This is a genomic window from Mucilaginibacter sp. P5_A4 (assembly GCF_056400605.1).
In genome coordinates this window covers 1-230,686 of the sequence record NZ_JBFUKX010000002.1, presented here as the reverse complement: position 1 = coordinate 230,686, position 230,686 = coordinate 1, and the positions used below count along the sequence as shown (strand labels likewise).

Here is a 230,686-nt window from a genome sequence, read left to right as displayed (position 1 = left end):
ATCGATGGTTATCCGGTTAAGATCACCTATCAATTGGCTGAATATGCCGATACACTGACACCAATCATTTATTCCCTGAAAGACTGGGGTTTAAATCACCGTAAAAAGGTCACGAACCGGGAATAATGATTTGCTTGGTCATCCCGTTCCCTTGGATGACGAACTGCAAGTGTCTGAACTTCATAAGTCAGGTTCTGAATTTTTGAGCATGTCATGGCCGACCAGATAAACAGAACTGCAAAGACGGTGGCTATTCCCATACTTAACTATCGTAAAAACGTTTCATTATTGCCTACTTTTGTATCAGAATAGCTGTATTAGTTAGCCGAACTTTGTCCTTATAAATATTAAAAATAAAATAATGGCAAAAACAATTTTTATAACAGGCGCATCCCGCGGATTCGGCAGAATCTGGGCAGAGGCGTTCCTAAAACGCGGCGACAATGTGGTAGCCGCAGTTCGAAACCCTGATGCGTTAACGGAACTTTCAAAAGAATTTACCAAAAATCTTTTGGTGCTTAAACTTGATGTAACTGATAAAAAAGCAAGTTTTGAAGCAATTGAAACTGCAAAATCTCACTTTGGCCGCATCGATGTACTCATCAATAATGCCGGCTACGGACATATCGGAGCTGTAGAGGAATTAAATGAGCAAGATGTAAGGACGCAGTTTGAAACTAATGTACTGGGTTCATTATGGACTATACAAGCGGTTGTGCCCATCATGCGTCAGCAAAAATCAGGACAAATCATTCAACTGTCAAGCGCTTTGGGTTTGAATACGGTATCATTAATGGGATTGTATAGTGCATCTAAGTTTGCAATTGAAGGTCTTACCGAAACACTGGCTGGCGAAGTAAGTGGTTTTGGTATTAAAGTAACCATACTGGAACCGGCTGGTTTCTCCACAGATTTCTTCGGTACTAACTCTCTTGCATTGAGTGAATCCATGCCGGCTTACGATGGTATAAGAAAAGATTTTTATGAGCACGCTGGTGATCAAGATTCCGGTAACCCTGCAGCAACTGCCAATGCGCTACTTACCCTGGTGGATTCGGAAAATCCGCCATTAAGATTGCTATTGGGTAAAACTGTTTACCCTTGGGTAAAATACACTTACGAAGAACGCCTGAAAACATGGGAATCATGGCAGGATGTTTCTGTGGCAGCACATGGTTAAGGGAAGTAACATTAGCGGGATCCGGATTTTCCGGGTCCTGTTTTTATAATAGCGAACAATATGAAGCATTTCAAAAAAATCAGCGAACTGCATGAAGTTCTTGGTGTAAAGCCGCCTGAGCACCCTCTTTTTAGTGTGGCTTACGGCGAACGGGATAATTGCACCGGCATCAGCGAACTTGAATTTACTTCAGCATTTTACATCATTGGATTCAAAAAGCTGAAATCAGGGCAAATGCTATACGGAAAAACCAAGTACGACCATGATCTTGGCTCTATGTCATTTATCAAACCGCAGCAGAAAGTATTTTTCCAAAATATGGAGCTAGAGGAAAAGGGGTTTCTGATCATTATCCACGAGGACTTTTTACCTGGAACGCCCCTCTACAGTGAAATTAAAAAATACAGCTATTTTGACTACGAGGTAAATGAGGCACTGCACCTTTCACCGGCAGAAGAAAATATTATCTGGAACCTGTATTTCACCATAGAAAAGGAGTATAACAATAATACAGATGAACATAGCAAAATGATCATCATCAGTCATATTGATTCGATGCTGAAATATGCGCAGCGTTTTTATAAACGACAGTTTATTCACCGGACAGAATTAACCGGTTCAACCGTTACCAAGTTCAATACATTGCTCGCTGCTAATTTTGAAGAAAGAAAAACGAAAAATATGGGGCTACCCACGGTGTCTTTCATGGCAGAAAAGCTGCATATATCTCCCCGCTATTTAACCGATTTACTAAAGGAAGAAACAGGAAAGACGGCGTTAGAGCTTATTCATCTTTTTTTGATTGGTGAAGCAAAAAATTTATTGACAGAAGGCGAACTGAATATATCGGAAATTTCGCATTTACTTGGCTTTGAAAATACAACTTATTTTTCMCGTCTTTTTAAAAAAGAAGTAGGCACTACTCCAAATAAATTCAAAGACCGCTTCTTAAATTAAGGGGGAGGAATCTGATAACATATTTAGATAGACTCTTTAGGTTCTTGTTGTAAAAAGCCGGGTCGCCATGCAGCGTCAATTATGAATTTTAATTAATATTAAAAATAGTGACACTAAAACTCATAACTAAGCCCACCCTGGAATATAAAGGAATTCTGACGATAAGCGACATTGGCTACCCGATCGTTTAATTTGCTGAATCCGTCGAATGGTACTTTTTGATCCATATTAAATGTTTCCAGCCTTTGCGAAAAAGTATGACCGGCAATCATGTTCAATTTCCATCGCCTGCTAAGTTTAAGGTCATAAATGAGTCCAGCGCTATTTTGCCGCAAATGTATATATTGATCTTTCGCATCCCCGTTCAGGCGGTACATGCTGCCGTTGAGTGACGCTGTAATACCCAGTGATTGCATTGCCGACAGCTTATACTTTAAAGAAGCCCTGGCAGGTATAATGCCAGTGAGGCTTAGCCTGTTGCTGATCGTCCAGTCGATATCAGGTAACGGCAGCAGGAATTTACCGGTGTAGTTGCTGGTATAAACGAGCGTGATGCCATATTTAAAAGCCTTGCGCTGACGAAAGCCTATCCGCACACCGGCAGTATAAAGAATATCCTCTGCGCCAATACTTCGTTTAAAGTCGGAGCCAATGGTTGCCAAACCCACAAAAGTGATACTGGTGGAGCGCGAAAGCGAATAATTTACCAGCAAGGGAACGGTGATGGAATGAAATTCGTTGCCGCTTATATTTTGCCCGTCTGAAAGAAAAAGGCCCTGGTAGCGGATGCCTGCTTTTATTAGAATGGGATGAGGTGCCGAAAAATCCTTAAACACAGGGAAACCGACGTCTACAATAGGTTGCTGTATGGTAAACGTATTTCCGCCGGCATCAACCGGGGCTACACTATTGGTTACGGTGACACCGCCCAGCAGGGGCGCGGTAGTAGTCAGTTTTTTGCGCATGCTACTGCTGTCAACACTTTGGCAATAGCCGAGTACGGGCAATAGCATGCCCATAAGAAAAAAGTTTCTTTTCATTTTTTGTTGATATGTTTTTTGGATGAAAGAGTAGTTACGTTAGCCGGGTGTAACCATTCCGATTAATTTCTGCATTGTTTTGTCAAATTCTTTTCTTTCCTGTTCTGTTAGTTCCGAAGACAGCACTGCGTCGAATCTCCGCACGATAGCGTCAGCCTGTTTTGCCACACTTTCGCCGCTTGTTGTCAATTTTACATGGGTTTTGCGCTTATCAACGGTATCAGGGATTACCTTCACAAAATCTTTCTTGAATAAAACTGATATTGTTCTGTTAACTGATGCTTTATCGCGCCCAAGGTCTGTACAGATAGTTTTTTGAGATACCCCGCCTGAGTAATAAAGGACCATCAAAACTGGTATCTGGTCCATCTGAAGGGGGAAGTTGTGTTCCCGGAAAATTTTATCACATTCTTTATATATCCTGTTATAAAGAGCGCCTATTTGTGCCACCAGCGAAGGCGGGGCAGGATGTTCAACTTTGTGATTCATAAAGCAAAGGTATTAATATTGGTTGATATATCAACTAATATTAAAAAAATCCCAAAGATGCCAGAGTGATAATTACGATTTCAGACAAACGAACCGATGTAAAAACCACAAGGCATCATTGCTTCGATATTTCCTTAAAAACCGGTATTTGATAGAATAGTTACTGTTAATGGCAAAGAAAAATTAAGTAAATCACTTTGCGTCTCTGCGTCTTTGCGTGAAAAACAGCTTAACTTAATAGCATTGAGGGGGAGGAACCCGACGCATCAGGCGGCTAAAATCAACGTAAACTCTTTTAGATTTACCAGGTTAGGGAATAACTGACGAAAAGATCATAAGTTAAATCAGGCTATTCTTTATGTTGACGATTGTAAGCCATGAGCCGATTAGCTAATTTATTCGGCTCATAGTAACGCAACCGGGGTGGTTATATACAGGTGGAAGCATTCGTTTTGTGGTTATACATCATGCTGTTCGCCATTTAAACGAGGTGTTGTCAATAGCTTTCATGGTACATAAAATGCCGTTTAAATGGTCGTACTCGTGCTGCAATAACTCCGAAAGGTCGCCTTCCATAATCCATTGCTGTGACTGCCATTGCTCATCAAGATAGTTTACAGTTATCTTTTGATGCCTTTTTACTTTAACCAGCAGGTTTGGAAAACTCATGCAATCATCCCATAGTTCAAAAAACTCCACACTTTGGTCGCTTATTTCGGGATTTATAAAAACTATGGGCCTGTCTATATTCATATAAACAAGCCTTTTCATGATGCCCAATTGCGGGGCCGCGATAGCCCGGCCAAAATGATATTTATTCCTGATCTGCTCCATCACGTTGTGCATATCAGCTACCCAATCCTTTAAAAGATGGAGCTCTGTTTTTAAAACCGGCGCCGAAGTTTGATATAAGCGCTCATCTCCAAGCATTAACAGATCATCGAGTGTTTTCATTTTTATGAAGAGCTTTGTTACTTACAGAATATCCTAAGTACAATTTTACTTATTTTTACTGGGATCAGGTGTGCCTGTAATAGCTATTATATGCCCTTTAAAAAGCTTTTGTTTACCTCAGGCCTTTCTCTTTCAAAAACTTTGCCAGTGCAGCCGGATGGTCTGTCTGCAGGCCCTTCAAACCTTTATCCAGCGCCTTATTCCAATCAGCCGCACCTTCGCCCGCGCTCTGGATATCGGGCCAAACCGGGATATGGTATTTTTGGGCAAATACAACCATGCCATTAGTGTATTGGCTATATGACCCGTCAAGGATATCGGGATGATATTTGTCGATAAAATCGGCCATGCCTGCTGTGGTTTTAACACTATCGGGCAGGCTAAACATTAATGGTATCCGGGGCGCAGCTTTGCGCCAGCCGGTATATTGCGGGGCACTGTTTATGTAAACCAATACCTGCTTTTCCATCCCGTATTCCTTTATCATTTGGTAAGCCAGCTCCGGATCGGCTGCTTTAAAATCAAGGTAGATATTGATCCGGTTTTTGCAGAGGGAAAGGATCTGTTTAAAGGTCGGGATCCTGAAAATCTCTTTTATGGTTGTATCCTTACATTTTACTTTTAGGTTAAGCAATTCGGCAAGGGAAAGGTCTTTAACATTTCCTTTACCATCGGTCATGCGGTTTACGGTGCCATCGTGCATGCTCACCAGTTCGCCATCATTAGTGGTGCGCAGGTCAATCTCCACGTAATCGGCTTCATTTTTTATAGCTTCCCGGTAGGCGGCTAAGGTGTTTTCGGGGTAAATTACATGGTCGCCGCGGTGGGCCGCTATTATAAATTTATGTTTTGCTTTGGGAGCAGGGTTGGGCTGCCAGCTATCTTTTGGCGATAACAAAGAAAGTATCAGTGTTATTTGTAATAAGCGCATGGTTTTAGATTTAATTTTTGTGCCAAAAACAAAGGCGGAACCGAAATTCCGCCTTGTTCAAACTAATTAAAAACAAATTTTATTTAAGCATCCACATAATGCCATTAATGTCATCATTGCCGCTAAACTGATCGGCTAACGCTTTGTTGTAATTGGTTGTATTTGATGTACGCTCGGCAGCAGGGTATTGGAACCGTGAAGCTATACGTCCACCATTTCCTGTACCCGGACCGGTTGTAAACGTTGGCAGGCCGGTACGGCGATAGGTAAAGTATGATTCCAGCCCGGAGTGGCGAAACAATGCTAGGTACTTTTGCTGTAATATTTTGGTCAGGCCGGCTGCGTCAGCGGTGTATTTAACACCTGCCTGGGCGTAATAGGCATCCCAGTTAACACTAATAGGATAAGTATCATAGTTGCCTATATCGGCAGTGCTTTTTGATCCGGGACGATAAAAGTAAGCGGTAAAAGTACCCGTGCCTGTTGGGATGCCATAGTAATCAAATGAAGCCTGGATCCCTTTTTTGTAGTAGCTCTCCGCATCTCCGGTTGCCCAACCGCGATTAATACCTTCGGCAATATTAAACATCAGTTCGGGGTAACCTATTTGTATGCTTGGCTCGCCGGTATAAGTAGAATAATAACGTTTCCTGTTCAGAAACGAATATTTCTGCAAACCGGCATTGTTATACATCACACCCAGATCCAGACCCGGATCGGCGCCGATGAACGAAGAAAATGCAGTTGGGCTTTGATGTAAATTATCAACATTATCGCGGGCAGGCTCGGCTGTTACATAAACACGCGGGTCTTTTAAGCCGGTTAGCAAACCTATATAGGTAGCAGATGTGTTTTGTCTTGATCCGCTTTGACCAAAGTTATCTGGTGTTTGCGGGTAATAATTAGTTGGGCTAAGAAAATTAAACTGAAGGTTATCAGCAGCGCTTTCCATAACCGGATATTTGGTTGGGTTGCCAACTACCGCGGCAAACTGTGCAACAACATCAATATCAGTTGTTTTTTTGCTTAGTTGTATCAATAGCCTTATCCTGAAGGCGTTTACAACTTTTTGCCATTTTGTAAGATCGCCGCTAAAGTAAATATCGCCGGTAAGTACATTTCCTTTGGCTGCAATAAGTGTAGCCAGATCGCTGTTGGCGCTCTCTAACCAGGCCAGCGATTGTACCATAACCGCTTTTTGGGTATCATAAGCAGGGGTAAGGTTTTTTAATCCCTGTAAAGCCTGGGTCATCGGGATATCGCCTTCTTCCATGCTCATTTTACTGAAAAAATAAGCTTTAAAAAATTTAGCGATGGCGCTATATGGGTTAAGCGCAGGCTGACCTGCTTTTAAAGCCTGGTCTTCCATTGCCAGCACATTTTTAAGTGCGGTATAATAGTTATCGCCGCTGCCAAAATCATAACGGTTATTGCCATAATAATCGTAGTTGTAAATGTAATACTGGCAATAAATTTCCTTTGAGTTATCCGGGTATTCCACCATGCTATTTAATACGCCATTGAAAAGCAGCGAAGCAGGTACTGCGTTGGGTACGTTGTTATTTACCGTTAAATCCTGGAAACTCTTTTTACAACCGGTTACTGTTAGTATCATAAATACCGGCAGTAGGTAAATTCTAAATATCTTTTTCATATTCATCTGTTAATTAGAATGATAAATTTAAGTTGAAGCCGTAGCTGCGTACTGTTGGCGATTGCAACCCTGTTTGTGCAACAGCGCCATTGTACTGATCCAGATCTACATCTTTAAAGCGTTTATCTTTATAGAAGTACAATAAGTTACGGCCATAAAGTGATGCCGAGATTTTCTGAATAAAGCTTTTTTGTAACCACGCCTTAGGGAAATCATATGAGAAAGTAACCTCACGCAGTTTAGAAAAAGTTTTGCTCATCAGGTTTGATTCATCCACGCCATAATATTTACTGGCATAATCCTGTACAAAAGCAGTTTGCTTGTTGGCCGCAAATTGCAGGGAGTTATAGTTTAATACTGCACCTGTTTTTGAATCGTAGTTAATAGCTGTATTGTTTGATACCACAACACCTTCGCCTACGTAGCTGCCGTTATAGCCGGTTTTACCAAAGTTTTGCCAGTCTTTGTAACGCGCGTCACCAAGGGCGCCGGTAGCCGTTTCAATATTGGCGCCGCCACGCATGGTTTTATTGTGCATGTAATCAACAATAACACCACCAACAGCACCGTCAAACTGGAAACCCATACTTAGGTTTTTGTAACGGATCTTGTTGTAAATGCTCCAGGTGTATTTGGCATTTTCGTTGCCCAGGTATTGTGCAACAGGTAATGCTAATGGTTTACCTGCAGCATCATTAACTATTTGTCCTTGTGGCGAACGTACAAAGGCGCTGCCATATAATTTATCTACACGGTCGCCTACTTTAAAAAATGTATTGTAGATATCCTGGCCTTTAGGTAATTCGGTATAAATTTCCTTAAAGGTTGCTACGTTAACCAAAACATTCCAGGTAAAGCCGCCTAAGTTTTTAATTGGTGTACCCTCTAATGAACCTTCATAACCTGTTTTTTTGGTTTTCAAAGCATTAAGGAATTCATAAGCGTACCCGGTTGATGGTGAAATACCGTTTTGTAATATTTGCGGACCATCTATGTATTGAAACGCTGTACCGCTAAACCCTAAACGGTTCTGTAAAAATTTGATATCAAAGCCTTCCTCGTAGTTGATACGGGTAAGCGTTTTGATGTTTTCCTGGTACAGGTAGTCAGATGCATAACCTGCCGCCTGGTTGTTATAAGGTTTATTGATGCTATACGATGTGTTTAGCGCATAAGTAGGGCCATTATATGGCGATCTATAAGTAGAGCCATAACCCAGCGGGTTGTTAAATAATGATGCACCTGTGCTGCCACCAAACGCGGTGATAGAGCTGTAAGGAGCCGGACCTATGGTTGAGCTTGAAGCATCTGTTTTAATGCTTGCAAATGAACCGCGGGCTTTTAAGAACGAAATAAATTCGGGCAGTTTAATGTAATCAGAAATTACTGTAGCTGCCGATACGCTTGGATAACCATAGGTAGTAACATTCTGGAACGCGCTTGATTTATCGCGGCGAAAAGTGCCCGATAAAGTAGCATATTTACCAAACGAGGCATCTAATGATGCATAGTAGCTAAATACCCTTTCGGCCGAGTTAAAGCTGGTTGACTGGATTGGGTTTTTTGAGTTACTGAAAGCGTAAACTTCTGGTACGTTCAGGTAATCGGTAGATGTCCAGCTTGAGTTATAATTTAAGCTGCGAAGGTTTGAACCAACAACGCCCGATAGGTTTAAAAACTTTTTAACGGTAAAGTTATAGTTCACCATTAACTCGGTATTGTTATCAAACAGGTCGCGGCGGTCTTCGCGGTAATCGCCCTGGTTACCTTCACGGCCGTACGGGTGGGCCGAAAACGGAAGATCCTCTGTACGTAAAATGTTATAGGTATCAATTTGCGAACGCAGGGTTACGTTTACATGATCGTTAAACTTATAGTTTCCAGACAGGTAACCGTAGGTGTCATTTTTATAATGGCCGCGGGTCCATTTCTGGGTTAACAAATAAGGGTTATGGTAACGCTGATACTCGGCAAACTGCGATTGAACGCCAACTTTGCCTGGCTGCCAGATGGCTTTAATATCAGGTGCGTTTACATCCCAGTCGGCGCCTGTCCAAACAGCAATGTTATAGATGATACTGTTAGGGCCGTATTGAACGTCCGGGAAATTATCTGTTGACTGCCTGTTATAATTAACATTGGCTTCAAATTTTAATTTTGGGATAGGGTTAAACGAAGCGTAAAAGTTAGCATTAGCTATATTGAGGTATTGTGAAGGGATATAGCTGGTTTGATGTTGCTGCGAAACCGAAAAACGGGTTACATAAGTATCGCCAACTGCCCCTAAGGATACGTTATTGTTGGTTTGCGTACCTATCTGTAAAAAGTTTTTGAGGTTGTTTTTACCACGGGCTGTCCATGGGGTAGCCTGGCGAACACCGTTAATAACGGGGCTATCATACTGTGGTATTAGCTGGCCTGCAAAGTACGGGCCCCAAACATCATAGTCACCGTCCACGCCGCCTGGTGCGCCGCCTTTACCATCAACAAAAGTATAAAAGGTATTTTCGCCCGGACCAAATGTGCTTTGCGTACGCGGGAAGGCTAAAAAGCCGGTGTTAAGTACAGTACTGCTGTTAATATCAACAGTTAAGCCTTTTTTATTCTTCTCACCTTTTTTTGTGGTGATTAAAATAGCGCCAAATGATGCGCGGTTACCGTACAGTGCCGCCGCGGCAGGACCTTTTAGTACGGTATAAGTTTCAATATCATCGGGGCTGATGTTATAGGTATCCGTATTAATAGGGAAACCATCAACTACATATAAGGATACCTGGTTACCTCTTATTAAAACATTTGGATTGCCCAATAACTCGGCAGATGGACCTACACTTACACCGGCAACCTTACCTATTAAACCTGTAATAGGGTTGGGGTCGCGGGCTGTGGTTAATGCATCGCCGTTTACGGCTTGTATGGCGTAACCAATTCGCCTGGTTTCCTTTTTTACACCAAGCGCGGTAACAACTACCTCGTTTAATGTTTTGTTATCACCGGTAAGGCTAATGTTAATTACCGCCTTATCACTTACCACAACAGATTGTGGTGTGTAGCCGATAAATGAAAAAGAAAGTGTTTGACCCGCGCTTGCCGAAATAATGTAACGGCCTTCAATATCGGTTACTGTTCCTTTGTTTTGATCTTTAATTCTTACACTTACACCTGGTAGTGGTAAGTGATTTTCGTCGGTAACTGTACCGCTTATTTTGCTTTGGGCTAATAATATAGACGGCGCAATACAAAATAACAAAACCGTAATAACGGTTGTTAATCGTTGGTAAAACTTATTCATCTGCTAAAATTTAAGGGTGAGAATTTTGCTTTTTTCATGCAGCAATACTAAACTTTGTTTATTATTAGTAAACCAATTTAGCATTAAGCAATACTTAAGCTTTTGTTCACCCTGTGTTAAGCAGGTGGTTTTTGTAACGGTAATATCACAAGCCCGTTACAAAAAATTAACATGAATGTTTTATGAGTTAACCTGTTGTAAATGACTAAGCGCGATAGTTTTTAAATATTGTATGTTATCTACCGGCACATTCATTTCTTTGGCCATATCATCCCAGTAACGCAGCCTGATAATCAGTTCGGCATCGGGATGAAGCTCAAAATCAGCGGCTTCGTCAGCCGTCATCACACCTCCCTGGAAATTGAGGGTTGTCTTACTTGCTTCAGATAAACAGTTATAGTATTCGGGATATTTATAGGTAAGGTATCTTTTGGCAATTACATGTCCCTGTACCAGGTTAGCTACTCTTTCAGAAAAACCGCGTTCCAGCAAAAAATCGGCACCAATTTGCTCGTGATCAACATTGCCCATACCATCCATACTTTCTGCTTCACCGGCTTCGGCACATAAATGGCCAATGTCATGAAAAAAAGCAGCCAGAATTACTTCATCATCATGTCCCTCGGCCTGTGCCAAAGCTGCAGCCTGCGACATATGCTCCAACTGCGAAACCGGCTCACCTATGTAGTCTTCGTCGCCAAATTTTTCATAAAGTGAAAATACTTCTTTTACTACAGCCCGCGGGTCGTATAAGGAAAATGTCATGTTGGTAGATTTTATTGCAAATTAAGGCGATTGAGGTTATGTTATTATTAAATGTTTATGAATAATAACGGCAGGCCCCTTTATCCCCTAAAAACGGGGCTTTTTGATTAGTATAGTTATTTATTATATAAAAATATGGTTTAGAGTCGTTTAGCAATTATAAATGCAGCAGATTAAAAGCATGCAATTCAAAAGCTCTCCCTTTAGGGGGTTGGGGGGCTTGACAATTTTTTTTTATTTTGCGCATGTTTACCAATACTAAACATTATGGAAGAGGATATACTGATACAGATCAGTAACAGCATTAAGGAACGCCGGAGAGAAAAAAATATAACCGTTCAGGAATTAGCTATCAGGGCCAATGTAAGTAAAGGACTAATATCGCAGATAGAAAACAGCCGTACTATACCATCGCTTATTGTATTGATAGATATTATCAAAGCTCTTGAAATAGATATGAACGAGTTTTTTAAGGGTATCCGGTCAAAAGATAATCCTGTGCCGGTATTGGTAAAGCGCAAAGCCGAGTATGAGCATTTTGAAAAGGAACATGCTGCGGGCTTCCATTATCAAAGAATCTTTACCCAGTTAATAACACAATCAACTGTCGACATCGTAATACTTGAGCTGGAACCTGATGCATCGCGCCCGATGGCGGAAACCGAAGCGTTTGAGTACAAGTACATTTTAAGCGGTGAAATTGAATACCAGTTTAATGATGACAAGGTAAAACTTTACCAGGGCGATTCGATGTTGTTTGATGGCCGCATCCCCCATACACCCAAAAACCTGGGTACAACAACCGCAAGTATGCTGGTTGTTTATTTTTTTGAAGAGAAGAAATGATGGGGTGAGTGGTGAGTGGTGCGTGGTCAGTGGTGAATGATGAGTAATAGTTGAATAGGTGAATATTCTTTTTTGTCTGAAACCGGATTTGTGGAATAGGGATTAGCAAATCCGATAATCTGAAGTATCTGCACAATCTGGCTGCAGATAAACTTACCCCAATCAGCCACTCACCATTCACTACTCACCACTGACTACCTTAACCAAACCTTAACACAAAATTAGTTTGCTGGTAATAAATTAAGTTTAGTATTGCTAAACATTTTATATTTGTTTATGAGTATTAAATTAGTTGTTTTTGATATAGCCGGCACCACGGTTAAGGATGATCATGAAGTAAGCAAAGCCTTCCAGGCTGCCATGAAAAAATCGGGGTATGTGGTTGAGTTATCAAAGATAGACACCTTAATGGGTTACGAAAAGACCCTTGCCATTAGCAAAATGCTGCATGAGCATGAAGCAAACACAGCTGTTATAACTTATGAACTGGTAAGCACCATTCACAAAGAGTTTGTGCAGCAAATGATTAATTTTTACCAATACGAACCAGGTATTGAGCCCCTTCCAAATGTAGAAGAAACATTTGCTGCATTGCATGCAAAAGGCGTATTAGTAGGCATAAATACCGGTTTTTCGCGCGATATTGCCGATACAATTGTTAACCGTTTACAATGGCGCGAAAAGGGTTTGATAGACTACGTTGTTGGGTCGGATGAGGTAGAACTTGGTCGCCCGCATCCGTATATGATCCAAAAAATGATGATGGAGGGGAGCATAACAGATCCGCTGGAAGTTGTCAAAGTAGGGGATACCGAGGTTGACGTACGTGAGGGACAAAATGCCGGCTGTAAATATGTAATTGGCGTAACCACCGGCATATTTACCCGCGCCCAGCTGGAAACCTACAATCCCACCCATATTATTGACGATATAGCACAGGTTATTGATATTATAAACCAGTAAGCAATGAGCCTGATTGACGGTTTACGTGCAAAAGTTGCCAAATGGCCATATTCGCTGCTATCGGTTATGGCGGCGGTTTCGGCATTTGGTTTATATACTTCCATGTATGCTTTCCGTAAAGCTTTTGCAGCCGGGACCTTTTCCGGACAGCAATACCTGCATGTTGATTATAAGGTGTGGCTGGTAATAGCCCAGGTAATAGGTTATACCTTAAGCAAATTTTACGGTATTCGCTTTATTGCCGAAGTGAACAGCAAAACCAGGGGGCGTTATATTTTAGCACTTATCGGCTTTGCCTGGGCAGCTTTGCTTGCCTTCGCTTTTGTACCGGCACCGTGGAATATTATTTTCCTATTCCTTAACGGCTTCCCGTTGGGGCTCATCTGGGGTTTGGTTTTTGGTTACCTTGAAGGCCGTCGCTCAACCGAGTTTATGGCAGCAGTACTATCTATCAGCCTGATATTTGCATCGGGTTTTGTAAAAACCGTTGGCCGCACATTGCTCACGGTTTTCCATGTGAACGAATATCATATGCCTTTTTTAACAGGCGCTTTATTTGTTTTACCCCTGTTACTTTTTGTTTTTTGTATGGAACTGATGCCTGCCCCAACTGCCCGGGATAAGCAGTTGCGTGCAGAGCGCAGCCCTATGAACGCAACCGAACGTAAGCAGTTTTTGGTTCGGTTTTTACCTGGCATTATCCTCACCATTATCATATATGTGCTGCTTACCATTATGCGCGATGTACGGGACAATTTTGAAGTAGAGATCTGGGCCGACCTGGGCGTAAAAAGTAATAGCATTTACACCAATATAGATTCCATTATTTCCGTTATAGTTTTGGTTGGCATGAGCCTGCTTATCCTTGTAAAAAAGAATTTAAGGGCTTTCAGCATCATTCACCTGTTTATTATAGGTGGCTGTGTATTGGTAGGTGTATCAACCCTGTTATTCTCGTTTAAAATGATTAGCCCGGTAAGCTGGATGACCATGGCCGGCCTTGGCCTTTATATGGGCTACGTGCCTTACAATGCTATATTTTTTGATAGGATGATAGCTACCTTTAATTACCGCAGCAACGTAGGCTTCATTATGTACATAGCCGATTCTATGGGTTACCTGGGCAGCGTAAGCATTTTGTTTATCAAAGAGTTAGGTCGCCCAAACATTAGCTGGGGCACATTTTTTAAAGAGGGCGTAATGGTTGTAGCAGTGGTAGGCGGCATTTGCAGCGCATTATCGCTCATTTACTTTTTGCAAAGCGCTAAAACAAGTCAAAATTCAAAAGGCAAAATTCAAAACGCCGATTTAACGAACAACGACTTAATGACAACAACAAAATGAAAGAAAATAGTAATTCAAAAAGCTCCCCCTTCAGGGGGCCGGGGGGCTCTGCGATAGTCATAGGCGCGGGCATAGTAGGCCTGGCAACCGCCCGGGCCCTTGCCATACGCGGCTACAAAGTAACCGTGTTTGAACGTAATGAACGTGCGGTTGGCGCATCAATCCGCAATTTCGGGATGATTTGGCCAATAGGGCAGGCTACCGGACCAATGTTTGAGCGTGCTATGCTCTCGCGCAGCATCTGGAAAACCATTTGTACCGAAGCCAATATCTGGCATAATGAAGTAGGCTCATTACACCTGGCTTATCATGATGATGAGCTACAAGTGATAAAGGAATATGTAGAGGCTAATCACCTGCACCGCGATTGTGCACTATTAACACCTGGCGAAGCTATCTCAAAATCACCGGCTATAAATACCGAAGGATTAAAAGGCGCCTTATGGAGCGGCGAGGAAATGATCATCGAATCGCGGGAGGCAGTGGGGCAGGTAGCAAAATACCTGGCCGATAAATTTGGGGTGGAGTTTCACTGGAACACGGCCATCAGCCGGATTGAGCACCCTAAAGTATCCTCGGGTACCCAAAGCTGGCAGGCCGATGAAATATTTGTTTGCAGCGGTGCCGACTTTGAAACCTTATACCCCGAACTTTTTGCCCAAACCGAAATTACCAAGTGTAAGTTACAAATGATGCGTTTGGTTAGCCAGCCGGATGAATGGCGCATTGGTCCATCGTTATGCGGTGGTTTATCCATGATCCATTATCCTGGTTTCCAGGCGGCGGCTTCATTGCCCGCATTGCGCAAACGTTATGAAGAGCAATATGCTGTACACCTTAACTGGGGTATTCACGTTATGGTATCGCAAAATGGCAACGGAGAGCTTACCATAGGCGATTCGCATGAGTACGGCATGGTGCACGACCCTTTTGACAAAGCATTTATTAATAATTTAATAACCGGATACTTACACACCTTTGCTAATTTTAAGGACTGGAATCTCCTGCAATCATGGCACGGCATCTACCCAAAAATGACCAACGGGGCAACCGAATTAATTGTGGATGTTGAGCTTGGTGTAACCATCATAAATGGTCTTGGCGGTAACGGGATGACGCTTTCGTTAGGTTTGTGCGAACAGGTAATTGCTAAAAGATGATTAGTCCATGGACGATAGTCGATAGTCCATGGTCGGATAAGATATTGTATTCAAACAACAACCATGGTCTATGGACTATTGACCATGGTCTAAATGGTCTAAATAAAAAAACATGCGTGACTCAAGGAGAGATTTTCTTAAAAAGGCGGCTTTACTAACCGGCGCGGCGGGGCTTGCCGGCGTTTTACCCGAATCTATTCAAAAAGCGATGGCTATAAACCCGGCCCCGGGCAGCACCTTTATGGATGCGGAGCACATAGTGATCCTGATGCAGGAAAACCGCTCGTTTGACCATACTTATGGTATGTTAAAGGGGGTGCGCGGATATAATGATCCGCGGGCTATCGATCTGCCAAATAAAAACAAGGTTTGGCTGCAAACCAATAATAAAGGCGAAACTTATGCGCCTTTCCGTTTGGATATTAAGGGGACCAAAGCTACATGGATGTCGTCGTTACCGCACTCATGGGCCAACCAGGTTAATGCCCGTAATGATGGTAAATTCGATCAGTGGCTTAATGTAAAACAAAACGGCATAAAGGAGTATAGCCACATGCCTTTAACGCTGGGCTACTATAACCGCGAGGATCTCCCTTTTTATTATGCTTTAGCTGATGCCTTTACTGTATGCGACCAGAATTTTTGCTCGTCGCTTACCGGCACCAACCCCAACAGGTTATACTTTTGGAGCGGAACTATCCGCGCCGAACAGCATGAAAATTCCCGTGCCCATGTTTGGAATGATGATATGGATTATGGCACGCTCAACTGGGCTACTTTCCCCGAGCGTTTGGAAGATCACAGTATTTCATGGAAACATTACCAGAACGAAATAGCTATTGATACCGGTTTTGTGGGTGAGGAAGATCCCTGGTTATCAAATTTCCAGGATAACCCCTTAGAGTTTTTTGGTCAGTACAATATCAAGCTTTACGATAAGCATATAGCGCACCTGCAAAAAAGATTTACCCTTTTGCCGGATGAGATAGCTGATGTTGAAAAACAAATTGCTGCCTTACCTGCCGGTGATGCGCATATCGATCATCTTAAAAAACAGCTTAAACAAAAAAAACGCGACCTGGATAATATCAAAAAAGATATGGCCAGCCTTGATCCGGGTAAGTTTGCCAAACTATCGCAACGCGAAAAAAATCTGCATCAAAAAGGTTTTGTAACCAATACCAATGATCCGCATTACCGCACACTGGTTAACCTGAAATATGATGATAACGGTACCGAACGCGAATTACTGGTGCCCAAAGGCGATGTGCTGCACCAGTTTAGGGAGGATGTAAAAACCGGGGCCTTGCCAACTGTATCCTGGTTATCGGCACCCGAAAACTTTTCTGATCACCCCAGCTCGGCCTGGTATGGCGCCTGGTATGTATCCGAGGTGATGGATATCCTCACTAAAAACCCCGAAGTTTGGAAAAAAACTATTTTTATATTGGCTTACGACGAGAACGACGGTTATTTTGATCACGTGCCGCCGTTTGTAGCGCCTCATCCGCATAAAGAGGGAACAGGCAAAGTTTCAAAAGGAATTGATACCAGCGTTGAATTTGTAACCTTTGAACAGGAAAAAGCCCGCGACAATTTTCCCGAAGTTTATGATCGTGAAAGCGCTATTGGTTTAGGCTATCGTGTTCCTTTGGTAATTGCTTCGCCATGGAGCAAGGGGGGCTGGGTAAACTCCGAAGTTTTTGACCATACTTCAACCCTACAATTCCTGGAGAATTTTTTAAGCAAAAAAACAGGTAAAAAAGTAGTTGAACCAAATATCAGCAACTGGCGCCGCACAGTTTGCGGTGACCTAACCTCTGTTTTTCGCCCATACAACGGCGAAAAAATAGCCAACCCTGAGTTTGTTGTTAAAGATGCTTTTTACGAAAGTATCCACATGGCCAAATTTAAAAAACTGCCCACCTATAAACTGCTCACTGCCGATGAAATAGCCGGGATCAACAAAGATCCGTACGCTTCGCCTTATATGGCCCAACAGGAAAAGGGCATAAAACCGTCATCGGCCCTGCCATACCAGTTGTACGCAGATGGTAAATTAAGTGCTGATAAAAAATCTTTCGAAATAAGATTTAATGCAAGTAAACAGGCATTTGGTGATAAAGCTTTAGGCTCGGCATTTAATGTTTATGCGCCCGGTAAATATGCAAGCTTTAATGATCCGCAGCAAATGGAGCCTTTGCGCACCTGGGCCTACGCGCTTACTGCAGGCGATAGCGTAGCCGATACATGGCCAATACACGAATTTGAGAACGGTGAATACCACCTGCGTGTTTATGGGCCAAACGGCTTTTTCCGTGAGTATAAAGGCACTGAAGCCGATCCATTAGCTGATGTGGCCTGCGAATACCAGGAACTGGCCGGAAAACTAACCGGCAATATCGCTCTGAAACTATCTAATTTAAGTCCCGATAAAGCTTATACTGTTGAAGTTATCGATCATGGTTATAAAACCAACAATCATAAAACATTATTAAATAAAAAGGGTACAAACGCATTGGCGCTTGATCTGGCTAAAAGCCATGGCTGGTACGATTTTAGTGTGAAAGTAACCGGTGGTCACACTTTCGAAAAAAGGTACGCCGGCCGCGTTGAAACCGGTAAACATAGCTTTAGCGACCCGTTGATGGGAAGAGTGGTATAGTAAAATAGGCGGATAAACACTGGATAAGTTTTTTTTGTTAGATTGGTTTCTTAAACCAAATCACGATGATAATTAGTGTTATTCAGCAATTGCAGGGCGATTCAGTAATATCAACCGGGCTTTATATCAATTATACTGTTAAGTGGTGGCATGTTGCTATCTTAATTATTTTAATAGCAGCGATAATTTATCGTATAAAAAGAAAGAAGACGGCGAAATAAGCTTTTGTACTATTGCCCCAAATATTAATGCCCCGGCAGTTTTAATAAAGCTGCCGGTTTGTTTTTTGTCCGCTCAGGGGCCGCGATTTGCTTTTTTTCTTTGCGCCTTAGCGTCTTTGCGAGAAATTATCTTCCGCTGTTTTTCTTAACTTAATGGCATCAGGGAGCCCCCTGAGGGAGCAAAATTTGCCTGAAACAAAAAAAGTTTTTTATTTAAAAATAATCTTGTAATTATGCCTATCCAATTCAGAAACCGTTTTACAGTCCATTTATGCTTCCAGGTAAGGAATATCAAATGTGGCCCGATGCTAAATTGTTAGATTTACTAAGGCTGGATGACCGTGAGGCATTTGAATTGCTGTATAAAAGATATTCGGCCAAACTTTTTCATGCTGCCTATAATCTATTCAGAGACCGCGATGTTTGCGAAGACCTGGTGCAGGAATTGTTTATCGATTTGTGGACAAAAAGAAACCAGCTAAACATCACTTCGGTGGAAGCGTACCTCAAAGTAGCTATCAGGCATCGGGTTATCTATTATATCCGCACCAAAAAAGCCACGCTTAACCTGGAAGTTATTGAAGAGCTGATAGAAAAATACACCGCCGATAGCAAACTCCTTCAAAATGACATAAGCCAGCTGCTGGAAAGCAATGTTGCCCGGCTGCCCGAAAAATGCCGCCAGATCTTTACCCTCAGTCGTAAGGAATACCTATCTAACAAAGAGATCGCTTCCCGCTTAAATATCTCCATAAAAACTGTCGAAAACCAGATCACGATAGCCTTGCGTTACCTGCGTACCGGGCTTACAGATTATTTGCCAGCTGTGATTGCCTTGCTGCTGGTGCATATGATAATTTAGGAGATAATTCTATCCTATGATTATTTAAAAAACTATTGTTTAAATTTGTTAAACCAATGTAGGCTTGTAGTTTTCATCCAACTCCAGTTAAAAATATTGCCGGTTGCCTGTTTATCGTTAAATCTGTTTAAAAAGCTGAAAATGAAAAAGGTATCGCTTTTTTTCGCACTCCCTGTTCTTTTGTTAGGAACATATTTGTTTGCATTTCAAATCAAAAAGTTACCCGGCAAAAAAGAGGTTAAAAGAACCAATGTGGTCACTTGCGGCTCACCTTCGGCCATTGGTGATGCGGATACTACCGCTCAGGGAAAATTCATTGTAAAATTACCGGGCTGGGGGCATTATAGCTACGCTATTTCAACCCATAATGACAGCGCCCGGTTTTATTTTAACCAGGGTTTAACCATGTATTATAGTTACCATATGAAAGAGGCATTAGCCTCGTTCAAAGAAGCGGCCCGATTTGCCCCCTCTTCGCCCATGACCTATTGGGGGCAGGCATTAAGCATGGGCCCTTACTATAATGCTAACGTGTATATTGTGCCAAAAGGATTGCCCGCGGTTTTAAAAAAATTAAACGCGAATGCTAATAATGCAACCGAAAAAGAAAAAGCACTCATCAGGGTTATGAAGCTACGGTATCCGGTGGGACAGGAACAAACTACCCATGATGAAAATGCCTATGCGCAAGGTATGAAGAAGCTGATATCGGTGTATCCCGAAGACGTGGACATAAAAATGCTGTATATAGATGCGATAATGCTGATACATCCCTGGGATTTTTGGAATACCGATGGATCGTCAAAAGAATGGACACCAGAACTGGTTGACCTGTGTAAAAGTGTTTTGAAAGCAAACCCCGAGCATCCTGCTGCCTTGCATTATTATATTCACCTGGTAGAGGCATCCCGTAACCCCGGTGCGGTTATGGCAAATGCCGAACCTTTAAAAAGGCTGTTTCCTGGTGTAGGGCATATGGTTCATATGGCGAGCCATGTTTACCAAAGAAACGGATTGTATTTTCAGGGGGTAGATGCCAATGACAAGGCCAATAAAAGTGTCCTTGCGTATTATTCAATTGCAAAAAATATTTCTCTTGCCAAAGCCATACCGCACCTGTATGCGGTGCAAACTTATTGTGCTTTTAGTGGGGGGATGTATGCAAAAGGCATGGATGCTGCTTTACATTGCAGGAATAGCGTTTCGCCTGCGCCGGATGATAATTATTCACAGTATTTGTATATGATGCCGGTGCTTACCATGGTGCGCCTTGGTAAATGGGACGAAATACTGAAGGACAATGTTGAACCAGACCCAGGTTGGGCTTATGCCCAGGTACTGAAAAATTTTGCAAAAGGATTGGCCTTTATTTATAGCGGTAAGCCAGATTCTGCCAGCAGGCAGCTAATGTTGTTGCGGAGTAATATTAATAACCCTGTTTTAAACGGCAGGCGTATTCCTTTTAATACAGCTTTAGAAGGAGCCACTATAGCAGAAAATATACTGGCCGGGGCGATTTTATTGGCACAAAACAAATATGAAAGCGGTATTGCATACCTTAACAAGGCGGTAAAAGTGGAAGATAATATGATTTATGCTGAGCCTGCCGAATGGCCTATTCCCGCACGGCAATTTTTGGGCGCCTACCTTTTAAAAAACGATGATAATACCTTGGCAGAACAGGTTTACCGGGAAGACCTGGTACACAATCCTGGTAACGGATGGTCGTTATTAGGATTGTATCAAAGCCTGAAGGCACAAAACCAGAAAGAGAAACTGGCTGAATATAAATCGGGCTTTCTCCGTTCGTTTTCGCATGCGGATGTTGTGCCGGCAAGCTCAGTTTTTATGAATTGAATTGAATTTTCTCCAATTGGGCAGAGTTTAGGAAGAATCAAAAAAAAACTTTAAACTTCTTTGGGGGGTAGGGCGTGTTGAATGCATCCTGCATATATAAACCATGAGAAAGTTTAATTTCAGGAAAAAGCAGATCACCGCGAAGGACCAATCTTTGCAGGAAGAAATCGTAAATCAATATTTTGATGAGCTTGATTTGGGCAATACGCCCGAAGTTAACAACCATGGCGTTGAATTTAACAGCGATGAGGTATACAACCGAATCACTGCGCAAATTGATGGATCGGACAAAATTAAAACCTTTAAAAAGCAATGGCTTGTTGCTGCTTCCCTGTTTGCCGGTTTATGTTTCTCGGCATATATTTATCGTAATAACATTCTTGATTATGTATCTCCCATCGCTAATAAACAAATTGCCGCAGCTAACGGGAAAATAATAAACGTAACGCTGGCAGATGGCACAAAGGTTTGGCTTAATGGTGGCAGCAAGCTAATCTATCCCGAAAAATTTCGCGGCGATAAAAGAGAGATCACTTTGGTAGGTGAGGCATTTTTAGATGTGGCCCATAACGCCGAAAGATCGTTCATTGTGCATACCGGCGCCATCCGTACCCAGGTGCTGGGTACAAGCTTTAATGTAAAAGCCTACCCCGAAGACCATTTTGTAAAAGTTGATGTTTTAAGCGGTAAAGTAGGTGTTATCGGCACGGCCAATAACGCAAAAAGATCGCAAACCGTTTTTTTAACCCCCGCCCAGGAGGTTGTGTTTAACAGAGATAACAACCAGGCGGTTAAAAAAGAGATGGTGGATGTGCAGGTGCTCACAGCCTGGAAAAACGGCGACCTGGTATTTAAAAACATGCCGCTGCCCGAAGTTTTAAACACTATTGAGCACCGTTTCAATGTGAAAGTTAATGCCGATATCAATTTAGTGAAGTGTTCTATCTCGGCCAATTTTACCAATGTATCCTTAGTAAATATCATGAAGATCATATCCAAGCTGGTGAAAGGTAAAGCCATACAGGAGGGTTCCGGATATCGTTTGAAGGGTAAAGGCTGTTAAATTAAACCGATTAGTAAAAAATATAACCAATTATTAGCTAACCTAAATTAAAAAAAGAATGATGACATAAATACATAAAAAAAACCCTGATCAAAGGGATTTGAACAGGGTTGCTTAAAATGCCAGGTTAATAATAAGTGCAACGTTTCGAGGTCCAATTCAGAACAAAGCACTTCAATTTCAAACACTTTAATTATCTCAAATCTATGAATATATCTCTATTTTCAAATGGAGTAGTTCGTTATGTAATAATATTAATGAAATTTACCTCGCTCGCCTGCTTTGTTGTTTGCTTTACGTGCCTCTCGGCCGTTGCAAATGATTCATTTGGCCAGAAATTTTTAGAGGTATCAGTTACGCTTAAGCTTAAAAACTCAAAGCTTACTGATGCTCTTGATAAAATTTCGGCCGACAAACATATAAAATTTGCTTACGCAGATAATGTACTGAAGCCGGAATACAGGGTGACTTTAAACGCCAAAAATAAAAGCATCAAACAGGTGCTTAATGAGGTGTTAACTCCATTTAACCTCAGCTACAAAATTATTGATGATGTAGTTGTTATCGACGAAAAAACCGAGCTGGAAAATAATCCGGGAGGTATACAGCAGGCCCCGCCGGTCCCCATTAAAATAACGGGTAAGGTAACCGACGAAAATAACCTGCCATTCCCTGGTGTTGGTGTAAAAATAAAAGGCACCACAACAGGTACCATTACCAATACCGACGGAACCTTTACGTTAAACAATGTAGGCAGCGACGAGATCCTGGTATTCAGTTTTATTGGCTATACGCCCAAAGAAGTATTTGTAAATAATCAAACTACCATAAACGTGCAGCTATCGCCTGAACGTACTTCGTTAAACGAGGTTGTTGTGGTTGGTTATGGCACACAAAAACGCGCCAATATTATCGGCGCCGTCGATCAGATCTCGTCAAAAGCTATCGAGGGTAAGCCATCGATAAATTTAACTCAGGCTTTGCAGGGTACGTCGCCAAATCTTATCATTCAGCAAACCAATTCAGAGCCCGGGGCTTATGCCAATATTAATATTCGCGGTGTGAGCACGTTGGGTAATAACAGTCCGCTGGTGGTTATAGATGGTATAACCGGTGGCGATATCAATTTGCTTAACCCACAGGACATTGAAAGCGTTTCTGTATTAAAAGATGCGGGTAGCGCCGCCATTTACGGTTCAAGATCGGCAAACGGTGTGATATTAGTTACTACTAAAAAGGGGAAGAAAAATTCAAATACGCAATTAAGCTACAATGGGCAGGCTGGTGTGCAGGAGCCGCACGTAGGGTACAAGCCGGTGCACAGCTATGAAAATGCCATCCTTAGGAATGAGGCCGTTGTGAATGCTGGTTTGCAACCCATCTATAGTCCGCAGGATATCCGCAATTTTCAGCAGCAGGGCGATCAGCAATGGTTCCTGGATGCTATTTTAAAGAATGCTGTACTGCAAAATCATAACCTGGCTTTAACAGGAGGTAATGCAACCTCATCATATCTTGTATCGGCAGGGGTAACAGATCAGCACAGCAATTTAGTTGGGCCAAATTATGGCTTGCGCCGTTACAATTACCGGATAAATTTAAGCAGTGAGTACGGTAAGTTAAAGCTTACAAGTATCCTGTCGTACTCACGCACCGAAATAAAAGAACATTCCTACAATACATCAACCCTTATAGTTGACGCGGGCAGAACACCCACTTATTATAAAATAAAAGACGACCAGGGCAGGTATCTGACCAATGACGTATTAACAGAGTTTAACCCGCTGGGAATATTAGAAGCAGGTGGTTACCGCAAACGCGATAACGATAACATATTTGGTAATTTAAACGCCGAGCTGGCCATCACCAAAGATTTTAGACTGAAAGGTGTTTTTGGCGGAACACTTTTAGCAAACCACATGTTTGGCCGGGTGATAGAGGTTGATTATTTCCCGAAGGGGACTTACGGTGCCGACAGGAACACCAATGACGATAATAACAAAAACCTTTTCCTGAACACACAGGTAATAGCGGAGTATACTAAAATATTCCACAAATCGCATAATGTTAATGTGTTGATAGGGGTGGCTAATGAATCATCAACCAATCAAAGCAATTATCTGCGTCTTAAATATACCGACCCGGAACTTGGTACTCCTGTTACAGGAACCATCATCGATCCATCGTCATCGGCAACCAATAACAATACTACCGAAAGCAGTCTGAACTCTGCTTTTGGTCGTGCCAGTTATAATTTCCAGAATAAAATTTATGGAGAGTTTAATTTCAGGTTAGATGCTTCATCAAAGTTTAATACGCAAAACCGTAATGCGTTCTTCCCTTCCGGATCTGTGGGTTACAGGATTACTGAAGAGAATTTCATGCAGCATTACCGGGATAATTATGGCGATCTGAAACTAAGGGCATCATATGGTATTTTGGGCAACCAGAATGTGGGCGATTACCAATACCAGCGTACCTATGGTCCGTTCCAAAATGCGTATGGTTTTAATAATGCAGGCGTTGGCGGCGCTTCTTTATTAATTGCAAACCCTGATATCCGCTGGGAACGCGCGGCCACATTTAATGCCGGTATTGATGCGGGGTTTTTAAAAAACACCCTGACGATTTCAGCCGATTATTTCAACAAAGTGACCAGGGATATTTTGCTTCCTCCAGTTATACCAGGAGTATATGGCGTAAGCGGGAACCAGGTACCAGACTATAATGCCGGTAAAGTACAAAACCGTGGATGGGAACTAACCGTTAACTACCGTTTATCAGGCAAAAACTTCAATCACTCTTTCTCCTTCAACGTAGCCGATACCAAAAACAAAGTATTATATCTTGAAGGCGGCGACCAGATAAAAACGTATGATGAATTGCAGTTGATTAATAAAGTTGGTTTGCCAATTGGCTCATATGTTGGGTTAAAACGCGATGGCTATTTCCAAAATCTGAATGATATTGTTAACGGGCCAAAACCTGCCGGTTTAACTGTTTCGCCAGGTGATAACCGTTATGTGGATGTTAATAAAGATGGGATTATTGATGATAACGACAGGTTTGTTTTAGGGAACGGTTTTCCTCGTTTAACTTTTGGGTTTACCTACAATGTTACCTTTAAAAACTTCGATTTTAACCTGTTTATGCAGGGGGTAGGCAAACGCAGCATGTTTGTACGTGGCGAACAGGTTGAGCCATTCCACTTTAACTACTCACAGGTGATCTATCAGCACCAGTTGGACTACTGGACACCTCAAAATCCTGATGCCCGTTATCCGCGCCTTGCCGCCGCCGGCAGCCAGTCAAATACCAACAACTTCAGGCGGGGATCTGATATGTACATTTTCGACGGTTCATACCTGCGCGTTAAAAACGTGACTTTGGGATATTCATTACCGCAAAGTGTTGCCAAAGCCATAGGTATGCATAAGGTTAGGGCTTATGTGTCTGGTCAAAATATGCTCACTTTCTCAGGTATGAAATTCCTTGATCCCGAATCAACCGAGCTTACCAGTAACGCCAATGTACCACAAGGTGGCGGGGCAAATAGTGGCAGGTCTTACCCTACGCCGATATATTATGGGTTTGGTATTGATGTAACATTATAATTTATTATACATGAAGAAATTAACAACATATAGAACCTTGTTTTTTATGGCCCTGGTAACTGTTATAGTTTCGGCCTGTAAAAAACTCGATCTGGCGCCGGTAAATAAATTTACCGATGCCAATTTCTGGACAACTGCAGAAAAAGCAAAGAGCGTATTAAATACTGCCTATTCACAAATGTTCCGCAGCGATTATTTTTTTTATAACGAAGGAATGAGCGACAATGCGTATAACGGCCGCGGCGATGCCAATGGGGTGGCGTCGCTTGCAGCCGGAACTTATGATCCTTCGCTGGGACGTATTAAAGAGGAGTGGGGATACCACTATGCAGGCATCAAAACCTGTAATATATTTTTGGAAAATGCGGATAGGGTAACAGCTTTGGATGCCGGCCTTAAAAACAGGATGAAGGCCGAAGCCCGGTTTATTCGTGCTTATCATTATTTTCAACTGGCTACCTGGTTTGGTGATGTGCCTTTGTTTGATAAAGACGTCACTATTGATGATTCAAAAACAATTGCCCGCACGCCAAAAGCCCAGGTAATTGATTTTGTACTGAAAGAACTTGATGAAGCGGCAGCGGCATTGCCGGTTAACACAGCGTATGCTGTAGCCGATAGGGGCCGAATTACCAAAGGAGCCGCCATTGCGCTCAAAGCAAGGGTTTACCTTTACGACAGCCGCTGGCAGGATGTTGCAACTACCTGCGAAAAACTGATCAACGATAATACCAATGGTACCTACAGCTTATTCCCATCATACGAGGGATTGTTTTTACCGCAAAACGAGTATAACAGCGAGGTGATATTTGATCTGGAGTTTGTACCTAACGACAGAACATACAGCCAGTTTTTTGATTTTGCGCCATTGGCCGTGGGTGCCCGTTTAAACGCCCTTGCCCCAACCCAGGAACTGGTTGACAGTTACCTGATGGATAATGGCAAAAAGATTAGCGAGGCCGGATCTGGCTATAACGAGGATAATCCGTATGTAAACCGTGATCCAAGGATGACTAATACCGTTGTATACAATTTATATAAATGGAAAAAGCCTGATAACAGTATCCAAACCATTTATACCAAACCCGGATCAGATCCTGGTGCGGATAAACTGGATGAATATGCACCAGGCAAAGTAAGCTCACCAACAGGTTACTACATCCGCAAATATTACGACCCTACATCTGCCGTAAATTTCCAGTCGGGTTTAAATCTGATCCTGATCCGCTATGCTGATGTACTGCTCATGTATGCCGAAGCTAAAAATGAACTTGGCCAGATGGATGCCGGTGTTTGGGATAAAACTATAAAAGCCATCCGCTCGCGTGCCGGGTTTACTGATGCGCCTGCACTTAACTTTAGTGGCGCGGCACAGGCCGATCTGCGTAATATCATTCGTAACGAACGCCGTAGTGAATTGGCCATGGAAGGTCTGCGGATATTCGATATCCGCAGGTGGAAAACAGCCGAGGTGGTACTAAACGGCTGGGCGCATGGAGCCAAATTTGGTCCGCTATCTGTTGATAACGGGTACATCAGGGCTAATCTGCGCAGCTTCGATAAAAGTAAGGCTTACTTATGGCCGGTGCCGCGCGATGAGCGTGCTGTTGATCCAAATCTTACGCAAAACCCAGGTTGGTAGTTCAATAATTATTTATAAAAAATTATAATCAATTAAGATCATGAAAAAAATTACTTTCTGCCTTATGGCAGGCATATTGGCATTAATAATTGTATCCGGCTGTAAAAAAGATAAAACCCTTAACCACACAAAGGTATCGGCAGTAAATAACTTTTTTGCCCCGGCCGATAACAAATTTATAAAGCTTGAACCCGCATCAGGTTCAGCATCATTTGAGTKGGAGCAAGCACAAGCCGAAGATAACGGCCTTGTAGTATATGAGGTTGCTTTTGATAAAGCTACCGGCGATTTCTCAAAACCTTTATATACTATGCCATCAGATGGTAACGGCTTATACAACAAACTAACCATCTCATTTAAAGACCTGAACAAAATTGCCGACCTGGCAGGAATCCAGCCACAGGAAACAGGTAAATTAAAATGGACGGTAATGTCATCAAAAGGTATCAATGTACAAAAAAGCAGCTTGTCGCGTACAATTGAGGTTGAGCGTGCTGCCGGGTTCAGTGAAATTCCTGCCGACCTTTATTTAACCGGAACTGCTACCGAAGGCGGTGATGACCTGGGTAAAGCCGTGCACTTAAAGCAAACATCTACCGGTGTATTTGAAGCTTACACCTCTTTAAAAGCCGGGACATATCATTTTGCTGAGCGCAACACAGGCACACCTGCAACTTATTCAATTGACGGTGTAAAGTTATTAAAGGATGGCAGCACTACAGTTACAAGCGATACCAAAATAGAAAAAGTAGTAGTAGATTTTACGACAGCGTCGGCAACTATAACACAGGTAGTATCTGTAGGTTTATGGTTTGCCGCGGATAACAAGATCTGGTTTGATCTGCCTTATAAAAGTAATGGTCAATGGGAAATTGATAATGCATCCATCGTGTTTCACCAGGAATCATGGGGAAGGGATGAGCGTTATAAATTCCGTTTTACTTTAAAGGATGCCGCGGGCACAACTACCACACAGTTTTACGGAAGTACAAATTCTGATAATAACCGCCCGGATGCCAATACAGCTGCATCATTTTATTATATGGTACCTGTTAACAGTTCGCAATACGATTACTGTTTCAAATTTACAGGGGCAGCCGATAATAAAACGGCTGATATCGTGGTGGATTTTAGCGCCGATGCTAAAGCCTATACCCACAAGGTTACTGTTAAGTAATAAAAATTATATGTTGTGCACCTGCGATTATATGCAGTTGCACAACAATAAAACATTTAACTATAGTTTATGAAGATCATAATTCACAATATAAAACGGGTAGTATTGGCTGGCATGGTTCCGTTAATGCTTACCTCGTGTTTTAAGGATAAACCCTTTCCGCTTTATGGCAACAAGCCAACTGTTACGGTAGATTATAAGTTTGCAGCCACAGCCGATTCTTTACAAGATAAAACCTATAGCACCTATTTATCGGCCAACGGAAATTATTTTATACAGAATAATGCGGGAAACACCAATTACAATTATTGGCCACAGGCGCATACGCTTGATATTTTTACCGATGCTTTTTTACGAACTAAAAATGAGGTTTACAAACAGCGGATGAAATCATTACTAAACGGTACGCGCGCCACCAACGGTAATAAATATCAAAACGAATACTATGATGATATGGAATGGCTGGCCCTGGCAAGTCTGCGTGCTTATGAAGCCACCAGTGACAATGATTACCTGGATGCTGCCAACACCTTATGGACGGATATAAAAACCGGCAACAATGATAACCAGGGAGGGGGAATAGCCTGGCGCAAATCGCAACCTGATTATAAAAATACGCCAGCCAACGCACCGGCTATTATATTTGCCTGCCGCCTGTATCGCTTAAAAAACAATGCCGCCGATCTTACATTAGCCAAAGAACTTTACACATGGCTAAAGGCAACATTGGTTGATCCGGCAAGCGGCATCATCTGGGATGGTATAAACGGTAACCATGACGGGCAAATCAGCAAAAATAAATTTACCTATAACCAGGGAGTTTATATGGGCGCAGCTCTGGAACTTTATAAGGCAACCAATAATGCCGATTACCTGGCCGATGCAGTACACAATGCTACAGCTACTATAAATGACACCGATATCTCTCCCGGCGGATTGTTGAAATCAGAAGGGCAGGGCGATGGAGGCTTGTTTAAAGGGATTTTGGTTAGATACCTTACCTTGCTGATCCAGGAACCCGCGGTAGGTGCCACAGATCGTGATGCCTATGTGAAGTTTTTGAAATATAACGCGCAAACCCTGTATACAAAAGGCATCAGTCGCCCGGCGCTTTTTGTGAGTCCCGACTGGAAGAGCCAGCCATCTGCAACTACCGATCTGACTACCCAATTAAGTGGCGTAATGATGATAGAAGCCGCCGCCGTATTAAAGGCCGATGGTAAGTTTTAAATTTGAAATATCTTCCGGGTATTAAACCCCGGAAGATATTTTTTACCGATCCTACCCATATTTATGAAAAACATTATATCAATAATCTCTTTTTGCCTGGCAATAGTTTTAAATACAACCGCCCAAACTACTGCCGATTATAAAAGCCGGATTGCCATCATCAATAAAAATATTTATGATAAGTTTTATGATAAAAAGGCAAACCTGTATTTTGAAACAAATGATCCGGTAACCAATAAGGGTAATCATTCGTTCTTGTGGCCATTGTGTGCCCTGGTTCAGGCTGCTAACGAAATGGAAGCAGGTCAGCCATCAAAAACATACATAGCCCCGGTTATGAAAGCTATTGATCAGTATTACTCAGCCAAACCACCGGTGCCGGGTTACCAGGCTATGGTGGTAAAGGAAAAAGCAGATTCCCGTTTTTATGATGATAACGAGTGGGTGGCCATTGCTTTGATGGATGCATATGCCCGTAACCACAAAAAGGAATACCTTCATACTTCCGAAATGATCTTCCGTTTCCTGCTATCTGGCCATGACATGGTTGGCGGCGGCGGTTTTTACTGGGTTGAAGGGAATAAAAAGGGAAAGAACACCTGTTCAAATGGTCCGGCTATTCTTGTTGCCCTACAGCTTTACCAGGCAACCCATAAAAAGGCTTACCTGGATACTGCCATTGTAACTTACAACTGGACAAAGCAACACCTGTTATCGCCCAAGGGCATTTATTATGATGCGATAAGAGTACCATCGATGAAAGTTGATTCGGCTTATTATACGTATAACGCGGGTACCATGCTGCAGTCGGGTGTGATATTGTACAATATCACTAAAGACAAAAATTATTTAGATGACGCGCAGAGTGTAGCCAAAGCCGCCGAAAAACATTTTTATAAAAATGGCAGATTACCCGGTAACTATTGGTTTAACGCGGTATTGCTTCGGGGATATATTGAGTTGTATAAGGTTGATAAAAACAAAGCTCAATTAAAATTCCTGGTAGATGATGCCAACCGCACCTGGACCGAAGAAAAAGACAATCAAAATCTTTTAGGTCCTAAAAAAGTAAAAACATTAATTGAACAGGCTGCCATGCTGGAGATCTATTCAAGGCTGGATAACCTGAAGATGGATTAGCAGGTAAGGACATGTTCATTTTTTGTTGAAAAATGAACATGTCTTAATTTTATGTCCATTTTATTTTTTTTCAGGATTTTTTGTTGTCTTTCAGTTCCCGTACTTCCTGTTGCAATATGGCCACTTCACCCTCGAGGACTTTTAGTCTTATCTCGTTGACGCGGTTTTGAGTTTCCTGGGTTGCTCGTACATCTTTTATATCACCTTTTAGCTGGAAATAAGTTGTCATAACCGATACAACAATACTTATTGTGCTAATGATAGTTACTGAGATGTTCTTAAGGGTAATGCCCCTTATTTCGTGTTGTTCAAGCGTTGTCATAGCTGTTTAAATAAATTAATTTCTTTTGCCCTGCGTTTTGTTAAAGTATCGCAAACCACTTTTTTTCCGGTATGCGGATCTGTGATCTTATTCCAGGCCGAAAAGCATTCGGCTGCGGCTGCATAATCTTTAAGGTTAAGTTTTTTTAACAGGGTTGATTGTTTTAGGGCCCCGGTACCTTCATTGTAAGTGAAGGAAACCAGTGCGTCAAACTGGTTTTGGGTAAGCGGCACATGCACAGATTTGTTTACGGCGTTTTCGTACTGCTCAAGCGTTTTACCAAAAAGCTCATCTGCCTGTGCTTTGGTAATTGGTTTGTCGGCTGCTTTTACAACACGGCCATCAGGATAACTGGTTGAACCGTATCCGATGGTCCATACACCGGCTACATCTTTGTATGGATGTAATACTAAACCTTCAAACGCTTTAATCAGTTTAGTTCCGTTATTACTTAGTTTCATTATTAATTGTATTACCAGGTACGGATTGTTTTACTGCAAACTGGGCAACAGCAGCTATAGTGGTACCAACTGTGGCCATTATGGCGGTAATGATTGGTGGTATAATTCCAATTCCGTTTAACGAAACCGAAAGGGTTACCAACCCCGCACCCAAAATCTGTGCTTTTTTAAAAAATAAGGGCGTATCACCGGTGATACGTTGCCAGAACGTGTATTTTTTTTCCATGGTTGAGGGGGGTAATATTTTTTATAAGTAGTATGGTTAAATTTATTAACCATATAAAATCGTCAAAACGACGTGACCGAAAAATATAAAACCATTTGTCCTGTTTTGCGCATTTTTTTAATGCTATAAAAAAATGCTAACGTGCGCTCTCATCTTTATGAAAGTTGATGCTTTTTGAAAGTTTTAATGCCGGTTGCTCAATTAACACATAAAATAGATAGGCAATTAAAATAGAAAAGGACAGGCAAGCGATAGCGATTATACCTGAATTTTTTAATGAAGGGCTTAATAATCTAATTGTTATTAAGCTGGCGGGTATGTGAATAAGATAAAGTGAGTAAGATATGTTACCTAAGAAACTCAGTATAGCAACCTTAGTACTTCTCTTGTAAAGAATTAAAAAAGTTACAGTCAAGGCTGGAACCACGCCGCTTATAATCGACTTTGCCAAAATTATATAAATGCTAAACAAAATAAACACAATCCAAAACCACCTCCGATTTAATAAGTTAGTATACGCCAAAAAAGCGATATAGCCAAAAGCAAATTGATAGACATTGCCAATTATTATACCTCTTACGGTATACTTAATACACAAAGCACTAAGTAGTAAAATAATTAATATAGACAGCGAAATATGTAAACGACTTAATACTGGATAAAGTAAACCAAGTATAATATAAAATTGAAACTCTATCGAAAGTGTCCAAAAAATATCACTATACCAATGTGCTGATTTGACAAACGGAACAAGGTAGGTTACATGTAAGAAAACGGATTTTATATCAAAATCGGAAAGCGGTAAAGGGACAAAAATAAACAAAACCAAGATGCAACACCAGTACGGTGGGTCTACCCTCACACTCCTCTTTAATATGAAGTTGAAGAAGTCATTAATTCTATAATTTTTTTTAAATAGAGAATAAGGCAAAACGAAACCCGATATGACAAAGAAAACGGCTACACCTTGTTGACCATTGATAACTATATAGTCAAAAAAAGGATTAATATTAAGCCCGGTTGCCAGTTGTATGTGTACAAAACAAACACCTATAGCGGCAATAGCCCTAAGTAAAATTATACTGTTGATTTTTGTTTTTTTTTCTGACATTATGAGCGCAATATAAAATTATAAAGCGATTTACAACCTGGTTTCCATTATCTCGAACGAATAAAATGGATAATCAATTAGTTCAATGGCAAACCCTTGTATTTTGGTTACTTCATTTACAATCTTTTCCGCATCGTTTAGAGCAAATTCAACTGCCATACCTTTTAACAAGGTATTATCTGCAAAAGACGAGTTATCTATCGAGGTTTCCACATATTCAATTGCACCTCCAAAAAGTTGAAGAACTTCATTTACATCCTGGGTGCCGGTGCCTGAATACGTAAATGTTTTTATGGTTCTTATACCTTTAAACTGTTGACCAGTTGAATAACTTATGAAATTGTAAGTTACTGATTGCGTACCAACAACCTCGTATAAAACATCTGGTTGAATTTCACCGCTTAAAATCTGATAAGCCATTATGGTTTTAAATTATTGAATCTAATAATATATCTTATCTGAATGAACTTTGCGTTTATCGGAAATTCCTGTATACCTATACCGCCTCTAACATAAGCGGGGTCGCCGTTACCTCGAATAATTGAACCAGTGCGCAAGTCGCCAGTGTTGTTGGATGTTGGCCGAATCCCTGGTTCGTAATGCTGGTAGCTTTCATTGCTAAATGCTACTATAACCATATCGGAACCGGAAAAAGCATTTGTGTCAATTGCTTTAAATACATCACCGGCGTTGTAATTAACCGCATTATAAGTAATCGACCCGGATACAATGTAATAATAATTGCCGACCGTCAAGGCCATACCGGGAGTGATGTTTGCGCCGCCATCGCTAAACCTTGCCATAATTGTATGTCGTTGTGGTGCTTCAAGAATTTCACGAACCACGCCGGAAGCAAAGGAAGTAAACGACGTTTGTCCGGTTACTGTTGTAAACCTTTGTCCGGGTTGATAAGTTGCACCATTGTAAACTATAGCCCCAACCTCAACTATATAAGGCATGCCGACGGTTAACGCATCCGAAGTGCTTTTAGTAGTAGCGTCTAAATCGGCTATGCTATCAATATATTGGCCGTTTCTATCAGCGTTAAAACCGTAAGACGGAAAGTTCGCCAATTCCCTACCCAATGTATTTACTATAACATTAGTGTCAATTTGAGCATCTAATACCGGGTTGGTTAATGTTATACTATCATCAGCTACCGTAATATTAATCGCACTTGCAAACTCAAAAGCACCTACACTTTCAGTTGCACGGGCTTTTATTGGATATGCGATTGATTTTGCACCAACATAGGTTCCGAAGTAAGAAAGGTTTTTTGCTGGACTTGCGAAATTTAAGCTAAGGTCGCCTATAGCCGCGTTATTAAACAGAGGGTCGCCCATGGCAGAACCGTTAAACGTGTTAAATATAGAAAGTGAATTCAGCGTGGAAACTAAAGAGGCAATATTTGAGAAGTATGTAAATCCACTCGGTACGCTCGGATAAAGAGCACCGCCGGTACTTGATATACCAGCTGTCATTTTAAAGTTACATTGATAAAACAAGCTGTATCTTAGCAAATCCATATTGGTAAGATTGTTAGCAGATATATTGCATTGATAAAATAGGTTAGAAAATGCCGTTTGCAATGTATTGCCGAAGGAAACTGATATGCATTTATAAAACGTGCAATTCGATAAGGTTAGATTACCACTTTCTAAGTTTATAGGCACGTTGCAATTCAAGAAAATAGAGTTGGCTATGATAGTGGTATAGCCTTGATAAATAGCAATATTATCAAAAATACAGTCGTAAACTAATGTTGTACGTGTACCCGGTTGTTGCACATATCCCCCGGCACCTCTGTGTGTTATATTATAAAATGAATTGTCTCCGTTATCCGTTTGAAAAAATCCATGGAAACTACTATCAAACACAACATCGCCATCGCCTATCCAACTTTTATTGAGATTATTGAAATAGGGAATTTGCTCCCTATAAACGCCGCTACCAACTATAATTACTCCACCCTGCGAAGTTAGACTTTGCGCCTTAGTTAACGTCCTAAAAGGAAGTTGTCTACTACCATTACCTGTTATGTCGTTTCCTGACATTGCTACGTAACAAAAATTTGCGGCTTTAACATTGTCAGCCGAATTCGGTATTGCAAATCCGTATTTATTAGCCACTCCAGGCTTATACGCCCAATTATATGTTGCACTCATTTTAGTTATCTCTACAAGTTAAAATTATATTACAACTTGCGTTGTTAAGGTCTGAATAGTTATATGTTGCAAAAACACGATCGCCGACCGAATAAGCAAAAGGGAAGGTCTGCGTTGTGATCGGATATGTTCCGGATGAGCCAATTTTAAGTTTTGCATTAGTAGCTCCCGCAATCGTTAATGCTACTACATTTCCTGTATTTTTCATTAAAAATGAGACTTCATTAACTCCTATAGGCGCTATTTGCCTGTCTACATTTTTCTTTTCATCCAGTATTAAGCTAATAGTTTTTAAAGCAGTCATTGCCTTTGTATCATCGGTGCGTGCCAGGGCTTGCGCAACGGTAGCTAATGCAACAATGCCGGGATTATTTTCGGTAGCATCGGGAATTATATCGCCGGAACTTAGCACCCAAGCATTATCATTACCGTCCCAAATGTACATTTTAGAGTTATATGTAGCCCCGGTATCAACAAAAGCGTAATCGCCTAAATTACCGGTAGGATTGGCGGTAGTTAACGCTGGAAAACTTGTATAAGTACCCTTATAATGTTCCGATAAATTGGCAAGCTTTGTTTTTTCAAAAGTTGTATAATTTTCCTGGCTTAATCCATAACCTTCAACTGCATCAACTTTATCATCTATCTGCCCCTGCAACCCCTCATCCGCTGCGCTCCTTAAACTTGCTTCATTAGCAATAGCTTCGGCATCAGAGTTATCCAGGGAAAACCCTTCAGGCCATACACCGCCCGCTTTCGGGCCAAAAAAGTGAGAAGTTGTTGTGTTGATATAATAATCACCGTTGGTACCGGTGTACAAATTGGACGGGTTACCCGTGCCGCTTAGGATAGTTTTGCCATTTACTCCTGCGGCACCGGTTGCTCCTTGCGGTCCGGCAGGCCCGGCCGGACCGGTTTGCATCGAGAATACCTGGCTCCATGTGCCTGCCGATTTTTTGTAAAAAATGCCACTGAGGGTGTTGATGTAGGTATCGTTGTTTTTACCTGTGGAACTGCCGGGATTACTGGTGCCGTATAAAACGGTTCCGTCGGTGGCATTGCCTGTGGGGAAGGTGTAAACTACAGTCCAAACATTAGCTATTTTTTGCGCTATAGAACCTGTAGCTGTATTGATGAAAACGTCGCCAGGTTTACCGGTAATGTTTTGGGGCAGGGTATCTCCAAAAGAAATATTCGCGCCTACCGGCAATTCCGACCCGATAAACTGCAGCAGCGTGTTAAAAGCAAACTGGTAATCGGTGCCGCTTTTTATCAGGATGGAATTGTCGGCCGCGCTAATAACGGATGCTACGGGCAGATCGCTTATTTTTTTATCAGTTGCCATCAGTTTAAAAATTCGGTAATGGTTAAATTATAGTTGTTGTAGCTGCCCGGATAATTGAAATCTGTTTTATCAACGCCCCTGATGCGCGGACCAGCCTGCCTGCTGCTTTTGTTTTTGGCATTATATCGCCAAAGCAGAAAGTCGGCCTTATTGTCCCACAAAAACTTTTCAACGTCGTTGGCATAGGCATTGGCTATGCTGCGCTGCTGTTGTACCAGCTTTACAACTTCGGGCGATGTAAGCGGATCGCCATTTTCGTGGCGTTTAATTACCGGGCCGGTGGCCGTATAATGCACCGCATCATTTTCAATAAAGCGGGCAAAAGTGAAATAAACCATGGTTGGCGCCAGGCCCTCGTATAAAACAATATGTCCGTACTGATCCAGGTATTCGCTGCCATTTAACAGGTCTTTATAATGTTGCGGTGCATCCTCATTTAAGGTGCCGTCTTCATTAAAATGGGTTAAAAAATCGTAGTATAAAGCATGCCCCAAAAATGGTTTCAAGTCCAGTTCCTGGGCTTTTTTGATGAATACCTTCAGGCGTTCGGGTTTTATATTTACAGTAATATCCTCGTATTGCTGAAATGTGGTTTGATTGATGAGATAGATCATAAGCCCCCTCTAAATCTCCCCCTGAAGGGGGAGACTTTTTGATTATGTTAATGGATAAGTTAATTGTAGGCCCCCTCTAAATCTCCCACGGTAGGGGAGACTTTTGGCCGATGGATTAATAATTGTTTTTAAGTCCTCCCTACCGTACTGCCGTGTACCCATATCTTTTGGATCTCATCAATTAATAAAACCAGTTGTCATTTCGAACGAACCGGGTGGGTTGTGCGTAGGAGGGGTGAGGAGAAATCTTATGCGACAGGCAGTCAGCCATGCATGCTTTAGTGCGGGGCGTTCAAGATTTCTCTTTCGCGCTCCCGCTCTCTGCCTCCTCTTGCTCCATCGAAATGACAATTTTCTTTTATTAAAAGATGCTGACACACGGTAGCTTCCGGGGAGATTTAGAGGGGGCTTGCTGGATTACACATTGCCTCCGCCTCCGCCTGTTTAAAGCCGTAGGCATAAACCAGGGTAGCTATTTTATTTTGCAACGGAATGGCCGATGCAAGCAACTCATTGATGCTTTTACCTGCTTTTATACCTGCATTATCGTCGGCAGCTATAGCCGGTACGGTTATAATATTCCAGTTTCCTGATGGGTTAATATCGGTGTAAAAGTGACTAAATACTTCGGCCAGTGTTTCGGCAAGCTCCAGCCTGTCCGGCGTGGTGTTGTCATTAAACTCGATGATGGCCTGCTTTTTTTCACCGCCATTGCTCAGGCCTGATGATTTTTCGGCATTGATGAGTTCCCTCGGTACAGAAAACCCTTTGATAATACGCGCCCCGACTGATCTTTCCGTTGTTTCAAAAAGCTTATCATTGTTCTGGATAGGGTAGGCCTTAAACTCCGGTTTGGAGTTTTCGTCTTCGTACTCAATCACAATGATTTTTTGTGCGCTTTTGGTTCCCTGGAAAGCTCCAAGATCTTGCTCCAATTGCGATGCTGTATTTACACCGGCAAACTCATCGGCATCGGGCCTGCTGTTATCGGCTTCTTCCCTGCGGGCCCGCATAAACAACATGGTTGAAGGTAAAAAGCCGGTTGTTACCTCGCGGTTATTAAAAATCTTGATGCCCGCCTCGGTCTCAAAATCTTCCCAAACCGAATCAGCTTCAATTAAAGGATAATCATCAACTTCGGGGTTAAAATAAAGCAGCTGGCCTTTGTATTTGTCCCACCCGCCGGCATCGGTAGCCTGTTGTTGAATCACTGCAGGATCCGGGTTGTAGCCGTCAAGGAAAGTGATCTTACTGCGCATAATATTCTTCCAGGTTTTACGGCCCCAATCGTTGTAGATAGCGTATTTACCGGCAGTTTCCGGGCAATCGGTATCGCCCATGCGGATGTCTTCAAACTTTACATAGTTAACCGAAGCTATTTTAAAATTGGCATTGTAATTTACATGGAGCCCAAAGCCGGTGAACAAGGCTTTGTCGGTTGCTAAAGCTTTAAATAACTTTGCCAATGTTAAACCTTTGGCATTAATCACCTGTTTGCCCAGACCCTCTGCTTCAAATCCGTTACCGGCTATAAATTTTGCCCTCTTATTCCAGCAGTCTTTGGCAGTAGGTGATCCCGCTACCAGCTCCAGCATGCGCTGCGGGTAGGCATTATCAAGGTCGTAATTAAGGATGCCATACGTTTGATTGGGCCTTACCAGTATTCTTCGCTCAATTTGGGGAAGGTATGTTTTCATATGCCCCCCTTACCCCCTAAAGGGGGAGTTAGCGTACTAACCTCTTTTAATTTTCTTTCAGTTTTATTTTCCATTTTTTTCTTCTTGATTTTAAAAACGCCCTCTTCGGGGGGCTGGGGGGCAAACAGTGATGCTATATGCGGATATCTGTCCAGGTACCATTTGGCTTCCTCGTCGCTCAGGTTATCATTGCTATGCACTGCCGGCGAGCCCGGGGCGAACTGATGCTTGCCGGGCTTCAGAATGTATTTCTTAGAGTTCATAGTTTTGAGTTTTAAATGTTGAGTTTGGCTTTAAGCAGTGTAAACTCCCTACTCAAAACTTATTACTCCAAACTGCAGCTATGCGGCCACAAGCGCCTCAATGGCAGCAATAGTACTTGCATATGTTGCCGAACCAGATCCGGGCGCTATAGAGATGGCGCGTGGAGGATAAGGTTCTTTCAGCTTATCCGGGTTGGTTAATTTTAGTTTGTAACCACCATCCAGTGTTTCGTCAGCAGCGTTGCGTTCTGCATCTGTAAGGATCAATCCATTCACGGCGCCAAACAGTTCAACTGCCGAATCGCTTGATTTGTAGTTGTTAACCGCTATGGCACGTAATCTGCCGTAACCCATCGCCATTAATTGCGCTTTAATATCCACAGATAAGCCTGCAATGTTAAAATCGATCTCTTCGGTATAGCGTGGCCCCACCTGCGTTTTGGTGAGTTTACTCATGGTATTGAAACTGTTATTGGTGCCCTCAAACTTGTAGATTTTTGCAGTACCTACTGCTGTTAAACCGGTTATGATAAGCGGGTTGGCCACGTCATAAGTTAGTGTAATATCATCCTGGTTAAAAATGTAGATCACATCTTCTATACCCGATGTTACAGGCTCGTCTGCACCCAGCTTAAAGCCCGCGTTTATTTTATTGTAAATTGACATTGATTGTTTTGTTGATTAGCCCCCTAACCCCCTAAAGGGGGAACTGAGGCATCTTGTAAATGGAATTGATTGTTAATTATTGCTCCCCCTTTAGGGGGCGGGGGGGGCGCTTACGCGCTTAAGTAAAACAGCTCGTTGGCAAACTTGAAGTTTACGGCTGCTTTCATGCGGGCTTTCATGCGTACTACGTTATCGTTGGTGTAGGGCTTCATGTAAACGGTTGATAGTTCTGAAGCATCACCCAGCAGATCGACTCCTAAAAACAGGTTTGATGAACGGGCCCCCAGTATGGTATTGGCCTGCCAGTGGTTCATGATCTGTAATGGGATTCCCAGGTAATCCATTTTTTTCATATCCGTAAAGGCGTTGATAACGTTCAGGGCTTTATTGGCCTGTGCCTGTGCGTAAGCGTAACCTACGTGTAAAGGGATCTGGAGGTTAAAATCTTCCTGGATGCGGTCGGCCGGGTCAAGCTGGGCGTAAACGCTGCCCAAAACCTGCAATACATTGCTTACGTTAATGTAGCTGATGGTTGCCGCAGACGATGTATTTAAAAAGGTTGCCGGTTTGCGGCTGTTAACCTCGTTGTAGTTGCGTACCAGCCTGAACGTAGTGGGGGTTAATACCTGGATAAAGTATGATTGACCTGTCAAGTCAATGCCAGGCGCACCGTTGGTAGTATCCTTGCTGGTGCCTGTAACCTGGGTAACAGTTACTACATCGCCATCAGCTAAAGTTGATGTATCTGCTACGGTTACTACGCCCGATGCATTAATTGCGGTAGCGCTCATAGCTGTTGTTGGTTTGCCCAGGCCTACTTTGTATACGCCCGATGCTGCCGCTATGGTTGGCAATAAGCCGGGGAATGCGGCGCTAAAGGTTGCTTCTTTGGTTGAGCCTTTACCCAGCCAATACAGGCGCTCGTTGGCTACCTGTATCTTGGTTAAATAACGTTGAACCATAAAGTCGGATAGGTCCACAATGCCTTCATAGTCCATAAAGGCGCCAGGTTTAAGGGATTGGGCTTCCCAGCTTTGGGCCAGTTTGTCCCATTGTTCCTGTTTCATAAATTCGTACACTACCGGGTCAAGGTAGCTCTCGGTTTGCAGTGTGGTTGTACCCTGATCGTGGAAAATGCCTGAGGGATCTTGTAGTACCACATCGTCGTCAACATCAAGAATAACCTTGCGTGCTTTAACGTCGTTAATAACGGTGAGCAGTCCACGCTTTACAGAATCGGCTTCCAGCAGCGTGCTTGCCATGAACCCGGCCAGCGCTTCGCCGGCATAGGTGTTGTTGGTGAATGTAAATTGAGCCATAAAAAGGTTTGCCCCCCAGCCCCCTAAAGGGGGAGCTTTTTGATTAGTGTGATTGAATTATAGGGATTAGCCCCCCCAACCCCTAAAGGGGGAGCTTTTGATTGGAATAGTTTTAACTTTTGGGGATAGCTTTATTAAAAAGGACTAAAATGAATTTGCGAAGTATCGTTCCCCCTTCAGGGGGTTAGGGGGCGACTGCTTTTTTCACCGCATTCTTTGCCAGCTCGCTTTGCGGGGCGAAGAAGGGGGTGGTTTCGGTTTTTGCTTTGTTGCTGCGTTTGGAGCCTTCGGGGCTGTAGGTTGACTTTATGTCGTTTTTAACTTCGGTACGGGTTTTTTGCAGGCGGTTACTTGCCTCTTCAAGGGCTGTGCGGGCTTCGGTTAGTAAAGCGTTTTGGGCATGTAGGCGTGCTTTCAGTTGCTGCAGGCGGTTTTGAATTTCGGTAGCTTTTTTTGCCGGGTTTATCTTGCTTGTTGGTACATCATCGTCCTCATCTTCGGCCTCCGGGTCGGCTTCGGGCGCAGGGGCCACTTTTTGTACCTGGCCTTCTTTAACGTCAATCTTTTTACCATCGGCGGTGGTGTAAGTGTCGGTTGTTGCCGGGGCGCTCATGTCTTCGTCGTTGTACACTTCGGTGCCTTCGCCCAACTCACCAGCGTGGTGCAGGGTGCCTTTGTCGGTAATGGTTTGCTTGTTGACCACTTTTTTGAAGAAGTTCATAATCTTATCCAAAACCGAGGTGGTTTTTTCGATAAGTTCTTTGTTTTCGATGTTCATGTTGTTTTTATTGTTTAAGATTTTGTTAATGCATCGCTGGTAAACCGCAGGAGCGGTACTGGTGTATTTTTTAATAAGGGCGCTGTTGGTAATATCCAGGCTGTAATCCTCAACCTGGTCAATAAAACCCATATCAAGGGCCTGGTCGGCAGTCATCCAGGTGACGGAGTTTATTAAACTGTTTACTGTTACTCCGTCCAACCCGGACTTGTCCATGTAGATTTGCGCCAGGCGCGATTGTACTACATTCAACATCTGCACATCTTTTAAAAGCTCATCGGCATTGCCGCCGCTGCCAACCATTGGTTTGTGGATCATGAGCAACGCATATTTGCTCATGATAATGGTTTTGCCACCCATGGCCACTATAGAGGCGGCCGAGGCAGCCAGGGCATCAATGCAGGTAGTTACTTTGCCCGGATATTTTTTAAACAGATCATATATGGCAATGGCATCAAACGCGCTGCCGCCTACCGAGCTGATGTGCACTTCCAGATCCTGCCCGGCGGCTTCCTGCAACTGCGTTTGTATGTATGCCGATGATAAACTGCCCGACCCGATGCAATCGGTTTCGGTATCGTATAAGTAGATTTTGTAACTCATTAGTTTTAGATATGAGATGTTAGATATGAGATTTGAGATTTTTTTCTGAATCAGAATTTTCAGGATTTTAGAATTTCCAGAATGAAATCCGATTGATGTTTTTAATGCCGATTGGCATAATTCAAAGGTCGTAATTAGTTTTTGTTTTAGTGGTGACAGTAGTTTGTCAGTGGTTTTTTATCTGAATCCGGAATTAAACGAATTAGTTGAATTTTTAAAATTCTGTTAATTCCTTAATTCGATGAATTTCGGTTCAGATGATTGAACTATACAAATATCGGTACAGTTTTTCAATGCAATGGTGACACTACTTTGTCAGTAAGCTGATTTTATTTCTGAACCCGAATTAAACGAATTAGTTAAATTTTTCGAATTCTTTAAAATTCTATTAATTTCTTAATTCTATAAATTTCGGTTCAGACAACTGAACTATACAAATATCGGTACAATAGTTTAATGCGATGGTGACAGTAGTTTGTCAGTAAGCTGATTTTTTTGTCTGAACTCGAATTAAACGAATTGGATGAATTTTTCGAATTTTTAAAATTCTGTTAATTCCTTATTTCGATGAACTTCGGTTCAGACAACTGAACTATACAAATATCGGAACGAGAGTTTAATTTGATGGTGACAGTAGTTTGTCAGTAAATCAGGTTTGGTTTTTTGAGCAAATAGTAATCTAAATGGAATTCTTTGTCGAAGTTCAAATTAAGTAAAGTATTGCCTATAAGCATACTTTACTTAACGTATTATCTTTAGTAATTAAAGAGCACTAAATTTAACTTGCTTTAAATATTTTTTGGCGCTTTTTACTTTTTCAGGAAATAGCGTTTTATCCTTTAATTTATTTGCAACTAAAGATAATAAGACTGATTCTGGTACCTCGACCAGTTTTTCTTGTTTTAGTTTTGTATCCATCACTGATAAAAAAATGTTTGATGCTGTTTTTTGATATTGTTTCTTCTGTATGATAACCTGTAGTAGCCATGAAATAAATTGTAGCGTAAATATAGCTAACAGAAGCCTTAGTTTACAGTTTGATATAAGTTAATTATGGGTATCTGCGTCGTCTGTAAAACAATTCAACGCCCGCCATATCGTACGCTCATCCTTGCCAAATTTTACCTCGGCTTCCAACACAGCCTGGTTTTTAGTGATATTGCGAATCTGCATCTGGGCGTGGATCCAAAGGTAAATTTCACGGTAAGTGAAAATTTTAGTGGTAATAAACCCCGCCTTGTACATGGCCGAAAATACGCCATCGTCAAATAGAGTGTTTGCTGTTTTAATGTTCATGAGCCCCTCCCGTCCCCTAAAGGGGATGCTTTTTATTGTAGATAAATTGAATAATAAGATTTTGTAACTCCCCCTTCAGGGGGTTGGGGGGCTTCGCCTACAAGTTAACCCTATCCACCGTTTGCGCCAGTATATTCTGCTGGTTGTTAACATCTTTCACGTCCACATAAATAGGGGGGAAGTTGTTGATCATCTGGTAGGCTACCGTGTTGGCCAGTTCTTTTACATCATTTACCGGTTGGTTATAGTAGCGGTTGGCATTGCCGCCATCGGTAAATATGCCGCCTATGGCGTAGCCATTGCCGGTATTGGGTGCCGAAAAATCGCGACCGCCGTGGGCCACGTTAATGGCGCTTACCAGGTTACGGGCCCAGGGGTTGCGCATGGCTTCGGATACCACAACCGCCTCGCCCGAACGTAGGTAGGCATTGGTATTATCGGTACGACTGTAGCCTGGCAATAAGGCACCCCGGCCATCAGAAATAAACTGGCCGCCTCGTGCAAATTTTGGTGGTTTTTGCGATGCTATGGTGGCTATTTGCATGGCCGTCATGGCTACATCTGCCGCTATAAACGGAATGGCAGCTGGCAGGGCCATGGTCGACAATGTTTTTGTAACAGCGATTGCCCCGTTTATAACCGCCTGGGCTATTTGCATTTTTTGCTCGGCCTTAAAAGCTTTAACTTTTTCGTCGTTTTCCTTTTTCTTGTATTTGGCCTCGATGGCTGCTTTCTGGCTTTTGGTGAGGTTGGTGTTGCTTAACTCTTTGGCCTTATCGCTTTCCAACCCTTTTATTTTGGCCTCGCTGGATGATTTGATGCTGTTGCTGATGAGGGAAAAGGCAGCGCTGGATATTTGCTGGGCGGCTTGTATAGCAAGAGCCTTACGTTGTTCTTCTGATTTTTTGGTAGCGGCTGTTATCTCTTCCTGATATTGAAGTCGTAGTGCAGCTGTATCCTTCCCCGCTTCTGCCGCCTTTTTGATCTCGAAGTTATATTTGTCTGTTATCAGTTTTTTTTCGGCTTCCAGTTTGTTCCAGGGGAGGATGGCTTTGTCAACATCGTGTTGATCTTTACTAATAAGGTCCTTTTGTTGTTGAGCTTCAACAAGTTCTTTTTGTTGCTTTTCTACTTTTTCCAGGTCTTCTGCATTCATCCGTTTGATGATTTCGCCAATGCCAACGTGGTATTTTTCTTCCAGTTGTGTACTTTCCTGCTGGTATTGTTCCTGGCTGATGAGCTTATTGTCATACAAACGTTTTAAAGTCGCCTGTTCTTCGGTATAGCTGTTGTGTTGTAGTTCGACTTTTTTTGCGAGGCCATTAGCAGTGGCTTGCATTTGTTTGATGAGGGAATCCTGGTAGGCTTTATCGTGGGGATCGGTATTGGCTTTTGGTTTGCTTACGTCTGCTTCTTCTTTATGCATTTGCATTTTTTCCCGATGGCGCGTTTGATCGTTTTTATGTAAAGCTCCGTTAGTAGTATCCGTCTTTTTTGCACCTTCCTGAGCTTTATTATAAGTTTTGATTATTTCACCGCCTGCCTCTGTCGCAGCTTTTTTAGTGGCGTTAAACGCTACTTTAATTTTATCGGTTGCATGGGTAACACCGGTAATATTTTGCAGTACACCATCTGTTACCTTTTTAAAATCAAGATGGATGATGCCATCAAGTATTACGGCAAATGACTTAAACCGATTAACAATGTTGTCCCAAAGCAGGTTTCCTAATGTTTTAATGCTTTCTATTGGATGTGAAACTGCGTTAAGGATAAATTTTCCTAAACTCGCAAAAGCACCGTTTATTTTTTCCACAACTGAGCCAACAACAGCTAAAGCCCCCCGTAGTTTCTTGCTGCCTTCGGTAGTGTTTGTAAAATATTCAACAACAGATTGAAGTACTAATGCAAGTAAACCAAATCCGGTCGCTTTAATAGCTCCGCCAACACTTTGGAAACCTGTTTTAACAACAGATAAACCAGTTTTTAAGGCATTAAATCCTGTTGAAACAGAACCCAAAACCGGGCCAAATGAGCCGGCCCCTTCCTTAAGTTTATCAAACGATGATTTAAAAGCGTCAACAGATCCTTTGTGAAAATCGAAAACTTCTTTGTTTTTGGTGACCGTTGCTGTTTGCAAACCTATCACATTAGTTAGTGAAACAATATTTACCTTTAATTGCTGCACTGTTGCCGATGATATACCTTGTGATTGTACAAGCCGGGTATACGTCAATGTAAGCGCCGTTAAAAGTGCTATGTTTTGCTGTGCCGAACCACTGTAGGCGGTAAGTGCCTGCATTCCTTTATTTATCTCATTGGTAATTGTCTTTAAACTTCCTTTTGTTTTATCAATTTGATCCGCAAGTGTTTTATACGCTTCACTGCTTTTTTTAGTGCTTGCATTTAAGACATCCTGCTTTGAAAGCAGTGCTTGTAAGGTTTGATTTAATGATGCCGCTTCCTTTTGAAGTTGATTAGTTATTATTTCAACTTGTTTTAGTGCATCTTGATTGTTTGTATTCATATCAATTATGTTTTATATGTTAATTGGCATAGTTCGTTTAAAAAAATAGACATGGCCTATTTTTATTTTTTTGTAAAAGTTAATGACTCCTGCAACCTAACCCATCCCGCGGGTACATAATAATTTTTATCAGCTAATACGTAACCATTTGGGATTGTGGACTCATAGCAACAGTCTACATGCGTGGTATCAAGCTTAATTGTATACCAATAATCTCCCATAGCGCCTGCAGCGCAATCGCCTAATTTTAAATTTTTTATAGAATCTTTTTTAATAAATATTCCGATATATGCAGTATTGTATTTGTATAAACTGTCTCGTGTAAATGCAATTTTAGCACCAATTAATAACGGCTTTAAGTTGGTATCCAATTCATTTATCAGCTTTTTTTTCTTCCATTCAACCATAGGCATTTTTTCAATGTCAGATTGATTTATAGGCCTTATTAATATTTGGGGTATAAAATTTTTAAAAACAGTATCACCTGGCTCAAAATTGTAGTATATTTTATCCCCCTCTTTTACGGTAGTCCAGGTTTTATCGTACCCGGCGTTCATTATTTGAGAAAGTAACCAAATCAGAATAAAAACTACAGTGGTAACTATTAAAGCCCCATAAAAAAGTACGTTTAATAACCCGTATCGGTTAATAAGCCTGCTCATAATACCATATGTTGCCATACCAGCGGCTATGTTTTCAATTTCTTCCAAATCTGCCATATTGTTTAGGTTTTGCTAAATTTATTGGCAATAATAATAAACGGAATTGTTTGTTGCAAATAAGCTAACATATTTATTTTTTCACATCATCCCAGCCTCACCAACTCCACCTTAGTCGGTTGTCCCTTACGCCAGCTGTCAATTTTATTAATGTAGTAATAGCAACTATCCTGCTCCAGGTAAACGGGTATCAGCAAGTCAAGATCAAGGATATAGCGCGGGGTAAGCAAAAAGTAGCGTACTACCTTTTTGGTTTGCTGCAGTATTTTTTCCAGTTCGGGGTAATAAAGGGCTTTTAAACCTGGCAGCGTTTTCCCGGCGCCTGCTCCGGGCATATCGGCAAAGCACAGGTTGTGTTCGCCATCGGGTTTGTAAAAATAGGGTACCGATATAAAGTCGTTAACCAATTGATCGTTCGCGGTGTCTCCATCTGTAAATTTAACGGTTTTGCCATTTAACAGCAGCTTGTTGTCTATTAGTATCCGGGGTGAAACGCCGATGCTAAAGTCGTTACTATCGGATGTTTCATCAATCATTTTTATTTGCGCAATGGTGCCTCCAATATAAGGCCGGTTGAGGGTAGGGGCAAACTGGCTCTCGAACAGATCGGCCGTGGCAGGCAAGGTTTTATCGGCCACTTTTATCTGCGCATCGGCAAAGCCTTTGGGTAAAACATTATCGTCGGCTTTGTATTTCATATAATTTACCTGTGCATAACCACCCAACTGGAAGGATATGGTTTTACCCTGGTCGAGGCATTTGCTGGTCCAGTTTTTAGCTACCGGCATATTGCCCACAATATCTTTAAACGATGCAAAGTTGATGGTACGCGTGGTATTATCGGTTTGGCAAATAATGCCGAAACGCTGTAAAACATCTTTCAGCAAATCTTTCTGACTGATATCCGGGAAGATCCTTTCGCACTGGATTTCCTGCCCGTATAATACCGTTTCATTTTGTGCGGTAATGGCAAACGTTGCCCCGGCGTAAATGGTGAAATTGTAAGGCGCATCACCATGAAAATCATATTCAACCAATAACTGCTGGCCAACGCCCATTTCAATATCTGTAGCTTTTATCGCGGTGTTTAAATAGGTTTTGTGGGCCTGTATCGATCCGCCGCTGCCGCTATCTCTCGGGGCATCGTAACCATCGTTAAAATTAAATGTAGTGGTTGCTAAATATTGCCTCGGTAAGCCTGGCGTATCCAAAACAATGCTGATGTCTACGCTGCTTTTATGATCGCCGGATGCCCGGCCATAAAAATAGAATTTGGGGATAGTAAGCGCAGCGTCAACAGTGATGATTTCCTTTGCTGTATACCTATTGTTGGCGTAATGGCTGTTAGGGTCGGATTGGATATTGCTAAAACCGATTTCGCCGCCAGGCTGTAAACCTGAATTTTTCGCCCGCGATATACTGATGTTTAAGCCGTTATAAACAATACTGCCATTGGTAGCCGGCTGGTTTTGGTAATCGGCGCCATGTACAAAATTATCATTACTGAACTGGGCTATCAGCAGCGGGTAAACCGGGTTGCTCAATAATGATCCGGTACCCCTATAGCCATTTGCTGCCAGCATCAAATCAATAGCCGTTTTAATAAAAAAGCCAGGCCTTAAATTTCGTACGTTAATCTCGTTATCACCCGCAAAGTTATAAACCAGGTTGCCATAATCAACAACCGGCCATATCCAGCCATCGGTTTTTATTTGCGATGCGGCCACATTCCCCACATTCCACTTATGCTGATAAGTATCAAAGGGTTTGTTAATGCCGTAAGGCGTTGTACTATCGCCCATATCGTACAGCTTTCCTTCAATAGCATCAAAAAAGTCAACATTGCCGCTTAGTACGGTAATACTGGCTGTATTTTGTTCGATGTTGTTAAGTTGCGCAATGCCGTATGGCACAATCTCCAGTCCATCCTGTATAATACGGGCATCGTAATAATCATAGGGCAGGCTGGCTGTAATTGCCACATCATCGGCAAAACCTAATATTTGCCGGTTGCGCTGGGTAAGCGGCAGCTTAAACTGGTTGCTGGTATTGCCCTGCTGGTTTTTAACCTCGGCCAGGTTATTGATCTGGAAAGTGAGGGCAATCGGGCTGTCCTCGCTCAAATCGACCAGTTGGTTATTAATATATAACTGTAATTCGTTCATCTTTTAGTTCATTGGTTCACTGGTTCATTAGTTCATTGGTACTTTTCGGCGGGATGTCATTGGTCATAATCGCTACGCTTGTCGTTGGTCATTTCGCTGCGCTGTCATTGGTAAAATCAAAATAAATTCGAAATCGAACATCCGAAATCCGAAATCAAATCACTTTGTTCAATAGTTCATTGGTCCGGGATTCGGTTTTGAGCTGTGTTTGAAATCGTGTTTTACAAGTAACCACTCACTATTCACTATTCACCGCTCACCACTCACCGCTCACCACTCACCATCACTGCGTTTGTATATTAATAGATGGCATATTGAATGTGATGCTGAAAGGCGCCTGGCCATTGCGGGTTTCGTATTCGCTGAAGGTGGCTGTGTTTATAACAATGGTCTGCCATTTTACCGGGTTTTTGTTTACCAGCATTTGCACTTTGGGCGAGTATTTGATAGATTGTAATCCTTTAATATCGGCTATGGAGAGGTCCTCGGCCATCACCTTCATTTTTTGCCCGGCGGTTTTGCTTATCACTTCTTCAATACCCTGCTGGTTTTCCCAATCATGTACATAGTTTTTAATGATGGTTGCGTTTTGTACATCAAGGCTTAATTCCTGGTTAAAAACAAAACGGTAGTAGTTCCATGAGCCGCTTAAACCTATCCAGCGCAGGTAAACCGATCTGTCATCCACCGCATCGTCTACCCTTATGGTTTGCGTTTGGGTTACTGTATGTGTAGTATGCTCATCGTCATACTTTAGGGCGATATTAAAGTAAAATGCCTCGCGCGGGAAACTACCGTTTATCATCAGCCTGTTTAAACCCAGCCGACCGGGAACAGGTATGCTCATTAAATTCTGATCGGCAATAACGTATTTGCCGCCATCCTGGTTTAGCAGCCATGTGCCATCTTCGTTAAGCAGGTTGCTCACCTGTGGCCCGCCGGCTAGTGGTTGGCGGTTAATATCCAACAAGGTTAATTCGCAATATAATTGCAGGCCAACCATTTCTTCGCTGTAAATAAAACCAATATCAAACGGATACCCTATTGAATAGGCCGGCTCGGCAAAATCAGTAACCCAGCGGGCAAGCTGATCAGTATCGCTAACCTGGGCAAAAGGAACATATGCCGCCAGGTTACCTGCATGGCGCTCTCCTAATTGTTTGGCCGCATAAACCACGTAATAAGGATTGGTAAGCGTTACAAAAGCCGATGTATGGCCATCGGTTGTGCCATCATCCCAATGCTGGGCATATTGTACCTGGTAACTGGCGCTCAGGTTATCGTCTCTGAAATTACTTTGGGTATAATCGCTGTTATCGGCCGGCCGCAGCAAGCTTTGCAAAAAGTTCGCCAGGTCGGCCTTTACCAGTCCTGTACCATCGGGCCGGTTGCTTGATGTGATGGTTTCCTGGCGACCGGTAAGCTTATCAATATAGGTTATTTGGGTAATTATCTTGTAATAAGGCCGCATGCTGTTTATATTGATAAAACCGCCTGCATCGCCTGTATAAGGCGTATTTATTACAATGTGGTTGTCGCCGGTTACTTTTTCAACCACATAGGTGCCCTGGTATGGCGGGGCGTTTATGTATACCTTGTCGCCCGTGTTTACCATGGATTTTTGAGTAGTTTGCTTGATGAAAGTGGTATTTACACCAATATTGGCGTGGCCGGCATCATTATCAGCAGTAACGCCGGTAATACTAAAGTCTTTACGCTGGTAAGTAAAAACTATAGGATTAAATGCGGCATTCCAGCGGGAAACCTTGCCGCCCGTGCGCGTTACAGACGGATCGCTCACCAGCAAATCTGAAACGGTATGGATATTGATTGATGCCTGATCTGTACAGCCCAAAGTGTTGCTATCCTTAGCCATTACCTGCAATACGCCACCGCTTAAGCCGGTAAAAGTTGGCGAAGCCTGCCACGTATCGCCCAGATCAATACTGTATAGGATAGGGCCATAAGTTGATGACGCGTTAACCGTAATTTGCGCATCGCCGGCGCCAGGTGCCGATTCGGGCTTATCTACATGAATGAAATTGATCTTCAGGTCGCAGGTGTTTACAGGTGGCGGGGGATCTGGAACGGTACCAAGTTGCGGTGTACTAAACGTTACAAAATACCCCGTTGTTTTATCGGCAATAAGGCCCGAAAATATTTTAATGCTCTGCCCCGGTATAGCAACAGATCGTGTGGAAATGTTACCATTAACATTTTGGGTGAAGATTACAACAACGTTGTTGCCATTTACCGGCTGGTTGGTTTCAGAATCGGTTAAAAAAATGTGCCCGTCGCCATAAACCTGGTCGTCGCTTGGGCTGGTGGTGTTGGTAATGGTGATATTTGCTACTATAGCCATATTTTTATTGTTTTGATTTTTTAAAAGACATTATTCCGGCCGGTTAAAATGTATCAAAGTACATGGTTGGCAAGGTGATGGTTAGCCCTATCCCTGTAGTATTTACATCAAACTTATTGTAAACAGGCAGGCATTTGGCTTTGATACCGGCCTTAATCCGAAAATACCGGCCTTCGCCTTCGCGGTACCTGGATGCCTTTACAATAAACTGGTTGGCCATTTGCAAGGCCTGCTGCACATAAGTTTCATTATCGGCCGTAAATTGCCCGAAATCGGTTTTGAACAAAAACTCCAGGTAAATGGTAAACGTATTATCGACTGATCCGTTTACCTGCGGCGATACTTCGATGGGTTGCAGCGGGTACATAAATACACACGGAAAAGCCGTGTCATCGGCCAATGTGTTAAGTTCGTTTTGTGTGCCATATGCAAACGCGGGGTTACCCGTAAGTGTTTGTACTATGGCTTCTATTTGGTTACGCATAAAAAGTAGGCCCCCGGCCCCTGAAGGGGGAGTTTTAAATGTTTGATTGCCTTACAGGGATCGGCAGTTTAATGTTTTATGTAAAACTTGCACTATAGTTCCCCCTTCAGGGGGTTAGGGGGCTAAATCGCCATACCTTTTCTGATACGCTGCCTCTGTTTTGTTGAGCAGCAGTTTGGTAAGGATGCGCTCATAGGGCATATTTAAAATGGTGTCCCATTTGGTGATATCGCCGCCGGCAAGAGCGTTTATGGTGTTGATGTATTTAAATTTTTCGAACGATTGAATCCCCGCCCGTTTTTCCAGTACTGTGGGAGGCGAAGCCAGAAGTTTGTTTTCGGTCTCGATAAGTTGGGATAACAGTAAAAAAAATGTTTGGCGATGGGCAGTGCCTCCGTTACCCGTAGTTTTTTTATTTCGTTTGTAAATTCTTCGGCCTGGTATTCGTTGTATTTTTCGCCGGTTGCCCGGCAATAAAAGTAGTGCGCCAATACCTGGCAGCATGCGCTTAATGATGGGTTAAAGTTCTCTTTCCAATCGTCTTCGCCAAATTGTTTAAGATGGGTGCTTATTTCTTCGGCAATAATATCCCTTGCCGCCATAAACGCGCCAGCGGGTTCAACCGATAGGTTTTGCATCACCCTTATTGTTTTGGGCCCACTTGCCTGCGGTAGCATAAAGCTTACCTGTTTAGGTATGGCATCACTGTTGTACAGATGTTTAATCTGGTACGATAATGCCAGCACAGCATCGCCAAAGGCCAGGAAATCGTTAGCGTCCTTAACCAAATACAGGTCATCAATGGCAATGCCCGAAAGGATGCTGATAGCCTCAATATCGTTCAAATTTGGTTTGGCCTGCATGGCCATCATTTGTGCCATTGTTACATCGCTTAACTGCGAGGGAATTGTAACACGCAGTTTTCCGTGGGTTGTTTTTAGTGTTTTTTCGATCATAATTGGTGCCCCCCAGCCCCTGGAGGAGGAGTTTTTTTGATTGTTGTAATTACAGGGATAGTAATATTATATATGGATGTAGTTTTTCGCGCAAAGACGCAGAGACGCAATTGATTGGCTTAAATCTTAGCGTTTTTTGTGCGTATTCAATAGGGTAGCTTTCAAAAAAAACTTTTTGTCATCCTGAACGTAGTGAAGGATCTATTATTCGCCATGCTTCTTCGCCCTGTATTGTCTGCAAATAGATCCTTCGTTCCTCAGGATGACAAACCTTTAAAATGTCGTTCCTCCTTCAGAATGTCGTGAAATTTTATCACTCGCAATTGATATAGGTTATGGCGGGTTTAAAATAAACACCGACGATAAATGACTTAAAATCAAATAATTGTAATGAATTGTTATGCAAATTATGCAAATCCATAGGTGCCTATCAGCTCATCAAAAACTCCCCGGCTGGCAGCCCGTGGAATGTACGGCAACCGGGACCTTAATTTTCTTCCGCCGCTTACCCTCAGTTTGTTTAAAGCCACATACCGCAAGGCGTCGATAAGGTGATTATAGGAATCAACTGCTTCATTGATGGTTTTGCCCGATCTGTCGACCCGCCATTTATAGCGGTCGAGCTCTTTGCGCAGGTTAACGCTGGCACGGGTTACGTTTATTTTGTAGCGTTTAAGAATATCAATAGAGTTGTTGATGCTATCGCGGCCTTTGTTTGCACCGGTAATATACCAGCCCATACGTTTAAATTCTTCAATTGATTTTGGTTCGGCGCTATCGGCAATGATCTCGGTTTTGCGGCTTACGCTTGCTGCCTTTAACTTTACAGCTATATCGGTATTGGTTAGGCCGGTTTGGTAAAACAGCTCGTTTACCCACAGTTCGCCGTTTTGCAGGTACACCTGCAGGCAGGCGGTTTCATCATTGGTAAAACCAAAATCAAGACCGGTGGCAACCAGTTTGGCATCCGGCGGAATTTGATCACAAACATACCAGTTGGTAATAATGAGACCCGAAATTTTCCCGGTGAGGCCGCGGGCATAAACCTTCCACAGTTCCAGGTCCTCTTTTTTTAAATCTTCTATTTTTTTTCTCACGCCATCATCCAAAAACGGATTGTGGCGATGATCCGAGATGATAAGTTGTACACCTGGCCGGCCTACCAGGTGCTCGTGTACCCAAAAGCTGTTGTTGGGATTGTAGTCAATATAAATCCGTTTACGGGTACGCAGCGCCAGCTCCTGGTAAACAGCATAGGTTATGCCGTTGGCCTCGTTGATGAACAGGTAGTCGCGTTTGCCCGATTTTGCGTCCTGAGGATCTGCGTAGCTCTTGAATTCGATAATGGTACCATTATGAAATTCAAATATACGGTCGGTTTTATTATAGCTTTTTACTGCTGTTTGCAGTGCTGCGCTGCTGTTGTAAATGGTTAAGGCATCTCGCAACACACCGGCTTTCAGGTTAGGGATATCCTGGCCTACAATGGTAATTACTTGCTTATCAGCCTGGCATGCTATACAAAATAAGGCTTGCCCGATAGAATATGTTTTACCCGAGCTTGTGCCGCCCTGGTTTACCACAATGTGCGCATCGGTATTATAATTTTGCTCAAAAAGGATAGAGACCTCGAATTTTGGGTCATTGGTTAGTTGGTCATTTCGCTTTGCTGTCATTGGTCATTAGTCATTGGAGGAATAGGAAGAGGGAGAGGGGATAAAGTAATTTTCAAATTTTCAAATCCTCAAATCAAAACATCCACTTCCTTTTCATTTCCGGCGGGTATAGGGCCGGTGTTGGTTATTTCAACTTTGAGGGTTTTAGTTGCACCGGTGTGTTTTGTGCCCGGTTTATCGTTCCACCCCGCATTTTTAAGCGCAAATATGGCGCCTGTTGGCTTTTCAAAAAGCTGCTGCTCATAAGCTGCTTCTACGCGTAATTTTGCGTATCTGAATGGTTTTATCAAGCCTGCCCGTTTTTCATATTGTTTAAACTGGTCCATGCTATAAAATCCCAGGTAAAGTGCGAGGTTGCTTAAAGTAGGCGGCTCGGGCTCACGGATCCAGGTTTTAAGTTTAGCTGCACCCGGGCTGCTTTTAACCTGCTGGTATTCGTATTCACCTTTGATGTGGATAAAATAATCGTCAATTAACTGCAACAGCTGCGGAGCAGTTTTGAATTTTAAGGAAGAAGATGATGACATGATTTATGTTTTAAATGCCGATTGGCATAATATAGGATCAAATGTAAGAATTATTTTTGAGATATGCTAATTTTTTTGGTAAAAAAAGTTCGTTGGTTATTTTGTTTATTGGAAGTATCAACCCCCGCTAAATCTCCCCCGGTTGGGGAGACTTTGATTTCCGAGTTTTGGGATACTTATAATGACATGATTGTAAGTTATTGATTATCAATATGTATTTTTTTTACACATAAACCTCTTATCCGTCATTGCGAGGAACGAAGCAATCCCCGATTTACAGAGTTGCTGTGCAAATCCGCTCTGTATTTTGGGGATTGCTTCGTCGTCCCTCCTCGCAATGACGATCACGAGGTGATTGTGGTATCCATACAAGTCATTACTGTTTTTTCCAGCTCGGCTGCTCCGTACCTCGCAATGACCTGGTTGTTGCTGATCTCTGAAATCAACGCTTATTAAAACAATGAAAAGAAACTCATAAACCGGCAAGCTCATGAACGGTAAAAAAAATAATAAACAAAATTATTTTCTATTTAAATAGAAAATAATTACATTTGTGTATGAGCAAAGTAATTAAAAGGCAGGCTGTAATAACCGGGGCCGGGCAAACTGCTTCAAGGCCCTATGTTGAGCATGATAACTCTGCGGCATTTATGCTGCATGATCTTTTGGTGCCTTATGAAACCTACTTTAAATCGCCGCTGGCCAAGCTGGGGGCAATAAAACAAGGGCTACGGAGCGCCGCCATCACCGATTTAATACAGGTTACCGGCGCTACGCAAATTGATATTGCCAAATGGCTTGATATCACCGAGCCAACCCTGCGCAAGCATATACAAAGTTCCCGTGAGTTAAACCAGGGCCTTAGCGAGCACATTATTCAGCTTTTTGAACTTTTTGATAAGGGCCTTGATACCTTTGGCACCCTTGATGAATTTAAAAGCTGGCTTAAGCATTATAATCCCGGCATTGATGCCGTACCCTTTGATCTGCTTGATACCCTTACCGGCATCAGCATCGTATTAACCCAGCTTATCCGTATTGATTACGGGGTTTTGGCTTAATATTGGAGAACGGTTGATTGTGTGTGTGGAGAGTGGTTATATTTTTAATTGCTCAAGCACTATTATAACTTATAAACCAGTCTAAACCAAAATTAATAACCACTCACCACTCACTATTCACAACTCTCCACACCTTGCACGTTTACCGTATCAGCCAAACCAAATATGCCCATGACCGTAAAGGATCTGGAATAGACGGGCGATGGAACACGTTGGGACAGTATGTAATTTATACCGGCGGGTCCCTTGCTCTTTCCTGTCTCGAAAAACTGGCGCATTCCGTGGGCACATCCTTAAATAGCGGTGTTTTTTCGGTCACCATTATTGAAATTCCGGATAAACTGCCTGTAGCCGAAATTACTATCAGGCAACTTACAAAACTTGATGCCAACTGGCATAAGGTAATCAATTACCCAATTACCCAGCAATTGGGCGATAACTGGCTGCGTAACATGGAAACCGCGGTTTTAAAAGTGCCATCGGCTATTATCGACATGGAGTATAACTACCTGCTTAACCCGGCCCACCCGGATTTTGAAAAAATAAAAATTCGCAGCGTAAACAAATTTACTTTTGATCCGCGATTGAAAGCACAATGAAAGATGTAGCTCCCGGATACAGGAAAATTTGATTAAAATTGGGAATTGAAGAGGCATGCTTTTTAACTCGATAAGTTTTTTAATTTTTTTTTCGGTTGTAACCACTTTGTATTTTGCGCTGCCGCATAAATACAGGTGGCTGCTATTGCTTTTAAGCAGCTGTTATTTTTATATGGCATTTGTGCCGGTATATATCCTCATATTGGGTTTTACCATTGTTATAGATTACTTTGCCGGCATCCTTATTGAACAGGCCACAGGTAAAAGGCGCCGGTTTTTATTAATATGCAGTCTTGTTGCCAATATTGGCATTCTGGCGGTATTTAAATACTATAATTTTATAAACGCCAACATCACTGCTTTGCTTGGCGGTTTTCACCGGGCAAATCCATTTCCTTATTTAACCATATTATTGCCTATTGGCTTATCGTTTCACACGTTCCAGGCAATGAGCTATACCATTGAGGTTTACCGTGGTAATCAAAAGCCCGAGCGGCATTTTGGCATATACGCACTATATGTAATGTTTTACCCCCAGCTGGTTGCCGGCCCTATTGAACGCCCCCAGAATTTACTGCACCAGTTTTATGAAAAGCACTATATAGATTATAAGCGGATAACAGACGGCCTGAAGCTGATGGCCTGGGGCTTGTTTAAAAAAATTGTAATTGCCGATAGGCTTGCTACCGTGGTTGATAATGTATATGATGATCCTTATCATCATCATGGGCTTAGCTTTTTAATTGCAACCGTGTTTTTCTCGTTCCAGATTTTTTGCGATTTTTCTGGCTATGCCGATATGGCTATAGGCATGGCCAAGGTAATGGGCTTTACGCTGATGAAGAATTTTAACAGTCCTTATCACGCCAAAAGTATACGCGAGTTTTGGGCCCGCTGGCATATTTCGCTTTCAACCTGGTTTAAGGATTATCTGTATTTTCCGCTTGGGGGCAATCGGGTAGGTCGGCCGCGCTGGTATTTAAATTTGATTGTTGTGTTCCTGGTAAGCGGCCTATGGCATGGGGCCAGTTGGACATTTATAGTTTGGGGTGCATTGCACGGTATGTATATGGTATTTGCCCAGGTAATCAGTCCGTTGAAAAATAAGCTGCGAAATATGGTCAAATTAAAGGATGACTCATGGTTCTATAATACCTCCAGTATACTCATTACATTTATGCTGGTAACATTCGCCTGGATATTCTTCAGGGCAAAATCCATCGGCGTAGCCATATATGTAGTTAAAGGTATATTCACCGAAACTTTAACAGATGTGGTCAACATTATCCATCATCGGCCATCGCACGTTAATTTGGGCCTGGTAGGGCAGGAGTTGTGGATAGGCGTATTGGGTATAGTATTATTAGAGGTGGTACACCTATTGCAAAAAAAACATAGTGTTATTCAATTAATTAGCTACAAGCCAACTTATGTGCGGTGGATAATTTATTATGCGTTTTTATTTGCGCTTATAACGTTAAATGTTTCGGGCGGTAAACAGTTTATTTATTTTCAGTTTTAACTATGGCGCAATTAATTAAAAAGGTTGCCTGGTTTTTATTACCCGTTTTTGTGCTGAGCTTATGCTATGTAATTACCGATCCATTTAAAACCATATTTACCCATAAATCTTACAATTCAACTTATTGGCTGTTGTCCCGGGGAAATGTATCAACGATGGTTTTCCTGAATAACCTGGACAAATACCATTACGATTCATTTATTTTTGGCARTTCGCGTTCTACCGCGCATACCGCCCGGCAGTGGGCAAAATATCTGCCCCCAAACAGCAGTGCTTTTTCATTTGGCGCATGGAACGAAAATGTTGAAAATATTTATAAAAGGCTTAAACTTATCGATTCATTACAGGTGCCCATCAGGAATGTTTTTATTTTGATTGACGTTGACAAGGCGTTCAAATACTCGGGCGACATAACTGCCGACCACTATTTAGTAACAGGCATATCAAAATACGATTATTATAAAAAAGATTACCTGTACTATTTAAAAACACCCCGGCTGTTTATAACCAGCGTAGATTATACACTTTTTCACAAGCAAAGGACTTACATGACAGGTTTTGCAGGTATGGCCAGCGGCGATCCCGATCCGGTGACTAACGATTGGACGCCTAATTCGGAATTGTCCATTACGCTCGATTCGGCTAATTACTACAAGAATACCGACACCATTTTTTATAAGCGACCATCTCAACAACAGTATGCCGTACGGCAGATTGACATGATACAGTATCCCTTTTTACTTAAAATTGCTGCCTTATTAAAAAAACACAATACCGTATACAAAATTGTTATAGCGCCATTGTATGACCAGATTAAGATAAACCCACGCGACCTCCAGGCGCTTAACCAGATGTTTACCGCCGCGAACGTTTATGATTATTCGGGCATAAACAGCATAACCGCCAATAAGTATAATTACAACAGCGATGCCTACCATTACAGGAAGCGGGTAGGTAACCTGATATACCGGCAGATTTATGAAAAATAAAAACCGCTTGCCGGTAAATTGGTTAATTATTTTATACTTGCAACGTTACCTAACTTTAAAATGCCAAATAATAATGGCTGGCAAAAAAATATTCAATGTTAGCTTTGTGCTCATCGTTCTGTTGTTAAGTTGCACGGTATTGTACGCGCAGGATAAAAAGTACATCCCCATTGGTAAGTCGAAGCTAAAGGATACCCTTGTTGCTGCCCCCGCTGATACGGCTTATGAAAAAGATATATTTGATGTTATAAAAGCTGCTTTTGTTAAAACAGACAAGCAGGTAAAGGTTGATTCAATTACCACAAAGCCTGTTTTGTCTATTTTGCCGGCTGTTGGTTATACATTGCAAACAGGCCTGGCCGCTACTATTTCGGGCAATATAGCTTTTCGCACCAGCCCGGAGGCGCGCATATCTACCATAACCATAAATCCTGCCTATACTCAAAAAAAGCAGGTGATCATTCCGCTGCAATCCAACATCTATACAAAAGGTAATCAATACGCTTTTATTGGCGATTTAAGGTTTTACAAATACCCTCAAAGCAGTTTTGGCCTGGGCTCCCAATCAGATATACACAATGAGAACCCGCTTGTTTACTCGTTTTTTAGGTTTAATGAAACTGTACTACGGAATATTGGCGGCAATTTTTTTGCAGGCCTTGGGTATATTTTTGATGATCGCTGGAATATGGCCGAAAAAGGGCAGTTAAATGGAGGTGTATCAGATTATGAGCGGTACGGACCTGTATCCCGTGCCATATCAACAGGGGTGACCTTTAGTACCTTGTTTGATAGTCGCGATAACTCTATTAATCCATCGCGCGGCTTTTATACCCTAATAAATTATCGTGATAACTTTACTTTCCTGGGGAGCACTACGCCGTGGCGATCGTTAATTATTGATGTACGAAAGTATTACCGGTTGCCTGCAAATTCAGATAATGTAATTGCCTTTTGGTCGTACAACTGGCTGGTGCTTAGCGGCCGGCCGGCCTATCTTGATCTGCCGGCTACCGGGCACGATCCTGGTTTTACCACCGGACGGGGTTATATACAGGGGAGGTTCAGGGGCGCGCAAATGGTATATCTTGAAAGCGAATACCGTTTTAAAATAAGCCGGAATGGCTTATTAGGCGGTGTGCTGTTTGTAAACGGGCAATCTTTTTCGGCAGCGCCGGGCAGCAGGCTGCAGGCGATACAACCCGCCTTTGGCCCGGGCCTGCGTGTTAAACTTAACAAAGTATCAAAAACCAATATAGCTATCGATTATGGTTTTGGCCGCGAAGGCTCACGCGGTTTATTTATCAATGTGGGTGAGGTATTTTAGTGCTGATGTTGCTAAACCGGTAGCACGTTAAGAGATTTTTCACGCAAAGGCGCAATTGATTTGCAAGTTTTTTCTTAAAAGCTGTTTAGAGATAAAAAAAACATACCGTCATTGCGAGGTACGAAGCAATCCCCACCTTACAGAGTAGCTCTGCAAATCCGATCTGCATAGTTAGGGATTGCTTCGTGCCTACTCATGACAAGTTTGCAAAAAAAAGCCTTTTGTCATGCTGAACGTAGTGAAGCATCTATTATTCGCCATGCCTCTTCGCCCTGTACAGTCTGCGAATAGATCCTTCACTGCGTTCAGGATGACAAACTTTTTAAAACGTCATTTCCCCTTCAGAGTTTCGTGAAATTTTACCACTCGCAATGACGTGGTTGTTGTGGGTTTTTGAAATATAACTTAACAGTAATAATTTCGGCTGTATTTATCCACAGTGGTTAAAAAGTGTTAAATGTTTATTAAATTTATTGTGTTGATAAATTTTTAAAGTTTTTATTATTAGCTTTAGCCATACAATATACTATATGAACAGTATAAGGTTTACTAAGTGGTTCATTTCATTCATTTTGCTCATTTCGGTGATGGTTTCGTCCTGTCAGAAAGATGAGAGTGTGAAAGGTATGGAAACTGCTAAAACCGCCACTGCCGCCGATAGTGTATCATTAGGTATAAAAAATGCTCCCGGAAACTTCTTAGCCGGAAAAGGTATATTGAAAGTAACTATTGAAGATTCAACCTATACATTTGATGCTTCAACAGATTCAATAGCTTTTATCAATGTGCACAATGGCGATAATAAGTATTTTGGAATTACCGCCATTAATAAGGCGCATACCATGAGTTTTGGAATAAGCTCCGAAGGTTTTGCATCTGCCAATATTAACAGCAAGGTAGCCGGAAGCCAGTTTCTTTTTACGGTTGACGAAAAAAAACCTTTGCTGCAATACACTTTAACCCAATTTGTTGGAAAAGACGAATCGGGGAAAATAACTTTGAATAAATACAATAAGGATAACACAATAGCTAAAGGAAGCTTCTTTACTTTTTTAGCTAAGGACGATAAAGAAAACTCTCCGTTTTACAGGGTTGAAGGTAGTTTTGAGCTTCAGCTTAAATAAAAATACCTTTACATATCAGCAGGTTTACCTGCGTTATAAGCCAAAACCCATTGCGTAATTTAAAGGTAAAAAATCCGTTGCAACCCGTCTATTTACTCCGGCGGCTACTAAAATGCCCTCAATTTTTTGTACCTTTATCCAAATTTTAAAGACATTGATGAAAGTATTTATTGCAGGGCTTCCTTTAGAAGTAGATGAGGCCGAATTAACAGCTGTTTTTGGTGACTTTGGGCCGGTAAAATCGCTCAGGATCATTAAAGACCGCGAAACAAAAGAGAGTAAGGGTTTTGGGTTTGTGGAGATGGTGAACGATAACGAAGCGAAAGAGGCGATTAGGTGTATGAATGGTGCAAGTTATTACGGACGCAGGATAACGGTTAATATAGCCGAAGATAAAGGTCCTGGGTTTAACGGCGGTGGTAACAGCGGCGGTGGCAAAGGCGGTTTCAGACGTAACTAACAACGAATAAAAAATTATTATTCTTTAAGTATAAGCCGGCATGTCCGGCTTTTTTTATGCCCGGGAATTGGGTTGTTAACGTTGGCTGTATATCTTCCGGAAAACGGCCTGTCATCCTGAGTAACCTTTATTTGCTTGCAAATAATCGCATTGAAAATGACATTTTTTTAGTATTGATAATCAGTAAGTTGTAGACTTGTCAATGGCAGCCTGTCGAAGGGTCGCGCGAATAGGCCTTTGCCCACTTTGCTTCGACGGACTACCCATGACGTGTTTTAAAAAAAAACCTTTTTGTCATCCTGAACGGAGTGAAGGATCTACTCTCCGCTATGCTTCTTCGCCCTGTACAGTCTGCGAATAGATCCTTCACTCCGTTCAGGATGACAAACCTTTTAAAACGTCATTTCCCCTTCAGAGTTTCGCTAAATTTTACAACTCAGCATGACAGCCCTTTTGGCAACGTCATTTACCCTTCAGATTCTCTCGGATTTTATACCTCGCAACGACGGTTTATTTATATTAAACTAAACCAAGCAGCTTTACAAAGCTACCGGCTGATTTAATACATTAAATTTAGCAGGCCTGGGCAAGGTCTGATACATTAAATTCATTTAATAAATAGTCGAGCCCTTTATTAAGTTCGTTTAACTGGATCTCTCCACTTTTGAATGCGGTAGTTAATTTGGCCAGCTCATGGTCAATATTTAGTTGTTGCAGCTTTTCTAAGGCGTTAATTTTATACTCTGCTGCAGTAAGCAGGTAAAGTTGCTGCACATCATCGGCGTACAGGTTATTACTTACCTTGTTTACTTGCTGTTTATTAAACATAACTAAAAGTATAGCGGCAACAATTGCGGCAATTACAAGCGTCATTACAGGTTCCATCTTATTTCTTTCTCAGCGTTTATAATTTAGGCGCAGTGTGCGAGTTGGCTGCGGCATTTGGTTGTACTAAATATAAGGATATTGACTGTAAAAATTTAATGCATTGTTAATAAAATGGCAAAATGTTAATAAATACCAGGCAAATGAGGGTTGCTGAGCTATTTTATTAGTGCTGATAATGTTCACCGTGATCTTAATGCCTAAAGCAGCGGGTACAATTTGCAAAACAAAATAAAGCTTATTTGGCGATTGAACGTTGTTTTGAATGCTTATGTTTTGTTTGAAGCTGAGCAATTATTAAACAAAATAAAAATAACAACAGTGCGTAAAAAACAATATTCTGTAGTGTATTGCCAACGCTTAGCTGGCGGGTAACGAAGTGTAGAACGTTGATTGCCATATGTTGTGAATATTTATTAATAACAACAAAAATAATTAAGGTGTTTTAAATATTAAGATACTTTATAATTTTTAGGATTATTTATTTCTTCAACCGATAGTATTTGTAATTATTATAAAATAGCTTGCAAATAGTGGGTGTTTTTTCCTATTGTTCATATATTTACGTGGGTGTATATGCAGCAAATTTTTAACATAAATAATAAATTATGAGCCCCGACGAATTTTTGAGGAAACTTAAGCGGGAATCGGTTGATATTGAAGGTCTGACTAAACGCAATTACTATGCGCACCTTGACCATTTGTTTAAAATGATTGCTTATGATGGCGATCGCCTTAATAAAAAACACAACCTCATGGTCGGCACCTATTTGCAGTATATCAATAACACCAGGCAGAGCGACTTTAGGGATGATTTATCAAAAACCGAATTAGAAGAGCTTATTGAGAGCTTAAAAACAGATATAGATTGTATGATATTCAGAATAGAGAATCCATCCGGCCCCCTCAGGGAGGAGAATTGAATAAGCAATCAAAAAAACTCCCCCTTTAGGGGGCTGGGGGGCTAATGATTGTGTTTTTTATGAATATCCTTAACCAGGCAAAGTTTTTTTATGTCGGCTACATTAATAGGGAAGGGGGCATACTTAAGGCGGTTGCCAACCATTTCGGTAGTGTTATCGGAGTGTGCTATTACTTCATCCGGTGTATCGCCGGCAAGCAGGCGTTTGTACATGCGGTAATCGCCCCATTCAATATAATAAACTTCTCCGGGCAATATCTTTTTATCGTGGATGATCTTTAGGGCTACCCAGCAGCCGTTCTCCAGGTAAGGGTACATCGAGTGCCCCCAAACAGGTAAGGCAAAATCGCAATCTTCAATACCCGGAAAGTTCATACGCCCAACCGGGTGCGAATCATTTATATCATTATACACTTCTACACCCGACGCGGTGGCTATAATTTCGAACATCGGAATCCCCTCCTCTGCTTTATTTACTGTATTATTTTCTTGATTTGTTGTGGTTTTTTTAGCGTGTAAAAAATCTTTATATTTTTCTTTAAAAATTCTGAATTTTTCAGGATCGATATTTTGCCTGCTTTTTACAATTTCGGTAATAGAACTGGGTGAATTAAAGCCCAGCACCTCGGCAAGTTGTGCGTTACCCGTAAAAGCCTTCCCCCTGAGTTGGTTATAAAGAATAATAAACTCCAGGGTTTCCGGGCGAATGGTTTTGATTTTACCGGGTTTTGATACATTATCCATGATGATAATTATTTAAAGATTTTTCTTGATTATTATAAAGATTATTCTTTATATTTGTTCCGTTGGGATTTACTAAAGTAATATAAATTTAGTAAAAAACAAATTTTATTACACAGAATATAAAGAAAATTAATACAGAGATACTGTATACGGAAATAAAGAAAAAAGCTTTAACTAATTACACAAAAAAATGCATATAGCTTACTCAGCCATTCAACAGGAAGAAACTAACAGTGCCCAATATTCATGTATACCCAATGATGATACCTGCCAGCATGAACCGCTTTTGCGCTACCTGGCTTACCAGGCGGCCTGCAAAAAACTTGATAAAGAGATTGTTGCCATACAAAAGTACCTCCCGGGCTGGATGCCCACTTTCAGGTAAGCTTTGCCGGTACGCAGGCGGTTAAAAGGTTACCCCCGTTAAGACCAATAAACTGATGAATAAATAAACTAAAAAACAAATAAAATGAAAATCGCACAAAAATTAAAAGACCAGCTTTGGTGGATGATTATCTCTGTTGACTATGATTACAGCCGGATAGCTATTGCAGACCACGACCTTAACGATGAAATCCTAACACTTTGGCTGGAGGACAAACAGGATTTTAAAAATTCGCTTGATGAATGCCTGCAGCTGGATATCAAAGCACGCGAATTTGCTAAAATAATTAAAGGCGAAAATCTTAACAGCTACGAGGGGAGTAAAATGCATCCAACCAAAAATTTTGTTTACAGGGCACGTATCGAAATAAATACTCCCCTCAAATGGTACCAGGAGGATGCCTCAAACATAGAGCAGCAATGGGCTCGTGAGGCTACCTTAAAAGCTATACTTACCCAGCTTGTAGAAACCGAGGCAGCCGGAAGTTATGAATAACATATGCTAAATGGCATTGTGTGCATAAAAAAACCAACTTTCAAATAAAGTCAACCGCAACACGTTTGGTCATAACTATCTATCTGCTAATTACTTTTTTATATCATCAATTGCTTTTTGCAAAAGCTCATTAAACTCCTTTGGTTTTTCGGCCATGGGGAAGTGGCCGGTGGTATGCACAACCAATAGTTGATAGGGGATGCCATTTTTAATAAAACCGGTGGTATCATTAGGCGTATTATCGCTATTGATAAGGTGAATTTTCATTTTGGCCTCTTTTAGTTTCGCTGCCGTGTTAAAGCTGTTGTTGTCTTCTATGCAGGCAATAGCAATAGCGCTATCGGTATGGGTAACATCATTAAGTATGCGTTTACGCAGGGCGGTGTCGGTAGTTTTGTAAAACAGGTATTTAATAAAATAGCCAGAAACTACTTTTTTAAAGTCCTTTTTAAGCGCGGTTATAACGGCGGCAAATTCTGCTTTTGATTGCTGGCTTTCTGGTTCTGTACTATATTCTTTAAAATTATCGATGCCTACAAGTCCGATAACTTTATCCGGCGCGTCTAATTTAGCCTGTACTACAATAGCGCCCGACATGGAATGGCCAATGAGAATTACATGTTGCAAATTCAATTGGTTAATTACGGCGGTAACGTCTTTCCCAAAGTCAGCAACGGTCCACGAATTTCGGTTTTTACCCGATTCACCAAAGCCAGGCAGGTCAATAGTAACTACCCGGTATCTTTTACCAAAGGCATCAATCTGGTCTGTAAAGTAACTTTGGTTAATACACCATCCGTGTACAAACAGTAGTGTAGTATCGCCTTTGCCGCTATCAGTATAAGCAACATTCACACCATTGCTTTGCACTTTTACTGGATCGGATGAAGGGCTTTTTGACGGACTATTACAAGCTGATATTACAGCTATAAAAATTGAAAACAGGATTAAGGCAGGTGATTTTTTCATTTCGGCATCGGGTTTTATAATTATATAAATATCCGGTGCCGAAATTGTTTGCGCAAGTGTTTAACTTATTTTAACCAAACAAAGGTTGCGGGTTAAAGCATTTCATGTAACGATATGAAGTTGCAAAGAAAGAAAAAAGGGCAAGCTTAGTGTCTTTGCCCGAAAAAGAAAGTCTACTTTACCTTCACCTGCTGTTTTTCCTGCTCCAGTTGTTCTACCAGTTCTTCTACTTCGCTTATGGCTTCTGCAGGTTGACTGGCGTAGTTAAGCTTGCGGAAACGCCATTGGGCAAACGCCGGTTCCTGGAAACGGTTAATTAGTTTAAAAAACTTAGGGAAATTGTGCACTTCATCTAATAATACCCCGGTAACAATGCCATTGTTATCTAATATCTCGCGGATGGTGTATTCCTTATCCCTGGTGATCCAGATCTCAAAGTCGCGTCTTATTTCTTCGCTTTTTTCCGGATCTATCTTGTCGTTAATGCAAATTACCTTGTCTCCTGGTTTCATAATATTATAAGGGTTTTAAAGCGGTGTTTGGTTTTGCATGCCAATTAATGTGCCACAAAGTACCGCTTTTTAAACCGGAATTTAAAAGTGCAAAAGTATAAATTACAATGTGGTGAGCAGGAAGATCGCTGTCGACTTTATCAAAAAGGAAGATGCAGTGTAATTTTAGGTAAACGTATTGAAGTATTTGTTTAAAAATAGCTGTAACCTATCATCAACAAGCGTCGTAATAAACGATACTGTAAACAACTTTAAGTTAATTTTATGGATTCTTTTTATTTTTTTGTAATTATTGGATCGGTAGCAGTGTTTTTGATATTACACTTTGATAAACAGCAGCGTAATAAAGTGAAAAAAACACTAAGTAAGACCCGTGATGTTGAACCATTGCTGATGATGCAAAGCATGGGGCAAAAATTAGAAAGATTGAATAAAGTACTCAGTAATGCTGATGCGAACATAGAGCAGCAATTCCATAAATCAACAGCCGATTATAAAGCCGGCCGTATCAGCATCGATATTTTCAACAAACACCTTAACGAATTACTGCGCAAGGCAGAGGCCGTACAAAAGTAATTTATTCATCATCGGGATTAATTAGGTTATTGGGGCAGGCTTTTCATGTTTGATATAACGGTTTATATGTTTCTGGTTTAAAAAGCCCGGATAATTTTTTGTGACATAAATAGCTTAATCAGGTTTTTTGGCTGGGTAGATTATTGATATAATATATCATTAGGCATTAAAGAACTAATGAGTAATTGAACCAATAAACAATTAAACAAAATGATTATTATTGCAGCCACATATGTCTGATGAAGCAATAATAAAACGGTTAAAAGTAATAGTGCAGGAGCACGGAGGTCAGTTGGGTTTGGCTGGTGCTATCGGTGTTGATCAGGGTTTTATTAGCAAGGTGATTAATAAAAAGCAGGACATCAGTTATTATCTTATCCGTAAACTTTGTTTCCAGCTCAAATATTCCCCCGAATGGCTTATCCTTGGCAGCGGCGAAAAAAAGATCAACAAACCCGAGTCGGCCAAGCTGATAACTGAAATACAAATGATGCGTACCGAAGTGGATATTTTACAGGCCCGCATGCGCGCCTATGAAATGGAACTTAAAGAACTTAAGGCACAGCTACAGAGCAGCGATAGGAAAGCAGTTTGATTGATTTTTGGAAGAAGGATTTTTAGACAAAGGACAAAGGATTTTCGGATAAAGGACATAGAAAAGTATATTACAAAAAAGGTCTGGCTTGTTACGAGCCAGACCTTTTTTTGCGATATCTAAGCTTTTGTCCGAAAGTCCTTCGTCTAAAAATCCTTTATCTGAAACTCCTACTTGCAATATTTTGCAATAGACGCAGGGGCTTCTTTTGAGCCCAGTTCAACAGCCTTGTTCATATCGGCACAGGCGCCGGCCTTGTCGTTAAGCGCTATTTTGGCAAGCCCCCGCTGTAAATAGGCTCTTGAGTTTTTTAAACTAAGCTTTAACGCCAGGTTGCAATCGGCAACGGCGCCGGCTGCATCTTTCAGGTTTAGTTTTGCAGCGCCACGGTCAATATAAGTATCAGCGCTGTTAGGGTCGGCTTTTAGAGCAGCTGCAAAATCATCAGTAAGGCCTTGTGCATCACCCAAATAGCTTTTGGCAATGCCGCTGTGTGCCAAAGCCCTTGCATAAGTTGGGTTAAGGTAAATAGCGTTATGGTAGTCATCCGCTGCACCTGCGTAATCCTTTAAAGCCAGTTTAACATCACCCCTGAATAAGAAGGTTTCATCATTTGAGAAAATAGAAACGGCCTTATCCAGATCTTGCATCGCCGCTTTATAATTCCCTTTTTTCGATAATAAATAACCCCTGTTTTGGTAAGCTAATGCTGAAACATCAGAAACAGAATCGATCTTAATAAATGTATTATAATCGGCCAAGGCCCCTGTATAATCATCATTGCCAACTTTGAGTAATCCTCGTTTTAATAATATAGCCGTATTTTTAGGGTCTTTAATTAAACCTGTATCAAAATCGGCCATGGCGCCTTTGGTGTCACCTGCATTGGCTTTCGCCTCGCCGCGATAAAGATAAAAATTTGAATTCGCCGGGTTTAGCGCTATGGCTGCAGTAAATAACTGCACACCGTTTGTTGTGTATTTATAAAAATTAACCACTTTACCTAAACGGACATATGCTTCCTCTTTTTTAGGTGCAATGGATATCAGTTTTTCAAAATCCTTTACTGCACCCGCCTTGTCATTCATTTTATCTTTTTCTATAGCGCGGTTTAAGTAGGCATAGGTATAATAGGGGTTTATTTGTAGGGCTTTGGTATAATCGTTAATAGCGGCAGTTATATCGCCAAGGTCACGATGGGTATCGCCGCGTACTAAGTAGGCTTCGTCGCTTTTATTGTTGATTGCTATAGCTAAAGCCAGGTCGGCCATTACGCCGGTTGTATCCTTCATGGCCAGTTTTGCCTTACTGCGACCTATATACGCATTTAAACTTTTAGGGTCCAGGGAAATAGCTGTATCTGCATCGAGCTTAGCTCCGGGAGCATCCTTCATTGAGAGTTTTGCATAGGAGCGGCTTTGATAAGCTTCTGAAGTTTTGTTACCAAGTGATATTGATTTATTAAAATCTGCTGTTGCCTTATCATATGCCCTCATATTACTTTCAACCAGGCCACGGTAAAGGTAAGGCTCGCTAAGTTGTGGGTGCTGATTAATTAATTTATTAAAATAATCGAGTGCGCCGGGGCTATTGCCCATATTGTTTTCGGCATTGGCAAGGTATAAGAATACATTTTTGAGCCCGGCATTTAAGGACGCTGCTTTTTTATAATCATCAACCGCTCCTTTGTAGTCATGGATATCAGCCCTGGCATTCCCGCGATAAAGGTAAGCTTCTGCATTTTGTGGATTCATGGTAATTGCTGTAGTATAGTCGACTATAGCCCCTTCCTTATCACCCATGCTGGCTTTTGAACCTGCGCGGTATTGGTAAACTGCCGGTTTTTGTGGATTTAGTTTGATAGCAATGTTGTAATCATCAATAGCGGCAGCATAATTGCCCTTGTTATTTTTGGCAAGCCCGCGATATTCATAAATTTCGGCATTATCAGGCGCAAATTGTAAGGCAAGGGTAAAATCGGCAATTGCGCCTGCATTATCGTTCAAATTTGATTTTGCGTTACCGCGATACAGGTACATCTCGCCGGTTTTCGGGCCGATTGCAATAGCATGATTAAAATCGGCAATGGCAGCCTGGTAATCCTGTATGCTGCTTTCGGCGTTGGCTTTATAGTAGTAGGCCGTAGTGAAATCGGGTTTAAGCGATAATGTTTTGGAATAATCGGCAATGGCCGCTTTATAATCTTTCAGGTTTCCATTGGCATTGGCACGATAAAAGTATGCATCGCTGTTTTTGTCATTTAACTGAATGGCCCGGGTAAAGTTTTCGATAGCACCCCTGTAATCATTTATAGTGGCCTTTGCATTTCCATTTTGAATATAGGTACTTGCTGTTTGGGCAACGGTAGATAGTGGAAAAAGTATAAGGAATAAGATTTTTTTCATTTTATGAAATAGCGGTTGATCAAATATCCATAAAAAACCAATACTGCTATAGCAAAGGCCATACCGAAAGGAAAGGCACCTAATTTACATTATAATGCAAATTGAAAAAAATGGTAGTAGAAATTTGGGGCATAATAGCCCCATTTGTATAAAACATCATAAATTACTTTAAGCCGGAGAGTTTGAGTAAAGATGTTGCCTGCTACGAATATGATGCCCCGTTTTCTTTGCCCTGCATAATTTGATTGCGTTTTTTGCCATAAGTAATAGCAGCAGTACAAATCAAAATGCATAGGATTAATCCAATTTCAATGCCAAGACGGATTGGGGGAATTCTCCCCGAATTGCTTGAAAGGAAAATTCCGGCATCCGGAAGCAGCAACCCAAATAAAGGGAAGCAGAAAAACATTCTCAATATTATTAATTTTTCCATAATTATTAACATTTAGTATGATTATGCTAAGGTAGGTATTATTTTGTTATAATTTATATAAAAATCAAAATTAACTATAATACAAATTTTGGGTTGCTTTGTTTTCTTTTTGGTTACTTTTTTTATCAGCCTAAAAAGGAAGGTGAATCTTTAACAAATCGGCATAAAAACTTAAGTGCAACTGGTTTTGATGAATAGGGAATTATGACTAAGAAACCTTGACGAAAAAAGAAAAGAAAAATTTATTTTTAAATAAGCGAACGCTCACTTATATTTGTACTATGCGACCACGCGACGAAAATAAAGAACTGCTTATACGCCAAAAAGCCATTGAAATGATAGCAGCGCAAGGGCTGGACGGATTTGGCGTTAACAAACTGGCGAAAGCCGCTGGTGTTTCGCCGGCTACCATTTATATATATTATAAGGATAAGGACGACCTGATCATTAAATTGTGTATAGAAGTGGCAAATAAAATGATGGAATATAGCTTTAAAAACTTTTTACCCGAAATGGACTTTGCCGATGGGCTTAAAATGCAATGGCGTAACCGAATGACATACTTTATAAGTTTCCCGCTGGAAATGGAATTTATTGAGATTATGCGATACACCCATTATTACGAAGAGGTAAGTAAAATGCTCACCAACAATTTTGGGTCGATATTGGGGCCATTTGTGCAAAATGCCATGGAGAAAAAGCAATTAATTCAATTGCCTTTTGAAGTATACTGGTCAATAGCCTTTGCGCCCTTATACCAGCTTATAAAATTTCACTACCAGGGCCGCAGTTATGCAAACGGAAACTTTGAATTGAATGACGACCTGATGATGCAAGCCCTGCAATTGGTTATAAAAGCACTAAAACCTTAAAAAATTGAACTGATAAAATGCGAACGCTAATTTATTAAAGATATATAATTATGAAATTAAACCATATCAACCTGCCGGTAAGCGATGTTGCGGCCAGCAGCAGTTTTTTTGAACAGTACTTTAATTTTAAATGTACCGAAAAAAAGGGCGATAACTTAATTGCCATATTACAGGGTATCGATGGCTTTACACTTGTACTAATGGCTAACAATTTTAACCGAAATGGTAACAGTACTTTTCCGGATGCATTTCACGTTGGTTTCCTGCTTGAGAGCCGCCAGGATGTTACCGACGTATATAACCGCCTTTTAGCCGGTGGCTTTGCTGCCGAACAGGCCCCTGCAAATATGCGTGGTGGTTATGGCTTTTATTTTAATGCCCCTGGTAATATACTTACCGAGGTAACCTGCAATAACTAATTAAGTATTAAATACATAATCATCTTGTTATGATACCAGCATCAGCCTATAAAAATCCGCATCATGTGATGCTGTTTTTTGAAGAAAAAGAAACTAACTATAATGAACCCTGTATTACCGAGCGCGTTAGCTATTATGAAAATCTTAAAAAAATAGGTAAAGTATTATTACGCGGCGACTTTTGGAACCAGGGCCGCAATTTTGTAATTGTTTATGTAGCATCAGATACCGAACTGGAGCAAATTATAGATAACGACCCGGCAGTACGCCAAAATATGCTTGAGCTGGTTAGGGCTATGCCTTTTTAATTTACCGGTTTTGTATCCGTTAAAACACCGGGTTTACAATGGGTTAAAATACGGGTAGTTTAGTACTTGTTTCTAAGTATATTACCATATATGTTTGTGTAAACATTATTATGGAATCTTTTGAGTTAGCAGTTAATCAAAAAATATATAAGATTATCAGGGCAACAACGGGTAAAGCTATCTATAATGTTTTTAATCACTCCTCGTTTCATATCATCACCAAAACAAGTTTTCATGGTTGGGAGGTTATAGAACACCGTTTTGGTGATCATCAAATACCGCTGCAGCAAATAGGCAAAGGCATTGAAGATCACTTAGGTTTATAACTTATTTATAATATACCCAACTAAAGTTTTTTTGCATTAATTTAAGCGTAAAGAAAATAATACTTTCTTTTTACTTATAATATTTGCTTTTTACTCCCTGAAGTTGTATATTGTGCTTATTAAATGATTAAGTATGGAAGAATTAAAAATTTTCAGAATATTCGCCGGCTTTCCTTTATTGGGTTTACTGCTGCCAGATCTTTCTTCGATGTTTGTATCTACCTCGCAAGGCATCCCTTTTATCCATATTTACATCGAGTTTTTTTTGTTGCTGAGTATAGCTATTTGTACAATTGGCATCTGGTACAATCAAAAACAGCAAAAAGTCAATAATATTTCCGCGGCCTAAGGATATTCACTATAAGGCAGTAAAAAAAAAGCCCGTAATATGGCTTATATATTTGCCCCCAATTTATGTACCTATTTTAATATATTATGCCTGGTGTTTTGAACCGGGCATTTTTATTTTAATATATACAGTTTAAAATCAATAAATTGGCTTGCAGCTTTTATAGTAGGAGTAACCTGGTGCGTAAAATCCTCAATATAAAACAAGTAAATCCCGAATGATAATTCAGTAATATCCCTTGCATTATTATAATTCTGCTGCTATACTTTTGAATAATAAGTTATGTAATCAGGGGCAGTAACTTAGGAGCAGCCGTTTGCCGTAATGCAACGGCTGTTTTTTTTTGAAATGGATTTCGCCGATTGATTATGATTTCACCGATTAGTGTGATTTTTGGGTTTACTACGATGATTTTGGCTATGGACAATGGTCTATGGGCCTCTACCGCTCATCCCACATTCCACATTAATTTAAAATGGTTTAGTTTTACACAACAATCAGCAACCAATAACCATGACCACCCGCATTTCAAAAATTACAGCGCCGGTAATTGCGTTTTGTATAATTTGTTTAAACTTTTACACTGCCGCTGCACAAAACAAAAAACCTTTTAAAGTGATTGCCTTTTACACCGGCCGAAATGATAAGGCGCATATCAGTTTTGTGCACGAAGCTAATAAGCGTTTCCCGGAGATGGGCAAAAAATACAATTTTACCTACGATTCTACCAATAACTGGGGCAACATGAATCAGCATTTTTTGGCCAGATACCAGGTGGTGCTGTTTTTAGATACCCGGCCGGATGATCCTGCACAACGGGCTGCATTTGAGCAATACATGAAAAATGGCGGCGCCTGGATGGGCTTCCATTTCTCTGCATTCGCGCTTACGCCGTCGGATTATCCGCAAAATTGGGATTGGTACCATAATGAGTTCCTGGGATCGGGCCAGTATGTAAGTAATACCTGGCACCCTACATCGGCTATTTTACGGGTAGCGGATGCCAAACATCCCGTAACCAAAGGTTTGCCAGCAACCTTCAAAACACAACCAAATGAGTGGTACCGATGGGAGCATGACCTGCGTAAAAATCCGGATATTGATATCTTATTATCTATCGACTCAACCAGTTTTCCGTTGGGTACCGGACCAAAGCCGCATGAAATCTGGCACAGTGGTTACTATCCTGTGGTATGGATCAATAAAAAATACCGTATGGTTTATTTTAACATGGGTCACAACGATATGGACTATGATGGCGGAACAGATAAATCATTATCCCAAACATTTGATAATGATACGCAGAACCAGTTGCTTATAAATGCTTTGTTGTGGTTGGGTAGGAAGTAAAAGCCCCACCCAAATCGTCTCCAAAGGAGAGGGCTTTTGATTTTTTTGTCATGCAGAACCAAGTGAAGCATCTATTATACGTCATACAAATACGACTTGCATAATTCACGGAATGAATCTTCGCGATGCCGAGATAGCAGTTTTTCTAATGTAACAACACTTCCCTACCTTAGCCCCCTAATACACTGTCGCTTCATGAAGAAACTAAAATTGTTGCACCAACAAATCCTGGCATTAGAGAACAAAGAAAATCAGGATCTTACCGATATGCTTTGGCAGCTCATCTGCTATCCGCCAAAAATGCAGACAAGGTTGCAGCAACAAACTTTGCTGGATGAAGCCACTAAGTTTAGCCTTGAGGTTTATGATCCTCATTTTAGCAGGTCGGCATTAAAATTTAACGGTTTTATATGGGGGGATGGCAGTAAAAAAGTACTTATTACACATGGATGGGGTTCAAAAGCAATTGATTTTGATGAAATGATAGCAGCTTTAAAAACCATTAAAGATTTGCAGATTATTGCTTTTGATGCGCCGGGTAATGCCAGTTCAGAAGGGGAATTATCCAACCTGATACTTTTTTCAAAAGCCGCCGAAGAGGTTATTAAAACCTATGGTGCTCCTGATATAATGATTGGGCATTCGCTTGGGGCCATGGCTAATGTAATTGCCATTAACGAAACTGGTATTAAGCCTGCATTGCAGATTAGTATTGCGCCGCTTATTAAGCTTAAACAAAACTTTATAGCCACTATGGATGCTGCCGAAGTGCCTGTATCGGCACAGGATAAGTTTTTTGAAAGCTTTGAAGAACTGTTTGGTATGGATGCTTCTTATTTTGACATTGATGATAAATATATAGGCAATGCTGCGCTAAAGCATTGGCTGGCTTTTGATAAGGAGGATAAAGTTTCGCCTTATGATTACCTCCGGGAATTTTTGAGCGTTAATCCTGAGGTTATTACACATGAATATACTGGTCCCGGACATGATCGAATCATTAAGGATGCCGAAGTTGTTGCAGATATTGTGGGTTTGATAAGAGGGATGTAATCAAAAAATGTCATTGAGCGTGGTAATCATGCGTCTCATGTACCGTCTCATGTACCTATGATAAGTCGCAAAATCCCAGACTTACGAAGTTTTTAAAACTTCGTAAGTCTTTCGCCGACGGATCGAACGTGTATGCTCAGTTTGCGATTGCTCCATGCCTTTACGTCAATGACAATGAGCAGATCACACCACCTCATTTTGCACTCCCGAATAATATTTCAACTCAATCAAATCATGCGGCAGCGCTTTACTATTCCAGCATTGGTGAATGGCCAGTGCGGTGCCTACAGCCGTAGCCTGTGCCATTGAAGCCGCATAAACCTCTAACTGCGGAAATGCAAGTGCCAGCAGGTGCATAAACACACTGTTTTTACTAAACCCACCGTCAACAAAAATCCTTTGTACTTTGCATCCTTGTAGCACATAATTGGTTGATATGGTTTGTTGGTTAACTATATCTATCATCAATTGATGGTAAGCTTCAATATCAGTACTAAAGTCACTTAGATTGCGCTGTTCAAAAACAGATTTTTGTAACTCTCCTTCCTGTTTTTGGCTGTGTAGTATAGTTTGTGTATTGAGCTTTGCAGCTATTGCCGGATCGTAATTGAGGGTGCGGTAACTTATCTCGTCCTGGTTAAAGTGGGCAGCAATGCGTTTTACCTGCTGTTCGTATTCGTAGCCGGTGAAAAGCCGCGATGCTTTAACCGGGCTGCCTTTGTATTGCAGGTAGTTAAGGCAATCGTTCTTTAGCTCATCGGCAGTAAGCGGCGTTTGATTAAAAGGGTTTAAGCTGATAGACCATGTGCCGGTAGATATGAGCACAAAGGGCATATTAAAGCTCACCAGGTAGGGTATAAGCGCCGCAGAACTATCATGCAAGCCAACTCCCACACAAAAAGTACTGCCCGGAAACACAGAAGGCAGCACGCTGTCGGCAGGTTTTAAGGGCGCCATTTTGGGCAATATGCCTTCGTCATTAACCCAATGATGGTAATTGTTGCTCCCAAAATCCCACAGAGCGGTATGGCAGCCTATGCTGGTTATATCCGTAACCATCTGGCCGCTGAGCAGGTAGCTCATGTATTGCGGCAGGTGCAGGGCATATTTAAGTTTTTTGAAAACTTCTGGCTGCTGGTATTTAAGCCGATACAATTGAAGACCTGAGTTGAGGTTACCCAAAACAGGCGAGGCAGTTTCGCGGGCAAACCGGGCTTCATCGCCATAGGTTTCGTAAAACTGCCTGCCTAACTCTGGTGGATATGGTTTAAGATAATTATATAATGGGGTTAAGGGCCTGCCATCTTCATCTACATAAACAAAACTTGCCCCATAGGTAGAGAAATTGACGGCCTTTAAATCAAACTCCTTATGCTTAAAGATCTCGCGCAGCGAATCAAATACGGATAAGCGCAGGCTGTCGAGGTTTTCGCATGGGTCGCCATCCTCGTCGTGGGTTTCCATGAAGCGGGCCGTCCGTTCAAAAACTATCTTATAGTTTTCATCAAACAGGAATAGCTTCTTATTGGTTTTACCCACATCAAAAACAGCTATAACGGGTATTTGCGCCATATTATAATCCGGTTGATACTGCTTTAGCTCCGCGTTCTTTTATCAATTGGTTACGTACCGCCTGCTGCCTGTACAAGGCCAGCGGATCTAATGCTCCGCCTGCACGTAAACGTGCCTCTGCCAGTAATGATCGAACATCTGTACGGTAGGCATGCTGTAAAATTTCCTGGGCCTGTACCACATCATTATCCTGTTGGGCCTGCTTTAAAGTCGTCGCATCAATCAATAATGCCTGCGCATAGGCTATTTTTATGGCTTCTACCGACTGGATTAAATCCTCAATAGGGTCTTTTATGTTGTGCGATGCATCTATCATCCAGCCGATAGCCGTGGCGTGGTTCATGCCGCGGGCATCCATGCCCTCTACCAGTTCGTTAAATATCAGGAATAATTGATATGGGTTGATACTGCCAACGGTCAAATCATCGTCGCCATATTTGGAGTCATTAAAGTGGAAACCCGCCAGCTTGCCTTCCATTAGCAATAGAGATACAATTTGCTCGATATTGGCACCCTGTAAATGGTGACCAAGATCAACCAGTGTTTGTGCCTTATTACCCAATTTTGAAGAAAGGAGGTATGATTGTCCCCAGTCGCCAATCGTAGTCGAATAAAAATTAGGCTCGTAAGGTTTATATTCCACCCAAACTTTCCAATCGGCAGGTAAGGCATCATAAATTTCCTGCAGGCTTTCCAGCGTGCGCTCAAAAGCACCGCGCATATTTAACTGCCCTGGGAAGTTTGATCCATCGGATAACCAAACAGACAATGCTTTTGAATCCAGCTCAACACCGTATTTTATAACCTCGATGTTGTGGGCTATAGCCTGTTTGCGTACTGCTTTATCCACATGGTGCAATGAGCCATATTTGTAGCTCAGCTCCTGCGATGCCTGGTCCTGGAAGGTGTTGGAGTTAACCGCGTCAAAATGCAAACCTAACTGGGCGGCATGCGCCTTAATATCGGCAGCATTTTTTGGGATATCCCATGGAATGTGCAGGGAAATGGAGTTACTGCTCCTGTTTAAAGCGTGGATCAGGCCTACGTCTTCAATTTTCTCTTCCAAACTACGCGGCTCGCCGCCACCAGAAAAACGACCAAAGCGGGTGCCGCCTGTACCCAAAGCCCAGCTTGGTATGGCTATATTAAAATCAATTAACTTTTTTAGGATGGTATCCAATCCGTTTACATCAGCCGCAACAAAATCAAACTTACGCTGGTGCGCGACTTTGTGCTGATGGTTATATTCTTCGATTATGCTCTTCTCTAATTGCATTGTTATCGGTTTATAATTTTAGTCCTCTATATAAGTTATAAAACCATGTCATTGCGAGGAGGAACGACGTGGCAATCGCGAACATGCAAGTTCGCCCTGCACAGTTCGCGATTGCTTCGTGCCTCGCAATGACATAATTTATTCCAGACTTACGAAGTTTTAAAAACTTCGTAAGTCTTCTTGCTTTTTTAGTCCTTTATCCTTCGTCCAAAAATCCTTCGTCCAAAAATCTACCTCACAAAAGCCATTGCTACCCCGCCATCAACATTCAACACGTTGCCGGTTGATTTGTTGAGCAGACCGCCGGTGAAGGCAAAGCAGGCATCGGCGATATCGGCAGGTAATATGATCTCGTTCAGTAAGGTACGTTTGGCATAGTAAGCAGGCAGTTCTGCTACGGTAATGCCATAAGCTTTTGCACGGCCTTCGGCCCATCCGCCGGCCCATATGTTGCTGTCACTTATTACCGCGTCGGGATTTACCACGTTCACGCGGATTTTGTCGGCACCTAATTCAGCTGCATTTAAGCGGCTCAAATGTAATTGCGCAGCTTTTGCCGATCCGTAACCCGCGTTGTTTGGTCCGCTAACCAGGGCATTCTTGCTTACGATGTTGATGATATCGCCACCGATGGCCTGCTTTTTCATCACGGCAACGGCGGCCTGGGTTATAAAGAACTGGCCTTTCACCAATACATCATACAGCAGGTCCCAATCTTTATCGGTATGGTCGGCAATTGATTTTGATATGGATAAACCCGCATTGTTTATCACAATATCAACCCCTCCGAAAGCCAAAGCAGCAGTTTCTAAAGCGGCAGTTATCTGTTCGCTGTTGGTTACATTAAGCACTGCGGTGGTGTATGAATCTTTGCCGTATAGCTTTTTAAATTCTTCACCTGCGCTGTCTAAACGTTCGGTGTTCATGTCGTTTAGTATTACAACTGCACCTTCGTCAACAAATTTTTTGGCTATGGCTTTGCCTATACCACCCGCGCTGCCTGTAATGAGGGCTATTTTGCCAGATAGGGCCTTTGGTTTTGGCATACGCTGTAATTTTGCTTCTTCAAGCAACCAGTACTCAATATCAAATGCTTCCTGGCGTGGTAATGAGGTATATTCTGATATTGCTTCGGCGCCCTTCATTACGTTGATGGCGTTGGTGTAAAACTCGGCAGCTACACGGGCGGTTTGTTTGTCTTTGGAGAACGAGAACAAACCAACTCCCGGATACAGGATAATCACCGGGTTGGTATCTCTTATAGCCGGGCTGTTATCATGCCGGCAGGTATTGTAATAATCGGTATACATCTGGCGGTAAGCCTCAAACGCAGGGATAAGGCGTAGTTGTAATGCTTTTACATCACTTAAATCCTCGCCCGGTTCAAGGTCCAATACCAACGGACTGATCTTGGTGCGTAAAAAGTGATCGGGGCAGCTGGTACCCAATGGTGCCAGGCGATCAAGATCGTTGGAGTTAATAAATTCCAACACGCGGGCATCATCTGTAAAATGACCGATCATGTGCTTTTGGCTGGAGCAGAAACCGCGAAGAATAGGGGCAATAGCGGCAGCCTGCTTTTTGCGACCAGCTTCATCAAGGCTTTCAATTTTTTGCCCGCCAAAAACAGGGCCCTTTTTACCATAGTTTTCTTCCAGGTATTCGGCACAGCGCTCAATAACTTCAAGCGTGTTCATATAGCTTTCGTAAGCGGTATCACCCCAGGTAAATAAACCATGCGAGCCCAACATGATACCACGGATGCCCGGATTTTCGTCTAAACATTGCTTTAGCTGTAAGCCCAGCTCAAAGCCTGGTTTTTTCCACTCAACCCAGCCGATGGTGCCGTTAAACAATTCCTGGGTTATTTTTTTGCCGTCTTTAGCTGCCGCGATAGCTATAGCCGCATCGGGGTGCAGGTGGTCGATGTGTTTAAAGGGTAAAAAGCCATGTAGTGGGGTATCTATAGACGGCGCTTTGGAAGCAAGGTCATAAATACAGTGGTTAAACAATTCCACCATTTCGTCTTCATGCTCCACACCGCGGTAAACGTTTTTGAGGCTCCGCAGGCGATCTACATACAGGGCTGCCAACCCGCTTTTCTTTAGTGTGCCTATATCGCCACCCGAGCCTTTAATCCACATTACCTCAACATCACTGCCGGTTAACGGATCTTTGGAGGTCACTTTGCAGGAGGTATTACCACCTCCATAATTGGTGAGCCTAAGATCGGCGCCCAATAAGTTGGATCGGTATATTAATAATGCTACTTCATCACCTATAAGGTCGGCAGCTTTGGCATCATCCCACAGGTAGCTTACGTGCTTAAATTGTGTTGTTTTGACAGACATATGTTTAATTAGTGAATTATTGAGTTAGTGAATTAATGATTTATTTAATTTATAAGTTATTTAATGGAATTACCGTAACCAACTACTAATACCGATAATATGATCACGGCTATGCCGGTTATTACGGTGGCAAGGGCCTTTTTGCTTACACCTTTCCATTCTTTGAGCACCAGGCCCCACATATTGGCTATTAGTATAATGAAAGCCATGTGCAGAATCCAGGAACTGGCGCCGTTGCCCATTTTACTTTCGCCCATGCCGTAGAAAAAGAACTGCAGGAACCAGGTAGTGCCGGCCAATGCTGCAAACAGGTAGTTTTTAAGCAGCGGTGTTTTTTTATCGGTATAGTTACCAAACGTTTTGTTGCTTGCGTTTAGCACCATACACCATATGAAATTGGTGGTTAACCCGCCCCAAAGTATAATGATATAAGTTACATTGTTTTGAAACAGAAAGTTACCCTGGTTTGGATGCGCAACCTGCCAAACCTGGTTAGCCGTATCGGCCATTGATTTACCTGCCTCGATACCGAAGTTGAAACAGGCGCTTAATATACCCGATACAATGGCAACCAGGATACCCAGGCCAAACCGGTAATCTTTATTTTCCTGGGCGATGGTTTTATCGGCGGATAGTTCTTTTTCTTTCATCATGCCAGCCTTGCCGCAGATAACGATGCCCACCACGCAAAGCAAAATTCCTAACAATACCATTTGCCCCCATTGGTTATGCAGCAGCATACTAAAGGTATCTTTGCCCGCTTTTGGAAAAAAATCGTAATAAACCGAGGGTATCAACGCGCCAAATACCGAACAAAGACCCAGTATAATAGTGCTGCCCAACGAAACTCCCAAATAGCGAACCCCCAAACCATAGGTAAGCCCCCCGATGCCCCAAAGTAAACCCATCAAATATGTCCAGCCGATAACGGATGTGCTGGTATGGCTAATGATATCGGCAAAGCCCGGAATAGTTAACCATGCTGCCAGCGGGGGTACAATGAACCAGGAAAAAATACCGCCTACAATCCAGTAGCTTTCCCAGGCCCATCCCTTAATTTTTTTGTAGGGAATGTAAAAACTCCCCGAGGCAAAACCGCCGATAAAATGGAAAAAAACTCCAAAAATAATTTGCATATAATAATTAGTTTAAATTGGCGAAGCTAATTTAGGGAATAGTAATACAGGAACTGTCATGGACTGTCATGAGTTGCTGCGAGGGAGGCGTGAGAAGGTACACGGAGGTTGTATTCCTTCACTTTTGAAAAGATTAAGGCTGTTTAGGCTTCGCCTAACAACGGAAATAAGGCTATAACCTTAAATAATAATTATTAATATCAGGTTATAGCCTTAACAAGTTGTTTAAGTTCAGTCCTTTACCTTTTATTAAACGGTTGTTCAAAAAAATCGTCAACCAGTTTGTTAAATTCATCCTTATGTTCCTGGAGCGTTGGATGGCCGGAGTTGGGTACTATCCACAGGTATGCTTTGGGGATGTTTTGCGATATAATAACCGTATGCTCAGTGGGGATCACATCATGATCGCCGGCTATAATGAGCGATGGGCATTGGATTTTCTTTAGTTCAGAAAGTTTGATGTTGGGCTGAAACCAATCAAGCAGGAAGATCTTCCAGTCGTTTTTTTCTTTGGCAGTTTTCCAAACTGTATTCTTGTTTTTGTTGTATTGCACCTGTTCCCCTTTCCAAAATTTCGGAACTATCCCTGTAGAGTCGGGCCAGAGGTTTGCACCTGTTGAGGCCAGCTTTATTACTTTTTTAGGGTAACGCATGGCCAGTTCAAGCGCGTTGATGCCGCCATCGCTCCAACCTATTACGTAGGCCGAATCGATGTGCATTACGTCCAATAGTCCGGCAAAATCATCGGCCATCATCTCAAAACTTAAAGAATCGCGCGGATCAACAGATTTGCCATGTGCGCGGCTGTCAACAGCTATCACTTTATATTTTTTAGCAAAATAGGGTATATTGTTTTTAAACGCGCTTATTTTATCACCGTTTCCATGAATCAGCAGCAGGGGTTTGCCACTGCCATAAGTTTCGGCATATAGTTTTATGCCCCGTACATCATAATATTTACCTGCTGCGGCATTGTCGCCGTATGGCAGTGTTTTTTCCTGGCTGTAAGCAATTTGAATAAAGGCAACGGATGTGACAAGGGTAAATAATAGCTTCTTTAATTGCATAATAACTTATAGTTAGTGGTTTATGTTTAAGCAATAAATATAAAATTAAAGGCTCAAAGAAAATAGTTTTGCTTTTATCATTTACTATTATTTTAACAATTTATGAAACAACGCAAAGCTAACTTGCTAACTAATACTACCTTTGCGAAATTAAATTAATCGTACGTTTAAACCATGTACGCCAAACAATATCTTAACTATAACTTTTATAGATAAAATGTTTACCGTACCTACACTTATATATTTATATTCTGCATGCCTGCCATCCGCCTAAAAAATACTCTTATACCTGCTTTCCTTTGTGTTTTTATCAGCTTATTTATCGGCAATAATTGCTTTGGGCAACAGGATGATAGCGCTAATCAGGCTACCCGCCGCTTTAAATTTAAAACGGTAATTATTGATGCTGGTCATGGCGGTAAAGATCCCGGTGCACATGGCGCTTATTCAAAAGAAAAGAATGTGGCGCTAAGCATTGCCAAAAAACTGCGCGACCTGGTAAATGATGCAATGCCCGAGGTGAAAACGGTAATGACGCGCAGTACCGATGTTTTTATTGAGCTGCATAAGCGTACCGATATAGCCAACAGTAATAATGGTAACTTATTTATATCTATCCACTGTAACTCATCCCCGCAGAAAAGAGCCACCGAACATGGTACTTTATTACTGGTTTATGGTTTTCACCGCAGCCAGGAACAGCGCGAGGCCCTGCGCGAAAACGCCGCCATCTACATAGAAAAGGATTATAAGAATAAATATAATGGCTATGGTGATGATGCCGTAGTGAATACCATCGTATTGAACGCTTTTCAGCAAAAATATCGTAAACAAAGTATCCAGTTTGGCGACCTGATAAACCGGGAATTTAAAAAGACCGATGGACGCCATAGTTATGGCGTAAAAGAGCAGGGTGTGCTGGTGCTGGCCCAAAGCGGAATGCCGGCAGTTTTGGTTGAAACAGGTTTTATCAATAACCCGGCTGATGAAGATTACCTGAACTCTAACGATGGACAAAATGCAATTGCCAGGTCGATACTACGATCGTTAAAAGAATATAGGGATAACCTGGAGGGGAGATAAGTTGTCATTAAACCGGGTGTTGAATAATATATAAGATTTTAATCTCTATCAAACAGGATTGTTAAAACGCCACTTTTTAGTTAATATTATTCCAATTTATTTAAATAAATATTTATTTAATAATAGCCATTTTAGCAAAATATCGGGTAATAAATACCGTTCCTACTGCTCAAATAAACTATTATCCACATGAAAAAAATCCTGTTTTTAATCCCTGCATTTTTATTGGCTTTTCAAATTTCAAAAGCTCAAACCGAAAAAGGCTCGCAAACTCTTGGGCTCGATTTAGGTTTCAGTCACTCGAGTTCAGATAACTCTTATACTGCCCAGGGCGGTACTGTAGTTTCAAGTAGCAAGCTTACAAGTTTTCTTATTGGCCCCGGTTACAGTTATTTTATTGCTGATAAGCTGGATATTGGCGCACGTTTGTTGTATACTACAGGCAATCAAAGCAATGGTGGCAATATGGCTACAAGGCAGCATTCAACAGAGTATGGCGCTAACCTGTTTTTAAGGAAATACTTTATGTATGGCGATAAAATAGGAATACGTACCGGCCCTTATATTGGCTATTATAGGAGTAACCATAAGTATACATTTGATGATCCTACATACGCCAGCAGTAATGATAACTTTAAAACGGATAGTTATAATGGCGGTGTGAACCTTGGTTTGGTATACTATCCATCAAAAAAAGTTGGGGTATCGGCTACATTGGCTAACCTTAACTATAGCCATTATAAAACTATAGACCCAAACAATCAACAAAGCAGCACAGGTGATAGTGTAGATCTCAGATTAATTTCAAACGACCTTTCAATTTCTGTTTTCTATACGTTTGGTAAATAAATTAAAGGAATTTTATAATGGATAGGTAAGCATCTTACCTATCCATTATAAAATATATGGCTTTCTAAATTCACCAAACAAAAGCCCGGATTAACTTGTTTTAGGGAGCAATACCCCATCTGGCTCAATTAACCTAATTCAACTTAATCAAAAAATGGCCTCAATTAAATCATCACGCAGAAATTTTATCCGTAATGCATCCGTAGGTTTTGGCGCTTTGGCGCTTGGTCCAATGTTGTCGCAACTAGCTATTGCCAAACCAGGTAAAAAGCTGGGAATTGCGTTGGTTGGTTTAGGAAGCTATAGCGGAGGACAGCTGGCACCAGCCCTGCAAAAAACGCAGAACTGTTACCTGGCAGGTATTGTTACAGGCACACCATCAAAGGCAGCAGCATGGGCCAAAAAATACAACATTCCCGAAAAAAATATTTATAACTACCAGAATTTTGATACAATAGCCCAAAACCCGGCTATTGATATTGTGTATGTGGTATTGCCTGTATCCATGCATAAAGAATATACCATACGGGCGGCACAGGCAGGCAAACATGTGATTTGTGAAAAACCGATGGCCCTTAATGCCAAAGAATGTGAAGAAATGATAGCCGCATGTAAAAAGGCCAACCGTTTATTATCTATAGGTTACCGCCTGCATTTTGAGCCACATACTATCGAGTTGATGCGGTTGGGGCAAAAGCAAATTTTTGGTAAGGTAACCAGTATCGATACCGGTAACGGCTTTACCTATAACGGCGATCCTAACGCCTGGCGCTTAAAGAAAGCAATGGCCGGTGGCGGTGGACTGATGGATATGGGTATTTATTCTATCCAGGGATCACGTTACACTTTAGGCCAGGAGCCTTTGGCAGTAAAAGCCACACAGGAGAAAACCCGGCCGGATTTTTTTAAGGAAGTTGACGAAACTGTTTTTTGGGAGCTAAAGTTTCCCGGCGGTCAAAAGGTTACCGGTAAATCGAGCTATAATCATGATTGGGGCTATTTGAAAGTACAGGCCGAGCGGGGTAAGTTTCAGCTTGAACCTGCTTATGGCTATGGAGGCATTGACGGGTTTACCAGCAACGGACCAATGAATTTTCCTCAGATAGTGCAGCAGGCGGCGCAGATGGATGATTTTGCAACCTGCGTAGCCCGCAATGTACAAAGCCGCGTACCCGGCGAGGAAGGCTTAAAAGATATGAGGGTAGTTGATGCCATTTACCGCAGCCTTGACTCTGGGAAGTGGGAGAAGATAGTGTAAAGTATATAAGTATAGTTGAGTATAAATTATCTCTTCTGTTATTTAGGATCACAATAAACACCTCATTTACTAATCATTCCATCCATTACCCCACTAAATCAGTCGTGATTTGTCATCCAATTTTAATAAAAAGATGTTTAAACATTTATTGAATAAAAAATCAAATTCTTTGTATACTTTTGGGTTATAGAAAAAATTAAATCAAAAAAAATTCAAAACGAAATGAAAAAGATCTTTATCCTGTTAGCATCAGCATTTTTGTACACTGCTACATCGGCACAAACTACCTGGACGGTTGACAAAGCACACTCAAACGTTAAATTTACTGTTACCCACTTATTGGTAAATGACGTTGATGGTACTTTTAAAAATTATGATGCTACCATCACAACTGCAAAACCAGATTTTAGCGATGCTAAAGTTTCATTTACAGTGCAAACTGCTTCTGTAAGCACAGATAACGATTATCGTGACAATCACTTAAAATCGGCCGAATTTTTTGATGTTGCAAATAAGCCAACTCTTACTTTTACAAGCACAGGTATTTCAAAAACATCTGAAAAACATTATGCCGTTACCGGTAACCTTACTTTAGCCGGTGTTACCAAACCCGTTACTTTTGACCTTTGGTACCGTGGTACTATTACCAACCCAATGAGCAAAGCCGATGATGCAGGTTTCCAGTTAACCGGTACTATCAAGCGTGCTGATTTTAATTTCGGCAGTAAATTTGGTTCAGCTATGTTAAGCGACGAAGTAACTATTAAAGCTAACGGCGAATTTGCTAAAGCTAAATAATAAAAAAGACACATATTAACGCTGCGGCGCGCTCATGAAAATGGGTGCGCCGTTTGTTTTTAGGCTAATTTTTATTGCGCTGGTATTGCGCTTTTAACTGCCGCTTTTGTAAATAATAAATAATTACACTGCAAATGCCTATTACTGCAACCAATGCGGCAGCAGCAATAACCTGTATAAGCGGTATTTTGTAGTCGGGGTTTATTAATGATTCGGTGATGTTGGGAATGATGATTGCAATGAGTGGTAAACAAGTAAATAGCCTTAAAAGTCCGAGCTTTTTCATAAAATAATTAATGTTTAGATAAGCCTCACCGCAAATGACCGATCTAAAGAATGACCGTTAGGTTAAATTGGTATTATAATGGCTCGCAGTTTCAAATATAGCAGATTGCGGCATAATAAAAAACACCCCGAATGTGGTGTGTTAAACTGCTTACGTAGTAAACTATTTAAAATGAAAGAGTTGAAAGTAACCTTTAGTCGGATAATAACTGTTTTAAAGTATCAAACCACAGCTGGTTTTTGGTGCCGAAGAAACGATGGTCTATAATAAGGTAAATAATATTGATGTTGTCGCCTTCTTTATAGCGCAACCTTAAGGGCTGCCAAAACATCCCATTGTTTCTAACTAATGACCTTTTATATATATCATCAAATCCCAGGTATATTTGCTCCAGCCGGTTAAGGGGAATATTAAGGTAGTTATAGCCATCAATAACCAGGCTGTTATTGGTCAATATAATTTCACCCTCACGGTGGTGGGGTGGTGGAGGCATGGAAAAAAGAGACCCGGCCTCGTCAATTAATGTGAGCGATGCAATTTCATAATCATAGCTCCACATGGCTTTGCCAATTTGTAAAATTTGCATTGATGTAATGTAGTAATATTAATTGGTAACTGCAACTATTGCATTTTGCGTAATTTTTGGCGCTATATAAATCCCTATATTTGATGTGCGAAAATGTTTTTCGTATTATAATAAGTATGGCTACAGAAGTTAAATGTCCAAGTTGTGGTTTTGGTTTCCCGATAGAGGAGGTGATGGCCGAGGAGTATAAAAAAGAGCTCCGGCTTAAAATGCAGGATTATACCCGCCAAAAAGAAGAAGAATACCGAAAAAAAGACGAAGAATTTTTAAACAAAGAACGGCAGCAAAAAGCCGAATTTGAGCAACGCCTTAGCGCCGAAAAAAAACAGCTGGAGCTTTCGCTTGAAGAAAATCTGCGTCGGTCTATCAGCCAGGATTACGAAAACCAGGTGCTGATGCTTAAGAATTCGGCGCAGGAGAGTGAGGAAAAACTGAAACTATCCCGCCACAAGGAACTGGAATTTTTACAGCGCGAAAAACAGCTGCAGCTAAAAGAAGAAGAAATGGAACTTTCCCTGCAGCGCAAATTACAGGAGCAGCGTAATGAGCTGAGCGAACAGATTCGCAAGCAGGAAGCCGAACGGCATAGTATAAAAGATACCGAGTATCAGCTAAAGGTAAAAGAACTCGAAAAACAATTGGACGACCAGAAAAAACTGGCCGAAGAAATGAAACGGAAAGCCGAGCAAGGGTCAATGCAGTTGCAGGGCGAGGCACAGGAATTGATTTTGGAGGAATTGCTACGTAACTATTTTCCGTTTGATTTGATAAGTGAAGTGGGCAAAGGGGTACGCGGTGCCGATTGTGTACAAACGGTACGTAACCAGTTTGGACAGGAGTGCGGCCGTATTATTTACGAAAGCAAACGCACAGCAACATTTGGCCCCGATTGGATAGATAAGCTTAAAAAAGATATGCGCGGCATCGGGGTTGATGTTGCGGTAATAGTTACCCAATGCTATCCGAAAGGGATGGATTGCTTTGGCGAGAGGGATGGCGTTTGGATCTGTAGCTTCGATGAGGTGAAGGCTGTATCCTACATCCTGCGCGACGGGATTATCAAACTCTCAAACCTGGTAAAATCACAGGATAATAAGGGGGATAAAATGCACCTGCTGTATGATTATTTAACCAGCAGCGAGTTTTCTGAGCAATGGAAAGCCATCCGCGAAGGGTATATGAGCATGCGCCTGTCTATCCAGAAGGAGCGTGATGCCATGGAAAAAATGTGGAAATCGCGCGAGAAACAGCTGGATAAGGTTTTGTTGAACGCGGCTCATATTAAAGGCAGTATTGAAGGTATTGCGGGCAGCGATAGCATACAGCTAAATTTAACCGATGATGAAGATGCCCTGCTGTTGGAGTAGTTTTCCCCGGGGAAAACGCTTTTAAAAATTTATAAATATTTTTTGGCTAAAGCCTTAATTCATTTCTGCCAATTTAACCGTTGGCTGAAGCCAAACGGCAATGAATTAAGCACTAATCCCGGTTAAAGTAGCTAAAAGTTCATTGCCGTCCCATTTATGGGACGGTAGTGAAGGAACAAAAAGCGGCTTCAGCCAAAATTTGCCATGCAGATATTTTAAACGCGATTTCCCTATAGTTTCCCTGAATTATCGTTATATTGCTAATCGGATGCAGACCTGTGCGTTATCCACACCAAACATCACAGATCCATTAATGTAATTTGTTTAATACGCCTTACTAAATTATTGAATAATTTAAGCTTTAACTGTATTTTGTGGGAACAATAAATTTGTTGCCCCGTTATGAAAAAAATACATGTATTTTGCTTATTTCTGCTGATAGCACTTACCCGGGTAAACCCGGTATCTGCACAAAAAACCGATAAATTGCCGCAATTAATGATAAGGCTTGATGATATCGGGATGAACCACTCTGTAAATATGGCTGCCGAAAAGATGGCCAAAACAGGGTTGCCATTTTCTGTATCACTTCAGTTTGCCTGCCCATGGTACCAGGAAGCGGTAGAGATCCTGAAAAAATATCCCAATGTAAGCGTAGGTGTACATTTAACACTTACATCGGAGTGGAAAAATTACCGCTGGGGACCGGTTACCGGCCGCACAGCTGTGCCAAGTTTGGTTGATGAGGTTGGTTATTTTCCGCATTCCACATCGGCATTTGCCAAAAGCGGTTATAAGCTGAACGAGGTTGAAACTGAATTATCGGCACAAATTGAAAGGGCTTTGGCATCGGGATTGAAAATAAGCTATATCGACCCGCATATGGGCATAGCACTATCGACCCCGGAGTTACGTTCACTTACAGAAAAACTGGCTCATAAATATAAGTTAGCCATATCAACACTAAGTAGTGTTACCTATTTTGGTGAAACCTATATGGAAATGTGGGGCGAACCTATTGCTACCAAAAAGAAAGTTTTCCTGGATTATGTGAGCAATAAGCTTAACGCCGACAGGCCAAACCTGGTTGTGATTCATACCGCTACGCCAAGCCCCGAAATGGATGCATTGGTAGATATGAACAGCAATATGATGAACGCCAAAAATGGCAAACCGCTAACCAGCCTGCACCGTCAAACGGAATTGAATATGTTGCTGTCGCCCGAGTTTAGGAGTATGGAAGGAAAAAAATTCCGGATGATTAATTACCAGCAATTATTGGCAACAAAGGATATCAGCTTACTTAAAGCATCAAACAATAAGTAAAGCTTATTTTTTAGAAAAAATAACTATGGCTACACCGCCTATAATCAATACTCCGCCTAAATAGGGTGGCCAGTTTACGGTTTTTTGCCTGTCGGCAGATACCTGGATTGGGCCGGCATCGATGATTTTTTCTTTTTTGGTGTAGGTAAAACCAGTCCAGATAAGCATTATTACACCTATAACAATGAGTAATATGCCAATACCTTTATTCATGGGATGATGATTTTTGTGAAAGTTTGCTGTTGTTATTACAATAACTATAGGATGAAATTTGTTTGCCTTTTCATTAAATATACTGCGGGGCTTTTTTGGCGACTAAACTTTTTATAGTTTAGGCCTTACTGGGTGGCTTGATAATTAGCCTGCTTAATGTACTAAAATACTTCACAGGGATGCAAGACAATCTGATACTGGAAACCATATCCGTTACCAAAAACTTCTTTGGCGATAAGTCATCCGGCGTTAACAATATAACCATATTTGTGCCCAAGGGCAAAATTACTGCCATTGTTGGCGAAAGCGGCAGCGGCAAAACCACCCTGCTAAATTTGTTATTTGGCATTCTGCAACCCGATCATGGCGAGGTTTTTTTTAAGGAAGAACAGGTGTTGAGCCGCGAACACGGGATACAGCATGCTCACAAAGTAATGCGTATGGTAACCCAAAATGGTATAGATATGGACCCCCGGTTATCTGTTTGGAATACCGTACGCGATGGCCTGCCCGAAGAAGACCTGAGCCACGAAATAAAAAGGGTTACCGAGGCGCTCAATATGCTGAATATTTATCCGCTTAAAGACTATTCATTTGGTAAACTAAGCGGTGGCGAAAAACAAAGGGTAACCATAGCCAAAGCATTAATAAGCCGGCCGGAAGTTTTATTGCTTGATGAACCCTTTAACCAGGTTGATGCCTCGTACCGTGAGGCCTTACAGCATGATATAAGGCAAATTGTTCGGGAGTGGAAGACTACGGTAGTGCTGGTATCGCATGATCCGGCCGAGATATTATCCATGGCCGATGAGCTTATTGTAATAAAAGAGGGCGAGATAGTTGAAAATGGTCCACCGGATGAGTTATACCATTCGCCAAAGTTATTGTACACATCGCAGATCCTGGCCAGTGGCAGTAAGCTTAACTCAACCCAGGCCAAAGTTTGCGGCATAAAAAGCAGTCGCAGTGTGATAGTAATATATGCCGAGCATGTAAAAATTACGCCGTTGGGTAAAAAATGGTTGGTACAAAAGGTGCTGTTTAAAGGCTTTTACGAAGAGCTGATCATCGAAAATTCCGGGGTGATACTGCGCGTCATGAATTATAAAAGGGGCAAATATAAATCGGGCAATAAAGTAGGCATCAAAATCAGCAAATACTTTGAGTTTGGCAGGTGGGAGAATTGAAGGTAAAAAACATATCTTTAAAATACGTCATAGGTAGGCACGAAGCAACGACGATTGAAAGATAATCTTCACTACTATATTTACCTTATCTTTGCGCCTACAATGATAAAGCAAGCGCTCGAAAACCTCAAAATTAACGCTCTGAATGAAATGCAGCAGGCCGCCATTAGTGCGGCAAAAAAAAGCGATGTAATACTGCTGTCGCCCACCGGTTCGGGTAAAACACTTGGGTTTTTATTGCCATTACTGAGTTTATTGGATCTCAATATACCAACTGTTCAGGCCCTCATTATGGTGCCGTCGCGCGAGTTGGCCTTGCAAATAGAGCAGGTTTTCAGGACCATTGGCAGCGGTTTTAAGGTGAATTGCTGTTATGGCGGTCACCCGGTAAAAATTGAACGGAATAATTTATCGCAGCCACCTGCTTTGTTAATTGGTACTTCGGGGCGTATTGCCCATCACCTGCGCCGCCATAGTTTTAGTACGGATACTATCCACACCCTGATATTGGATGAGTTTGATAAAGCTTTGGAGTTTGGTTTCCAGGAGGATATGGCTTTCATTATCAAGCAAATGCCCAATATCAAAAAGCGGATGCTAACCTCGGCCACCAAAATGCAGGAGATCCCTGACTTTACCGGCATGGTAAGGCCTCTTGAACTGGATTACCTCACTAATGCCGCTAATACCCCCGATATTAAACAAAAAGCTGTTATAGCCGAAGCCGCCGATAAACTGGATGCACTGTTTGCCCTGATCTGCAAAATAGGCGATAAAGCAACCCTTGTTTTCTGCAACCACCGCGAAGCGGTAGAACGCATCAGCGATCTTTTATATGACAGGGGATTACCGCATGATATTTTCCATGGCGGTATGGAGCAGGATGACAGGGAACGCGCCTTACTTAAATTCAGGAATGGCAGCCACCGTTTACTCATCACTACCGACCTGGCATCCCGCGGACTGGATATACCCGAGATTGAGCACGTGGTACATTATCAGTTACCGCATAACGAGGAAGCTTACCTGCATCGTAACGGCCGTACAGCCCGCATGCATGCCAAAGGAACTTCATACCTGATACTGGCACCCGACGAAAAGCCATCTTATTTAAAACAGATGCCCGAGGTGGAAGAACTGCCCGAAGATCCGACGGTACCGAAACCGTCGCCATGGGCTACATTGTACATTGCCGCCGGTAAAAAGGATAAGGTAAATAAGATTGACATTGTAGGTTTGCTGCTTAAAAAGGGCGGCCTTGATAAGGAGGACGTTGGCTTGATTGAGGTGCTTGATTATACATCTTACGCCGCTGTGAAACGCAACCGTATTGAGAAGGCTGTACAGCAGATAAAAGGCGAAAAGATCAAGAACAAAAAAGTTAAAATAGATATTTCCATATAATTAAATACCAATAGCATGAGCAATAATGATATCATGAAAAAGCTGAGGGTAGCCATGAAGTTTACCGATGATGATATTATAAAAGTATTGGAGCTGGCCAACTTCCGGATCACCAAAACCGAACTGGGCGCTATTTTTCGCAATGACGATCACCCCAACTTTAAGCCCTGCGGCGACCAGATCCTGCGCAATTTTTTGAACGGCCTCATCATCTACAAACGTGGTCCGATGCCTGATAAAAGGGTTCCTAAGACTGACGTGAAGTAGAGGTAAAGGTCTTAAGTCATGCCGGGCATCTCAACTGACAGGTGGGCTACATGTATGGTGTTCACCTCACATGTGGGATGAAACGGGTTCAGCATGCCGGCTAACTAAATTACAATGCACATCAATATTTTTGGAGCTTCGGGCTCAGGTGTAACTACGTTAGGCATGGCTTTGGCCGAAAAGCTTAATTACCAATACTTTGATGGCGACCAATATTTCTGGATGCCTTCTCATACTCCTTTTACCATCAGGCGTTCTCCGGAAGAACGAAACGGGCTGATAAACCACGATACATCACAATATAAAAATTGGGTATTAGGCGGTTCGGTAGTCAACTGGAATAATAACTGGAATTTCGACCTGTCGGTATTTTTATACCTGCCAAATGAGGTAAGGATAAACAGGCTGAAAAAACGGGAATATGAAAAGTACGGCGATATCATTTATACTGATAAAGAGCGCAATAAGCAATACAATGAGTTTATTGAATGGGCATCGGGCTACGATGAAAATTTAAACAGCGGACGCACCTTACGGGTTCATCAAAACTGGATGCAGAGCCTTCATCATCCGGTACTGATTATTGATAGAGATACTTCGGTTAAGCAAAGGCTGCAGGCTGTGTTGTTAAAGATTGATAAGTTGAGCGGTAAGATATACCCTCAAATATAGCTCTCAAAGGTCTATGGCTCTGCAGGAGCCCGTAGGGAGGTAACAAAAAAGGGCGATAAGTTTCAAAACCTATTGCCCTTTTTAATATCGTCAAACTTTAACTGCTTATCTCAAATCCACTACCTCAACGCCGGGGTGAGCTTTGGCATCCCATGCAAACATGCTATCGGCAATGGGTGCATTAGGTGTAAAGTTTTTTACAATGTAGTTGTATTTATTGCCGTTCTTGTCGAACAAAAGGGCGCTATAGATCTGTTTTTTGGCTTTATCAATCAACAGGCGGACCTTAAATATGGCCTGCTTTTCATTTTCTGGCGTAAGATCAATGGCCTGATAAGCTTTGCCGGCAATTTTTTGCTCGCCGGTGTACAGGTATTTGTAGCCGCGCTCATAAATAGTAAAAATTTGCGATGGGTTACTAAGGCCTTCGCCACCTTTGGCTGCATCGCTCACCTGCACCTCTTTATCTTTTTTCAGATAGGTCCACTGGCTTTTTCCATCGCTGATGATCTCTTTATCCACATCCTTTGCCGATGCTGAACTGTAAAGGGTTACCTTGTATTTGCCTGCTTTGGCTTTTGAAATCAGCGTACCGGTTTGGGTTTCTTTAACACCAGCCTGCTGGTTATCAAGCGTAAGAGAAAAATCGGTTTTAATAACCTCATACGATTTATATTTCTGGCTCACCTGGGCTAAAATAGCCTTGGCTTGTGTGTCTTTTTGGGCAAATGCGGCAGTATAGGAACTTAATGCTATAAGGGTATATAAAATTGTTTTTTTCATGAGTTATTTATCTTCAGTAACTATTAATGCTAATAGTTACTGTTTTAGAGCATATAAATTGTAATTGGTTTAATCACGTGGTTTTTGAAGCGTTTCCAGGTACCTTTCCAGGCTGTATTCATCAGGGTATAAAACATCGCGGGCCTTACTGCCTTCAAATGCGCCAACTATACCCGCAGCTTCAAGCTGATCAATAATGCGGCCGGCACGGTTATAGCCCAACTTCATTTTACGCTGAATTAACGATGTTGAACCCTGCTGGTGCAATACTATTAAACGGGCTGCTTCCTCAAACATTGGGTCGCGGTCATCGGGGTCATATTCTTTGGCACTGCTTGCTTCGCCTTCACCAATATATTCAGGCAGCAATAGGGCCGTAGGATAGCCGCGTTGCTCGCCGATGAAGTTTGATATCGCCTCAACCTCCGGCGTATCTACAAAGGCGCATTGCAGGCGGATGAGGTCGCTGCCGGTGGAGAACAACATGTCCCCGCGGCCTATAAGCTGATCGGCGCCGCCGGCATCCAAAATGGTGCGTGAGTCTATCTTTGATAATACCCTGAACGCCAATCGTGACGGGAAGTTGGCCTTAATGGTACCCGTAATGATATTTACCGATGGTCTTTGTGTAGCTATTACCAGGTGGATCCCCACCGCGCGGGCCAGCTGGGCAATACGTGCTATGGGCACCTCAACCTCTTTGCCGGCAGTCATCATTAAATCGGCAAACTCATCAATCACCAATACAATAAACGGCAGGTAGCGATGTTTTTCGGGGTCGCTTATTTTGCGGTTAACATACTTGGCATTGTATTCTTTAAGGTTACGCACCTGCGCATCCTTCAACAGGTCGTACCGCTGATCCATCTCGATACACAGCGAGTTAAGCGTATTTACAACCTTTTTGGTATCTGTTATAATTGCATCAGCTTCATCGGGCAGTTTGGCTAAAAAGTGCCGTTCTATCTTGCGGAAAAGTGTAAGCTCCACCTTTTTAGGATCTACCAATACAAATTTAAGTTCGGAAGGATGCTTTTTAAACAGCAGCGAAACCAATATAGCATTAATACCAACCGATTTACCCTGGCCGGTAGCACCCGCAACCAAAAGGTGGGGCATTTTGGCCAGGTCGGCAATAAACACCTCGTTGGATATGGTTTTGCCCAAAGCGATGGGCAGGTCCATGGTGGTGTTCTGGAATTTTTCTGTGGATAGGATAGAGCGCATCGAAACCATTTCGGGGTTTTGATTTGGTACCTCGATACCTATGGTACCCTTACCAGGCATAGGCGCAATGATACGGATTCCTAAAGCGGCCAGGCTCAGCGCGATATCATCTTCCAGGTTTTTGATCTTGGAGATGCGCACACCAGGTGCAGGGATGATCTCATATAGCGTAACCGTTGGTCCGATGGTAGCCTTTATCTTATCTATCTCGATGTTATAATGGTTCAGGGTTTCAACAATCTTGTTCTTGTTGGCTTCCAGTTCTTCGGCGTTTACCGAGATCTTGTTTGATCCGTGGTTCTCCAACAGGTCGAGATGTGGAAACTTATAGGACGCGAGGTCGAGCCTGTGATCATAAATCCCAAATTGGTTTACCAGTTCCTGTGCTTTAACATCATCAGCCTTTTCAACATTTAGTTCGGGCAGCGGACGGTTTACATCGATAGTAAGGGGAATTTCTGTTTCTTCTTCCGGTTCGGCACGGGTGGTGTTGGTGGGCATTAAAACAACAGGCTCATGGTATGCCTGGGTTTGTGTTAATGGCGGTTGATTTACAGGTTCGGGTTTTATGGTGTTTACCTGGGTGGCTAAAGTATCATTTACCCGGTTGCCGCGTGGCCATTCAACGGGTAGGGATATTTCTTCATCAGCCAGGTCAACAGGCTCCGGAACTATTTCGTCTATTTCCATTGCGTTAACCTTTTCCTTTTTGGAAGGTAGTTTAAAATCGATATTATAGGCAATCACCAATACGGCAAGCGCCAAAAATACAAGTAAACCAGCCGTACCTGCCGGACCGATCTGCGCATCGAGCAAACGGTTGCTCCAGTAACCAAAGCCCCCTTCCAAAAAATGCGGGTAATCAATAATAAAGGCGTGAAAATAGCCTATAGCTGTAGATATAAATACAATTCCGAAAATAGAGTAGGCCAGTGTTTTGGCTAATGAAAACAGCCTTACTTTAAACAGCAGGCGGTATCCTAATACAAAAAATATAAAAATAAAAATGAATGAAGCCACTCCAAACCACTCATAAATAAACTGGTTGCTTAACAGCGCGCCAAATTTACCAAGCCAGTTTTGTGCAACCTGCGGGGAGCCGGCATCGGCTATTTCCTGTACAGTTTTGCCCGTGGCCAGGTTATGCCAGCCACCGTTGGTTGTTGAAATATAACTCTGGTCTTCCTGCCAGGTAAACAGGTAGGAAGTGAAGGCGATAAGGAAATAAACAGATAGCAAAAGCGAAAACAATCCCGCAATTTTCACTGTACGCCCATTCTCCATATCAAAGCGGGGCATTTTAGGGAGTCCCCTTTTTGATACCCGTTCCTTTTCGGCCTTGCCATTGGTTTGGCGGGGCTGATTATCGTCCTTAAAACTATTTGATTTAAACTGATTTCCTTTTACCGGCATCCTGATTGTAACATCCTTTAACTGCAAACTTACATAAAATTTCACCTATGTAAACTTTACAAAAACAACATAAAAATTTTACCCACCCTCGCCACTCATCAAAAAAGCTGCAAACTGTTGAAATATAAAGTTAGCAGATTATGCAAATAGTTAGGCGTATTTTTATTTTTTTAGTATAATTGAATAACAGGGCACGCTCAGGCTATAAATTTTTTTGCGAGACCCTTATTTAACTGAAAATAATGAGTATAGAAAACCTGGAGGAATATATTAATGCTGCCAATCTGCAGCAGTTAGATGCCCTGCTTACACAAAACCCCAAGCTGGCAACAACCCTTACCAGCCACCAGGTTTCGCCGCTTATGCTGTCATGCTATTACAAAAAGCCCGACGTTACCGAACTGCTGCTGAAGTACGTTGGCGAGATTAACTTGTTTGAGGCAGCTGCTGCCGGTAAGCTTGATGCAGTAGCTAACCTTGTTTACGCCAGCCCCAACTCGCTTAATAATTATGCTCCTGATGGCTTTACAGCCCTGGGCCTGGCCTGTTATTTTGGACATTATGATGTTGCCCGTTACCTGGTGTCAAAAGGGGCCGATGTAAACCTGCCATCAAATAATGGATTTCATGTTTACCCGTTGCATTCGGCATGTGCCGGCAATTATACCCGTACCGCAGCTATGCTTATCGAGAACGGATCGTTTATCAACATAAAACAACAAGCAGGTGCTACCCCGCTGCATGCTGCCGCGCAAAATGGAAATTTAGAATTGCTGATACTATTATTAGAAAACGGCGCCGAAATTAACACCCGCATGGAAGGAGGCAAACTCCCCGCCGATTTGGCAAGGGAAAAAGGCTTTGATGAGATCGCGGCGATTTTGGAGTAGAGGGTGAAATTTAGGTCAACGCCGTTTCCCCGTCCTGTTTCGCTTCAACCTTTTGTTTATCCAGTTCCTCAAAATACTTCTTCTTCACTACTGTAGTCATTTTATGATCGCCGGTGTGGCTCCAGCCGGGAGGCATAATAATGTAGAGGAACTTGTTTTTTATGCCAGGCGCTTTGTATACATCTTTGGCTAAAAATACGATCTCGCCAAAGTAGGCGTCCAGGAAACTGTTTTTAATCAGCGGGCGACTGATGCCATACTCAATAGGAATTTCCGTGTCTTCGTTTTGATAAGTGCCAAATACTTTATCCCAGATGGGCAGCAAGTTACAGAAATTGGTATCCATATACTTTACATTACGGGCATGGTGCACCCGGTGATGCGACGGCGTAAGTACAATATTGTTCAAAAAGCCTAATCTGCCATCCTTAATTACGTTTTCGCCAATGTGGATAAAGGTTCCCCAAAATCCATCAATAAACATGATTACAAACAGCATGGTTGGGTTAACTCCTAATAAAATACAAACCGTTGTGCGGATAAAATCGGCATAAGGGGCTTCTAAAAAGAAATGCGCGTTGCTGATGGCCAGGTTCATGCTTTCGGGCGCATGGTGGGTTGAGTGCAGGCACCAGAACAGCCTTACTTTGTGACCAAAATAATGGTAAATAAAATGGCCAAACTCCCAAACTATATAGCCATAAATAAACCAGTACCAGGTAAATGTGGTCTTAAAAATGGCGTGGTTTTCAAACAGTTTTATGCATATTAAAACCATGCCTATAGATATATACCGCCCGATAACAGAATTTAACACAAATGAAAAAAACGGTAATTTATAATGAATAACCTTAAAACGTTTATAAAAAGCAGCACGAATAATTTCGAGCAGCAACAGGAAAGGCATAATAGGGAATAGCATGGCCTGGAAACCTTCATAAGTAAGCAGCTTGCTATAATCGCCCGATTTAATGATGTTCATCAAACTGCCCCAGCTGCCCCAGCCAAAGAAACCTTTAAAAAAATCAAGTATGGTATTCAAAAAATCCATTGCACAAAAAATTATAATTGGTATGTGTTAATAACGTATAATGTTTTAATGTATGTACATTATTGAAATGCTAAAATTAGAAAATTATGATTAATAAACAATAGACCGATAAAAGTTACGCATGTAACAATGTTACCGACTTTGAGATCCCCTAAGCTTCGGTATATAAAAAGCTTCCAGGTGTTTTTACATGTTCTTCAAAATTCGCGTTTATCACCGGGTAATTGTTTAACGACGTCAAGAAAATCCTTGTTATATTGATATGGAATTGAGATACCCGGTCTCAAATAATTAAAACCAATCTTCCTCTCAATCCTTTTATTAACATATTAGTAAAACAAAATTATGAACGCTTATCAACAAAAATGGCTGGATGTATTGCACAATGCCAACTTAAAGGGCTGGCAAATTGACGCACTTGGTGAAGATATTTTTATTGAAATGCCTCATGTAACCGATCTGAAACTGATTCGTGATAATTTGCCCGAAACCCTGGCTTCAATGTCGTTGGATATTGATGTGCCGAAAGAACGGTTGAAATTTATTATACACAACGGGTATGAGCAATTTGATTACCTGCTAAATCCGGGGGAGGTTGACCTTAATAAAGCTTAAGATTAAATTTTAGCCTTGGTGGATACTATGACAACCGATAAACCCATCAGGGCTATCAACACAAATGACGCCCTTAAGGTGGCAATACCTGCTATAAAACCAATCACCGGCGGACCAATTAAAAAGCCCAGGAAACCAATGGTTGAAACAGCCGCCAACGCTACACCCGGCAGCATGGTTTTTGATTTGCCCGCTGCGCTGTAAACCATAGGCACCACCGATGATACACCCGCACCTACCAGCAGGAAACCTGCTATGGCCGTGTACACGTATGGGAAAATTACGGCTATTATTAAACCGGTAGCGGTTAATGAACCACTTATCTGCAGGGTACGTTTTAAACCAAACCTGTGCGCAAACCAATCGGCAATAAAACGGCCGCTTGCCATAGTTGCCATAAATGCTGTAAAGCCAATACCAACCAGGGCTGATGGGGCAAGTACTACTTTTTTGAAGTAGATAACGCTCCAGTCAAACATGGCCCCCTCACAGATCATCGAACAAAAGGCGATAATCCCCAATTTAATCAGCGATTTATCGGGCATCACAAATGCCGGCCCGGCGCTGGCTACCTTATCATCCTTTAAATAACGGGCGGCAATGGCTACACCTGTAGCAATCACAATCAGCATCAGTAAAAAATGATATACCGGTGCAATGTTATTGGCTATCATAAAGGTACCAATGCCTGCGCCTGTAAACCCAGCCAAGCTCCACAAACCGTGAAATGATGCCAGTATGGGGCGTTTATAAAGTTCTTCGGCAGCTACGGCCTGGGTATTAACGGCTATGTTAACCGCGTTACTGCTAAAACCGAAACAAACCAGGCAGATGATAAGCTGAAAGGTATTTTGTGCCAAACCTAAAGTTACCAACGCGGTTGCATATACCAGCAATGCGCCAATAAGCAACCTGCGGCTGCCGATTTTAGTGATGATCCATCCCGAAAATGGGAGGGAGCACATTAAACCAACTGGTAATGAAAACAGTACGGCACCCAAAGCGGCATCAGAGAGGCCCATACTTTGCTGTACTGTAGCAATGCGCGATGCCCAGCTTGAAAAGCTTAACCCGGCCATAAAAAACATAGCACCCACAGCTATGCGGAGTGTTCTTTTGGTATTTAAAACCGGGACGGAAAGCGTATCTATCATCAATGTTGTTATTATGCTAAGTGTAAAAAGTACACTTAGTTGTTCTAATGCAAATATAGTGCTTTAATTGATACGTTTTATAAGCTAAATCGTTTTTTACTTTGGGATGGATTTTGAAATAAATTTTAGTAATGTATTGTAGATCAATAACATTAATTGCAATCTCCATCCGGCGAGCACGATTCGCCTTCAATAATGGTTAAAGCGGGTTTGCTGTTTTCCTGCTGCCATTCGGCAAATGATTTCTCTATCGTTTCCTGGAAAACAGGTACAGCCTGCGCGCCAGATACCCCATATTTGTTATTCATTACAAAAAACGGAACGCCTCTTATGCCTAATTGTTGCGCTTCGGCAATGTCATGTTTTACCTCATCAGCGTAGGTGTCACTTTCAAGCACTTGTTTTACTTCTTCAGCATCAAGGCCAATATTGGTTCCCAATTGTATTAGGGTAGCATTATCATCCATATTTAAGCCTTCGGTAAAGTAAGCTTTAAACAAGGCTTCTTCGGCATTATCACCCAGGTTGTATTTTTTGGCAAGGTGAGTAAAACGGTGGGCCTTAAAACTATTGGCAACAATAGCCTTGTCAAAATCATAGGTAAGACCAACCTGGGCAGCCATTTGGGTAACATGGTTGTTCATTTGTTGGGCGTATTCCAGCGTCCAGCCTTTGGCATCAGCGAGGTATTGACTAATGTTGATGTCGGGGTCGGTTTTCATATCCGGGTTAAGCTGAAAGCTTTTCCATTCAATTTCAACCTGGTCTTTATGATCAAATTGCTCCAAAGCCTCTTCAAACCTGCGCTTGCCTATATAACAAAAGGGGCACATCACATCACTCCATATTTCTACTTTCATCATTTTCTGTTTAATAGATTTTCAAATTTAGTATAAGCAATATTTATCCCCGTAAGGGTAAAGTAAAATTAATCCCGGCAGGAGGGTTGAGAGTTAAGAAGAGGGGATAAAATTAATCTCACGCAAAGACGCCAAGACGGCAAAAAAAACATGCAGATTACTTTGCGTCTCCGCGTCTTTGCGTGAAAATTTTCTTATTGACAACTGGATTTTTAATTATCGATAAACATTTGGATAAATTGTTGTAAAACAATTGCTTTGTAAGCCTCAAACACAATTTCTTTATTATGCAAAAAAAATACCTCTTAATGTTACTGGCCTTTATTTGTTTCCATTGTAAATCCATCGCGCAGCAAAAAATCAAAGCCGTAGAAGCTGATAATAATTTATTCAGCGCCGGTTTTGCTTCAGGGTTTATTGGTGGCTTGTACGATAACTGGTATACATATAAAGAACTGGAAAAGCACGGTGATTTCGGTCTTGGCGCCCCCGGTCACCTGGATGGCGAACTGCTGATGCTTAACGGCAAGATTTACCAAACAAGGTCAACAGGGAAAACCACTCTAGTTTCAGATACAGGCAAATTGCCCTATGCAGTAGTGTGTTTTTTTAAGGCGAAAAAAGTTTACAAATACGCAGGAGCTTTAAACAAAACATCGCTTTATAGTTACCTGGATAGTTTGCTTACCAACCAGAACGGCATTTATGCTATACACATCAGCGGCAAATTTAAGTCGGTAAAAACCAGGGCTTTCCCACCGGTTGAAAAACCTTACCTGCCGCTTGCAGCCATGCTGAACAGGCAGCAATTTTTTGAGCATAGCGGGGTACGGGGCGACCTGGTTGGTTTTCGCATTCCGGCTTTTATGGAGGGCGCGCACATCAGCGGTTACCATTTTCATTTTTTATCGATGGATAAAACTGCCGGCGGCCACCTCATCGATCTGAATGCGGAAGACATTACCATTGAGGTAGATACCCTCACCAACTACACCATGGATCTGCCGCAAACCCCAGAATTTGACAACTTCGACTTTAAAAAGGACCGGAAAGAAGAGATAAAAAGTGTTGAAAACGGAAAAAAACAGTAGTGCAAATAATAAATTTTCAAGCTTATTGTTGTTTAATAAATTTTTTAGATAAATTAGGATCGATTATAAACCAGTTATCAACCTTTTGGGCGGTTGCAAAACCGAAGAGTACAAATTTAAGGGTTATCTTGTTCGCCAACCGGGCGGACATGTTGACTTTGAAGTATATTGATTAAATGAAGAAATATATACACAGGCCGGGAATATTTTGGATAGGAATAATTTTACTGATAGTACCGGGCCTGGTGCATGCTTACCTGTTGATGCCTTTTCCGGGCAGCCAGGATCTCAATGCCATTACCGTATGCTATTACCTTGAAAAAATTGTAAACCCACTGCGCTTCATCGGAGCTATTTTCATTGTATGGTACCTGTTTAAATTTTATTCAAAAAATACCCAAAGAGGCAAACTTGTTAAGGCCCTTGTACTGGTGCTTTGTTTAGGTAGTTTTTATATTACCGACTATATGTACAAGGCCGAAACCATGTTTAAAGAAACACAGGTAGCCAAATTTGCCAACGGGTTAACCAACAAGGTGCCGCTTAACTATTTGGTTGTAGGTGTGGTGAAAAACGGCGTGGCTAAAGCCTACCCGGTTATATATTTAGGTTATCACCATAAAGTGCAGGATAATGTTGGGCCCGAACCTGTTTTGGTGACCTACTGTACCATGTGCCGCACGGGTAGGGTTTACAGCCCGGTAATAAACGGCAAAAGGCAAAACTTCAGGCTGGTAGGAGCAAGGCATTATAACGCCATTATTGAGGACGAAAGCACCAAAACCTGGTGGTACCAGGCAACCGGGAACGCGGCTGTTGGTAAGCTTAAAGGACAGCACCTGCAGGAATTGCCCTATGAGCAGGTAACACTGGGTGCCTGGCTGCAAAAGCACCCGACATCGCTTGTTATGCAGCCTGATAAATTATATGCCCCGGATTATGCCGACCTTAAAAATTACGACCGTTTACAGTATGTTGATAAGGACAGCACCTTAAAAAACAAAGATTCGCTGATCAGGAAAAGCTGGGTGGTAGGGGTGATTGTTAACGGGCAGGCCAAAGCTTACGACTGGCGTCATTTATTTCATAAACGGATACTTAATGACGAGCTTAACAAAACCCCATTAGTTGTAAGCATAGAAAAAGATAGCCTGAGTTACCATGTTTGGAACGCTAATTTAAATGGTAAAACATTTCATTTTGATTTGAATAAAGACGGGCAGCTTACCGACAAAGAAACCGCATCGGTTTGGGATTGGGATGGCTTATGTACAGCCGGTGTACAAAAGGGGCAAAAACTAAACAAAGTGCAAGCCTACCAGGAATACTGGCACTCATGGAAACATTTTCACCCGGCAACGACATTTTGGAAAGAAGGTGAGGTTAAGGAAACTATTGCAGCTATTTATTGGGCTTTCCCTTAAATAACAGCCACAATTTTACCCACGTCACTGTCGTTCAGCAATTCGCCATTGTCAATATTAGGATAGTATTTGTTGAGAATCTTCTGGATTAGCATGTAGCTTTCCATGGATTGGATTGGCGGATTGGCCAGCTCATTGATGATAGAGCCGATCATTTTTAGTTTTTTAGCTTCGTATTGATTCAGCACAAAATCGGAGGTCTTTTTTTTGCGGCTTTGCGTAATCAACTCGTCCAGTTTTTTAATCTCCTCGATCAGATCGATCAGCTTTAATACTTCCACTTTTTTCATCGGACCAAAATTAAACAAATAAACGGATGTGCAGCTGTGCGGATATGTAAATTTCAGGTGTGCGGGTGAAATAAAATTTGAAAATCTGAGGATTTGAAAAATGGGAAGAAAGGCAAATTGCTAATTAAAAAACTGTAACAATTCATCCCTCACTTCGTCTATAAGCAGTATGCTGCAACTTCAAAAAGGTAAATACTTCGGGGTTCAAAACAAGGCTATCCAATTGGATAACCTCGTTATTACCGATACAGAGTACACGCACGACCGGGTTGAATGGCACACACATCAAAATCCATACTTTACCTTCCTGCTTACGGGCAACATGCTGGAGACCAATAAAAAAGAGAGTTATGAATGCAGTGCCGGCACGCTGCTGTTTCATAACTGGCAGGATGCGCACTGTAACATTAAACACCCGGGCTATACCCGTGGTTTTCACATCGAACTGGAAAAGGATTTTTTTGATCTGTACAATTTACCTTTAAACAAAATGGAGGGAAGCTTAAAGCTGTATAACCCGGTTTTGAAATTGCTATTCCGCAGTATGTATATGGAAACGAGGTATACGGGGGCGATAGAAATTTTGTCTATCCGGGAATCGCTTTTTAAAGTTTTTGGTTTACTCGCTGATGTAAAGCAACAGGAAACGGCGAGGCAACCTGCATGGGTAAAAAAGATCAAAGAGGCACTTAACGATGGGGACACAACCTCATTATCCTGGGATGCTTTGGCAGCCATTGCACAGGTGCACCCCGTACACTTGTCGCGCCAGTTTCCTAAATATTTCAACACAACGGTTGGTGATTACCTGAAAAAGTTAAGGATAGAGCAAGCCGCCGGATTGTTGGGCAAAATCGGTATGCCCCTAACACAAATCGGTTATGAATGTGGTTTTGCCGATCAGAGCCATTTTATCCGCAGCTTTAAACAGGCAGTTGGGGTAACACCATTGCAATACCGTAAAATAATAACATTGAAGTAAGTTATTGCGAGCAGCATATCTTTGCAGAATAATTAGGAGGTTCCGCTGGAGCCAAGCCATGTTTTTCTGCTTGTCTACAAACACGTGGCTACGCTGTAGCCTAAAGAATTACATCAGCAGTTTGACACTCGGTGGGGCCGGTAGTGGCTACGCTGCGGCCTAAAGTATTACATCAGCGATTTGACCCTGGAAGGGTCCCGTGTTTATAGCGAAATTGTCCTGGAGTTTGCCGGCTCCGTAGGTGCCTCCTTTCCGCCTGTTTAAATTGCATACCGTAAATAATTGCCGCACGTTAACAATGTACTATTTTGAAGGGTTTTAAGCACTTACTATTGTGCTATAAAATATATACCATGTTATTACTCCAGTATTTTAAAAACAGGTTGCCCGCAATAGTATTGATGCTGCTCATGAGCTGCAATTGTTTTGGCCAGATCGGCATGAAACCATATGAAGGGCATTGGGAAGGGTTATTAACCCAGCCCCGCAATTTCAGCATCAGTGTAGCGGTAAAAAAGCTTGGCCGCGGCAAGTATATTTTACAGTTGTCATCTTCGGGGAAATCGATCCAAAGGAAATTCAAACTATCGGCCAATAATAACTTCGAGGTTAAGGTTGACAGTAACCTGGCCATTAAAGGAGCAATAAAGGATAAGCAGGTACGCCTGTTCATCCGGTCGGTGCAATGGAGTTACCATACAGTTTTAAAAGCACAGGCACTTAATAGCTATACCGGCCAGTGGAATATTTTGTTTGTTCCTGATATTAAACCAGAGTTTTACATCGATGTTGAAAATACCGATTCGACCAAATACGAAGCCTATATTTTCCTGGGTGATACCCGTTTTTCGGGCTTTGCCAGCGGTGGCTTAACCCTTAATGCTGATAGCGTCCGGTTCAGGGATTTTCGCACCGGTTTAAAATTTAAAGGCAAGCTGTTTAAGGATGCTATTACCTTGCGAGCCGAAATAGCCGGTTTACCTGTTACCGGGGTTACCTTGCACCGGTCTGTTAAAGATTGGGATCTATCAGGCAAAGCCCCTAAACTGCCTTTTAATGGTAATGTGCCTGTTGATATGAAAGACGGTTTGCCGGTTAACGGTTTGAAAACTGCCGGTTTTGATGAGGGCTATTTAAAACTTATGGTGGATAGTATCAACGCCAATAAGATCACCAATACGCATAGTGTGCTCATTAGCAGGAACGGAAAGCTTGTTTACGAGCAGTATTTTAATGGTTTTGATGAGAGCACGGTGCATGACCTGCGGTCGACATCAAAAAGTATTTCATCGGCTATGGTTGGGATAGCTATAGACAAAGGTTTGCTGAAAGATACTGCCCAAAAGCTGTTTCAGTTTTTACCTAGACAGTATAAGCATGCAGCCGATAATGATAAAAGGAAACAAGCCATCAGTATAGGCAGTTTGCTTACCATGAGTTCGGGGCTGGATGCCATTGATTTTGGGATCGACAGGAAGTCGGCAGCGTCTGAAGATGAATATCAAAACTCTGCCGATTGGCTTAAAACAGTTGTTGAGGCGCCGATGATTAATTATCCCGGTACACATGCCAATTATAGTTCGGCCAATCCTTACCTATTGGGGGTGATTATGGATACCGCGGTGAAACAACCGCTTGACCTGTTTATTGATCGTAATTTATTTGAGCCATTAGGTATAAATAACTATATCATTTTTGACGATCAGCTCAACAGACCATACTTCGGCGGCGGTATGCACCTGCGGCCCCGCGATATGTTAAAGTTTGGGTTGCTTTATGCCGATGGCGGCAAATGGAAAAACCGGCAGCTCATCAGCAAAAATTGGGTTGATGCATCCTTTAAAAAATACCTGGTGCTTGAAAATCATAACGAGAAAAATGAATACGGCTTTTTGTGGTGGCATTACCACTACCTGGTAAATGGAAAAATCATTAATTCAATAGAAGCGCGTGGGGCAGGCGGGCAATACATTTTTATAGTTCCGGAATATCAGTTGTTGGTGGTTATTACATCGGCAAATTTCAGAAATCGGAGGGTATGGCAGCCCGAGAAGATCATGGAAAATTATATATTGAAAGCAGTGGCCGTTAAATAAGTTATTGTGTTGATAATAACTTTTTAATAATTTATTGGTAACATATTTTAGTAAAAAACATCTTATCTTAGTTATGAACAAATTTATGTTATGAAAAGAAAAATATTTACAACTGCTTTATTAGTTAGCTGTTTTATGGTATGCCTTGCAGCCATTGCCGATTTAAACGGCAAATGGGCTGGGAAAGTTGAAATTGGCGGCACAGAGTACCCGTTGCTTTACAATTTTAAAATTGATGGCGACAAATTAACCGGTACTGCCCTTACACCCGATGGCGATGTGCCTTTAAACAACGGTAAGATAACCGGGGCTGATTTCTCATTCAGCGTTAGCACTGGTGGAATGGATATTCCGCATACCGGTAAGTTTTATGGCGATTCAACAACTGTAGATCTGGATGTTAATGGTTCAAAGGCTCACTCGGTATTAAAAAGAGTTGAAGAGAAAAAGTAAGCTGATTATTTCTCAAGGCACGTAGTCATGCCGAATTTATTTCCCCGACCAACAGTGAAACGAATTCAGCATGACTTTTCTTTTTTACAAATTTACCACGCTTCATTAAACCTTACCCAATAAATATCATCCCAGCCATTTCCCGCATCGCTCAGCAAACTTTTTAATTGGGGATAAGTTTTTGTTTTTCCGTTGGTTAATTCTGCATTTAACCTGCTGCTGGTAAATATTAAATATTTTTTATCCCAGGTTACAAAGGGGCAGTAATCAATGGCGGTTGAGTTAACAGGTGCGGGCAAATGTTTTACCGGCAGCCAGTTACCGGCCTTATCTTTATGGCTTATGTACAAATCGCCACGACCCAGATTGTCGGGCCGGCCATCAGAAGTAAGCAAAATAAACTGCTCGTCCGGATCAATAAAGGCATTAAACTCATCATATTTGGTATTGATATCTTCGGGCAGGCTTTCGGGTTTGGTGTAGCCATTGGCGGTTGATTTGCAAACCACAATATCTTCGCTTCCTTTGCCATAATCTGCTTCCACTGTAAAATACAGGTTATTGTTCCGGGTTACACTGGGGTAAAACTCGTTTTTGCCAGAGTTAACCGTATTGCCTAAATTCTCGGGCTCGCTCCATACGCCATTGTTATTTCGCGTTACCCGCCATAGATCAAAATCCTTTTTGGTGGGGCCATCCTTTAATGGCCTGTCGGACGAGAAATAGATGGTTTGCCCATCCGGCGCAAATGCAGCCTCCAGATCGCGGTACCGGCCCGAGAAAGAAGCTACTTCGGGTTTGCTCCATTTGCCATTTTTTTTAACCATATGAAGAATTATACTGCTTACAAAACGGGGCTGTTGCAGGGTGTAAAAAATTTCGTCGCCCTTAGGTGAAATAGTAAAATCACGATTACTTAAACCATCGGTAAGCATGCCTTTGGCAAAATGCCTTGGTGTATCAGTGGGTAATTGAGGATCAGGGTAGGTTTGTGCGATGGCTTTATTGCAGATAAATATCAACAAAAGTATAACTGTGTGTTTATGCATGGTGATTACAATTTACATTATTTAAAGGCAAATTTTGTAACATCAGTAAAAAATTAACATCGAAGCTTATAACTGTAATTATTCGCAATCCAATTATGAAGACACTGGTACTTTTCGCAGGCATTTTAATGATATATCTGTTTTCTGCCAGTGGTCAACACAAATTCGATGCTTTTAGCAGCGAATTTGTGAGTGGCTACAAAGCCCTTAACCTTCCGCAACTGGAGTTAAGCTATGTAAGCGGATTGGAACACATCGGCACCGAAGAAAGTATAAAAAAGCAGCAGGAATTTTTTAATTGGGCCAATACCGGTTTATCAAATTATAAGGATGAAGCGTTAAATCCATCCCAAAAAATAGATTACCAATTGATTAAATACGAATGCAAACTCAATCTGGAACGGCTGGCCTTGGAGCAGGAATGGGCGAGGCACCGACCCGAAAAAATTTCGGCGGGTGGAATCATTACCGTGCCTAATGGCAAAACCTGGTATGCCTATTTGTTAAAACGATGGGTAAACGCCGATGTAACGCCGGATGAGATCTATAAATTCGGGGTTAGCGAGGTAAACAGGGTGCAGCAGCACATTGAAGCGGTGCGGCAGCAAACCGGTTTAAGTGATGATGCTTTTTACAAACACTTAAATGATCCTGAATTTTTTGAAAGCGATCCTAAAATTGTGCAGCAAAGTTTTGAACATAGCAGAGCCATCATCTACAACAATCTGCCAAAGCTTTTTAATGATTTGGTGATACCAGATTTAAAAATCAAAGCCGGTGAAAGTAAACAACTGGCGCAAACGCCGGGTTACTATGATAATAACACTTTTTACTATAACCTTTTTGATAAGCCTTACAACAAACGCCAGTATGATTGGCTGTTTATCCACGAGGCGGTGCCGGGGCACCACTATCAATCAAGTATCGAACGTAAGACCAAAACGTCGGCCGTTCAGCAACTTTTTTATTATATGGGGTTTGCCGAAGGCTGGGCAGCTTATACCGAAGAGCTGGGCAAACAGTTAGGCGTTTACCAAACCCCATATGATGAGCTGGGTAAATGGGAGTGGGATATTGTACGTTCGGTGCGGGTACCCCTTGATGTTGGCTTAAACTATTATGGATGGACGGATGAGCAGGCCCTTGCTTTCTGGAAAAAGAACATTCGCAACCAGGATGATATTGCCATGCGCGAAATAGCCCGCATACGTCGCTGGCCCGCACAGGTGGTTACCTACAAATACGGCGCATTGCAAATACTGCACTGGAAAGAGGATTTGCAGAAAAAACAAGGCAGAGATTTTAATATCAGGGATTTCCACTCAAGGGTGCTGGATCATGGATCGTTGCCTTTGTTTTTGGTAAAGGAGAATGTGTTTAGGGAATAGAGTTGCGCCGCTGAACGGTAAATTTCGAGAAACTGGGGGGAGTCGGCATTTTTTAATTTAGTTAAAACAATATTAACCTGCAGTTGGTTTGTTTAGCGCAGTAAAGTTAAATTGTACCGTAAAGTGATTTTGTACTTGTTCCTTTATGTAGATTTATTTTTACGGCTTAATTTATTGTACAAAACCTTTATCAAATCACAAGAGCATGAAAAAAAACTTACCTCTTCCTGAAGAAGCCACAACTTTGTTTTTAGCTATCCTATTGTGTTTTGACATCAAAAATGCATCCGCCCTTTAAGCAAATAAACATGGTTGAAAAAGAAATAAGTTCATCAAAAAAGCGAATTAAGTTGAAGGCCTGTACCAAATGCCACACCAATACAGGCCAAAGGATACACCGGTCATTATTAATTAAGACTTTATTGTTTTGGTTGCCGATACAGAGCTACCGATGCAAAACCTGTCATAAAAAGTTCTTGCTGTTTGGAAAGTAAAGCAGCATAATGCCGGTAACACATGTATTCAAGCCGGTAAATGGTCGTTATCGCCAAAGCCGTTTGTCATAATTTACAGGCGAAAAACTGTTTGCGGGGCTTGCCAAATTTAATTAGTTATAAGTATTTTAAAATCCTATTTTTAGCGCCGCAAATAAAGGTACAGTAGTGCCCTTATTTTAGGTTAACGAAAATAGCAATGAAAGTTTTAAAATTTGGCGGTACATCAGTGGGTAGCCCCGCCCGTATGAAGAACCTGCTCGACATTATTAATCCTGCAGAAAGACAAATAGTTGTACTTTCGGCAGTGTCTGGTACTACAAATAACCTGGTGGAGATTGGTCAGGCTTACTTAAACGGCGATAAGAAGAAGGCTGTTGGCCTGATTAGTATCCTGAAAGATAAGTACGAACTGTTCATCCAGGAATTATTTGCCGATCCCGAATATTTAAAACAAGGCAAAGAAGTGATCGATTATCATTTTGCGTTGCTCAGCAACCTGGCTAATGACCAGTTTACTGCTGTTGAAGAGAAGGTGATACTGGCACAAGGCGAACTATTATCTACTACACTATACCATGTTTATCTGAAAGAGATAGGCATACCATCGGTATTACTGCCTGCCTTGGATTTTATGAAGATAGATGAGGATAATGAGCCTATTGTTGATTATATCACCGAAAAGATCAGTCCTTTATTAGATAAACATCCCCAAGTTAATTTATTTATTACCCAGGGATTTATTTGCCGCAATGCCTTTGGCGAGATTGATAACCTGCGCCGTGGCGGCAGTGATTATACTGCATCGCTGATAGGGGCCGGCATCCGCAGCGAAGAGGTGCAAATCTGGACTGATATTGACGGAATGCATAACAATGATCCGCGGATTGTAAAAGGTACGCAGCCTATTGCCCAGCTATCATTTGATGAGGCAGCCGAGCTGGCTTATTTTGGAGCCAAAATATTGCATCCGCAAAGCGTGTTTCCGGCACAAAAATATAAGATCCCGGTACGCCTGCTTAATACCATGGACCCGCAGGCCCAGGGTACCCTGATCACCAACACCAGCGAGAAGGACAAGATCAAATCTATTGCTGCGAAGGATGGCATTACGGCTATCAAAATCCAATCGAGCAGGATGCTACTGGCACATGGTTTTTTGAGGAAGGTGTTTGAGGTTTTTGAGCGTTATAAAACATCTATTGATATGATCACCACATCCGAGGTGGCTGTTTCATTAACCATTGATGATACTACTTACCTGGGCGAGATCACCAGCGAACTTAACGCATTTGGCTCTGTAGAGCTGGATGTAAATCATACCATCATTTGCGTAGTAGGTGATTTTGGTGCCGAAAAGCATGGCTATGCGGCCCGTGTACTGGAGGCTGTAAAACATATCCCCTTGAGGATGATATCATACGGCGGTAGTGATCATAACCTGTCATTACTGGTAAAAACCGACGATAAGGTGGAAACTTTGAGGAGTTTGCATAACAGGCTGTTTTGAGTTCGCATTTAGGATGTTCGGTTTCGGATTTATCCTTTTTGACTTTTTAATTTTGATTTTTGACTTTTCTAACCATGTTCAATACCAATACCATAAATAAATTTCAGCAACTGGATACCCCCTTTTATTATTACGATATGGAGGTATTGCGCCAAACTTTAGATGCCTGTCGCGATGCTTCGGCTAAGCATGGTTTTCATGTGCATTATGCTATGAAGGCCAATTTTAATCCTAAGGTTTTGGATATGATCCAGTCTTTTGGTTTTGGTGCCGATTGTGTAAGCGGTAATGAGGTAAAGGCTGCTATTGATCATGGTTTTGATAAAGGCAGGGTGGTTTTTGCAGGTGTAGGTAAATCCGACAGGGAAATAAACCTGGCCCTTGATGCAGATATTTTTTGCTTTAATGTGGAATCGGTACAGGAGCTTGAAGTAATAAACGAGCTGGCATCCGCCAAAGGTAAAAAGGCAAATGTGGCTATCCGTATCAACCCTAATGTGGATGCGCATACGCACCATTTTATCACAACAGGGCTCGACGAGAACAAGTTCGGCATTAATATATGGCAGCTGCCCGATGTGGCCACCGCATTGCGCAAATGTGCCAGCCTGCAGTTTTTAGGCATCCACTTCCATATTGGCTCACAAATTACCGATCTGGAGGTTTATAAAAGCCTTTGTACCCGTATTAATGAAATGCAGGATTGGTTTGAGGATCATGGTTTTCCGGTTAAGGTACTGAACACAGGCGGTGGTTTAGGCGTAGATTATTACAGCCCCGATACCAACATTGCTGATTTTGAAAACTATTTCCAGGTATTTAAAAGCTTCCTGAACGTAAAGCCTGGCCAGGAAGTGCATTTTGAGCTTGGCCGCGCGCTGGTAGCCCAAAGCGCATCGCTGATATCGAGGGTGCTGTATGTTAAAAATGGTAAAAAGAAAAACTTCCTGGTATTGGATGCCGGTATGACCGAACTGATTCGCCCGATGCTTTACCAGGCTTATCATCAAATTGAGAATTTAAGTCGAAATTCAAAATTCAAAATTCAAAATGAAATACCGGCAACCGGCAACCGGCAACCGGCGACTGATTTAAAATACGACGTAGTAGGCCCCATATGCGAAAGTACAGATTGCTTTCAGAAAGATGTTGACCTGCCCGAATCATTCCGTGGCGACCTGATAGCTGTACGCACAGCAGGCGCATATGGCGAGGTTATGGCATCGGGCTATAACCTGCGTGACAGGGTTGGGAGCATTTATTCGGAGCAGGCTAAAACTTAACTCCAACCCTGAACTGTACATAAGTGCTGCCTTCAATAACTGCAAAATATTGCTGAAATTGCACAAAATAGGAGAAGGCTACATAAGTAGGCGTTTTATAACTTATGTAGTCATTGTTGCTATTGTTGTAAATATTGTCGTTACCCAATGTTTCGCCAACAAATATCCTGAAACCCATCTGCGTGTTTGGTTTTCTGCCGTGAAACACAATTTCGCTGGTTAAGCCTCCGGTGAACAGATCGGTACGGGTATCGGTATAAAAATTTGGCTGACCTGTTACTGCCCTCCTGAAACGTGCATAGTCGCCAAATTCGTGACTATAAGCAGCTTCAAAACCAATTATCCTGATATCTGTACGGCTATCATTATTGATAAAAAAGTTACCCGATAACCGGCCGCCAACAGCGCCAAAAAACTTATTCTTAAAATAAAATGGATCGGCGGGCTGCAGATCGTTATTAGCATAATTACCCAGCGAGGTAAAAGCCCCATAAGCCAGGTTAAAATTTTTAAAGGTATTGGCGTGGCTTATATTAACCTGCCCGCTGGTAAGCTGGTCATTAAAGTTGGGGCTGTAATCAAGCACCAGCGCCCCCGAAATATAAGTGGCCGATTTTGTACTATCCATCGACATGGGTTTGGGCATATAAGCTATGTCGCTATGGTGCAAAGCAGGGCCGTAAACATGATCGCTACATGAACTTAATATACCAAGGGTGAGTAATGCAGGCAGGTAAAATTTTATTTTCATAAGAGGCGGGAGATTAGGTGTAAGGGTTACATATTGTAAACCTTTATCAATAATACGCAAATCTGCCAGATAAATAACAGGGGATATAAATTAATCTAACAGCCCTTTAAAATAATCATCATTAAAATCAGCAGCGTAATGGAGTGCGTTGGGCAATTTTTCAAACTCATACTGCTCATGTGTAGTTGTTAACACCACAGCCTGCATACCTGCGTTGGCGGCAGCCTCGACACCTTTGGGTACATCTTCAAATACAATACAATCGGCAGGTATAGTAGCTAAAAGTTGCGCGGCTTTTAAAAAAGTTTCGGGATGTGGTTTGCTTAATACTACGTCATCGGCGCTTACTATTGCTTTAAAGTAATGCCTGATGTTAAGGTTATCGAGCACATAATTAATATTGAAAGGGATAGCCGCCGAGCCTATAGCCATAGGGATACCCTTTTGATACGCGGCTTCTAAAAACTCCTGCAAGCCGGGCAAAAGCGCCAGGTGAGGTAAAAACTCCTGCTGGTATCTTTCTTCTTTTTTGTAGGATAGGTCGTTCATCTCATCCATGGTGAAACGATCAGGGCCAAACATTCTTACCAATACTTCGGGGTTTTTGCCGTACATCTGCTTTTTTACCTCTTCCCAGGTGAAGGCGCCACCCAGCTGGTCATTTAAAAGTGTTTGCCAGGCTTTGGTATGGTAGGGCATATCATTGATCATGGTGCCATTAAGGTCGAATATAAAGGCCTTCATATATGTGTTTTTTTGATTCTGGCGCAAACTTACAATTTAATAAAACTAAAAATTAAGTAAGGGCGCTTATTCAATATATTTTGAAAATTTGAAGATGTGTAAATTGAATCGACCTGTTTTTTAAAGCATTCAAAATCATTAAATTACCTTTCGCCAAATCAATTTTAAAGATTTCAAGCCATCACACTTCCAAATCAAACGTTTTTTATTTGACCTGACACTGTTATAGTTTGTGAAAAATTTGCCTAAATTGGCGCCTTTAATAAATAAAATAATGCAAAAAGAAGGAACAGTAAAATTTTTTAATGAGACAAAAGGTTTTGGATTTATCACACCTACAAACGGTGGTCAAGACATTTTTGTTCATTCAACAGGCCTGATCGATGAGATCCGTGAAAATGATAAAGTTGAGTTTGAAGTAGAGAACGGCAGAAAAGGCTTAAATGCGGTAAATGTAAAAGTTATCTAAGTATAATATAATCATTAAGCATACCAGGCATCCGCTTTTAAGCGGATGCCTTTTTTTATGATCAGTTATTAGTCATTTTGCTACGCTGTAATTGATTACTTGTATTTCAGGGTTGTTTTTCACCCATGTTCTAAAACGGCGTAAGCCATCAACCAAAGTTAATTATTGTTTCTTTTAGCCTTTCCCAAAACTGGCATTGTTGTTGTTTGTTGTAGTATAGGTTAAATTATCACATTAAAACGCAAAAAATGAAAGATCAAGCGAAAATTATAGCTGCACTATTAGTTGGTGCCGCAGCGGGTGCTGCATTAGGTTTATTGTTGGCCCCCGAAAAAGGTGGTGAACTGAGAGACGATATTGCAGATTATATAAATGACCTTGTAGATACAGCTAAAACCAAAGCGCAATCAACAGCGAGCGGCATTAATGACGCTTTTGAAAAGGCAAAAACAAAATTTAACGGCACCGTTAGTGACCTTTACGATTACAAAGACGATGCAATTGATTCGGCAAAATCAAAGGCTAAAGATGCAGCAGACAAGGCACAGGAAGTAGCAGAAAGTGTTGTTAATGATGCCAAAACAAAAGTAAAAGGCGCTGCCAATGATTGGAATAATTCTATCCAAAACGCATAATTTTTAGTACTATACTACCTAATATTTAGTACTATATTGAAAAACAAAAAACCAGGCCATGATGCCTGGTTTTTTGTTTTTATGGGTATTGTTGTTTTATTTAACCTCTAAAGTATTGTTCTTTTCATTGGCATCCATAAATATACCGCCATCTAAGTTTACTGTTTTGATGGTTTTAGCAGTTTTAATATTTACCAGGATCTGTTTCTGATTATTCTGCCAAACAGCGGGTGTTTGGTGAACAGTTTGGGTTGTACCATCGGTATAAGTGATCTTAACATCAAATGGGACGGCAAAACCACCTGCGTTTTTTATATTGGTTGTATAGCCGCCTGCAACTTTGTTTATCTTTTGCAGATCAAGATCGATATAATAATTGGTGAAAAACCAGTTGTTAAAAAACCAGTCAAGATTTCGGCCCGATAGATTGCTCATGGAGTTAAAATAATCCCATGGGATAGGGTGTTTGCCATGCCAGCGGTCCATATAACCATGCAAAGCTTTTTTAAACAATTCATCGCCTAACATGTCTTTTAAAGCAAAATGGCTTAATGCTGGTTTACCGTAAGCGTTATTACCGTAACCAGCCCTTAACTCGCTTGATGGAGTAATAATTGGCAGGTCTTCGGATGTTGAGGGATCATGGATCCACTTGTCGATCCTGAAGTCTTTAAAAAGTTGATCAGCTTTTTCGGCCCCTACTTCATCTGTACCTATCAGGCGTTCAAAAGTAGTCGCCCAGCCTTCGTCCATAAAGGCGTAACGGCTTTCGTTAATACCCATGTAGAAGGGGAAATAAGTGTGTGCTATTTCATGATCCTGCACAAAGGCCGAAAACTGAATATCATCGGTATGACTATCGTTTACCATCATTGGATATTCCATATCTGCAAATCCCTGGAATGCGGTCATTTTAGGGAAAGGGTAAGGTACCCCCGGCCAGTTGCGCGATAACCAGCTCAAAGAGTGCCTACCGGACTGTACAGCGTGATGGAAATCGGCTGCGCTATCCTGAAACGCAGCTTGCATGCTTGCCCTGCGGTGGGTGGCATCATCAACAATGGCGCTGGCAGCATCCCATACATAATGATCGCTGATGCCAACAGCCATATCGCTGATGTCATTAGCTTTCCAGATCCATGAATTTTGATCTTTTTGAGCCGTAATGTTCTTTTTAGCCAGATCGGTAGCTGTAGCTACATGTATGGTCGAGTCGCTGGTCATTGATGCTTCCAGGCGTTTAGCATATTCGGGCTGTAATACCGCTGTAGGGTTTTGTAGGGTGCCGGTAGCCCATACAATATAGTTTTTAGGAGCATTTACAGTAAGCGTATAATCATTAAAATCATTATAAAATTCCTGGGCATCTAAAAACGGAAGCCTGTCCCAGCCATTATAATCATCGTAAACAGATACCCTTGGATAAAAATAAGCCAGGTAATATGTGGTTGGGTCAATCATTCCCTCGCGGCCGCTTTCAAGCGAGATCTGGAAATGCCAGTCAATATCTAATTTTACCTGCTCATGCGGCGCCAGGGGTTTATTTAAACTAACCGCCATATTGGTTGATGCTCCGGCCCCATTTATTTTTGCGGGTTCGCCGTTAACCAAAAATTTATCAAACTGAATGCCTGATGTTAAGTAATCTGGACTGGCATCTCCAAACCTGGCCACCCCCGGTTTGTGTATATTCAGTATCAGCTTCATGTTAAGCCTTTTCAACGTATCCGGGCTGTTGTTTTCATAAGTTATAGTTTCAGTGCCTTTTATATTTCTATCTGGTGGCAGGGCGGTAATAGTAATGTTGTAAACGCCGTGATTTTGCCAGTATTTTTTTCCTGGATTGCCATCTGCCTGCCGGGTTCCTTTGTTAAAAGCTTTCTGTACATCGCGCGGCATATACAAGTTTTGTGCCTGTACCTGCATTAGGGCAAAATAGGATAATGCGGTTAGCATAATGGGTTTGATCATGTTCATAGTTAAAATAAATTGTTGCCTGGATAATGTAAAGATGCTTCTTGGAATAAAAAGTTACAAAATAAATTAAAAAACCAATATACTTACTTATTGGTCAGTTTTTGGTAACAAAAGTGTAACATCCGTTTAATTAAGGGTAAATGTTTTGGTAGTATGGAAAATATTTTTTTTATTTGTTCAAGTTATTTTAATAGGGGTATTAAATAACTAATATTTGGGCCATCCGCTTTTTGTGGATGGCCTTATTTTTTTAAGGAAATTTCGATATATACATTAATTTTCAGTCAGGTATTCTTTTGATATAATCATGAACAGGTGGTCATTATCTGTTGACTCATCCAGGCATTCTGTAAGCAACTGATTTACCTTTTCGTATTTCAGTAGGTTGGCTATCATCATTAGCATCCGGCATGATGTGATGTTTACATGTTCCAGTAATTGAATGTACATAATGATATCAAAGTCGCTTAAAATAGTCATAGGAGGCTTTTCATCCAGGCAAAACTGGTCTTTAACGATAGCTTTTAAAGGGTTACAATTTTTGTCGGAGGGTATTTCGTTCATGTAAATGTAAACTTCATCCATTCGGATTATTTGTTTCTTTATATCCCACCAAAACTCATTTATAGCCAGTTTTAAATTGTTAAATGAAGCCAGGCTGATAATGTGCTCAAGTTTATTATCCAGGTAGCATTTGCCAAAGTATAACCGGTTAAGATTGTGAATGAATACCTGCTTTAACAGATGAGGCTCTAAGGTATTACGGGTATTATTATTCATGTTATAATAATTGAAACTTTATTAAGAATAAGGAGTGCATTACAATTAACCAGTATATAGGGTACACTAAGAAGCATGTATGTTTTATTTTGTTTTAATGTGTATGGATAAACTAACTTTGCCCACTGATAAGTACAGTTATGAAATATAAATTAGGCGATTTTGTAAGGTTTGTTGATGAAAAAATGGAAGGTTTTATAACCCGTATCATCGACGACCAGATGATTGGCGTTACCGGCGAGGACGAGTTTGAGATACCGGTGCTGGCTAGTAAAGTTACCACTGTACACGGCTACGAGCCTGCCGGGTCAAAAAAAAATGCTGTTGCTGAGGAAAAACTAGTTGATTTATCGCAGTTTGATAAAAAAGGTATTTATGTTGGTGTTGTTGCAGATGCGAAGGCGCAATCGGTAGTACATTTTCATTTGGTGAATACTACATCGTTCCAGTTGCTTGCTGCGTTCAGTACCGAAAAGCAGCAGGTGTTTAAAGGTGAGTTTTCCGGGGTAATAGCGCCGCGCTCATCAGAAAATATCTATTCTGCCCAACTGGCCGATCTGCAGCTATGGCCCACGTTTATTTTTCATGTTATTTATAATACGAAGCAAAATATTGAGCCACCAGCGCCATTGGTAGTGAAAGAAAAATTTAAGGCGAAAGATTTTTCGACAACAAAAAAACAGGTGCCTTTATTAAATCAGCCAGGTTGGATCATCAGGCTTGATGAACCGGAGTTGGTAATAGATGCCCAAAAACTGAAGGAAAGCTTTTTTAAGCCTGCTGAGGAAAAAGTTGTATTTGAAAAACCGGTAAGCGAGGTTGACCTGCATATTGAAAAACTGCGGGACGACTACCAGTTTTTGCAGAGCAGCGAAATGCTGTCTATCCAGCTGGCGCATTTCCATAAAGCCCTTGATGCCGCTATTGTACACCAACTACCCGATATAACTTTTATACACGGTGCCGGTAATGGTACATTGCGGCACGAACTGCAAAAAGTATTAAGTAAACACCCTAAAGTACAAACCTTTATGGATGCAAGGAAAGAGAAGTTTGGTTATGGGGCAACTAAGGTAATGTTGAAATAAAAATATAAAATTAGGTGGCCGAAACAATCACGTTATACAAGGCAGGTACTTGTTTTGCATACCGAGATTGTTTTTACTTTAATCTTTATATGTAACTGCTACAATGTATCCGGATTGGGGATAAAATTCATAAACGCCTGGAATTTGGCATAGTAGTTTTGCATGTTAAGCTGGTAATAATAGGCACCGCGTTTGGAGCCGGCTTTATCCTTATCTGCCAGTTTAATAAGCAACCCTGTAGCCAGTACACGCTTGCTGAAGTTGCGTTTATCGATAGTGGTATTAAAAACACTTTCGTACAGGATCTGCAGCTGGGGAATGGTGAATTTGGTAGGTAAAAGCTCAAACAGGATAGGATGCATAGCCGCTTTGTAACGGATACGCTTACGGGCCTGCTCTACCATTTCCTGTTGATCAAATATCAGTTTTGGAACACGCTTAAGCTGGAACCATTCGGCATGGTAGTCGGCGCTTATCTGTGTTTCGTATTTATGAATATCTATCAGGGCGAAATAGGCAACCGATACAGTACGCTCCAAAGGGTCCCGGTTCGGGTCGCCAAAGGAGTATAATTGTTCAAGGTACACGCCTTCCAGGCCGGTTAATTGCTTTAAAATGCGGTTAGCAGCCTGGTCCAAACTTTCATCGTTCTGCACAAAACCGCCCATCAAACTCCAGTTGCCTTTTTCGGGCTGAAAGTCCCTTTTAATCAATAATATTTTTAGAACCTCCCCATCAAAGCCAAAAATTATGCAATCTACCGCTAATAATAACCTGGTTTGTTTGGAATACTTAAGCATTTTTTACCTTGAACTTTTGTTATAAAAACAAATATAAAATAACATTTGATATATGTGAACTAAATGAAAAATGTAAGAACAATCTGGTACATGAATGTAAACAACCGGGAAGATTTGTAGTGTTTTAATAACACTTATATCCAGTTTAATGCACTTTTATCTAAAATGAATTTTCCCGGTATTAATATTTGCATGCGAGGGAAAAATATTTAACTGATTCGAAAAAAAATATTGAAATATTCGGGGCAAAATCAATGTGTCTTTTTTGCAAAATCAACAACGATTTCACCGATTTTTCAATGATGATTTCACCGATTTTAAGAAGCTGTCTAAAAATAGATAAAAAGATCGTCATTGCGAGGTACCCATCAGGGTAACCCTGGAAAAAAAAGTAATGACATGTAGGTTTAAACCAAGCAATCGGCTTTGTATGCTGGCAACGACTCACCCCGGCTACTCCGCCAGTCGGCGGATGGCCGACCCTCTTCAACTTCGTTGGAAAGAGGGTTTAAAACATTTTTATTGATTTTTCCAATCCCCTCTATGCGCAAGCGGAGAGAGGGGTGACAAGCGCAGCGATGTCGGGGTGAGTCGGCTCGCCGCCATGCTGAAACATCATTTCAGTTTATAGAATCATTAAAATATATTCTGATAATCAGCGCTTTAAAAACACGTCATTGCGAGGTGCGAAGCAATCCCAAAGTGTGCAGATCGGATTTGTAAAGCTACTCTGTAAGGCGGGGATTATTAATGTTGTGTTTTGATTTTTATAGGCATTAATGAGCTCCCTACGGTCGGTTATCTTCGTACCTCGCAATGACGTATTTGATTTTCAAGGTGTGAAGGCCTGTCAGTCTGAGCCTGTCGAAGACTCGCGCGGAGAGGCCTTTTCCCACTATGCTTCGACAGGCTCAGCATGACAGCCCTTTTAGCAACGTCATTCCCCCTTCAGAGTCCCCGGATTTTACTACTCGCAATGACGAGTAAATCAAATTTAAACGGCTTCTTATTAATCGGTTCTTATCATTTTCAAATCTTCAAATTATCAGATTCTCAAATTATTCCCTACTTCGCCTTCCTGATATATATACTGCCAAAGGTGGTTTTCATCATGATCTCGGGGCCGCCGCCGGCTATTTTGCCGTATACCCAGTCATCAATTTTAAGGCCGTACATACCGTCCTTATTGCTGCGGGTAACGTTGGGTTTATGCTGATCGGTTACTACGTCAAAATCGGTAAAGATGTCGCTACGGTCGGATTTTAGCTTCACGTTGGCTTTCATACCGGCGGGGAAGGTTACATCAATTTTCCCGTTGAGGGTAGAGAAAGCCATAGCTGCTTTCGGATCGATAGATCTGAAGCTAACGATTACCGGACCGTTTACCGTAGTAGCCACTACCGAGCCTGATATATCGGTTAGTTTGATGCTTCCGTTCACGTTGCTTACTTCCAGCTCGCCATCAAGGTTGCTGCCGGTTATATCGCCCCCGTTTACGGTTGATATTTTAAACGTGCCTGCAGATTTTGGAACCTTGATAGTGAGGTTAACGGATTTACCCATGCTGCTGCGTACATTAACCTGGTTGTTTTTTTCATCGGCGCTGATATCCATCCCGTTGCTGTTTAAACGGCGCATGCCGCTTACCTTTTCTTTTTCTTTCTCACGCTCTTTCCGCTTTTCATCAACCTGTCCTTCAACCATAATGGTTTTGCCGTCGTAGCCGGTTACTGTTATCGAGCCATCTATCAAACCTACATTTAGTTTATAGGGTTTACCCGGATCGCTCAGCGGAACAACCAGTTGCTCCTGCGCCCATAAACGGGTGGTTAATAGTATGGCGGCTGCAAATACACTTAAAATCTTTATCGTTTTCATGTTACCTTTGTTATTGCTGTTTTTTGATATAAATATTCCCGTTAAGGGTTTCAAATTTGAAAAGTTTACCGCCCGAGCCGATGCGTACATCGGAGTTTGAGCTCATCTTATACGTAGTACCTGCACCGCTTTTTGCTTCGGTTTTTACAACCTTGCTTGGCATCACCTCGGCATCAGGAAAATCGGTAAAGAACTGGCCGTTCATGCTTTTGAAGGACAGGTCTGCCGATAGATTGGCGGGATAGGTAATATTCATCTGCCCGTTTATGGTATGGTATGATGATTCGCCGGGAGGCACAGCCAGGTAGTTAACCGTTACCGGGCCATTTACGGTACGCGCAATGGTAGTACCCTTGGCGTTGATGATCTCTAAAGAACCATTTACATTATTAACCTTCAATGAACCGTAAACATCCTTAACCGTAACATGACCATCGTTCACTGTTGAAACAGCAAGGCTCATATTAAAAGGCACTTTGATAGTGTATTCCAGTTGTACTATGTAATTCCGGTGGTGCTCTTTGTCATTACGGTCCCAATTGTGTGGGCGGGTATCGTATGGTTCGGCAGTATAAGCTATTACGCTATCTGCTTTCTGGTCAAAGCCAAGTTTAAATTCTTTTTTGGCCAGGTCAACGTCGGCCTGGGTTTTACCTTTAATTGTTTGGTCAATTTCCATCAACACCTTATCGCCTGCGTAACCCTCTACATTAATGCTTCCCCAAATGTTGTACACAACCACTATACCTTTGCCAAAAGTAAACTGCTTGCTGATGTGCTCCTTATATTCCTGGCCATGTGCCAGTGTTTGGGCAAAACAAAGCCCCAGCGCCGTAAAAACGGTGATCAATGTTGTTTTCATAAATGGTTATTTTTTTTAAATGAGTTGTGTTATGGTTTGCTTTATCTTGTCTTTTACGCCAGGGTTAAGGTCCTTTTGTTTTAATAGTTGTTTAAATGAATTTACCGATCCTTTTTCCTGCAGCTTAAGCATCACATCGGCAATGGCCGATTGCATCAGCGGCGAATCCTGCTGAATGATGGATTGAATGAGCCCCTGCCTTACTTCCGGGTGCGCGGCCAGGTGGGTTAGGGCATCCAGCGTGCTTAAACGTACATTTACGTTCGGGTCGTTGTTCAGCGTGGCAAATAAGGCGTCAATCACTTCCTTATCGGCATGCCTGATCTCGCTGGTATAGCTCACCCCCCTGATGCGCTCAGATGCCGAAGGATTTTCCAGCAGGGCCAGCATCATGGTTTGCTTTAGCTCATGTACCTGCGATGTAAGGGCCTGTAACTGTTCATCCTGCTTACCGGCAGTACCGGTGCCGAAAACCAGGAACCCGCATCCAAAACCTATGAGCACTATAAGCAAACTGTAAGCCAGCGGCCAGCGGGGCTGCCATTGCCATAAACGGGCCAGCTGATCTGTAATACTGAATGCCTCTTTTTTCTCCTCAACTGATTCCCTATAGGTATCCAGCATCGCCTTAAACTTTACCGGCATATGGGCGCTGGGTTGGGGTACTTCTATACCGCCCATTAAATCCCAAACCTGCTGTATGGCGGTAAGTTCCTGCAGGCAGCCTTCGCAACCTGTTATATGCTTTTCAAATTCTTCACGCTCAGCAGCGCTTAGCTGCCCGCCTATATAGCCGCTAAATTTTTCCTCGTATTGCTCACAATTCATCTTCATCCTGTTTAACCTTCCATCCTGGTATAAATATCCTTTAATTCCTGCATGGCTCTAAAGGCACGTACTTTGGCGGCCCCTTCGGTTATGCCTAATATTTGTCCTATCTCCTGGTATTTCAGTTCCTGGAAACGGCTAAGCGTTAATATTTCACGGTTATCATCACTTAGTTTTTTCATCGCCGTATATAGGCCGGCATTAGCCTGCTTTTTTTCCAGGTGCTCATCAGCGCTGGCACCACCGGGCAGCCTGTCGGCCATTTCGGCGGCATCATAATGCGTCCCGTGTATGTTGCCTTTCTTTTTAACTTCATCCTTTAGTACATTGCGTGCTATCTGGTACATCCAGGCCATAAACTCACCTTCGCCGGTAAAACTGTTGCGGTACCGCAGCATTTTGTAAAACACGGTTTGCACCATATCCTCGCTGGCCTCGCGCTGATAGGTCATGTGGAACAGGAAGCCATACAGCGAACGGTAATGCCTTTCGAACAGCAAACCCATCCTTTCCAGATCTCCGGCTTTTACCCGGAGCATAATCGTGTTATCACTTAATGCGTTCAAAAAAGACTCGGTCGGTTTAATTTATATATTGGAGACAGCAGGAAAATAAAATGGTTACAGGAAATTAGAAAAAAAATCGTGGATTTTTTTGATAAAAGATTTTTGGACAAAAGACAAAGGACGTTCGGACTTTCAGACAAAAGCAGGCAAACACATCTTTAGTCTGAAAGTCCTTCGTCTGAAAATCTGAAAGTCCTTTGTCTGAAAGTCCTTTGTCCGAAAGTCCGAAAGTCCTTCATCCGAAAGTCCAAAAATCTTTGCTCCTTCATCTATTCTGGATATATTTAACCTCATGCAAATACACCAGCAAATTCTTCGCCTGCGGGAGCGCAAACGGGGTTTTCATTTAATTACTGCCGAAGTTTTACAGGCCATACCGCAAATAGCGGGCATGCGCGTGGGGATGATGCAGGTTTTTATCCAGCATACTTCGGCATCGCTTACCATTAATGAAAATGCCGACCCAACCGTTCGCCTGGATTTTGAAATGTATTTTAACAAGGCTGTACCCGAAAACGATCCCGATTACCGCCACGATGATGAGGGATCTGACGATATGCCGGCTCATTTAAAAGCAGCCATGCTGGGTAGTTCGGTAATGGTGCCTATCCGCAACGGTCGCCCTGCCTTTGGCACCTGGCAGGGTATTTACCTGTGCGAGCATAGAAATTATGGCGGTAGCCGCGACCTGGTTATTACCGCCTGGGGCGAGTAGGGTATAAGTTATAAACCACGCAGGTATCACCCGGCTTATTTATAAATGTTTGGGATTTTCACGATTCAAAATATTCCACAGGTTCCAGGTCATTCAATTCCTCATCAGTAAATAACCTCGAGCGGATAATAAACCTGATACCCATCGGGATTTCGATGGAGAAGCTGGAACCCCTGCCTGGAGTAACATCAAGGGTAAGATGTGTGTGCCGCCAGTATTCAAACTGATCTATGCTCATAAAAAATTCGCTGCCTGCTACTTCGCCAATTTTTACATCGCTGCTGCCAATTTTAAAGTCACCCTTTTCAAAACACATAGGCGACGAGCCATCACAACACCCCCCGCTTTGATGAAACATCAGCGGCCCAAATTTGGTCTTTAGCTCAGCTATCACCTTTTCGGCTTCGGGGGTAATGGAAACTCTTTTGGTCATAGTAGGTACGGTTGTAAGGATAATCCTTTTTTAAGAGGTTGGCTTGCAAAATAGCAGTGGGTATATTCTGCGCTAAAAAAAACATACCCGCTGCACTTTTTAATAGGGGATATTAATCTTTACTTTTTTAGAGGCTGTCTAAAAATAAAAAACAGACCGTCATTGCGAGGCACGAAGCAATCCCCAACTTACAGAGTAACTCTGCAAATCCGATCTGTATTTCGGGGATTGCTTCGTCGTACCTCCTCGCAATGACGATCACGAGGAGGTTGTGGTATCCAGACATGTCATTACTGTTTTTTCCAGCTGGGCTGGTGGTACCTCGCAATGACGGCCTGTTTTTTTATTTTTAGACAGCCTCCTGGGTATTAAAAGGCGCTGCAATTACCCAATACAATTGCAGCAGCCTTAGCTTACCGGGCCTAAAAGAAGCCCAGTTTGTTCTTATCATATGAGATCAGCATATTCTTTGTCTGGCGGTAATAGTTCAGCATCATTTTATGATTTTCTCTGCCGAAACCTGATTTTTTATACCCGCCGAATGGTGCATGTGCAGGGTAAGCGTGGTAGCAGTTAACCCAAACGCGGCCGGCCTGTATAGCGCGTGGTACCTGGTAAATTTCGTGCGCGTCGCGGGTCCAAACACCGGCACCTAAACCGTAAAGGGTATCGTTAGCTATTGCAATAGCCTCGTCAACCGTTTTAAAGGTGGTAACAGATACTACCGGGCCAAAAATTTCTTCCTGGAAAATGCGCATTTTATTGTGCCCTTTAAATATGGTTGGTGTAATGTAATACCCGTTTGCCAGGTCGCCGTCAAGCTTTTGTACATCACCCCCTGTCAGTACTTCGGCACCTTCTTTTTTGCCGATATCCAGGTAGCTCAGAATCTTTTCGTACTGATCGTTTGATGCCTGCGCGCCCATCATGGTGGTTGAATCCAAAGGATTACCCATTTTTATGGCTTTGGTGCGGGCTATAACGCGCTCCATAAATTTATCATAAATATTTTCGTGTACCAGCATGCGCGATGGACAGGTACACACTTCGCCCTGGTTTAAGGCAAATAGTACTGCGCCTTCCACAGCCTTATCAAAAAACGCATCATCGGCATCGCCTACAGATTCAAAGAAAATATTTGGCGATTTACCACCAAGCTCCATCGTAACCGGGATCAGGTTTTCTGATGCGTATTGCATGATCAGTCTGCCGGTTGTAGTTTCGCCGGTAAAAGCAACCTTGCTGATGCGCGGGTTAGTAGCTAATGGCTTACCGGCTTCGGGCCCAAAACCGGTAACAATGTTTAACACGCCCGGCGGCAGGATGTCGCCTATCAGTTCCATCAGCACCATAATACTGGTAGGCGTTTGCTCGGCAGGTTTTACAACCACGCAACAACCGGCAGCCAATGCAGGTGCTATTTTCCAGGTGGCCATTAATAAAGGAAAGTTCCAGGGGATAATTTGCCCAACCACGCCAAGAGGTTCCTGCAGGTTGATGCTTACAGTAAACTCATCATGTTCGGATATGCTGCTTTCTTCGGCACGTATGGCGCCGGCAAAATACCTGAAATGATCAACCACCAGCGGCAAATCGGCAGCCATAGTTTCACGGATGGCCTTGCCGTTGTCAATAGTTTCTACTGTGGCCAGGTAACTCAGGTTGTCTTCAATTACCTGTGCTATTTTTAGCAGCAGGTTACTACGCAAAGTTGCTGCGGTTTTGCTCCAGGTTTTAAATGCCGCTGTGGCGGCATCAACAGCTGCCTCAATATCTTCTTTGGTTGATCGTGCAGCCCTGGTAAAAACCTTACCGTCAATAGGCGAAATATTATCAAAATATTCTCCTTTAACGGGCGGAACAAATTTACCGCCAATAAAATTGTCGTACTTATCCTTAAATGATGGTCTTTGCGTTATACTCATAGTGGTTTTTGTTTTTTAATTGGTATAGCTAAGGTAGCTACCGATAATATCAATCATTTGCACAATGCTATCAATTGGGTGCATTATAGTTTCAATTTAAAATTGAATTATAAAGTATCGTTAACTATACCTAACTTGTTTTAAATTAAGCCAATTATGAATGAGAGAAACCTGGTATCTCCGTTTGCCCTAAGCGACAAAAGGGAGTTGCAAACGCTTGTAGAAAACCGTAAGGCTTATACGTTGAACCATTGCGAGCTTAATATTTACGAAACTTACCAGCGCAGCGAGCTTGTGCCACTCACTTTTAGCGACCTGGTGATCACCAGCATGCTGCGGGGCAAAAAAGTAATGCACCTGTTTGATAAACCAGGCTTTGATTATTTGCCCGGCGAAACCGTAATTGTTCCGCCCAATGTTACCATGACCATTGATTTTCCGGAAGCATCTGAGCTTAACCCGGCGCAGTGTACGGCACTGGCTATAAACCACCAGGAGATACAAAGTACGCTTGATTTTTTGAACGAGAATTACCCGCGTGCCAATAATGATAAATGGCAGCTTAATTACCAGCAGTTTCATTTTTTTAATAACCATGAGCTGGCGCAACTTATTAACAAGCTCATCAGCATAAGTACCGGCGATGTGCTCACCAAAGATGTACTGGCCAACCTCACCCTCAAGGAGTTGCTCATCCGCATTATGCAGATGCAAAACCTGCGCCATGTAAAAGAGAACCTGCAGCAGCTATCGGCCGGTAACCGTTTTGCTTACATTTTGCAATACATAAAAAGTCATCTTACCGAAAAACTGAACATTGATGCCCTTAGCCAGATGGCCTACATGAGCAAGGCCAGTTTCTTTAGGGCCTTTAAACATGAAATGGGCATATCGCCGGTTGATTTTATTATTAAGGAGCGGATAGAGTTTGCCAAGCAGCTTTTACGCAACCCTTACTGCAGCATTGCCGATGCCTGTTTTAAAGCCGGTTTTAATAACCAGCACTATTTTAGCCGGGCTTTCAGAAAAATTGCAGGCACCACACCAAGTTTATATAAAGCCGGCATATTGAAAATTGTTAATTAAGAGACTTTCAGACAAAGGACTTTCGGACAAAGGACTTTTAGAGCAAGGAGTAAAGACTTTTGGACAAAGGATGTGTTTGCCTTTTCTTGTCCTTCGTCTTTGCTCTTTTGTCCTTTGTCCGAAAGTCTGAAAATCTGAAAGTCTTTTGTCCTTCGTCCAAAAGTCCTTCACCTGACCGATACCGTACATGCCCTTGTATCAAAAATGAACGGATAGTTAATTTTAATTATTTTAAATAGCTGAAAATCAGATTGTTAAAACCATGGCATTAGCTTTGCTTCATGCTTTTTATTAAGGGATAGCATCATGAAGCATCACAAACCACTGGAACGGCGTACATTTTCGCAAGACCGTTTCGACATCCTGATTAAAAGACAAAGAAGCGGAAAAGCAACCTTTAACGAACTCACCGAGCTGGATGATATTGTGAACCGCGACCCCGCCATACGTGAAAGCATCCTGGTTGAAATGCAGGAGTTAGATACACCGCCCGAAGACCAGCCCCCTGTTGAAACGCCTGTTATTGTTCCCGTAAAAAAGCGTGGATTGCTTGATATTATATGGTCGTTTATTAACAGGTTGTTTATGGCCGAAACAGCAACGCTTGGAGCGGTTGTGATTTAAACTTTGTTTACCCATCAAATATTTACGCCCTGATTTATTATATTTAGCCTAAACTAAATCATCGCAATAATATGACCACTACTGCCGCTACCGAACCCATCTACTGGTCTGGTGCGCAAAAAATAGGCTTAAGGTTTTTCCTGGTGTTTTTTTTGCTGTACATATTTTTTAACCCCAATGGCACCATCCCATTTTTAGATGCCGCCTCGGACTACTACATTCAGCCATTTCATAAACTAATTCCCTGGCTGGCCGCCCATGTACTGCATATGGCCAGCCCCATAACCGTATTTACCAATGGCAGCGGCGATACTACTTATGATTACCTGATCATATTGTTCAGCATTGTAGTGGCTGGTTTAAGTGCCGGTATTTGGTCGGTAGCCGACAGAAAGGCCCGCAATTATAATAAGCTGTTTTACTGGGTTTGCGTAATAGTGCGTTATTATGTGGCTATCACCATGCTTACCTATGGCTTTATAAAGGTGATTAAACTCCAATTCCCGTCGCCTTCACCCACCCGCTTGCTGGAGCCCTTTGGCAATGCATCGCCCATGGGCCTGGCCTGGACGTATATGGGTTACTCCACCGGTTTTAATTATTTTACCGGTTTGGCCGAGATTAGCTGTGGCTTGTGCCTGCTTTTCCGTAAAACAACAACGCTGGGTGCAATTTTAGGTATAGTAGTTGCCGGTAACATTATGGCCATAAACTATTGTTTTGATGTGCCGGTTAAGTTGCTATCAACTATGCTGGTATTAATGTCGTTGTTTTTGCTGATTAAAGATGCACTGCGTTTAATTAATTTCTTTTTGCTAAACAAGGCTGCTCCGCCATCAAACATAGCCCCGCACCGTTTTAAGGCCAGGTGGAAAAACATCACCTTAAGCAGTATTAAATACGTTTTTATAGCCTATGTGCTTGTTGGGTACACCATAAGTAATTTACAGGCTGCACAACACTATGGCGATAAGGCCCAAAAGCCGCCTTTTTATGGCATTTATAATGTGCAAAGCTTTGTGCGGAATAAGGACACCATTGCACCGCTTACTACTGATACCACAAGATGGGCAAAACTGATCATTAGCTATGCCGATAACGCGCGGATTAAATTGATGAACGATAGTTTAAAAAACTACAGTTTTAAACCCGACCTTAAAAAACACACCATCGTTATACATAACTTTATTGACACAGCCGATAAACACCAGTTTACTTACACCGAAACTAAAAATGGCGACCTGCTGCTAAAAGGCAAATGGAATAAAGATTCGCTGATGATCAGCCTCAAAAAATACGATCTGAATAATTTTTTATTACTAAGGCGTGGGTTTCATTGGGTGAATGAGTATCCGTTGAACAGGTAGATATGTATGCGTGCCATTTAAAACAGTAATATGTATAATTACATGGTTACCAAAAAACGTTTATATTGCCCTTGCTAACCAATTAAACTAAAACCATGAAAACAAACCTGCACCTGATAAGTCTGTTGCTGCTTTTTATTTTGCCGTCCCTAACTTTTGCGCAGCCGGGTACCAGCAACAAACCTGTTTCGGCCAGGGTGCGGGTTATTATTGATAATGATTTTAGCGGCGATCCGGATGGTTTATTTGCGCTCGCCCACCTTATATTATCGCCATCTGTAGAGATCAGGGGCATTATTGGCTCGCACCTTAAAGTGGGCGATGGATTTGATAACTCCAAAACCCAGGCAGACAATGCCGTAAAAAAAGCAGCCGAACTGCTAACCCTCATGAAACTGAATGGCCGGATGCCGGTAATTGCCGGATCAAACACGGGCATGCTTAATGACAGTACCCCTGTTAAAAGCGCAGCCGTGGATTTTATTATTAAAGAAGCATCACGTACGGATACATCATTGCCCTTATACGTACTTTGCGGAGCCGGCCTTACCGAAGTTGCCTCAGCTGTTTTAACCAACCCCCAAATAGCAGGCAAATTTACCTTAGTTTGGATAGGCGGCCCCGAATACAGCGACCTGGCATTACCACCGCCCAATTATTCAAATCCCGAGTATAACCTTAATATTGATATTGCTGCTGCAAGGGCCGTGTTTAACCATTCGCAATTGAAATTATGGCAGGTACCCCGTAATGCTTACCGCCAGGCTATATTGCCGTACTCGCAATTGCAAACCCGGATAAAACCCCGGGGCGAAATAGGGAAGTACTTAAACAATGTACTTGAAAACCTCATGGTCCGCTTACAGCAATATCACCTTAATATTGGCGAAACCTATATTTTAGGCGATAGTCCGCTGGTATTGCTTACCGCGCTGCAATCCTCCTTTGAGCCCGACCCTTCAAGCAGCGATTATGTGCTGAAGCCCTGCCCGTGGATAAATGTACAAGGCGCATATGAGTATAACGCCAATGGTCGAAACATCAGGGTTTATCAGCACCTGGATATTAACCTGATGTTTAATGATTTTTTTGCCAAGCTGGAGATGCTTTAAAGGTGCTATTGAACTTTAAAGCAACAGAATAAATTAAAACCAATACCGCCCCCCGTCCGTTGGAGGTAGACGAAATGTATCAAACCAGTATTCCCGGTGTTGTAATAAGTAAGGAATTGATTAATGAGGAGTTTTGAGCTCACATCTTTTTCTCAATCGCGATCAAAGGTATTGCTGCAAATGCAATCAGCAGCATAAACGCCGCCGTTACCAGGAAAAGGTTTGAGCCCAGTGTATGGTACAAAAACGCCCCGCTAATAAGGCCGATGATACTGGCCAGGCTGCCCGCACTGCCTGCAAAACCTTGTATTTTGCCCTGCACCTGCGCGTTCCCCGTGTTGGATAACAGGGCGATAAAGGAGGGCCACATGATGCCATTGCCAATAGCAAAAAGCAGGGCAGAAGAATAGATAAGCACCATGCTCTCAAATTTTAAAAGCACAAAACAGGTGCAAAGAATGAGGCTGCCGGTTATTACCAACACAGCGCCCGAAACACGTTTGGCAATAAAGCTCAATACAGGCCCCTCTATTAAAACCATTGTACCACTTAAAAACGAAAAGTAGATGCCCAGTTTTAAAACATTCCAGTGCAGCTGCCCGGCAGCATAAACCGGGAAACCAACATAAAAGAAGTTAAAGCCTAAGAATATAAGGAAGTAAAGGGTCAAAAAATAAGGTACATAAGGCAGGTTAAAAACTTCCTTCAATCCTTTTAAATTGGTTTGTTTTATAAGGATGGGGCCAGGGACGTCTTCTTTTTTAACCTGTGGCTCACGTATCCGCAGCCAGATAACCAGTAAAGCAATTAGCGAGATGAACGCCGTAACTATCACCGGTAATATATTGCCTAATATGGTTGCCCCCAATAAACCAGCCAGCAATGGTCCAAAAATAAGCCCCATATTGGATGCAGCGGCCATACGTCCAAAATTTTGCTTGCGGTCGTCTTTTACAGAAATATCTGCCACATAAGCATTTGCTACAGACATATTACCGCCGGTGAGGCCATCCAGGGCTCTCCCTAAAAAAATGAGCAGCAAAGGAATACTGAATATCAGGTTGTTGGTTAGTTTTATTTGTTGATTGGGTATAATTAAACCTGTTAAAAATATAAGCCAGGCCACAAAGGTGCCAGCCTCGCTCAGGAGCAGGATTTTTTTACGCCCGAACTTGTCAGACCAGTTGCCCAGTATAGGCGCCCCTATCAGTTGGAAAAAGGAATACGTAGCACTCAAAAAACCATATACCACCTCGTGCCCGCCAAGTTTTAAAACAATAACCACCAAAAACGGGATAACAACACTAAAGCCCAGGGCATCAATAAAGTTTACCAGCAATATGGGGAATAGGGTTGCTTTGGAGGTGCTTGATGCCATTAAATGGAACAGGTTTGATTTTATTATAATACAGGTAACTTAAAGATAAGTTTTTGATCATGAATTGCCTGCATTGCCAAATGAAGGTAAGTGTGTGTTTTTAATCACATGCACTTTTTAACAAAGCATTTTGAACCTTTTAACAAAGTTGAGCTTGTGAATACCCCCGATATTTGTCATAACAAAAAGTAAAAAAGAAATGGAAAAAATTTGGTTTATAACAGGCAGCTCCCGCGGATTGGGGCGCAGCCTTACCGCAGCAGTACTTGCCAAAGGCGATAAGGTAGCTGCAACGGCGCGTAATACAGCACAATTAAATGACCTGGCAGATCAGTATCCCGGCCAGTTGTTTCCCGTTAAGCTGGATGTAACCAGCCAGGAGCAGATCAACGCGGCGGTTGAAAGTACAATACAGCACTTCGGTCGTATAGATGTATTGGTGAACAATGCTGGTTTCGGCATCACCGGTGCAGCCGAAGCATATACAGATGAGCAGGTGCGCAGCCAGCTGGAAACAAACCTGTATGCTCCCATTGCTATCACGCGTGCTGTATTGCCTTATATGCGCAAGCAGCGTTCGGGCCATATCCTGCAAATCAGCTCAATTGGGGGTAGGGTAGGTAGCGTTGGTCTTACCATTTATCAATCTGCTAAATTTGGCTTAAGTGGTTTCAGTGAAGGCTTAGCCCGGGAAGTGGCGCCTTTGGGTATAAAAGTTGTTGTTGTTGAACCGGGCGGTTTCCGTACCGATTGGGCGGGCGACTCGATGACCTATGCAAAATCTATTGAAGGTTATGAAAGTTCTGTTGGTAAAAGGGCCGAGTTTTTCCAGAGCGGAAAATTTATACCGGTGGGCGATCCGGATAAGGCGGCAAAAGTTATGATTGACATAGTTGGAGAGCCCGAGCCGCCATTACATTTAATATTAGGGAGCGAAGGGGTAGCCCTTGTAAAAAACGCTGAACTGGCAAAACTGGCCGAGCTGGAAAAATGGTACCAGCTTAGTATTTCGACAGACCACGATGAATCGGAAAATTTCTTTGAATCTGAACAGGGTAAATTATACCTGAGTATGAAAAAATAAGAGAAAAGACATTGATAACAATGCAGCCCGGCACCTGCATTGTTATTATTTATAAATTTGAAACTGATATGCTTAAGCAGGAAAAAGCGCCGATATTACAGCAAATACGCCATACATGTTATGTAACCAATAGCAGGGAGGGTGAGCAGTTTGTGCCCGAACATGTTTTTAGCTACCAAGTTGCCGGTTCAATCGAGATTAACGACGGAACCCACTCATATACAGTTAATGAAGGAGATTTTAGGCTGAGCAAACGCAATCAGCTTATTAAATTTATAAAGCGGCCACCCTTAAATGGCGAGTACAGAGCACTATCTGTTTACCTTGACCAGGAAACATTGCGAAACTTTAGTATAGCGTATGGGTTGAAATCGGATAGGCATGATATGGGAGGCCCGTTCATTAACCTGAAGCCACATCCTTTGTACAGGAGCTTTATGGATTCGCTGCTGCCTTACCAGCAAACGGGGCATGCTATCAGTGATGATCTGCAGCGATTAAAGCTACAGGAGGCCGTCCTGATATTACTGCAGGCCAATCCCGAACTTAAAGATGTTTTATTTGATTTTAGCGAACCCGGCAAAATAGACCTGGAAGGTTTTATGAATAAAAACTATCACTTTAACGTTCACCTTAACAGGTTTGCTTATTTAACAGGCAGAAGCCTGGCTACCTTTAAGCGCGATTTTGAAAAGATATTTCACATTACCCCAAACAGGTGGTTGCAGCAGCGCAGGTTGCAGGAAGCGCATTACCTTATTAAAGAAAAAGGCCAGGCCCCCTCAGCTATTTACCTCGACCTGGGCTTTGAAGATCTGTCGCATTTTTCGTTTGCGTTTAAAAAAGCTTATGGCGTAGCTCCATCCAGGATTTAATTATTAATTAATCAAAGCTTCGCCGGATTGCCGATTAACAATATTAAAAATATTTTTTATTGACTGTAACCCTGTTGTTTTAATTAACGTACAAGAAGGTGTAAAGGTTAATTAATTTATTGGTTTGAATTTTTGTTTAGGAACTCCCGGATGCCAGCCGGGAGTTTTTTTATTTTGAGTAATAGTTAAAACGGTAATTTTAAAGGTTCATACCGCCGGATACCTCTATCCGTTGCGCATTTATCCACCGGGCCTCTTCTGTGCATAAAAATGCAACTACGCCACCAATATCATCCGGCAAACCTACACGGCCCAATGCGGTTATACCTGCAACATGATCATTTACATGCTGGTTGTCGCGTACCATACCGCCGCCAAAATCTGTTTCAATGGCGCCGGGAGCAACCGCGTTAACAGCAATTCCACGTGCGCCTAATTCTTTGGCCATGTACCTTGTTAGTACTTCAACACCGCCTTTCATTGATGCATATGCTGCATAACCCGGCATACTGAAGCGGGCCAAACCGGTTGATATATTGATGATGCGGCCGCCATCATTAATAATTGGCAGTGCTTTCTGGCTTAAAAAGAACACGCCTTTTAAATGGATATTGAAAAGCAGGTCGAAGTCTTCTTCAGTAGTTTCGGCAAAAGGTGCACCAACCCCAATACCGGCATTGTTTATTAAAAAGTCGAAGTGACTGGTATTAAAAGTATCCTTAAGTACCTCTTTTAACTGGGCGAAAAAATTATCGAAACTTTTAACATCGCCGGCGTTGAGTTGTAAAGCCGCAGCTTTAAGACCAGCTTTCTCAATTTCGGCCACTACGGCCTGTGCCTCATCTTGTTTACTGTGATAGGTAAGTATCACGTTAATGCCTTTTTTGGCAAGGCTTAGCGCCATATTTTTACCCAACCCGCGGCTGCCGCCGGTTACAAGGGCTATTTTATTTGTTGGTTCCATTTTTCTGTTTTAATTTGATAGAACAAAGTTAACATGTAAAATAACCGGCGGTTTGCACACATCAATCCAATGTTTGCGAAAATCAAACAGGCTGCAAGCCAAAGGCAAAAAGCGGAAGGCTGAACGCAAAAACTGCAGAGGTAAAAGATTTCAGATATTCTGAGTTTATTGCTTTTCGCTTTAAGCCTTCAGCTTTCAGCTGGCTTTCCATCCGCTTAATTTTTTCGGAATAAACATTTTCCTTATATTAGGTCAAAACACCTTACACATGAAAAAACTGATCTTATTGCTATTGGTGGTCTTTCCATTTTTTGGGCATGCACAAACGTTCAGGGTAAGTATCGATGCCGCGCTTGGCGAAAAAGACCTGGATGGCAGGTTATTACTGTTGCTCTCCAAAAACAATAAGGCCGAACCCCGTTTCCAGGTTGGCGATGCCGCCAATACACAATTAGTTTTTGGTATGGATGTAGATGGATGGAAACCCGGCGCCACCCAATTGATAGATGTGCAGGCCGTTGGTTACCCGCTCGAGCGTTTAAAGGATGTACCTGCCGGCGACTACTATGTACAGGTGCTGTTGCATAAATACGAAACTTTCCATTTAAAAACCGGTCATACCGTAAAACTGCCCATGGACAGGGGCGAGGGGCAGCACTGGAACATAGCGCCAGGCAATATTTATTCGGCCCCAATAAAAATTCATTTCGACCCGGCTGCATCAAACGAAGTATTGCTCACAATCAATAAAATCATCCCGCCAATTGAAGCGCCGAAGGATACCAAATACATTAAGCACATCAAAATTCAAAGCAAGCTGCTTACCGAATTCTGGGGCAGGCCGATGTATTTAGGGGCCAATATTTTGCTGCCGGCCGGTTTTGATGAGCACCCTAAAGTAAAATATCCGTTGGCTATTTTCCACGGCCATTTCCCGGCCGATTTGGAGGGTTTCAGCACCACACCGCCCGATAAAAATTTAAAGCCCGATACCTCGGCACGTTTCCATATAACCGGCTACAATAAAATTGTGCAGCAGGAAGCTTATGACTTTTACAGGCAATGGACAGGTCCGGGGTTTCCCCGGGTACTCGCTATCGAGATTCAGCATGCCAACCCTTATTATGATGATTCGTATGCTGTAAACTCGGCCAATTTAGGTCCGTACGGTGATGCGATAACCTATGAGCTGATCCCGGAGATTGAAAAGGAGTTCAGAGGAATAGGAAAGGGATGGGCGAGGTTCATGTACGGTGGCTCAACGGGTGGCTGGGAGGTATTGGCAGCGCAGGTATTTTACCCCAATGAGTACAATGGCTGTTACGCCGCCTGCCCCGACCCGGTAGACTTTCACCATTATACTACCATCGATATTTACAACGATAAAAACGCATATTACCCCACAAGCGATTTCAAAAAAACACCCCGCCCGGCCGAGCGCGATTACCTTGGCCATGTAAGCGCCACCCTAAAAGAAGTTAACCAACGAGAGCTTGCCCTGGGCAGCCGTAGCCGCAGCGGCGACCAGTTTGATGTATGGGAGGCGGTTTTTTCGCCTATGGATAAGGATGGTTATCCGCAGCGTATTTTTGATAAATATACAGGAACAATTGATACAAGCGTTGCCGCTTACTGGCGAAATCACTTTGACCTTACCCACATCATTCAGCGTGATTGGCCTAAGATAGGCGAAAGCCTTAAGGGGAAAATTCATATTTACGTAGGTGATATGGATACCTATTACCTCAACAATGCTGTTTACAGTGCCGAGGATATGCTGAAAAAGCTAAACAACCCCAATTGCGGCTGCGAAATTGACTACGGCGACCGTGCCGAACATTGCTGGAACGGCGACCATACCCAGCCCAACTATATCAGCCGCCTGCGTTACCACCAAATGTTTATCAAAAAGTGGGCTGCCGAGGTTAAAACAAGGGCTCCTAAAGGGGCCGATTTGAAAAGTTGGACGTATTGAAATTAAAAAACTTCTGGTCTTCCGCTTACTATTTTCAATGTAAACGAATCCAGATAACCAGGTTCATCACAATTTAAAACCCGGCGCTACTCCTTGTATCAACCGGGATCACATAAACTAAAACAGGATTGGAAACAAAAACATTAAAAAAAATGATGGCCAACTCCGGGATTGCAATTACTAAATTGCCGGTGGTATGCGATTCTGCATGCCAACCGGGTAAAACATTAACTCACACCGCAAAAGCCGGGTTACCAACCCAGGGAAAGGCTTTTTTTACCAATATATTTGATACTGCCGACTGGCCAGCAAGGTGGCATTGCGGTAACTGGACAGACTTTCACGGCTGGTTATACATATTGTCAGATCTTGCCATTGGCACCGCCTATTTTGCTATCCCTTTATTACTTTTTTTATTGCTGAAAAAGCGAAAAGATATTCCGTTCCCCAGGGTATTCTGGTTATTTATTGCGTTTATCATGCTGTGCGGAACTACACACTTTTTAGATGCTGTTATTTTTTGGTGGCCGGCATATCGGCTAAGCGCTTTAGTGAGGTTTGCAACCGCTGTAGTTTCTCTGTTTACCGTGTACTTTTTGTACAAAGTTTTGCCGATGATCTATAAGATCAGGACCCAGAAGGAGTTGGAAATTGAGATAGAGGAAAGAAAAAAAGCCGAGCAGGAAGCAAAAAACCACGAAATTTTAAAGCAAGCAACAGAAGAGTTGATGGCGAAAAAGGATGAGTTTATGAGTATTGCCAGCCATGAACTTAAAACCCCAATTACCAGTGTAAAGGCATCGTTGCAGTTATTGGAAAGAATGGTTGCTAAAAATGATGATTTAAAAACGATATCGCCTTTTGTTACAAAGGCGGTTAATCAAACCAATAAACTTACCGGGATTATAAATGATTTGATGGATGTTACCAAAATCCAGGCCGGAAAGTTGGAATTAAATAAAACTGATTTTAATTTGATGGAGTTAATTGTGGAAAGCGCAGAGCAATGTAAGGCTGGAATTGACCGGGAAGTGCTTATAGATGGACCTGAAGATTTAATAATAAATGCCGACAGAAGAAAGATAGACCAGGTTGTTGCTAACCTGCTGACCAATGCTTTCAAGTACGCCGACTTACAGGAACCGGTTACCATCAGGTTTGAAAAGTTATCTGCCGACCTGATCAAATTTTCAGTTATTGATAAGGGTATTGGTATTCCGGCAGAAAAAATTGAACATATTTTCGATAGGTTTTACAGGGTTGAAAACACCTCTCAAAATTACCCGGGCGTAGGGCTGGGGCTTTATATTTCTTCTGAAATTATTAAACAGCATCGGGGCGAAATTGGTGTTGAAAGTACCATAGGAAAAGGATCAACATTTTGGTTTACTATTTGAGGTTATATGATAACACTTCAACCTATTTAGGTGTCAGGCTTGTTTTTATCATATTTCCATTGTCCATAACTTTTTGTCCAGCCCTGGGTTTTATACCTGTACCAAAAATGGAGGCATAAGGAAAAAACAAACAGAACCGGAAAAATGATCCAAAGTAATTTGCTTCCCCAAAAAAAGTAAAGCATACCACCGATTAAAATATATTTCAAAATTCTGAACCAAACAGGCTGGGAATGTTTGGAAAATGCAACTTCCAGTTCGCGTTTAATAATTTCAGATCGTTTCATGCTGATGTGGGTTTATAGTAGTGTCATGTCAACTGATGCTTAGTCTTTAGTCGAAAGTCTTAAGTTCTAAGTCAAAAAAAGAACAAATCCGGCTTATGACTTACGAGATAGTGCATTTACAAGGTAATTTATTACGATTTTATTTCCTCAATTGTTGTGTCGCCACAGATCATCCAAAGTCAGATACATTGGACATCATGGCATGTTAAAAAATGTATCTTTATAACAACCTTTTATTTATGGATATGCTTAAATGTTTGTTGTTAATAACAATTTCAAGTTGTTTAATAATTTGCTTTACCGGGGCAAGGCCCGTTAACTTAAAGATCGTAAATCATAAAATTAAAATCACAGCTTCTTCTGCTTACCTTAAAAATAAGCATAACTCTTCAGCCAAAAAAGTAAACAGTATACAGTTAGCAAGGCCGCTGCCGCGAATCGCTATTGCGGGGCTCGGGATAGAATCGAGCACGTTTTCGCCGGCACTTACGGATGAGGCGGCTTTTCACGCAAAATATAGTTCGGAAGTATTTAGTTCATACCCGTTTTTGGCGATTGATTCGCCTGTTCGCAAAAAGGCGGTATGGTTTCCTGCTGTGGTAGGTAAAAGCCTGCCCGGCGGGGCGGTTACAAGGCAGGCCTATGAGTCACTGGTAAATAAAATGCTGGATTCGCTTAAAAAATATGCGCCGTATGATGGTTTATACCTTGATATTCATGGTGCTATGAGCGTAGTAGGGCTTGATGACCCGGAGGGCGATCTCATCATACGGATCAGGAAAGTAGTTGGAAAAAAAACAATCATCTCTACTTCTATGGACCTGCATGGCAATGTTTCCTGGCGGCTGGCACAAAATACCGACCTGATTACCTGTTACCGGATGGCCCCGCATGAAGATGCCATGCAAACCAAGCAACGGGCTGTACAGAATTTGATTGACAGGATTGAAAGCGGTAAAGGAAAACCCAGATACAAAGCTTATATCCCGATACCTATATTGCTGCCCGGCGAAAAAACAAGTACACGCATAGAACCCGGTAAAAGCATCTATAAAGCGGTTGCACCCGCAGCGGCGCAAGCTGGGATTACCGACGCTGCCATATGGATAGGCTACGCCTGGGCCGACGAACCGCGCAATCATGCGGTGGTAATGGTAACAGGCGATGATAAGGACAAGGTATCCCATACTGCCGAACAACTGGCTCGCAGGTTTTGGGATGCCCGGAATGCCTTTGAATTTGTAGCGCCAACCGGCACCTTAAGCGAATGCTTAAGCAAGGCCCTGGCAAGCACAAAGCATCCTTTTTATATCAGCGATTCTGGCGATAACCCTACCGCTGGTGGTGCCGGTGACGCCACCTGGACACTGACGCATATTCTTGCCCGCCCGGAGTTTAAGGCCGATAATGGCCCCACGTTGATTTATGCCTCTATCCCAGCATCCGAATTGGTGAAAAGTGCCATTACAGCAGGTATAGGTGGACACGTGGAGGGTTATGCCGGTGCGTTGGTTGATGCCCGGTATGCTGCCCCGATAAAGCTCTCGGGAACTGTGGAATCTATACAATATGGGGATAAGGATGCCGAGGTTGAAGCAGTGGTGCGGGTTGGGAGTGTACATGTTATTATTACCCAAAAACGTAAGCCCTACCATAAGGAGGTCGACTTTACCCGCCTGGGCCTTAACCCACGCAAAGCTGATATAGTGGTGGTAAAAATTGGTTACCTGGAACCCGAACTTTATGCCATGCGTGCCGACTGGCTGCTTGCCCTGACACCGGGAGGAGTTGACCAGAATATAGAACGCCTGCCTTACCACAGGATCCTGCGCCCCATGTTTCCGCTGGATAAAAATATGAAAGATCCGGATCTTTCAGCTAAGCTGGTTCCATCGTCGGATGGGTTGTGATGGTTGCTCATTAATAAAAAGAGTCATGCCGAACTTGTTTGGGTATCCCATAAGTAAGGTATACCTATATGATGGTTACCTGTCCTGTAAGATCAGGAAACAAGTTCAGGATGAATGATTTCCCTTAGTTTGAAAATAGATAAATAGATCGTCATAGGAGGTACGGAGCAGCCGAGCTGAAAAAAACAGTAATGACATATATGAATACCACAACCGCCTCCTGATCGTCATTGCGAGGAGGTACGACGAAGCAATCCCCAAAATACAGATCGGATTTGCACAGTTACTCTGTAAGTTGGGGATTGCTTCGTACCTCGCAATGACGGGTAAGAGGTTTATGTGTAAAAAAACACATATTGATAATCAATAACTAAAAATCATGTCATTATAAGGTACGAAGCAATGACGGTTGGATATGTGTTTCCCGGACCCGTAAAAACATTATTGGATTAAATTTAAACAGCCTTTTAGCTACCAACTTACGGCGCGGTCAGCGTTTTCCTTTGCACGGTATGTACGCTGAAATATCCCAACGCGCCACCCACAATATTACTTAGTGGATTGGCCGGGGCTGCGTTATTGCCATCGCCGGTAGCACCTGTGGTGAGGCTGAAAAAGTATTTATAAACAGCAGGATCAATGCACTGCATTTCGATGGTTACCTGGTTGCCGGGTCGGATATCCCTTGCCGGGTCGTCATTATCGTTGTTGAAATTTAAGCTGGTGTTAACTTCCTGCCCGTTAGTAAACTCATCATTATCCAACAGTACCGATTCTTCTTTACGGTTGTTTACATATTGTACAAAACGATAGTAGTTTTTGGTAGCGGCAGGGTCATGGTATTTTACGGTTACGTATTTACGCGTGGTACCATCTTTGTTGTCGCCGAAGTCGCTTTTTACCAGGTAAATGCTATCCAATGCTACAGCCGCAGGCATGGCACAGGTTGACGTGAACGATTTACCTGCAACGGTAACGCTCAGTTTATAAATATGGCCGTATGCGCCCTTTAAAGTGCTGTTTTGATAAACCCCGGAGCCGCCTGGTGTAAGCGGATAAACCGTATTATCATCGGTTATACTTACCTGGGCGCCATCAATACCAATTACATCATTATTATCGGTAAAGTTTTTGGTTTGGCTCAGGTTTACTTTGCAGCCGCCGCTTTGGTTGGTAAGCACCCCTTCAACAACGTATTGTGGAGTAGTATCTTTCAGTTTCAGATTGATTGCTTTTTCGCAGGAACTTAACGAGGCTATGAAGAGCGGGATTATTAAATATTTTACAGGCGTATGCATTGGCTTAAAATTTAAAGTTATAGGTGATGGATGGTACAAAAGTGAACAAAGTGGTCCTTACCGCTTCTGTACGACTTGGGTCGGTTTTATTATTGCGGAAAAAGATACGGTACGCGTTGTGGTTACCCAGGGCATTATACAAGCTAAAGGTAAGGTCCGATTCAAATTTCGCACTTTTCTTCAACTGGCGTGTTGCGCCCAGGTCAAGCCTGTTGTAGGCGGGCATCCGGTCGGCATTGCGGCTGGTGTAGTAGTAATAGTTGGCGCCATCCACCTGGTACTTACCGTTGGGGAAGGTTACAGCATCGCCGGTATAGTAAACAAAATTGGCAGATAGGGTCCATCGCCCGGTGGCTTTAAACATGGCTACAATGGCAAGGTCATGTGTTCGGTCCTGGCGGGCATTGTACCATTCGTTATCGTTGATGCCATCTATCTTGCGTTCGGTTTTTGATAGTGTATAGCTTATCCAGCCGGTTAAACGGCCGGTTTTCTTTTTTAGCAAAAACTCTGCGCCATACGCTCTTCCTTTGCCGTAAAGTAACTGCGTTTCTATGGGTTGGTTGGTGAAAACATTGGCGCCATTACGGTAGTCTACCTGGTTTTGTAATTTTTTATAATAAGTCTCGAAGGTGAACTCATACTGGTGATCTTTAAAGTCCCGATAATAACCAACCGAAAGCTGGTCGGCCAGCTCGGGTTTGATAATGTTGGTACTGGCTACCCATTTATCTGTTGGCGAGCCGGAATTGGAGTTGGAGATGAGGTGTAAATTTTGCGCGTTACGGGCATATGATGCTTTTACCGAACTGTAATCGTTCAAAGAGTATGCTGCTGCAATGCGTGGTTCGGGGTTTACATAGGTTTTAACCACCTGGCCAGATGTGTAATGTGTTGCCCCAGTTATATTGCCATCGGTATCAAAGGTGTAATAATCGCCCTGGCCAAGTATAGTAAAGGCCGATAAGCGAAGCCCGTAAGTTAAACTAAAGCGGTCGGTAGCTTTCCAGGTGTTGGTGGCATATACCGCATCCTCCAGCGCATACCTGTTTTGGAGACTTTGCGATATAATGCCCGAATTGCCCGTTGATGAAATTTCGCCGGGTTTAATGGTATGGTAAACGCCGTTGAAGCCAAAACTGATGGTGTTTTTATCGCCTGCATAGTATTGCAGGTCTTCCTTTAGGTTAAGGTCTTTTATCTGGGAGAAAATGTTGAATTCGTTTACATCTTCTTTAATGTTAATCTTGTAATCGTAATTACTATAGATCAGCGAGGTGTTGGAGAATAGCTGGCTGTTGAAAATATGGTTCCAGCGAAGCGTCGCGGTTGTATTGCCCCAGTTGATGCCCGCTATATCCCCGGCCTTGAGCACATCCTTGCCAAAATACCCCGAAAGAAATAAACGGTCCTTATCTCCTAAAATATAATTGGCTTTGGCATTGAGGTCGTAAAAATAAAGCTGGCTTTTTTTGGCGATAGAATCCTTTGAAAAAGCCAGGAAGGCATCAGCATAAGTTCTTCGGGCCGAGATAAGAAAGGATGATTTATTTTTCTGGATAGGGCCTTCCACGTTAATCCTGGCTGCTATAAGCCCAACGCCACCGCTTACGCCAAGCTTTTGGTTATTGCCATCGTTCATTTTAATATCCAGCACAGATGAAAGCCTGCCGCCATATTGAGCCGGCATATCGCCTTTATAAATACTGATGTTTTTGATAGCATCCGAGTTAAAGGTAGAGAAGAAACCCAGCAGGTGCGATGCATTGTAAACTGGTGCCTCGTCCAGCAGGATCAGGTTTTGATCTGATGCGCCGCCGCGTACATAAAAGCCGCCGCTGCCTTCGCCGGCAGATTTGATGCCGGGTAATAGCTGGATAGTTTTGATCACATCGCGCTCGCCCAATAATACGGGGATATTTTTGGTTTCCTGGATGCTCAAACGTTCAACCCCCATTTGCGGACTGGCGAGATCGCGGGTGCCGGGTGCTTTGGCCGTGATGGTTACTTCCTGCAGCGCCTGCTCATTGTTGTCCATTGCTATGTTGAGTCGCTGGTTGGCAGTTAATGATACATTTACTACCGTTGTTTTTTGGCCGATAGCGCTTACAGCCAGCTCATGATCTCCTGCTGGTAAGGTAAGGGAGTAAAAGCCGTATTCGTTACTTGATGTACCCTGGTTTACATCTGTTGCCCGGATGCTTGCCCCAATAATGGTTTCGCCGGTTTGTTTTGATTTAATAGTGCCGCTTACGGTGAATTTTCCGCCAACCAGCGCGGCGGGCTGCTTTTTTACTTTTTCGGGGTCATATTTAATCATAATGTCCTTATCAAGTACTGCAAAATTAAAGGGGTGGGGTGCAAGTGCCTTTTTTAAAACATTGCCCAATGGTTGGTTTTGGGCATTGATGCTGAGCTTTACATCGCTTTTGGCAACTGTTTCATTGTAAGTGAATCTTATACCACTAAGGGCAGTAATTTTGTCTAAAGTTTGTTTTAACGGTTCATTATTAATACTTATGGTTATGGTTTTATCAAGCGGACTTTGGGCATAAACTTGTGGATGCACCATTGCTAATATGAACAGTGCATATAGTACCGTTCGGAACCATGCAGGGAAATTGTTTTTCATTGTTGGTGGTAGTTTTTAGATAAGGTACGTGGCCTTGGCCATGTATTGGATTTGAATTAATTAGTTACCCGGTTGATTAACATTAAACCGGATGTTTTTTGAAAAAGGTTAATTTTTAGATGGCAGCTTCTGAAGATAATAGTTGTTGCCGGTGCTGTTCCAATGAGCGTTGTCCATTACAATGCAAAGCATATTCAGCACATTACCAATTGGTTGATCGGTGTTTAAGTGGCCATAATATAAGTCCTTGGCTATACGCGGATCTACATTAATGCGTACACCGTATTGCCGGGCCAGTTCATCGGCAACAGTTTGCAGCATAGCCCCTTCAAAATCATACAAGCCGTTGCGCTGACTAAGAAATTTTGAAGCATCCGGGAAACTTTCTTTAACCAGCAGTCCGTCGTTTTTGTTGAAAACAGCCCTTTGCCTGGCAACCATAATCTGCTGTTGGTTTTTATTTCCTGCCGATGATGCTACGGCTACTTTACCACTTACCACCGTTACTTCGGCAGTACCGGCATCCGGGTATGCCTGCACATTAAAGCTGGTACCCAACACTACGGTTTTGATAGCTCCCGACTGGATGATGAACGGATGAGCGGCATCATGCTTCACTTCAAAAAATGCCTCACCTTCCAGTTTTACCAAACGCTGCTTGTCGCCAAATTTATCCGGGTAGGTGATCCGGGTAGATGGACTGAGCCAAACTTTTGTACCATCGGGCAAACTCATTTGCCGGTGCTGGCCCGCGTTGCTGCTCAATTGTATCTCTTTTACAGGGTAAACGATGTTTAAAATAGCGTTTTTGTAAAAAGCAGCAAAGGCAATAAGCAATACTATAGCCGCTGCAGCAGCTATGTTTCGCCATAAAGAAACTACTTTGCCTTTCGATTGCACAGGCGTTTCCATTTGTGCCGAAATGCGGTTGAAGATACTATCCTTTAGCTGCTCCAAACTGGTATGCTTTGAGCCGGTTAACAATACTTCTTCATCATTGAAACCCGCGTACCATTGCTCAAACCACGCTTTTTCTTCGGGGTTTATGGTGCCTTGTTCCAGCTTATGAGCAAGCTCCTTCGGATCGTAGGAATTGTTTTCCATGGTAAAATGTTTTGACCTTTACACATATAGTCAGTACCAAACGGAAATACCCTTAGTGGGAAATGAAATTTATTTGAGGATGAGGATAAGTAGTACGGGCAGCGAAACTTTCAGAGTTTCCCTAAGTGTACTTAAGGCTTTTGACATATGCGCCTCAACTGTTTTTTGCGATATATTCAGTTCCGCAGCAATCTCGGCATAGGTTTTATTTTCTTCGCGGCTTAAAAGGAAAACTATCCGGCATTTTTCGGGCAGCTGGTTAATGCTATAATCCAGCTGCCGTCTTAATTCTTTTTCGTTGAGCCAGTTATTGGTGGTATCATCTGTTTCGGCGGCGGCGATGGTTATTTCATTCAACTGCAATTGCCTGCGGTGTTGTTTGGCCAGGTGGTTAATCACCTTATATTTAACCGCTACGGACAGATAGGTAGCAACACTATGTGTTAATTCAATGCTTGCCCGGCGCTGCCAGATGCTTAAAAATACCTCCTGCACCACTTCTTCAGCTTCGTGCTCATCACTTAAACGGTGCAGGGCTACGGCAAAGGTTTTATCCCAATAGCGGTTGTAAAGCTCGGTAAATGCTGCGCGGTTGTCAGTCCTGATCAAATCCAGGAGTTGCTGATCTGTATAAGGCTGACTCAGGTTCAAAATGGGCATGTTTTATTCATAGGATGCCCCAATTTGTTATTGGGTGTTGCGTTGATATGACAAAGTTAAATGGCTAAAGTTACACTAAACGTAAATTATGATAAATTTATATGCGCCGGGACAAAGAAATGTTGCTGCCCGGCGTTTGTTTTTATAACAGCTGTTTAATAGGAGCCTTTTTGAATATAAATAATGATAGACCAACAATTTGCATTGCAGTTTGCCGCCGAATGGATAAACTGCTGGAACAAACAGGATTTGGATACCTTGATGACGCATTACACCGATGACTTTTACATCCAAACGCCATATGCCCTGAAAATATACCCCGATTGCGGTGGCATTATTTCGGGCAAAAACAACGTAAGGCTTTATTGGCAAACCGCCCTGAGTAAACTACCCGATCTGCATTTTGAGCTGTTGGAAGTACTCAGCGGCGTAAACAGTATCAGTATATATTATCATAACACCGATAGTGGCAAAAACGCGGTTGAAAATTTGTTTTTTAATGGCTATGGCAAGGTTGAACGGGTTGTGGTGATGTACAATTAAGGTGTTCAATAGGCAATTAACAACAAAATACTTTGCGCCACACTTCCTTTGCGCGAAATAAATAAGCTATCCTTCATCTCCTTCGGCAACCCTGATATAATACCCGTTGATATCAATAAAGGCAAATTCCCTTAAACCATACGGATGAGTTTTTAAACTATCGGCTATCTCAATTTTGCGGTCTTGCAGTTCTGCATACACCTCGTCAATATTATCCACAAACCACATCAGGGGCAAGCGGTGTTTGGTATTGTTAATTGCGGAGGTAAATTCCGCATCTTCGCCAAAAAGTAGCCTCATGTCGTCGCGTCTTATCCCGCCGTCTTTGTCGCCGGTTGTCCATTCATCATAAAACCCCAGAACGTCGCGATAATAATCAAGCGTTTGAACCAGGTTTTTTACCGGGAGATGAGGACCGCTTCTGATGAATTTTTTTGTTTTCATGCTATGTGGAGTATCCATTGCCAGGTTTGCAATACCGCAACCTGCACATTTTATGAAAACAACAGCTCCTCTGCCAGTTTTGTTCCTGCTATCCGGGCTTTGATCTTTGCGAAGGCTGTTTCGCGGGTTGTTGAAATATCGTCGCAAAATGGTGAAAATCCGCAATCATCGGTGGTACCTATCTGGTTTAGCGGAATATATTCGGCTGCCTCGAATATCCTGTCTCTAACATCCTCGGGGCTTTCAATTATTGGATTTAGCACATCTATTACACCAAGGAATACTTTTTGATGGGGTTTAAGGTATTGATTTATTGTTTTTAAAACCTTTATCCTATCAGGCTCGCTTGCCAGCTGCAAATAAAAGCTGCCTGCATTTAAATTAAAAAGGTGTGGTAAAAAATCGGCGTAATCAACATCTGCACTGTGGGTTGAATCATGGTCGCCACCGGGGCATACATGAACTCCCAATTTTTGCTGTTCTTCTTTGGTAAAACGATTAAAAACCTGGTTATTAAGATCGATAAAATGTTTCAACACACCGCCAGAGGGGTCAAGCTTAAGGGATAGCCTGCCTTCGGTAAAATCCATTTGTACTTTATATGCCCCCTGTTCCAAACATCTCCTGATATCTTGTTCACATTCATTCAGCAGGTCGGCAATAAACTCAGATTGGGTATAGTTCTCAATTCCATCCGGAGGGTAAATTAAACTTAAGGCAGATGCCGAAATTATAGCCTGTTTAACAGGTAGCTTTGTTAGTTTTTGAGCAGATACAAGGTATTTTTCGGCGTAATTACCGTACCTGAATGGCCCTTTGGTTAACAGCGGCAATTGGCGTGAATGACCATCTTCAAAATTAATTTTCATCCCTTCGGGACTTAGGTTAAGCAAGCCTTCAAGTGGATAGGTGGCGAAACTTGATTTGGTTTGTTCTCCATCCGTAATAACCGGCGATCCGGTTTCTTCAAACTCTTTTAAGGTTTCGGCAATTGCATCTGCATACAATTTTTGCAATTGATCGCCACTTGTTTGTGAGGTAATAGCAGCTACAAGCTCGGGCGACCTCGGGATGCTTCCGATTGGTTCAGTAGGTATTTTCATAAGATTTAATGGTTTTAAATAGGTATCTAAAACTACATTAATTTTATCCCGTAAAAAAATACTTTTTGATAATTATTATAATAAGTTATAAGCTGCTTTTATTAAAAAATACTGGTAGAAATAAGGTTGCTATTAATAAAGTATGGTTACCGATCCGCTGAGCACCTGTTTAGCCCCTTTTGTACTTATTACATAATAATACACAGCGGCGGGAAGTTTTTTACCATTATAGGAACCACCCCATGGGGTGGCATAGCCCTGTGATTGAAACACCAGGCTGCCTAAGCGGTTATAAACCTTAACCGTTGTTGATGGATCACCCTCCAGTCCGGCTATCACCCAGTTATCATTACGGCCATCGCCGTTGGGCGAAAATATATTGGGGATGTGGATATCATCGTAATGGCTGCTTATGGTAATGGTTTGTGTGGCTTTGCAGCCGTTGTTATCTGTAAGCTAAATCTATGCTGTCATACCGCGCCATAAATATGATGATCCAAAAATGCGTTCCTGAATTTTCCATGTGGATCATACTCAGCAACCACCTTTTTAAAATCGGCTAATTTCTCATACCGTGATGCCAAAACCTTGGGTGCTATTGTAAATACCTTACCCCAATGCGGCCGGGCGTTGAATGCCGTCAATGCCTTTTCAATAACAGGCAGCAATTTGGTAACAGCTTCGGTTTCGGGTTTCCAGGTGAAGTGGATAGTTACCGAAGCCTGGTTATGGCAGGGACTCATCCATAAACTGTCGGCTGCAATGGTACGGATCTCGGTGATAAACAAATGCGGACCAACCTGTTTTCCCAATTTGGCAATAGCCTCAATAGCTTCTACTGCATGATGCATCGGTACAAAATATTCTGATTGCAGCTCCTTACCGCTGCTGGGGGTAAAACCCATTTTAAAATGCGGCAAACGTTCATACCACGGCCCGGGTACGCCCATCTGGTCGGTGCAGCTCTCGGCGGGGTGATCGTAAATAGGGTGCAGGTTTTTGGTGGCCGCTTTTGCGCCGTAAAACTCGGGTTCATTATGGTCTTTTTCACCAACGCGGCTTTTTATCCAAACCTCGTTGATGCTGTCGCTTTGCCAGTCGGTAAATAAACTTACACTATACCCTGCAGATACTATTGCGTGGAAATGTTGTTTTACCTGCGCCATGGGCATCTTTAAAAATACGCGCTGGCGCATCATATAGGTTGGCTCAATAGCCAGTGTAACTTTAGTAATAAAGCCTATCGCCCCTAAGCCAACAACAACAGCATTGAACTTTTCCGGGTCGGCGGCCTTTGAAAAATGCACGATGCTGCCATCAGCAATCACAACTTCTAAAGCGGTAACGGCACTGGCCAGGTTGCCGTTTTTAACGCCGCTGCCATGCGTAGCCGTAGTGATTGACCCCGCAACCGAAATATGCGGCAGCGAAGCCAGGTTGTGCAAGGCGAAACCTTGTTTGTGCAGATAGGGGGCTAATTCTCCATATTTAATGCCGCCTTCTACAGTAACGGTCATTGCTTTTTTATCGATTGAAATTACTTTATTCAGTTCTTTAGTCGAAACCAGGTCGTCTTTGCTATCAGCTATCCTGTTAAAGCAATGCCTGGTGCCCAGGGCTTTAAGTTTGCCGTGTTTTTTAACCAGTTGCTGCACTGCAGCTGCCGAATTTGGGTATTGTACATTGGCCGTACTGTAAGTAAGGTTGCCTGCCCAGTTTTTTAATGGGGCTTCTGTAGCCCAGGATGTAATTGAAGATATCAAAGGAGTAGCCATAATTGTTCCGCCTAAACGAATAAAGGTTTTTCTTTTCATAAAAAGATGGTTGATGCCTGGTTAGCACAAGTTAGTATTTTAAGTTTTATAAAAAGAAGGTGAAATGGATTTATTTGAAGATAGGGGGGTATTTGTTTTGATTTTCCTAAAATGCCACAGGCCCGATACCAACGTACCGGACCCCTGGTTACCCTAAAAATAGTCAAACTGATTAATTAGCTGTAAGCGCAACCGGCGCCAGCTGCCTTGGCGAGTGGCCGGGGGGTAAATGACCCCAGGTCGGGAAGGAAAAACAAGTAGCATATGCACCTATAAAAACAAAAGGCTATCTTGTGAATATTTATCATACCAAAAACAACCCAAAAGACATGGCAACCAACACCAGTAAATTAACCCTGCACGAAGATTGGGCAGTAGTTATTTTAGGGTCATTAATTATCATACTGGCCATAGCTGGTTTAATTTTACCTGTACCATCATTCGGCTGGACAAACGGTGCCGAACTTATGGGGAGGGTTTTGGGTGCCGCAAACCTCTTTAAAATAGCCATCCAATTTGTTTTTGTGCTGATCATTGGCGGTATTGGCGCAATTATTACCGGTAAACCCGTAAAAAATTATGCTCTGGGTTTTCCGCTGGTTTACCTGGTTACCATTATTGCGCTGGTGTTGGCCGGTAGCAGCCAGGCCAAATCATTAAACCTGGAAGCGGTTATATTCAGTTTGGCTCTGGGCCTCGTTATCAGCAACTTTTTAAAACTGCCCCGGTGGTTAAAAGCATCTCTATCCACCGAACTGTTTGTGAAGATAGGCCTGGTGTTGCTGGGCACCAGTGTGATTTTTTCGGACATTTTAAAAGCCGGATCCTTAGGGTTGATCCAGGCTTTGTTGGTGGTAACCTCGGTATGGTACTTTGCTTTTTGGGTATGTAAAAAGTTAAAGGTTGACGATGAAATAGCCATGATGATTTCCAGCGCGGTATCCATCTGCGGTGTATCTGCTGCAATTGCAACTGCGGGGGCCATTAAGGGCGATCCCAAAAAACTATCCTATGTGATTTCGATGGTTTTGATCACGGCGATACCCATGATGATCTTCATGCCCATCATCGCCCGTTATTTCCATTTTTCACAGGAAGTGACCGGAGCCTGGCTGGGCGGCAGTATTGATACTACCGGAGCTGTGGTTGCATCGGGCACGCTGGTTGGCGAAGTTGCACTAAAGATCAGTACCATTGTAAAATTCTCGCAGAATGTATTGCTGGGCCTGGCCGCGTTTGCAATTTCCATTTACTGGACATATACAAAACATCCGGCAGGTAAGGATAAGGATACCAAACCTACACTGAAAGTGATTTGGGAGCGTTTTCCTAAATTTGTTTTGGGATTTATAGGCGCATCGGTATTGTTTTCATTTTTTCTGCCGGCTGCAACAATTTCGACAGTAAAGGATAGCCTTAAAAACCTGCAGGGATTATGGTTTGCGCTGGCTTTTACCAGTATTGGGCTGGAAACCAATTTTGCCGATCTGTTTAGCGAAAACAGTAAAAAACCATTGTACGCGTTTTTGATTGCTCAAACGTTTAATATTTTTGTTACCCTTGGCATAGCATGGGTATTGTTTTAGATCGACTTATAATTCATAGGCAAATCAACTCACTCCGATATCGCTGCGCTCGTTTGTTCCTCTTTACGAGTGCTGCCTGCGTTTAAACTCGCTTGGTGTACAATCATATTTTGCCTTAAATACAGTTGCAAAATAATTGGGACTGGCAAAACCAACCATATAGGTGATCTCGGATATAGAGTACGCCTCGTGAACCAGCAGGTATTTGGCTTTCTTTAGCCTGCGATTTAAAATATAGTCGGTAATGCTGCAGCCAAGCAGGGCCTTTACTTTACGGTAAAGCTGCACACGCGATATGCCTATGGTTTTGCAAATATCATCAACGTTAAAGCTTTCGTTGGCCAGGTTTTGCTCAACAATGCCTGCAAAATCATTCAGGAATTTTTTGTCGATGGTTTTTGATACCGGCATTTTGCCATGACTAACATCGCTGGTGAAATGCTCTTTTAGTATTACCCTGTTTTTGATGAGGTTTTTTACGGTTGCCAGTAATTGGTCGTAGTTAAAAGGCTTTACCATATAGCAATCTGCCATGCTGCGGATGCCGTCTATTTGTTGTTCAACCCCAGCCTGCGCGGTTAGCAGTATAACAGGTATATGCGATGTACGGATATCGGTTTTTAGGTTTTCGGTTATCACCTTGCCCGACATGCCCGGCAATACCACATCTGATATGATCAAATCAGGAACTTTTTCAAATGCTTCGGACAATCCTTGTATGCCGTTATCAGCGGTGAAAATCTCGTAATCTGCCGCCAGTTTATCGGTGAGGTAGTTTAGCAGGTCGGCATTGTCTTCTATAATGAGGATGGATTGTTCCTTGGGATGAGTAAGTGCATCTGAATCGGTTTTTATTTCGCCTTGCTCCAGGTCGGTGGTATAGATGCGGGCGCGCTCTTCAATGGCCACTGCATTTATTGCAGGGCTATTGTTATCGGTAGTATAGTTGTACAGGTTACCGAGGGGAAGGGTTATCGTAAAAGTTGTGCCCTGCCATTTTTTACTACTTAACTTAATGCTGCCATGATGAAGGGAAACGATCTCCCTGGATAAAGATAACCCCAGGCCCGAGCCGCGGTAGTTACCGTTATCAGCCTGGTAAAACTGGTCGAAAACATGTTCCATTTCTTCGGGCTCCATACCTATGCCATTATCCTGTATGGCTATTTCCACATTTTCGGAATTTTGAGCAAGCATTACCTGGATCCTGCCATTATCTTTAGTGAATTTAAGCGAATTTGATAATAAATTAAAGAAAACCTTATCCAGCATATTCGCATCAAACCAGGTGGTTATGTTTTTTTCTGTCGATATTAAATTCAGGCTGATGTTACGTTTTTGGGCATTATGCTGAAAGCTATCCAATATATCTTTAACAAACTCCACCAGGTTGCTGGGTGATGCATTAATCTGCTGCTTATCATATTCAATTTTACGGTAATCTATTAGCTGGTTAACCAATCGCATCAATCTGAATACATTTTTATAAATCAGTTTTAAGTTTTTACCGGCAACGATGTTCAGCTTTTCGTTCTTCATCATGTCCTCAACAGGCGAGAGAATGAGCGTTAATGGCGTACGGAACTCATGCGAAATATTGGTGAAGAAATTCAGCTTGGCTTCGGTTGCAGCTTCTGCGCGTGCCGACATTTCGATCAACTGGTTACGCTGCGACAGGATCTCGTTGTTTTTGGCTTCGAGGCTTCTGTTAATCTTACGGTTTTCCATCAGCCAGTAAAAAGCAAGCCCCCCGAACACAACAGCCAGCACCAGTGTTATCACAGTGATATTTAAAACTAATTGTTGACTGTTATAAATCTGGCGCTGCTCTTCCAGTAAGGATTGCTGCCGCTCAATGTCTTTTTGCTGGCTGTTGATTTTGTTCCATTGCAGCTTCATGAGTTGTACATTGGTTGAATCAATAACCAGCGACTGCAAAATGTTCTCCTTAGCAAATGATTCTTTGTTCAGGATTCGGAAAGCTGTAGTGATAGCTTCTTTACCACCGGTTGGGTATACCAAACTGGCATCAATAATTTTGGATGCCACCATTTGCAGGCCACCGCCGTTCCCGGGCATTGCGTCAACCCCCAAAACTTTAACATGATGATCTAAGTGCAGGCTATTTAGCACATCCCTCGATCCTACGGCCATTACATCGTTATGGGCAAACAGGGCATCGGCTGTTTTTAAATCCGCTTGTACCAGGTTTAGCTGCTTTTGGGCATGATCTTTTAGCCAGTCGCCGTATACCTGTGCTTTAATGTGGATGTTATTAAACTTTGATAAAGCATCACTAAAACCCCTATGCCTTTCAATTGCCGGGGACGAACCCGGAAGTCCCATTACCTCTACAATGTTGCCTTTACCTTTAAGGGTAGCTCCAATGTATTCGCCGGCCATTTTGCCAACCTGGTAATTATCGGCACCTACATAAGCTGTATACAGGTCTGAGGATGTTTTGCGGTCGATAACTATAACGGGGATACCTTTATTATAGATTTGTTCAACTATGCCTTTAAGCGGCTGTGCTTCGTTGGGAGAAATGATCAGCAGGTCGATGCCTTCATCCAGCATTTTCTTTACCTGTTCAATTTGTTTTTTACTGCTGTTATCAGCATCGGCATAAATAAATCTGGCATCGGGGTGCAATGAAAGTTCCATTTTCATTTCATCCAGCATATTGCGCCGCCACAAGTCAGAGCCTACGCATTGCGAAAAGCCTATTGTATATTGTGATGTTTTGTCGGCTTTTTTACAGCCGGCAAATACCGTTAATATAAATACGGGTAACAGGAATATGCTGCGCAGGTTATAATTCAAAGCCATTAACTTCAATCAGGTTCGTATAATAATTTAACGTTTAAGTACGGTTGTATTGGCCGATGCTATCCCTTTTTGGATGCTTCTATACAAATGTATCGATAAATGTTTCTACAAAACAAACAAGGAAGCCTGCAGGGAGTGCAGCGGATGTATCAAAACTGAAATAAGCAGGTAACAAAAACAAACATGTTGCTGAAATAAAAATGATACTTTATTTTATTTACCTGAAAATCAAGTGTTTAAATCAGTTTAAATTTTTGTACTGTTTTGGTATAAAATCAATAACTGCTGCTTTGCAAATGGCCCTACTTTGCAATCGTAAATCCAATTAACACCTTTTATAATTATTATGAGAAAACATTCCGTCCTGGCCTGGTCCATGGTCGTAGCCCTTGGTGGCTTCCTTTTCGGGTTTGATACCGCAGTAATATCGGGCGCCGAAAAATCTATCCAGCAATTCTGGCATCTGTCTGTAGTGGAGCATGGGCTTACTATTTCTATCGCGCTTATAGGTACCGTGATAGGTTCCCTTTTAGGCGCCAGGCCATCAGATATGTTTGGACGGAAGAATACTTTATACTTTGTAGCCGCTGCTTATTTATTATCATCAATAGGTACAGCGCTTGCCGACAACTGGCATGTGTTTTTAATTTTCAGGTTATTAGGCGGCCTGGGTGTAGGTATATCATCCGTTACCGCTCCCATTTATATATCAGAAGTATCGCCTGCCGACCGTCGGGGAAGGCTGGTGGGTTTATTCCAGTTCAACGTAGTATTGGGTATCCTCGTCTCGTACCTGTCAAACTACCTTATCAGCCAGGGCGGCGAAGCCTCATGGCGCTGGATGTTAGGTGTACAGGCATTCCCGTCGTTACTTTTCCTGGCGCTCATCTATTTTATACCCGAAAGCCCGCGTTGGCTTATTCTTAAAAAAGGGGAAACCGGCAGGGCGCTTGAGATCCTAAGGATCATAAATCCGCTTAATTGCGATCAGGAACTGGCATCTATTAAAAACTCCAATTTAAATGCGGGTTCTTCAAACACCAGTCTTTTTTCTGGCCAGTATAAAACTCCGGTGATATTGGCCGTGCTTTTCGCCTTTTTTAACCAGGTATCGGGCATCAACGCCATTATATATTACGCGCCCCGCATATTTGAAATGGCCGGCCTTGGCGCTCATTCTTCACTGCTATCTACAGTTGGCATCGGGTTAATCAACTTTATATTCACCCTGTTAGGCATCAATATTATTGATAAAGTAGGTCGCCGTACATTAATGCTTGTAGGTTCTTTCGGCCTTATAGCATCGCTATTTCTGGTGGCGTTCACCTTTTACACCGGGCATTTTAACGGTTTTGCCATACCAATTTATATGATGGTGTTCATTGCCTTCTTCGCTTTTTCGCAGGGGGCGGTTATCTGGGTGTTTATCTCCGAAATTTTCCCAAACCAGGTGCGTGCAAAAGGGCAAACATTGGGGAGTTCAACACATTGGGTTATGGCCGCGATAATTGCCTTTTGTTTTCCATACCTGGCCGAGTCGCTGGGTGGTGCAGTTACATTTTCATTCTTTGGGACGATGATGATCTGCCAGCTCGTTTTCGTATGGAAGTTTATGCCCGAAACTAAAGGACGCTCACTGGAACAGATTGAAACTAACATGGTAATGCATTAATAATTAAATCATGATGAACCTGCAAACAGAAATATTAACCCCGGCCATTTGCTATGGCGAAATCCTTTGGGATGTGCTGCCCGATGGCCCGCAACCCGGCGGCGCTTTGCTAAACGTTTCGTACCACCTGAATAAATTAGGTGTACCGGCCAGCCTGGTAAGCAAAATAGGTAATGACATTGACGGCCAAAAGCTGGAAAGCCTGCTTGACGGCTGGGGAATACCTAAACATTTGCTGCAAAAGGACACCGAACACCCCACCAGCCAGGTAATTGCCAAAATGAATAATGGCAACGAAGTATCGTATGAGATAGTTTTCCCGGTGGCCTGGGATTTTATTAACGATAGTGAGCACATCATCAGTCAACTGAAGCCGTCAACCTACCTGGTGTATGGCAGCCTGGCATCAAGGAACAGCGTATCGCGCAATACCTTGTTTGAACTGTTGGAAAGTGAAGCCATTAAAGTGTTTGATATTAACCTGAGGCCGCCGTTCATTAGCCGCGATTTGTTGGATGAGTTGCTTCATAAGGCCGACATTGTAAAATTTAACCAGGCCGAACTGGAAATGGTACAAGGCTTATTCCGTGGATCATTCTGGAAAGAATCGGAACAGATCAAATTTATCCAGGATCATTTTAACATCCCCGAGATCATAGTTACCAAGGGCGAGTTTGGCGCATCATATTACAAGGGCGGTAACGCTTACCATGTAGCCGGCCGAGAGGTAAAAGTTATAGATACCATTGGCAGCGGCGATTCGTTTTTAGCCGCCTTTATAGCCAACCATTATCATGGCGAACAGCCGCAAACCTTATTGAAAAATGCAATAGCGATGGGAGCATTTATTGCGACAAAGAAAGGAGGTTGCCCGGATTATAAAATAAAAGAATACCAGGACTTTATAAACAAAATGTTTTAACCCCAACCAATAAACTTAAATAAAAATCAATGAGAAAATTATTACTTATTTGTTCCTTTCTTATACTGCTCATAAGCAAGGGACATGCGCAATCCCGTATCATTACCGGGACTGTATTGGATAACACATCAAAACCAATGGATGGTGTTACCATAGTGGTTGTTGAAACCCAAAAATCAACATTATCAGATGCCAGCGGAAAGTTCAGTATCTCTGCAGCAACCGGGCAATCTATACGGTTTTCATATGTAGGCACCAAGCCGGTAGTTATAACGATTGCAGCCGATACCAAAGTGCTTAATGTTGTATTTAAAGATGCCGCAAACACCCTTAATGAGGTAGTGGTAACCGGTTATACATCCGAAAGAAAGAAAGACCTTACGGGCGCGGTAGCCGTTGTTGACTTAGCACCTGTAAAAAATAACAGTTCGGGCAATACCATGCAGGCTTTGCAGGGCAGGGTTGCCGGTTTATATATCGAAAAAGATGGATCGGCTAATGGCTCAACCAGCAGGATCCTGATCAGGGGTGCAAATACGTTGGGCAATAACAACCCTTTATATGTTATTGATGGTATACCCACCACCAGGCCCGAGGTGTTTCAAAATTTATCACCTTCCAACATTTCATCGGTACAGGTACTAAAAGACGCATCGGCCGAATCAATTTACGGAGCTCGGGCATCAAACGGCGTTATCATTGTTACTACCAAAAATGGTGGCAATACCGATGGCAAAGTTCAGTTCCAGTTTAATAACAGTACCTCTATCCAATCCGAAAAATCACTGCGGTTTAAAATGCTGAACGCCGCCGACAGGGGCAAGGCCTTATGGCAGGCCTCGGTAAATGACGGGCAAAACCCTACCGAAGGCTATGGAGAAATTTATAATTTTGACTGGAACAATAACTATAGCAACCCGGTTTTAAATAGTGTTACCGCCAAACCATTTGTAGGTGGCGATACCAATACCCCCGTAGGCGATACCGATTGGCAAAGCGTATTATACAAAACCGCATTTGTTTACAACAATGATTTCACCGCTTCGGTAGGTAACAAAAATTCGTCGCTGCAAATTAATTTCGGAAACATAAAAAATACCGGCCTGGTAAGGTTTACCAAATACGGGCGCACTACGGGTAGCATCAATGCTGTAACCCGTGCCTTTGACAGCAAAGTAAGTTTTGGTGTTAATTTAAAAATTACCAATTCCAATGAAACGCTTACAACTAAGGACATTGGCGGTGCTTCGACCCCGTCTTTGGCAGTGACACTGGCACCTACTATTCCTGTATACCAAAAAGATGGTGTTACTTACGCCGGTGAATCGGGCGCGGGATACTCTGACAGGAACAACCCCCTGCACATGCAGGACCTGGCGAAATGGAATAACGCAAACCGTTTAAACACATTTGGGAACGTTTTCCTGGAAATCCAACCAATTAAGAATTTATTTATTAAATCTAATTATGGTGCAGATAATGCCAACTATTTAAGCAAGGTAATTACACCAACTTTTACTGAAGGTGCTTTAAGCAACACTACAAACAGTTTATTTTTTGATCAAAATCATTACTTAAGCACTACGCTGTCAAATACAATCAGGTATAACCTCGATTTGAATGCAAAAAATCACTTCAAATTTTTAGTTGGTACAGAATACGTTAAAACATTCACTGATTTTCAAACTACCAAAAAAGAAGGTTACACCGTTCAGACCGAGGATTATTTCACATTGGACGCAGGAATAGGAAAAACAATCGTTACCGGCACTTCGCTGGGAAACAAGTTGCTTTCTGAATTCGGCCGCCTGGATTATAATTACGACGGCAAATATTTAGCATCCGCTACTATTCGCCGGGATGGCTCTTCCAGGTTTGGTGCGAATAATCAATATGGTATTTTCCCGTCAGCTTCTTTGGGATGGAGAATTGATAAGGAAGGTTTTATGAAGAATAACGGCATTTTCTCTGAATTAAAAGCAAGACTTGGTGTGGGCCGTGTTGGTAACCAGGAAATCGGCGATCTGTCGCGCTACTTGCTTTACTACTCGCGATATGGCACTTCCCAGAACGAACTGACGCCTGGCTTTTGGGAACAATATATGAATGTTGGCACCGCATATTCCTTGTCAGGAGCTAATACCGGAGCTTTACCTTCTGGATTTGTTCAAACACAAGCGGCAAACCCTGCACTTAAATGGGAAACTACAGATGAAATTAATGGCGGGTTAGATTTTGCCCTGTTTAATGATAAAATATCTGGTTCATTTGATTATTTCTCACGAAAAACATCTGATATATTGATTACTCCCCCGGTTGCATCGGCCTTGGGCGAAGGTCAAAGCAAAACAGTTAACGGTGCTTCAAAAACCAATAAAGGCTGGGAGTTTTTAGTGACTTATCATGGGCAGCAATCAGGCGATTTTAATTACAATGTAACCCTAAACTTTTCGCACTTCAGGGATAAGATCACCGTTTTGCCTGAAAATGTTCGACCTGCTTATGCTGGTAATATAGGTAACACGATCATTGGTCATTCTCAATTTGACATTTTTGGCTACAAAACCGCAGGCCTTTTCCAATCCCAAGCTGAAGTGGATGCAGCGCCGGCTCAAATAGGTGCCGGGCCAGGAAGAGTTCGTTACGTGGATATCAATCATGACAATAAAATTGATGCCGATGATCGAACCTGGATAGGGACTACATTGCCCGCTTTAGAGTACGGTGCAAGAATTGATCTGACTTATAAAAAGTTTGATTTATCCATATTTGGATCGGGTGTTGCAGGGAGAAAAGGATTTGATATTTACACCTTTTATAACAACCTGATGCATAGCCGGGAAAACGTGGGCCCAGGGGTATTTAACGGTTGGACACCGCAACATACCAACACGAGTGTACCAGCCCTAACGCTTAAAGACAACAACAACGAAGGCAGAACTTCTGATTATTTCATTGTAAATACATCTTATTTCAAAGTGAGAAATATTCAGATCGGGTATAGCATTGTACCGAAAGCGGTTTTTACCAGGCTACGGCTATTTGCTATGGCTGAGAACGTGTTTACATTTAAGAGTAAACAGTATTTAAGTCCGGATCCGGAAAGATTGAGCCTTGACCAGGTTCCGATCCCTAAGGTGTTCAGTTTTGGTATTAATGCATCATTTTAAAATATTCGATATGAAAACGAAAATATTTATAACAACAATTTTATCGGGGCTAATCATTCTTAGTTCCTGTAAAAAAGCACTGGACTATACTCCAAAAGGAGCATTATCCACCTCAGACCTTACTTCGCCTACGGCTGTAGAGGGATTGGTAACCGCGGCCTATGCCGCTATTGGCAACGGCGATATGATAGGCCCTATATACAGCGACTGGGCATACGGCAGCGTTCGCTCAGATGATGCTTACAAAGGCGGCGGTGGTACCGGCGATGTTGGTGAAGTTGATGCTTTGGAGCATTACAACCTGGTAACCCCATCCATGGATGCCTTTGTTTCGCGCACCTGGAAAAATTTGTTTAAATCTATTTCAAGGGCAAATGTGGCGTTAAGAGCCGTTACTTCGCTTTCGGATGCTGATTATCCTAACAAAAAGACACGTTTGGCCGAATTGAGGTTTTTGCGTGCGCACAGCTATTTTACCATGAAGCTGCTTTATAAAAACATTCCCATTTTTGACGAAAACGCCTCTTCGGATGATATCCTGAAAGTTTCAAACACGTTATCAAATGAGGATGCATGGAATAAAATTGCCGCCGATTTTCAATACGCTATTGATAATCTGCCGGTGACTCAGCCCCAGCTGGCAAGGGCCAATAAACTAAACGCCCAGGCTTATTTAGCAAAACTGAGGTTATACCAGGCTTATGAGCAGGATGATAAGCATCATGTAGTAAACATCAATAAAACAAGACTACAGGAAGTGGTTGATCTTACACAAGCTGTTATAGCATCGGGTAAATACTCATTAAGTGGTGATATTGCCGATGACTTTTTACCGGAAACTGAAAACGGCCCCGAATCTGTATTCGCGATACAGTTTACCATTAATGACGGAACTACTGCCGGCCGTATGAATTTTGAGGATGGTTTAAATTATCCGCATGGCGCACCACAATACGGTTGCTGCGGCTTTCATGCTGCAAGTCAGAATCTGGTAAACGCCCATACTACTGATGTAAATGGCTTGCCCAACTTTGATTCATTTAACAACAGCGTAGCCGATTTAACAAAAGTAACCGTTGACCCAAGGTTAGATCATACTGTTGGGATAGATGGCCACCCATACAAATATGATAACACAAAGCTATTTAGCAACAGCTGGGTACGTGATCCTGGTGTTTATGGAAATTTCCATACCATGCGCAACCAGCAATTGGCTACCAGCTCATCATACTTTAAGCTTGGTCCATTTATGGGGTCGGCAAAAAATTATGATATCATCAGATTTGATGATGTACTGCTGATGCAGGCCGAAGCCTATATTGAACTGGGGCAGCAGGCAAGCGCTTTGCCACTCATTAACCAGGTACGCAACCGCGCCGCCGCAAGTACAGGAAGGCTTAAAAAACTGGATGGTAGCTTTCCGTCCAATTATAACGTTAAACCCTATAGCATTGCCAACTGGACGCAGGATTATGCCCGCAAAGCGCTGCAATGGGAAAGGCGCCTTGAGTTTGCCACAGAAGGCGCGCGTTTCTTTGATTTAGTGCGATGGGGCATAGCCGAAAAAACCTTAAACGATTATATCAATATTGAAAAAGGCAGGAGAACATTTTTAGCAACGGCTAAGTTTACCGCCGGCAGAGATGAGTACCTGCCTATACCACAATCCGAAATTACATTTACCAACGGTTTATATAAACAAAACCCGGGATATTAAGATTATTAATAAAATAACGGGTACCTGGCCTTATAAATTAGGCCGGGATCCTGTTTTTTTAAAACTAAATTTATGAAATATTTCTTTTAAGGTTTTTGAATACACCTGCCCAATAATATAACCTATTAAAAGCTTAAATTATGAAAACTAAATATGGCATATTAATGCTGATTGCCTTTATTACCGTAGCTTGTGTTTGTAAAGCTCAGGATATTTCAAAAAAACCTTACACGGAGGCATATCGCCCACAGTTACATTTTTCGCCAAAAGCACATTGGGTAAATGATCCCAACGGCATGGTGTACTTTAACCACACCTATCACCTGTTTTTTCAGTATTACCCTAAGGATATTATTTGGGGCCCAATGCATTGGGGGCATGCGGTAAGCAAGGACCTCATCCACTGGAAAGAGTTACCGATAGCTTTATATCCGGATAGTTTGGGCTATATATTCTCTGGCAGCGCCGTGGTTGATTCTAACAACACTTCGGGCTTTGGTAAAAAGGGCAAGATTCCGATGGTAGCCATCTTTACCCACCACGATCCGAAGGGAGAAAAAGCAGGAACAGACGTTTTTCAGAACCAAAGTATTGCATACAGCCTGGATGAAGGGAACACCTGGACAAAATACAGCGGCAACCCGGTATTGAAAAATCCAGGTATCAAGGATTTTAGAGACCCTAAAGTGATGTGGTATGCCAAAGAAAAAAAATGGGTGATGACTCTGGCTACTAAAGATCACATCACTTTTTATTCGGCAACCGACCTAAAGAAGTGGAAAAAGGAGAGTGAGTTTGGTTTAAGAGAGGGAGCGCACGGCGGGGTATGGGAATGCCCCGACCTGTTCCCTTTAAAATTGAATGGTAAAACATATTGGGTATTGATAGTAAATATTAATCCGGGAGGGCCAAACGGAGGATCGGCCACGCAGTATTTTATAGGCAGTTATAACGGTAGCAAGTTTACACCAATAGACACCAAAACCCGTTGGCTGGATTATGGCCCGGATGAATATGCAGGGATAACATGGAGTAATACCGGCAGCCGTAAAATATTTTTAGGCTGGATGAGCAACTGGGAATATGCTAACCAGGTACCAACCGAAAAATGGCGCAATGCCATGACAATCCCCCGTGACCTGCATTTAAAGCAAAGCAACCAGGGTATCGTGATAGCCTCGGCACCGGTGCCCGAACTGGCTAAGATCAACGCAACAACGGTGGCTTTAAAAAATGTACAGGTTAATAAAACGCTTGATTTGTCATCAAAAGCTGCAGGTTCCAAAAGCCAGTATGTATTAAAGATGAGCCTTGCGCAATTAAAAGGTTATACCATAAAGTTATCAAACAAAAAAGAACAAGAGCTGCTGATTGGTTATGATGAAGCAAAAGATCAGTACTTTATCGATCGTACAAAATCAGGAAAGATTGATTTTCAAAAGGATTTTGCCGGCCGGTTTACAGCGCCGAGGTTTACAGCCGCTAAAAATTCAGATATCACCATTGTGGTTGATAAAGCATCTGTTGAACTTTTTGCTGATGGGGGATTAACTACCATGACGGCTGTTTATTTCCCTGACGGGGACTTCACTAACCTTGCTATAAATACCACCGAATTGAAAGTTAAGGGCCTTAGTATTACCGGGTTAAAATCTACCTGGGGTAAATAAACCGATTTAATTTTTGAGGCGCATTAAACAGCGCGTTTCTCCATAATCTAATCATAGGGATTGAAACCCTCTTATGTTTTTCTTAAGGCGCTTCCGCAAAATGGGAGCGCCTTTTTTTGGTTAATAGCCACATTAATTTTGCATTTAAAATTGTTAAAAAAAATTTCGTAATCGATTGCGTAAATTGCTAAATTGCCCTCCTTTAAGGCCTTTGTGCTTTAAGCCACATAAACCCATATTATAATTTAAATCAAATGTATTCTATTAAGTACCCTCCTGTAAACGTTAGCGGTAAAAGGTTTTTGGTGTTACTTGTTTGCGTGCTGAGTTTTCAAAAGCTTACGGCACAAAGCAAAGTACCACTTAATGACCTGTCTTTTTTTCAGAATCCCTCATCAAACTGGAAACTTGCAACCAATGTGCAGGCCGATCTTTTACAAGACGAAGTATTGTCTGTTAAGGATGGCGCAGGCATCCTGGTAAACCTGCCTGGTAAAAACGGAGCAAAAGATTTGTTCACCAAAACTAATTATGGCGATATGGATCTCGAGCTTGATTACCTGATGGCAAAAGGATCAAACTCCGGGATCTATCTCCAGGGGCGTTATGAAATTCAGTTGCTGGATAGCTGGGGGGTAGTTAACCCTAAATCGGGCGATAATGGCGGCATCTATGAACGCTGGGACGATAATAAACCCAATGGACAACAAGGATATGACGGCCACGCTCCAAGGCAAAATGCAAGCAGGGCGCCTGGCTTGTGGCAACATATGAAGATCTCGTTCCAGGCGCCGCAGTTTGATGCAAACGGACAAAAGATATCAAATGCCAAAATACTTTATATTTGGTTAAATGGTGTTTTAATACAGGATAATGTAGAGCTTGCCGGGCCAACCCGCGGGGCTATAGATAATAAAGAAACCATTGCCGGCCCTTTACGCATCCAGGGCGATCATGGTGCGGTAGCTTTCAGGAACATCAGCATAACCGGTTTTGATAAACATCACCCCGTACTGTCAAACTTAAAATACCATGTATACAAAGGCGGTTTGCTTACCGATGCTGATTACAAAAAATTAAAGCCCGAAGTTGAAGGCAGCTCGACAATTTTGTCATCAAACCAGGGTAGGTTAACCAACGACTTCTTGATCCGCTATACAGGTACAATTAAGATTACCGAAGCGGGCGAATATGCATTTAAGTTAAGTGTACCGGGCGGCAAGGGTTCTTTACGCATTAATGGTGCTGATGCTGTACCAACGGCTGAAAGCAAGGGCGCCGGCAAAATTCAATTGCAACCTGGCAACCATAATTTCGAGCTCTTTTATTCAAAAACTGTTGACTGGGCTAAGCCGGCTTTAGGGCTTACTGTAGCTGGTCCGGGCATCCGCGAGTATTTATTGAGCGATGCCAATGTTAGTTCAAATGACCCTATTGATCCGATATTGATCAACGCTACATCAAATACAATTTTGCGTAGCTTTTCTGATCTGCCGGGCGGCATTCGGGTTACACATGGCGTAAATGTGGGCAGTACCGAGCAGGTGCACTATACATACGACCTGGATAAGGGGATGATAGTTGAAATATGGCGCGGCGGATTTTTGGATGCAACCCCTATGTGGCATGACCGCGGCGACGGCTCATCGCGCCCTGCCGGATCTTTTCAATACCTTGGCAAACCGGTGCCGGTAATTGAAAAACTGGCTAACACACAGGCACAGTGGGCACCCGATACAGCAGGAACGGGTTATCGGCCTAAAGGATACATTTTAAATGCGGATGATCAGCCAACCTTCATGTACGTTATTTACGGCTCTGCGGTGAATGATGCCAGCAGGGTTATTGCAGGTGGGCAAGGCATTCGTCGCGACATAGTTTTGCAAAAACCTGTTGACGGTTTATTTGCTCACCTGGCTACAGGCGATAATATTGAAGAGCTTGGTAACGGACTATATATAGTTGACGATAAATCTTACTATATCCGTATTGATGATGCCGGGGATGCCAAACCTGTAGTCAGAAGCGCGGCAGGCAAGCAGGAACTTATCATCCCGATTAAGCAAAAATTAACCTATTCTATTATCTTTTAAGTAGCCTTCGTTATGAATTATACACTAAAACAAATGATAAACAGGGCCACATTATTTACTACACTTATAATTGCCACTCTTTTAAATTATACCCCAAATACTTACGCTCAGGCCGAATCGGCTAAAGAGGATGATTATTTTAAGATTATGAAAGTGCCCGCACCCGAGGGCACTATATTGGAAGTTGGCGGTTTGTGCACTTTACCCAATGGAACACTTGCGGTAACCACCCGTCGCGGCGATATTTTTATGGTGGAGAATCCAACCAGCCAGCATCCCTTCTTTCGCAAATTCGCGTCTGGACTGCATGAGGTTTTGGGCGCTGCCTGGAAAAATGGCGCTTTGTATGTGGTGCAACGCGGCGAGCTTACTAAATTGGTTGATACCAATATGGATGGAAAGGCCGATGTTTTTGAAACTATTTACGCCTGGCCTTTATCTGGTAATTATCATGAATACAGCTTTGGACCAAAGATAGCGCCCGACGGATCCTTTTTTGTTACCCTGAATCTTGGTTTCCCGCCTGATTGGTGGCACCCCAAAAGTTTTGTACCGTGGAGAGGCTGGGCCCTCAATATTAAGGAAGATGGCACGGTTACACCATGGGCTGCCGGTTTTCGCTCACCTTGCGGCATCAGTATGATTGACGGTGAATTATGGTACAGCGATAACCAGGGTGATTGGGTTGGCTCGGGCAGTATTATGCAGGTTAAGAAGGGTGCTTTTATGGGGCATCCATCAAGTTTGGTATGGACTAATTTGCCAAACTCACCATTAAAACTTACACCGGAACAGTTCTTTGCCAAAAACAATCCAAGAATTGAATTTGATAAAGACGGACAACCGTTTAAACCACAAAATATTGTTAACGAAAAATTCAGGACCGAATTTGAGGAAAAAAAGGAGATCCCTGAATTAACACTACCGGCTGTTTGGTTGCCCCATGGCATATTGGGAATTTCCAACTCCGAAATTGTGAAAATACCCGAAGACGCATTCGGACCGTTTGCAGGCCAGTTGCTGGTATGCGACCAGGGACAAAGTATGATTGACAGGATCTTTTTAGAGAAAGTTAACGGCGAATACCAGGGTGCGGCATGGGCTTTCAGGAGCGGTTTTCAATCGGGTATCGTGAGACTTGCCTGGTTACCAGATGGTTCGCTGGCAGCAGGCGAAACTAACCGCGGCTGGGGATCTGCAGGAGAGGCTACCATGGGTTTACAACGTTTGGTATGGAATAATAAGGTCCCCTTTGAAATGAGGGCCATTCGCGCTATGCCGGATGGTTTTGAAATTGAATTTACCAAACCGGTGGATAAGAAGGTTGCCGGCGATTTAGCTTCCTACTCGGTAGAAAGTTATATTTATAAATACCACGGCGTGTACGGCAGTCCCCCGGTAAATACCCAAAAATGCCCTATAGTAGGCGTTAAAGTATCAGCGGATGGCTTAAGGGCCAGGCTTATAGTGAATAACCTGCGCAAATATTATATCCATACCATTACCCTTGACGGGATCCGTGATAAGGAGAACTATTTTAATCTTATTCACCCAACAGCATACTACACCCTCAACAATATCCCCGAAGGGCAAAAACTGTCAATGAGCGAAGTGAGCACTGCCAATTCATCTAAAGCGGTAAAAACAGCCTCACTTTCAGCGTCAAAGAAAGGAAAACTTTTAACTGCTGCCAGTGCGGTGCCAACTTATGATGAAGTGAAACCACTATTACTGAAAAATACCTGCCTGTCATGCCATAGTGCCAGTAAACGCCAGGTTGGTCCGGCTTACTCGGATGTAGCAAAAAGAAAATACAGTGTAAATGAGCTGGTGCAGCTGATCAGCAACCCTAAGCCCGAGCATTGGCCGGATTATTCGACCCCGATGCCGCCGATGCCGCAGGTGCCTAAAGAGGAAGCCAGGAAGATAGCGCTTTGGATAAAATCACTCGCCAAATAATGAGAATTATGAGAAATAAATCGACAATCAACATATAAAAATTGAGCAAAATCAAGAAAAATTGAGAAAAAACGATGAAAGGCCATCACGGTCATAAAAATTAGTGGCGCGGGCCTTTGGTCTGGAAAAAAAACCTTTTTACCGGACTTCATCCTGACCCTTGATCCTTTGCCATACATTGTTTTTTATTTACACTAATTATAAATATATCCTAAAAATGAAACAACTTGTAATGTTCGCAGTGTTATTGGCCGGTTCGGCAATAACAGCTTATGCGCAGCAAACCGGGAAACCGGAAGATACCGAATATTGGTCGCCGGTACCGGCTGTGGTAACTCCAGCCAAAAACGTGGGCGATGCGCCGTCTGATGCCATCATTTTATTTGATGGCAAAAATCTGGATGAATGGGTTGCCACTAATGATTCCACATCGGCACATAAATGGAAGGTTGCCGGTAAGATAATTACGGTTGATAAAACTGCAGGCGATATTCAAACCAAAAGAAAGTTTACCGATTTCCAGCTGCACATCGAATATCGCATTCCATCAAATATTACAGGCAGCGGACAGGGGCGGGGCAACAGCGGTATTTTCCTGGCTGCATTACCATGGGGCGCCGGCGGATACGAGCTACAGGTGCTTGATAACTATAATAACAAAACGTATGTTAACGGCCAGGTAGGCAGTTTGTATAAACAATCGCCGCCATTGGCAAACGCCTGCCGCAAACCCGGTGAATGGCAGTATTATGACGTGATATGGACAGCGCCCCGCTTTAACGAAGACGGGACTTTAAAATCGGCAGCGCGGGCAACGGTTTTGCATAATGGGGTGCTTGTTCAAAACAATACGGCATTAAAAGGCGATACCCCATATATTGGCCAGCCCGAATACCGTAAACATGGCGCCGAACCTATTAAATTACAGGCCCATGGCGACAAAAGCGAACCGATAAGCTACCGGAATATTTGGGTAAGGGAGCTGTAAAGCCTGCACTTTGTAAATAATTTGAACAGCCTGGGTATCAAACGCCCCAGGCTGTTTTTTTATAACCTGTTTACTTCTGCTAAACTTTATACCATGCTTGTTTCTATGCGCTCAATACGCTAAATTCGTTCATGACCAATAACCGACGCAGTTTTATCAGGCAGGCGGCCGTGCTTACCGGCGCTTTTTCGGCGTCCAGCCTGTTTAGCCAGGCGCATGCCCATGAATGGAGATCTGCCGAAAATAAAATAACCCATTTAACACCGCAACAGGTGGCGCAGGATGAGGATTTCTGGGGAGTTATCCAGCGGTCGTATTCGGTAAGCACCAATATCATAAATCTTAATAACGGGGGCGTTTCGCCTTCGCCGCTGGTGGTGCAGCAGGCCGTGGAGCGGTATAACCAGCTAACCAACGAAGGTCCCTCATACTATATGTGGCGCATACTTGACCAGGGCCGCGAACCCCTGCGCGAGAAACTGGCCCTGCTGGCCGGCGCCCTGCCCGAAGAGATTGCCGTTAACCGTAATGCTACCGAATCGCTTAATACCATTATATACGGGTTGCCCCTAAAAAGCGGCGATGAAGTGATAGGCGCCAAACTGGATTATCCGCACATGGTGCAGGCGTATTGTCAACGGGCATTGCGCGAAGGGATTATATACAAACAACTATCCTTTGATTTCCCGATTGAGGACGACGCGCAAATTGTAAAAGCCTACCAGGATGCTATCACCCCCAAAACTAAACTGATACACGTTACGCACATTATTAATTATGTGGGGCAGATTATGCCGGTTCGCAAAATATGCGATATGGCCCATGCCCGCGGCATCGAGGTTATTGTTGATGGAGCGCACTCCTTCGGCCTATTGGATTTTAAGATCCCCGATCTTAATTGCGATTACTTTGGCACCAGTTTACACAAATTCCTCTCGGCGCCTATAGGCAGCGGGATGATGTGGATTAAAAAAGAAAAAATTGCTAAAGTATTGCCCCTGTTGTGCGACGACAATCCCCAGGGCCCCGATATTCGTAAATTTGAAAACCTGGGTACCCGCAGCTTCCCGATAGAGCAGGGGATAGGCGAGGCCGTAAATTTTCAGCTGGCTATTGGCAGCAAACGTAAAGAAGAACGGATCCGATACCTTAAAAATTACTGGGCGGCCAAAGTGCAGCACCTGCCCAAAGTAAAACTGCATACTTCGCTGAAACCCGAATATGCATGTGCCATATGCGGCGTATCTGTTGATGGCATGCCCCCCGCACAACTGGAGGCCGCGCTGTTTAACCAATATAAGATCCATACGGTATCCATCGAGTTTGAAAACGTTAGCTGTGTACGCATTACCCCACATGTGTATACCACAATTGCCGACCTGGATAAACTGGTAAAAGCAATTACCGAAATAGCCGGAAAGACTGGATAATACCACCCGGGACCTTTCTGCTTTAAGTTAAAATTGCCCCGGTTTGAATTTAGGGGACAGCCTTTGTATTGATCGGTATTTTAAGCTAAATAATTAAACAAAAATTAAACAAATCCCTCATTATCTGGTTTATAAGTATATCAGATGTTTCGGATCTTTTTGGTCATTGGAGGGGTAAATCAGAAGTCTGTTATTGTTAAATATCATTAATTCAAATGACCATCGTCATTAATTAATGAATAGTTATTTCAGAATTTTATATTATAAAATCAATTGACAATAACGATGAAAACAATACTTGTCCCAACCGATTTTTCAGACAATGCAACGCATGCAGCTGAATATGCTTATAACCTGGCAAAACATCTTAAAGCTAAAATGATATTGTGTAATGCCTTCATGGTTCCGGCTGCCATGCCCGAAGCCGGCATGGTAATTTGGCCAATGGATGATTATGAGCACATAATGGATGATAGCATACAGGAGCTTAAGAAATTGGCGGCCAGGTTAGCGGGTGAGGATTTAAGGGATGAGGCTAAACCTAAAATAACCTGTATTAACGAAATGGGTGATTTTAACACTGTACTAAAAGGGCTTGAAAATAAGGATATTGATTTAATAGTCATGGGAACTCATGGCAGCGGCCTGAGTAAAGTTCTTTTAGGAAATCATGCCAAAGGAGCTATTGATTACGTTTCAAAACCCCTGCTGCTAATTCCTCCAAAGGTTGCTATCAAACCTATAAAGAAAATTGCTTTTGCTACGGATTTTAAACATCCTGAAGAAGATTTGAAATTTGTGTATGAACTGATACCGATTGCCAGGATGCTGGATGCCGAAATACTGATTACTCATGTTGTTAAAGATAAAGAGCCAGCAAGTGGTTTTAAAGAACTTATAGAGCCATTCCTGAATGAGTTATCAAACAAAAGCAATTATCCTCATATATATTACCGCATTTGCGAGGGCGCCAGGGCTACCGATGGGTTAAACTGGTTGTGTGAATTTGGCCACATTGATATTTTGGCAATGGTGCATCACTCACATAGTTTTTTGCATGGGTTGTTAAACGGAAGCGCTACACAAAAAATGGCAAGTAGGATAGAAATTCCACTGCTTGTATTTCACTCACAAAATTAATGATATATATAGTTAATAATAACCTAAAAAGCTCCGCGCAACGGGGCTTTTTAGGTTATTAAGGTAAAAAATACCAATCAAATTAACACTTGCATAAGATGACCACCGTCATTGTTTACCATAGCAGTGCATCATTTTTTAGCGGTATGTAATCATATAGCTTTACCGGTAATTAAAACTGCCATCTAACTAATTGTCCTTTTCTAATTATTCAAATGTTCGAAAAAGCAAATTCATACCTACTATCCATTAACGGCGGCTCATCCAGCTTAAAGTTTAAGCTATATATATCCGGCTCAAACAAATTGGCGTTATGCGGCTCGGTAGATCATATTGGTACCCAAACTGGCCAGCTTGTTATAAGAAACAGTGATCATGAGCCGGTATTTAAATTGGTTGAGAATTTTGAAGATCAATTTAATGCCGCTACAGAACTAATCAGCTGGTTTAAAAATAATCAGCAACAGTATGATATCATAGCTATAGGGCATCGCCTTGTACAAGGTGGTCCCAATCACCGCACCCCGGAAATTATAACAGACGAATTATTACACTCGCTAAATGAGTTTATTTACTTGGCGCCCAATCATCTGCCTAATGAAATAAAGATGATTCAATTATTTCAAGCGGCATTCCCGGGTATACCACAAGTGGCTTGTTTTGATACCGCATTTCACCAGGATATGCCTTTCTGTTCAAAATACTATCCGCTGCCATCAAAATTTGCAGAAAAAGGGCTTATTCGATATGGCTTTCACGGTTTATCATATGAATATATAATGATGGCGCAAAAAGCAACATCAGCTCCAAACGGAAAAATTGTAATAGCGCATCTGGGTAACGGTGCAAGTATGGTAGCCGTAAGAAACGGGGTTGGCATCGATACCACAATGGGGCTCAGTCCCATGGGAGGTCTGGTAATGGGAACCCGTTCTGGTGATCTTGACCCCGGGGTAATATTGTTTTTGCTTAAACAAGAAAAACTAACACCCGATGAAATAGATGATCTGTTAAGTAAACAATCGGGTTTAAAAGCCATTGCCGGCACCAGTGATGTGCAGGAGTTGTTAAAAAATGAAGCAACAGATACCAGGGCCCGGGAGGCTCTTGCGGTGTTTTGTTACAACGCCCGAAAATGCATTGGGGCACTGGCCGCGGCAATGGGGGGGCTCGATGTACTGATATTTACAGGGGGGATAGGTGAAAATTCAGCAATAATAAGGGAGCGGATCTGTAGTGAACTTGATTTTCTGGGGATATCAATCAATCAAAAATTTAATTATAACCGGCAGGAAGTTATATCAACCGCACAAAGCCGGGTTAAGGTAAAAGCTATAGCAACAGATGAGGAATGGGTGATTGCTAAACATACACAAACCATTATTGATAACATTAAAACAAAAGAATTATGCAACTGATAGTGAACTACGATTTGGAAAAAATGAATTCTTACTGGCAGGCTATTAACTATTTATCTGCCGGGCAAATTTATCTGCAGGATAACGCAATGTTAAAAGAGCCGTTAAAGCCCGGGCATATTAAACCAAGATTACTCGGCCATTGGGGCACATCACCAGGATTAAACCTGGTATACGTACACCTTAACCGGCTTATAAAAGAAACGGATGCAGATATCTTATACATATGCGGCCCAGGTCATGGAGCGCCGGCCATAATTGCACATACCTACCTTGAGGGCACATATTCGGAAATATATCCGCAGGTAGGGCAAAATGAAGAAGGAATGCTGCGGTTATTCAGGCAATTCTCTACGCCTGGCGGTATCCCCAGCCATGTAAGTGCACATACACCCGGATCCATTCATGAAGGCGGCGAGCTGGGATATTCACTTGTGCATGCTTTTGGCGCTGTGTTTGATAACCCCGACCTGATAGCTGCCTGTGTTGTAGGCGACGGGGAGGCCGAGACAGGTCCGTTGGAGGGTAGTTGGAAATCTGTTGCTTTTTTAAATCCGGCAAGAGACGGAGCTGTTTTACCTGTTTTACACCTGAATGGGTACAAAATTTCGGGGCCAACCGTGTTGGCGCGAATGGATGACGATGCACTGCGGGCATTGTTCACAGGATATGGATACGAGGTGTTTTTTGTTGAGGGGGATGATCCCATGGCTGTACACCGGCAAATGGCAAAAACATTGGATCGTGTTTATGAAATAATTAAGGGGATTCAGCATGCAGCGCGGGTGGATGGCTTTATAACGCCGGTTTGCTGGCCGATGATTATATTGAGAACACCAAAAGGCTGGACCGGGCCAAAAGAATGGAATGGCGTGCMGATTGAAAATACATTCCGCTCGCATCAGGTTCCGTTAACCGGGGCAAAGGAAGATCCTGCAAAATTAAAAGTGATTGAAGAGTGGATGCGAAGTTATAACCCCGAAAAATTATTTGACAAGAACGGCAAGCTTATTCCAGAACTTGCAGAACTTGCACCAACGGGTAATAAACGCATGAGTGCAATACCATTTGCAAATGGCGGCCTGTTGCTAAAAGAATTAAAGCTGCCCGATTTTAAGGATTATGAGCTGCGTGTTACCACTCCGGGCATAGTTGAAGCCGAAAGTACCCGCAACTTAGGGAAATATCTTCGCGATGGTTTTGAGCTTAACCAGGAGAACAGGAATTTTCGTCTTTTTTGTCCTGATGAAACAACCTCAAACCGTTTGGAGGCTGTGTTTGAAGTAACTAATCGTTGCTTTATGAAAGAGATATTTGCTACGGATGAGAAGCTTGCACCAGACGGGCGTGTTATGGAGGTTTTAAGCGAGCATCTTTGCGAAGGATGGCTTGAAGGTTATCTTTTAACCGGCAGGCATGGGCTTTTTCCTTGTTATGAAGCGTTTGTAACCATAGTTGACTCTATGGTAAACCAGCATGCCAAATGGGTGAAAACTGCCCATGAATTACCGTGGCGCAAACCCGTAGCCTCCTTAAATTACCTGCTAACTTCACATGTATGGCGGCAGGATAATAATGGTTATAGCCACCAGGGGCCGGGTTTTATTGATACTGTTATTAATAAAAAAAGCACGGTTGCCAGGATTTATTTACCACCAGATGCTAATACACTTTTATCGGTGATGGATCATTGCCTGCGGAGTAAGGATTATGTAAACGTAGTAATAGCGGGTAAACAGCCCGAATTGCAATGGCTCACCATGGATGAAGCAGTAAAGCATTGTGCTATGGGCGCTTCTGAGTGGAAATGGGCCGGTAATTGTAACAACGAAATGCCTGATGTAATATTGGGATGTGCCGGAGATGTACCCACGCTTGAAGCTGTGGCCGCCGCCTGGATACTTAAACAATATTTTCCCGATCTTAAAACCAGGCTGGTTAATGTGGTTGATCTGATGGCCTTATCACCTGCTGCATATCATGCCCACGGAATGAGTGAGGAAGTGTTTAGCGCTCTATTTACAGATACCGCGCCTGTTATTTTTGCTTTTCATGGCTATGTACGTATCATTCATGACCTGGTGCATGGCCGGCCAGATCCGGCGAGATTTCATGTTAGGGGTTATATGGAAGAGGGTACAACAACCACACCATTTGATATGGTAGTGCTAAACCAAATGAGCCGCTATCATTTAGCTATGGAGGCAGTTAAGCGTGTACCCCAACTGCACCAGCAGGCCGATGCGTTTATTGCCTGGTGCGAAGCAAAACTTAAAGAGCACCATGAATATATCTGCCAATATCTGGATGATATGCCCGAAATAAAAAACTGGAAATGGACTGCGGTAAACGAAACCGAACTTATAGGCAACTAATGGCGTATAATCATATAGCATTAAAATATTTTGTCCCCTCAGGGTCTCCTTGAAAAGGGACCCTGAGGGAGTTTACAGGGTGTTGAGTTTGGATTTTCGATCTGCATAGTTCCTCAGGGTCCTCTGCGAGAGACCCTGAGGGGGTTTACAGAGTGTTGAATTTGGATATTCGATCTGCATAGTTCCTCAGGGTCTCTCGCAGAGGACCCTGAGGGGACAAAATGGCGTATAATCATATAGCATTAAAATATTATATAAATAAAACTATATGAGGTTATTCCGGGTTATTTGGGTAAATTTCAATAATGATTACTAAAAAGGAAATCTTTGGCTACGTGCCAAACAAAAACTATAAAGCGGGTGTGGCTTATTTTTCAATGGAGTTTGCCGTTGACCAATCTTTAAAAATTTACAGCGGTGGCTTGGGTTTCCTGGCTGGTTCGCATTTACGCAGTGCGTACGAGTTAAAACAAAATTTACTGGGTATTGGCATGCTTTGGACATACGGTTATTACGACCAGGTAAGAGGTACCAGTGCGCTAATGAAGCCGGACTTTATTAAAAAAGAATACTCATTTTTGCAGGATACCGGGATTGTTTTAACGGTTTATATTCATAGCGCACCTGTTTATGTTAAGGCATATTTATTAAAGCCCGAAACCTTTGGTACAGCGCCGCTGTTTTTGCTAAGTACCGATATTGCCGAAAATGACGAAGTATCGCGCTCAATTACACACCGCCTATATGATGGAAATGAAACTACGCGGATAGCCCAAAGTATAGTTTTAGGCATTGGTGGGGCAATGTTATTAGATGCTTTAAAAATAGTACCCGGTGTTTACCATATGAACGAAGGGCATTCTATACCCCTCGGGTTTTACCTGTACAAGAAGTTTAATAAGCTTAGCGAAGTAAAGAAAAGAGTAAGGTTTACTACCCACACACCAGAAATGGCCGGGAATGAAGAACACGATTATGGGCTGCTAAATGATATGTCGTTTTTTTACCAGATGGATCAGCATCAGGCTAAGTCATTATTAGGTTTAAACGGCGGAGGATTTAATTATACTTTGGGAGCCTTAAAATTTGCAGGTAAAGCCAATGGTGTTTCAAAGCTGCATGGTGAAGTAGCCAGGCAAATGTGGGGCGACAATCCTGGCATTTGCGAAATTACTTCCATAACAAATGCGCAAAATAAAAATTACTGGGTAGATAAGGAATTAAACACTGCCATTACTAACGGTGATGACCTGGTTATTGCCGAAAGAAAAAAAGAATTGAAAGGCGCCCTTTTTAAAATAGTTGCAGATCAATGCGGGAAAATATTTGACGAAAATGTACTAACCATTGTTTGGGCAAGGAGATTTGCCACCTATAAAAGGGCCGACTTGATTATGTACGATTGGGAAAGATTTCTGAAACTTGTTAATAACAAAAAAATGCCCGTACAGATCATCTGGGCAGGCAAGCCATATCCGGGAGATGACGGCTCTGTTAACTTATTTAATCAAATTATATTAAAAACAAAGCACTTACCTAATTGTGCTGTGTTAACCGGCCATGAGCTCGACTTATCTGCGCAACTCAAAAGAGGTGCGGATGTATGGCTAAATAACCCCCAAATGTACAGGGAGGCATCTGGCACGAGTGGAATGACGGCTGCTATGAATGGTGTAATCAATGTTTCGTTACCAGATGGCTGGGTGCCGGAATTTGCCAGGGATAAAAAAAACTGCTTTATTATACAACCTGCAGCAGATGAGCTTCCATACGACGAGAAAAACTCGGTGGAAAACCATAACCTTCTTGAAATTTTAGAAAAACAGGTTTTACCACTGTACTATAATGATCAAAAAAATTGGTTAAAAATCATAAAAGAAGGTGCTAAGGATGTTGCGCCGGCATTTGAATCAGCAAGAATGGCCGCGGAGTATTACGAAGTGCTATATAAAGTTTAATTATATTGTTTGCTAAGCCCGAATGGTGATGAAGAGCAGGTTGTTATGTGATTAAGGTCATTAGTTAGCTGTAGGTAATTTTTAAACTTTGCAACTAACATCCATAACCTTTATTCTCTTCAATTATGAAAACAATCCTTGTAATAAATGATCATTCTGCGGAGGCAGGCCATGCTATAGCATTTGCAAAATTAATAGCCGAAAAAAATTATGCGAATATCATTCTAGCTAATACTTGTGAAGCAAATAAAAAAGTTTTTGAACAGGTATTAGCGGGAAACCGGTTTGATTATGCTGATAGCTCATTGCCTGTTAAAAAAGTAATGCCCCATTTGCTGGTGCCCGATAATGATGATAACACTTTTAAGCCGGAAGTAAAAGAAATTGATATTTCAAACACCAATGAAACAGAGCTTGCGCACCGTGTTAACAAAGAACAAATATGGCTGATGGTTAAAGGCATGGGCGATGATAGCCGCTCATCAACTTTTAAAATAAACGTAAATTATTTATTGAACAAAATGCTGTGCCCGTTGATGCTGATACCTGCTAACTGGCAAATAAAGGATATTGAAAGGATGGTTTACATTGCCGATCTGCGCTATTGCCGGTTACACATTGTAAGGTACCTGGCCGAAATGGCAAAAGTTATAAGTGCAAAACTTTCCATTGCTCATATATCAGCAAAAGGCCTGCCTCACATGGAAGAAAAATATGCACTTGATGTTTTTAGTACAGAGATAGCTGAGAATGTTAACTACGACCAATTGTACTTTAATAATATAAAGGAAAGAAACATAGCTATTGCTGTGGATGTTTTAAAAAACGGCCTGCATAATGATCTGCTGGTTATGGTTAATCACCGCTATCATTTTGTAGAAATAATAGGCAACAATATAACAGATAAACTACCTGCAAACCTTATCGTTCCGGTACTCATTTTCCCTTATTAAAATAAAATTGATCAGGAAGAAATCCTATCTGCTCCCAATGGAAATCACTTTTAAAAAACACTGAAGTCGTGCCGTCCGCTTAAGCGCATATTCATGTGTCATAGCGAGAAACTCACCAGTTAAATTCTGGAAAAAACAGTAATGACGTGTATGGATACCACAATCACCTCGTGATCGTCATTGCGAGGAGGTACGACGAAGCAATCACCAACTATATAGAGCGGATCTGCAGAACTAATCTGTAAATCGGGGATTGCTTCGTACCTTGCAATGACGGGTCTGTAAGTTACTGACCATCAATATGTAAAATCGTCATTGCGAGGAGGAACGACGAAGCAATCCCCAACTATACAGGGCGAATTTGCAAGCGCACCTGCTTATTGGGGATTGCTTCGTTCCTCGCAATGACGATTCAAAAAATCACGTCATCCCCATTTTTTCCAGGATTACCCTGATGGATACTCGCAATGACGGGTAAGAGGGTTGCGTGTAAAAAAACAATTGTTCATCCCTACAAAATCCTAAATTGTGTAAAAGCAAAAAAGGCTCCGGGTTATCCGGAGCCTTCGCAAATAATATTTTATTAAAATTATTTTTGTTTGAACTGAACGCGACGGTTTAATACACGTCCTTCTTCGGTTGAGTTATCAGCAATTGGTTTGGTTTCACCAAAGCCTTTTACTTTCACTTTTTTAGCATCAACACCAGAGTTAACCAGGTAAGTTTTTACAGAGTTAGCACGATCTTTTGATAATTGCAGGTTGTGAGCAGCAGTACCTTCAGATGAAGCAAAACCATCAACTTCAACACCTTTACCAGCAGCCCTTAAGTCGGCAGAAGTAGCATCTAATACAGGGTAAGAWGAAGTGCGTAAAACTGAGCTGTCAAATTCAAACTGGATGTTTGAGTAAGSAGTRCCCACAGGGGCAGCAGCRGCAACAGTATCTTTAGGGAATACGATAACGCAACCAGAACCATCAACTACGCTACCTGCAGCAGTACCCGGGCATTTGTCAAACTGATCAGCCACACCRTCACCGTCTGAATCTTTTTTCAGGTCGTTAACAGCAGTTTCCACATTGGTAACACGGCCTTTTAAAGCTTCTACTTCCTGGCGTAAAGCAGCATCGTACAACTCATCATACATTATAGCAAYTGGGTTAACCCAATCAATGTTCGGTTTAGATTTTGAACCGAAAGTATACTCTAAACCACCATAAGCATAAGCGTAATGATCTTTATAGGTTCCTCCGGCCCTGGTAGTTTTGAAACCGCTAAAGTTGTAGCCATCAATAAAGTTGGCAGTATAGCCAATATTAAGGGCAAGTGCATCAGATAATTTAATTTTAGCACCCACACCAACCGGAACTACTAATTCTTTTACATAATGTTTAGAACCRTCAGAGTTCAGGTAGCTAAGGCTATTGGTACCAGAACCATCTGTAGAGWAAGTTGGGTTATAAAATGCYAAACCGGCACCGGCACTTCCGTAAAAATTAATTCCGTTTTTACGGTGTAAGAAGCTAATGCTTCCAAATTGCCATATTCCGCTTAAAGTAGCTGAATAAAARGTTGTTTCAAAGCTGGTTCCAGTAAACCCTTTGTTGCCTTTGGTATTATCTCCCGCAACTTTACCGCCATGTAAGTCTAATTGTATTCCAAACGGRTGTGAAAGTTGTTGCCTAAGTGACACGCCGTAACCCAGTTGAGGTTTCATATGTGACACAGCATCAGTTCCAAATGGARTAAACGGAGAAGTAACACCAACATTGGCACCAATGCTAAATGTTTTGTACTGACCAAGACCACCAAATACTTTTGGAGTAGTGGTTTCAGACGAAGTAGTTGCTGTTTTGGTGGAATCGGTTTGAGCATTAGCCATACCTACAACCATCAAAGAAGCAAATGACAATGCGACTGTTTTCTTTAATGTAGAATAATTCATAGTTTTTAGATTTGTTTTAGTAGAATACCACTAAATGTATTAAATTAATATGCTATATAACCTATAAATAAGATAAAAGTTTTCGGGATGAGAAACTTTATTTATTTAATAGATTGGGAAAGAAACGGACCGCTTTCGTAGCAGTTGTTGTAATTACTGCTCTTTGCATTGGATGGTAACCTTTATGGGTTTTACAATATGCCTATTGAGTGTTATGCGGCGAAGCTTACGCTGATGCACAGGGCTGGTTTGAAGGCGTATTATGCTTAAAAAAGTTATCGAAAACCAATCAGTTAGTAAACTTCAATCCGTATAATCAAAAAAGGAATAAACAGCTTTTAATGAAAAAAGGCCGCCCCATAACTACTTATGAGACGGCCTTACTTTTATTGAAAATCAGGGGTTAGTTCTTATATAGTTTGATGTTAAACACCTGGAAATAGTTGCCGGGGTTGCCATTTCCAACAACGTTTCCTAAAAATCCAATTGATACCACCTGCGGCGTGGTAAGCGTAAACGTAAAGCTTCTTACTTCCCTTGAACTTGGGCTCGTTTTACCTACGGTGGCCCCATTATACATACCAACATACCCTAACGCTGTAGACAGGTTAGCAAGTAGCGGCAGACCGTTTCCGCCCGCTGAGGCTATACAATAAACAGTGGAATTTGATTGAACTTCTGAATAGGCATCAAATGAAACAATATAATTTCCTGCAGGTAGCGGCGAAGATGTAGGTTGATAAATTATCCCGTTTACAACGGGGCTATTATACCAGGTTTCCCAATTGATAACCCCGCCCGCGTCAGAGCTATAGCCCCCGTTAACGCCATTATCCTTATTTTTAGCGGCCGCATTTGTAATCCACGGCGCTGCAAGCGTTCCCCATCGTCCATCATAAGTCGCTCTTTGAAAAGGGCTTGTTACGTTTGATAAATAAATGCTGGTTACCTCAGCTTTTACACTGTGGGTTTGATAATCTACATAAAAAGTATCAATAGCCGTTTTGTTTGGTTTAAAGGCTGTACGATAGCTGATTGCGCTGCCTGCTTTAAATTTAGGCAGGGATGTACTTAAACCTGTTGGTGCCGATGTTACTAAGGTATCGTGTTGCTTGCTGGCAGCATCGGTATATTTAATTTGCATCGAAATTAAACCGTCATCGGCATTCACGTCGGTCCAGTTAATCAGGGCAGATCCATCTGTTTGTAATTCGGCTTTGGTTATGCCACGGTTGATGAGCGAGCTTTGGTACAGGCTGCCATATACGTTGCCGGCTAAGGTAACGGGGATGGATATATGCCCATTGTTATCATACGTGCGGACCTCGAAGGTCATTATACCTTCGGGCAAACCGGGTATAAGCAGTTTCGCTGTATCAACGCCCGATGTACGGGTTACCGGTATTTCTATTGAATCCTGTTTGCTGTTCCAGTAAACCCGGTATTTTACAATTTTAGGATCTGATGTAAAAAGGCCGGTTAACAAAACCCTGTTCCTGCCCGAGAAAACCTGTACCGAGTCGAGTTTGCCCGGATATATAATTGGGCCGTTCGGCTCGTATTTCTTTTTGTAATCATCCATTTTAGTGCAGGCGCTCATGACAAACGCCATTAACACTAAAAGAAAGTATGATGTTATTTTATAATGTTTCATAATCAAAATTTAATTGAAAAAATGTTGGTAAACATTTACTACTTTCCAAATAGGGTAAATTCGCTGATACTCATAAAGTATGACCCTGTCCAGTTGTGCAAGCTCCTGATCCTGATATACCGGTATGCGCCTATCCCTGCCGGAAAATCAAAGCCCCAGCCATCACGTCCATATTTGGTATCGGCAGCTGTTTCTGTACCCGAGGGCGACCCTGACGGCTTTACAATATTACAGGTTAGTAGTTTGGTCCATGAACCATCCAGGGCACCGTTTGTATTGGGTGTGTTTGATCCCCATATTTCAAAGTCTTTTAGGTTACCCCTTACGTAGTATACGTTACCAATCTCCAGAAACGGATTCATTATAAAGCGGCTCAATATCCGTTGCTTACCTAAATCAAACGTTACCATTTGCGGGCTGCCCGCGCTTTCAACAGTAAATAAACAATTTGGCCAGCCGCCGTTAAAGTTGCCATCCCAAATTTTGGTAAGATCAGTATATGAATACAGGTTGGTAGCATCGCCGGGCAATACATAAGGCGACCAATTGGATTTTGAAAACTGCTCTTCGTAAAATGGAGTAAGGGTTAAAAACAAAGTGTCGGACAGGTTTAAATATCTGTCCCTTACCAAAAACGCGTATTTTCTTTCAACAGCCGGTTGGCCCCTTACGGCAGCCTTAATCAAAACGCTGTTGCTGTAAATATTATCCATTCCTTTTGGCTGCACAAATAAGTTATTCTTGCCCGTATCAACCAGCGGGATAATAGCCAGATCGGCTTTAGTCGGGTTATCGCAGGCCACGTTAAAACCACCAAAAGTAGCGGTGATTTTAAGCGATCTGAAAGCAAGGATATAGGGAGGGGTTAATGGGTTTACGGTAACGGAAACCGGTGCCGATGCCTTTTCGCTGGAGTTTACGGCATATAGTTTTACCACATGTGCCAGGGTATCGCCAAAACCATCCACTGTTATAGTATTAGTGTAGCGCGATGCAATTACTTCGCGCGTTTTACCAGGCGAGGTTTCATAAACAGCTTTTACGTAAAAAAGGTCGGCATCACCGGGTAGTGTGTATGTTAAACCGGCTTCGCCGTTTTGGTTTTGTACCTGTACGTTAGTAACAAGCCCTGGAGCATTGTTATTAGTTACGGTAGGTTTATTAAGTGTTTCCTGCTTGCAGCCGGTTGCTATTATAGCTAACAACCAGATATAGAAAGCAGCTCGTAATTTCATTGTTTCCATTTTAATGTTTTTATTATTAAACATATTATTGCTATACATTTACCAGTTAGGGTTTTGAACCAGGTTTTGATTAACCTGTAAGTCATTTTCCCGTATTGGCCATAAGTAATCACGCGGGATTACAAAGTGCCTTAAATAGATGGATCTTTCGCGGTAATACAGTTCGGGCGAATTTTCACTTATCGTCCATCCCGTTACGTTTCCGTTAAGCTCAACACCGGCGGTTTTCCAGCGTAAAAGGTCCCAAAAGCGGTGGCCTTCAAAGCAAAGCTCAACTGCGCGCTCGCGCTGAATAATTGACCGCATGCCGTCTTTGGTAGTGTATTTGGTTGGATTGATGCTAAAATTTGTCCATGATTCCTGCACGGTAGGCAAACCGGCCCTTGCCCTTATACGGTTTACATAGGTATATACATCGGCTACCGGCCCCTGGGCTTCGTTTAATGCTTCGGCATAAAGTAAGTACAAATCAGAAAGGCGCATTTCGGGCCAAGGGTAATTGATATAAGTAACCGTTGTCCATTCATAATGCCAGTTTAGCGCTTTTTTCATATAAAAACCGGCAATTGGTATTGGCGATGATTGCCCTATTTCGGCCCCGCGGGCTTTCAGCCACCAGGTATTTTCGTCGCTTCTTGTTGTACTATTGGCCATATACCATACACCACGGTCAAACCCAAGGTCGGCATAATATCGTGGCTCCCTGTCAAAATTGAGCCGGGCAGTGGTTTCTCCTTCTTTGATATTAAAACGCTCGTCGTGAGTACCAACCCGCAACTGTGATATGTTACTAAAATCAAGTGTTTTATCTTCATTAATAGGCACTCCGTTTTTAGTGTAAAACATTTTGGCCATTTTTATAGTGGGCCCCATCAAAGGGCGATTGGCCGATCTTGCCGCATCGGCGTGATCGAAATCATACTGACCTGCACACATCGACTGAAAAAATGAGTTGTAATTGATGTTATTATCTGCAGTTAATCCCCAAATCAGCTCATTGTTCCATTTTTCGCTCATCGCGTTCCTGATGCTCATTTGCGTCATGGTAGTTTGGCTAAGCGGATTGGTGGTAGGGGTAGGAAATGTATATAACGCTATATTTTGAGCCTCGCAAAAATCAATGGCAGCCTTACTCGCATCGGCCGCACGTTGCCATTTTTCGGTGCTAAAGGCCGAATTAAACAGCAGTTCTCCGTCTTTATTCTTGAACGAATTATAGTCTGGATTGCCATTAAACAGGGGGCTTGCGGCAGTCACCAATAATTTTGCCTTCATGCTTAAAGCCGCAGCTTTGGTAACACGGCCCAGTTCGCTAGCTTCGTTCCTGATTGTTAAAGGCAATTTTGCTGCTGCCAGGTCATATAAGCCAGCTATATAATTTACTACTTCATCAACCGGGCGGCGTTTTACCCTTATATCGTCGATAGATGCATCAATAGGCAAATTTTTATCGATAATTGGAATTGGCCCATAAGCCCTGAACAACTGGAAATGATAAAAAGCTTTTAAAAACTGCGCTTCGGCAATCCAGCGTTCGCGGGTATCAATATCCAGATCGCGCACCTTTGTCAGGTCGCTCACATTTTCGATAAAAACATTACAATCGCGTATAGCTCTATAATTTCCTGCCGCGTCCCTGGTTCCGTTCATATAATTGGCAATAGGATCTGACGAGTTTTGAAAGCCCCGTGGCAGTTGCAATACGTTTGTTGGCCTGATGTGGCCTGCCGGGTCTTCTACCCAAACTTCATCGCCTGCTGTAAGGCCTACGTTGTAGGTAGGATCGGTTTCGGTAGGCAGGTAAGAGTAGCAGGTAAACAGATACTTTTCTGCCTCGACCTTTGAAACAAAGGCATTAGCTATGGTTGGTATATTGTCTGGAACCACATCCAGGAATGATTTTTTGCAGGACGATGCCGGCAAAATCAGTATAAAAGCAAGCAATAAACGTATAGGGGCCTGACTTGATATTGTATGCTTAATTTTTTGTATAAAATTACTTTTCATATTATTGATTTGAAAGCTTTAAAATTCTACCCTTAAGCCTATGTTAAACACCTTTTGAATTGGATATCCCAGGCCGGATGTTCCCATTTCCGGGTCCCACAGTTTAAAACTGCTTAGCGTTAATAGGTTTAAACCGTTTACATAAATGCGCGCGCTATTTAAGCGAATGCTTTTAAGCTGCTTTTTAGTGAAGTTATAACCAATCTCAGCTGATTTCAGGCGCAGGAATGAACCATCTCTCAACCACCATGTTGATGTTGGGGTTATTGGTATATTGTTCTCAATTATTTGGTTATTATTGGCCTGGATGTCGGTGCTTAAGCGTGGCCAAAAGGCATAAGGATTACGGCGATCTTCCGACCAATGATCTTTAGCTATCGAATTCAGCAAACCGCTTTGGTTACCGGTGTTAAGTTTAGTTCGTTCCTGGTACCCATTTACCAGGTAAAAAGGAGAAATATCTCCAGAATTGATAACAAAAGACGACCGTGCCGATCCCTGGAAGAAGGCGCTGATATCAAAGTTTTTATAACCAACAGAAAAACCAAATCCGTAAATAATTTCGGGCACTTGCGGGTAACCTATTGGCACCACATCCGAGGTGGTTATTTTTCCATCGCCGTTCATGTCCCGGTATTTAATATCTCCGGCTTTATAATCGCCAAAACTTTGCACCGGTGAGTTGGCTACTTCTATATCGTCAATAAATAGCCGCTCGGCAACAAGGCCGTAAATCTGGCTCAACGAGTTACCTACCTTACTCAGGTATTTTAAATTATCGCCGTATGCAGGTTCCTCGTTTTTTAACAGTTTACTTTTAGAATAAGTGAGCGTACCGCGCGATTGGATCCAGAAGGAGTTGGTAAAGTTTTTCTTATAATCCATGGCAATATCAATACCCTTACTGGATGATTTGCCCGCGTTTGATGATATATTAGCCTGCAAACCCATAGAGGTAGGGATGGTGCTCCTCACCATCAAGATATTATCGCGCAATTGCTGGTAAGCATCTACCGTTAAACTAAAGTTTTTTGCCAGTGTTAAATCCATACCTATATTGGTTTGCCTTGATCGCTCCCAGGTAATGTTTTGATTTTCATAACGCGAGGTGGTTACTCCTGGGGCGCCATAAGTATAGTTGGTACCAAACTGGCCGTTATAGCCACTTTGCAAATTAACATTCGACAGGTAGAAGAAACGGTCATCTGGCGACCCGATCTGGTCATTACCTACCAACCCATAGGTAAACCTGAATTTAAGGTTGTCGATGGTTGACAGCATTGGCTCAAAAAATTTCTCGTTTGACACTACCCAACCCGCACCTACGGATGGGAAAAATCCGAAACGGTGGTTGCTTGCAAAGCGTTCGGAGCCATTATAGCCAAAGTTAAATTCAAACAGGTAACGGTTATCATAACCATACGTAAACCTGCCTGATACACCCTGGTTGCGCGATGGTAGCGATAATTGTAACGATTTGGCGTTACCTGTAAGATAATTGCGCATAGTGCCGATTAACAAACCGCTGACGGCGTGTTTTTCGGCAAAGGTACGGTTGTAGTTTATCGCTGTTTCGAGATAGGTAGTAGAGTTGGCGACGTTTGTCGACGGATCGCGGGAAAACGTTAAATAATCAGTTGGTATATTACCTATACTGCCAGTCTGAGCCTGGCCACTGTTAATTAATGTTAGGCCGTTAAATTGCCCGTTAAGTACATTGGGTTGATAGTAGTAAGGGCTATACTGGCGTGTAACGGTGAAGTACGAGTAGCGGCTCGTGTATGCCATTGCCCTTGCCGATAAGCCCGGGGTAATAAAATCAAGCTTCTGGCTCAAATTTAATTGCGCGGTTAGCGTACTGGTGTTTGAACTTTGAAAGCCGGACAGGGATTGTGCGTATGGATTCATGTACAGACCACCACTTGGGATGACAGCATTACCAAAAAGCGGGTGATTTACGTATGGCAACAAACTACCCGGATAAACAGCCGGAAAAGCTACCGGATTGCTCCACAACGCGTTTAAAAAGGTATACCCTCCGCCGTTTATAGGTCCGTTATAGCTGTCAAACTGTCCTTTTAAGCCCACTACTACGTCAGTGGTTTTGGTAAGGTTTAGGGTGGTGTTTGATAAAATAGAATATGATCGCAGCTTAATATTGTTACTGAAATTATTAAGACTGTTTTCGGCCAGGTTGCCGTTATCAATGTTATAGGTCATGGCCAGGTAGTACTGCGCTTTTTCTGACCCGCCACTGGCATTCATGTTGAACCTTTGATTATTGGTTTTGGTTTTGATAAGCTTCTTTATCCAGTTATTACTTGGATATAACAGCGGATCGTCTCCATTAGCAGTATGGTCTATTTTATTTTGCGAATAAGGGAGTGGGCGCAGCGGATAGCGGGTAAGCACAGCCTCGTTGGCCAGGGTCATGTAGCTGATGTTATCGGCCAGGTCGATATTTTTAGTATTGGACGATGTTGAGTTTTCGCCGCGTACATTAAATTTTACTGTTCCCACATCACCACGTTTGGTGGTTACCAGGATTACACCGTTTGCACCGCGCGCACCATATAGTGACGAAGCAGTGGCATCTTTTAGTACCGAAAATCCGGCAATATCATCGGGTTGTAACCGGGCCAGATCTGTAGTTGACGATTCGATACCATCAATTAAAATCAACGGGTCAACCTTACCTGCACCAAAGGTACCAACACCGCGTATAAAAAACTGCGCGTTATCAGCACCTGGTTCGCCGCTACGCTGGTAGGATATCATCCCCGGCACAACGCCGGCAAGCATAGTGGTAAGGTTACTTGACGGGCCTTTAAGTTGTTTGGGGCTTATAGTGGTTATAGAACTTACCAGGCTTGACTTTTTCTGGGTACCATATGCTACAACGGCAACCTCCTCGAGTGCGGTTTTATCGGTACCAATGGTTACATCTAATACATAAGTACCATTTGATGGCTGGTAGTTGTTTAAATCAAATTCCTGGGTTTTAGATCCTACAAATGAAAACGTGATGATGGTTTTATCGGTTCCCTTCAGGTTAACTAAATATTTACCGTTGAGATCCGATTGAGTACCTATACCTGTACCTTTTACTTTAACACTTACACCAGGCAGGGTAAGGCCCTTCTCGTCGATAACTGTTCCTTGTACCGTTTTGGACAATGGCGTTTGTGTCTGCTCCTTTTTGGGAGTTACCGGGGCTGGTTTTTCGGCCGCAACTTTCTCAATTACAATAAGCTGGTCGCGTAACACGTAACGCAGGCTTTTGCCTTTTAAAAGGAACGTAAAAACATCATGCAAACTGGTATTTTGAAAATTAACAGTAACAAGCTCTTTGTCGTTTAAAGTGCTGTTACTGTAAAAAACAGTAAAGTCTGTTTGCTGTTTTATTGACTGAAATACCTCGGCCAATGTAATGTTAGCCTTTTTGAGTGTTACCAGGCCCGGACTTTGCGCTTGTGCGTAAGAAGACTGGGCGACCCATAAAAAAATAAAAACAGACAGTAGCAGCCGTCGGTAAAATAAAATTTTCTCCATAGTTTATTGGTTTATAATTTGGTTTTGACTAAAGACCGCTTCTGAGCAAAACGGGTGAACGGAAAGAATTTTTTTTATTGTTATTTTAACAACTAATTATAAAATGAAGGTATTTTCATCCGGTTTCACTAACCAAAAAGACCGGTTTTCAGTTGAAAATCGGTCTTTTTGGTTAAATATAACCCGTAAAATAAATAGATTAAAAATTTGAAATTTATTTTCAGTTTATACCCGGTTTTTAAAATTGTTTGATCTTTATTTTAAAAGGTGCACTATTTTATATGTAAAACCCCATCTGTAATGGTAGCTTCCACATCGGCAGAGGACTTAAGATTTTGGATAAAAACCTGTACAGATTTGTTTTTAGCAATGGCACCGCTAAATGATTCTTCTGCCTTGGCCGGGTTATCAAAAACAACCTTTAAATCAAACCAGCGTAGCAGCACTTCGCTGATATCGCTTAATTTTTTATTATGGAAATAATACATTCCATGCATCCAGGCCAATTCAGTGCCGGCATCAAAGGGCTGTTTTAAAAAGCCTATGCCTGGCGCGTATACAGCCTGATAGCCCGGTTTTAACAATGTTTTTTCTTTATAATGACCACTTGTAGATACTGAACCCTCCACCAGCGAGGTTGTGGTGATGTTGGAGTTATAGGTGTTCACATTAAATTCGGTGCCAAGTACCTGCACGTCTGTTTGGTTGGTATGAACAATAAATGGGTGAGCAGCATTTTTTGCCACCTTAAAAAAGGCCTCTCCTTTTAAATATACTTCCCTGGTATTGCCTGAAAACGAAAAAGGAAAACGCATGCTCGAAGCAGAATTTAGCCAAACCTGCGTCCCGTCAGATAAAACGATCTTATAATCTAATTCGGGAGGTACCAACAGCGTGCTCCAATCCTGTGTTTTTGCATCATCAAGCTTGTAACTTAAGCCATTAGCTCCTTTTTTTAACCGGGCAAATGGTGTATTGATAACCTGTTTACTGGTATCAGAAAGGTCAATATGCTGTCCGTTTGCCATTTGTAACTCAATGGCTGGCTTTTTATGTTTTTTAACCGCCACTATATTAGAAACAGGTTTTGCTGCCCAGTAATATATGGCTGACAGTGTAATACATAGTAGTGCCGCTACAGACAGCCATCGCTTAAAACCCAATTGTTTAACATTATTTGGTTTTACATATCCAAGTTCGCCCTCAATTTTATCCCATGCTTTGTGTTCGTCAATACTGTTAAAAAATGTTTTAGCTTTATCCGAGGTTAAGGCATGCTGCATCTCATCCCACATCTGCTGTACGTGTGGATCCTCTTTTATTGCATGCTGAAGTAAATCATCGTCCTCCTCACTTATCGCACCTGCAATTTTGTCTATTATTAATTCCTGTATATATGTATTATTATATGCCATTATCTATAAGACCGGATTATGAATAAAAGGGTGAACTATTCAGCACTTTTTAATCCCTCTTTTAAGGTTTTAACTGCCAGCTTTAAATGCGTTTTTAATGAATTGATACTAATACCCATTTCAAAGGCGGCTTCTTTATATTTTTTGTTTTGGTAATGAACTAATGTAAAGGCTTGCAATCGCTGTATAGAAAGGTTTGCCAAAACTTTTTCGGTATAAATTTCCTGTGCAGGTACTTGTTCTGCCTCTTCTATTTCTGTAAGTGTGTATTGATAGTCAACTAATTTCTTTTGGATCTGCGTTCCCTTTTCAACCCTTTTCAAACACCTGTTACGGATAGCCGTTTTTAAATACGCGTTTAAAGACGAATTGATATTTTTATATAATTGCCTCTCCCAAAAATCGAGAAACAGATTTTGCACGGTATCTTCGGCCTCCATTTCATCCCGCAAAATATAAAAAGCTGATACGTTGAGCAGCTTGTAGTATTTTTTGAAGAGTAATTTGAAGGCCTCCTGGTTACCCTGCTTTAATTGCTCAACAATTTGATTGTCGTCCAAAATTTCCATGAAATACTATATAATTGGTTATATCTGCATAGAATGGGCTCCAATGCAAAGCTAATATATAGATATTTTAATTGTTAAAACAACAGTTAAACAAAAAAAAATAAAAAAACATGAAAATAGAAGCTATAGATTGGTATATGAATACATCCCTATAGCGAAAAACTCAGACCAAATGCTTTATTTTCTCCTGATCATTAGCAAGCCGTTAGCCGTGGTGGCATAAATAACACCTTTTGAATCCTGAACCAATTGATAAATTGTATGACCGGGAGCAGGGGAGTTGTTGTTGTGATAGTTTTCCCAACCACCGTTCAAATTAAACCTTACCAGGCCCGACTGATCTGTACCGATCCACAAAACGCGTTCAAACTTGTCATACAATATAGTATTGACATGGTTGGAGGGAATTCCGGAATTTTTATCGTTTAAATGAAGCCAGGTGCCGTCAGCTTTCAGCACCGCTATTCCTTCTTTGTCATCATCGCCACCGGCTTTATTGTAGCTAATCAGCGAAAAGTAAAGATTGCCGTTTTCATCTTCGGCCGCGCCAGAAATGCAGGCGTTTTTTAAAGGTGTATCTGATGTATTAAATGTGGTTGGCAGCAGGTTTCTATCAATCATGATGTTGCCTTTTGATGTACCTATCCACAAACGTTTCTGGTTATCAACATAAGCGTAATATACATTGCTTGAGGGCAGCAGCGGTATCGTTTTTTTATTTAATAYCACTACCTTATCCTTTCTTACCACCACCATGCCATCTTTAGTGGTAAAAAGAAGCTCGCCGTTACGACTATTTAAGATATGAGTAACACCAGATTTTATAAACTTTTTAAAATCATATACCTGCCAGCCCGCATCGGTACATTTATATATCCCATTGTTAATATAAACCCACTTGTTATTGTCTTTGTCAATAGTCATACCCTGCACGGCTGTTTCAGAAGTAAATGGCGAGTTATATTCATTAACCGGGTTAAAGTTTGTACCATCAAACCGGGTAAATCCCCTGGCAGTAGCATACCATAAAACATCGGCTTTGTCTATAGCAGCAGCCTGGCTGACATTATCCGGTAACGGTGAATTATACTTGGTCCACACCGTGAATTCATAATTTTTTAATGATGGATTAGTATAAGCAGCGTTTTTGTTATAAACAACAGGATTGCCGGGCGGCACTAATTGGGCCAGGTCCATTCTTTGCATCTGGCTTGATATTCTGCCATTCGCGATATGAAAAATTACATTCACAGATGCAGATACGCGTTTGCCGTTTTCAATAGCTGGTTTCCAGATACTTCCGTTCAGGAGCCGGATCAAATCGGCTGTTAATGGGCTATTGGTAATATCCGTATGGCTAAGCACACAGCTAAACCCCGACGGCTCAACTAAAACCTGGAACGTTACCGACCCATTGGCATCTTTAAATACGTATTTACGATTGATTTTGTCGGATATCTGATCAAGTGTAAATTGAGAACAGGTAGCTTTCGGGCTGCCGCAATCCATGCAATAATTTTCACTACTACATAAATCTACCTTTTCCAGGAAAAGATTTTGCGCGGAGACCACTGCCGGTAAAAAGAAAATAGACAAGCTTATAAGCGATAGCTTACAAATTTTTGTTGGGGATAACAATATTAACATTACGTTTATAAATTAACGAAAGCTAATTCAAAACACCAAATGAATGATATGTTAAATAATGTTAAGTAAAATGACCGATTGTTAAAGCACTCGACTGTGTGCGCTCTTTAAAATCGCGTTTCATTTTAATTTGTTGAATTGTGCAATTTTTAATTGAACGAATTGAGGTTTTTCATGGAACGATGGTTAAAGATTGCGGAACGTTCAATTAGGTCAGCTATCACTTTAAAACCTGCATGAGTATTTTTTCAATTTCAAAATAGCTGTCACTTTTTTATATAATTGTCTAAACAACAATTATATAAATTCCTTACTATTGTACCTGTCTTTTTTAACCTGAATAAAAGCGCTATCGTTTATTTAATAATGCAGATCCTATGATCCAAAACATGGCGCAGTTGTTTTTTTTCAATGCTGTTATAAATCCTTGTTAAATGAATAATCTTATTATAATGAAGCAAATTTCCTTTAAATTAACCATTTTATTATTTCCGGTACTTTTTACGCTGGTATCAGTAAGCTACGCGCAGAAAAAAATATCTGGTAAGGCTGATCCCTTAAAAGCTCCAACCTGGGTGTCGGATAACGGAAACGGTACTTACACAAACCCGCTTTTTTATGATGAGTTTTCTGACCCGGACATGATCAGGGTAGGGGACGACTATTACCTTACCGGCACCACGATGCATGCTATGCCCGGTTTGCCCATATTACATTCGAAAGATCTGGTGAACTGGGATTTTGTGAGCTATGCTGTTAACCGGCTTGACCTGGGACCGCCATTTCGCCTGGAGGATGGTAAAAATGTTTATGGACAAGGAATTTGGGCACCATGTTTCCGTTACCATAACGGAAAATACTATATTTTTAGTAATGTGAATCATTTTAGCACCCAATTGTTTACGGCTACAGATCCGAAAGGCCCATGGACGCAAACCGCTATGAATAAAAGCTTTCATGATCTCTCTGTTCTTTTTGATGACGACGGTAAAGTATATGTGGTATGGGGATACGATGAAGTTCACATAGGAGAACTGAACGATGACCTTAACGATATTAAAGCCGGAACCGAGCAGGTTATTGTATCCAAAGGGAGCGGTGCAGGGGAAGGTTCACACTTTTATAAGATCAACGGGAAATATTATATCACCAGTACAAACTACGATCCTGTTTGTTACCAGGTATGCCTGCGTGCTGATCATCCACGCGGACCGTATGAGATCAATGTGATGAGTTCGAAGGAAAATCTGGGAACAGGAACCGGCTACAGGCTGGCCAACGAAAGGCCAAACCCTCCGTTTAAGGTAGATGCGCCGGTTGAAAATTTTGTAGGGGCAATTCCGATGCACCAGGGCGGAATCATTCAAATTCAATCAGGAGAGTGGTGGGGATGGTCAATGATGGATCACAATTCGATCGGAAGATTACTTTGTATTTCGCCCGTTACCTGGCAAAATGAATGGCCGTATTTTGGGTTGCCCGGGAATCTTACACGTAGTCCTCAAACCTGGGTGAAACCCAACACAGGGTTTAGTTCCCTGCCACATGCTACTTTTAGAAGAAGCGATGACTTTTCTGATGCCACGCTTCAACCCGTATGGCAATGGAACCATGTTCCTGTTGATGCCAAATGGTCCCTGAAAGTGCGAAAAGGATATTTGCGGCTTAACTCCCTTCCGGCAACAGATTTTTGGAATGCCAAAAATACATTAACACAACGGGCAATCGGCCCGGAGTCGATAGTTACTGCCGAGGCCGAGCTAAAAGGCCTGAAAATCGGGGATATTGCCGGTCTTGCGCTGCTCAATATGCCTTATGCGTGGATCGGTGTAACCAAAAAACAGGATAGCCTCGAAATTCAGCAATTTGATTTGCAACGAAATAAAGTGATCAAAACACAACTGAAAAGTACCCATGTCTGGTTTCGCGCAAATTGCAATTTTGATACAGAAAAAGCTATATTCAGTTACAGCACCGATGGTACAAATTTCACCACTCTGGGAGATGAATATACTATGATTTATAATTTAAGAACATTCCAGGGTGAGCGCTATTGCCTTTTTAATTATAATACGCTTGGTTCGGAAGGAGGTTATGCAGACTTCAATTCATTTTTTGTGGATGAACCAAGGGCACACGGCTTAACCAAACCTATTCCGTATGGTAGAATCATAACACTGAACAGTCTTGCCGACAGCACAGTGCTGGTTAACTGGAATGGCTTTGTAAGACCGGTTCCAGCCGATAGCAAATTTGCAGAAGGGGATAGGTCAAAGTTCAGGGTTGTTGATAAGGGCAATGGCAGGATAGCTTTGCAATCAATTACAGATGGCCGATGGGTTACGGTTAAGGGTTTGGGAGGAATGGCGGAAGTGCGACTTGAAAAAGATGAGAAAGGCGAAGCTTCACAATTTCAATGGCAGGATATGCTTCGCGGCGATCTGATGCTGATGTCTTTGTCAACGCACAGGTATTTGTTTGCCGACCCGTATGCAAGAAGCCTTAGTTCGGCCGATGCACCAGGTGCAAGACCCGACCGTAAGGACGGCTCCTGTTTTTCATGGGCAATAGCGGAGTAATAATTTGATGATACTGCGGTAGGAATTTAGGGCTAAAGGTCATTTACTCAGATTGTAGGAATTCTAACATCAGAATTTTTTAATTTCAAAATTGTTGGTGATATTAGTTGAAACCATCCAATGGAAGCCAAAGAAATCTTAAAAGCTCATGTAGCTAAAATAGCCATGTTAACTGATGAGCAGTTTGATTATTTCTTTTCGCATTTTAAAAAACTGAGCTTTCAAAAAGGACAGGCGATTATTACTGAAGGCGACCGGGTAGATTGTGAATACTTCGTGATCTCCGGCTGTTTAAAATCCTTCTTTATCAATGATGACCTTAAAATGTTCATTCTGCAGTTTGCCATGCCCAACTGGTGGGCATCAGATTACAATGCATTATATAATAATACCAAAGCTACCATCAACGTAGACTGCATTACCAATGCCGAAGTGCTTTGCCTTAGCAATGGAGATAGGGAAAAGTTATGTAAGGAACTTCACGATGTTGAGCATTTTTTTAGGTGGAGGACCAATAGGGGATATGTTGCGGCTCAAAAAAGGCTGCTATCGTTCATGAATAATAATGTGAAATACAGATACGAAGAGCTTTTGAAACTGTATCCCGAATTGTATAATATTGTGCCTAAAAACCTGATTGCTGCATACTTAGGTGTTTCAAGAGAAACCCTGAGCCGGCTTTACAATACCTGAAAAGTGATGTACATCACATAAATATTAACTCATTTCAAATGTGATGTAGGTCACGCAGCCACCTGAAATTTCCTGCCGTACTTTGTTGTGTAATTAAAAACACAAATAAAATGGAAACTCAAAAATTTGAAATCGTAAGCACCCAAAGCAATATCGACTGGGTGGGCAGAAAGGTAACCGGAGCACACAATGGTACCATCGCCGTTAAAGAAGGTGAACTTATTTTGAATGCTGGTAAACTTACCGGCGGTAAATTCATTATCGATACCACCTCTATCAAAATACTGGATGTAACCGACCCTGCAACCAATGCACAATTCGCCGGTCACCTGGCCTCTGATGATTTTTTCTCTATTGAAAAATATCCGGAAGCAACTTTGCAAATTACTTCAGTTTCAGGCAACCACGTTGAAGGCAATCTGACCATCAAAGGCATTACACATCCTGTTGGTTTTGATGCAGCGGTCAATGTAAATGGCGACTTGTTGACTACTACCGGAAAGCTGGTTATTGACCGTACTAAATATGGAATAAAATTCCGCTCGGGTAATTTCTTTAAGGATCTGGGCGACACGCTGATTTATAATGATTTTGAACTGAATGTAAACGTAACCGCTAAAGCTGCCTGATAAGCAGTTTTAGCCTAAAAATTAAAGCCATGCCATACGTAAAAATAGAAGTAACCCGTGAAGGCGTTACGAGAGAACAAAAACAGCAACTGATAAAAGGGGTTACCGACCTGTTGAGTGATGTATTGAATAAAGACCCGAAATTAACCTTCGTGGTAATCCAGGAAGTTGACCTGGACAATTGGGGCCATGCCGGGGAACAGGTATCTGTGCTGAGAGAAAAAGGTATAACCGCTGATAGAAAATAATATAATGAAAAAGCAAACAATAATAGTTACCGGTGCCTCATCTGGCATCGGTAAAGAAATAGCCCGTCATTTTTTAGCAAACGGCGACAATGTAGTGATCAATTCGTCAACTGCCGAAAAATTGCATCAAACTTACCAGGAACTGGGCGGGGGCGAAAACCTGGCTATGGTAGCAGGTAATGTTGCTGACAAAAGCACTGGCAAGCAACTTTTAGCAACCGCCATAGAAAAATTTGGCTCGGCAGATGTACTGGTGAACAACGCAGGAATATTTGAAACCAAACCATTTCTTGAAGTGGACGAAGCTTATCTTGACCGCTTTCTGAATACAAATCTGAAGGGAACTTACTTCACCACCCAGGCCATTATCCCTCAGATGCTGAAACAGCATGATGGCGTAGTGATCAATATCGGCACGCCTTTAGTCAATCACGGCCTGGGCGGAGTGCCCATTACTGCACAAATGGCATCAAAGGGTGCTATACATGCGCTTACCATACAACTGGCAGCTGAGTTTGGTAAAGATAACATCAGGGTGAATACGATTGCGCCCGGCACAATCCGTACCCCAATGCATGGCGATAACGCCGATCAAAGCGCAGGTTTACATTTGCTGAACCGCGTTGGCGAGGTGGAAGACATCGCAGAAATGGTTTATACCGTTGCCAAGAGTAACTTTATTACCGGCGCTATTATCAACGTAGATGGTGGCATGGGAGCCGGGCACAACTTGAATTAACATGAAAACGCTTTTATTGACCGCTTTTTTGTCATGCACTTTGCTGGCAATAAAAGCGCAAAATTCAAAGAAAATGGAAACTAATCAGCAAGATTCATTAGCCATCACCCAGGTGCTGGAAAATTATTACTTCAAAGGTATCTACGAAGGCGATATTAGTACACTGAAACAGGTTTACAATCCGGGCACTTTATTGTTCGGGGATGTCAAGGGGCAGCCGTATGCCAAAACGCTCGATCAGTACCTTGATGGTGTTGCACACCGTCAAAGTCCGAAAGATTCGGGCAAACCTTTTAAGGGAACAATAATTGCTATCAATGTGGTCAACTCGATAGCTGTTGCCACGGTACATGTTAAAATGTACGAGTTTAACTATGATGAGTTCCTGTCGTTTCACAAAATAGAAAACCGCTGGCTGATTGTTAATAAAATGATTACAGACGTGGCGGAATAAATTTTAACGTTATGTGGTACCAAACAAAAGCATCCCAAATACTGGGCATTCAATATCCTATCCTGCAAGGGCCGTTTGGCGGCAACCTGTCATCTGTTGAGCTGGTATCAACGGTATCTAATGCGGGAGGCCTTGGCGGTTACGGGGCTTATACACTAAACCCGCAGGAGATAATCGAAGTAGATAAGCAGATCAAAGCGGCAACCAGCAAGCCCTACAATATTAATTTGTGGGTTTCGGATACGGATGCTGTGGATGGTACGGTTTCAGACGAGCAATTTAAACAGGCCCAAACTTTATTCAAGCCTTATTTTGATGAGCTTGGAATTGCTCTGCCCGAAAAACCTGCTGTGTTTACATCCCGTTTTGAAAACCAGGTAGAAGTGATCCTTCACCAGAGGCCACCGGTATTTAGCTTTGTGTTTGGTATCCCATCTGCCGATATTCTTGAACAATGCCGCAGGCTTGGTATTGTTACCGTAGGAGCCGCAACTACACTGGATGAAGCCATAGCGCTGGAATCAGCCGGGGTTGACCTCATTATCGCTTCTGGGTTTGAAGCGGGAGGGCATCGCCCATCATTCCTGGCACCGGCAGAATCATCTACTACCGGGACTTTTGTATTGCTCCAGCTGATAAAAGAAAAGGTAAAAACCCCGGTTATAGCCGCAGGTGGTATTGCTAATGGAAAAGGTGTTGCCGCCGCATTGGCGCTTGGCGCCGATGCCGTGCAGATTGGCACTGCTTTCCTGGCGACTGACGAATCAAATGCCACAGCAATTCACCGGCAAATGTTGTTTTCAGATGGGGCTAAGTACACTACCTTATCTCGGGCATTTACCGGGAGGCTTGGCAGAGGAATAACCAGCCGCATTGCAAAAGACCTGGTGCATAAGGAAAAAGGTTTTCTTCCCTTCCCGCTGCAAACACAGTTTATGTCGCATTTAAGAAAAGCGGCTATAGAACAGGAAAAATGGGATATGATCCTGTTCTGGGGCGGACAGATAGCGCCGGTGCTAAAACATACAAAAGCCGCTGAACTGATAAAGTCCATAATCGAAGAAACCACAGCATATTTTGACCATTTAAATGCATAATATCATGAACGCTTCAAAAGTGTGGTATATAACAGGGGCCTCGCAGGGATTGGGGCTAACCCTTGTAAAAAAACTGCTTGCTCAGGGCTACCGTGTTGCAGCAACTTCCCGGGATGCACGAACATTGGGCCAGGCGGTTGGGCTGATAGACAGGGAGCGTTTTCTTGCGCTGGCCGTTGATTTAAATAACCCGGATTGCATTGATGAATCGATACAGCAAACACTGGCTGCATTTGGACGGCTTGATGTGGTAGTTAACAATGCCGGCTACGGAATGGCCGGAACAGTGGAAGAAATAGCTGAACAGGAGATCCGGAACATTTTTAATGTTAACGTACTTGCAACCATAAATGTGGTAAAAAGTGTTCTGCCGGTAATGCGCCGTCAAAAATCAGGCTATATTATAAATATCGGTTCGGTGGCTGGTTTTGTGGGTGCTCCCGGCTGGTCAATTTATTCGGCTACCAAAGCTGCGGTGGCTGCTTTTTCCGAAGTGATTGCACTGGATGTTAAAGAATTTGGAATAAAGATTACTGTAGCTGAACCATCAGGCTTCCTCACAGGCTTTTTAACCAAAAACTCACTTGCCCTAACAGATAGTAAAATAGAAGGTTATGAAGCTGTAAAAAGTACGCAGGATCGTTACCTGTCTATGAACGGACAACAGGCAGGGGATCCGGATCGCGCAGCGGAAATATTTATCGAATTAGCCGAAACTCCGGAGCCGCCGATGCATTTGTTTCTGGGGAATGATGCCTATAACAGGGCTTCGGAAAAACTCGCGGCCATGTCTGCCGAATTGGAACAGTGGAAATTGACAACTACCGGCGCAGATTTTAAATAATAACCGGCATTTAAATAACAATCAGTAGCTTGCCGACAAAAAAGTAGTTAAATTGAGCCGTCGGCTTAACTAAGTATGATGTTCCTGAAAACGGGCAAGATTGCGGGCCATTGCGATCTTGCCCGTTTAGCGCTTCCAACGGTAACGGTTGAATATTGCGTAACCGAACATGCCATAAGTATAAAGTTAGATGATTGGACAAAGATAAAATAAACAAAAAACAATAATTAAATATGAAAAAGCTATTGAGCAACAGTTTGAAGGTTTTATTAGTAATATTGGCTTTATACAGCCGGGCTGTTGCTCAGCATATTTCAAATGAACCTACACAAATAGCAGTAGATCTATCGAAGCCTATAGCCCCAATGAAACCAATTTGGGCCTGGTTTGGTCACGATGAACCTAATTATACCTATATGAAGGATGGCAGGAAACTGCTTACCGAACTGGCAGCCTTAAGCCCTGTACCCATTCATTTGCGGGTACATAACCTGCTTACTACGGGCGATGGTACCGCGGCCCTGAAATGGGGATCGACCAATGCTTATACCGAAGACGCAAACGGCAAGCCTGTTTATAACTGGCACCTGGTGGATAGTATATTTGACACCTATATTAAACTGGGGATTAAACCATATGCCCAAATTGGTTTTATGCCCGAGGCATTGTCAACCCATCCGAAACCTTACCGGCACTATTGGAAACCTGGAGACAATTATAATGATGTTTATACCGGCTGGACCTACCCACCCAATGATTATAATAAATGGGAAGAGCTGATATACCAATGGGTAAAACATTCGGTTGAAAGATATGGGAAAAAGGAGGTGGAAAGCTGGTACTGGGAAGTATGGAACGAGCCAAATATAGGCTACTGGAAAGGCACCATGCCCGAATTTTTTAAGATGTACGATTATGCCGCCCATGGCCTTAAAAGAGCCTTGCCAACCGCCAAAATAGGCGGACCGGAAATAGCCGGAGGATCGAGCAAAAGCGGGATGAAGTTTTTGAAAGCCTTTATTGAGCATTGCGTAGCCGATACCAATTATGCCACCGGCAAAATAGGTTCGCCGCTGGAAGTGATATCATTTCATGCCAAAGGGCAGCCGGCAATAACAAATGGCCATGTGTGGATGAATATGGCCCCGCAGTTGCGTGATATTGCCGAAGGATTTAAAATTGTAGCATCGTACCCGCAAACTAAAAATGTGCCGATAGTTATAGGCGAATCTGACCCCGAAGGCTGCGCTGCCTGCGGTATGGCTACCAATCCATCCAACGCTTACCGTAATGGCACCATGTACTCCAGCTATACTGCGGCTTCCTTTGCCCGTAAGTACCTGCTGGCTGATTTAGTTGGTATTAACTTTATGGGTGCTGTTTCCTGGTCGTTTGAGTTTGAGAATCAGCCCTGGTTTTATGGATTTCGTGATTTAGCTACAAATGGCGTAGATAAACCCGTGCTCAATGTGTTCCGTATGTTTGGCGAGATGACGGGGCAAAGGGTAACCGCTTTAAGTAATCATATGTATCCGCTGAAAACGGTATTGGATTCCAGCATCCGGCAGCAAACCGATATTGGTGTATTGGCTTCGCATGATGCCAGGTCAGCATCCGTAATGATCTGGAACTATCATGACGAAGATAAACAGGGATCGCCCGAACCAATAAAATTATCAATTAACCATCTACCGGCAAAAACAGTTACCGTAACACATTACCGTATTGACAACGAGCACAGTAATTCTTACGAATTATGGAAAAAAATGGGGTCTCCACAAACGCCCACACCAGCCCAGGTAGCTGAATTAGAAACAGCCGGACAACTCCAAACACTGGGTAAGCCCGTAAGGTTGAGAAGTAATAATGGAAGCCTGGTAATGGATATTTCATTACCACGACAAGGTGTATCCTTAATTAAATTAAACTGGTAAACCCAACTTTGGGGTAAAATATCGTTTTTGTTTTGGCGCTATTTTGAACTGCCATAGCGGGGAAAAGGATGAGTTAACTTCTGATTGGTATACATAAATAGTTACAAGGTGTAAATTATTATAACATTTTCGTTACAATTGCGTAGCTTTAATATTAATTCAAAACCAATTTAACCCTAATTTAAAGAACCCCAATGTCCGGATATGATGGATATACTGATAAGGAATTGCTCGTTTTAGTAAGAAGAAGCGACAGAACGGCGTTTACTGAACTGTATGAAAGACATTGGGATACTGTATATTCTCAGGCATTTAAAAAACTAAACGATGCTGATGTCGCAAAAGATATTACCCAGGAAGTGTTTATCTACCTATGGACCCATCGTGAAACGAATCTCATCGAAAATCTTGAAGCCTATTTGTTTAGCGCTGTACGCAATAATATATTCAGGTTCCTGAAAAAAGAGAGTCGGTTTATTTGTATTTCTGATTTAGTTCTGGAGGCAAGGGCATTCTGTTCCGAAGCTGATGCACTAATATTGCAAAAAGAACTGGTCAAATCCTATGAGTTGCTGGTTAAATCCATGGCGCCTGCGCAGAAACTAATATATGAAATGCGTTTTCACGAGGATTTGTCGACCCTTGAAATTGCCCAACAACTCAATATTTCCCGAAAAACTGTGCAAAATCAACTTACAAGAGCTTTAACTCTGCTCAGAAGTTCACTGGCATCTATTGCCATTCTTCTTATTTCACTCCGTTAATTGCTAAGAATTTTCTTTGTTTGATAACCTACAACGTGATGTGAGTTTTCTCTTTATTGGCGCTCCAGCCTCAAAAAACAGAAACATCAAAAGGGGATAAAAAATATTTTTTTTCCATGTGGGATTTTTCTTACTTAATGTCTCATGTGTATACCAATATTTATAAACCGATGACAAAAGAGCTGTTTTTAGTAATTCTTACTAACTACCTTGAAGGCAATGCAACCAAGGAAGAAGAAGACTTCCTCCGTGCCTATTACAACTTTTTTATGGCCGATGTAGATGTGATTGCTTTATTAGATGAAAAGCAAAAGGACCGGTTAAAATCATCAATGAAATTGAATATTGATGATTTTATAGATTCAGAAATAAAGCCGGTTAAAAAAATAAATATTTGGCCACGAATTGCTATAGCTGCATCCATCATTTTAGCGCTATCTTTTGGGGGCTATCTGTTATTGCATCAGCCTAAACCCCAACAAATAGTACATATTCAGCACAATGATATTGCACCAATAGGTAACAAGGCTACACTGACACTTTCCGGAGGCCAGCAGATAGTACTTGACTCAAAACATAATGGTCAGTTGGCCCAACAAAAAAATATGGTAATTAGTCAAGCCAATAACGGGATAATTACCTATTCTGCCAATCAACAAAACAACCCAAACGATAATTCGCCTGTTTACAATACAATGAGTACCGGTGGCGGGCAATATTCGCTCCAGTTATCTGATGGTACGAAAGTGTGGTTAAACTCGGCTTCGTCTATAACTTATCCGGTTGCGTTCACAGGCAAGGATAGAAAAGTGGAAGTTACAGGCGAAGTGTATTTTGAAGTTGCTCATAATAAAGCTAAGCCGTTCTCGGTGACTACTCACGGACAAACTGTTCAGGTGCTCGGCACGCACTTTAATATCAATGCATACGCTGATGAGGCGCAAATGAGAACGACACTATTGGAAGGAAGTATAAAAATAAGTAAGGCTGATCAGGCTACGCTGCTTACACCAGGACAGCAAGCCCAAATTAGATTTGACTCAAACAACATTCAAATAAACAGTGGTGCAGATGTAGAACAAGCCATTGCCTGGAAAAATGGATTATTTAGTTATGATCAGACCGACCTGAGAGAAGTTATGAGACAGGTGGCGAGAGCATACGAAGTAAAAATTGAATATGAAGGGAAAATTCCAACGCGAACATTTACAGGAAAAATCCATCGAAACATTAGTGCTTCAGAGGTTCTTGATATTTTAAAGTTCACAAGAATAAACTTCAGGCTTGAGGATAAGAAAATTATTGTTACCCCATAAAGGCCTAATAAGATACTACTACCCAATAAACCAATTAATAAACCGATTAAACCAAAAAAATGAAAGAAATTTTACACGAATGATTAATCAAGGGTTAAAAAAATAAGCCGGAAAGTGTTGGCCCACCGTCCGGCAAGTTTGAGTTAACCCTTTCTATCCGCCGGATAGCGGAAAGATAAAAACAAATTAGAGTCTATTTTTTACGTATTAACCCAAAACATTACAAAAGTATGAAATTAAATGCTTTAAAACGTGGTGTGCCGTCCCTATGGCTGCCACATAAATTGCTATTGATTATGAAACTAACCACGCTCATCCTCATCATAGCTCTTGCACAGGTAAGTGCAAAAGGATTTGGACAGAGAATAACGCTGAACGAAAAAAACACATCAGTTAAAAAGGTTTTACATGTTATTGAACAACAAAGTGGCTACACTTTTTTTTATGACAGCAAGGATTTGCCAAATATACAAATCACGGTTCAGCTAAAGGACGCTTCAGTAGAAGATGCAGTGAAGGCAAGTTTAAAGGACCTACCTCTAACTTATAAATTCGTTAAAAATAATATTGTCATAACCAGGAAGGAGATTTTGCAAGATAATCAACCGAAAACGAGTGTTTTAATAAAAATAGATGTTTCCGGAAAGATTGTAGATTCATTGGGCAGGCCATTGAGCGGCGCAACAGTTACCAATAAAACCGCTAATACCCATACGGGAGCCAACGCCAATGGCGAATTTGCAATAACGGCGAATGAGGGGGATAAAATAGAGATTGCATTTATCGGATATCAGTCTTATGTATTCACTGCAAAGGCTAAAGAACCATTTGTTGCCATCACCCTGCACGAAGTTTTGGGTAAGCTTAGTGAAGTAGTGGTGGTTGGTTATGGTACTCAGAAGAAGTCTGATGTAACCGGTTCCCTATCCAGCCTGTCATCCAAAGATTTTAAGGATCAGCCTGTTACCCGTATTGACCAGGCCTTACAGGGCAGGGTTGCAGGTGTGCAGGTGGTTAGCAATTCCGGCGCGCCCGGTGGTGATGTTAAAATCAGGGTGCGGGGATCCAATTCTATACTTGGGGATAACAATCCGCTTTACGTTATTGACGGTTTTATAGGGGGCGATTTTAATAACCTGAATCCTGATGACATTGCTAACATTGAAGTTTTGAAAGATGCGTCGAGCACAGCAGTATACGGTAGCAGGGGAGCAAACGGCGTTGTTTTGATAACCACCAAAAAAGGAAATTCGCAAAAACAGGAGATCACCCTTACGCCTGTTTTTTATTCATCAAAGGTTATCAAGAAAATGGATTTGATGAACGCGGCTGACTTTGCTACAACGGTAAATGCCCGCAATGCAGCCCTTGGCATATCACCTTTTTTTACCCAGGCACAAATAAACAATTTTAAAACTACCGGCGGAACTAATTGGCAGGATTTGGTTTTCAGAAATGCTCCCGGCCAGGAATATAAGTTAGGCTATTCTGGCGGCAATGCAAAAACACAATTCTTTATTTCGGGCGATTATCTTAATCAGGATGGTATTGTTATTAATTCAAACTTTAAGCGGTATGCCCTCAGATCTAACATTAATACACAGTTTTCGGATAAACTAACTACACGGCTCAATATCTCGGCCATACGAAGAGAAACACTGAATACAGGAAATCAGGGTACCGGTGGCTCTGTTAACCAGGCCTTGGCATGGGCACCCACTACGCCGGTAAGGACGGCTGCCGGAACATATACTATCGTAGATCCGCTGGGTTCCATTCGTAGTAACCCCGTTGCTTTGGCAACTGATGCTGAAAATATTGTCGACAACTCCAATATAACCCTAAATGGAGGTGCAAATTACCACTTCTTTAAGGACCTTTCGTTGGACGTAAGCTTTGGTGTAGATTATCAGAATATTCAAGGCAAAAACTATTCCGGGCCAACTATTACCAATAATATTCCGAACGCCAGCCGCACATCTACAGAATTGTTCAATTTGCAAAACACCAATACTTTAAACTATTCGCACCTGTTCAACAATGTGCACAGCTTAAATGTAACCGCGGTGTTTGAGCAGCAGAAATATACATCAACAGGGTTTAGCGCAAATGCAAATAGCCTTACATTTGCTAACCTGGGCTATGATAATCTTGCCTTATCCACTACACAGTCGGCCGGTTCTGCTTATTCTGGGTCAGCATTAATTTCTTATTTGGGCCGGGTAAATTATGCCTATAAAGACAAATATTTGCTGACCGTTTCAGTCAGGAGGGATGGGTCTTCAAAGTTTCAGCCCTCCAACCAGGAAAGCACCTTCCCATCAGTTGCCTTAGGCTGGAAACTTTCTGAAGAACCATTCATTAAAAAACTTAACCTTTTTGATACATTCAAAATCAGGGGCAGCTGGGGCTTAACCGGAAGCCAGGCTATTAATCCATATGCCACGCTTTCAACTTACCTTAGTGATGCTTTTTCGGCAGCTAACAGTTTTAACAATACATCGGTTTCTTCAGGGATCGTATTGGGTAATGCAGCCAACCCTTTCCTGAAATGGGAAACAACGCAGGCCGAAGATCTGGGTTTAGATCTGTCACTATTTAACAGCAGGTTAAATTTTACAGCTGATGCCTATGTTAAGAATACAAGGGACCTGCTTTTATCCCTTCCGTTGCCGGCTTATGCAGGTGGGGGAAACATTATTAGTAATGTTGGGAAAATGAAAAACAGCGGGCTTGAGTTTAACATTGGTGGTACGCCTGTGCAATCAGGCAAGTTTACCTGGTCCAGCTCATTTAACATAACGTTTCAAAAAAATCTGGTTAAAAGCTTAGGTACATTAGCCAGTGTGTTTTCAGACAAAAACGTTCCTAACGCGGGGGCGGGCCTGTCTACCCAGCCCGAATTTATAATTAAACCTGGTTATGCACTTGGGTCATATTGGGGACTGAAATATTTGGGAACGTGGAAACCCAATGAAACAGCTGAAGCTGCAAAATACGGCAATAAGCCAGGCGATTCGCACTACCAGGATTTAAATGGGGACAACGCGATAAACGGCAGTGATTTTCAGATTATAGGGAACGGTACGCCTAAACAATCGCTGGGTTGGAATAATACCTTTACTTATGGCGATTTCTCGGTAAACGTATTTGTTCAGTCGTTATTGGGCTTTAGTAAGCTGGATTACTCTTATGCCAGTTCTATAACCGCTAATGCAGATGCCAAGCAAGCTACTAATGTAGGGGTTTTGAACAGGTACCAGCCCGGTATCAATGAAAGCTCGGATATACCAGCGTTCAGTTCTACCAATAAAGATTATTTTGAATCGAGCCGTTTTCTTGAAAACGGAAATTTTGTGAGGCTGAAGAACTTAAATATTTCTTATCATCTGCCAAAAGGCACCATCAAAAATGTTGATCTCAAACTGTTTATAGGTGCAACTAACCTTTTTACCATAACCAGGTACAAAGGATTTGATCCGGAGTCAACTAACGCGGGCTCGGGCTCAGATGTTACCCAAAGCATTGATTTTGGCTCTTATCCTAATTCGAAGACATTTAACGTAGGTGCGGTATTGAAGTTTTAAACTTATTGAAAAGATAAATTATGAAAAAGATTTTAATTATATTAATGATCCTATCGGTGGTGGGCTGTAAAAAAGCGCTGAATGAAGACCCCAGAGGCCAGGTAGTAGGAGCACAGGCATTAGGTACCGTAGCCGGTTTAAATGCAGCATTGGTAGGCGCTTATAAACCATTATCAACCACCTGGATAAACGGGTTTACTACGGCAGCAGTTGTTGCCGTGTTAATGGGATCTGATGACCTGACTACTCACCCGGCCAGCAACAAGGCCGACCTGAGAGAATTTGATCAATACCATGTTTCCAACCTTAACGGCAGGATGCTCAATATTTGGAACGGATGTTACAAATCAATACAAGGCTCCAATAACATTATCAACAATTATAAATCAACCGCAGGCGACGCTGCCGCTATCAATCAAATTCTGGGCGAAGCCTATTATCTTCGCGCGCTTGATTATTATTGGCTTGTTAGGTTATGGGGAAAAATTCCGCTGATCACTTCAGAAGTTTATAGCCCGGAGGTTTTAAAGGTCGGAACATCTGCTCCAGCCGAAGTATATAAACTGGTTGAAAGCGATCTTCTGAATGCAGAAAAACTGATGCAAAATAAAAAACTGGATGCTGGCAGGGCTTCCAAAGGCGCGGCATCAGCGTTGCTTGCAGATGTTTACCTTACAGAAGGCGGCTGGCCCATCAATGATAATTCAAAATATGCATTGGCTGCCGCTAAAGCCAAAGAAGTAATTGACAATAAAGCTGCCTACGGTTTCGATCTGGTAGGCGATATAAACACATTATGGCAGAACACCCGGTTAGGAACAACAACATCAGAAGAGGTTTTTGCCATTCATAATTGCGGTACCTGTAACTGGTTTAATTCAAATGCACTTTATGGTTCTTCTGCAATGCCTGGCGAAGAAAACGGCTGGGATGATTTTTTTGCAGAAATCAAATTTTTTGTTGATTTCCCTGCCGGGCCAAGAAAGAATGCCACTTTCCATACGGTTATTAAAAAATCTGATGGTACAACTATACCTTGGCAGAACGATGCGGTAAAACACCCTTATTATGAAAAGTTCAGGGCTCCTGTTGAGGGCAGTACCGACGGCTCAAGTGCTACCGTTCAAATGATGCGGTATGCACATGTTTTATTGATATATGCCGAAGCACAGGCCAGGAGCGGCGCTGTTAATGATCAGGCTTACGCAAGTGTTAACGCCATACGTGCCCGTGCTGGTTTAACTCCTTTGATTGGCTTATCAAGTACAGATTTTGTAAAAGCGGTAATCAGTGAAAGGGCTTGGGAATTTGCAGGCGAATATACCAGGTGGTTTGATATAACCCGTTTGCAGCTATTAACCCAGGTTATTGCTAACAGAGATCCGTCAGAAAACGCTCCGATCGGAACGCCGCAGTACTATTTACCTATCCCATCCGGTGATCTGCAGTTAAATCCGAACTTAGGAAATTAATAATCCGTCAACCTCTAAAATTCCTAACCGACTCCAATTGTTGTGTTAGAATGCAGGAAAGTAAAAAGTTTAGAATGATTTTGATGGAATCGCCGTACTGGCGATTCCATCTTTTGTCCTGCACAACATCAATGAGCTTTAGTTTTTAAATCATTTTCTTTAAAATAAAAGAATGGCAAGAATATTTATGTCAATCATGTTGCTAATACTAATGTTGTTTTCTGCCGTGCGCGGGGAGGCACAGACACCTGTATTGACGCGGCCTACTTCCCGGCAACTTGAGTTTCAGGATCTTGAACTTGGAGTTTTTATTCATTACAGTATTGACACCTATGCCGCTCGCGATGCACCGCAGGGCAGTACGCCGGCATCGGCATTTAACCCAACTGCGCTGAACCCGGAGCAATGGGTGCTGGCCGCTAAAGCAATGGGTGCAACCTATATGGTGCTTACAGCCAGGCATGAGCAGGGCTTTTGTTTGTGGCCTACAAAAACTACAGATTACAGTATTGCGTCGAGTCCTTACAAAAATGGCAAAGGCGATATTGTAAGGGAATTTGTAAATGCATGCCGAAAACACGGTTTAAAAGCAGGTTTGTACACCGCTCCGTGGATAGATTCACATTGGGAAGCCGGCCAACCCGGGTATAAAGCCGGAGAAACAGGAAGGATAGATAAATTTGATGATCCGGAGCTGTATAAAAAGGCCTTGCAGAAAGAGAAAGAGCAGATCCGTGAATTGATGACTAACTATGGCCCTCTTGCTTTTATCTGGGACGATCATTTTGGCCGTTCGGATGCAATCGATTCTGTACCTCATGGCGGTAAATTAAGAGCGTTTTATGCAGCGCTGACCAAATATGCGCATGGGCTTCAACCTAAATGCCTTTTTTTAGGGCCGGACATAGAACATGTTGGTAATGAGAATGGTAAAGCTGGTTACCCGCTTTGGAACGCGCTGAACACTGTTGATGGTACCAGATATTCGGTTAGTAAAACCTACAGATGGGATCATATCAATATTGGTGACCCATCAGGTAAATTCTATCGTCCACAAATTGCCCCAACTACCGTTAGCTTTAGTACTGGTGGCTGGATGTGGGATGGGCCGCGTAAAACTCAGTCGCTCGCGAGGCGTATGCAGGCTTACTATGAAACCATCGGACGTGGATCTGGCTTGATCGTGAACCTGACTCCTGATCGACGCGGGTTGATTCCTGACGACCTTGTTGCGGCGGCTAAGGAAACGGGTAATGAAATTAAGCATAGGTTCAGCAATCCAATTGCTACATCTCATTCAAAATCGCCTGTGCAAACCCTGAAATTTAATGGATTAAAAACATTTGACCATGTGGTTACTATGGAAGATCTGCATGATGGACAAAAAATTTCGAAATATACTATTGAAGCACAAGTTGACGGTAAGTGGAAAACTATTATAGCAGGGCAGACTATAGGCCACAAGCGGATAGATCAGTTTGCTAAAGTTTCGGCCACGGCCTTGCGTTTTACGGTTACCAGTTCTATTGCTCAACCGGCAATAATGCGTAGTATTGCTGTTTTTAATGCAGGCACTTTTTAAGCCCTTTACCAGCTTATTTACAACATTCTTAATATAACCTAAGAAAGATGAAATACATTACACTTATCACGTTATTATTAATAAGCAAAAGTTTAACCTTTGCAAACACGGTCAAATCATTGCCAGATACACTTGTGCATGGCAGCGTATTACTTGATGCCGATGGCCAACCCATCAACGCCCATGGCCCTGGTGTAATGTATCATCAAGGTGTTTATTACCTTTTTGGTGAAATAAAAAATGGGAAAACCTGGCTTGTTCCGGGCCAGAACTGGGAAGATTACCGGGTTCCGGCTGGAGGGATATCCTGCTATTCATCTACCGATCTGAAGCATTGGAAATATAGGCGTATAGCCTTGAAACCAGTAGTTAATGATCCAGGCAATGACCTGGATACCGGCAGGGTGATTGAAAGACCCAAAGTGATTTATAATGAACACACAAAGAAATTTGTGATGTGGATGCACATAGACAAGAACGACTATAATTATTCACGGGGCGGTGTTGCAATAAGCGATAACCCGGAGGGGCCATACCAATACCTGGGCAGTATAAAACCGAATGACCAAATGTTACGGGACATGACTTTGTATAAAGACGATGACGGTAAAGCCTACCTGATCTACTCATCCGAAGATAACAACACGATGCATGTTTGCCTGCTAAGCGATGATTATTTAAAGCCAACAACAACATATGTAAGAATATTTGAGAATAAAAAACGGGAAAGCCCGGCTATTTTTAAAAATAATGGGAAATACTACTTGATTACTTCGGGTTGTTCGGGCTGGTCGCCAAATGCGGCATCTTATGCAGTTGCTGATAATATTATGGGGCCATGGATAGAACAAGGCAATCCATGTAAAGGACTAAATGCAGAAGTGACCTTTTTTTCGCAGGGAGCATTCGTATTGCCTATTGTCGGTCAACCGGGGAAGTTCATTTTTATGGGAGATGTATGGAATAAGACTGATTTGGAAAAATCTGCCTATCTGTGGTTGCCTTTAAACGTAAATGATGGTAAGGTAGAGATTTATAATCCATAACTAAACTATGAAATTAAGAAAATTGGGAATTAATATCACGGCGCTACTATTAGTGATCTCGGGTTTTTCATCTGCGGTTTTCGCACAGGAAATGGGGGTGGATGAACGAAAATCAATGGAAAAGGCGAACTATGCGGGCCTGAAGGGCGCTGGCCAGGGCGTATCGGGACCGGGCCTGAATCTGTCGCCTGAAAAAATGCAATGGTGGGAAGATCAAAAGTTTGGAATGATGATCCATTGGGGATTATATGCTATCCCGGCTACCGGAGAGTGGACGATGTTCAATCAAAAAATACCGGCCAGTGAATACGCAAAACTTGCCGATCAGTTTAACCCCGAACATTTTAGCGTTGATGCATGGGTGAATACGGCTAAAAATGCCGGTATGAGATACATGGTTATGGTATCCCGTCATCATGATGGTTTTGCAATGTGGAACAGCCCCGCAAGTTATAAGCACTTTAACAGCTGGGAAACTGCGGCCCATCGGGATTTCGTAAAGGAATATACAACTGCTTGCCGGAAGGCAGGATTGAAGGTTGGTATTTATTATTCGCCGCTTGACTGGCGTTTTCCCGGCTATTTCGATCCTAAAGGCCTCCCGGAAAATGCTGCTCTCTTGAAAAATCAAACTTATGGCCAGGTGGAAGAGCTGATGAAGAACTATGGAAAGATTGATATTTTGTGGTATGACGGGGGCTGGCTGGCACACAAAGGCAGCGATGCTGACGCTGCCTGGTTTTGGGAGCCATTGAAGCTAAATACCATGGTTCGAGGTTATCAGCCTGATATTGTGATCAATCCACGGTCAGGTATGGTAGGTGATTTTCAAACAAATGAAGGTAATGCCCCGGTTAAAGGACCGATTATCCCTATTCCCTGGGAGAAGTGTTTAAACATAAACAGCTCGAGTTGGGGTTATTCTAAAGTACAAAAAATGATTTCCCTGAAAGACATCGTGCAGATGTTGGTCAATACCGTTGACCGGGGCGGTAATATGTTATTAAATGTCGGCCCAGACCCGAATGGCGTGATTCCCCCTGCACATGTGGCCAGATTAAAGGAGGTTGGCTCATGGCTCAAAAAAAACGGGGCCAGTATATATGGTACCCGTCCGGGCCCGTTCCAGCCTGTTGATGATTTTTATGGAGTTACCCACAAAGGAAACAAGATCTATATACACCTTCTAAAAATGCAGAACGGGACATCAGCGATAACATTGCCGGCGACTGACAAGGTGGTCATTTCCGGCAGGATCTTAGGCGGCGCGCCAATAAAAGTTCTGCAAGATCGGTCGGGTGTAAAATTGACCCTCGATCCGGGCCGGTTGGACCCCATAGTTACCACTCTGGAGCTTGTTGTGAATTGATGAGGACTCAATAAAAAAGCATCCGCTCAGGGGATGCTTTTGCCTAATTAACTATTGACTGACCTAAGACGGTTTATGAATACCATTATCTAAAAAAGAGTCTAAATCTGTCAGACAATAACCAAACAAATCCTCTTTATCACGTGTCATTGTGTCGGGAGGAACCAATATTTTAAAGTATTTACCCGGTACCTCATATGAATCTCCAGAAAAATCAATCGTCAATTCAAAAGGGTTGTCTGTTTCATTGATTATTCGAGTCCAAAATATACCTTTAAAATATTCCTCGCCATCAGGGTCAGTGTATTTTGTTCTACCTTTTGGGAAGCTGTTTTGTATTATTAGACGCTTACCCATAGAATCAGTATACTCATACTTAGTGTGATATTTTTCATTAGATCCGGTGGAAGTGACTATGTCTTTGGGTGCGGACTTGATATTATCTTTTTTTACTTCTGTTTGGTTTTGTCCACAGGAAGCGCAAAAAATAAGCATCAGGAACAAAGTATAGACGGCAAGATATTTTATCATTTTTTTACTTCAAAAAACCTAAAAGTTTTTGTGGAGTTTGGAATTTTTCAACATCCCCTATTTGGTATGGCATAAATCACGTTGCCTGAGACAGATAAATTGAAGCCATAATTTTCTATAGCAGGAAGTAACAGTTTTTTCCATGTTTTGCCCATGTCAGATGACCGGAATATACCATCTGAGCGGCCACATATTAAATATTTACCCATTTGTTTAATTGATAAAATATCCGATGAAGATTTAAGTAAACCTATTTTTTTCATTAATAAACTATTCCAGGAAGGCTGAAGTTCTTCGCCTATAGCATTCCAGGTTTTTCCACTATCCAGTGAAATGTGTATGCTGTTTGTTTGCGTTATTGTGTTGTTTACTATAGCAGCAAATCCTCCATCTATACGTTCCACAGCGATGCCAAGCCCCCCTTCACTAATCACATGATCCCAGTTTTCACCATCATCGGTCGATCTTAATATTCCATCTTTGCTGGTAGTCAGGAGTACACCGTTTGACTCTACCAATTTCATTCTACCGTCTCCAACATGTACTTGTTTCCAGGTTTTTCCACTGTTAGTGGATCTAAAAAGGCTGTTGCTGGAGCCAATGAAAACTGTGCCTCCGGCAGTTTCAAAAATGGTGCGTACTTCTCTCTCTTTATAATTCTTGTACATCCAATCTATCGTTCTGTCTATGCGTACGGCTTGCTCTTGAAAATTCGTGTACATGGGCGACCAATTATTCGTTCCGTTTATTTTTTGTAAAAATTGACCCCTTAAATCATATGCAAGTATCCCATTCTTGCCAGGGGCAATGTTACGTTGTGTACCAGGGAAAATTTCTTTTGTCCAAAAAGGAGTTGTGGAATTTGGTTCACTGTGATAAACCCCATTTCCAGCACGTAAATATAGCCCACGGTCATTTGCAAATAAACCATCTCTCCACACACCTTCTCTCTGCAATTTTTCAGGCAGTCCTTCGCTAATGTCCTGCCATGTTTGTCCGCCATCAGCAGATTTAAAAATGATGTTGACAATCGCCGATGATTTGCCTTCTTTTATTGGTTTCTTTTTTGCTTCCTTTTCTTTTAGCACAAAAGAATTTAGTAGAAATAATACCAGGAAGATAGCCGGAACAAATACAAATAATCTTTTCATTTTTTTAAATTTTAAGTAAAACATATGTTTCATAATCTATTTTATGATCCTATCAGAATTGATGCAGCAAAATTACTTTGATATATTTCAGCGTAGAGAGCTTTAATTGTAAATAAAAATGTAAACTTTGTAAAATAAAATCTTGACACTATGTTAGATAGCAGAATTCTCATGTCCGGGAAACGCAAGTACCTGTTCGGAGTGATAATACTCTCGTTTATCTCTGTAATCTGCGCGGCTTTCAGTATGACCGGCAGTGACGATTTTGATATCGCCAGAAGAGAAGTTTTGCTCCGCAGGATAGGGCATGAACTGCTCTTACAGTCGGGCGACCGTACATCAAGAGTTCTTCCGGTAAAAAAGATCGCCGAAAACGAATACCAGATCGGGTTTGAGAATGAGCTCACTTTTCAACCGGACTCCCTGGTAAATACTACCGGGCGTTTGTTAGCCAAAGACCCGTTAACACGTGATTATGTTGTTAACGTTCTGAACTGCGGCAACTTCACTGTAGCTTATGGATTCGCTATATCCAAAAATAAAAAAGATGATATTGTATCATGCAGAGGAAGGGTGCAACCAAGAGCATGTTACATGATCAACATTAAATTTAAACCGACGGGGATAACTGCAGCAAAGAATGGATATCTTCTGGGCAGCCTGCCATTTTTAGCATTTGTTGGTTTTGTTTTTTTTAGATCGGTTAAACCGCGAAGAGCTTTACCTGACAGTCAGTATACTGACATGTTAACTTTAGGCGCGGTGTTGTTTGATGCGAAGAATCGGAAGCTGGTAATAAACGGAAAAGCCATAGACCTGACCGGAACTGAAACACGTCTGCTGCTTATTTTCGCATTGTCTCCTAACGAGACTATAGAGAGAAGCCGGTTGCAAAAAGAGATCTGGGAAGATGAAGGTGTTATTGTAGGGCGTAGTCTTGACATGTTCATCTCAAAACTCAGAAAAAAACTGGAACTTGATCCGAATATCAGCATTGTTGTTATACGCAGCAAGGGATATAAGCTTGAAGTTAGCTCTTAAGAAGAATTCCTCACTCTAACTGAGCCGCTGTCCGTAGATTGTGTCTGCGGACTATTATGCCGGTAGTCTATGACTACAGTACCTCAACCGCCAAAATTCGAAATAAGCGGGTATGTCATGGCTGGAGACACAGTCTACATGCATATTATCCTGTAGTTGGAAACTAAGGACAGCGGGGAGAAAAAGTAACTTTCTTCAAAGAAAATTGTGTATTTTTATTTATGACTAAAATAGCTTTTTCTAAAGATGAATTAGTATATCAAATGAAGTCGCAACTTTCATCTATTGAGCAATTTTGTAAAATATATGATGAAGATAAATACTACATCTCGCAAGATATTGCTGTCAAAATAAGGGTAATATTTCATCAAACAGAACAATCAAAGAGCCTTATTAATCTTTTAAAGCTAAATCATTTGCCTATTATTTGTACGTCCATCAAATATGACTCCAAAAACCTACTAAAATCTCATTTGGGATTAGTATCTATGGAACATGGGGTTGATATGGGTTGGAGATACTCTCCGACTCTTTCTCTGGTAAACTCTAAAATGGTTAATCAAAACAATTGGTGGAATAATCAAAAGGTTATAGTTGACTCAAACGGAATTTCATACTTCAGATCAAAAATCATAAAAGACATTGCCAACAAAGACGGAGGTGCTCATGTGGATGATTCAATTGGGAAAGATATGTATGATTTAACCAGATCAACAGCGTCAGGCTGGGCAATGCAAAATCATGACGGTACAGCAATACCTATGAATCCGGTACCCCCATCGATAAGACAGATGGCATACGAATTATTAGAAACTTTCCGGAATATTAATATCGGTTACGAAAGCAAACTTAGATAGGATAAACATTTTCATTGCTGATATACTCATCCAACCCAAGCGCCCCCGCTTATGATCAGCCTATGGTAGACATTATCACTGCACCATCAAAAACAAAAAGCCCAATACGGAAACGTCGAACTCTGCCTATAAGTCCGTGATTTAAAATGTATTGTGAAGTAGTATTTTGGCTGCTCAGTAAACCGTTCAATGGCCTGGAGAAACCAGGCGGCACTGAACAAAGGCAAATTGATAAAAGAAACTGCCCGAAATGGCAGGGAACTAAAAACGGACAAAGTCAATCTGCTTTTTATACTTACCGGGAGACATACCGGTAATCTTTTTAAATATTTTGGAAAAATAAAATATATTTTCAAAGCCGGTTTGGACAGCAATTTCCGCATAAGTCATCTGGGTGGTAACCATCAGGTATTGAGCCCGCTCAATTCTTTTTTCATGGATATATTTTAAGGGCCTTTCACCTGTATACTGTTGAAACAGGCGGGAGAAATAATCGGCATGCTGATTCGCTTTTTCGGCCAGGTTAGCTACTGAAAGATCCTGGTGCAGATTCAATTGGATATAGCTGATCGCGTTAAGGATTTTAACCGGTATGTGGCCGGCTTCTTTGTGTTTGAATATCTCCGGTGTTAAAAAGCGAGAGACCAATTGCAAAAGTATGCCATGGGTCTCTGTAAAAGTCGCCATGTTTTGCTGGTTATTAAGCTCCTGGTACTCTTTATAAAAGATATTTTTTTCGTATATCCGGGGATTGTCTGAACGGTTTATGCCCCTGCCGGGATTTATTTCCAGTAAACGTGCAAAATTCAAGATGTCAACTTTTGTTGCTTTTACTTTAAAAATAGACCGGCTATAGGCAAACAAGGAGATACCATCGGATGATTCCTCAAAAAACTGGATAAAATACTGGCTTAGTTGAGTTTGGCAGGCAAGGTTGCACAAAGTGAAACTTGGTATCATGTATAAAAATCCGGGCTCGAGGTTCAGTGTTGTTGAAATATCTGAAATTTCACCCGCACCAGCATCAATGTAATAAAGTCTGAAATATGGACTAATCACGTTTTTATAATTCCATTTCGTGCCAAGATTCACATGATCTACATTCAATAGCGTAAACGTATGTTTTAATACTCTTTTAATCATAATGTGCAGCGGGTAAGCCGTTATAAAATTATTGTTTCATCTGCAAGGATGCCTTTCTGTGTATTTCTAATTGCGGCGTCCAGAACAGCTTTCGTGCTTTCGACAGAACAATAATAAACAAAATGTCGGTTTTGTATAAAAAAAAGTCCCATTAGATCAACTATTTAAATATAATTTAAATGAAATTTGATTTATCAATTATAGATGCAAACAATGTGTATTGCTGATCAACCAATTATAGATATACAGTGACTTATAGAATTTTACTTAATCGTCCGGCTATTCATTTGTATAGCAGATCAGTATAGCTATTTATTAATAATCACCAACCCCAATTATGAAAAGAAGAACACTAATAAAAGGCTTGGCCACAGGGATATCTTCCTTATACCTGTCTAAACTTTATGCTAACAATCTGTTGCAAACCCCTTCAAATCCCGGCATTGCCGCCGGGCCGTTTAAGCCAACATGGGATTCATTGGCCGGATACCAGGTTCCGGATTGGTTCCGCGATGCCAAATTTGGCATATGGGCGCATTGGGGGCCGCAATGCCAGGCCGAACGTGGTGACTGGTACGCCCGCGGCATGTACCAGGAAGGCAGCGACCAGTATAAATACCATATTCAAAAATATGGACACCCTTCGAAATTTGGTTTTAAGGATGTAATTAACGATTGGAAGGCTGAGAACTGGAACCCGGAAGAATTGGTGGCTTTATACAAAAAGGCAGGAGCTAAATACTTTATGGCATTGGCCAATCACCATGATAATTTTGACCTTTATGACAGCAAATACCAAAGCTGGAACTCTACCAAGCTTGGCCCCAAAAAAGATCTGATTGGCGGCTGGGCCAAAGCTGCTAAAGAACAGGGCCTGCCTTTTGGCGTCAGCGTACATGCATCGCACCCCTGGACCTGGTTCGAAGTTGCCCAGCGCGCTGATAAAACGGGACCATACGCGGGCATACCTTATGATGGTAAGCTTACCAAAGCGGATGGCGCAGGTAAATGGTGGAATGGCTATGATCCGCAGGAATTGTACGCGCAAAACCATCCCCTGAGTAAAGACAGCCTTGATGACAACAGCATGGGCTCCCATTGGGATTGGGGTAATGGGGCCAGCGTACCTAATAAAGCCTACTGCGATAAATTTTTAAACCGCACTATAGAATTGATTGACAAGTATGGTCCCGAACTGATTTATTTTGACGATACCGCCTTACCCCTTTGGCCGGTAAGCGATGCAGGCTTAAAAATAGCAGCGCATATGTACAATACCAGTGTTAAAAAGCATGGTAAGCTACAAGCGGCACTGTTTGGCAAAGTATTGAATGAGCAGCAGCGTAAATGCATGATATGGGATATAGAACGCGGACAAAGCAACCAGATAGAACCTTTGCCATGGCAAACGGATACCTGTATCGGTAGCTGGCACTATGATCGCCGCATATTTGATAACAAAGGTTATAAAAGTGCCAGAACTGTAGTACATACCCTTGTTGATATTGTCAGTAAAAACGGTAACCTATTACTAAATATTCCTGTAAGGGGAGACGGTACTATTGACAGCGAAGAACGCACAGTAGTTGAAAACATAGGAGCGTGGATGCAGGTTAACGGCGAGGCGATTTACGGCACCCGCCCCTGGAAAGTATTTGGGGAAGGCCCGGCAATAGAATCGGCAGCACCAATCAATGCGCAGGGCTTTAACGAGGGTAAGGGGAAACCCTTCGTGGCCGAAGATATCAGGTTTACTGTAAAAGGCAAAACCCTTTATGCCACAATGCTGGGTTGGCCGGCAGGAAACGAAGCTCTAATTAAAAAGTTAGCAGGTAATGAGGCTGGTAAGGTAAGCAAGGTAAGTTTGCTTGGAAACGGTAATTTGAGTTTTGAGCAAACCACAACAGGCCTCAAAGTGAAATTGCCGGAACAAGCCCCGGGTAAAGATGCGTTTGTTTTAAAAATTGAAGGAGTTATATAATATCCGATCATGACAAAGAATAAAACCCTTTTCCCCTTTATATTGATTACCAGTTTGTTTTTTTTATGGGGTTTTGCTCATAACCTTGATCCCATATTGATTCCACATTTGAAAAAATCATTTACCCTGACAACCGTTCAGGCAACTCTGGTAGACTCGGCTGTGTTTATAGCCTATTTTTTGATGGCTTTGCCGGCAGGGTTTATTATGAAAAAATACGGTTATAAAACAGGTATTATAACGGGCCTGCTTATTTTTGCGTTTGGTTCCTATTTGTTTATACCAGCCGCCAATACACAACAGTACACATTTTTCCTGGTAGCCTTGTTTATCATTGCCTGCGGATTGACCATTTTAGAAACGGCCGCCAATCCGTACGCTTCCTCATTAGGCGATCCCGCAACCTCTACACAAAGGCTTAATTTCGCGCAATCGTTTAACGGGCTTGCTACAACGCTGGCACCTATAATAGGGGGGCGTATTATACTTACCAAAGGTTACACACCTGCACAATTAAGCGTAATGACAGAGCAGGGCCGCAAACTGGCACTTGCCGCCGAAGCCTCTTCCGTGAAAATGCCCTACTTTATACTGGGTAGCGTATTGGTGGTCATTGCCATTCTTTTTGCATTTACACACCTGCCCAAAATTCAACACCATGAAGGTCATAAAGCCAGTAAAAACATTTTTCATGCCCTAAAGCACCGCCATTTAGCCTGGGGCGTTGCCGCGCAATTTTTTTATGTGGGGGCGCAGGTTTGTGTATTCAGTTTGTTTATCCTGTATGCTCCAAAAGCAGCCGGCCTTACAGAAGTAAAAGCGACCTATTACTTAGGTGTATGCGGCGCTGCTTTTTTGATAGGCAGATTTATTGGTACGTTTTTAATGCGGTATTACAGTTCAGGAGTTTTGCTTGCTGCTTACGCGGGCATCAATATCTTACTTTGCGTGGTCGCCATTTTAGGTCATGGCATGGTAACCGTTTATACTGTCATCGGTATTTGCTTTTTTATGTCCATTATGTTCCCAACTATTTTTGCGCTGGGTATAAAAGAATTAAAGGCTGATACAGAATTTGGCAGCAGCCTCATCATTATGTCTATCGTCGGCGGGGCCGTTTTACCAAGGGTGTTTGGTTATATCAGCGATGCAACAGGCAATATCCAATATGGCTATATAGTGCCATTGCTCTGTTTTGTAGTGGTTGCATTTTTTGGTTTTAAAGGCCATCGGGTAAAAGTGAAGGCTGAAGATTTACCGGTTTCAGCTATTCTTTAAAAAATAATTCATTCTTACTATGAAAGAAATCAATTTACCCAAAGTAATTTTCGGGACCAGTGGTTTGGGAAATTTGTATGTTGCCCTTTCCGACGAGGCCAAACGCGCTATTGTTGCCGAAAGCATCAGGTGTTCTCCTAAACCAGCCGTATTTGATTCAGCCGGTAAGTACGGCGCCGGGCTTGCACTGGAATCGTTGGGCAAGTGTTTAACGCAATTGAATGTGAAACCCTCAGAGGTGCTGATCAGCAATAAGCTGGGTTGGCTGCGTACGGAGCTAAAAACAGCCGAACCCACTTTTGAGCCTGGCGTATGGCGGGACCTGAAATACGATGCCGTACAAAAAATAAGTTATGAAGGTATCCTGGAATGCTATGAGCAGGGCAATGAGCTTTTGGGCGATTATCGTGCAGAACTGGTATCCGTACATGACCCGGACGAATACCTTGCCGCGGCAAAAAACGATCTGGAAAAAACACAACGCTACCGGGATATCCTGGACGCTTATCGTGCATTAAATGAATTAAAGGAACAAGGCAAGGTAAAGGCGATTGGTGTAGGATCAAAGGACTGGAGAATCATTAAAAGAATAACTCAGGATGTAAAGCTTGATTGGGTAATGATTGCCAACAGCATGACGGTTCACAGCCACCCGACCGAATTGGTGGAATTTATGCAGGAGCTTGAAAAACAAGGTGTCGCAATTATAAATTCTGCGGTATTTAATGGGGGATTTTTAACCGGATCGGCTTATTATAATTATCAGTTAAAAGATCCTGTAAAAGACAAAGGTTTGTATCAGTGGCGGGAGGTGTTTTACCAGGCCTGCAAAGATTATAATATTAAACCGGTAGATGCATGCGTGGTTTTTGGATTAAAAGCGCCGGGCGTTAAAAGCATTGCGTTAAATACCACTAATGCCGAAAGGGTGGCATTGAATGTTGGGGTGGCTTCTTTAAAAATTCCGGCAACATTCTGGAATGAAATGAAAGAACGGGGATTGATTGATAAGGCATATGCTTCTGCCTATTTATAAAAATTAAATACCACTATGAAAAGATACTGTTTAGCACTCGATTTAAAAGATGATCCACAATTAATAGCTGAATATGAACATTGGCATAAAGCTGAAAATGGCTGGCCCGAAATACGAAAAAGTATCCTGGATGCAGAAATTAAAGATATGCAGATCTATCGCACAGGAAACCGCTTGTTTATGATCATGGAAACCAGTGAACAGTATGTAGCAGAAAAAAAAGCGGCTATGGATGCAGTTAACCTTAAAGTTCAGGAATGGGAACAATTAATGTGGAAATTCCAACAGCCCTTACCCTGGGCAAAAGAAGGGGAGAAGTGGGTAATGATGGAACAGATTTTTCAGCTTGAAAACAGATAATATGCAAATAATAGTTTGCGAAGAGCCTGGAAAAATGGCACTCGGCCATCGGGAAAAACCGGCAATAAAAGAAGGCTATGCCCAGATCAGGATCAGAAGAATAGGTATCTGCGGTACTGATTTGCATGCTTTTGAGGGTACACAGCCTTATTTTAATTACCCCCGCGTACTGGGACATGAGCTTTCGGGTGAGTTAGTTGAGCCTAACGGTGCGCCTGGTTTTAAAAAAGGCGAGATCGTAACATTCATCCCATACTTTAATTGCGGTGTTTGTATTGCCTGCAGATCAGGAAAGCCTAACTGCTGTGTAAAAATTAATGTTTGTGGCGTTCATGTGGACGGAGGAATGGCCGAATACCTGAATATACCAACATATTCGCTGGTTCATGGTGAAGGGTTAAGTTATGATGAACTGGCATTGGTAGAACCATTAGCCATAGGTGCGCATGGGATCAGGCGAGCGGGTGTAAAACCCGGCGAATATGTATTGGTGATAGGAGCCGGGCCAATAGGCCTCGGAATAATGGAGTTTGCCCGCATTGCAGGGGCTAAAGTAATTGCCATGGACCTCAACACAAAAAGGCTTGAATTTTGCAGAGACAGATTAAAGATTGATCATATTATTAACGTATCTACTGAAGATGTACTGGAGCAATTGGCCACAATAACAAAAGGAGATATGCCTACAGTGGTGATTGATGCCACAGGTAGCTTGAAAGCAATTAATAGCGGATTTCAATATATGGCGCATGGAGCCAGGTATGTCCTGGTTGGTTTGCAAAAAGGAGATATTAGTTTGAGTCACCCGGAATTTCACAAGCGCGAGGCCACTTTAATGAGCAGTCGTAACGCTACACGGGAAGATTTTGAGCATGTTATTGCATCCATGAAAAAAGGCTTGGTTCAACCGTCTAATTACATTACCCATCGTGTGCAATTTGACAAGGTTCCAGATGAGTTTGAAAGCTGGCTCGATCCGGCGAACGGCGTAATTAAAGCGATGATAGAGGTATAGGAGGGGCGTTTTTTATCCGCCAACTCATTGAAAAAATTGAGCGTTCAGGTAAGTGAGGATAGCAATATTTCAAACTCTCCTCGATGCCCTTCAAGGTCGTTCATTTAATGTAGCTTTGATAAGCCAATAATTATAAATGTTTATTATGAGACATCTCATTTTTTTGCTTGCGCTGCTGCTTGCCGCTCAATTGATGCAAGCCCAACCCTCTCCGGTTAAAGTGAAAGAGGGGTTGGTACAAGGAATTCCTGAAAGCGGCCTTACCGTTTATAAAGGCATTCCTTTTGCAATGCCTCCGGTAGGCGAACTGCGCTGGCGTGCGCCGCAGCCCGCCGCAAAATGGGATGGCATTCGCCATGCCGATAAATTTGCCCCGGAACCTATGCAACAGGGTGGCAATCCCGTTTCAGGAAAAAGTGAAGATTGCCTGTATCTGAACATTTGGACACCCGCTAAATCGCCGGCGGACAAAATACCGGTGCTGGTATGGATATACGGCGGTGCTTTTAACTTTGGGGGAACTGCTGAACCATCTTATAACGGGGAGAAGCTGGCAAAAAAAGGTGTAGTATTGGTAAGCATCGCCTACCGGGTAGGACAGCTTGGATTTTTAGCGCATCCCGAACTTAGCGCCGAGAATCCCAATCATGTTTCGGGAAACTATGGTTTGCTGGACATGATCGCCGGCCTTAAATGGATCAGGGAAAACATCGCCGCATTTGGCGGTGATCCAAATAAAGTTACAATTTTTGGTGAATCGGCAGGCGGTATTGCTGTAAGTATGTTATGTGCAAGCCCTTTGGCTAAAGGCCTTTTCCATGGCGCAATCTCCCAAAGCGGCGGTTCATTTGGGCCTACACGTGCTACAACTTATCCGGGTGAAAATATGAAAAGCTTGCCTTACGCGGAAGGCGCAGGTTTAGCATACGTTAAAGATGCCGGGTTTACTTCAATTGCTGATTTGCGAAAGATAGATGCCGATAAACTGCCCGCGGTACGTGGATTAGCCTGGCCCATTGTAGACGGCTGGGTAATACCAGGCGACCAATACAAACGCTATGAAGAGGGAAAATATAACGAAATACCTGTACTGATAGGTTATAACTCCGATGAAGGTGCCAGTTTCTCGCCTCCAAAAACGCCGGAAGAATATGTAGCTGCGGTAAAAGACCGCTATGGTAAGTTTGCTGACGAACTTATTAAAGCTTATCCTGCCGGCGCGGTTAACGTTGCAAAAACAGCCCGTGATCTGATGCGGGATGCCGCGTTTGGTTGGCATACCTGGAGTTGGGCACGGCTACAGTCAAAGGGTAAATCAAAAGTTTTTTATTATTATTTTGATCAGCACCCCGATTATCCGGAAAGTTCGCCCCATGCCGGATTTGGCTCGCCCCATGGGCAGGAAGTGGCTTATGTATTTGGTACGCTCGATGCCTCAAGTCCCCAAACTACTAAAACAGATTTGGCCATTTCGGACGCGATGGGCACGTACTGGACAAACTTTGCCAAGTATGGCGACCCGAATGGCGGCGGAACGCCAGCATGGCCCGCTTTCAACGATGCGTATCCGGTAGTGATGTACTTTTCGCAAACCGCGCATACCGGCCCCGTGCCAGGTGCCGCGTCGCTAAAGGTGTTAGATAGTTATTTTAAGTGGCGGCGTTCGCCCGAGGGTCAGGCTGAGGCCAAATAACACTTGTATTATAAACAAATGTAATGTATTAACTATAGCTTAACTTATACATCAACTGTATCCATACCAAACGAAATTTATATTAAACAACTTTATAACAGCTGCTGTAAAAAAGCAGGGACCTTTAGATGAGAAAATTAATAATTATAATTATATTAGGGATCTTAATCCCTTCGGCAGCGTTAAAAGCACAGGAAATCAGCCGGTTTTTCCCGGAAAAAGATTTGGTAACAACGGGTATCTATTATTATCCCGAACATTGGAGTGAAGCCCAATGGGAAAGGGACATAAAAAAGATATCAGACATGGGTTTTGAGTTTGTGCACCTGGCCGAATTTGCCTGGTTTAAAATGGAGCCCGAAGAAGGACGGTTTGATTTTGCCTGGCTTGACAGGGTAGTGGGCCTTTGCACAAAGTACCACCTTAAAGTGTTGTTGTGTACGCCTTCTGCAACCACACCAACGTGGATGCGGATAAACTACCCGGAGACGTTTGTTATGGATGGCCACTATATCCGTGCGGAAAATGGCACGCGGGGCCTGGAATCGATGGTCAACCCGAAGTTCCGTGGCTTTGTAAAAAGAATAGTAACCGAAATGGCGAAACGATACGGGCAAAACAAAAATGTGATGGGCTGGCAAATAGATAATGAACCGGGTGCTGTTTCCGACTACAGCCTCTCATCGCAGGAAGCATTCAGAACGTGGCTGAAAAATAAATACAAAACCATTGATGCATTAAATATTGCCTGGGGTGCCGCATTCTGGAGCCAGTGGTTTAATAGTTTTGATCAGGTTATCATCCCTAATACTAACCTCGTAGGTTGGTGGGGTAATAATCCCCATGCCTTACTGGATTTTAAAAGATATTCGGCAGATGCCCAGGCTGAGTTCCTTGATTTTCAGGCAGAAGTTTTACGCAGTTACGTTTCAAAGGCGCAATTTGTTACCACCAACTATACTGCCGTTTGCACGGGTTCAGATCCTAACCGTACCACAAAACTGGATTTTGCGGCATATACGGCTTATCCAAACGGCGGTACTGATAATATTGGCGAATCAGGTTTCCGTTTAGGCAACAGCGATGTCGTTCTTTTTGCTTCAGAATATTACAAATCTGTGGGCGGTGTCTCAGGGGTTTTGGAGATTCAACCAGGCCCCGTTAATTGGGGGAGCTACAACCCCCTGCTTTTACCAGGTACCGTTCGGCTATGGTTGTACCACAGCTTTGCGGCGGGAGGAAAGATCGCCTGTTCGTACCGCTTTCGTCAAATTTTATATGGTGCAGAACAATATCATGCCGCTGTAATACAAACGGATGGCGTAACACCTTCGCAGGGCGGTAAAGATTATATGCAGTTTATGAAAGAAATAACAGAACTGAGGAGGGAATTTACGCCAGGCACGAAGATGCCGGCCAAGCTGACTGCACGGTCAACAGCGCTTCTGTGGAATGTGGAAAATTACTGGAGCATTGACAGACAAAGACAGACAGGGCAATGGAATACATGGGATTATCCGGTAAAATTCCTTAAAACTGCAAGGTCATTGGGTGCACCTGTTGATGTAATTCAGGAAACGGCAGATTTGTCGAAGTATAAATGTGTAATCGTTCCCGCTTATGAAATGATTGATTCTGCATTGGTAAAAAAATGGAATGACTATGTAGTCAAAGGCGGCCATCTGGTTATTACCTGCCGTACGGGTACCAAAGATCGCAGAGGGCATTTTTGGGAAGGGGAGACCGCCTTGCCAATTTCAAACCTGATTGGTGCCCATGTAAACCAAACCGATATGCTTTCATCATATGGTAAAGGAGATATACTGATGAATTCGAATCATTATCCATGGCATAGTTGGGCGGATTTGCTCGTGCCCAAAGATACTTCCGGTGTGCTGGCCACATATAATAACCAGTTCTATAAAGGAAAAGCTGCTGTAGTAAAACACCGGATTGGCAAAGGCGACGTAACCTATATCGGTGTTGATAGCGATGATTCTAAATTAGAAAAGGATTTGTTGAGGCAGATTTATAAAGATGCCGGTGCTACAACGGAGGATTATCCTCCCGGTGTATTTGTTTATTGGCGCGATGGCTTTTATACGGCATTAAATTATTCATCAGAAAATTACACCGTTAATCTGCCTGGTAATGCAAAAGTTTTAATTGGGGAAAAAACACTAAAACCATCGGGCGTGCTCGTATGGACAGAATGATTTTAATAAGAATTAACAAAACAGATGAAAAAAATAATTTGGGTATTGGTGCTTTCGCAATTCGCTTTTTTGGCAAACGTAAATGGCCAAAGAGCGATTAACGTAGATTTAAACAAGACATCGGGTAAGCTTAATGCCATGTTTAACACCTGTGTGGGTGCAGGCCGGGCCAATGAAGGGCTACGTGCCGACTGGCAGCAACAACTGGAATACGTAAGAAAACAATGTGGTTTCCGGTATATCCGCATGCATGGCTTACTCACTGATGATATGGCTGTTTATACCGAAGACTCCAAAGGGAACCCCCAGTACAATTATATGTATGTAGATGCCCTGTTTGATTTTCTGCACAAAATTGGGATGAAGCCGTTTGTAGAACTTGGCTTTATGCCTAACGCCCTGGCAAGCGGGAGCCAGACAATTTTTTGGTGGCGCGGCAATGTTACTCCGCCAAAAGATTATAACAAATGGCAGGCGCTCATTAGCAACCTTGTTCAGCATTTTACAGAACGTTATGGTGCTGAGGAAGTAAAGTCCTGGTATTTTGAAGTATGGAATGAACCTAACTTATCTCCCGGATTTTGGACAGGTACGCAAGACGATTATTTTAAATTGTACGATTATTCCGCCAAAGCAATTAAAAGCGTAAACCCCGGATACAAAGTAGGCGGGCCCGCTACTGCAGGCGCGGCCTGGATTCCCGAGATGATAAGCCATTGCAGCAAAAATAACATTCCAATAGATTTTGTAAGCACCCATTCATATGGGGTAAACCAAGGCTTTCTGGATGAGTATGGCAACTCGGGTACGGTATTAAGTAAAGATTCGCTGGCAGTTAGCGGCGACGTATTGAAATCCCGTAAACAAATTTCTCAATCACCTAAGCCAGGCCTGGAACTGCATTACACGGAATGGAGCTCGTCCTACACACCGGCAGACCCTGTGCACGACAGTTATCAGGAAGCAGCCTATATTTTGGAAAAAATAAAACAAGTTGGCAATGCCGCCAACTCCATGTCATACTGGGTTTTTACCGATGTTTTTGAAGAACCTGGTCCGCGGTTTACACCTTTTCATGGAGGTTTTGGTTTACTCAACATTCAAGGCATAAACAAGCCTGCTTTTTATTCTTATAAGTTTATGAATAAGCTTGGAGGAACCGAATTAGCCAATACAGACACACGTTCATGGGTTTGTAAAAATGATAAAGGGGATATCCAGGCATTATTGTGGGATTATACCTACACTTTACCG

The 230,686-nt window shown here is 42.2% G+C and carries 196 protein-coding genes (1 of these 196 cut by a window edge); 111 read left to right on the top strand and 85 right to left on the bottom strand.

What is annotated here, in order from left to right; genetic code table 11:
* The 3 genes from AC1DQW_RS02860 to AC1DQW_RS02850 all read left to right on the top strand — a co-directional run.
* Positions 1–126: the end of a winged helix-turn-helix transcriptional regulator gene (locus AC1DQW_RS02860; protein ID WP_477452756.1), read on the top strand. 225 nt of this gene lie to the left of the window's left edge; 126 of the gene's 351 nt are visible here — the last part of the coding sequence; the start codon falls outside the window, past its left edge; its stop codon occupies positions 124–126.
* Between the two features lie 235 nt (positions 127–361).
* On the top strand, positions 362–1,180 hold the full coding sequence (locus AC1DQW_RS02855) for an SDR family NAD(P)-dependent oxidoreductase (protein WP_477452755.1): 819 nt from the start codon (positions 362–364) through the stop codon (positions 1,178–1,180).
* Positions 1,181–1,240: 60 nt separating this feature from the next.
* Entirely contained in the window at positions 1,241–2,137 is an 897-nt protein-coding gene (locus AC1DQW_RS02850) for a helix-turn-helix domain-containing protein (protein ID WP_477452754.1), read from the top strand.
* A gap of 113 nt (positions 2,138–2,250) precedes the next feature.
* Here the strand turns inward: AC1DQW_RS02850 and AC1DQW_RS02845 are convergent, their stop codons facing one another.
* The 7 genes from AC1DQW_RS02845 to AC1DQW_RS02815 form a co-directional block, all read right to left on the bottom strand.
* Positions 2,251–3,177: a DUF6268 family outer membrane beta-barrel protein gene (locus AC1DQW_RS02845; RefSeq protein ID WP_477452753.1), complete on the bottom strand. Its 927-nt coding sequence runs from the start codon at positions 3,175–3,177 to the stop codon at positions 2,251–2,253.
* A gap of 39 nt (positions 3,178–3,216) precedes the next feature.
* The gene (locus tag AC1DQW_RS02840; RefSeq protein WP_477452752.1) at positions 3,217–3,666 is read right to left on the bottom strand and encodes a MarR family winged helix-turn-helix transcriptional regulator; all 450 of its coding nucleotides are present in this window, start codon (positions 3,664–3,666) and stop codon (positions 3,217–3,219) included.
* 465 nt (positions 3,667–4,131) lie between these two features.
* Positions 4,132–4,620 (bottom strand): peptide deformylase, encoded by a 489-nt coding sequence (locus AC1DQW_RS02835; RefSeq protein WP_477452751.1) that lies wholly within the window; start codon positions 4,618–4,620, stop codon positions 4,132–4,134.
* A 112-nt stretch (positions 4,621–4,732) separates the two neighbouring features.
* The gene (locus AC1DQW_RS02830; RefSeq protein ID WP_477452750.1) at positions 4,733–5,551 is read right to left on the bottom strand and encodes a glycerophosphodiester phosphodiesterase family protein; all 819 of its coding nucleotides are present in this window, start codon (positions 5,549–5,551) and stop codon (positions 4,733–4,735) included.
* A 79-nt stretch (positions 5,552–5,630) separates the two neighbouring features.
* Positions 5,631–7,205, bottom strand: coding sequence for a SusD/RagB family nutrient-binding outer membrane lipoprotein (locus AC1DQW_RS02825; RefSeq protein ID WP_477452749.1), 1,575 nt, complete (start codon positions 7,203–7,205; stop codon positions 5,631–5,633).
* A gap of 13 nt (positions 7,206–7,218) precedes the next feature.
* Positions 7,219–10,497 carry a SusC/RagA family TonB-linked outer membrane protein gene (locus AC1DQW_RS02820; protein ID WP_477452748.1) on the bottom strand — a complete coding sequence of 1,093 codons (3,279 nt, stop codon included), beginning with the start codon at positions 10,495–10,497 and terminating at the stop codon, positions 7,219–7,221.
* A gap of 180 nt (positions 10,498–10,677) precedes the next feature.
* A complete protein-coding gene (locus AC1DQW_RS02815) occupies positions 10,678–11,262 on the bottom strand; it encodes a phosphonate degradation HD-domain oxygenase (protein ID WP_477452747.1) in 585 nt (194 codons plus the stop codon).
* Positions 11,263–11,529: 267 nt separating this feature from the next.
* Here AC1DQW_RS02815 and AC1DQW_RS02810 point away from each other — a divergent pair, with 267 nt between their 5' ends.
* From AC1DQW_RS02810 to AC1DQW_RS02750, 13 genes are all read left to right on the top strand, one after another.
* A complete protein-coding gene (locus AC1DQW_RS02810; RefSeq protein ID WP_477452746.1) occupies positions 11,530–12,108 on the top strand; it encodes a helix-turn-helix domain-containing protein in 579 nt (192 codons plus the stop codon).
* A 276-nt stretch (positions 12,109–12,384) separates the two neighbouring features.
* A complete protein-coding gene (locus tag AC1DQW_RS02805; protein WP_477452745.1) occupies positions 12,385–13,071 on the top strand; it encodes an HAD hydrolase-like protein in 687 nt (228 codons plus the stop codon).
* Between the two features lie 3 nt (positions 13,072–13,074).
* A complete protein-coding gene (locus AC1DQW_RS02800; protein ID WP_477452744.1) occupies positions 13,075–14,415 on the top strand; it encodes a DUF5690 family protein in 1,341 nt (446 codons plus the stop codon).
* Complete coding sequence (locus tag AC1DQW_RS02795) at positions 14,412–15,575, top strand: TIGR03364 family FAD-dependent oxidoreductase (protein ID WP_477452743.1); 1,164 nt, start codon at positions 14,412–14,414, stop codon at positions 15,573–15,575. Before AC1DQW_RS02800 ends, AC1DQW_RS02795 begins: the two co-directional genes overlap by 4 nt.
* 112 nt (positions 15,576–15,687) lie before the next feature.
* Positions 15,688–18,240, top strand: coding sequence for a phosphocholine-specific phospholipase C (locus tag AC1DQW_RS02790; RefSeq protein ID WP_477452742.1), 2,553 nt, complete (start codon positions 15,688–15,690; stop codon positions 18,238–18,240).
* 492 nt (positions 18,241–18,732) lie between these two features.
* Positions 18,733–19,323 carry an RNA polymerase sigma-70 factor gene (locus AC1DQW_RS02785; RefSeq protein WP_477452741.1) on the top strand — a complete coding sequence of 197 codons (591 nt, stop codon included), beginning with the start codon at positions 18,733–18,735 and terminating at the stop codon, positions 19,321–19,323.
* A gap of 141 nt (positions 19,324–19,464) precedes the next feature.
* A complete protein-coding gene (locus tag AC1DQW_RS02780; RefSeq protein WP_477452740.1) occupies positions 19,465–21,180 on the top strand; it encodes a tetratricopeptide repeat protein in 1,716 nt (571 codons plus the stop codon).
* Between the two features lie 103 nt (positions 21,181–21,283).
* Positions 21,284–22,243, top strand: coding sequence for a FecR family protein (locus tag AC1DQW_RS02775; protein ID WP_477452739.1), 960 nt, complete (start codon positions 21,284–21,286; stop codon positions 22,241–22,243).
* Positions 22,244–22,449: 206 nt separating this feature from the next.
* Positions 22,450–25,857 carry a TonB-dependent receptor gene (locus AC1DQW_RS02770; protein ID WP_477452738.1) on the top strand — a complete coding sequence of 1,136 codons (3,408 nt, stop codon included), beginning with the start codon at positions 22,450–22,452 and terminating at the stop codon, positions 25,855–25,857.
* Positions 25,858–25,867: 10 nt separating this feature from the next.
* On the top strand, positions 25,868–27,499 hold the full coding sequence (locus AC1DQW_RS02765; protein ID WP_477452737.1) for a RagB/SusD family nutrient uptake outer membrane protein: 1,632 nt from the start codon (positions 25,868–25,870) through the stop codon (positions 27,497–27,499).
* A gap of 40 nt (positions 27,500–27,539) precedes the next feature.
* On the top strand, positions 27,540–28,676 hold the full coding sequence (locus AC1DQW_RS02760; RefSeq protein ID WP_477452736.1) for a SusE domain-containing protein: 1,137 nt from the start codon (positions 27,540–27,542) through the stop codon (positions 28,674–28,676).
* A 69-nt stretch (positions 28,677–28,745) separates the two neighbouring features.
* On the top strand, positions 28,746–29,906 hold the full coding sequence (locus AC1DQW_RS02755) for a glycoside hydrolase family 76 protein (RefSeq protein ID WP_477452735.1): 1,161 nt from the start codon (positions 28,746–28,748) through the stop codon (positions 29,904–29,906).
* Positions 29,907–29,969: 63 nt separating this feature from the next.
* A complete protein-coding gene (locus AC1DQW_RS02750) occupies positions 29,970–31,046 on the top strand; it encodes a glycoside hydrolase family 76 protein (RefSeq protein WP_477452734.1) in 1,077 nt (358 codons plus the stop codon).
* 70 nt (positions 31,047–31,116) lie between these two features.
* Here AC1DQW_RS02750 and AC1DQW_RS02745 read toward each other — a convergent pair whose 3' ends face one another.
* The 23 genes from AC1DQW_RS02745 to AC1DQW_RS02635 all read right to left on the bottom strand — a co-directional run bounded on the left by AC1DQW_RS02745 (position 31,117) and on the right by AC1DQW_RS02635 (position 55,325).
* Positions 31,117–31,368, bottom strand: coding sequence for a hypothetical protein (locus AC1DQW_RS02745; RefSeq protein ID WP_477452733.1), 252 nt, complete (start codon positions 31,366–31,368; stop codon positions 31,117–31,119).
* Positions 31,365–31,829, bottom strand: coding sequence for a lysozyme (locus AC1DQW_RS02740; RefSeq protein ID WP_477452732.1), 465 nt, complete (start codon positions 31,827–31,829; stop codon positions 31,365–31,367). Before AC1DQW_RS02740 ends, AC1DQW_RS02745 begins: the two co-directional genes overlap by 4 nt.
* Positions 31,816–32,055, bottom strand: a complete 240-nt coding sequence (locus tag AC1DQW_RS02735; RefSeq protein WP_477452731.1) for a hypothetical protein — start codon at positions 32,053–32,055, stop codon at positions 31,816–31,818. The genes AC1DQW_RS02740 and AC1DQW_RS02735 overlap by 14 nt, the downstream gene beginning before the upstream one ends.
* A 136-nt stretch (positions 32,056–32,191) precedes the next feature.
* Entirely contained in the window at positions 32,192–33,166 is a 975-nt protein-coding gene (locus tag AC1DQW_RS02730; protein ID WP_477452730.1) for an acyltransferase family protein, read from the bottom strand.
* Between the two features lie 30 nt (positions 33,167–33,196).
* On the bottom strand, positions 33,197–33,586 hold the full coding sequence (locus AC1DQW_RS02725; protein ID WP_477452729.1) for a hypothetical protein: 390 nt from the start codon (positions 33,584–33,586) through the stop codon (positions 33,197–33,199).
* Positions 33,586–35,331, bottom strand: coding sequence for a DUF1565 domain-containing protein (locus tag AC1DQW_RS02720; RefSeq protein ID WP_477452728.1), 1,746 nt, complete (start codon positions 35,329–35,331; stop codon positions 33,586–33,588). The genes AC1DQW_RS02725 and AC1DQW_RS02720 overlap by 1 nt, the downstream gene beginning before the upstream one ends.
* A gap of 1 nt (position 35,332) precedes the next feature.
* Positions 35,333–36,676, bottom strand: a complete 1,344-nt coding sequence (locus AC1DQW_RS02715; RefSeq protein ID WP_477452727.1) for a hypothetical protein — start codon at positions 36,674–36,676, stop codon at positions 35,333–35,335.
* A complete protein-coding gene (locus AC1DQW_RS02710) occupies positions 36,676–37,290 on the bottom strand; it encodes a DUF6712 family protein (protein ID WP_477452726.1) in 615 nt (204 codons plus the stop codon). The genes AC1DQW_RS02715 and AC1DQW_RS02710 overlap by 1 nt, the downstream gene beginning before the upstream one ends.
* A 398-nt stretch (positions 37,291–37,688) precedes the next feature.
* Positions 37,689–38,987, bottom strand: coding sequence for a hypothetical protein (locus AC1DQW_RS02705; protein ID WP_477452725.1), 1,299 nt, complete (start codon positions 38,985–38,987; stop codon positions 37,689–37,691).
* Positions 38,984–39,250 carry a hypothetical protein gene (locus AC1DQW_RS02700; protein WP_477452724.1) on the bottom strand — a complete coding sequence of 89 codons (267 nt, stop codon included), beginning with the start codon at positions 39,248–39,250 and terminating at the stop codon, positions 38,984–38,986. The genes AC1DQW_RS02705 and AC1DQW_RS02700 overlap by 4 nt, the downstream gene beginning before the upstream one ends.
* A gap of 78 nt (positions 39,251–39,328) precedes the next feature.
* On the bottom strand, positions 39,329–39,916 hold the full coding sequence (locus tag AC1DQW_RS02695; RefSeq protein ID WP_477452723.1) for a hypothetical protein: 588 nt from the start codon (positions 39,914–39,916) through the stop codon (positions 39,329–39,331).
* Positions 39,917–40,026: 110 nt separating this feature from the next.
* Complete coding sequence (locus AC1DQW_RS02690) at positions 40,027–41,235, bottom strand: hypothetical protein (RefSeq protein WP_477452722.1); 1,209 nt, start codon at positions 41,233–41,235, stop codon at positions 40,027–40,029.
* Between the two features lie 184 nt (positions 41,236–41,419).
* Positions 41,420–42,616 carry a head maturation protease, ClpP-related gene (locus AC1DQW_RS02685; protein ID WP_477452721.1) on the bottom strand — a complete coding sequence of 399 codons (1,197 nt, stop codon included), beginning with the start codon at positions 42,614–42,616 and terminating at the stop codon, positions 41,420–41,422.
* 762 nt (positions 42,617–43,378) lie between these two features.
* The gene (locus AC1DQW_RS02680; RefSeq protein ID WP_477452720.1) at positions 43,379–43,534 is read right to left on the bottom strand and encodes a hypothetical protein; all 156 of its coding nucleotides are present in this window, start codon (positions 43,532–43,534) and stop codon (positions 43,379–43,381) included.
* Between the two features lie 129 nt (positions 43,535–43,663).
* Entirely contained in the window at positions 43,664–43,912 is a 249-nt protein-coding gene (locus AC1DQW_RS02675) for a hypothetical protein (RefSeq protein ID WP_477452719.1), read from the bottom strand.
* 97 nt (positions 43,913–44,009) lie between these two features.
* Positions 44,010–46,436: a hypothetical protein gene (locus tag AC1DQW_RS02670; protein ID WP_477452718.1), complete on the bottom strand. Its 2,427-nt coding sequence runs from the start codon at positions 46,434–46,436 to the stop codon at positions 44,010–44,012.
* 62 nt (positions 46,437–46,498) lie between these two features.
* The gene (locus AC1DQW_RS02665; protein WP_477452717.1) at positions 46,499–47,155 is read right to left on the bottom strand and encodes a hypothetical protein; all 657 of its coding nucleotides are present in this window, start codon (positions 47,153–47,155) and stop codon (positions 46,499–46,501) included.
* An 86-nt stretch (positions 47,156–47,241) separates the two neighbouring features.
* The gene (locus AC1DQW_RS02660; protein WP_477452716.1) at positions 47,242–49,320 is read right to left on the bottom strand and encodes a hypothetical protein; all 2,079 of its coding nucleotides are present in this window, start codon (positions 49,318–49,320) and stop codon (positions 47,242–47,244) included.
* 283 nt (positions 49,321–49,603) lie between these two features.
* Positions 49,604–51,682, bottom strand: a complete 2,079-nt coding sequence (locus AC1DQW_RS02655) for a hypothetical protein (RefSeq protein ID WP_477452715.1) — start codon at positions 51,680–51,682, stop codon at positions 49,604–49,606.
* A gap of 43 nt (positions 51,683–51,725) precedes the next feature.
* Positions 51,726–52,166 (bottom strand): hypothetical protein, encoded by a 441-nt coding sequence (locus AC1DQW_RS02650; RefSeq protein WP_477452714.1) that lies wholly within the window; start codon positions 52,164–52,166, stop codon positions 51,726–51,728.
* 248 nt (positions 52,167–52,414) lie between these two features.
* Positions 52,415–53,122 (bottom strand): hypothetical protein, encoded by a 708-nt coding sequence (locus AC1DQW_RS02645; RefSeq protein WP_477452713.1) that lies wholly within the window; start codon positions 53,120–53,122, stop codon positions 52,415–52,417.
* A gap of 407 nt (positions 53,123–53,529) precedes the next feature.
* The gene (locus AC1DQW_RS02640) at positions 53,530–54,798 is read right to left on the bottom strand and encodes a PBSX family phage terminase large subunit (protein WP_477452712.1); all 1,269 of its coding nucleotides are present in this window, start codon (positions 54,796–54,798) and stop codon (positions 53,530–53,532) included.
* Between the two features lie 68 nt (positions 54,799–54,866).
* Positions 54,867–55,325, bottom strand: coding sequence for a hypothetical protein (locus AC1DQW_RS02635; RefSeq protein WP_477452711.1), 459 nt, complete (start codon positions 55,323–55,325; stop codon positions 54,867–54,869).
* A 557-nt stretch (positions 55,326–55,882) separates the two neighbouring features.
* On the opposite strand from AC1DQW_RS02635, the gene AC1DQW_RS02630 reads away from it, so the two are divergent.
* The 7 genes from AC1DQW_RS02630 to AC1DQW_RS02600 all read left to right on the top strand — a co-directional run bounded on the left by AC1DQW_RS02630 (position 55,883) and on the right by AC1DQW_RS02600 (position 62,407).
* Positions 55,883–56,386: an antitoxin Xre/MbcA/ParS toxin-binding domain-containing protein gene (locus AC1DQW_RS02630; protein ID WP_477452710.1), complete on the top strand. Its 504-nt coding sequence runs from the start codon at positions 55,883–55,885 to the stop codon at positions 56,384–56,386.
* A 134-nt stretch (positions 56,387–56,520) separates the two neighbouring features.
* Entirely contained in the window at positions 56,521–56,985 is a 465-nt protein-coding gene (locus AC1DQW_RS02625; protein WP_477452709.1) for an RES family NAD+ phosphorylase, read from the top strand.
* A 55-nt stretch (positions 56,986–57,040) separates the two neighbouring features.
* Complete coding sequence (locus tag AC1DQW_RS02620) at positions 57,041–58,507, top strand: MBOAT family O-acyltransferase (protein WP_477452708.1); 1,467 nt, start codon at positions 57,041–57,043, stop codon at positions 58,505–58,507.
* Between the two features lie 2 nt (positions 58,508–58,509).
* Positions 58,510–59,496: a hypothetical protein gene (locus AC1DQW_RS02615; RefSeq protein WP_477452707.1), complete on the top strand. Its 987-nt coding sequence runs from the start codon at positions 58,510–58,512 to the stop codon at positions 59,494–59,496.
* A gap of 73 nt (positions 59,497–59,569) precedes the next feature.
* Positions 59,570–60,823 carry a BamA/TamA family outer membrane protein gene (locus AC1DQW_RS02610; protein WP_477452706.1) on the top strand — a complete coding sequence of 418 codons (1,254 nt, stop codon included), beginning with the start codon at positions 59,570–59,572 and terminating at the stop codon, positions 60,821–60,823.
* 530 nt (positions 60,824–61,353) lie between these two features.
* Positions 61,354–61,947 (top strand): hypothetical protein, encoded by a 594-nt coding sequence (locus tag AC1DQW_RS02605; RefSeq protein WP_477452705.1) that lies wholly within the window; start codon positions 61,354–61,356, stop codon positions 61,945–61,947.
* Between the two features lie 157 nt (positions 61,948–62,104).
* Positions 62,105–62,407, top strand: a complete 303-nt coding sequence (locus AC1DQW_RS02600) for an RNA recognition motif domain-containing protein (RefSeq protein ID WP_184548773.1) — start codon at positions 62,105–62,107, stop codon at positions 62,405–62,407.
* Between the two features lie 573 nt (positions 62,408–62,980).
* On the opposite strand, the gene AC1DQW_RS02595 is transcribed toward AC1DQW_RS02600, so the two are convergent.
* Positions 62,981–63,292 carry a hypothetical protein gene (locus tag AC1DQW_RS02595; protein ID WP_477452704.1) on the bottom strand — a complete coding sequence of 104 codons (312 nt, stop codon included), beginning with the start codon at positions 63,290–63,292 and terminating at the stop codon, positions 62,981–62,983.
* A 608-nt stretch (positions 63,293–63,900) separates the two neighbouring features.
* Between AC1DQW_RS02595 and AC1DQW_RS02590 the strand changes: the two genes are divergently transcribed.
* Positions 63,901–64,215, top strand: coding sequence for a hypothetical protein (locus tag AC1DQW_RS02590; RefSeq protein ID WP_477452703.1), 315 nt, complete (start codon positions 63,901–63,903; stop codon positions 64,213–64,215).
* Between the two features lie 41 nt (positions 64,216–64,256).
* Here AC1DQW_RS02590 and AC1DQW_RS02585 read toward each other — a convergent pair whose 3' ends face one another.
* Positions 64,257–64,958, bottom strand: a complete 702-nt coding sequence (locus AC1DQW_RS02585; protein WP_477452702.1) for a S24 family peptidase — start codon at positions 64,956–64,958, stop codon at positions 64,257–64,259.
* A 190-nt stretch (positions 64,959–65,148) separates the two neighbouring features.
* On the opposite strand from AC1DQW_RS02585, the gene AC1DQW_RS02580 reads away from it, so the two are divergent.
* Together AC1DQW_RS02580 and AC1DQW_RS02575 are read left to right on the top strand one after the other, a co-directional pair.
* Positions 65,149–65,343 (top strand): hypothetical protein, encoded by a 195-nt coding sequence (locus AC1DQW_RS02580; RefSeq protein WP_477452701.1) that lies wholly within the window; start codon positions 65,149–65,151, stop codon positions 65,341–65,343.
* Between the two features lie 84 nt (positions 65,344–65,427).
* Entirely contained in the window at positions 65,428–65,838 is a 411-nt protein-coding gene (locus AC1DQW_RS02575; protein ID WP_477452700.1) for a hypothetical protein, read from the top strand.
* 90 nt (positions 65,839–65,928) lie between these two features.
* Here AC1DQW_RS02575 and AC1DQW_RS02570 read toward each other — a convergent pair whose 3' ends face one another.
* Both AC1DQW_RS02570 and AC1DQW_RS02565 read right to left on the bottom strand, forming a co-directional pair.
* A complete protein-coding gene (locus tag AC1DQW_RS02570) occupies positions 65,929–66,807 on the bottom strand; it encodes an alpha/beta fold hydrolase (RefSeq protein ID WP_477452699.1) in 879 nt (292 codons plus the stop codon).
* Positions 66,808–66,980: 173 nt separating this feature from the next.
* Positions 66,981–67,319 (bottom strand): hypothetical protein, encoded by a 339-nt coding sequence (locus AC1DQW_RS02565; protein ID WP_477419422.1) that lies wholly within the window; start codon positions 67,317–67,319, stop codon positions 66,981–66,983.
* Between the two features lie 264 nt (positions 67,320–67,583).
* Between AC1DQW_RS02565 and AC1DQW_RS02560 the strand changes: the two genes are divergently transcribed.
* Both AC1DQW_RS02560 and AC1DQW_RS02555 read left to right on the top strand, forming a co-directional pair.
* Positions 67,584–67,895, top strand: a complete 312-nt coding sequence (locus AC1DQW_RS02560; protein ID WP_477452698.1) for a hypothetical protein — start codon at positions 67,584–67,586, stop codon at positions 67,893–67,895.
* A gap of 232 nt (positions 67,896–68,127) precedes the next feature.
* Positions 68,128–68,490, top strand: a complete 363-nt coding sequence (locus AC1DQW_RS02555; protein WP_477452697.1) for a hypothetical protein — start codon at positions 68,128–68,130, stop codon at positions 68,488–68,490.
* A 170-nt stretch (positions 68,491–68,660) separates the two neighbouring features.
* Here the strand turns inward: AC1DQW_RS02555 and AC1DQW_RS02550 are convergent, their stop codons facing one another.
* Both AC1DQW_RS02550 and AC1DQW_RS02545 read right to left on the bottom strand, forming a co-directional pair.
* A complete protein-coding gene (locus AC1DQW_RS02550; protein WP_477452696.1) occupies positions 68,661–70,895 on the bottom strand; it encodes a tetratricopeptide repeat protein in 2,235 nt (744 codons plus the stop codon).
* Between the two features lie 202 nt (positions 70,896–71,097).
* Positions 71,098–71,328: a hypothetical protein gene (locus tag AC1DQW_RS02545; RefSeq protein ID WP_477452695.1), complete on the bottom strand. Its 231-nt coding sequence runs from the start codon at positions 71,326–71,328 to the stop codon at positions 71,098–71,100.
* Between the two features lie 281 nt (positions 71,329–71,609).
* Between AC1DQW_RS02545 and AC1DQW_RS02540 the strand changes: the two genes are divergently transcribed.
* The 7 genes from AC1DQW_RS02540 to AC1DQW_RS02510 all read left to right on the top strand — a co-directional run bounded on the left by AC1DQW_RS02540 (position 71,610) and on the right by AC1DQW_RS02510 (position 76,005).
* Positions 71,610–72,200: a TetR/AcrR family transcriptional regulator gene (locus AC1DQW_RS02540; protein WP_477452694.1), complete on the top strand. Its 591-nt coding sequence runs from the start codon at positions 71,610–71,612 to the stop codon at positions 72,198–72,200.
* A gap of 50 nt (positions 72,201–72,250) precedes the next feature.
* A complete protein-coding gene (locus AC1DQW_RS02535; protein WP_477452693.1) occupies positions 72,251–72,619 on the top strand; it encodes a VOC family protein in 369 nt (122 codons plus the stop codon).
* 29 nt (positions 72,620–72,648) lie between these two features.
* The gene (locus AC1DQW_RS02530; protein WP_477452692.1) at positions 72,649–72,927 is read left to right on the top strand and encodes a YciI family protein; all 279 of its coding nucleotides are present in this window, start codon (positions 72,649–72,651) and stop codon (positions 72,925–72,927) included.
* 110 nt (positions 72,928–73,037) lie between these two features.
* A complete protein-coding gene (locus tag AC1DQW_RS02525) occupies positions 73,038–73,253 on the top strand; it encodes a hypothetical protein (protein WP_477452691.1) in 216 nt (71 codons plus the stop codon).
* Between the two features lie 133 nt (positions 73,254–73,386).
* The gene (locus tag AC1DQW_RS02520) at positions 73,387–73,602 is read left to right on the top strand and encodes a hypothetical protein (RefSeq protein WP_477452690.1); all 216 of its coding nucleotides are present in this window, start codon (positions 73,387–73,389) and stop codon (positions 73,600–73,602) included.
* A gap of 513 nt (positions 73,603–74,115) precedes the next feature.
* Complete coding sequence (locus AC1DQW_RS02515) at positions 74,116–74,952, top strand: ThuA domain-containing protein (protein WP_477452689.1); 837 nt, start codon at positions 74,116–74,118, stop codon at positions 74,950–74,952.
* A 195-nt stretch (positions 74,953–75,147) separates the two neighbouring features.
* On the top strand, positions 75,148–76,005 hold the full coding sequence (locus AC1DQW_RS02510; protein WP_477452688.1) for an alpha/beta hydrolase: 858 nt from the start codon (positions 75,148–75,150) through the stop codon (positions 76,003–76,005).
* 183 nt (positions 76,006–76,188) lie between these two features.
* Here the strand turns inward: AC1DQW_RS02510 and AC1DQW_RS02505 are convergent, their stop codons facing one another.
* From AC1DQW_RS02505 to AC1DQW_RS02485, 5 genes are all read right to left on the bottom strand, one after another.
* A complete protein-coding gene (locus AC1DQW_RS02505; protein ID WP_477452687.1) occupies positions 76,189–77,577 on the bottom strand; it encodes an FGGY-family carbohydrate kinase in 1,389 nt (462 codons plus the stop codon).
* 1 nt (position 77,578) lies between these two features.
* Entirely contained in the window at positions 77,579–78,853 is a 1,275-nt protein-coding gene (locus AC1DQW_RS02500) for a sugar isomerase (RefSeq protein WP_477452686.1), read from the bottom strand.
* Between the two features lie 230 nt (positions 78,854–79,083).
* Positions 79,084–81,204, bottom strand: coding sequence for a bifunctional aldolase/short-chain dehydrogenase (locus tag AC1DQW_RS02495; RefSeq protein WP_477452685.1), 2,121 nt, complete (start codon positions 81,202–81,204; stop codon positions 79,084–79,086).
* A gap of 56 nt (positions 81,205–81,260) precedes the next feature.
* Entirely contained in the window at positions 81,261–82,340 is a 1,080-nt protein-coding gene (rhaT, locus tag AC1DQW_RS02490) for an L-rhamnose/proton symporter RhaT (protein ID WP_477452684.1), read from the bottom strand.
* Between the two features lie 239 nt (positions 82,341–82,579).
* Positions 82,580–83,407, bottom strand: coding sequence for an alpha/beta fold hydrolase (locus AC1DQW_RS02485; RefSeq protein ID WP_477452683.1), 828 nt, complete (start codon positions 83,405–83,407; stop codon positions 82,580–82,582).
* Positions 83,408–83,662: 255 nt separating this feature from the next.
* On the opposite strand from AC1DQW_RS02485, the gene AC1DQW_RS02480 reads away from it, so the two are divergent.
* The 4 genes from AC1DQW_RS02480 (at position 83,663) to AC1DQW_RS02465 (ending at position 87,395) form a co-directional block, all read left to right on the top strand.
* Positions 83,663–84,490, top strand: a complete 828-nt coding sequence (locus AC1DQW_RS02480; protein WP_477452682.1) for an N-acetylmuramoyl-L-alanine amidase family protein — start codon at positions 83,663–83,665, stop codon at positions 84,488–84,490.
* Between the two features lie 189 nt (positions 84,491–84,679).
* The gene (locus AC1DQW_RS02475) at positions 84,680–85,339 is read left to right on the top strand and encodes a hypothetical protein (RefSeq protein WP_477452681.1); all 660 of its coding nucleotides are present in this window, start codon (positions 84,680–84,682) and stop codon (positions 85,337–85,339) included.
* A gap of 154 nt (positions 85,340–85,493) precedes the next feature.
* Positions 85,494–86,597: a Gfo/Idh/MocA family protein gene (locus AC1DQW_RS02470; RefSeq protein WP_477452680.1), complete on the top strand. Its 1,104-nt coding sequence runs from the start codon at positions 85,494–85,496 to the stop codon at positions 86,595–86,597.
* A 222-nt stretch (positions 86,598–86,819) separates the two neighbouring features.
* Complete coding sequence (locus AC1DQW_RS02465; protein WP_477452679.1) at positions 86,820–87,395, top strand: YceI family protein; 576 nt, start codon at positions 86,820–86,822, stop codon at positions 87,393–87,395.
* Positions 87,396–87,459: 64 nt separating this feature from the next.
* Here AC1DQW_RS02465 and AC1DQW_RS02460 read toward each other — a convergent pair whose 3' ends face one another.
* Positions 87,460–87,681 carry a hypothetical protein gene (locus AC1DQW_RS02460; protein WP_477452678.1) on the bottom strand — a complete coding sequence of 74 codons (222 nt, stop codon included), beginning with the start codon at positions 87,679–87,681 and terminating at the stop codon, positions 87,460–87,462.
* Between the two features lie 193 nt (positions 87,682–87,874).
* A complete protein-coding gene (locus AC1DQW_RS02455) occupies positions 87,875–88,267 on the bottom strand; it encodes a hypothetical protein (RefSeq protein WP_477403296.1) in 393 nt (130 codons plus the stop codon).
* 116 nt (positions 88,268–88,383) lie between these two features.
* On the opposite strand from AC1DQW_RS02455, the gene AC1DQW_RS02450 reads away from it, so the two are divergent.
* Together AC1DQW_RS02450 and AC1DQW_RS02445 are read left to right on the top strand one after the other, a co-directional pair.
* Positions 88,384–89,634 carry a DUF2130 domain-containing protein gene (locus AC1DQW_RS02450; protein WP_477452677.1) on the top strand — a complete coding sequence of 417 codons (1,251 nt, stop codon included), beginning with the start codon at positions 88,384–88,386 and terminating at the stop codon, positions 89,632–89,634.
* Positions 89,635–90,036: 402 nt separating this feature from the next.
* Positions 90,037–90,960, top strand: coding sequence for a ChbG/HpnK family deacetylase (locus tag AC1DQW_RS02445; protein ID WP_477452676.1), 924 nt, complete (start codon positions 90,037–90,039; stop codon positions 90,958–90,960).
* A 3-nt stretch (positions 90,961–90,963) separates the two neighbouring features.
* Here the strand turns inward: AC1DQW_RS02445 and AC1DQW_RS02440 are convergent, their stop codons facing one another.
* Positions 90,964–91,173 carry a hypothetical protein gene (locus AC1DQW_RS02440; protein ID WP_477419373.1) on the bottom strand — a complete coding sequence of 70 codons (210 nt, stop codon included), beginning with the start codon at positions 91,171–91,173 and terminating at the stop codon, positions 90,964–90,966.
* 179 nt (positions 91,174–91,352) lie between these two features.
* On the opposite strand from AC1DQW_RS02440, the gene AC1DQW_RS02435 reads away from it, so the two are divergent.
* From AC1DQW_RS02435 to AC1DQW_RS02420, 4 genes are all read left to right on the top strand, one after another.
* Entirely contained in the window at positions 91,353–92,360 is a 1,008-nt protein-coding gene (locus tag AC1DQW_RS02435; protein WP_477452675.1) for an ABC transporter ATP-binding protein, read from the top strand.
* 102 nt (positions 92,361–92,462) lie between these two features.
* Positions 92,463–93,764, top strand: a complete 1,302-nt coding sequence (locus AC1DQW_RS02430; protein ID WP_477452674.1) for a DEAD/DEAH box helicase — start codon at positions 92,463–92,465, stop codon at positions 93,762–93,764.
* Positions 93,765–93,779: 15 nt separating this feature from the next.
* Positions 93,780–94,031, top strand: a complete 252-nt coding sequence (locus tag AC1DQW_RS02425; protein WP_477402404.1) for a DUF1456 family protein — start codon at positions 93,780–93,782, stop codon at positions 94,029–94,031.
* Between the two features lie 114 nt (positions 94,032–94,145).
* Positions 94,146–94,703: an AAA family ATPase gene (locus AC1DQW_RS02420; RefSeq protein ID WP_477452673.1), complete on the top strand. Its 558-nt coding sequence runs from the start codon at positions 94,146–94,148 to the stop codon at positions 94,701–94,703.
* A gap of 105 nt (positions 94,704–94,808) precedes the next feature.
* Here AC1DQW_RS02420 and lolA1 read toward each other — a convergent pair whose 3' ends face one another.
* Together lolA1 and AC1DQW_RS02410 are read right to left on the bottom strand one after the other, a co-directional pair.
* Positions 94,809–95,486 carry an outer membrane lipoprotein periplasmic chaperone LolA1 gene (gene lolA1, locus AC1DQW_RS02415; RefSeq protein WP_477452672.1) on the bottom strand — a complete coding sequence of 226 codons (678 nt, stop codon included), beginning with the start codon at positions 95,484–95,486 and terminating at the stop codon, positions 94,809–94,811.
* A 69-nt stretch (positions 95,487–95,555) separates the two neighbouring features.
* The gene (locus AC1DQW_RS02410) at positions 95,556–98,126 is read right to left on the bottom strand and encodes an FtsK/SpoIIIE family DNA translocase (protein ID WP_477452763.1); all 2,571 of its coding nucleotides are present in this window, start codon (positions 98,124–98,126) and stop codon (positions 95,556–95,558) included.
* Positions 98,127–98,368: 242 nt separating this feature from the next.
* Here AC1DQW_RS02410 and AC1DQW_RS02405 point away from each other — a divergent pair, with 242 nt between their 5' ends.
* Positions 98,369–99,016, top strand: a complete 648-nt coding sequence (locus tag AC1DQW_RS02405; RefSeq protein WP_477452671.1) for an ankyrin repeat domain-containing protein — start codon at positions 98,369–98,371, stop codon at positions 99,014–99,016.
* Between the two features lie 10 nt (positions 99,017–99,026).
* Here AC1DQW_RS02405 and AC1DQW_RS02400 read toward each other — a convergent pair whose 3' ends face one another.
* Positions 99,027–100,067 carry a sterol desaturase family protein gene (locus tag AC1DQW_RS02400; protein WP_477452670.1) on the bottom strand — a complete coding sequence of 347 codons (1,041 nt, stop codon included), beginning with the start codon at positions 100,065–100,067 and terminating at the stop codon, positions 99,027–99,029.
* A gap of 345 nt (positions 100,068–100,412) precedes the next feature.
* Between AC1DQW_RS02400 and AC1DQW_RS02395 the strand changes: the two genes are divergently transcribed.
* Entirely contained in the window at positions 100,413–100,682 is a 270-nt protein-coding gene (locus AC1DQW_RS02395) for a hypothetical protein (protein ID WP_477452669.1), read from the top strand.
* A gap of 2 nt (positions 100,683–100,684) precedes the next feature.
* On the opposite strand, the gene AC1DQW_RS02390 is transcribed toward AC1DQW_RS02395, so the two are convergent.
* Together AC1DQW_RS02390 and AC1DQW_RS02385 are read right to left on the bottom strand one after the other, a co-directional pair.
* Positions 100,685–101,836: an MFS transporter gene (locus AC1DQW_RS02390; RefSeq protein WP_477452668.1), complete on the bottom strand. Its 1,152-nt coding sequence runs from the start codon at positions 101,834–101,836 to the stop codon at positions 100,685–100,687.
* Between the two features lie 152 nt (positions 101,837–101,988).
* Positions 101,989–102,699: a DsbA family oxidoreductase gene (locus AC1DQW_RS02385; RefSeq protein WP_477452667.1), complete on the bottom strand. Its 711-nt coding sequence runs from the start codon at positions 102,697–102,699 to the stop codon at positions 101,989–101,991.
* A 284-nt stretch (positions 102,700–102,983) separates the two neighbouring features.
* Here AC1DQW_RS02385 and budA point away from each other — a divergent pair, with 284 nt between their 5' ends.
* Entirely contained in the window at positions 102,984–103,787 is an 804-nt protein-coding gene (budA, locus tag AC1DQW_RS02380) for an acetolactate decarboxylase (RefSeq protein ID WP_477452666.1), read from the top strand.
* Positions 103,788–103,963: 176 nt separating this feature from the next.
* Positions 103,964–105,211 carry a DUF3179 domain-containing (seleno)protein gene (locus AC1DQW_RS02375; RefSeq protein WP_477452665.1) on the top strand — a complete coding sequence of 416 codons (1,248 nt, stop codon included), beginning with the start codon at positions 103,964–103,966 and terminating at the stop codon, positions 105,209–105,211.
* Here the strand turns inward: AC1DQW_RS02375 and AC1DQW_RS02370 are convergent.
* The gene (locus tag AC1DQW_RS02370) at positions 105,208–105,501 is read right to left on the bottom strand and encodes a hypothetical protein (protein WP_477452664.1); all 294 of its coding nucleotides are present in this window, start codon (positions 105,499–105,501) and stop codon (positions 105,208–105,210) included. The two genes, AC1DQW_RS02375 and AC1DQW_RS02370, sit on opposite strands and share 4 nt — an antisense overlap.
* Positions 105,502–105,670: 169 nt before the next feature.
* Between AC1DQW_RS02370 and AC1DQW_RS02365 the strand changes: the two genes are divergently transcribed.
* The 3 genes from AC1DQW_RS02365 to AC1DQW_RS02355 all read left to right on the top strand — a co-directional run bounded on the left by AC1DQW_RS02365 (position 105,671) and on the right by AC1DQW_RS02355 (position 109,032).
* A complete protein-coding gene (locus tag AC1DQW_RS02365) occupies positions 105,671–106,483 on the top strand; it encodes a helix-turn-helix domain-containing protein (RefSeq protein ID WP_477452663.1) in 813 nt (270 codons plus the stop codon).
* Between the two features lie 353 nt (positions 106,484–106,836).
* Entirely contained in the window at positions 106,837–108,579 is a 1,743-nt protein-coding gene (locus AC1DQW_RS02360) for a serine hydrolase domain-containing protein (protein ID WP_477452662.1), read from the top strand.
* A gap of 90 nt (positions 108,580–108,669) precedes the next feature.
* Positions 108,670–109,032 (top strand): hypothetical protein, encoded by a 363-nt coding sequence (locus AC1DQW_RS02355; protein ID WP_477418819.1) that lies wholly within the window; start codon positions 108,670–108,672, stop codon positions 109,030–109,032.
* A 92-nt stretch (positions 109,033–109,124) separates the two neighbouring features.
* Here the strand turns inward: AC1DQW_RS02355 and AC1DQW_RS02350 are convergent, their stop codons facing one another.
* Complete coding sequence (locus AC1DQW_RS02350) at positions 109,125–110,081, bottom strand: TolB-like translocation protein (protein WP_477452661.1); 957 nt, start codon at positions 110,079–110,081, stop codon at positions 109,125–109,127.
* 95 nt (positions 110,082–110,176) lie between these two features.
* Here AC1DQW_RS02350 and AC1DQW_RS02345 point away from each other — a divergent pair, with 95 nt between their 5' ends.
* The 3 genes from AC1DQW_RS02345 (at position 110,177) to lysA (ending at position 114,756) form a co-directional block, all read left to right on the top strand.
* Positions 110,177–111,469 carry a DUF885 domain-containing protein gene (locus AC1DQW_RS02345; protein WP_477452660.1) on the top strand — a complete coding sequence of 431 codons (1,293 nt, stop codon included), beginning with the start codon at positions 110,177–110,179 and terminating at the stop codon, positions 111,467–111,469.
* A gap of 693 nt (positions 111,470–112,162) precedes the next feature.
* Positions 112,163–113,473: an aspartate kinase gene (locus tag AC1DQW_RS02340; protein ID WP_477452659.1), complete on the top strand. Its 1,311-nt coding sequence runs from the start codon at positions 112,163–112,165 to the stop codon at positions 113,471–113,473.
* Between the two features lie 74 nt (positions 113,474–113,547).
* On the top strand, positions 113,548–114,756 hold the full coding sequence (gene lysA, locus AC1DQW_RS02335) for a diaminopimelate decarboxylase (protein WP_477452762.1): 1,209 nt from the start codon (positions 113,548–113,550) through the stop codon (positions 114,754–114,756).
* Here lysA and AC1DQW_RS02330 read toward each other — a convergent pair.
* Together AC1DQW_RS02330 and AC1DQW_RS02325 are read right to left on the bottom strand one after the other, a co-directional pair.
* Positions 114,746–115,507, bottom strand: a complete 762-nt coding sequence (locus AC1DQW_RS02330; RefSeq protein ID WP_477452658.1) for a hypothetical protein — start codon at positions 115,505–115,507, stop codon at positions 114,746–114,748. The two genes, lysA and AC1DQW_RS02330, sit on opposite strands and share 11 nt — an antisense overlap.
* A gap of 90 nt (positions 115,508–115,597) precedes the next feature.
* The gene (locus AC1DQW_RS02325) at positions 115,598–116,251 is read right to left on the bottom strand and encodes an HAD family hydrolase (RefSeq protein ID WP_477452657.1); all 654 of its coding nucleotides are present in this window, start codon (positions 116,249–116,251) and stop codon (positions 115,598–115,600) included.
* Positions 116,252–116,525: 274 nt separating this feature from the next.
* On the opposite strand from AC1DQW_RS02325, the gene AC1DQW_RS02320 reads away from it, so the two are divergent.
* Together AC1DQW_RS02320 and AC1DQW_RS02315 are read left to right on the top strand one after the other, a co-directional pair.
* On the top strand, positions 116,526–116,720 hold the full coding sequence (locus AC1DQW_RS02320; protein WP_477406851.1) for a cold-shock protein: 195 nt from the start codon (positions 116,526–116,528) through the stop codon (positions 116,718–116,720).
* 248 nt (positions 116,721–116,968) lie between these two features.
* On the top strand, positions 116,969–117,355 hold the full coding sequence (locus tag AC1DQW_RS02315; RefSeq protein ID WP_477452656.1) for a YtxH domain-containing protein: 387 nt from the start codon (positions 116,969–116,971) through the stop codon (positions 117,353–117,355).
* A gap of 96 nt (positions 117,356–117,451) precedes the next feature.
* Here AC1DQW_RS02315 and AC1DQW_RS02310 read toward each other — a convergent pair whose 3' ends face one another.
* Together AC1DQW_RS02310 and AC1DQW_RS02305 are read right to left on the bottom strand one after the other, a co-directional pair.
* Entirely contained in the window at positions 117,452–119,332 is a 1,881-nt protein-coding gene (locus AC1DQW_RS02310) for a M1 family metallopeptidase (protein WP_477452655.1), read from the bottom strand.
* A gap of 273 nt (positions 119,333–119,605) precedes the next feature.
* Positions 119,606–120,112 (bottom strand): DUF892 family protein, encoded by a 507-nt coding sequence (locus AC1DQW_RS02305; protein ID WP_477452654.1) that lies wholly within the window; start codon positions 120,110–120,112, stop codon positions 119,606–119,608.
* A 140-nt stretch (positions 120,113–120,252) separates the two neighbouring features.
* Here AC1DQW_RS02305 and AC1DQW_RS02300 point away from each other — a divergent pair, with 140 nt between their 5' ends.
* Entirely contained in the window at positions 120,253–121,200 is a 948-nt protein-coding gene (locus AC1DQW_RS02300; RefSeq protein ID WP_477452653.1) for a Smr/MutS family protein, read from the top strand.
* 98 nt (positions 121,201–121,298) lie between these two features.
* On the opposite strand, the gene AC1DQW_RS02295 is transcribed toward AC1DQW_RS02300, so the two are convergent.
* The 5 genes from AC1DQW_RS02295 to AC1DQW_RS02275 form a co-directional block, all read right to left on the bottom strand.
* Positions 121,299–122,000, bottom strand: coding sequence for an NUDIX hydrolase (locus AC1DQW_RS02295; protein ID WP_477452652.1), 702 nt, complete (start codon positions 121,998–122,000; stop codon positions 121,299–121,301).
* A 1,065-nt stretch (positions 122,001–123,065) separates the two neighbouring features.
* The gene (locus AC1DQW_RS02290) at positions 123,066–123,878 is read right to left on the bottom strand and encodes a DUF4097 family beta strand repeat-containing protein (RefSeq protein WP_477452651.1); all 813 of its coding nucleotides are present in this window, start codon (positions 123,876–123,878) and stop codon (positions 123,066–123,068) included.
* A 10-nt stretch (positions 123,879–123,888) separates the two neighbouring features.
* A complete protein-coding gene (locus tag AC1DQW_RS02285) occupies positions 123,889–124,740 on the bottom strand; it encodes a DUF4097 family beta strand repeat-containing protein (protein WP_477452650.1) in 852 nt (283 codons plus the stop codon).
* Positions 124,741–124,755: 15 nt separating this feature from the next.
* Entirely contained in the window at positions 124,756–125,574 is an 819-nt protein-coding gene (locus tag AC1DQW_RS02280; protein WP_477452649.1) for a zf-HC2 domain-containing protein, read from the bottom strand.
* A gap of 5 nt (positions 125,575–125,579) precedes the next feature.
* Positions 125,580–126,134: an RNA polymerase sigma factor gene (locus AC1DQW_RS02275; RefSeq protein ID WP_477452648.1), complete on the bottom strand. Its 555-nt coding sequence runs from the start codon at positions 126,132–126,134 to the stop codon at positions 125,580–125,582.
* Between the two features lie 292 nt (positions 126,135–126,426).
* Here AC1DQW_RS02275 and AC1DQW_RS02270 point away from each other — a divergent pair, with 292 nt between their 5' ends.
* Positions 126,427–126,849 carry a secondary thiamine-phosphate synthase enzyme YjbQ gene (locus AC1DQW_RS02270; protein WP_477452647.1) on the top strand — a complete coding sequence of 141 codons (423 nt, stop codon included), beginning with the start codon at positions 126,427–126,429 and terminating at the stop codon, positions 126,847–126,849.
* 58 nt (positions 126,850–126,907) lie between these two features.
* Here the strand turns inward: AC1DQW_RS02270 and AC1DQW_RS02265 are convergent, their stop codons facing one another.
* Complete coding sequence (locus AC1DQW_RS02265) at positions 126,908–127,282, bottom strand: DUF779 domain-containing protein (RefSeq protein WP_477452646.1); 375 nt, start codon at positions 127,280–127,282, stop codon at positions 126,908–126,910.
* A gap of 422 nt (positions 127,283–127,704) precedes the next feature.
* Positions 127,705–129,207 carry an aldehyde dehydrogenase family protein gene (locus AC1DQW_RS02260; RefSeq protein ID WP_477452645.1) on the bottom strand — a complete coding sequence of 501 codons (1,503 nt, stop codon included), beginning with the start codon at positions 129,205–129,207 and terminating at the stop codon, positions 127,705–127,707.
* Between the two features lie 156 nt (positions 129,208–129,363).
* Between AC1DQW_RS02260 and AC1DQW_RS02255 the strand changes: the two genes are divergently transcribed.
* The 4 genes from AC1DQW_RS02255 (at position 129,364) to AC1DQW_RS02240 (ending at position 133,396) form a co-directional block, all read left to right on the top strand.
* On the top strand, positions 129,364–130,293 hold the full coding sequence (locus AC1DQW_RS02255) for an AraC family transcriptional regulator (protein ID WP_477452644.1): 930 nt from the start codon (positions 129,364–129,366) through the stop codon (positions 130,291–130,293).
* Positions 130,294–130,599: 306 nt separating this feature from the next.
* The gene (locus AC1DQW_RS02250) at positions 130,600–130,917 is read left to right on the top strand and encodes a hypothetical protein (RefSeq protein WP_477405617.1); all 318 of its coding nucleotides are present in this window, start codon (positions 130,600–130,602) and stop codon (positions 130,915–130,917) included.
* A 71-nt stretch (positions 130,918–130,988) separates the two neighbouring features.
* Positions 130,989–132,284, top strand: coding sequence for a hypothetical protein (locus AC1DQW_RS02245; protein WP_477452643.1), 1,296 nt, complete (start codon positions 130,989–130,991; stop codon positions 132,282–132,284).
* A 95-nt stretch (positions 132,285–132,379) separates the two neighbouring features.
* Positions 132,380–133,396 carry a nucleoside hydrolase gene (locus AC1DQW_RS02240; protein WP_477452642.1) on the top strand — a complete coding sequence of 339 codons (1,017 nt, stop codon included), beginning with the start codon at positions 132,380–132,382 and terminating at the stop codon, positions 133,394–133,396.
* Positions 133,397–133,535: 139 nt separating this feature from the next.
* On the opposite strand, the gene AC1DQW_RS02235 is transcribed toward AC1DQW_RS02240, so the two are convergent.
* Positions 133,536–134,774 (bottom strand): MFS transporter, encoded by a 1,239-nt coding sequence (locus tag AC1DQW_RS02235; protein ID WP_477452641.1) that lies wholly within the window; start codon positions 134,772–134,774, stop codon positions 133,536–133,538.
* 199 nt (positions 134,775–134,973) lie between these two features.
* Here AC1DQW_RS02235 and AC1DQW_RS02230 point away from each other — a divergent pair, with 199 nt between their 5' ends.
* Both AC1DQW_RS02230 and AC1DQW_RS02225 read left to right on the top strand, forming a co-directional pair.
* Complete coding sequence (locus tag AC1DQW_RS02230) at positions 134,974–135,858, top strand: oxidoreductase (RefSeq protein WP_477452640.1); 885 nt, start codon at positions 134,974–134,976, stop codon at positions 135,856–135,858.
* Positions 135,859–135,926: 68 nt separating this feature from the next.
* Positions 135,927–136,733, top strand: a complete 807-nt coding sequence (locus AC1DQW_RS02225; protein WP_477452639.1) for a helix-turn-helix domain-containing protein — start codon at positions 135,927–135,929, stop codon at positions 136,731–136,733.
* Positions 136,734–136,932: 199 nt separating this feature from the next.
* Here AC1DQW_RS02225 and AC1DQW_RS02220 read toward each other — a convergent pair whose 3' ends face one another.
* A complete protein-coding gene (locus AC1DQW_RS02220) occupies positions 136,933–137,697 on the bottom strand; it encodes an SDR family NAD(P)-dependent oxidoreductase (RefSeq protein WP_477452638.1) in 765 nt (254 codons plus the stop codon).
* Between the two features lie 268 nt (positions 137,698–137,965).
* Between AC1DQW_RS02220 and AC1DQW_RS02215 the strand changes: the two genes are divergently transcribed.
* Together AC1DQW_RS02215 and AC1DQW_RS02210 are read left to right on the top strand one after the other, a co-directional pair.
* Positions 137,966–139,672 carry a hypothetical protein gene (locus tag AC1DQW_RS02215; RefSeq protein WP_477452637.1) on the top strand — a complete coding sequence of 569 codons (1,707 nt, stop codon included), beginning with the start codon at positions 137,966–137,968 and terminating at the stop codon, positions 139,670–139,672.
* Positions 139,673–139,824: 152 nt separating this feature from the next.
* Entirely contained in the window at positions 139,825–141,069 is a 1,245-nt protein-coding gene (locus AC1DQW_RS02210; protein ID WP_477452636.1) for a sensor histidine kinase, read from the top strand.
* 26 nt (positions 141,070–141,095) lie between these two features.
* On the opposite strand, the gene AC1DQW_RS02205 is transcribed toward AC1DQW_RS02210, so the two are convergent.
* Positions 141,096–141,356, bottom strand: a complete 261-nt coding sequence (locus AC1DQW_RS02205) for a hypothetical protein (protein ID WP_477452635.1) — start codon at positions 141,354–141,356, stop codon at positions 141,096–141,098.
* A gap of 239 nt (positions 141,357–141,595) precedes the next feature.
* Here AC1DQW_RS02205 and AC1DQW_RS02200 point away from each other — a divergent pair, with 239 nt between their 5' ends.
* Complete coding sequence (locus tag AC1DQW_RS02200; RefSeq protein ID WP_477452634.1) at positions 141,596–143,266, top strand: M81 family metallopeptidase; 1,671 nt, start codon at positions 141,596–141,598, stop codon at positions 143,264–143,266.
* Positions 143,267–143,745: 479 nt separating this feature from the next.
* Here the strand turns inward: AC1DQW_RS02200 and AC1DQW_RS02195 are convergent, their stop codons facing one another.
* The 4 genes from AC1DQW_RS02195 to AC1DQW_RS02180 form a co-directional block, all read right to left on the bottom strand.
* Positions 143,746–144,564, bottom strand: coding sequence for a DUF4249 domain-containing protein (locus AC1DQW_RS02195; protein ID WP_477452633.1), 819 nt, complete (start codon positions 144,562–144,564; stop codon positions 143,746–143,748).
* 4 nt (positions 144,565–144,568) lie between these two features.
* On the bottom strand, positions 144,569–147,196 hold the full coding sequence (locus AC1DQW_RS02190; protein ID WP_477452632.1) for a TonB-dependent receptor: 2,628 nt from the start codon (positions 147,194–147,196) through the stop codon (positions 144,569–144,571).
* Between the two features lie 108 nt (positions 147,197–147,304).
* A complete protein-coding gene (locus AC1DQW_RS02185; protein ID WP_477452631.1) occupies positions 147,305–148,300 on the bottom strand; it encodes a FecR family protein in 996 nt (331 codons plus the stop codon).
* Positions 148,301–148,369: 69 nt separating this feature from the next.
* Positions 148,370–148,960, bottom strand: coding sequence for an RNA polymerase sigma factor (locus tag AC1DQW_RS02180; RefSeq protein ID WP_477452630.1), 591 nt, complete (start codon positions 148,958–148,960; stop codon positions 148,370–148,372).
* Positions 148,961–149,143: 183 nt separating this feature from the next.
* Between AC1DQW_RS02180 and AC1DQW_RS02175 the strand changes: the two genes are divergently transcribed.
* Positions 149,144–149,503 carry a nuclear transport factor 2 family protein gene (locus AC1DQW_RS02175; protein WP_477452629.1) on the top strand — a complete coding sequence of 120 codons (360 nt, stop codon included), beginning with the start codon at positions 149,144–149,146 and terminating at the stop codon, positions 149,501–149,503.
* 66 nt (positions 149,504–149,569) lie between these two features.
* Here AC1DQW_RS02175 and AC1DQW_RS02170 read toward each other — a convergent pair whose 3' ends face one another.
* From AC1DQW_RS02170 to AC1DQW_RS02155, 4 genes are all read right to left on the bottom strand, one after another.
* Positions 149,570–149,947: a VOC family protein gene (locus tag AC1DQW_RS02170; protein WP_477452628.1), complete on the bottom strand. Its 378-nt coding sequence runs from the start codon at positions 149,945–149,947 to the stop codon at positions 149,570–149,572.
* A 50-nt stretch (positions 149,948–149,997) separates the two neighbouring features.
* Complete coding sequence (locus AC1DQW_RS02165) at positions 149,998–151,050, bottom strand: cobalamin-independent methionine synthase II family protein (protein WP_477452627.1); 1,053 nt, start codon at positions 151,048–151,050, stop codon at positions 149,998–150,000.
* A gap of 132 nt (positions 151,051–151,182) precedes the next feature.
* The gene (locus AC1DQW_RS02160) at positions 151,183–151,437 is read right to left on the bottom strand and encodes a gliding motility-associated C-terminal domain-containing protein (protein ID WP_477452761.1); all 255 of its coding nucleotides are present in this window, start codon (positions 151,435–151,437) and stop codon (positions 151,183–151,185) included.
* Between the two features lie 83 nt (positions 151,438–151,520).
* Positions 151,521–152,864 (bottom strand): D-arabinono-1,4-lactone oxidase, encoded by a 1,344-nt coding sequence (locus AC1DQW_RS02155; RefSeq protein WP_477452626.1) that lies wholly within the window; start codon positions 152,862–152,864, stop codon positions 151,521–151,523.
* 329 nt (positions 152,865–153,193) lie between these two features.
* Here AC1DQW_RS02155 and AC1DQW_RS02150 point away from each other — a divergent pair, with 329 nt between their 5' ends.
* Positions 153,194–154,450, top strand: a complete 1,257-nt coding sequence (locus AC1DQW_RS02150; RefSeq protein WP_477452625.1) for a YeiH family protein — start codon at positions 153,194–153,196, stop codon at positions 154,448–154,450.
* A gap of 63 nt (positions 154,451–154,513) precedes the next feature.
* Here AC1DQW_RS02150 and AC1DQW_RS02145 read toward each other — a convergent pair whose 3' ends face one another.
* Positions 154,514–157,279 carry a substrate-binding domain-containing protein gene (locus tag AC1DQW_RS02145; RefSeq protein WP_477452624.1) on the bottom strand — a complete coding sequence of 922 codons (2,766 nt, stop codon included), beginning with the start codon at positions 157,277–157,279 and terminating at the stop codon, positions 154,514–154,516.
* Positions 157,280–157,625: 346 nt separating this feature from the next.
* Here AC1DQW_RS02145 and AC1DQW_RS02140 point away from each other — a divergent pair, with 346 nt between their 5' ends.
* The 14 genes from AC1DQW_RS02140 (at position 157,626) to AC1DQW_RS02075 (ending at position 180,744) form a co-directional block, all read left to right on the top strand.
* Positions 157,626–158,951 carry a sugar porter family MFS transporter gene (locus AC1DQW_RS02140; RefSeq protein WP_477418479.1) on the top strand — a complete coding sequence of 442 codons (1,326 nt, stop codon included), beginning with the start codon at positions 157,626–157,628 and terminating at the stop codon, positions 158,949–158,951.
* 10 nt (positions 158,952–158,961) lie between these two features.
* Positions 158,962–159,873: a carbohydrate kinase family protein gene (locus AC1DQW_RS02135; RefSeq protein ID WP_477452623.1), complete on the top strand. Its 912-nt coding sequence runs from the start codon at positions 158,962–158,964 to the stop codon at positions 159,871–159,873.
* Between the two features lie 29 nt (positions 159,874–159,902).
* Positions 159,903–163,043 (top strand): SusC/RagA family TonB-linked outer membrane protein, encoded by a 3,141-nt coding sequence (locus tag AC1DQW_RS02130; RefSeq protein WP_477452622.1) that lies wholly within the window; start codon positions 159,903–159,905, stop codon positions 163,041–163,043.
* Between the two features lie 10 nt (positions 163,044–163,053).
* A complete protein-coding gene (locus AC1DQW_RS02125; protein WP_477452621.1) occupies positions 163,054–164,760 on the top strand; it encodes a RagB/SusD family nutrient uptake outer membrane protein in 1,707 nt (568 codons plus the stop codon).
* 140 nt (positions 164,761–164,900) lie between these two features.
* On the top strand, positions 164,901–166,430 hold the full coding sequence (locus AC1DQW_RS02120; protein ID WP_477452620.1) for a glycoside hydrolase family 32 protein: 1,530 nt from the start codon (positions 164,901–164,903) through the stop codon (positions 166,428–166,430).
* A 254-nt stretch (positions 166,431–166,684) separates the two neighbouring features.
* Entirely contained in the window at positions 166,685–168,523 is a 1,839-nt protein-coding gene (locus AC1DQW_RS02115; protein ID WP_477452619.1) for a 3-keto-alpha-glucoside-1,2-lyase-like domain-containing protein, read from the top strand.
* Positions 168,524–168,535: 12 nt separating this feature from the next.
* Positions 168,536–170,482: a c-type cytochrome gene (locus tag AC1DQW_RS02110; RefSeq protein WP_477452618.1), complete on the top strand. Its 1,947-nt coding sequence runs from the start codon at positions 168,536–168,538 to the stop codon at positions 170,480–170,482.
* 217 nt (positions 170,483–170,699) lie between these two features.
* Positions 170,700–171,470 carry a 3-keto-disaccharide hydrolase gene (locus AC1DQW_RS02105; RefSeq protein WP_477452617.1) on the top strand — a complete coding sequence of 257 codons (771 nt, stop codon included), beginning with the start codon at positions 170,700–170,702 and terminating at the stop codon, positions 171,468–171,470.
* 131 nt (positions 171,471–171,601) lie between these two features.
* On the top strand, positions 171,602–172,900 hold the full coding sequence (locus AC1DQW_RS02100) for an aminotransferase class V-fold PLP-dependent enzyme (RefSeq protein ID WP_477452616.1): 1,299 nt from the start codon (positions 171,602–171,604) through the stop codon (positions 172,898–172,900).
* Positions 172,901–173,185: 285 nt separating this feature from the next.
* Entirely contained in the window at positions 173,186–174,040 is an 855-nt protein-coding gene (locus tag AC1DQW_RS02095) for a universal stress protein (RefSeq protein ID WP_477452615.1), read from the top strand.
* 215 nt (positions 174,041–174,255) lie between these two features.
* Entirely contained in the window at positions 174,256–175,458 is a 1,203-nt protein-coding gene (locus tag AC1DQW_RS02090) for an acetate/propionate family kinase (protein WP_477452614.1), read from the top strand.
* A complete protein-coding gene (locus tag AC1DQW_RS02085) occupies positions 175,449–177,833 on the top strand; it encodes a phosphoketolase family protein (RefSeq protein WP_477452613.1) in 2,385 nt (794 codons plus the stop codon). The genes AC1DQW_RS02090 and AC1DQW_RS02085 overlap by 10 nt, the downstream gene beginning before the upstream one ends.
* 305 nt (positions 177,834–178,138) lie before the next feature.
* A complete protein-coding gene (gene glgP, locus AC1DQW_RS02080; RefSeq protein ID WP_477452612.1) occupies positions 178,139–179,791 on the top strand; it encodes an alpha-glucan family phosphorylase in 1,653 nt (550 codons plus the stop codon).
* A gap of 125 nt (positions 179,792–179,916) precedes the next feature.
* Positions 179,917–180,744, top strand: coding sequence for a hypothetical protein (locus AC1DQW_RS02075; RefSeq protein WP_477452611.1), 828 nt, complete (start codon positions 179,917–179,919; stop codon positions 180,742–180,744).
* A gap of 589 nt (positions 180,745–181,333) precedes the next feature.
* Here AC1DQW_RS02075 and AC1DQW_RS02070 read toward each other — a convergent pair.
* The 8 genes from AC1DQW_RS02070 to AC1DQW_RS02035 all read right to left on the bottom strand — a co-directional run bounded on the left by AC1DQW_RS02070 (position 181,334) and on the right by AC1DQW_RS02035 (position 194,726).
* Complete coding sequence (locus AC1DQW_RS02070) at positions 181,334–182,689, bottom strand: OmpA family protein (protein WP_477452610.1); 1,356 nt, start codon at positions 182,687–182,689, stop codon at positions 181,334–181,336.
* A 403-nt stretch (positions 182,690–183,092) separates the two neighbouring features.
* Positions 183,093–184,343, bottom strand: coding sequence for a DUF4998 domain-containing protein (locus tag AC1DQW_RS02065; protein WP_477452609.1), 1,251 nt, complete (start codon positions 184,341–184,343; stop codon positions 183,093–183,095).
* Positions 184,344–184,381: 38 nt separating this feature from the next.
* The gene (locus tag AC1DQW_RS02060; RefSeq protein ID WP_477452608.1) at positions 184,382–185,578 is read right to left on the bottom strand and encodes a DUF5000 domain-containing lipoprotein; all 1,197 of its coding nucleotides are present in this window, start codon (positions 185,576–185,578) and stop codon (positions 184,382–184,384) included.
* A gap of 48 nt (positions 185,579–185,626) precedes the next feature.
* Positions 185,627–187,594 (bottom strand): RagB/SusD family nutrient uptake outer membrane protein, encoded by a 1,968-nt coding sequence (locus tag AC1DQW_RS02055; RefSeq protein ID WP_477452607.1) that lies wholly within the window; start codon positions 187,592–187,594, stop codon positions 185,627–185,629.
* An 18-nt stretch (positions 187,595–187,612) separates the two neighbouring features.
* Positions 187,613–191,146, bottom strand: coding sequence for a TonB-dependent receptor (locus AC1DQW_RS02050; protein WP_477452606.1), 3,534 nt, complete (start codon positions 191,144–191,146; stop codon positions 187,613–187,615).
* Between the two features lie 272 nt (positions 191,147–191,418).
* Positions 191,419–192,561 (bottom strand): FecR family protein, encoded by a 1,143-nt coding sequence (locus tag AC1DQW_RS02045; protein WP_477452605.1) that lies wholly within the window; start codon positions 192,559–192,561, stop codon positions 191,419–191,421.
* Positions 192,562–192,596: 35 nt separating this feature from the next.
* The gene (locus AC1DQW_RS02040) at positions 192,597–193,130 is read right to left on the bottom strand and encodes a sigma-70 family RNA polymerase sigma factor (protein WP_477418439.1); all 534 of its coding nucleotides are present in this window, start codon (positions 193,128–193,130) and stop codon (positions 192,597–192,599) included.
* Positions 193,131–193,307: 177 nt separating this feature from the next.
* A complete protein-coding gene (locus AC1DQW_RS02035; protein ID WP_477452604.1) occupies positions 193,308–194,726 on the bottom strand; it encodes a ligand-binding sensor domain-containing protein in 1,419 nt (472 codons plus the stop codon).
* A 503-nt stretch (positions 194,727–195,229) separates the two neighbouring features.
* On the opposite strand from AC1DQW_RS02035, the gene AC1DQW_RS02030 reads away from it, so the two are divergent.
* The 17 genes from AC1DQW_RS02030 to AC1DQW_RS01950 all read left to right on the top strand — a co-directional run bounded on the left by AC1DQW_RS02030 (position 195,230) and on the right by AC1DQW_RS01950 (position 215,130).
* A complete protein-coding gene (locus AC1DQW_RS02030; RefSeq protein ID WP_477452603.1) occupies positions 195,230–197,356 on the top strand; it encodes a family 43 glycosylhydrolase in 2,127 nt (708 codons plus the stop codon).
* A 120-nt stretch (positions 197,357–197,476) separates the two neighbouring features.
* Positions 197,477–198,049 carry a Crp/Fnr family transcriptional regulator gene (locus AC1DQW_RS02025; RefSeq protein WP_477452602.1) on the top strand — a complete coding sequence of 191 codons (573 nt, stop codon included), beginning with the start codon at positions 197,477–197,479 and terminating at the stop codon, positions 198,047–198,049.
* 110 nt (positions 198,050–198,159) lie between these two features.
* On the top strand, positions 198,160–198,678 hold the full coding sequence (locus AC1DQW_RS02020) for a YceI family protein (RefSeq protein WP_477452601.1): 519 nt from the start codon (positions 198,160–198,162) through the stop codon (positions 198,676–198,678).
* 29 nt (positions 198,679–198,707) lie between these two features.
* Positions 198,708–198,926: a tautomerase family protein gene (locus AC1DQW_RS02015; protein ID WP_477452600.1), complete on the top strand. Its 219-nt coding sequence runs from the start codon at positions 198,708–198,710 to the stop codon at positions 198,924–198,926.
* 4 nt (positions 198,927–198,930) lie between these two features.
* Positions 198,931–199,665 carry an SDR family NAD(P)-dependent oxidoreductase gene (locus AC1DQW_RS02010; protein ID WP_477452599.1) on the top strand — a complete coding sequence of 245 codons (735 nt, stop codon included), beginning with the start codon at positions 198,931–198,933 and terminating at the stop codon, positions 199,663–199,665.
* Position 199,666: 1 nt separating this feature from the next.
* On the top strand, positions 199,667–200,119 hold the full coding sequence (locus AC1DQW_RS02005) for a nuclear transport factor 2 family protein (RefSeq protein WP_477452598.1): 453 nt from the start codon (positions 199,667–199,669) through the stop codon (positions 200,117–200,119).
* Between the two features lie 11 nt (positions 200,120–200,130).
* Complete coding sequence (locus AC1DQW_RS02000; protein ID WP_477452597.1) at positions 200,131–201,216, top strand: NAD(P)H-dependent flavin oxidoreductase; 1,086 nt, start codon at positions 200,131–200,133, stop codon at positions 201,214–201,216.
* Positions 201,217–201,220: 4 nt separating this feature from the next.
* On the top strand, positions 201,221–202,060 hold the full coding sequence (locus AC1DQW_RS01995; RefSeq protein ID WP_477452596.1) for an SDR family oxidoreductase: 840 nt from the start codon (positions 201,221–201,223) through the stop codon (positions 202,058–202,060).
* A gap of 75 nt (positions 202,061–202,135) precedes the next feature.
* Entirely contained in the window at positions 202,136–202,273 is a 138-nt protein-coding gene (locus tag AC1DQW_RS01990; protein ID WP_477452595.1) for a hypothetical protein, read from the top strand.
* A 20-nt stretch (positions 202,274–202,293) separates the two neighbouring features.
* Positions 202,294–203,994, top strand: coding sequence for a GH39 family glycosyl hydrolase (locus AC1DQW_RS01985; protein WP_477452594.1), 1,701 nt, complete (start codon positions 202,294–202,296; stop codon positions 203,992–203,994).
* Between the two features lie 194 nt (positions 203,995–204,188).
* On the top strand, positions 204,189–204,758 hold the full coding sequence (locus tag AC1DQW_RS01980) for an RNA polymerase sigma factor (RefSeq protein WP_477452593.1): 570 nt from the start codon (positions 204,189–204,191) through the stop codon (positions 204,756–204,758).
* Positions 204,759–204,928: 170 nt separating this feature from the next.
* Entirely contained in the window at positions 204,929–206,074 is a 1,146-nt protein-coding gene (locus tag AC1DQW_RS01975; protein WP_477452592.1) for a FecR family protein, read from the top strand.
* Between the two features lie 230 nt (positions 206,075–206,304).
* A complete protein-coding gene (locus AC1DQW_RS01970) occupies positions 206,305–209,661 on the top strand; it encodes a TonB-dependent receptor (RefSeq protein ID WP_477452591.1) in 3,357 nt (1,118 codons plus the stop codon).
* A 20-nt stretch (positions 209,662–209,681) separates the two neighbouring features.
* Positions 209,682–211,133 (top strand): RagB/SusD family nutrient uptake outer membrane protein, encoded by a 1,452-nt coding sequence (locus tag AC1DQW_RS01965; protein WP_477452590.1) that lies wholly within the window; start codon positions 209,682–209,684, stop codon positions 211,131–211,133.
* Between the two features lie 172 nt (positions 211,134–211,305).
* Entirely contained in the window at positions 211,306–212,715 is a 1,410-nt protein-coding gene (locus tag AC1DQW_RS01960; protein WP_477452589.1) for an alpha-L-fucosidase, read from the top strand.
* Positions 212,716–212,762: 47 nt separating this feature from the next.
* The gene (locus tag AC1DQW_RS01955) at positions 212,763–213,761 is read left to right on the top strand and encodes a glycoside hydrolase family 43 protein (RefSeq protein ID WP_477452588.1); all 999 of its coding nucleotides are present in this window, start codon (positions 212,763–212,765) and stop codon (positions 213,759–213,761) included.
* A gap of 7 nt (positions 213,762–213,768) precedes the next feature.
* Positions 213,769–215,130, top strand: a complete 1,362-nt coding sequence (locus AC1DQW_RS01950) for an alpha-L-fucosidase (RefSeq protein WP_477452587.1) — start codon at positions 213,769–213,771, stop codon at positions 215,128–215,130.
* Between the two features lie 63 nt (positions 215,131–215,193).
* Here the strand turns inward: AC1DQW_RS01950 and AC1DQW_RS01945 are convergent, their stop codons facing one another.
* Together AC1DQW_RS01945 and AC1DQW_RS01940 are read right to left on the bottom strand one after the other, a co-directional pair.
* Positions 215,194–215,661 carry a hypothetical protein gene (locus tag AC1DQW_RS01945; protein ID WP_477452586.1) on the bottom strand — a complete coding sequence of 156 codons (468 nt, stop codon included), beginning with the start codon at positions 215,659–215,661 and terminating at the stop codon, positions 215,194–215,196.
* Between the two features lie 47 nt (positions 215,662–215,708).
* Positions 215,709–216,812, bottom strand: a complete 1,104-nt coding sequence (locus AC1DQW_RS01940; RefSeq protein WP_477452585.1) for a WD40/YVTN/BNR-like repeat-containing protein — start codon at positions 216,810–216,812, stop codon at positions 215,709–215,711.
* Positions 216,813–216,962: 150 nt separating this feature from the next.
* Between AC1DQW_RS01940 and AC1DQW_RS01935 the strand changes: the two genes are divergently transcribed.
* Together AC1DQW_RS01935 and AC1DQW_RS01930 are read left to right on the top strand one after the other, a co-directional pair.
* Complete coding sequence (locus tag AC1DQW_RS01935) at positions 216,963–217,853, top strand: winged helix-turn-helix domain-containing protein (RefSeq protein WP_477452584.1); 891 nt, start codon at positions 216,963–216,965, stop codon at positions 217,851–217,853.
* Positions 217,854–218,074: 221 nt separating this feature from the next.
* Positions 218,075–218,710, top strand: a complete 636-nt coding sequence (locus AC1DQW_RS01930) for a hypothetical protein (protein ID WP_477452583.1) — start codon at positions 218,075–218,077, stop codon at positions 218,708–218,710.
* A 261-nt stretch (positions 218,711–218,971) separates the two neighbouring features.
* On the opposite strand, the gene AC1DQW_RS01925 is transcribed toward AC1DQW_RS01930, so the two are convergent.
* On the bottom strand, positions 218,972–219,853 hold the full coding sequence (locus AC1DQW_RS01925) for a helix-turn-helix domain-containing protein (protein WP_477452582.1): 882 nt from the start codon (positions 219,851–219,853) through the stop codon (positions 218,972–218,974).
* Positions 219,854–220,190: 337 nt separating this feature from the next.
* On the opposite strand from AC1DQW_RS01925, the gene AC1DQW_RS01920 reads away from it, so the two are divergent.
* From AC1DQW_RS01920 to AC1DQW_RS01885, 8 genes are all read left to right on the top strand, one after another.
* Positions 220,191–221,834, top strand: coding sequence for an alpha-L-fucosidase (locus AC1DQW_RS01920; RefSeq protein ID WP_477452581.1), 1,644 nt, complete (start codon positions 220,191–220,193; stop codon positions 221,832–221,834).
* Between the two features lie 9 nt (positions 221,835–221,843).
* Positions 221,844–223,112 carry an L-fucose:H+ symporter permease gene (fucP, locus tag AC1DQW_RS01915; protein WP_477452580.1) on the top strand — a complete coding sequence of 423 codons (1,269 nt, stop codon included), beginning with the start codon at positions 221,844–221,846 and terminating at the stop codon, positions 223,110–223,112.
* A 19-nt stretch (positions 223,113–223,131) separates the two neighbouring features.
* Positions 223,132–224,148, top strand: a complete 1,017-nt coding sequence (locus tag AC1DQW_RS01910) for an aldo/keto reductase (RefSeq protein WP_477452579.1) — start codon at positions 223,132–223,134, stop codon at positions 224,146–224,148.
* A 15-nt stretch (positions 224,149–224,163) separates the two neighbouring features.
* Entirely contained in the window at positions 224,164–224,508 is a 345-nt protein-coding gene (locus AC1DQW_RS01905; protein ID WP_477452578.1) for an L-rhamnose mutarotase, read from the top strand.
* A 1-nt stretch (position 224,509) separates the two neighbouring features.
* Positions 224,510–225,523: a zinc-binding alcohol dehydrogenase family protein gene (locus AC1DQW_RS01900; RefSeq protein ID WP_477452577.1), complete on the top strand. Its 1,014-nt coding sequence runs from the start codon at positions 224,510–224,512 to the stop codon at positions 225,521–225,523.
* A gap of 145 nt (positions 225,524–225,668) precedes the next feature.
* Positions 225,669–227,216, top strand: coding sequence for a carboxylesterase/lipase family protein (locus AC1DQW_RS01895; protein WP_477452576.1), 1,548 nt, complete (start codon positions 225,669–225,671; stop codon positions 227,214–227,216).
* 128 nt (positions 227,217–227,344) lie between these two features.
* A complete protein-coding gene (locus AC1DQW_RS01890) occupies positions 227,345–229,432 on the top strand; it encodes a beta-galactosidase (RefSeq protein WP_477452575.1) in 2,088 nt (695 codons plus the stop codon).
* 24 nt (positions 229,433–229,456) lie between these two features.
* A partial coding sequence (locus AC1DQW_RS01885; RefSeq protein WP_477452574.1) for a GH39 family glycosyl hydrolase occupies positions 229,457–230,686 on the top strand: 1,230 nt, incomplete at its 3' end.

Coding starts and splice junctions, on each gene's coding strand:
- AC1DQW_RS02205 (WP_477452635.1), bottom strand. CDS start 141,356: ATGAAACGATCTGAAATTATTAAACGCGAACTGGAAGTTGCATTTTCC.
- AC1DQW_RS02845 (WP_477452753.1), bottom strand. CDS start 3,177: ATGAAAAGAAACTTTTTTCTTATGGGCATGCTATTGCCCGTACTCGGC.
- AC1DQW_RS02610 (WP_477452706.1), top strand. CDS start 59,570: ATGGCTGGCAAAAAAATATTCAATGTTAGCTTTGTGCTCATCGTTCTG.
- AC1DQW_RS02770 (WP_477452738.1), top strand. CDS start 22,450: ATGAATATATCTCTATTTTCAAATGGAGTAGTTCGTTATGTAATAATA.
- AC1DQW_RS02855 (WP_477452755.1), top strand. CDS start 362: ATGGCAAAAACAATTTTTATAACAGGCGCATCCCGCGGATTCGGCAGA.
- lysA (WP_477452762.1), top strand. CDS start 113,548: ATGTTCAATACCAATACCATAAATAAATTTCAGCAACTGGATACCCCC.
- AC1DQW_RS01890 (WP_477452575.1), top strand. CDS start 227,345: ATGAGAAAATTAATAATTATAATTATATTAGGGATCTTAATCCCTTCG.
- AC1DQW_RS02000 (WP_477452597.1), top strand. CDS start 200,131: ATGTGGTACCAAACAAAAGCATCCCAAATACTGGGCATTCAATATCCT.
- AC1DQW_RS02320 (WP_477406851.1), top strand. CDS start 116,526: ATGCAAAAAGAAGGAACAGTAAAATTTTTTAATGAGACAAAAGGTTTT.
- AC1DQW_RS02510 (WP_477452688.1), top strand. CDS start 75,148: ATGAAGAAACTAAAATTGTTGCACCAACAAATCCTGGCATTAGAGAAC.
- AC1DQW_RS02475 (WP_477452681.1), top strand. CDS start 84,680: ATGAAAAAAATCCTGTTTTTAATCCCTGCATTTTTATTGGCTTTTCAA.
- AC1DQW_RS01970 (WP_477452591.1), top strand. CDS start 206,305: ATGAAATTAAATGCTTTAAAACGTGGTGTGCCGTCCCTATGGCTGCCA.
- AC1DQW_RS02135 (WP_477452623.1), top strand. CDS start 158,962: ATGATGAACCTGCAAACAGAAATATTAACCCCGGCCATTTGCTATGGC.
- AC1DQW_RS02360 (WP_477452662.1), top strand. CDS start 106,837: ATGTTATTACTCCAGTATTTTAAAAACAGGTTGCCCGCAATAGTATTG.
- AC1DQW_RS02680 (WP_477452720.1), bottom strand. CDS start 43,534: ATGGATACAAAACTAAAACAAGAAAAACTGGTCGAGGTACCAGAATCA.
- AC1DQW_RS02185 (WP_477452631.1), bottom strand. CDS start 148,300: ATGGAAAACAATTCCTACGATCCGAAGGAGCTTGCTCATAAGCTGGAA.
- AC1DQW_RS02565 (WP_477419422.1), bottom strand. CDS start 67,319: ATGAAACCAGGAGACAAGGTAATTTGCATTAACGACAAGATAGATCCG.
- AC1DQW_RS02280 (WP_477452649.1), bottom strand. CDS start 125,574: ATGAAGATGAATTGTGAGCAATACGAGGAAAAATTTAGCGGCTATATA.
- AC1DQW_RS02800 (WP_477452744.1), top strand. CDS start 13,075: ATGAGCCTGATTGACGGTTTACGTGCAAAAGTTGCCAAATGGCCATAT.
- AC1DQW_RS02695 (WP_477452723.1), bottom strand. CDS start 39,916: ATGTCAATTTACAATAAAATAAACGCGGGCTTTAAGCTGGGTGCAGAC.
- AC1DQW_RS02175 (WP_477452629.1), top strand. CDS start 149,144: ATGATAGACCAACAATTTGCATTGCAGTTTGCCGCCGAATGGATAAAC.
- AC1DQW_RS02745 (WP_477452733.1), bottom strand. CDS start 31,368: ATGACAACGCTTGAACAACACGAAATAAGGGGCATTACCCTTAAGAAC.
- AC1DQW_RS02055 (WP_477452607.1), bottom strand. CDS start 187,594: ATGAAAAGTAATTTTATACAAAAAATTAAGCATACAATATCAAGTCAG.
- AC1DQW_RS02825 (WP_477452749.1), bottom strand. CDS start 7,205: ATGAAAAAGATATTTAGAATTTACCTACTGCCGGTATTTATGATACTA.
- AC1DQW_RS02445 (WP_477452676.1), top strand. CDS start 90,037: ATGAAAAAAATACATGTATTTTGCTTATTTCTGCTGATAGCACTTACC.
- AC1DQW_RS02580 (WP_477452701.1), top strand. CDS start 65,149: ATGCATATAGCTTACTCAGCCATTCAACAGGAAGAAACTAACAGTGCC.
- AC1DQW_RS02780 (WP_477452740.1), top strand. CDS start 19,465: ATGAAAAAGGTATCGCTTTTTTTCGCACTCCCTGTTCTTTTGTTAGGA.
- AC1DQW_RS02540 (WP_477452694.1), top strand. CDS start 71,610: ATGCGACCACGCGACGAAAATAAAGAACTGCTTATACGCCAAAAAGCC.
- AC1DQW_RS02345 (WP_477452660.1), top strand. CDS start 110,177: ATGAAGACACTGGTACTTTTCGCAGGCATTTTAATGATATATCTGTTT.
- AC1DQW_RS02015 (WP_477452600.1), top strand. CDS start 198,708: ATGCCATACGTAAAAATAGAAGTAACCCGTGAAGGCGTTACGAGAGAA.
- AC1DQW_RS02790 (WP_477452742.1), top strand. CDS start 15,688: ATGCGTGACTCAAGGAGAGATTTTCTTAAAAAGGCGGCTTTACTAACC.
- AC1DQW_RS02450 (WP_477452677.1), top strand. CDS start 88,384: ATGGCTACAGAAGTTAAATGTCCAAGTTGTGGTTTTGGTTTCCCGATA.
- AC1DQW_RS02805 (WP_477452745.1), top strand. CDS start 12,385: ATGAGTATTAAATTAGTTGTTTTTGATATAGCCGGCACCACGGTTAAG.
- AC1DQW_RS02230 (WP_477452640.1), top strand. CDS start 134,974: ATGGAAAAAATTTGGTTTATAACAGGCAGCTCCCGCGGATTGGGGCGC.
- AC1DQW_RS01945 (WP_477452586.1), bottom strand. CDS start 215,661: ATGATAAAATATCTTGCCGTCTATACTTTGTTCCTGATGCTTATTTTT.
- AC1DQW_RS02020 (WP_477452601.1), top strand. CDS start 198,160: ATGGAAACTCAAAAATTTGAAATCGTAAGCACCCAAAGCAATATCGAC.
- AC1DQW_RS02645 (WP_477452713.1), bottom strand. CDS start 53,122: ATGATCGAAAAAACACTAAAAACAACCCACGGAAAACTGCGTGTTACA.
- AC1DQW_RS02170 (WP_477452628.1), bottom strand. CDS start 149,947: ATGAAAACAAAAAAATTCATCAGAAGCGGTCCTCATCTCCCGGTAAAA.
- AC1DQW_RS02575 (WP_477452700.1), top strand. CDS start 65,428: ATGAAAATCGCACAAAAATTAAAAGACCAGCTTTGGTGGATGATTATC.
- AC1DQW_RS02455 (WP_477403296.1), bottom strand. CDS start 88,267: ATGCAAATTTTACAAATTGGCAAAGCCATGTGGAGCTATGATTATGAA.
- AC1DQW_RS02820 (WP_477452748.1), bottom strand. CDS start 10,497: ATGAATAAGTTTTACCAACGATTAACAACCGTTATTACGGTTTTGTTA.
- AC1DQW_RS01950 (WP_477452587.1), top strand. CDS start 213,769: ATGAAATTAAGAAAATTGGGAATTAATATCACGGCGCTACTATTAGTG.
- budA (WP_477452666.1), top strand. CDS start 102,984: ATGCAAAAAAAATACCTCTTAATGTTACTGGCCTTTATTTGTTTCCAT.
- AC1DQW_RS01895 (WP_477452576.1), top strand. CDS start 225,669: ATGAGACATCTCATTTTTTTGCTTGCGCTGCTGCTTGCCGCTCAATTG.
- AC1DQW_RS02830 (WP_477452750.1), bottom strand. CDS start 5,551: ATGCGCTTATTACAAATAACACTGATACTTTCTTTGTTATCGCCAAAA.
- AC1DQW_RS01985 (WP_477452594.1), top strand. CDS start 202,294: ATGAAAAAGCTATTGAGCAACAGTTTGAAGGTTTTATTAGTAATATTG.
- AC1DQW_RS02795 (WP_477452743.1), top strand. CDS start 14,412: ATGAAAGAAAATAGTAATTCAAAAAGCTCCCCCTTCAGGGGGCCGGGG.
- AC1DQW_RS02260 (WP_477452645.1), bottom strand. CDS start 129,207: ATGAGTATAACGCAAAGACCATCATTTAAGGATAAGTACGACAATTTT.
- AC1DQW_RS02005 (WP_477452598.1), top strand. CDS start 199,667: ATGAAAACGCTTTTATTGACCGCTTTTTTGTCATGCACTTTGCTGGCA.
- AC1DQW_RS02030 (WP_477452603.1), top strand. CDS start 195,230: ATGAAGCAAATTTCCTTTAAATTAACCATTTTATTATTTCCGGTACTT.
- AC1DQW_RS02650 (WP_477452714.1), bottom strand. CDS start 52,166: ATGCGTAACCAAATAGAAGCCATAGTACAAACACTTACGGGTAACCCC.
- AC1DQW_RS02355 (WP_477418819.1), top strand. CDS start 108,670: ATGAAAAGAAAAATATTTACAACTGCTTTATTAGTTAGCTGTTTTATG.
- AC1DQW_RS02750 (WP_477452734.1), top strand. CDS start 29,970: ATGAAAAACATTATATCAATAATCTCTTTTTGCCTGGCAATAGTTTTA.
- AC1DQW_RS02460 (WP_477452678.1), bottom strand. CDS start 87,681: ATGAAAAAGCTCGGACTTTTAAGGCTATTTACTTGTTTACCACTCATT.
- AC1DQW_RS02310 (WP_477452655.1), bottom strand. CDS start 119,332: ATGAACATGATCAAACCCATTATGCTAACCGCATTATCCTATTTTGCC.
- AC1DQW_RS02140 (WP_477418479.1), top strand. CDS start 157,626: ATGAGAAAACATTCCGTCCTGGCCTGGTCCATGGTCGTAGCCCTTGGT.
- AC1DQW_RS02065 (WP_477452609.1), bottom strand. CDS start 184,343: ATGAAACATTATAAAATAACATCATACTTTCTTTTAGTGTTAATGGCG.
- AC1DQW_RS02100 (WP_477452616.1), top strand. CDS start 171,602: ATGACCAATAACCGACGCAGTTTTATCAGGCAGGCGGCCGTGCTTACC.
- AC1DQW_RS02190 (WP_477452632.1), bottom strand. CDS start 147,196: ATGAAAAACAATTTCCCTGCATGGTTCCGAACGGTACTATATGCACTG.
- AC1DQW_RS02295 (WP_477452652.1), bottom strand. CDS start 122,000: ATGCTTAAGTATTCCAAACAAACCAGGTTATTATTAGCGGTAGATTGC.
- AC1DQW_RS02765 (WP_477452737.1), top strand. CDS start 25,868: ATGAAGAAATTAACAACATATAGAACCTTGTTTTTTATGGCCCTGGTA.
- AC1DQW_RS02245 (WP_477452643.1), top strand. CDS start 130,989: ATGACCACTACTGCCGCTACCGAACCCATCTACTGGTCTGGTGCGCAA.
- AC1DQW_RS02515 (WP_477452689.1), top strand. CDS start 74,116: ATGACCACCCGCATTTCAAAAATTACAGCGCCGGTAATTGCGTTTTGT.
- AC1DQW_RS02400 (WP_477452670.1), bottom strand. CDS start 100,067: ATGGATTTTTTGAATACCATACTTGATTTTTTTAAAGGTTTCTTTGGC.
- AC1DQW_RS02105 (WP_477452617.1), top strand. CDS start 170,700: ATGAAACAACTTGTAATGTTCGCAGTGTTATTGGCCGGTTCGGCAATA.
- AC1DQW_RS02395 (WP_477452669.1), top strand. CDS start 100,413: ATGAACGCTTATCAACAAAAATGGCTGGATGTATTGCACAATGCCAAC.
- AC1DQW_RS02115 (WP_477452619.1), top strand. CDS start 166,685: ATGTATTCTATTAAGTACCCTCCTGTAAACGTTAGCGGTAAAAGGTTT.
- AC1DQW_RS02675 (WP_477452719.1), bottom strand. CDS start 43,912: ATGAACATTAAAACAGCAAACACTCTATTTGACGATGGCGTATTTTCG.
- AC1DQW_RS02110 (WP_477452618.1), top strand. CDS start 168,536: ATGAATTATACACTAAAACAAATGATAAACAGGGCCACATTATTTACT.
- AC1DQW_RS02705 (WP_477452725.1), bottom strand. CDS start 38,987: ATGAAAACATACCTTCCCCAAATTGAGCGAAGAATACTGGTAAGGCCC.
- AC1DQW_RS02690 (WP_477452722.1), bottom strand. CDS start 41,235: ATGGCTCAATTTACATTCACCAACAACACCTATGCCGGCGAAGCGCTG.
- AC1DQW_RS01955 (WP_477452588.1), top strand. CDS start 212,763: ATGAAATACATTACACTTATCACGTTATTATTAATAAGCAAAAGTTTA.
- AC1DQW_RS02210 (WP_477452636.1), top strand. CDS start 139,825: ATGATGGCCAACTCCGGGATTGCAATTACTAAATTGCCGGTGGTATGC.
- AC1DQW_RS02735 (WP_477452731.1), bottom strand. CDS start 32,055: ATGGAAAAAAAATACACGTTCTGGCAACGTATCACCGGTGATACGCCC.
- AC1DQW_RS02025 (WP_477452602.1), top strand. CDS start 197,477: ATGGAAGCCAAAGAAATCTTAAAAGCTCATGTAGCTAAAATAGCCATG.
- AC1DQW_RS02390 (WP_477452668.1), bottom strand. CDS start 101,836: ATGATAGATACGCTTTCCGTCCCGGTTTTAAATACCAAAAGAACACTC.
- AC1DQW_RS02555 (WP_477452697.1), top strand. CDS start 68,128: ATGTCTGATGAAGCAATAATAAAACGGTTAAAAGTAATAGTGCAGGAG.
- AC1DQW_RS02225 (WP_477452639.1), top strand. CDS start 135,927: ATGCTTAAGCAGGAAAAAGCGCCGATATTACAGCAAATACGCCATACA.
- AC1DQW_RS02700 (WP_477452724.1), bottom strand. CDS start 39,250: ATGAACTCTAAGAAATACATTCTGAAGCCCGGCAAGCATCAGTTCGCC.
- AC1DQW_RS02255 (WP_477452644.1), top strand. CDS start 129,364: ATGAATGAGAGAAACCTGGTATCTCCGTTTGCCCTAAGCGACAAAAGG.
- AC1DQW_RS01940 (WP_477452585.1), bottom strand. CDS start 216,812: ATGAAAAGATTATTTGTATTTGTTCCGGCTATCTTCCTGGTATTATTT.
- AC1DQW_RS02250 (WP_477405617.1), top strand. CDS start 130,600: ATGAAGCATCACAAACCACTGGAACGGCGTACATTTTCGCAAGACCGT.
- AC1DQW_RS02075 (WP_477452611.1), top strand. CDS start 179,917: ATGAAAACAATCCTTGTAATAAATGATCATTCTGCGGAGGCAGGCCAT.
- AC1DQW_RS02090 (WP_477452614.1), top strand. CDS start 174,256: ATGTTCGAAAAAGCAAATTCATACCTACTATCCATTAACGGCGGCTCA.
- AC1DQW_RS02715 (WP_477452727.1), bottom strand. CDS start 36,676: ATGGCAACTGATAAAAAAATAAGCGATCTGCCCGTAGCATCCGTTATT.
- AC1DQW_RS02435 (WP_477452675.1), top strand. CDS start 91,353: ATGCAAGACAATCTGATACTGGAAACCATATCCGTTACCAAAAACTTC.
- AC1DQW_RS02520 (WP_477452690.1), top strand. CDS start 73,387: ATGGAAGAATTAAAAATTTTCAGAATATTCGCCGGCTTTCCTTTATTG.
- AC1DQW_RS02725 (WP_477452729.1), bottom strand. CDS start 33,586: ATGGCTTATCAGATTTTAAGCGGTGAAATTCAACCAGATGTTTTATAC.
- AC1DQW_RS02285 (WP_477452650.1), bottom strand. CDS start 124,740: ATGAAAACAACATTGATCACCGTTTTTACGGCGCTGGGGCTTTGTTTT.
- AC1DQW_RS02315 (WP_477452656.1), top strand. CDS start 116,969: ATGAAAGATCAAGCGAAAATTATAGCTGCACTATTAGTTGGTGCCGCA.
- AC1DQW_RS02730 (WP_477452730.1), bottom strand. CDS start 33,166: ATGTCAGAAAAAAAAACAAAAATCAACAGTATAATTTTACTTAGGGCT.
- AC1DQW_RS02215 (WP_477452637.1), top strand. CDS start 137,966: ATGAAAAAACTGATCTTATTGCTATTGGTGGTCTTTCCATTTTTTGGG.
- AC1DQW_RS01925 (WP_477452582.1), bottom strand. CDS start 219,853: ATGATTAAAAGAGTATTAAAACATACGTTTACGCTATTGAATGTAGAT.
- AC1DQW_RS01965 (WP_477452590.1), top strand. CDS start 209,682: ATGAAAAAGATTTTAATTATATTAATGATCCTATCGGTGGTGGGCTGT.
- AC1DQW_RS02470 (WP_477452680.1), top strand. CDS start 85,494: ATGGCCTCAATTAAATCATCACGCAGAAATTTTATCCGTAATGCATCC.
- AC1DQW_RS02550 (WP_477452696.1), bottom strand. CDS start 70,895: ATGAAAAAAATCTTATTCCTTATACTTTTTCCACTATCTACCGTTGCC.
- glgP (WP_477452612.1), top strand. CDS start 178,139: ATGATTACTAAAAAGGAAATCTTTGGCTACGTGCCAAACAAAAACTAT.
- AC1DQW_RS01900 (WP_477452577.1), top strand. CDS start 224,510: ATGCAAATAATAGTTTGCGAAGAGCCTGGAAAAATGGCACTCGGCCAT.
- AC1DQW_RS02495 (WP_477452685.1), bottom strand. CDS start 81,204: ATGTCTGTCAAAACAACACAATTTAAGCACGTAAGCTACCTGTGGGAT.
- AC1DQW_RS02180 (WP_477452630.1), bottom strand. CDS start 148,960: ATGCCCATTTTGAACCTGAGTCAGCCTTATACAGATCAGCAACTCCTG.
- AC1DQW_RS02220 (WP_477452638.1), bottom strand. CDS start 137,697: ATGGAACCAACAAATAAAATAGCCCTTGTAACCGGCGGCAGCCGCGGG.
- AC1DQW_RS02120 (WP_477452620.1), top strand. CDS start 164,901: ATGAAAACTAAATATGGCATATTAATGCTGATTGCCTTTATTACCGTA.
- rhaT (WP_477452684.1), bottom strand. CDS start 82,340: ATGCAAATTATTTTTGGAGTTTTTTTCCATTTTATCGGCGGTTTTGCC.
- AC1DQW_RS02385 (WP_477452667.1), bottom strand. CDS start 102,699: ATGATGAAAGTAGAAATATGGAGTGATGTGATGTGCCCCTTTTGTTAT.
- AC1DQW_RS01930 (WP_477452583.1), top strand. CDS start 218,075: ATGACTAAAATAGCTTTTTCTAAAGATGAATTAGTATATCAAATGAAG.
- lolA1 (WP_477452672.1), bottom strand. CDS start 95,486: ATGAAAAAAACAATTTTATATACCCTTATAGCATTAAGTTCCTATACT.
- AC1DQW_RS02150 (WP_477452625.1), top strand. CDS start 153,194: ATGGCAACCAACACCAGTAAATTAACCCTGCACGAAGATTGGGCAGTA.
- AC1DQW_RS01920 (WP_477452581.1), top strand. CDS start 220,191: ATGAAAAGAAGAACACTAATAAAAGGCTTGGCCACAGGGATATCTTCC.
- AC1DQW_RS02630 (WP_477452710.1), top strand. CDS start 55,883: ATGAGCAAAGTAATTAAAAGGCAGGCTGTAATAACCGGGGCCGGGCAA.
- AC1DQW_RS02785 (WP_477452741.1), top strand. CDS start 18,733: ATGCTTCCAGGTAAGGAATATCAAATGTGGCCCGATGCTAAATTGTTA.
- AC1DQW_RS02200 (WP_477452634.1), top strand. CDS start 141,596: ATGGATATGCTTAAATGTTTGTTGTTAATAACAATTTCAAGTTGTTTA.
- AC1DQW_RS01980 (WP_477452593.1), top strand. CDS start 204,189: ATGTCCGGATATGATGGATATACTGATAAGGAATTGCTCGTTTTAGTA.
- AC1DQW_RS02430 (WP_477452674.1), top strand. CDS start 92,463: ATGATAAAGCAAGCGCTCGAAAACCTCAAAATTAACGCTCTGAATGAA.
- AC1DQW_RS02840 (WP_477452752.1), bottom strand. CDS start 3,666: ATGAATCACAAAGTTGAACATCCTGCCCCGCCTTCGCTGGTGGCACAA.
- AC1DQW_RS02720 (WP_477452728.1), bottom strand. CDS start 35,331: ATGAGTGCAACATATAATTGGGCGTATAAGCCTGGAGTGGCTAATAAA.
- AC1DQW_RS02265 (WP_477452646.1), bottom strand. CDS start 127,282: ATGACCAAAAGAGTTTCCATTACCCCCGAAGCCGAAAAGGTGATAGCT.
- AC1DQW_RS02545 (WP_477452695.1), bottom strand. CDS start 71,328: ATGGAAAAATTAATAATATTGAGAATGTTTTTCTGCTTCCCTTTATTT.
- AC1DQW_RS02710 (WP_477452726.1), bottom strand. CDS start 37,290: ATGATCTATCTCATCAATCAAACCACATTTCAGCAATACGAGGATATT.
- AC1DQW_RS02525 (WP_477452691.1), top strand. CDS start 73,038: ATGGAATCTTTTGAGTTAGCAGTTAATCAAAAAATATATAAGATTATC.
- AC1DQW_RS02590 (WP_477452703.1), top strand. CDS start 63,901: ATGAGCCCCGACGAATTTTTGAGGAAACTTAAGCGGGAATCGGTTGAT.
- AC1DQW_RS02045 (WP_477452605.1), bottom strand. CDS start 192,561: ATGGCATATAATAATACATATATACAGGAATTAATAATAGACAAAATT.
- AC1DQW_RS02305 (WP_477452654.1), bottom strand. CDS start 120,112: ATGAATAATAATACCCGTAATACCTTAGAGCCTCATCTGTTAAAGCAG.
- AC1DQW_RS02500 (WP_477452686.1), bottom strand. CDS start 78,853: ATGCAATTAGAGAAGAGCATAATCGAAGAATATAACCATCAGCACAAA.
- AC1DQW_RS02410 (WP_477452763.1), bottom strand. CDS start 98,126: ATGCCGGTAAAAGGAAATCAGTTTAAATCAAATAGTTTTAAGGACGAT.
- AC1DQW_RS02480 (WP_477452682.1), top strand. CDS start 83,663: ATGCCTGCCATCCGCCTAAAAAATACTCTTATACCTGCTTTCCTTTGT.
- AC1DQW_RS02605 (WP_477452705.1), top strand. CDS start 61,354: ATGAACAGTATAAGGTTTACTAAGTGGTTCATTTCATTCATTTTGCTC.
- AC1DQW_RS02600 (WP_184548773.1), top strand. CDS start 62,105: ATGAAAGTATTTATTGCAGGGCTTCCTTTAGAAGTAGATGAGGCCGAA.
- AC1DQW_RS02810 (WP_477452746.1), top strand. CDS start 11,530: ATGGAAGAGGATATACTGATACAGATCAGTAACAGCATTAAGGAACGC.
- AC1DQW_RS02640 (WP_477452712.1), bottom strand. CDS start 54,798: ATGACAGCAAAGCGAAATGACCAACTAACCAATGACCCAAAATTCGAG.
- AC1DQW_RS02560 (WP_477452698.1), top strand. CDS start 67,584: ATGGATTCTTTTTATTTTTTTGTAATTATTGGATCGGTAGCAGTGTTT.
- AC1DQW_RS02755 (WP_477452735.1), top strand. CDS start 28,746: ATGAAGATCATAATTCACAATATAAAACGGGTAGTATTGGCTGGCATG.
- AC1DQW_RS02440 (WP_477419373.1), bottom strand. CDS start 91,173: ATGAATAAAGGTATTGGCATATTACTCATTGTTATAGGTGTAATAATG.
- AC1DQW_RS02635 (WP_477452711.1), bottom strand. CDS start 55,325: ATGTCATCATCTTCTTCCTTAAAATTCAAAACTGCTCCGCAGCTGTTG.
- AC1DQW_RS02620 (WP_477452708.1), top strand. CDS start 57,041: ATGCTTTTTAACTCGATAAGTTTTTTAATTTTTTTTTCGGTTGTAACC.
- AC1DQW_RS02145 (WP_477452624.1), bottom strand. CDS start 157,279: ATGGCTTTGAATTATAACCTGCGCAGCATATTCCTGTTACCCGTATTT.
- AC1DQW_RS01960 (WP_477452589.1), top strand. CDS start 211,306: ATGGCAAGAATATTTATGTCAATCATGTTGCTAATACTAATGTTGTTT.
- AC1DQW_RS02375 (WP_477452665.1), top strand. CDS start 103,964: ATGAAGAAATATATACACAGGCCGGGAATATTTTGGATAGGAATAATT.
- AC1DQW_RS02040 (WP_477418439.1), bottom strand. CDS start 193,130: ATGGAAATTTTGGACGACAATCAAATTGTTGAGCAATTAAAGCAGGGT.
- AC1DQW_RS02670 (WP_477452718.1), bottom strand. CDS start 46,436: ATGAATACAAACAATCAAGATGCACTAAAACAAGTTGAAATAATAACT.
- AC1DQW_RS02325 (WP_477452657.1), bottom strand. CDS start 116,251: ATGAAGGCCTTTATATTCGACCTTAATGGCACCATGATCAATGATATG.
- AC1DQW_RS02530 (WP_477452692.1), top strand. CDS start 72,649: ATGATACCAGCATCAGCCTATAAAAATCCGCATCATGTGATGCTGTTT.
- AC1DQW_RS01990 (WP_477452595.1), top strand. CDS start 202,136: ATGATGTTCCTGAAAACGGGCAAGATTGCGGGCCATTGCGATCTTGCC.
- AC1DQW_RS02775 (WP_477452739.1), top strand. CDS start 21,284: ATGAGAAAGTTTAATTTCAGGAAAAAGCAGATCACCGCGAAGGACCAA.
- AC1DQW_RS02485 (WP_477452683.1), bottom strand. CDS start 83,407: ATGCAATTAAAGAAGCTATTATTTACCCTTGTCACATCCGTTGCCTTT.
- AC1DQW_RS02155 (WP_477452626.1), bottom strand. CDS start 152,864: ATGAAAAGAAAAACCTTTATTCGTTTAGGCGGAACAATTATGGCTACT.
- AC1DQW_RS02125 (WP_477452621.1), top strand. CDS start 163,054: ATGAAAACGAAAATATTTATAACAACAATTTTATCGGGGCTAATCATT.
- AC1DQW_RS02405 (WP_477452671.1), top strand. CDS start 98,369: ATGAGTATAGAAAACCTGGAGGAATATATTAATGCTGCCAATCTGCAG.
- AC1DQW_RS01910 (WP_477452579.1), top strand. CDS start 223,132: ATGAAAGAAATCAATTTACCCAAAGTAATTTTCGGGACCAGTGGTTTG.
- AC1DQW_RS02535 (WP_477452693.1), top strand. CDS start 72,251: ATGAAATTAAACCATATCAACCTGCCGGTAAGCGATGTTGCGGCCAGC.
- AC1DQW_RS02370 (WP_477452664.1), bottom strand. CDS start 105,501: ATGAAAAAAGTGGAAGTATTAAAGCTGATCGATCTGATCGAGGAGATT.
- AC1DQW_RS02095 (WP_477452615.1), top strand. CDS start 173,186: ATGAAAACAATACTTGTCCCAACCGATTTTTCAGACAATGCAACGCAT.
- AC1DQW_RS02270 (WP_477452647.1), top strand. CDS start 126,427: ATGCAAATACACCAGCAAATTCTTCGCCTGCGGGAGCGCAAACGGGGT.
- AC1DQW_RS02010 (WP_477452599.1), top strand. CDS start 198,931: ATGAAAAAGCAAACAATAATAGTTACCGGTGCCTCATCTGGCATCGGT.
- AC1DQW_RS02365 (WP_477452663.1), top strand. CDS start 105,671: ATGCTGCAACTTCAAAAAGGTAAATACTTCGGGGTTCAAAACAAGGCT.
- fucP (WP_477452580.1), top strand. CDS start 221,844: ATGACAAAGAATAAAACCCTTTTCCCCTTTATATTGATTACCAGTTTG.
- AC1DQW_RS02130 (WP_477452622.1), top strand. CDS start 159,903: ATGAGAAAATTATTACTTATTTGTTCCTTTCTTATACTGCTCATAAGC.
- AC1DQW_RS02655 (WP_477452715.1), bottom strand. CDS start 51,682: ATGGCTATAGTAGCAAATATCACCATTACCAACACCACCAGCCCAAGC.
- AC1DQW_RS02585 (WP_477452702.1), bottom strand. CDS start 64,958: ATGGATAATGTATCAAAACCCGGTAAAATCAAAACCATTCGCCCGGAA.
- AC1DQW_RS02425 (WP_477402404.1), top strand. CDS start 93,780: ATGAGCAATAATGATATCATGAAAAAGCTGAGGGTAGCCATGAAGTTT.
- AC1DQW_RS01935 (WP_477452584.1), top strand. CDS start 216,963: ATGTTAGATAGCAGAATTCTCATGTCCGGGAAACGCAAGTACCTGTTC.
- AC1DQW_RS02685 (WP_477452721.1), bottom strand. CDS start 42,616: ATGAGTTACAAAATCTACTTATACGATACCGAAACCGATTGCATCGGG.
- AC1DQW_RS02815 (WP_477452747.1), bottom strand. CDS start 11,262: ATGACATTTTCCTTATACGACCCGCGGGCTGTAGTAAAAGAAGTATTT.
- AC1DQW_RS02835 (WP_477452751.1), bottom strand. CDS start 4,620: ATGAAAACACTCGATGATCTGTTAATGCTTGGAGATGAGCGCTTATAT.
- AC1DQW_RS02665 (WP_477452717.1), bottom strand. CDS start 47,155: ATGGCAGATTTGGAAGAAATTGAAAACATAGCCGCTGGTATGGCAACA.
- AC1DQW_RS02165 (WP_477452627.1), bottom strand. CDS start 151,050: ATGAAAATACCTACTGAACCAATCGGAAGCATCCCGAGGTCGCCCGAG.
- AC1DQW_RS02465 (WP_477452679.1), top strand. CDS start 86,820: ATGAAAAAGATCTTTATCCTGTTAGCATCAGCATTTTTGTACACTGCT.
- AC1DQW_RS01905 (WP_477452578.1), top strand. CDS start 224,164: ATGAAAAGATACTGTTTAGCACTCGATTTAAAAGATGATCCACAATTA.
- AC1DQW_RS02195 (WP_477452633.1), bottom strand. CDS start 144,564: ATGCATACGCCTGTAAAATATTTAATAATCCCGCTCTTCATAGCCTCG.
- AC1DQW_RS02330 (WP_477452658.1), bottom strand. CDS start 115,507: ATGAAAATAAAATTTTACCTGCCTGCATTACTCACCCTTGGTATATTA.
- AC1DQW_RS02595 (WP_477452704.1), bottom strand. CDS start 63,292: ATGGAACCTGTAATGACGCTTGTAATTGCCGCAATTGTTGCCGCTATA.
- AC1DQW_RS02740 (WP_477452732.1), bottom strand. CDS start 31,829: ATGAAACTAAGTAATAACGGAACTAAACTGATTAAAGCGTTTGAAGGT.
- AC1DQW_RS02060 (WP_477452608.1), bottom strand. CDS start 185,578: ATGAAATTACGAGCTGCTTTCTATATCTGGTTGTTAGCTATAATAGCA.
- AC1DQW_RS01975 (WP_477452592.1), top strand. CDS start 204,929: ATGACAAAAGAGCTGTTTTTAGTAATTCTTACTAACTACCTTGAAGGC.
- AC1DQW_RS02290 (WP_477452651.1), bottom strand. CDS start 123,878: ATGAAAACGATAAAGATTTTAAGTGTATTTGCAGCCGCCATACTATTA.
- AC1DQW_RS02300 (WP_477452653.1), top strand. CDS start 120,253: ATGAAATATAAATTAGGCGATTTTGTAAGGTTTGTTGATGAAAAAATG.
- AC1DQW_RS02420 (WP_477452673.1), top strand. CDS start 94,146: ATGCACATCAATATTTTTGGAGCTTCGGGCTCAGGTGTAACTACGTTA.
- AC1DQW_RS02570 (WP_477452699.1), bottom strand. CDS start 66,807: ATGAAAAAATCACCTGCCTTAATCCTGTTTTCAATTTTTATAGCTGTA.
- AC1DQW_RS02350 (WP_477452661.1), bottom strand. CDS start 110,081: ATGCATAAACACACAGTTATACTTTTGTTGATATTTATCTGCAATAAA.
- AC1DQW_RS02240 (WP_477452642.1), top strand. CDS start 132,380: ATGAAAACAAACCTGCACCTGATAAGTCTGTTGCTGCTTTTTATTTTG.
- AC1DQW_RS01995 (WP_477452596.1), top strand. CDS start 201,221: ATGAACGCTTCAAAAGTGTGGTATATAACAGGGGCCTCGCAGGGATTG.
- AC1DQW_RS02505 (WP_477452687.1), bottom strand. CDS start 77,577: ATGGCGCAAATACCCGTTATAGCTGTTTTTGATGTGGGTAAAACCAAT.
- AC1DQW_RS02340 (WP_477452659.1), top strand. CDS start 112,163: ATGAAAGTTTTAAAATTTGGCGGTACATCAGTGGGTAGCCCCGCCCGT.
- AC1DQW_RS02050 (WP_477452606.1), bottom strand. CDS start 191,146: ATGGAGAAAATTTTATTTTACCGACGGCTGCTACTGTCTGTTTTTATT.
- AC1DQW_RS02235 (WP_477452641.1), bottom strand. CDS start 134,774: ATGGCATCAAGCACCTCCAAAGCAACCCTATTCCCCATATTGCTGGTA.
- AC1DQW_RS02660 (WP_477452716.1), bottom strand. CDS start 49,320: ATGAACGAATTACAGTTATATATTAATAACCAACTGGTCGATTTGAGC.